Source organism: Bacteroidia bacterium (genome assembly GCA_016218155.1).
Lineage (GTDB): Bacteria > Bacteroidota > Bacteroidia > Bacteroidales > GWA2-32-17 > GWA2-32-17.
On sequence record JACREQ010000046.1, the window covers coordinates 1 to 223,011 of the forward strand.

The window sequence follows — 223,011 nt, forward strand, 5'->3', positions numbered from 1 at the left end:
ACTCATGTAGTAACAATAACTCCAACTGTAACAATAAATGCTTTCTCCCCAGCAACCTCAACCCGTTGTCAGGGAGCTGGTACAGTAACAACTACAACAACTGCAAATAATTCAATGGGTATAACTTATAGCCTTGACGGTGCAAGTATAACCGGTGGAGTAACAATAGTAGCCGGAACCGGTGCAGTAACCTATCCAGCAGGTTGGAGTGGAATAACAACAATCACAGCAAGTGCCGCAGGTTGTAATGGTCCAGCAACGACTACTCATGTGGTAACAATAACTCCAACTGTTACAATAAATGCTTTCTCCCCAGCAACCTCGACCCGTTGTCAGGGTGCAGGAACTGTAACTTATACAACAACAGCGTCAAATTCAACTGGTATAACATATAGCATAGATGGAGCAAGTTCAGGTGCAGGTAATACAATTGTAGCAGCAACTGGTGCAGTTACATATGTAGCGGGCTGGAGTGGAACAACAACAATCACAGCAAGTGCCGCAGGTTGTAATGGTCCAGCAACAACAACTCATGTTGTAACAATAACTCCATCAGTATTTTTAAATGCATTTTCTCCGGCAACATCATCACGTTGTCAGGGTGCTGGAAATGTAACCTATACGACTACTGCAATTAATTCAACCGGAATGACATATAGCTTGGATGCAACAAGTATAACAGGTGGTGTTACAATTATAGCTGCAACTGGTGTTGTTACCTATCCTGCAACTTGGAGTGGTGTAACAACTATTACAGCTACTGCAACTGGATGTAATGGCCCAGTTTTTGAAAATCATGTTGTTACTGTTAATGCATTGCCTGTGGCAACAGCTACTTCAACTGGAATAATGTGTCATGGTGAGTCAGCTTCAGTATCGGTTTCTGGTTCAGGTGGAACAGCTCCATATTCAGGAATTGGCTTATTTACAGAAACTGTTGGAACATACAATTATACTATTACTGATGCAAGTGGATGTATAGCTTCTGCAAGCATTACATTAACTGAACCAGCAACATTGGTTGCCAGTTCTGTTAATACTCCAATATTATGTAATGGTGGTACCTCTATTGTAACAGTTACCGAAACAGGCGGAACTTCTCCATTTATTGGTGATGGAACATTTACTCAGACAGCAGGTGCTTATAGTTACACAGTTACAGATGCTCACGGGTGTATGTCAATAACAAATATTACAATTTCTCAACCAACAGCAATTTCAACATCTGTTTCTACAACATTTGCAGGTTGTGGATTATCTGATGGCACAGGAACTGTAACTGCTTCAGGAGGTACTGGTGCTTTAACTTATTTGTGGTCACCTCTTGGTGGAACAGGTTCCACTTCATCAGGTATTCCTGCAGGAAGTTATTCTGTTGTTACTACTGATGCAAATGGTTGTTTTGTAACTGATAATGTAAATATTTCAAATAGTGGTGCTCCTATTGTTAGTAATACTTTTATTGATGTTATGTGCCATGGTTTAAATATGGGTTCTATTGATCTTACTGTGAGCGGTGGAACAGGTGCTTATACTTATAATTGGAATAGTGGAGCATATAATTCTGAAGATTTGAATAACGTTCCAGCCGGAATATATTCATACGATGTCTCAGATGCTGCAAATTGTCATACTACAGGCGCAATAACAATTAGTGAACCAGATACTTTGATTGCAAATTCAACTGCGTCAATTATTTTATGTCATGGTGGTACAACAAATGTTAATGTTACTGGAAATGGTGGTACTGGTTTATTAATTGGTACTGGAATTTTTACAGTTTCTGCAGGTACTTACTCATATACAGTTACAGATGCAAATGGTTGTACTGCAGTTACAAGTATTACAGTTACTGAACCTGATACTTTAGTAGCAAGTTCAACTTCAACTGCTATACTCTGCCATGGTGGTACTTCAGATATAACTGTTACTTCAACTGGAGGAACAGGAATAGTATCTGGAACAGGAGTGTTTACTGTTTCTGCAGGTACTTATAATTATACGGTAATAGATGAAAATGGCTGTACAAATATGACCAGTATAACCGTAAATGATCCGGATACTTTAATTGCTAGTTCTACAGCAACCAGTATTTTATGTAATGGTGGAACTGCGGATATTACTGTTTCTGCTATTGGTGGAACTGGAGTTTATACTGGCACAGGAATATATACTGTTACTGCTGGAACATATTCTTATACAGTTACAGATGCAAATAATTGTTCGTCAATTACTACTATTACAGTAACTGAACCTTCTTTAATTACATCTTCAGTTACAACAACACTTGCTGGTTGTGGACTTTCTGATGGGACTGCAACTGTAAGTGTTTCAGGTGGTACAGGTGCTTATTCGTATCTTTGGTCACCAATTGGTGGAACATCTGCAACTGCAATTAATTTACCTTCTGGAAATTATACAGTTGAAATACAGGATGCCAACGGATGTACTTTGATAGATAATGCAAATATCTCAAATAGTGGAGCGCCTATATCAACTACGACTCAGGTAAATATTTTATGTAATGGGTTAAATACAGGTTCAATTGATTTAACTGTAACTGGTGGTACAGGTGTTTATACATATAATTGGAATAATGGTGCGTATTCAACAGAAGATTTGTCAAATCTTTTAGCAGGAACTTATTCATATAATGTTACTGATGCTGCAAATTGCCAATCTACCGGATCTGTAACAATAACTGAACCTGCAATATTAAACTCAGTTATGCTCGAGCCAACATCTCCTAAATGTAGTTATAGCAGCGATGGGCAGGCTGTGGTAGTTGTTACAGGAGGTGTTATTCCATATGGTTTCTTGTGGAGTGATGTTTTAGCAACATCAAATGATACAATTTCTACTTTAGCAGGAAATTCCGATTATTATGTAACTATAACTGATGCAAATGGATGTTCAGTTATAGATACTGTTCATATTTCAGCTCCAACACCTGTGATAATTACTCCAAATATTTTAAATGCTCTATGTGGAGCTAGTAATGGATCAGTAAATGTAATAGCTTCAGGAGGTACATCTCCATATAATTACTTGTGGGATGATCCAACTAATTCAACAAATGATACAATTAATAATTTGTCAGCAGGAAATTACACTGTAACTGTATTTGATGCAAGTGCATGTACTTCCGTATTTACAGCGGTTGTAAGTAATGTACTGGGTGGAATTGTGAGTATTACTCAACTTTCAAATGTCTTATGTTATGGTGATACAACAGGGTCTATTACTGTTTCTATGCTTGGTGGAAATGCACCTTACACCTATCAATGGGATATTCCTGGACAAACTTCTTCGAGTGTTAGTAATCTTTCGGCGGGTTATTATCATGTTACTGTGTCTGATGTTAATTCTTGTATTGCAGATACTACAATTCAAGTTGCGCAACCAGCTAATGCATTAATAGCAAATGTGTCATCCTTAAATGTTTCTTGTTTTGGTGGAAGTAATGGAGCTTTAACTACTTCTACAAGCGGAGGTACTCCTCCATATTCTTATTTGTGGGATAATACTGCTGTTTTATCAAGTTTAACTAACTTGTCTGCTTCTACACATATGGTAACAATTACTGATGTAAATGGTTGTTTAATTATAGCAAGTGGAACAGTTTCTGAACCAATAGTTCTTAGTGCGATTACAATCCCAACAAATCCTACATGTGGTAATGGTAATGATGGGTCAGCATTGGTTACTGTTACCGGAGGTACTATTCCATACTCCTTTGCATGGTCTAATAATGATTATGATTCTTTAGCTAATGGTTTATCAGATGGTAGCTATATGGTTACAGTATCTGATGCTCATTATTGTTCAGTAATTGCAACTGCTCAATTATATAATCCTTTACCAATGGTTATTAATTCAATAAATGGTCTTGATGCCTCTAATTTAGGATATGTAAATGTTACGGTTACAGGAGGACAATTACCATATTCTTATTTATGGTCAACTGGAAGTACATTGCCAAACATTAGTAACTTGCCAACAGGTGAATATATTATTACTGTTACTGATGCAAATTTATGTGTGATAACAGATACGTTTGCAATAGATATACCTTTATTAATACCTTCTGTTATAACACCTAACGATGATGGTAAAAATGATGATTTAGAAATTATAGGAATTGCAGGTTATCAAGATGTTTCAATAGAAGTGTTTAATAGATGGGGAGATGTGTTGTTTTCATTTTCTGGAACAGGAATGGAATATACTGATGCCTCAAAACGATGGAATGGAAAGTATAATGGGAAAGACCTGCCAATGGGTGGATATGTATATATTGTTAAAATTGGAGAGGATAAGGACCCGGTTACCGGTGTTGTTTCTATTGTTAGATAGTAATATTTCACTATATATTTAAAGGCTCCAAATTTGGAGCCTTTTTTATTTGTAATTACAATTTTTAGATTTTGAAAATTAAATATTAAATAATTATAATGAAACTTTGATACATATATTTGCGTATTATTCTAAAGTACCGTATTTTTGCTTGTTAACAGAAAAATGTAGCTTTGTATAATGTTGAATAATTACGTATTAGGTATTTTTTCTCATGTTATTTTTATGAGTGAATTTACTTGTTAATATTTTTATGGATGTGTGAATTAAATAAAATAAATAAACCAAACCAAACAATAAAAATCCAAACACCTTCTAAATTATTGAATATGAGAAAAAAAATTCTTGTTTTAATATTGCTTGCATTAATTTTTTATAGCAGTTCAGAAACATTAAGTGCGCAGTGTACAAATAGTTCTTTTTATCCTTCAACTGCTTATTCAGCACCAACAACTGCTGTCTATACAATTTCTACCTGTAATTATCAATCTGAATATAACCAAATGACAGGTGCCGTTTCTGGTGCGAGTTATACTTCAACTGCAAGTATAGCAGGAACATACATTACTATTAGGTCAGGAACATATAATGGGGCAGTAGTAGCTTCTGGAACAACTCCATTAACTTGGACAGCAACTGCTGGTGGTGTATTTTTTACTCATTATAATACAAACTCCTCTTGTGGAACTGCTAGTACTTGTATGACTACAACTGTTTCTCGTAATGCAGCAGTTGCACCAACTGTTCAGGATTGTGATGGAGCTATTCCATTATGTTTTGCTACATATTCAACGGTAGTCTCATACTCTGGTACAGGTAATTATCCTAATGAGATTTCGACAACAGGTGGTTGTCCTGCTAACTGTTTATTGTCTGGAGAGAAAAATGATGTTTGGTATACATTTACTGTTCAAAATTCAGGTACTGTTAGTTTTGCTATTACTCCGAATTCGTCAGGAGATGATTATGACTGGGCTGTATATAATTTAACAAATGCGAACTGTGCTGATATATATTCAAATACAAGTTTGCAAGTAAGTTGTAATTATTCAGCTACTGATGGAACTACTGGTCCCAATGGATCAGGTTCTAATAGTTGTGAATCTGCTACAGGTGGTGTTTATAACGCAGCCTTAAATGTTACAACTGGTCAAACATATGTTGTGAATGTAAGTAATTTTTCATCTACTCAAACAGGTTACTCAATTAATTTTGGAGGTACAGCTCAAATAGTTGATAATACTGGACCATATTTGTATGCTGTAGCAGCAAGTCCTTCTTGTGGGCAAAATTTTGTAACTGTAAGGTTTAGTGAAAATGTTTCTTGTAGTACAGTTCAAAATACAGATTTTACTATTTCAGGACCTGGTGGTCCATATACAGTAAGTTCGGTATGGAGTTCTGTTTGCTCTGCAGGGGGATCTTATGATAGAGATTATACTCTAAATGTAAGTCCTGCGTTTACCTCAGGTGGAACTTATACGATTGGACTTGTTGCCAATTCTGTATCAGATATTTGTAGCCATCCAACCGGAGGACAAACTCTTAATTTTTCTGTAACTGGAGTTACTTCAAATGCTTCAGTTGTTAGTAATGTAAATTGTTTTGGTCAATCGAATGGTAGTGCTACTGCTTCGGGTAGTGGAGGTACTGCTCCTTATACATATACATGGAGTAATGGAGCCACAACAGCTACTGCAACAGGGTTAGCATCTGGAAATTATTCTGTAACAGTCAGAGATGCTGTAGGTGTTTGTAATGCAGTTTCATCAGTAAATATTTCGCAACCTTCAAATTTAACTTCAACAGTTTCAAAAACAAATGTAAGTTGTAATGGAGGTAATAATGGAACTGCTTCAGTATCAGCTTTAGGAGGAAGTCCAGGTTATACATATAGCTGGTCAACTGGTGCAACTTCATCCAGTATAAGTGGTTTAACAGCTGCTACATATACTGTTACTGTTACTGATACTCATGGTTGTACATCTACAGGTTCAACGACTTTAACACAACCTACTTTATTAACAACATCTATTTCTTCTCAAACAAATGTTGGTTGTAGTGGAGGTAATAATGGTGCTGCAACAGTAACTGCATCAAACGGAACTCCTGCTTATACATATAGTTGGTCGAACGGACAAACTGCTGCTACTGCTATAAACTTAGTTGCAGGAACATATACTGTAACTGTTAGAGATGCAAATCTTTGTTCTAGTACAAAAACCGTAACAATTACTCAACCATCTGCACTAACTTCTTCGATTTCAGGCTCTACTCAAGTATTATGTTTTGGTGGAAATAATGGAAGTGCAACTGTAACACAATCAGGAGGTACCCCTGGATATACATATACTTGGTCTAATTCACAAACCACTGTTACAGCAATCAATTTAGCAATTGGAACTTATTCTGTAACTGTTAGGGATGCTAATAGTTGTACTTCAGTTTCTTCTGTTACTATTACCCAACCTACAGCTGTAAGTGCGGTATTAACTAAAACTAATGTAAGTTGTAATGGTGGAAATAATGGAACCGCTACAGCAACACCATCTGGTGGTACTCCAGGTTATACATATACTTGGTCAAATGGACAAACTACTCAAACAGCTACAGGTTTATCCGCTATAGCATATTCAGTTACAGTAAAAGATGCAAATAATTGCAGTACTGTACAATCAATATCTGTTACTCAACCTACAACTTTGGCATCTTCAATATCATCATCAACAAATGTCGCATGTAATGGTGGCGCAAATGGAACAGCAACTGCAGCTGGGTCTGGAGGTACACCTGCATACAATTACACATGGTCAAACGGACAAACTGTTGCAACTGCTTCAGGCTTATTGGCAGGAAGTTATAGTGTAACAGTTAGAGATGCAAATAATTGTAGTTCAATTTCATCAGTGACAATATCACAACCAACTTCTGTATCTGCGACAACTTCGTCAGTTTCTGTTTTATGTAATGGAGGTAATACTGGAACTGCAACTGCAACACCATTAGGTGGTACACCTGGATATACTTATCTTTGGAGCAATGCTCAGACAACTGCAACTGCAACAGGATTAATTGCAGGCACATATTCTGTGACAGTTAGAGATGTTAATTTATGTAGTACCACTTCTTCTGTAACGGTTAACCAACCTACAGCATTAACTACAAGTATTTCATCATCAACAAATGTTTCATGTAATGGAGGAAATAATGGTGCAGCTACAGTTGCAGCATCAGGAGGTACGCCTTCTTATACATATCTATGGTCTAATTCGCAAACTGGTGCAACTGCTACTGGTTTAATTGCAGGAAGTTATTCGGTAACAATCCGTGATGCAAATAATTGTTCAAGCACACAGTCGGTAAATATTACACAACCTTTAGTATTAGCTGCAACAGCCTCAGCAACAAATACCAGTTGTAATAGTGGTTCAAACGGTTCTGCTACGGCAAGCCCATCAGGTGGTACATCTCCTTATACATATAATTGGTTCCCATCCGGACAAACAACTCAGACAGCAACAAACCTTTCAGCAGGCACATATAGTGTAACAGTTACTGATAATAAAGGTTGCACAATTATAAAATCTGCTGTTGTTAGTCAACCAGCTGCTATAGCATTAACTTCGTCAAAAACTGATGCGACTTGTGGTAATTCAAATGGTTCAGCTTCAGTGTCAGCATCAGGTGGAACTCCAGGTTATACATATTTATGGTCAAATGGTGGAACAACAAGTTCAATTTCTGGGATAATTGCGGGTTCATACACAGTAACAGTTAGAGATGCTAATAATTGTTCTAATACTTCAACTGTTGCCGTTAATAATACTGGTGCTCCAAGTGTTACTGCTTCTGCGCCTAATAATGTAAGCTGTTTTGGTGGAAATAACGGAAGTGCATCAATTTCTGCTTCCGGTGGTACTCCAGGTTACACATATTTGTGGTCTAATGGTGCAACAGGAACAAGCATTACTAATGTAGTTGCAAATAATTATAGTGTTACTGTTACAGATGCTTTGGGTTGCAAAGCCTCTACTTCAATAAGTATTACACAACCAACAGCTTTACTTGCATCAATAACCGGAAATATTAGTCCGCTTTGTTTCGGTTCAAATAATGGAAGTGCAACAGTAAGTGCATCAGGTGGTACTGTAAGTTATACATATTTATGGTCAAATGGCTCAACTTTATCTACTGCATCTAGTTTAATAGCCGGAACATATACTGTAACTGTTACTGATTCTCATAGTTGTACAACAACTGCAAGTGCAACGGTTACTCAACCAACAGTTGTAACCGGAACTATCTCATCTTCAACTGCAGTAAGTTGCAATGCCGGATCAAATGGTTCTGCAACAGTTACACCTGGAGGTGGTACACCTACATATACATATTTATGGTCTCAGGGTACTACAACTGCAACAGTAACAAATCTTGTTGCCGGAACTTATACTGTTACCGTAAGAGATGTTAATAATTGTTCTTCAACTGCTTCAGTTACTATTTCTCAACCTACAGCTCTAAGCTCAACTACCGCAAATACAAGTGTTAGTTGTAATGGTGGATCAAATGGTACAGCAACTTTAACAGTTTCAGGTGGATCACCAACATATACATACTTGTGGTCAAATAGTCAGACAACAGCTACTGCTACCGGATTATCTGCTGGAACTTATACTGTTACAGCTACGGATTCTCATAGTTGTACACATACAAATACTGTTACAGTATCTCAGCCAACAGTTTTAACTTCTTCCATTACTGGATCGACAAATGTATTATGTAATGGTGGATCAACAGGAACAGCTATTGTAACCCAATCTGGTGGAACTCCAAGTTATACATATTTATGGTCAAATGGGCAAACAACTGCAAATGCTTCTGGACTTGCTCAAGGAACTTATTCAGTAACTGTAAGAGATGCAAATAACTGTTCATCTACTTCGTCGGTAACAGTTACACAGCCAACTGCATTGGTAGCTTCAATTTCTTCTTCAACTAATGTGTCATGTAATGGAGGAAATAATGGTACTGCAATTGCTTCGCCAAGTGGTGGAACGCCTTCTTACACTTATTTATGGTCAAATGCTCAAACAACATCTACTGCAACATCATTAATTGCTGGTAATTATACTGTGACTATTAGAGATGCTAATAATTGTACTTCAACATCTTCAGTAACAATTACTCAACCTGTTGTTTTAACATCATCTATTTCATCTTCTACTCAGGTTTCATGTAATGGTGGAAATAATGGTTCTGCTACAGCAACTCAATCTGGTGGTACACCTACATTTACATATACATGGTCAAACGGACAAACTAATTCAACTGCATCAAACTTAGTTGCTGGTACATATTCAGTAACAATAAGAGATGCGAATAATTGTACATCAAGTTCTTCTTTAACAATAACTCAGCCAACTCAACTTACTTCATCAATTACTGCATCAACAAATGTTTCATGTAATAGTGGAAGTAATGGTTCTGCAACTGTTACTCCTGTTGGTGGAACACCTTCTTACATATATTTATGGTCCAATAGCCAAACGACTCCAATTGCTACAGGTTTAAGTGCAGGAAGTTATACTGTAACTATTACCGATAACAAAGGATGTACTTCAATTTCTTCAGTGACAATTAATCAGCCAACAACATTAACTTCATCAATTTCTGGTTCTTCACAAGTACTATGTTTTGGCGGATCTAGTGGAACAGCAACTGTAACTCAATCTGGTGGAACTCCTTCTTATACTTATTTATGGTCAAATAGTCAGACAACTGGAACTGCTACAGGATTATCAGTTGGAACATATGTTGTTACTGTTAGAGATGCTCAGAATTGTACGTCAACTTCTTCAGTAACAATAACCCAACCAACTCAACTAACTTCATCAATTTCATCTTCTACAAATGTTGCTTGTAATGGTGGGAATAATGGTTCTGCAACTGTATTACCAGCAGGCGGAACTCCTTCATATACATATTTCTGGTCAACAGGACAGGCAGTAGCAACTACTACTGGTTTAAATGCTGGAATTTACACAGTTACAATAACAGATGCTAATAATTGTACTTCAACTTCATCTGTTACAGTGACTCAACCAGTAATGCTTACAAGTTCAACAACAGTTGTTAATACAACTTGTAATGGCGGAGCAAATGGTACAAGTACAGTAACGGCTATTGGTGGAACAGGACCTTATACATATTATTGGTTCCCAAGTGGTCAGACGACTCAAATTGCTATAAATCTTGCGTCAGGTTCTTATCAGGTTACTGTTACAGATAGTCATAGCTGTTCATCAATTTCAACATCAAATGTTGGTCAACCTGCTGCAATAAGTTTAACTCCAGCATTTACTAATGCTACTTGTGGAAATTCAAATGGTTCAGCTTCAGTTGCTGCTAGTGGAGGTACACCTGGATATACCTATTTATGGTCAAACGGAGGTACAAATAGCACAATTTCTGCAATACCTGCAGGTGCATATTCAGTTACTGTTAAAGATGTAAACAACTGTTCAAGTACAACATCTGTATCTGTTAATAATACAGGTGCTCCAAGCGTTTCATTAGTAACTTCAAATAATGTATCATGTAATGGAGGTTCAAATGGTAGTGCTGTAGTAACTGTAACAGGTGGAACACTTCCATATGCAAGTTATTTATGGTCAAATGGTGCAACCGATACATTAATTAATAATGTGTCTGCAAATAATTATAGTATAACAATTACAGATGCATTGGGTTGTCAAGCTTCAATAAGTGTTAATATTACTCAACCACCTGCTTTAGTAGCTTCAATAACAGGTACAAGTATGCCATCATGTTATGGTTATGCTGATGGTTCTGCATCTGCAAATTCAGTAGGAGGTACACCAAGTTATTTTTATAATTGGTCAAATGGAACAAATACTCCTACAGCAAATGGATTGATTTCTGGTACATATTCAGTAACTGTTACTGATACCAAAGGATGTACATCAACAACAACTGCCAATGTTTCTCAACCAACACAGGTATCAGGAATAATTTCATCATATACAAATACAACTTGTAATGGTGGCTCTGATGGGTCTGCAACTGTAGCTCCTTCTGGTGGTACTCCTGATTATACTTATTTATGGTCTGACGGAAGTTCAACAGCTACAGCTACAAATCTTTCTGCCGGAAATTATATTGTTACAATTACAGATTCGCATAGTTGTACTGCAATAACAAATACTTCAATAAGTCAGCCTGCTAATTTAATGGTTAATATTCCAACTGTTTCTCCTGTTAATTGTTTTGGCGGAGCTGATGGTTTAGCTAATGCTTCTACATCTGGTGGTACAGGTCCGTATACATATCAATGGTCAAATGGAGTATTAACTTCAAATAATCCAGGACTTATTGCCGGAACATATCAGGTGACTGCAACAGATTCTCATGGTTGTACAGGTTCAAATTCAGTAGTAATTACAGAGCCATCGCAATTAGTTGCTTCAGCATCAGTAATTAATTCTGTAAGTTGTTTTGGTGGTAGTAACGGATCTGCTTCTGCTTCTGCAATTGGAGGATCACCTTCATATTCATATCATTGGTTTAATGGAAGTCCTAATCCGAATACTGGTGGTTTAAGTGCTGGTACGCATTCTGTTACTGTAACAGATATTAATTTCTGTACATCGGTGGCAACAGTTGTTATAACTGAACCTGCATTACTTGCAACCACTCAGGTAGTTGATTCTGTAATTTGTAATAACACAGCAACAGGACAAATTGATTTGACAGCTATTGGCGGTACAAATCCATATACATATCATTGGAATAATAATAGTGCAAACGAAGATTTATTAAATGTTTCCGCCGGTAATTATTTAGTAACCGTTACAGATGCTAACTTCTGTTCTACAACTCAAAGTATTACTGTATATGAACCTTCAAGTATTACCGCTACTTTTGTTCCTGTAAGTTCACATTGTAATTTAAATGATGGAAGTTTAACTGTAAATCCAATTGGAGGTACACCTGCTTATACTTTCTTATGGGATGCAAATGCTTCCGGACAAATAACATCTACTGCTACAAGTCTTTTGTCAGGTAGTTATGACGTTACTGTAACAGATTCTCATGCATGTTCCTATACTTTTACAGGTTCAGTTTCAGATTTGAATGCTGCAACATTAGCATTTGATATAATAACACCTAATCCTTGTTTTGGAGATACTTTAGGTTATGTTCATTCAACAATTACAAGTGGCGGAACTCCACCGTTTAATTATTTGTGGTCAAACGGAGCAGTAGCTGATACTATTTATAATGTTGCATCTGGAAGTTATACTTTAACATTAACTGATGCTACAGGTTGTGTAACAATAGATACTGTAAATGTGTTGCAGCCTGGTTTATTACAGGTAAATATTGATTCATTGCATCCAGTAACATGTTTTAACGGAACAGATGGAAGTATGAATATTAGTATGATAGGTGGAACTCCTGGATTTAATTATATATGGCAGGATGGTTCAGGAAACTTAATAAGTAGTACTAATTCAATTAATAATTTACCGGCTGGTGTTTATTACATAACAGTTACCGATAATCATAATTGTACATTTAGTTCAAGTTATTCATTACCTCAGGCAACTGAGTTAGTGTCATTAATGCAGACTCCAATAATGCCAAAATGTAATGCCAGTAATGACGGGCAGGCAATTGTAGTTGCTTCCGGAGGAACTGCTCCATATTCATTCTTATGGAGTGATATATTAAATACAGCCAGCGATACAATATTGACATTAGGTGGAACAGCAGATTACTTTGTTACAATAACAGATGATCACGGTTGTACAACAATTGATTCTGTTCATATTGATGCTCCGACTCCTGTTGTGCTTTCTGGAAATTCATTCCAGTCTACATGTATAGGTAGTGATGGATGGGCGTATGTTGAAGCAACTGGTGGAACTCCGGCATATAATTTCTTATGGTCAAATAGTTCTGTAAATGATACAATAGTAAATCTTGCTGCTGGTAATTATACTGTAACTGTCTACGATGCCAATGCTTGTACTTCAACTTATACTGCAATAATTAATAGTATAAATGCAGGTCAGGTTCAGGTAGATAATATAGTTAATGTAAATTGTTATGGTGACTCTACAGGATCTATTTCAGTTTCTCTTCTTGGAGGAACTGCACCATTTATTTATTTATGGAGTAATGGTGCAACAAGCGATTCATTGATTAATCTTGCTTCAGCAATATACTCTGTAACAATTACAGATAGCAATGGCTGTGTAAGTGATACTACAGTAACAGTGACTTCACCAATTGTTGGTTTAAATTCAAACTTTACTGTAGCTGATATCTCTTGCTTTGGTAATAGTAATGGAATACTTTCAACAAATGTTTCAGGTGGTACTTCTCCATATTCTTATTTGTGGAATACTACACCTGTTCAAACAAGTTCAAGTTTGAATAATCTTATTGCCGGAAGTTATACTGTAAGTATAACAGATGCTAAAGGATGTATGTTAATTGAAACAGGTGTTATTAATGAGCCAACACAGATTTTAGCAGTAACTACTTCAACAAATCCTAGTTGTGGAGGTAATTCTAATGGTACTTCATTAGTAACAGCAACAGGTGGAACTTCTCCATATACATATGCCTGGTCAAATAGTAGTCAGGATTCCTTAGCTACTGGTCTGGCATCAGGAAATTATATTGTTACTGTATATGATTCGCATTTATGTACTACAACTGCCACATCTCAGTTATTTAGTCCACCATCAATGGTGTTGGATACAGTGTACGGAACAAATAGTTTAAATAATATGGGCTTTATACATATATCTGTTACAGGCGGTGGTTTACCAATTACTTATATATGGTCTAATGGTGGAACATCTGCTAATTTAGATGACTTATCTGCTGGTGACTATACTGTAACAATAACAGATGCATTTTCTTGTTCTTTAATTGAAACATTTACAATAGATATTCCATTATTGATACCATCAGTTATTACTCCAAATGGTGATGGTAAAAATGATGATCTGGAAATAATTGGAATTGCAGGATATGAAGATGTTTCAATTGAAGTTTATAACCGCTGGGGAGATTTACTATTTAAATTCGATGGAACAGGATTGGATTATACTAATGCATCAAATAGATGGAAAGGAGTATTTAATAGTAAAGATTTACCAATGGGAGGATATGTATATATAGTTAAGTTAGGAGAAGAAAAAGATCCAATAACCGGTGTTGTTTCGATTATCAGATAATATTAATTTTTATTTTTTTATTATTAAAGGCTCCGAAAGGAGCCTTTATAATTTTATCTATTTTTTTTATTTCTAAAAAAACAAATTAACTTTGCGCCGTTAGCTCAATGGGGTGCCTTAATATAACGGGCTGAGATCATACCCTTTGGACCGGGACAGGTAATGCTGAGCCGGGAAACCAAAAGACCTCCATTGACAATTTAATTATTGTCGAATTTTAAAATGAGTTATTATGAAAAAAATTTGTTTTTTGTTTCTGCAATTATTTGCAGTAAGTTTTGCTTTTGGTCAGTTTACCATTTCGGGAAAAGTTTTAGATGAAACAAACCAGCCTTTAGTGTCGGCAACAATATTGGTTGAAAATACTTTTGCCGGAACCTATTCAAATCAAAAAGGGGAGTTTGTTTTAAAAAATTTAAAAAAGGGAGAGTATAGTATTAAAGTTTTATTTATTGGTTATGCAACTATAATTAAAAATGTAAAACTTGAAAAAGATGAATCTATTGAGTTTATTATGAAACACTCATCTATTGTTGCCGATGAGATAATTGTGCAGGCAACAAGAGTAGCAGATAAAACACCAACAACATACTCAACAATTAATAAAGAAGCAATTGCTAAAAATAATTCTGGGCAAGATATTCCATACTTATTAAGTTTAACTCCCTCTATGGTGGTTTCATCTGATGCAGGAACCGGTATAGGTTATACCACAATTAATATTCGTGGTTCTGATGTTAAAAGGATAAATGTTACAGTAAACGGGATTCCGTTAAATGATGCAGAATCTCATGGTGTGTGGTGGGTTGATTTACCGGATATTGCTTCTTCTGTAGAAAATACACAGATTCAAAGGGGAGTTGGAACTTCAACAAATGGTGCAGGTGCTTTTGGTGCAACTATTAATATGCAAACTTTTACGTTGAATCGCGAACCATATGCAGAGGTTAGTTCTTCTTACGGATCTTTTAATACAAGTAAAAATACCATAAATGTCGGAACCGGATTAATAAATAAAAAATTTGCAGTTGATGCAAGGCTGTCAAAGTTATGGTCTGATGGTTATGTCGACAGAGCATTCAGCGATTTAAAATCATTTTATGTTTCAGGTACAATGTATGGAAAATCAAGTATTCTGAAATTTGTTACTTTTTCTGGTCAGGAGCATACTTATCAGGCATGGTACGGAGTACCAAAAGATTCATTAAAAACAAACCGCACATATAATCCTTACGATTATAAAAATCAAACCGATAATTACTGGCAGGATAATTATCAGTTACATTATTCAAAAGAAATTAACAGCAATTTAAATTTAAATGTGGCACTTCATTATACCAGAGGTAAGGGGTATTATGAAAACTCTGAACCGGGAAACAGTTTTGACTCATATAATCTTCCCAATGCAATATTTGGAACAGATACCATAACGTCAACAGATTTTATAAATCAGAAATGGTTGAAAAATGATTTTTATGGATTAACCTATTCACTTAATTATAAAAAGAAAAGATTAAATACTGTTTTGGGAGGTGGCTGGAATCAATATAAAGGAGACCATTACGGAGATATTATATGGGCGAAAATTGTAACTTTTTCTGGAGAAAAATACCGTTGGTATAAGGGAACAGGTGATAAAAAAGATTTAAATGTTTTCTTGAAAACAAATTACCTAATAACAGGAAACCTTAGTCTTTATGCTGATCTTCAACTTAGAAATATTGATTATTCAATTGCTGGTTTTGATGATAATCTTAAAGATGTAACCCAGCATAATGCTTATACTTTTTTTAATCCTAAAGCGGGTCTGTTTTATGAATTTAACGAAAAGCAAAATGTATATGTCTCTTTTGGAGTTGCACAGCGTGAACCTGATCGTGGAAATTTTGTAGATGCTGATTCTGGTAAAATACCAAAACCAGAAAAACTTTACGATTTAGAAGCAGGATATGAATTTCGCAATGCAAAATTTATGTTTCGTGGTAATATATTTCACATGAAATATATCGACCAATTAATTATGACCGGCGAAATAAATAATGTTGGAGCTGGTGTTATGACAAATGTTAAGGATAGTTATCGTGAGGGAATTGAGCTTGAAGCAGGATATAAAATTCTGAAAAATCTTCAGTGGAATGCAAATCTTATGTTAAGCAAAAATATTATTCCTGAATATACCGAGTATGTTGATAACTGGGATACATGGGGACAAGATTCTACGGTCTTAAAAAATATGACAATTTCTTTTTCACCTTCAGTTATTTTTAATAATGTTCTCCAGTATCAGCCTGTAAAAAACTTTACAATTGAATTTGCTTCAAAATATGTGGGAAAGCAGTATACAGATAATACTACAAATAATAAATTTATGAGTACTGCATTTCATGATAGCATATATACCGATAATCGTGTAATTGATGCGTATTTTGTAAATAATTTAAGTTTAAGTTACTCTATTTCGGGAAAGTTATTTAAAGAAATTCAGTTTCAGTTTACAATAAATAATCTTTTTAATGAGAAATACGAAACTAATGCCTGGGTATATAGCTATATTTCTAATAATAAATATTCTGATATGAATGGATATTTTCCGCAGGCAACCAGAAATTTTATGGGCAGAGTAGTATTCAAATTTTAGTTTAGATTTGTTAATTATTATTAATTGATAATCAAGACAATAAAATTGTAACAAATTAAAGAACTGTTGCTTAACATGTTTTTAATTAATATGCTCAATATCAGAATATAATAGGGTGTATTGTGTGATTTGCACGAAAGTGTTAAGGAACATAATAGTTAAAAGACAGCTTATAAGATATATCTTTGTGAAATCCTAATTCAAAAAAATAAATTCTCTGGTTATGGCAAAAAAAAATGTAATTATTATTGGAGCTGCTGGAAGAGATTTCCACAATTTCAATACTTTCTTCAGAGGTAATACTGATTATAATGTAGTAGCTTTTACAGCTGCTCAAATTCCAGACATTGATGGAAGAAAATATCCGGCTGAATTGGCAGGAAAAGATCTTTATCCAGCAGGAATTCCAATCTTTGACGAAAAAGATTTGGTAAAACTTATTCAGGAACATAAAGTTGATGTATGTGTTTTTGCATACAGTGACGTTCCTCATACAAGAGTTATGAATATTGCATCAATAGTTATGGCTGCAGGAGCAAGTTATATGCTTTTAGGTCCTAATGATACAATGGTAAAATCAACTAAACCTGTTATCTCAGTTGGTGCTACCCGTACAGGTTGCGGTAAAAGCCAGACTTCACGCAGAATAGTTGAGATTCTTATGAAACAAGGCTTAAAAGTTGTTGCTGTTCGTCACCCAATGCCTTATGGTGATTTAGTAAAACAAAAAGTTCAGCGTTTTGCAACAGTAGCTGATTTAAAACTTCACGAGTGCACAATCGAAGAAATGGAAGAATACGAACCACATGTAGTTCGCGGAAACGTTATTTATGCTGGTGTTGATTATGAAGCAATTCTTCGCGCTGCTGAAAACGATCCTGATGGTTGTGATGTTGTATTATGGGACGGTGGAAATAACGACTTCCCATTCTATAAATCTGATTTATCAATTTGTGTAGCCGATCCATTACGTCCAGGTGCAGAAACATCTTTCCATCCTGGTGAAACTACAGCTCGTTTAGCTGATGTAATCGTTATCAATAAAATTGATAGTGCATCTTTAGAAAATATAAATATTGTTCGCGAAAACCTACGCAATATTAATCCAAATGCAATTATTATTGATGGTGCTTCTCCGCTAACAGTTGATAAACCTGAGCTTATTAAAGGTAAACGTGTATTAGTTGTTGAAGATGGACCAACCTTAACTCATGGTCACATGAAAATTGGTGCTGGTACAGTTGCAGCTCAAAAACATGGTGCTGCTGAATTAGTAGATCCACGTCAATATGCAGTTGGTAAACTTGCTGAAACATTTGCTATTTATCCAAACATTGGTACTTTATTACCAGCTATGGGTTATGGTGATGAGCAGGTTCGCGATTTAGAGCGTACAATTGAAAATACACCTTGTGATACAGTTGTAATTGCTACTCCAATTGATCTTCAGAGAATTATTAAAATCAATAAACCAACAGTAAAAATTGGTTACGATTTACAGGAAATTGGTAGTCCAAACCTTGACGAAATTTTATGCGATTTTATGGTAAAACATAATCTTGCAAAAAAAGGTTGCTCATGCTGTAGCTAATTTCTTAAGTTAAATAAAAATTAAACGCTTCCTGTTTCGGAGGCGTTTTTTTTATGTTAAAAAATTAATTTGCACATTATTTATAATATGGGTTTAATGGAAAAGCAAAAATTTATATAACAAATTTCAGAATATTATAACTAATACCTTTTTTATCCGTATATTATATAAAATCAGGTATTTTAACGTATTGTATAAAAATACATATATAATTAATTTTACTAACCCTAAAAACTAATTTATTATGTTAGAATTTTCCAAAACTATACTCGAAAAAGTTAGCTTTAGTGAGTATTTATTTGCCAAGGAACTTAGAAAGCTTATAATTTACCTTGGCGATGATAACGAATCAATAAAAGAATTACAGCAATGGAGCTATGAAAACTATGGAAGACAGTTTCCATCGGTTTTTACAAAAGTTTTTAATGCGTAATTGTTTTATTTATTGTTACTTTAAGTGAAGTTAAATACACTATCCGAATTTGATTTAATCGGGATTTTAAACCCCGATTAGAAATGGTTTTAACCTATTTCACTTAACTCAAGCCAGCGTAATTCTTTTTCGTCAATAAGATTAAGAACTTCGCTCAGACGTTTGGCAGAATTAGTAACTTCTTCTGATGAAAGTGTTCCTGTTGAAAGTTTCTGCTCAATCTCAATCTTTTCATTATTTAAAGATTCTATCTCAGATTCTAAAGTTTCAAATTCTTTCTTTTCTTTCCATGTAAGCTTTTTTGCTTTTTCTGTAGATATTGTTATCTCTTTTTCCGGCTTTTTTTCTTTAATAGTTTTGTCAGAAACTTTTATTTGTTTTTTAGCCCAATCGCGGTAATTTGAATAATTTCCGGGGTAATCTTTTATAGCCCCAAATCCATCGAAAACAAAAAGGTGATCGGAAATTTTATCAAGGAAAAATCTGTCATGCGAAACTACAACAAGGCAACCTGGGAACTCTTTTAAATATTCTTCAAGAACATTAAGAGTCATAATATCCAGATCATTTGTAGGCTCATCAAGGATTAAAAAGTTAGGGTTTCGCATTAATATGGTAACTAAATGCAATCGTCTGCGCTCGCCTCCACTAAGCTTTTCAACAGGTGTATGCTGCATTGCATTAGTAAACAAAAAGTAATTTAAAAATTGTGAAACAGATAATTTTTTCCCTTCAATTGGAGTAACAACTTCTGCAATTTCTTTAACAATATCAATTACTCTTTGTCCTTCTTTAAATTTCAAATCTTCCTGTTTGTAATAACCTAAAACAACAGTTTCTCCATACTCAAAATGACCGGTATCAGGCTTTACAAGATTTGTTATTAAATTAAGAAATGTTGTTTTTCCTGAGCCATTTTTTCCAATAATTCCAATTTTTTCAAATCGCCTGAACATGTATGTGAAGTCTTTAATCAAAAGTTTTTCACCATATGCTTTCCCCAGATTTGATATTTCGAGTATTTTGTTACCCAGACGTGCAGCAGAAATTTTTATTTCTACATTTTTCTCTACAATTTTCTGACTGGCTTTTTCCTGAATTTCTGTAAATGCCTCAACTCTGTATTTCGCTTTTGTTGTTCTTGCCTTAGGCATTCTTCTTATCCAATCGAGCTCTTTGCGAAATAAATTTCTTGCTTTTTCAACTTCCGAATTTTGAACATCGATTCGTTCAGATCTTTTTTCAAGAAAATAAGAATAGTTGCCTTTGTATTGGTATAATGTTTTGTTGTCTAATTCTAATATTTCGTTACAAACTCTATCTAAAAAATATCTGTCGTGAGTAACCATTAACAATGTGCATCCAGAACGTGATAAAAATTCCTCAAGCCACTCAATCATTTCTAAATCCAGGTGGTTGGTAGGTTCATCAAGTATTAATAAATCGGGATCGTTAATTAACAAACTTGCCAAAGCAACACGTTTTTTTTGCCCGCCCGAAAGGTTGCCTATAATAATATTACCATCAGGTAACTGAAGCTCGGCAACTATCTGATGAACCTTTACCTCGTGATCCCATGCCTGAGCGGCTTCCATTTTTTCGAGAGCCTTTTCTAACCTTAATTTATTATCAGAAACTAATGCAATTTCATACTCCTTAATTATCTGCATTACTTCAGAAGCAGAATTATAAATCTCTTCAAAAATAGTTTTGGTTTCATCAAGCTTTAACGACTGAGCCAAATAACCAACAGTAATCCCGTTTCTTAATACAATTTGTCCTGAATCCGGTTGATCTGTTCCGGCAATAATATTTAGTAAAGTTGTTTTTCCTGCACCGTTTCTTGCAACTATAGCTACTTTCTGGTCCTGGTGTATGCTTAACGATAAATTTTCGAAAAGAGTTAAATCGCCAAATGATTTTGTGATATTTTCTGCTTGTAAATAAACCACTGTAGAATTTTATAAAAAATGTGAATATTGTTATTCTATGAAAGTTGTAACGTTATATTTTTTTGCTACTTCAAGAAGCTCTGTTTCAACATCCGGAATAATAGGAATACCTTCTTTTAAGTTTATCGCTGTATTTTCTCTTTCCGGATCTCCAGGAATTAAAACTTTCTCATGTCCTTCAGCCGGGGCTGCATTGCGGAAAGTGTCTATCCATTCATCCATAGAATTTTTAAAATCGCTTGCAGGTCTGAATGCATCAATTCTCATAGCACCAAAAAAATGTCCGATTCCTTTTCCTGTAGATTTTTCCAATAATGGTAAAAATGCAACCTGTGGAGGTGTAAACGGACCAAAATTAGCACCACCAAGTACAGATGAAAGTATGTCAACAATAGCACCAAGACAATATCCTTTATGACTTCCATGTTCGTAGTCGCTGCCAAGTGGCACAATTGCACCACCTTGTTTCAATATTGTTGGATCTGTTGATGGATTTCCGATTTTATCCTGTACATAACCTAATTTACAGTTTTCTCCTTTTCTTTCGATAAGTGCTAACTTGCCTTGTGCAATTGGTGTTGTTGCAAAATCGGCAACGAATGCTGGGTTTTTTCCGGTTGGAATAGCCATTGCAATAGGGTTTGTTCCTAAAAATCTTGATGTACTCCAGGTTGGAGCAACAAGAGGACTAGCATTTGTAGTTGTAATTCCAATCATGTTTTCTTCTAAAGCCATCATTGCATAATAACCTGCAATTCCAAAATGGTTAGAATTATTTACCGAAACCCAGCCTGTACCAGCAACTTTAGCTTTTTCAATTGCCAGCTTCATTGCTTTTTTTGCGCCAATCATTCCGTAACCATTCCCACTGTCTATTGTTGCGGTTGAAAGTGTTTCGTGAATAATTTTAACTTCATTATTTAATGTTATTCTACCAGCTTCCCAAAGCCCAAGATATGTTTTTACCCTTGCAAGTCCATGAGATGAAATACCACGTAATTCAGAAACTAAAAGTACTTCCGAAATAATTTTTGCATCCTCAACAGGGCAGCCAATTTTTGTAAAAACACGAATTAGAAATTCATCAAGTTTCTGATATGAATATCTGTTAGCCATAATTTAATTATTTTTTTCTGTTAACATTTGTTGCAGATGCTTGTGCAGTTGGAGTAATAACAATATCGTTTAAGTTTACATGAGGTGGTCTTGTAATTGCAAAAAGAATTACATCTGCTACATCTTCAGCAGTTAATGGATCTAATCCGTTATATACATTATTTGCATTCTCTTTATTTCCCTTAAATCGTACTAAAGAGAATTCAGTTTCAACCATACCCGGGCAAATACCGGTAACCTTAATATTATGTTCAAGTAAATCTATTCTCATTGCCTTAGTAAGTGCATCAACAGCGAACTTTGTTGCACAATATACATTTCCCATAGGATAAACTTCTTTTCCGGCAATAGAACCAATATTAATAATGTGCCCTCTGTTATGAGAAATCATCATTGGTATTATTTTTTTTGTAACATATAAAAGACCTTTAACATTAGTGTCTATCATTTTTTCCCAGTCTTCTATATCTCCGTTTTGAATTGAAGATAAACCGGCAGCAAGTCCTGCATTATTTACAAGAATCTCAATGTTTTTCCATTCTTCAGGTAGTTTATCAAGGGCATGATTAACTTCATCATTATTGCTTACGTCAAAACTCAAAGCAAGTACTCTGCTTTTTTGTATAAGTTGTTTTTCAAGTTCGGCAAGCAAATGCCACCTACGACCGGTAATAATTACAGAATATCCTGCTTCTGCAAGTTTTAATGCAGTTGCTTTACCAATGCCGGAAGTAGCTCCGGTTACTAGTGCTATTTTTTCCATTTAACAAAAGGTGTGATAATTTTATTGAACAATATTGCAATTCGGTTTAAATCTATTATAGTTAGAAAAATGATAAAAAGAAATGGAAGAGCGGGAGTGCGATATCTAACAAGTGCGCCTAAAACAGGAGTTGTTAATCCGCATAAAATAAATAAAATAAATACAAAAGATAGGCAAAACCAAAACCATGTAAAGTTTTTAATGTCTGGCTTTTTATAAAAAATGATACTTAATATAAGAATTGTAACAATTAACAGATTTTCCATTGCAGCCGGAATAACCATAGCCGATTTTATTTCAAAAACATGAGGTCGAAAAAATGAGTTTACAAAAGCTGTTGGTGTGTTTTTTATAAAGCTTTGAAAAGTCGGTTCAAGTACGGGTAAGTCAATTCGGCTTCCAACATTGGGTGATAGATTAATCATGTTAATAAAATCATGCTGTTTTGTAGAAGCAATTTCTGCCAGATTATATTTTGGGAAAATAAAATGGAAAAAGAAAAATACTGAAATTATTAAAATATGAATTCCTGCAACAATGGGTAAGGAAGGTAATTTTTTAAAAAATCTTAATGTAACTATACATAACAATCCAGGAATGGCAGCTAGTAACACATAGAATTTTGATAAAAACAATAAGGCAATTACCAGAATTAATAAAATAAGATATTTTGTTGAGAATTTCTTGAAAAGTAATTTATTAACATAATACACTAAAAAACCTAAAGCAAACATTAAGATCCCTTCTTTTAATACTCCTGAGGTCCATAGCAGAACAGACGGAATTAAAAAAATAGAAAATAACAGAGCATTTCTTTTTTGAATAAAATAAGGATAGAATACTTTAAAAATTGCTGTAAGTCCAGTAAACGAAATAAAAGCCATGAAAATATTATGCACATTAAAATAACCAAACGAAAACAACATTACAATTGCATTAAATCTAATTATTGTTCTGTTGTCATTGTATAAATTATAATCGAATTCTTTATACCAGAAATTAGCTATTTTATAATACTGTTCTAAATGTGGGGCATCAGAACCAATTCCGGTAATCATTCTCAGATAGTCAACAGGGTTATTATGAATGCTACTGAAAATTGCTTTTCCATCGTCAAAATATTTAAATATATCTGACTCAGTGCGGTTATCATAGTAGTAAGTATAAATAAAAGTTAATGCAAATGCACTTATAATTTTAATTATAAATAAACTAAACAGAATTTTACGAGAGACATTGTCAATTCTGAAAAATGGTAATTTAAATATCAGAAATGAAAATATAAGCGTGTAACCTATGCATAAAGCAATTTCCATAAATCCTTGTTTGGACAAAGATAATTATTAAAAATAAAAAACCTTGAACAAAAGCTCAAGGTTAGTCTCAATGTAAATGTAATAATGTTAGTACATTAACTGTTTTTTATTTGTTTTTTGCCAACCAGCATCGTATTTGCTATCAGCAAAGTAAATAATTAAATCTGCATCATATTTAGAATCGACAAAAAAGATTTTCTTTTTTGCATCATACTTTGAATCACAAAAATACCATAATCCATTATTGTCACCGGCATCATATTGAGAAGTGACTTTATAAACCACTAAATCAGCATCATATTTACTATCTGCAACCCAAACTTTTACATCAGCATCATATTTTGAATCGCAACTATAAACCTTTTGTGCTAATGTATTTAAAGAGACCGAAAGGATCAGACCTAATCCTAAAAAAAATGTAATTGTTTTCATAATTAAATTGTTGTTATTAAAATTAATTTATTTTTTGCAAAACAAAAATTATACCTGCAAAATATTAATGGGTATTTCATATCTTGCAATAGTTAAAGATTAAATTCTATGAAAAAGATATTAAAGGGTTTACTTATTATTATTCTATTAGTAATTCTTGCAATAGGAGGCTTTTTTGGTTACATGTATTTTAAAAATGTAAATAACCGTAATCCTTATACTTTGGTTCCCGATGATGCGATTTTTATCATTGAAACAAAAAACTTAAATGATGGTTGGAATGCAATAAGTACAAGTAAAATCTGGAATCACTTAAAACAGAATCAGTATTTTGCTGATATTAATGAAAGTGCAGCATCGCTTGATTCGTTAATGAAGTATAATAAAACAATGGATATGCTTTTGAGCGATCGCCAGATGGTAGTTTCGGCTCATATGATTTCGCCAACAGATTATAACTTTTTGTTTGTTGTAGATGTGCAAAAGGCCGGACAGGCAACATTTTTAATGGAAGCTATGAATCTCTTTTCTGATTATTCTGTTACAAAAAGAGATTATAAGGGGATAGAAATAATTGATATGCTTGATGTTAAAACAAAAGAGACGCTTTCATTTTCTTTTATTGATAACTTGTTAGTAGGTAGCTATACTTCATCATTGCTTGAGAAGGCAATAGATCAGCGCGATTCAGAATACTGGATTAAAAATAAGCGATTCCAACTTGCAAAAGATGAAACAGAATCATCACTGTTTAATTTCTATGTAAATTATAAAACAGTTCCCGAGTATTTAAAATGTTATATGAGTGAAAGTAGTGAACTTGTTGATGCACTCTCAGAAACAATGGCATATACAACACTGAAGTGTAATCTTGAAAATGAAAGATTAAGTATGGTTGGTTATTCCAATTTATATGATAGTGTGCCTTCTTATTTAAATGCTTTGTTACAGGTAAAGCCTGGTAAGATGACTGCATTTGAAATTATTCCGGATAATGCAGCTTTATATATGCCAATGTGTTTTAATGATTTTAATGACTTTTTTGAGAAGCTAAAAGAATATTATAAATCATCGGATACTACAGGTTATGAAGATTATAATGCAAATATTATTAAGGTTGAGAAATTCTTAAAAGTAAATTTAAAAGAAGATTTCTTTAGCTGGATAGGAAGTGAGATATCTTTTGTTAAACTTCAACCTGAGTCAAATGCCCGAGAAGAGGATGTAGTAGTTGTTATAAAAGCAAAAAATATTGATGATGCACATGCTGGTTTGGATCATTTGTTACGACAGATAAAAAGAAGAACTCCTGTTAAATTTGAGGAGACAGAATATAAAGGTTATCCAATAAATTACTTAAGTGTAAAAGGGTTTTTTAAAATGTTTCTTGGAAAAATGTTTGGAAAACTTGAAAAGCCATTCTTTACTTATATTGGTGACTATGTTGTTTTTTCAAATTCTGACAGTCAATTGATAGATTTTATAGATTCATATAGTGCCGGAAAAACTTTGGAAAAAAATGAAGCATTTATGAATTTTAAAAACGACTTTGAAGATGAAGCAAATGTTACAGCTTTTATTCAAATGCCTAAAATATATCAGTACTTATATTTTTATGGAAAAGAAAGTACTCGCGATAGTATAAAACAAAATAAAGATCTTCTTTTAAGCTTTGTGAGAATTGGTTTTCAGTTAGTTTCTGATGGTGATATGTTTAAAACATCTTTAATTACTGAGCATGATCCCAATGCATTAAAGGATGAAACTCTTGAAAAAATAGAAAGATCAGCCGAAGAACTTTTCTTTAATGAATATGATAGTCTGCAGTTTAAAGTTGATTTAACAGGAGTTCCAACTTCAAATAATGAGCCTCTGACTTTATACTATAATGATAAATTAGTAATGTCTGAAGGATCTGTTATTGATGGAAAGCCAAATGGTGTCTGGAAAAATTATTATCAATCTGGAAATCTGCAAAGCGTAATTAAGTATGAAGAAGGGTTTGTAAGTGGTCATTGTGTTTTTTATTACGATAATGCTGACGAAAATATTAGAGCTGAGATGGATTTTATTCAGGATGAAATACATGGTGATTATAAAGAGTATTATGAAAATGGTAAACCCAAAGCCTGGCTTGAAATAAAGGCTAATTTACAAGATGGTGATGCCGAATTTTATTATGATAGCGGAACTATAAAAGCAAAAGGTCAATATGCTGAAGGATTGATGGATGGTAAATGGAAGTTTTATAGTGAAACCGGTCAGGAATTAGGCAAAAAGAAATTTAGCGAGGGTGTTGAGAAAGAATAATTGACGGTTTGTATTTTATATATTGAATTTTAACAATTAATAAGAAAAAGAAATTTAGTGATGGTTATAAAAAGGATAACCAATTTAAAAAAATAATTACCTTCGTGCAAAATTTAAAAAGCAAAAAAATGAGAAAATCTTTAGTTTATGTTTCTTTCATTGCAGTTACGATGATACTCGCTTCTTGCGGTGATAAAAAAGCAGGTAGTGAAGTAAAACTTACAAATAACCGCGATTCATTAAGTTATTCTTTCGGAGTTAATGTTGGTTCAAGCATGAAACAAGAAGGTATTGATACAATTATTAATCTTGATATTTTTACTCAGGGTTTCAATGCAGTACTTACTAATAATAATCCGGCTCTTACAAGTGAGCAGGCTTTAGAAGTTTTAAAAGCTTACTTTACTAAACTTCAATCAAAAGAATTTGAAAAAGGTAAAGCTGAAGGAGAAAAATTCTTAGCAGAAAACGCACAAAAAGAAGGTGTTAAAACACTTCCAAGCGGCTTACAATATAAAGTTATTTCTGAAGGTAAAGGTGCAAAACCAACTGCAGAAAGTACTGTAAAAGTTCATTACACAGGTAAATTATTAGACGGAAAAGTATTTGATAGTTCAGTTGGAAAAGATCCTGTTTCTTTCCCTTTAAATCAGGTTATTCCTGGATGGACAGAAGGTATTCAACTTATGACAGTAGGTTCAAAGTATGAATTCTACATTCCTTTTAATTTAGCTTACGGTGAAAGAGGTATGCAGGGAGCAATTCCTCCTTATGCAACTTTAGTTTTCGAAGTTGAATTACTTGGAATAGAGAAATAATAAAAAATATTTTTAAAAAAGCCTCACATGAAAATGTGAGGCTTTTTTATTTTAATTTAACGTGAGATCGATATAATTTGTTATTCTGTTCTTCGCAGCTGGGTATGCTCAGTATTATATTTAGGTGTTATGTGTTGTTAATTAACGTGATTTTGATATAAGAAAAATATGCTAGTTTGAGTGAAATTCTTTCAGAATTTCGTATCGAAAACTAGTCGTTTTGTTCATTTCGATACAAATTTTCTTCGAAAATCCACTCAATGTAACAAAACTAGGTATTCTATTATTTTATATCGAACTCACGTTAATTTAAAAAATCCGTAGGATTTTAATGTATAATACCAAATGCAGTAAATGTTATATATAAAAAAACCTCAGGTTTAATTACCTGAGGTTTTTTATTTGGAAATTTGTTATGATTAATTACTATGCATCAATCTTAGCATACTTTGCATGTCTCTCAATAAAATCGCGTCTTAGTGGAACATCATCACCCATAAGCATTGAGAAAATTCTGTCAGCTTCTGCTGCGCTGTCGATTGTTACCTGACGAAGTGTTCTGAACTCAGGATTCATGGTAGTATCCCATAATTGCTCTGCGTTCATTTCTCCCAAACCTTTATAGCGTTGAATGTGAACAGCAGATTCTTTTCCTTTTCCTAATTCAGCAACAATTGCAATACGCTCCTCTTCGGTCCAGCAATATCTTTCTTCTTTTCCTCTTTTTATTAAATAGAGTGGAGGAGTAGCAATAAATAAAAAGCCGCGTTCAATTAACTCTTTCATGTATCTGAAATAGAATGTCATGATAAGAGTTGAGATGTGACTACCATCAACGTCAGCATCGGTCATTATTATAATTTTATGATATCTGAGCTTTGTTAAATTTAATGCTTTGCTGTCTTCTTCAGTTCCGATGTGAACGCCAAGGGCAGTAAACATATTTTTTATTTCTTCGCTTTCGAAAATTCTATGAGGCATAGCTTTTTCTACATTCAGAATTTTTCCACGCAGTGGGAGGATTGCCTGAAATTTTCTGTCGCGACCTTGTTTTGCTGTACCACCTGCAGAATCACCCTCAACTAAATAAAGTTCGCAAATTTCCGGGTCACGTTCTGAGCAATCTGCTAGTTTACCAGGTAATCCGCCGCCTGTTAATGCGCCTTTGCGTTGAACTAATTCACGTGCTTTGCGGGCAGCGTGACGTGCAGTTGCAGCTAAAATAACTTTGTTTACTATTTCTTTTGCATCCTTTGGATTTTCTTCGAGGTAAAAGGAAAGTAGTTCGCTAACAGCCTGATCAACAGCTCCCATTACATCAGTATTCCCAAGTTTGGTTTTTGTCTGACCTTCAAATTGTGGTTCCTGAACTTTTACAGAAATAACAGCTGTCAATCCTTCACGGAAATCATCACCACTAATATCAAATTTCAATTTTGAAAGCATTCCGCTTTTTTCGGCATATGCTTTAAGTGTACGGGTTAAGCCACGTCTGAAACCTGCAAGGTGAGTACCACCTTCGTGCGTATTGATATTATTTACATAACTGTGAACATTCTCGTTAAAAGAAGCATTGTATTGCATAGCTAATTCAACTGGAATAGAGTTCTTTTCAGTTTCAAGATATATTACGTTATCAATTAAGGTTTCGCGGTTAGCATCTAAGAAACGAACAAATTCTTTTAGTCCCTCTGTACTTAAAAATTCATTTTTTAATGGATTTCCGTTTTCGTCTAATTCGCGTAAATCTGTAATATTAAGTTTTATTCCTTTATTAAGGAAAGCAAGTTCGCGTAGACGTGAAGCTAATGTTTCAAAATTATATTCAACTGTTGTAAATATTGATGCATCCGGTTTAAAAGTAATGGTAGTTCCGGTTTTGTCGCTATCACCAATAATTTTTAAATCTGAAGTAGCTTTTCCAATTGAAAATTCCATTTCGTACATTTTTCCATTGCGACTAACTTCAGCTTTTAAATAACTCGACAGTGCATTAACACAACTAACACCTACTCCGTGTAATCCACCTGATACTTTATATGAATCATGGTTAAATTTTCCACCGGCATGTAATACAGTTAGTACAACTTCAAGAGCCGATTTCTGCTCTTTTTCGTGAAAATCAACAGGAATACCACGACCATCATCAGTAACAGTTATTGTACCATCTGCATTAATGAATACATCAATGTTTTTACAGTGACCAGCAAGTGCCTCATCTATAGAGTTATCTACTACTTCATAAACTAAATGGTGTAATCCTCTGATTCCGATATCACCAATGTACATTGCCGGACGTTTACGTACTGCTTCTAATCCTTCTAGCACCTGAATGCTATCCGCCGAATAATCATTATTCTTTTCTAAATCGTTTGTCAAATCTTCCATCTTTTTCTGATTCTTTTTCTTAAATTTTTTAATGCAGCGCGAAGTTAATAAATAGTCTTCTTAAATACTATTAAATATCAATAAAACTAAGACTTTGTTAATAAGTTTTTATACCCATATTTTGTTGAAAAAATGAGATATTTTTTTAAAGAATTTTCGAACAAAAAAAAGATGATTTTTAATTAAAAATCATCTTTAAAATAATGAAGGATTTAAATATTATTTTAGAATGAATAAGTTAATCCGCCAAGCAGATTAAATCCTTGTGTAGGATAAAAATTCCAATAATATTTTTTAGAAGCAGTAATATTGTTAAGATTTAAAAATGCAGATAAAACTTTTGAATAACGATATTCTATTCCAATATTGGCATCAATTGTACTTTTTAGTTTGTAAGGAGATTCGGGTGTTCTGAAATTTGGGGCATATCTGTCGCCCAAGCAGAATAAATCCAGTGATACAACAATTTTATTACGCAAATTATATCTGGCAGCTAAAGTAACGTCCCACTCAGGTTTATGCCATGGCTTGTCAAGATTTTTAAGTGTATATTTATAATAATTTCCTCTTAAGAAGACATTTAATTTCTCGGCATTTTTATAAGAAATTTCTCCGTTAAAATGTAAAAGCTGAACTTCATCATAAACTACATCAAAGTAATTTCCTATTCCTAAAGTATCGTTAACAAAGAAATACATGTTATCATATGTTCCATAGGTACCTTTAATAAGGAAAGATATTTTTTTGCTAAAATTACCTCTGAAACCTGCGTTAAGGTTAATTTTATTATTAGTATTCTGCATTTGTAATCCTGGTCTTGTATAAGGATTTTCCAATGCCATTTTAGAAAAATGATTTTGAGTAATTCCTCCGTCAAATCCTATAAAAGGAATTAAGAAATTTTCTATAACATTATACTGTAGCATTACAGTAGGATAAAAATGATAAAATGCAGAGTCAGTATAAGCATCAACATTCATTAATAAGCCACATTTGATTCTCCATTTATCACCAGTAAAATTTACCCATGGGTTAAGCTGAACCAATGCATTATTAAATGTATCAATAGCAGAATTTTTATTTATCCATGATAAATCAATTGTACCACCGATTAGTTCAGTTTTATAATAACTACTTAAATCAGTTCTTACATTAAATCTGTTTTGATAACTTTTATAATTATCTTCAAAATATTCGTATTTAATGTTTGCATCGTAATTTAAATGCTGTGAATCTGTATAGTTCGATATAAGTCCTGCATTTCCTGTTATTGTGTTATAATGTTGAAAAATCTGTTTCTTTTCAATTACAGTATCGCTGTATGCAGTGTCATAGCCATAATAATGAAGAGCATTTCGTGAATATGAAGCATCACCTGAAAGTGTCGAGTTTTCGAAAAACTTTTTACCAAAAAGAGTTACTTTGTTATCACTGTATGATGCAGGTGATTTAAAATCGTTAGCTAGTTTTAGTTTAGTAATAGAGGATAAATGTTTTACATAAATACCTCCTGCATAATTTTTTGATCTTAGCATATTAACTCCGGCTTCTCCCAGTAGAGTGTTATAGTTACCGTATCCGGCTTTTAAATATGTTGAATATAATTTTGAAATTGGCTCACCAACCATTTTAGCAGGATTTATGGGTATTACCTGAAAATCAACAGGGAGTTGTTTTGGGTATACTTTGTATGAGAAGTTATTTTTTACTCCTGATGTGTCGTTAATTTCGGGCAATAAATTTATTTTATATGCGTCACCTACTGTAGGATCATATGGTTTAATAATGTTTACATTATTGTCCGGTTTTATTTGCGATACAGCTACTTTATTAAAAATAAGTAATGTGCAAATAAAAGATATTGTAATAACCAAAATTTTTCTCATATCTGTTTTCGGTTAATTTGTTTTTGTTTCTTCATTTATGTTAATCTCAATATTTTCAGGTGCAGGAGCCTGTTCTAACTGTTTCTTTAAAAGTTCCTGTTCCTCAGAAATTTTTATCTGGTCGAGTTTTGATTTTGCATCATCAACCATACCGTCATCTTTTACTGTGTAATTGTCAATTACACTTTGCAAAGTAGCTTTTGCCTGAAAATTATCTTTTTTAGCAAGGTAAATATCAGCAAGAAGAAGGAAGGATTTTGCAAGCCACTTTTGTTGAGGAGTATTTTTCTTAACAAAATCAAAGACTTCGTTTTCGGCCAAATCATTCTGATTTTGTTTTAAGTAAATCTCGGCTGTAAGATATTTTGCTTCTGCCTCAATTGCACTTTTACAACTTTTGGATATTAATGTAAATTCTTCAAGTGCTGCTTCGTAATTGTTTATTGCATATTCGCATTTTCCTACAGTGTAGTGAGCTTCTCGAACAATTTCATCTGGTAATTTTTCCATTGCCAGAACTTGAATAGCAGATTTTTTTGCATTATCTAAATCGGCAAGTAGAAAATAACAACGCATTTTACCAATTTTAGAAGCTGTAATATTTGTCTGGTATGCAGCAGAACTTTCTAATGTTAGGTAATAACTTAGAGCATCGCGATAATTAGCTTTATTAAACTCGTACTTAGAAACCTTTGCCAATGCAGGTTCTGTAAATACACTGTTTGGTCTGCTTAATACTTTTTTGTAATTTTCTGCAGCACCATCAATATTTGATGATTTGTTAAGACATTCTGCCTTATAATAGAATACATTAACCGAGAAAATTCCGTTATCTCCAAATTTTGTAATATAATCAGCAAATAATCCTTCGGCTTTTGCACAGTCATCTGCCATATATACTTTCTCGGCAGTTGCATACATTAAAGAATCCTGTTCTGTTATTCTAAAATCGCCCTGATTTCCCCTGTCTTTAAGATATGCATAGTAATTATTAACGTCATTCATATCAAGATAAACAGTTTTTAAACCAGTAAATGCATCTTTTGCTTCAGGACTATTAGAATAATTCTCTATTACCTTTTTATACACAGTAAGTGCTTTGTCATTCTGATCGCTGTTATAATAAACCAATCCCATCTGGATATATGATTTTCTAACAAAATCACTTGCAGGGTAATCATCGATTATTTTCTGATATGTATTTAATGCCATTTCTTTTTCTTCAATAGCTACATAGCTGTTAGCAAGTTCATACATTGCATCATCAACATATGGTGAACCGGAGTAATCGGATAGTAATTGGTTTAAAACAATAATTTTATCGTTATATTGTTTTAACAAACCAAGACAAAATCCTTTCTGAAACATTGCATAATCAACAGCAGCTAAATGTATGTCAATTGATTTTGTGTAATTTTCTACAGCTACATCATACTGTCTTGCAGAAAAATTACAATCTCCAATTCTGCAATATGCATCAGCTGTATGTTTTGTTTTTATTCCTGGTTGGTTGTCGGCAAATTTTCTAAACCAGGTTAAAGCTTGTTTGTAGTCAAGTTTTTTAAAGTAACAATATCCCATGCTGTAATAAGATAAGTTAAACTCTTTTGAGCCAAATGCTCCTGTTGAGAGTAAAAATTTGTTAAACTGAGAAATTGCATCATCGTATCTGTTCAATCTGTAATATGATTCTCCTTTCCAGAAAATAGACTGTGCTTTATATAGCTGATTATATTTTGCATTATTAAGAGATTTGTCAAAATGAATAATAGCCTGACTAAACTCTAAGTTGTTAAAAAGTTCCAATCCTCTGAAATAAGCTACACGCTGGTATGATTCTTCTATTTCATTTGTTACATTTTGAATGTTTTCAAATACTTCTATTGCTTCTTTGTAATTTTTTGTATTCATGTATACTTTTCCTAACATCGAGTAAACTTCATCAAGTCTTTTTGATTCGGGAAAAGTTTTTACAAATTCGTTAAAAGTTGAAACAGCTTCGTTAAATGGTGAGTATGATAATTCAAAAGTCAGTTTGGCATAATTAAACATTGCATCTTCTTTAATGTATGGGTCAAAATCCATTTTAGAAGCATTACCTAAAGCAATTCTTGCCATGTTTTTATTATTTTCTGTAAGATAACAATCTGCTAAAAGGTAAAGCGAGTTTTGTGAAAGACTGTCTTTTACTCCTGTTATTTTATCAAGTGTTGCAATTGCTTTTGAATTTTCACCATTTCTGTAATAAGCATATCCAAGTTCATAAATATCACGTCGGGTAATATTCGAAACCTTATCGCGATAAAGCTCTAAATAAGGAATTGCTTCTTTAAAACGATTTGTTCTGTAATATGATTCGCCTATAATTCTTGCAATTTCTGGAGCTCGTTTGGTTGTTGCAGAATCAAGTAAGCCTGGTGAGTATGTTATTACACTATCAAATTGTTCCTGTAAATAATAAATCTGCGTAATGTAATAAGGAACGATAGAACCGAAAAGTTCATCTTTAGAAAGCTTTTGAAAACCTGCCAAAGCAGTTTCATATTTTTTGTTTGTATAAGCAATATGAGAGTAAAAATAAGTTGCAGGTGTTGTATATTTTGTATTAAGATCTTTTATCTCATATAAAGCTTTTTCAGATTTATCGTAATCTTTTACAACAAAATAACTATACCCACTTTTAAAATAATATTCTGCTTTTTCTTCATCGTTCAAATAATAAGGATCAATTTTTTCAAACCATTCTAAAGCGGTTTTAAATCTTTTTTCGCGATATTGAAATTTACCAACATAGAAAAAAGCTCCTTTCTGGCGTGAACTTTCTGGGTTATTGTTAATAAAGTTAATTATGCGTGGCTCAGCATCTTTGTTAAAAAGCTCCATTGCACTAAGTGCCGAATAATAATCGGCATCAGAACGCATAAGGTTGTCTTTTGTGGGCAGACTTCTCTGATATTCGTCAAAAGCTTCCTGCGAGAAGCCATATTTTTGTTTTTCGAATAACTCAACTGCTTTTTTAAAATTATAATCGGCGTCGTTATAAATTGCAGTTTTTTGTGCCTGAACACTACTGCCAATACATAACGAAACAATTACAAATACTCTGAATAACAAAATCTTGTTGTGCATAAGCTTTTTACTTATAATAAAGCTAAAGTAGATATTTAATAACCTGTCAGATTTTACAGTTCAATCTTTTAATTAACAATTGAATGTTCATTTCTGAATGACTGATTTAATACAAATGGTTATTTATATTTTTAGCTTTGCAATAGTTAAGTTTTTCTAAAACATTAAGTTTGAAGTTGAATTTAGTTTACTAATCCTTAACGTTCTCCAAGGCAGATCGAAATGGTTATAGCTAAATTTATAATGCACTTAGATATGAGTTTTTAATGACAAAAGAATTGTTTTAGAAATCTTTTAATTATTGTTTTACTAAATGTAAAAACTATTATTATGGAAGAAAATTATACAGTACAAATAGAAAATGCAAATATCTATCAGCAGGAAGAAAAAGTTTTAACCGATGTTAATCTTAAAATAAAAAAGGGCGAGTTTGTTTATGTTATTGGTCGTGTAGGTAGTGGTAAATCCAGTCTTATAAAAACCATGTATGGTGATATAATATTAACAGAAGGTGAAGGAACAGTTTGTAATTTCAATTTAAAGAAATTAAAGAAAAGCGACATTCCATTACTTCGCAGAAAACTTGGCGTAGTATTCCAGGATTTTCAATTACTTACTGATAGAACTGTTTATGAAAATTTAAAATTTGTTTTAAAAGCAACAGGTTGGAAAAAAGAAGATATTGATAAACGAATTTCAGAAGTTCTTGAAAATGTTGGCTTACTTGATAAAATAAAAAGAATGCCTCACGAGTTGTCGGGTGGGGAGCAGCAACGAGTTGTTATTGCACGTGCTTTATTAAACCATCCTGAACTAATTCTTGCTGATGAACCAACCGGTCATTTGGATCCCGAAACTTCTGAAGGAATTTTAAATTTGTTAACAGATATAAGCAAAACAGGCTGTGCCATTCTAATGGCAACTCATAATTACACGGTGTTAAAAAAATTCCCTAACAGAACTCTCAAGTGTGAAGGCGGGGTGTTGACAGATTTAAGCGAAACTGTCTCCGTTATTGATTTTGATTCGTTGAAAGAGGATTAAATACTGTACTTGTTTTTAGCTTTGTTATTTTATATATTTGAAATTAATGGTTAAGTTTAGAGTCTTGTTATAAACAAGGTGTAGAAGGACTTTCAGACAAAATATTGCTTTTTTCTTAAAATAGTATTAAATTTACAAAAAAAATAGCTTTATGGACTTACAAACCAGAAAAATACATTTCATACAGGAATTTCTTAAATACGCCAATTCAAGCATTCTCTCAAAATTCGAAGAACTTCTTAAATCCGAGCGAGATAAAGTATTGGAAAAAGAGATTAAACCAATGACGCTTCAGGAATATGAACAACGCATTGAGAAAGCATTCGAGGAAGTTAAAAGCAATAAAGTTAAGAGTGCTAGAAGTTTAAAGAAAGAAATAGCTTCATGGAAATAATTGTTGTTTGGTCAGACTCTGCGATTGAAGAATTACGTAATATTTACGATTATTATTATTCTAAAGCCAGCAAAAGAGTTGCAGACAAAATAACTAATTCTATCGTTGACAAAACAATTCTTCTTGAGATTACTCCTCGAATAGGACAAAAAGAGGAGCTTTTGGCGCATTTTAAACAAGAAATTCGATATTTAGTTCAAGGAAACTACAAAATCGTTTATCTAATAAAAGAAAATATTGTTTCTATCGCAACAGTTTTTGACTGTAGACAAGACCCGATCAAACTGAAAATTAAGAGCAAATAACTTATTGTTTATAACACACTGTCAAAATTTAACAGTCTGTCCGCCGATTTACCGCAGCGGAGCAGTAAATAACAATGTTCAAGCATTTACAATTTATACTTAAAATATGGAAACTATCACAGTAAAGAAAAATGAATTTACAATTACTACTGACAATTTAAAACTTGACTTATTATTAATTCACGAATTTTTAGCAAATGAATCGTACTGGAGCAAAAACATTCCACTTGAAACATTTAAAACTGCATTTGATAATTCGTTAAATTTCGGGTTGTTATATAGAGATCAGCAAATTGGATATGCAAGAATAATTTCAGATTTTTCAACAATTGCTTATTTAGGTGATGTGTTTGTAATAGACAAATATCGTGGAAAAGGGCTCTCGAAATGGCTGTTGGAAGTAATAATGTCTCATCCAAATCTTCAGAGGTTAAGACGATGGATATTACTAACCGGTGATGCTCATGAATTATATAAAAAATATGGATGGAAAACAATTGATAATCCGGAAAAATGGATGGAATTACATAACCAGAATGTGTATAAATGTAATTAATTTACTATTTAGTCTTTAAACTATTCTTTCTCTTTAACTATATACTGTTCTTTGTTATAAACCTGAGGAGTCCAGTTTTTAAGAAAGGTAAAAACTTTAAGTGTATCGTATCCTTTATCTTTTTCAAGTAAACCGCTATCCTGAGTATGAATTCTTTGTCCTTTTGAGTTTAAAACAACTAGCACAGGAAAACCAAAACGCTGTGGGAAATCTAATCTTTCTAGTGCAGAATAGTTTCTGTTTTCGCGGCTATAATTCAAATGTATAAAAACATAACTGGCTTTAATAACAGAATCTAATTTTGGTATCTCAACACAAAAGTGATTGAATTTAATGCACCATGGGCACCAGTTTCCACCAACCTGAACTAATACATTTTTATTCTCGGCTTTTGCTTTTACAACAGCTTCGTCAAGTTGTTTGTTGCCATCAAGTGATGTTATGTATAACAGTTTCTTTTCTTGACTAAATGTTAGTGTTGAGAAGCAACATAATAATCCAAGTATTAATATTTTTTTCATGATAATGATTGTTTATTAATACAAAGTTAATGAAGTTTTTTAAGATTGTAATGTGAAAACTAAATAACCTAAATGTCATTCTGTCCGCCGCGGCGGACTAGCATTCTTGCTTGTTCCTCAGCCGCTCTGCGGCTGAGGAACAATTTCTATTTGCAACTTCGTCCGCCGCGGCGGAAGCAAAGCGTATCGAGAAGTAAGCAAATGTATAAACAAAATTACATTCTCTTAAGTCAATGACATTGGTCGCGGCGGATGCTCTGAATGACAAATTGAGTTTAACTCATATTATTTTATTGACACTCTTATCCCTTCCGAATGCGATGTAAACTCAGGTGCATACATACATTGAATTGTGCTTATTCCATTTGAGAAATCGCCGGCTAATGAAGCACGAACTGCATATTCAAAAACATAAGTTCCTTTTGGTAAATATCCAAAGAAGAAATTTGTCGATGCATCTTTTGTACTTTCATAATAGCCTAAACCATCCTGCCATTTATAAGTTGAAATAACATTAATAGGTTCAAAGCCTGCTGCACGCATGTCTTTCATATGAACGTATTCCATGTCACGATCAACGCGTAACTCAATTCTTATAATTACCTTATCTCCAATTTTTATTGATGAACCCGGTTTTACAAGCTCCATACTTTTTCCTGCAGCACCAAAGTTTTCGACAAATATTTTTTTACTTAACTTTAATGGAGTTTCATGTGGTGTAATTTTATCAAGTTGTTCAAAATATTGCCAGTATAAAGCACCCCAGCTTACGCCTTCGTCTTTTTTAACAATGGTTACATTACCCATTTCAGGTTTTATGTCTGAGCCACTCCATGAAGTTTTGATATAACCTGTACCTGCTTCTGCTTTTTGTTCAGGCATATTTTTAGGATCAATCTTAATGTTGCCAACTGTTATTTCAACATTTGGTTCAGTTGCAAGCCAGTCGGTTCCTTTTAATAACAAAGCATAGATAGCTTCAGTTGTAGCTTTTGTTGTTTTCCAGTCCTGTGTTTGTTTTTGTTTTAGCAACCATACTTTCATGTCGTCAACAACTTTCTGGTCACCCGAGATTTCATCAAATGCTTCAATAAGCAATGCCTGAGTCTCAATAGGAGCTTGCCACCAGTAGTAACCACCCAAATTGTCTTTCCAGAACATTCCTAATTCTTCTGAGTTTTGTGCATTTTCTTTTATTGATGCGAGTATTTTGTTAGGAATTGTTTTGTCGCCTGTGCGGTAAAGTGCAAGTGCTATCATTCCCTGCATATACTTACTCTGACTCAACCAGTATTTTTGAGCTTGTCCACGGAAATATTCATATGCTTCTTTGCAATTAGAAGATATTTCAATTTTATCATTAAAGAAACTTCTTGCATATAAATATTGAATCTGAATATCAGAAATGTGGTTTTTTTCCAGTTCATCAGGTTTATAATATTTTTTCAGGTTTGCATAGTCTTTTCTGATTTCATTATCTAAATACCGAACTCCTCTTTGTGTCATGTTCCAAGCTTTATAGTCTGTATTCAGATTAATTACATTAAGATGATTTAAATGTCCGAATCCTGTAACAATGTGTTGTGTAATATATCTGTCGTCGGGCATTCCGCTAAACCACATCCATCCACCATTTGAGCATTGCAGTTTTTCTAATTTGTTAAATGCTGATTGAACATTATTCGACATAAGGTTTAAATCAAATAAAAGACCTACGCGTTTTTTTCTGGTAGTTTCATCTTTAGCATCTAAAACCCATGGTGTTTCCTGAAGTAATACTTCTTTAAGTTCCTGATTTTTCTCAAGATTTGAAAGCAATGCTTTTGAATCTGTAGTGTTTTTCCACGAATCGAAAACTGCTTTTATTTTGGGTGAAGAATTTGCAATATGTGATGCTAATTTATTCCCATAATAACGTGAAAAAGTTTGTTCGGCACATTCGTAAGGATACTCCATAATATATGGTAATGCCTGAACAGCATACCATGCAGGATTTGCAGTAAATTCTAATGTGAGTTTATGCTGTTTTAAAGTTTTTGACGAAGCTGAATTTATCAGCTTTGTTAACTGATAATTTTTAGTTGTTTTTCCGCGAATTGGTAATGGTAATGATTCCGTTACCAACATTCTGTTTGATAAAACAGGAATAATATTTTGTTCGCCGTCAGAGAATTTACCTGCAATAGCTACAATCTTGCATGAAATAGCATCTACTCCTTCAGGTACGTCTAATTCCCAGTTTATATTTATAGATTGCCCTTTCTTTATTGTAAAAGATTTTACAGAGGCTTTATTTCCAAATAAATTGTCAATTGGCTTATCAGTTATAGCATCAAAAAGGAATAATTGTGCCTGACCGGTTGTTTCTTTTTCTCCAAGGTTTGAAATCTTTGATGATACTGAAATCTTATCGTTTTCGCGCATAAACCTTGGAAGATTTGGCATTACCATTAATTCTTTTTGAGTAACCAGTTCATTTGTTATTGTACCGATTCGCAAATCTTTTGTATGAGCTAGTCCAAGCATTTTCCATTTTGTTAATGCTTCAGGAACTTTAAATGAAACTATGATTTCACCTTTGTCATTTGTTTGAAGATTTGGTAAAAAGAAGGCTGTTTCGCTAAAATTCTTTCTTGCCTGAACAGAATTTAAACTTTGACCTTGTGCCGGAGGTGGTGGTGGAGGTAGTAGGCTTGCTTCCTGATCCTTAAAACCTGCAGAAAGTGTAACTTTGTCAACAGCTTTTCCATCACAAGGAACCATATTAGAAACTGTTGTTACATCTCCGGCTTTATATAATTTTTGTTCATCAGCTTTTCCGGGTGAGTCTTTAGTTTTTTCTTCCAGAGCAAAAGCTCCAGTTTCAGCTCGGGCACCTCTAAAGTTATAATCGCCATCATCAAGGTATCCGTAGTAACTGTAGCGGGAATACATATAATTCTGAAGTCCGAATAAATCAATTCTGTCATAAATCTTATATGTGTAGTATGACGGTTCATTCCAGTAAATCTGTAGAAATGCTGATGAAGCATTAGAAAATGATTGTCCCTGATTCCAGTATAGCTCAGTGTAAAATCCCGGATAAAGTGAAAGTGACCAATCGTGAGGTTTAAATGCATCAAGTGAAGCATCGTAAAGTGTGGCTACCATTTCTGCAGCAACTTTGTCACCTTTTTTACCTTTTATTAATAATTTCCATTCTTCCTGTTCACCTGGGTATAATTTGTTACGGAATGATGAGAAACTGATATCTAATTCTTTATTTGAATAAGGTACAGTAATTAAATCATTATATGGATATGCTCTGTTGTGTCTTACCAAACTAAAGTGAACTGAAAGGTTTCCACGATGAATTTCCGAAATAGGAATCTCAATTAATTTCTGCTCGTTGTTTAAAGTTAGCCATTCGCTTTTTATTATTTTCCCTTTGTGTTCAATTTCATAAAAAACTTTGGAGCCTGTTTCAGAAGAACCGATTAAGTATTTAGCTGTTTCACCGGGTTCACAACTGTTTTTAATAGGGGTAATAAAACTTGAAGTATTAATAAATGGTTTAGTCGAAATTGGATTGTAAACCTCAATATAATTTTCATATTTTACTGGTTCGCCAAATTTATCTGTAGATGTTATTTCAATATAATAGTCACCTTGTTCCCAGTTTTTAATATCAGAAATTTTAAGTTTTTTAGTAATTTTTGTATCATATTCATTTGAAAATACTTTTTTCTCTTTTTCCCAACTTGTAGGACTGTCTTCATTTTTATATGCAAATAATGGGAATTGTTTTTTGAATTCTGCTTCAGAAATTGAATATATATCAGGTAAATTCCAGTTTCGTTTTATAAGCAATCTGCCATCAGATTTTAATTTATATATATTAACTTGTCCTTTAGATTGTACGTCAATGCCATTAAGGTTTTGTGAACTTACTTCAATAGCATCGGTTTCCGATAAATTAATATTACCATACCAGTTCGAGCCAATTACTAAAGATTTGTACCCAATGTTAACTTGTGTTGATGCACTTCTGGTTTCACCGTTAATATCTGTAACATCTGCTGAAACAGAATATGTAAATGCAGGTGAATATTTTGCATCAACTGATAAATCGGGTTTTGCATCAAATTCAATTGTGTATTTTCCTTCAGCATCTGTAGTTGTAGTACCATATGATATTACAGACTGATTGTTTGTTGTTGGATATGACCACCAGTACCACCAGCGATATGGGAAATATGTGTTACGTGTTACACGATAGCTTACTTTTGCTCCGTCAATTGATGAGCCTGCGTATGCTTTTGCCTGCCCGCTTATTTTTACTTTATTTTCTAATCTGAAAGTTTCTTTTAAAGTATCAAAAACAACTTCAAATTTTGGTCTTTTATATTCTTCAACCGAGAAATATAAAGTTCCATAACCATCTGCAGAAAGACTCATTTGCCCGTTTAATAAGCCAGATGGAAGTGTGAAAGTTCCCTGAATACTTCCATATTCATTTGATGTAAGTTTTAAATCTGATACTTTCTGGTAATTTACATCATATAATGTGACTGTTGTTTTGAAATTAGGTACAATTTTGTTATTTGTTCCATCTGTATCTATTACTATACCTTTAAAGTAAATTGTCTGACCCGGTCTGTATATTGAACGATCTGAAAATAGGAATACTCGTTTTTCCATTTTTGTGTCGTAACCATAATATCTGTATTGATAAAATGATTCATCGCTTGATAGTTTATCATTACCTTTTTGAAATGCTATGAAAAAATATCTGTAATCTTTTGGAGCAGGAACAGTAAATTTTCCGTTATCATCGGTAGTGAAAGTTAAAGATTTAACATATTCATAAGACTGTGTTATGTAGCTGTATTCTTCTTTCCATAAAGTAGCAATAACACCTTTTTCGGGCAATCCGGATTCTCTGTTTAATACACTAAAACTCATTGCTTCTCCATTATATCTTCTGCTTAAATATGAAAGATTTGTTGTTGTTACAAACGAATAACCATAGCCATTTGTAACCCATCTGAAATCTTTTCTGTTACTTGCTATAACAATATACTGACCAACGGGCATTGCCGGAAGTGCAATCTCAGTTGAATATTCCTGATAGTCATTTTTATTTGGCAATGCTATTGAGAATACTTTTACTGCCGGCATTTTTAAATAATATGCTATCAATAAACTGTCATAAAGATTTCTTGTTTTCTTTTTATCTTTTTCCCAATCTATTTTAATTATTTTAAAATATAAACTGTCAATATTTTTAAATGTTAACCTTGCAAGCATTGGCTTATCGGGTAACTGATATTTTTCTGTAACAAAATCGAACGATTTATTAAGAATTTTGTTTTTAAGTGCAAGGCAGTTAATTCCGCCGTTTGAATCTTTATATCTTTTTATTCCTAATTCAGCAGTCTCTAGTGCTTTCTTATTATAGTCCTTATATTTTTCATTAATATTCGGCTGAAATGTTATACCTAAATGAAAATATTGTTCCCCAAGTTCTGATAAAATATCTGCACAAACAGGATCGGGGCTATATTTATCATTTAATAATTCTAGTGATCTGGTGTAAAGTGAATCTTTATTATTTGAGATGGAGTTATTATAAACAAACTTTAGTCGTTTTAAATCTGCATCTACCAAAGCCGAAGCCGAATCGTCGTTTGTGTGAAATGCAATTAACTCCTGAAATATTTTAAGTGCCTGAAATTTTAATGATAACGAATCAGCACATTGAATTTTATAATTAGAAAAATCTTTTGCATTTGCAAAGAGGTGTTCATCGGTTAAATTAAATTCATATGAAGGACGGGTAATATCAGCTTCGGAATTCATGAAAAAATCTATTGCTCTGTGGGCAAGAAGATCATAAAGCGTTGGACGGTAATTTCTGGCTGTAACATTGGTATCAAGAATATCTATAAACAAATCAACTCTGGTTCTTTGCAGGCTATCAGTATTTTGTAACGAAGCAAGATAATATGTTGTACTTTCTTCAACTAATCTTTTTGCATCCCATGTGGCAATGTCATCCGGTCTGAAACTGCTGGTATTTGTACGTTGCAGAATAGTGTATCTGTTTTGAGAATAATACTGCCAGAAAAAATCACCTAATAGTGACTGAAGTACTGGTTTTACCGGATATTTTGCACTATCGCATTCGTTTTTTAGTTGAGTAATAATTTTTACATTACCATCATCCTCTGTCTGTATAACATACTTTATTTTAAACATTAATGCTTTAACAATCTGAGCGTAATTGTTTTCTGTTTTTGCAGTTTTAAATATTTGCTCAACAAGTTCTGATGCTGATTTAGGTAAGCCTTCATTTTCAAACTTTGTTACTTTTTTCCAAGCTTCTTCGTATGAATCGCCTTTTTTGAATTCGATGAATGCTTTTTGACTTTGTAATGTTGAAAGAATTAATGCCGAAGCACTCGCAAAAATCACTAAAAATAGTGTTACAAAAAGAAAGCTTTTGGTATTCATAGTTGTTTTTTTATTCGTTGAAATTTACTGAATTTTATTTAAGTGAAGAAATTTTCGTGTGAAAGATGCAACGAATTAAAAATTCCATAAATGTTTTTTTTATTGTTTGCTAATGCGGATTTAAATCAGCATTTATTTAAATCGGGATTTAAAATCACGATCAGTAACGAAAATAAAAAAGCCGGAATAAAATCCGGCTTCGTTATATTTAATAGTAGTTTTTACTTTACAATTTCAGGATCGATAATAATACGACCGCAGTATTCGCAAACAATAATTTTTTTACGGGTTTTAATTTCAAGCTGACGCTGAGGTGGAATTTTATTAAAGCAACCTCCACATGAATCGCGCTCAACACCTACAACAGCTAAACCGTTACGTGCATTGCTGCGGATACGTGTATAAGCCTGAAGTAATCTTGGGTCAATAATTTTATCGAGTTCTACAGATTTTTTTACAAGTACATCTTCTTCTTTTTGAGTTTCTTCTGTAATCTCTTTAAGTTCGTTTACTTTTAATTCCAAATCTTTTTTACGATCTTCAAAAACTACTCTTGCTTTAGCAATTTCATCTTTTTTCTCGTTCATTTGAATTGTAAATTCTTTAATGCGTTTTTCGCATAACTGAATTTCCAACTGTTGAAATTCAACTTCTTTTGTTAAAGCGTCGTACTCACGATTATTGCGTACGTTATTTTGTTGCTCGGTATATTTTTTTATTTGAGTTTCAGATTGTTTGATTTCAGCTTTTTTTGTTGCAACTGCTTTTTCAAACTCTTTGCTTTCTTCTTCAAATTTATTTATACGAGTTTCCAGACCTTCAATTTCATCTTCTAAATCTTGTACTTCTAGTGGAAGTTCTCCGCGAAGCATTTTAATACGGTCAATTTGAGAATCAACTGCTTGAAGATTGTGTAAAGCACGTAATTTTTCTTCTACCGAAACGTCTGAAACTTCTACTTTTGCTGATGCTTTTGCCATATTCTACAGATAATTAACAGGATTAGTACTTACTTTGGAAAAATAGATTGCAAAGGTAGGGAATTTTTTATTAAGTAATTCATAAAAAATTTCAAGAGTATGATATTCTGTTTCAAAATGACCTGCATCAATCAAAAGCATCTTATTTTCAGGCTCTTGAAATTGATGGTATTTTAAATCAGCTGTCACGAATGCATCAGCTTCTGATGATAAAGCCTCTGATATTAAGAAACTTCCACTTCCACCACATACTGCTACTTTTTTAATTTTTTTTCCTGTTAGTGCAGAATGTCTGATTTGCTTGCAATTAAGCGTTTCTTTGATTGATTTAAGAAATATATTTTCGTCAGTTTCTTCATTTAAAATTCCAATAGCTCCAATTCCTTGTTTATTAAAAGTGTTGTCGAGAGATAAAATATCAAATGCTACCTCCTCATAAGGATGATTGGAAAGTAGGGCCGACAAAACTTTTGATTTCAGATGCGATGGAAAAATAGTTTCAATTCTTGTTTCATTTTCTGTATGAAGCTCATTTATTTTTCCTGCAAAAGGATTTGCATTTTCATTTGCACGGTACGTTCCTTTGCCTTCAGTATTAAAACTACAAGAATCGTAATTTCCAATGTTACCTGCACCTGCTTCAAATAATGCAGTTCTGAGTTTATCTGCATGGTCAGCAGGGACAAAAGTCACCAGTTTTTTTAAGTTTCCTGTTACAGGCTTTAATATTTTAATTTTTTGCAAACCAAGTTTTTCGGCAAGTTTTATATTTACTCCCTGCCATGCAGAATCAATATTTGTGTGGCATGAATAAATTGCAATATCATTTTTAATTGCTTTAATAACAATTCTCTCTGTAGAATTTTTTCCTGATAATTTTTTTATTCCGCTAAAAATTAAAGGATGGTGACTAATAATTAAATCTGCTTTGTTTTCAATTGCTTCGTTAATAGTGTCTTCTGTTACATCTAAAGTTAGTAAAACCGAATTAATTTTTTTGTCAGTACTACCAATCTGCATTCCTGTATTATCGTATGGTTCCTGAAATGATAAAGGTGCAAGATCTTCAATGACTTTTATTATATCTTTAATTTTCATTTTTAGTTTTTTACAAACTTAAAATATTTGTAATAAATAATAAAGGCTTTTCAGTTCTAAATAAAGTTTAATTTTACAAATTATTTTTTCAAAATAACAAATTGGAATATTCAAGTTATATTTTTGCCGGTGTTGCTGCAATTTTTGCCGGGTTTATAAATGCAATAGCAGGAGGAGGAACTTTAATTACTTTTCCAACATTAACTGCTTTAGGTTTACCGCCTGTTATAGCTAATGTTACTAATACACTTGCACTTTGTCCGGGTTATTTTGGTGGAATATACGCGCAAAGAAATAATTTCAAATCCCAAAAGGATCAATTGTGGAAAATGTTACCAATAAGTATTATTGGTGGATTAACTGGTGGTTACTTGCTTTTAAAAATGCCAGAAAGCTCTTTTGAAACTTTGATTCCTTATCTTATTCTAATTGCAACTGCATTATTAGCTTTTCAAGTACCATTAAAAAACTGGTCAGTTTCAAGAAAGCAAAAAAGCTCACAGTTAATTAAAGATATTGGAACATATATTTTAATTTTTTTAGCTGCTGTTTATGGTGGCTATTTTGGCGCAGGCTTGGGTGTAATTCTAATGGCGGTATTAGGTTTGTTAGTAAATGAGAACTTAAATAAAGTAAATATTTTAAAACAAACTCTAGCTTTTGTGATTAATGTTACGGCAGCCATTTATTTTTCGTTTTCGGGCAAAGCAGAATGGATGTTTGTTTTAATAATGGCATTGGGAGCAATCCTTGGAGGATTCCTGGGTGGTAAAATGGTGGACAAAATTCCAACTACAGTTTTGAGATATATAGTTGTTTTCATAGGAATTACTGTTGCAGTAATTTACTTTATTAAATGATGTTTTTTAACATTGAAAAATAGTAATTGTTATCGAAATGCTGTATTTTTACATTAATAATTATTTAAATATATGAGAACAATATTTTTTCTTTTGATGTTTACATCATTCCTTTCATTAAATTCAAATGCTCAGGCTATTGCGGAAGATTTTACTTTAACTGATTGTAATGGAAATTCTGTTTCTTTATATCCGATTTTGAATCAGGGAAAAGTAGTTGTGTTAATTTATGAGCATCAATGTGGTTCTTGCGTTACAGGATCAAAGCGGGTTCAGAATGTAATAAATAATTATTTTAGCACAAATCCTAATGTACAGGTAATGTATTTGGATAATGGTGGTTTTAATTGTTCAGCTATTGCAACTTGGATTTCAAATAATGGTCTTTTACCAGGTCTTTCTTTTATGTATTCAAGCGATTATGCTTCGCCATATGGTTCGGGTATGCCAATAATTGCTATTGCCGGTGGAGCTTCGCATCATTTGTTTTTTTCTTCAATATCCTTAACAACTTCTACAGAAGCTGCAATTAAAACCGGTATTGATCAGGCACTTTATGAAATTTCAAACAGTGTACCTACTAATACAATAAAAGAATCTTCTTATAAAGTATATCCTAATCCTGCTATTAATCAATTAAATATTGATTTTGAGAGTGCTGTAAATCAGGATGTAAATATTCAGATTTTAGATACTAAGGGAAATGTTGTTGAAGAATATTTACCTCTAAATGTACAGTTAGGATCAAATAAAATTAACTTGCCTCTAAAAGATATTAGTAGTGGTATTTATATTTTTAAGTTGATTTCAAAAGATGTGATATCTCAGCAAGAGCTTGTGATTACTAAATAAATTAAGCTTTTTCAGACAACCTTTCTGTATTTCCGACGTCTTTAAGTTATAAAAAAGAATTTTATGCTTAATGTTTGTCCGGAATTACTTGAATATTTATTAATGCCACCTTCCGATTTAGAGCCGGCAAGTTGTGAGATTAATATTTTAAGAAGCATGAGCATAGAGGATCGTGATAGAAAGCTTGCGTCTATGTCTTTATCAGAACAACTTAAACTTGCACGAACACACAAAGTCTGCACTTCAGTTCTTAACAAAAGCAGATGTCTTTTTGCAGAATAAATTTACTGAGGAATTGTAATCTTTGGGTCTAAATCTTTAGCCATTTTAAAGTATTTCAGAGCTTCCTCTTTTTGATTCAGATTCAGATATGAAATTCCAATGTTCAGAAAAGCTTGAGAATCTTTTGGATCTAGCTCTGTGGCTTTCTTTAGGAAATATATTGATGAATCATATTTCATTTGCATTCCATATGCAACCCCTAAATCTTTTAATGCAAAGGCTTTTTTAGAGTCAACAGAAATAGCCCGATTTAAATAATACGTAGCTTTTGTTAGATCATTTTTATATCTTCCAAACAAATTGCCCAATGTATAGTTTACTTCAAAACGGTTTGGGTTAATTTCAAATAACTCTTGATAAATTTTTATTTTATAATCAGCGCTATCAAGATTCTTAAAAATAATGTCAAGATTAGTGAATACCTGATTGTGATTAGGATTTAATCTTAATAGGCTTTTATAAGCAATTAAGGTTGAATCATAATTTTTATTATATTCAAACCATGCATTTCCTAATAACAACAACGCATCACCGTATGCAGGATAAATTTCTAACGAATGGTTTAAATAACCTATAGCCTGTTTTAAATATTGGTCTCTAACAGCTTTATTCTCGGGTTTTACTCCTTCTTCTATTAATTTTCCGCCAGCAGAACAATTACTTTTTGCACCATTAACGGAAACTTTCACATCTGTTGTAAATAAGGTGAAATCATTTTTCCAATCGGTGTTTCTTGTAACTGTTTTGAACCCATATAATCCTAAAATAACAATTAGTAAAACCGGAATTAAATTTTTTCTGGTATTTTCCTTTTTTATAATTTGTGGGAGTTTGGAAGTTAAAAACCATGCTAACACAATGCAGAATCCTAGCGATGCAATAAAAACAAATCGCTCATTCATAAATGCACCAATTGGAAATAAAATATTTGAAACAGGTGCCAGGGTTATGGCATAAAAGAAAATACTAAATGAAATTATTGTTTTGTGTTTTAAGCCTCTGAAAGCAATAACAACTAATACTAATAAAACAATTAATGAAATAAAAGCTTGCCAGTCGCTCCATTCTGTTATAGGAATATGGTAAGGGTAGTAATCATAAGTAAGCGGATGTGGGAAAAATATAAGTTTTAAATAAACTCCCATTGTATATGTTATTGTTGCAAATTTCTCGGAAGTTGTCATATACAAGAATGAATCATTCATCAACTCGGGAATAACCTTTGCTGTTTGGTCTCCAAGTACTGCTCCTCTTATCATAAAATAAATTAAAGTAGCAGCAAGGATAGGTAGTATTGATAAAATAATCTTTCCAAATTTATGATCTGTAAAAAACCATAATGCCAGTGGAATAGTAACTAAAAATGTTACACCAATTTCTTTTGAAAACATTCCGGCAAAAAAACTTATAAAAGAGAAAACCAAATAAATATTTTTTTTGTTTTCAAGGTATTTTAACGAATAAATAAAAGCAAGTAAAACTCCAATAAGTGATAAGAGTTCATCTCGCCCTTTAATATTTGCAACAACCTCTGTGTGAATTGGATGTGCTAAGTATAGTAAGGTTGTGATTAAAGGTAGGTTATAATACCATTTTGAACTTACATTATACTTTTTAAATAGTTTTGATAAAAGTTTAAAAAGTAAAATACCGATAAGTCCGAATAAGCATATATTAATAAAGTGACTGATGTATGGATTTTGCCCGAAAAATTCAACTTCAAGAGCAAAAGTTGCAACTGAAAGAGGGCGGTATCTGCCTCCAGCTACCAGGTCCTTTTTTACTTTAAAAAATCCAGTAAAAAGTTCGGTTGAGAATATATCCTTAATTCCTGAAACTCCTTTTAATGTATAATCATTTTGTGTGATTACTATGGCATCGTCTAGCGCATAGTCATTTAAGACTGTGTTTCCATAAAAAATAAAAGCAAATAAAAAGATTAAAATATAAATATTGCGATTAGAAACTGAAGTTTTTTTCTCTAAAATAGGAGTTTCTTCAACTTCTATTTTTTTTGCCTGTTTTTTTACTTCCTTTGAATTTTTACTGTACTTTCCCATTTTTAATCATTTGCTGTAAAAGTATAAAAAAATAAAAAAAAGACGTCATTTGATGAAAAATTAAAATGAAATTTAATCTCTGACAAAGGTCATAGTAAATAATCTAATGTATCGACATTTTTGCATATAAAAATAAGTTTGATGTATAAAATAAACCAACATCCGATTTTAGATATTCCTTCAAATGAAAATAAGACTTTTTTGTTTGAAGGAAAGGAAATTACAGGCGAAAATGGATTCACTATAGCTGCTGCTTTGCATCAGGCAGGTTATCCTGTTCACAGTCATAGCTTACGAAACAGAAATAGAAGTCTTGAGTGCGGAATAGGTAAGTGTGGTGCTTGTGAAATGCTTGTAGATGGAGTAATAAGAAGAATTTGTATTACTAAAATAGATGGTATAAAGGAAGTTGCTGAAATCCCTAAAAATTATTACCCAGAAATTATTCCTCCAAAAACAGAGGAAACAACTAAAGTTTATAAAACCAGTGTTACGATAATCGGCGCAGGACCTGCTGGTTTAGCTGCACGTGAAATTCTTAATCAACATTGCATTTCAAATATTGTAGTTGACAATAATGACAAAATTGGTGGTCAGTTTTTAATGCAGACACATCAGTTTTTCTTTTTTGAAAAAGAGCAGAAATTTGGTGGTATGCGTGGGTTTGATATTGCTAAAACTCTTGCAGGAGATGACCATACCGGTATACTTTTAAATTCTACTGTTTGGGATATATTAGAAGGAAAAAGATTAGCTGTTAAAAATATTCTAACAGAAGAGATTTATTATATAGATTCTGAATATCTTATTATTGGAACAGGTGCAGTACCTTTTATGCCTGCATTTGAAAATGATGATGTTCCAGGAGTATATACTGCTGCAGTTGTTCAGAAAATGATGAATAACGAATTTACTTTATTAGGTAAAAATATTTTAACAGTTGGAGCCGGAAATATTGGGTATTTAACTTCATATCAATTATTTCAGGCAGGAGCAAATGTAAAAGCCATTATTGAAGCTCAGAATAAAGAAGGTGGTTTTCCTGTTCAGGCTAACAGAGTAAGAAGATTGGGAATTCCAGTTATTTTATCACATATTTTATTAAAGGCTATACCAAATAAAGATTATACAGGAATAACAGGAGCTGTTATTGCAGAATGTGAAAACTTTAAAGCAATTCCAGGTACTGAGAAAATAATTGATGGAATTGATGCAATAAATATTTGTACAGGACTAGTTCCTGATGACCAACTTTTAATTAAGGGTAACGAAGTTTTTGGTAGAAATTGTTTTGGTGTAGGTGATGCAATAAGAATTGGTGAAGGTACAAGTGCTGTGTTACGTGGTAAGCAGGCGGCTTACGAGGTGATTGATAGTCTTGGGAAAAGATATAATTATGATGATTATCTAGCAGTTTCAAAAGAATATATTGATTCGCAACAACATCCACTAAAAGTAATTGAAGAACCTTATTTTCCTGAAGCAGATCGTCAGAAACCATTTGTTTTAATTGATTGTCTTTATGGTTTTGCGTGTAATCCATGTGCTTTTGCCTGTCCTCATGGAGCAATAACAAAATCCTCAACAAGTACTGTTCCTCAGATTGATTTTAATAAGTGTATTGGTTGCATGGATTGTGTTTACCAATGCCCTGGATTAGCAATATTTGGATATAACATTAAAAAGGATTGGTTGTTTTTACCAATAGAATATGTTGCAAAAGAAGGAGCTGAGGTTTATTTGGTAAATAACAATGGTGTAATACTTGGTGATGGTATTATTGAAAAAGTTCTTAAAAAACCAAATAAGACTGATATTGCAAGAGTTAAATCTTTGAACATTGTTGGTGAGAAATTAACTGAGGTAAGAGGATTTATTGTTAAAGAAAAGTACCCTGAGAAAGTTGTATTAAAGCCAAATACAGAAGATTTCGAAACTCAGAATTTTATTTGTCACTGCGATGATGTTACTTATGACGAAATTCTTGATATAATTGGTGATCGTAAATTTATTTCGGTTGATGAAATAAAACATACTACACGTTTAGGTATGGGTGCATGTCGTGGAAAGCGTTGTATTAAAAGATTAAAGCAAACAATTATATCAAAAGGAATTTCTGTAATTGGCGATGCAACACCACGCGGGCCGTTGTCAAATCAGCTTTCTATGGGCGAGTTATATCCTCGTACAACAAAAGAAAAAATAGTTACGAGTTTAACAGGAAAAGCACATAAAATTGTAAAAGTTAAAGCAATAATTGCCGGAGGTGGGATAGGTGGAAGTTCTTTATTCAGATATATGTCTGAGGCTGGTTTAAATCCTGTTTTAATAAATTATGGCAGAGGTGCATCATGGAGAAATATTGCCGGAGGCCGACCTGCATTTACTGTTCCTGAGATTTCAGACATAGCTTCACATAATCTTGAAATATTTAAAGATTTACATCGCTTAAAAAGTATTGATTTTAAACAAACCCGTTATGTTACATTTGCACATGACGAAGCAACTTATAAAGCTTTAGATAAATCGCGTGAATGGTCAGATGCATACATGGTTGAACAAAAAGATTTTAAAAAGGAAGTATCGCCATTCTTTAATGCAAATTTAAAAACATATAATTCAGCCTTAATAACAAGAGATTGCTGGCAGGCAACACCTGGTAAAGTAATAGACTTAATAAGATACATTGGTAAAAATTGTGGTGGAACTATTTTAGAAGATTGTCAGTTAGTTGATCTTGAGAAAACTGGAAACACATACAAAGCAATTGTTTTAACTCATGAAAAAGAATATATAGAATATCATTCTGAAATATTTGTAAATTCTTTAGGTCCCGAAGCAGAACATTTTGCAAATAAATTAAATATTGAAACAGGTTTGTTCCCAGTAAAACATCAGGCATTTATTACACGTCGTTTGCCAATGTTAGGGCTTGATAACACACCACTTGATATGCTTATTGACCGCAGAAAATACAAAGGTTTCTCTGCAGTTTATGGTCAACAGTTAAAAGATACCGGTCAGATTATTGGTTGCGCTTCACCTGCTGTGGAGCCTAATGAAACAGGCAAAAATTTAAAGATTAATACAAAAGAGTTTTTTGAGATAGTTTCTGAAATTTTTGTTGACTGGATTCCTCAGCTTTCAACCGTTGGATTTCAGGCAGTTTGGGCAGGGTATTATGTCGAACCTCGTTATATTGTAGATCCTGAATTAGGATTATTTATTGGTCTTAGAGGTCACGGATTCATGTTGAGCCAGTACTTAGCAAAAGTTTATGTTGATAAAATTATGGGTAAAGAAGTTCCTGCATATTTCAACAGGCTTAAACTTTCGGGTGACGGATTGCCGGAGACATCATTTAAATAAACTTTTAATTGTTAATACTTTTTTAGCTCTGCCAAAAAATGGCAGAGCTTTTTTTGTATTTTTAATTTCTAAAACTAAATTAACATGGCAAAAGAAAAGAAGATTTTTATTGTTGATACAAATGTTATTCTTCATGATTTTCGTTGTATTTATAAATTTGAAGAGAACGATGTTATAATACCAATTGTTGTTTTAGAAGAGTTGGATAAATTAAAAAGAGGTAGTGATTTAATCAGTTATAATGCAAGAGAGTTTACTCGTGAACTTGATAAGTTGGCAGGAAAACAAATGTTTAAAAAGGGTATTCCTTTAGGTAAAGGATTGGGTAAACTTTTTATAGAAACTGGAAAAGAATATTCAAAGAAACTTGCAGAATCATTTCCTGAAAAAACTCCGGATCATAGACTTCTAGCAATTGCTGAGCATATTGGAACAAATAATTCTAATAGAATTGTTATTCTTATAACAAAGGATATCAATTTAAGAATGAAGGCTAAATCATTGGGTATAGAAGCTCAGGATTACGAATCTGATAAAGTAGAAAACCTTGATCAGGTGAATGATGTTATTCCAACAATTGATGGGTTTGATACTGCTTTAATTGCACGTTTATACGAAGAACCTGTCGGTATTGATGTTTCTGAATTTAAATTTAAAACACCTCCTGTTGCACATCAGTATTTTATTTTAAAAAACACAAAGCTTAGTGTTCTTGCGCATTACGACCCGTTTACAAAAATGGTAAATCGTGTTGAAAAAAATCGTGCATATGCGATTGAACCAAGAAATGCAGAACAAACTTTTGCATTAGATTCACTTTTCCGCCCTACTGTGCAGCTTGTTGCATTAACAGGAAGAGCTGGAACAGGAAAAACTTTATTAGCATTGGCAGCTGCGCTACACCAAAGAAAACAATATTCACAAATATTACTTGCACGACCTATCGTACCTCTTGCAAATCGCGATTTAGGATTTTTACCCGGTGATGTAAAAGAAAAAATTGGTCCGTATATGCAGCCATTGTTTGATAATCTGGGAGTAATAAAACATAAGTTTAAACCTGAATCTGCAGAAAGTAAAAAAATTGAAGAATTATTAAAAGATGAAATCTTAGTAATTACACCTCTTGCGTATATTCGCGGTCGTAGTTTGTCAAATGTTTATTTTATTGTTGACGAAGCACAAAACCTTACTCCACATGAAGTAAAAACAATTATTACAAGAGCAGGTGAGGGAACTAAAATGATTTTTACAGGAGATATAGAACAAATAGATTCTCCATATCTTGATAGTAAATCAAATGGGTTAACATATCTTACAGATAAAATGAAAGGACAGGATTTATTTGCACATGTTAATCTAATTAAAGGAGAAAGAAGTTATTTGGCTGAGCTGGCAAGTAATATTTTGTAAGGTGTTATTGATTTGAATTTACATCAAATCTATATTTGCCTTTCCTTAAAATTAATGATAGAGATTGAATATAACATTCTGTAAACTTATTCATACAGTTCTTAGAGTCAGAATATATTTTGCCTTTAAGTTCATCAAGGCCATTCCCATTTCTAATAAATAGCTTTGATTTAAAAGTTTCTAAATTATATTTTAAAATGTAATTATCTTCAGAATAGTAAATGTCGTTAGTATAGTTTCTCATAAATGCAAATGACCGAAAATGTCCATCTAAAATATTCTGATCAATAAAATGATATTTACCTGAGTAGTTTAATTCTGAAAGTATTGTTGATGGTAAGTCGCATTGTGAAGCTACTTTATTGCAAATACAAATATTATTATCAGAATTTAAAATAATCTTTATATAACATGAGAGAATAACATATTATTTAAGATTCTGTTTTTATTAAGCAAAGGAATGAATATTTTACATATATTTATTCTTTCAAATTTATTAATGATAAATATTAGTATTTCTGACATACATTTGTAAAACAATAATCAATTAATCATATGAAAATTCAATTTATTGGCGCAGCACGAGAAGTTACCGGAAGTAAACATTTAATAACTACAAATGCCGGAAAAACTATTTTGCTTGATTGTGGTATGTTTCAGGGTAAGGGAATGGAAACAGATAAAATGAACCGTGATTTTGGTTTTGATGTTAAAAAATTAGATCACATTATACTTTCGCATGCACATATAGATCATTCGGGTTTAATTCCTTATATTTATAAGCAAGGATTTAATGGGTCTGTAATTTGTACAAATGCAACACGCGATCTTTGTGCTTTAATGCTTGTTGATTCAGGTTTTATTCACGAGCAGGATATTAAATGGTTTAACAAAAAAAGAATTGCACATAACCTTCCTCCTGTTGAACCAATTTACAATAAAAAGGATGCACAGGAAAGTATGCAACTTTTTATAGGTGTACCATATGATCGTAAATTCAGAATTGATGAAAATATTTCTGTTAGATTTACGAATTCAGGTCACATGCTAGGTAGTGCTGTTGTTACAGTTTCTATAAAAGAGGATGGAAAAGTAACAAATATTGCATATACCGGTGATATTGGTCGTCCTACAAACAGAATATTAAAATCTCCAAAGCCTTTTCCACAGGCTGATATACTTTTGACAGAGTCTACGTATGGTGATAGATTACACGAAGTTCGTAATGAGTCAGAAGATGCATTGCTTGATGTTATAACTGATACCTGTGTAAGAAAAGGTGGAAAGCTTATTATTCCATCATTTAGTGTTGGCAGAACTCAGGAAATCGTTTTTTCATTAGATAAATTTTTTAATCAGGGCAGATTACCAAAGATTCCGATTTATGTAGACAGTCCACTTTCAATGAGTGTAACTGGGGTGTTTCGTTTGCATGCAGAATGTTTTAATGACGATATATTACATGAAATGCTGACAGACCCTGATCCTTTTGGTTTTAATAGTTTGCATTATGTTGAATCAGTTCAGGAATCAAAAGCACTTAACGTAACAAAGAACCCATGTGTTATTATTTCAGCTTCTGGAATGATGGAGGCTGGAAGAGTTAAGCATCATCTGGCAAATAGTATAAGCGATCCAAAGAACACTGTATTGGCAGTTGGTTATTGTGCTCCAATGACTTTAGGGGCAAGAATATTAAGTGGCGAGAAGGAAGTTTCAATTCACGGAACAAAATACAAGGTAAAAGCAGATATTAAAAAGCTTGAGTCTTATAGTGGTCACGGTGATTATACAGAAATGGCTCAGTATTTATCTTGTCAGGATAAAAAGAAAATTCAAAAACTAATTCTTGTTCATGGCGAGTACGAAACACAATTAAAGTATAAAGCTTATTTGGAGGAACAGGGTTTTAAACATATTATAATTCCGGATAGGGGAGAAGAAATAGTTTTTTAAGATAATTAAATGAATTGATAGATGTTAAAATTAGTGCTTCTTGTATTTGGTATAATGTTAGTTGTTATAACTAAATCACAAACCTCTATTGTATATATTGATGGTTCAAATAATAAATATACAATTACAAAAGATAAAGTAGATTTTGTTGCTGTTAAAAAGGAGCAAAGCTCTTCTGGTATTTATAGTGGAGGTGAAAATACAAGTAAGCGAATAAAACCAAAGCAGTTTACAAAAATTAATTCTTTAATACTAAATATTGAAACTGACAGTATTAATCATGTTAGTGACCGGTTAATGGGATGTGGAACATTATACAAAGCTAATTCAAAAACTCCGATATATATAGCGATGAATAGTCTCTCAAAAAATAACTTTGAAAGTTATTTGAAAAAAATGTTAGAATATTAAAGGTTGGACTAATTGCAACTATTTTTCTTTCTGTATAATAAAAATATCCTCATTAGCTTTCTTCATGAGGTATTCTTCTCTTGCAAATTTTTCAAGATGAGCCTGATCAGTTTTTAATTCCTTGATTTTTTCAGTGTTTTCCTGAATGATGTTAATGTAATACTCTTTTTGAGTTTCGAGCTTGTTTAATTCATGAATAGAAGACATTCTTTCAATTAAATTATTCTGACTGAAAATTGTAATGTACAGTATAAATGCCAATGAGGTTAAAAAATATTTATTTTTTAAAAATTTGAATAATATAGTCTGTGGAAATTTCATTAAAATGCTTTGTTTGCAAATTTACAACAGAGTTTGTAGGTTTTGTATGTATAATTAAAAAAATTATCCACCACTGATTAAGTGAATAACATTGACATTGTCGCCGTTTTTAACAAAAACCGAATCGTACTCTTCGCGTTTAACAACTTTATCGTTAACTTTTATTACCAACATTTTGAATGTAAAATTCTTTAATTTTAATAATTCGGTAATATTAAAACTTTCTGATTCAAATGTTTCTATATTGTTATTTAATGTAATTTCCATTTTATTTAACTTAAAAGAATTTCTAATGCCTTGTTAGCTTGCATATTAGCAACTATGCCAACTCTTGGAGCAAGTGGAGGGTTTTGTTCGGATACTTCATTAACATTATCACCACAAATAAAGATATTTCCATTATGTTTAATTTTTATATCTTCAAAATTACCCCATCCGGCTAGTCCTGAGGCAACAATTAAAGGTGTATTTGGAAAATATTCAAGTGCAGTTTCAATTAACATACGTTTCATTTCGGCAAGATCAAAAGCTTCAATAATTAAATCGCAGTTTCTGAAAATTTCGGGAATATTTTCTTCATTAAGCTTTAAATCGTGGGATTCAACAATGCATGCCGGGTTAATTTTGTTAATATTTTCAGTTAATGCAAGACATTTTTTTTCTCCAATTTGATTATAAAAGAAATACTGACGATTTAAATTTCCCTCAATTATTACATCAAAATCAGCAATTATAAGTTTGCCAATTCCAACACGTGCAAGAGCAACAGCTGCATTAGATCCAAGTCCGCCACAACCTGCAATGCCAACAGTCTTTTTTGAAAGAATTTCTTTTATTTCGTGGAAAGTCATTACTGATCTTTTTTACAAAATTAAGAAAAAATACCATTGTAAGTTTTATTAAACAATGAAAATGTAACTAAAGGTATATTAATAAAATAACTGATAATGTTTTATTTAGTATTTTATTGATATTTTAATTAATCAATATTCTTTAGTATTTTTGTTTACAGTCATAATTGATAAGATACATTTAGATTTTTGTTTGAATAATAAGAATTAAAAAAGAATAAAATGTTTTTTAAAAAAGACAATGAAGAAAAATCAAAAGCACAACAAATGCTTGTGAAACATAAGTACAGAGACCTGAAAGTTTATTCATCCGACGAATGGATGTCAGATGGCACGAAAAAATACCGCAGAGTATATGATTCATTGGAAGTAACATATATGAGGGTAGAATTTTCATTTATTAATAAGCTTTTTGATGAAGAAGAATGGGAAACAAATGTTTGTATTAAATGTTTTTCTTTAAATGGCAGCCAAAAAAATGAGCTATGTAAATTTGAGAATAAATTAAAAGTTTTAAAAGATGAAAACATAGTTTATGTTCGCGAAAGTTGGGGTAATGACAAACCAGGTTCTTATTGGCTTCGTGGTGACTATGTATGGGAAGCATATATTGAAAATGAAAAGGTTGGCGAAGCTAAATTTTATGTAGAAAATGTAGGTCAGGTTAAACAGGGCGAAAATCCATATTTTGATATTGATTCTTTTAAACTTTTTGAAGGTGATGATAAAGGGTTGAATCAAACAAATAAAAAATATTTAAATAAATTCAGTAAAAAGGATACGCGTTTTGTTTGGGGAGAATTTAATTTTAAAAATAAAACAACAAAAGATTATTTCTGCGAAATTATTTTTAATTTTTATGATGATGCAGGTCAGCCAAAAGGCAGAAGTGCAGTTCTTAAATATATTGCTGCAAATACAGAAAATCAAATATATACTGTAAATCCAAGCTGGGGGAGCAATGTAGCAGGTACCTGGGCCGACAATAAATACTCCTGTGAAGTTATTTTTATGGACACCCTTATAGCTGCTACAACTTTTGAAGTAGGAACTACTTATCAGGAAGGGGCTGTTTCAGTGCTTACAGATAATGATAAGGTTATAAAACAAAAGATACAATTATCAGCAGAAAATGAGAATTTAAAACCTGAGGAACTCCTCGAGAAAAGTCTGGCAGAGTTGAATTCTCTAACAGGAATGACTGGTATAAAAAAGAATGTAGATGAATTGGTTAAGTTAGTTCGTTTTTATCAGGAAACTGGAAAAGATGTATTAAATAAATTTTCTTTGCATAGTGTTTTTATGGGTAATCCAGGAACAGGTAAAACCACCGTTGCAAGAATTCTTGCAAGTATATACAAAGGTTTAGGTATACTGGAGAAGGGACATCTTGTGGAAGTTGATCGTGAAGGACTTGTTGCTGGATATGTTGGGCAAACTGCAATAAAAACAAATGAAAAAATTGAAGAAGCATTAGGTGGAATATTATTTATTGATGAAGCATATTCACTTTCGCAGGGAAAAGGCTCACAATATGATTTTGGTGGAGAAGCAATAGAAATTATTCTGAAGCGAATGGAAGATATGCGTGGTCAATTTGGAGTAATAGTTGCGGGTTATCCAGAAAATATGCATCAGTTTATTTCTTCAAACCCTGGCTTAAAATCGCGCTTTGATAGTTATTTTAATTTTGAAGATTATTCACCTGATGAAATGTTTGCCATAGCAATTTCAATATTTAAAAAAGAAGAAACTATGCCAGATCAGGCCTCACAAAGCCATTTGAAAGAATATTTTAATTTCTTATATAGTAATCGTGATAGTTTTTTTGGAAACGCAAGAACAGTTAGGCAAGTTGTTATTGAAGCTGTAAAAAATCAAAATTTACGTTTAGCATCAATGAAGAAGGAGGATCGTACAGCGGAAATGCTAGAAACAATTATATTTGATGATGTGAAAGAATTTGAAATTAAAGCAATTGAAAATCAAAGAGGACGGGTTGGTTTTAAATTCGGAGAAAATAAATAATTATATATTATTCTAATACAAGTTTTACTTTTCCAATCGCGCCATCTATTTCAAGGTTTAAGTTATATTTTGTTTTACCAAGGCAGTTATTTTTATAAGTGTTATCGTCTTTTGTAAAGCCATCAGCTTCTACATCGCCAAGTAAACCATTTATTTCGGCTATAACACCAACATCTTTTGGAAGATGAACTTCTATTTCTCCAACACCTCCTGCAATTTTTGCTGTAAGATTATTATTCCAGTTACCAGTTAAATTAACAATTGCTTTTCCTGCTCCAACAGCTAGATCAATATTTGGAACAGATGTGTTTTTAAGATTTACATTTACATCTCCGGCTCCTAACTCTAATTTTAAGCTTTGAATATATAGTCCTTCCAGATTTAAGTCGCCTTTACCAGCACCCATTTGCATGTGTATATCGTATTTCTTTTTTGGATTAAAATCTAAAATCCATCTGCATGTATCCGAACCGTTTAAATCTATATTTTCTCTGTTCTTCTTAGGTTCAATAGTTATTTCTCCTGAAAGACTATTTTCTTTAAAAGATATTTCAGGTTTCCATTCATTGTTTGTACATTTAAAATTACAATTAACTAAATTAGAATCACCTTTTAAAATTCTTATTCTACCTGCAGGAAAAACTATTTTAGCAGTAATTTTATCGGAAATAGAATTCTCAATGCTAAGTTCTTCCATATTTGCAGAAAAGATTGCAGTATCTTTTGGCAAGCTATCATTTTTTACCACCTTATTTAATCTTACATCTGGTGTTGTTTGCGTGCAACTACTTAAAAGAAAAATAATAAAAACTGTTATTAAAAGTACGTAATTCGCTTTCATATTTTTTTATTTTTATTTTTTCTGAGACGAATAACTGCTAATAAAGTTACAATAAAATAAAAATCCCCATTAAGATTGTTAATGGGGATTTCTTTAATTGTAAATAATCTGTTACCAGAAACTTTTATAAGTTACGTTCTGTGGTTGTCCATTTCCATAAGCAACACCAACATCACGATAAGCTTTAATCATATCTCTTTCAAGTCCAATTTCTTTATCATATTTAAAATCCCACTCACGTTTATCAACTTCTTTAATTCGTTTAGCAATTTTATCAGATAAAGCTTTAGATTCATTGAAACAAGCTGATTTTGGGTCGATTGTTGCTAAAATTGCTCCGGCTGACTGAGCTGCATCCCAACTTTGACCAGCATTCCAAAGGTTATTTGCTTCAAGAAGTTTTGTTTTACATTCGAAATCAATTTTCTGTTGAAAAATTGCAGGAACAACAGCCATACATTTATTCCAGCATTCAGTACAAACATCAGGTACAGCAGTTAGTTTCCAAATAGCTTCGTCGAATTTATTCTGACCTGCAAGTGTTTTAGCTTCTTTTATTATTATGTCACATTGAGCATTATAATATTCAATTATTTTAGTTTTACCTTTTTCAATAAAAGATTGATAATTTGGGTCGGAGGTTTTAATTGCTTTAAGAGCTGCATTGTAAGCTTTTGTTTCGTTTTCACCAACACCTTTACATGTTGTTGTATAACTTGAGAAACTTTTACCTTCGAATCCATCACCAATGTAAAGGGTTACATCAAGAGTATAAGCTTGCATAGGAGGAGCAGTAGCAGTAATATCTTTAGTAGTTACCATTACATTTGCTGTAATAATAAATCTTGAATTCATTGCATCTCCACCCATTCCATTTGCAGTAACAATTTGCATAAGTTTGTTCTCTAGATTTTTCTTTGCAATAACAGGCATGTTTTCGATCTGATCTGGAACCCATACTGCTAATGCTAGACGACCTTTGTCAGACATTTTTCCTGCTGTTTGTGCTTGTGAAAAACTAATGCTCATCACAAAAATCAGCAATAAAACAATATTTAACTTTTTCATTTTTTTAATATTTTAATTTAATTATTTACCACCTAATACTATAGTAGCTTGTCCTAAACCTTTCATCATAAGTTTATTTACAATACCGTAAGGTGGGTTTTTTAAATGATTTTGTAATCCTTTGCAAAATCCTCTAGCGTCAATTGCCTTACCGGTTTCGTCATAAAGAGGAATACGAACTTGTTCGAAAAGCATCATGTCGGCTGTTGCATCGGTTGTACTGAAACGACCTTTAACAGTATTTTTTGCCATCCAATCTTCAATCTGAGCACTTAATTCTTTACCTTCATAATCAGTTTCAAGATCATTTTCCCATGAATCAAACTTTTTAATTCTTACAATAATTTCTCTTCCATTTTCGAACATATCATTAAAATGGGTTTGTAAAGAATTATTAAAATTATCAAGGTGAGCAAGAACAGCTTCTTCTAACAAAACAGGTAATTCTGCTGAAAATGAAGGAGCGCCAGTTCCGGCTGCTGTTGCAATTTGTTTGTCGGTATATGAATCTAATCCCTGTAAGTTAAATGTAACAGATTTTTTTGGTCCGGTTGTATTAACAGTCCAAGTTAATTGCATAATAATATCTGCTTTAGCACTTTTCTTTAGTTTATCTATAGGACTTTCTGAAACACCAGCACCTTCTTTGCTAGTTAACATTGCATCTTCTGCACTTTCGCTAGCAAGACTTTTTAAAACTGATTCAGCATTTTTTAATGGAAAACCTCTGTCTGCCATTAATCCGTTTATTTTGCTGATAACTAAAAGTAAATCTGCATTTTCCTGAAATGCTTTTTTGTAATCAGAAACTTTTACCTTGGTGCCTTGATTATCATATTCTATCATGTAGCCATTAGTATTACACCAAACATCACTAGGTAAAATCATAATAGTAGGTTTTTTGGCTTGAGAAAATGCCGAATTTAAACCTAACAGCATAAAAGCTGCAATTAATACTGTATTAAGAACTTTTTTCATGTTATTTTTTGTTTTAGTTTATAATTTTAAATTATTTAAGAATGCCGTCAGCTTTCATTTTGGCTATTAATTCAGCTCTAAGAACTCTAACAACAACACCATATTTTTCCTGAGATCCAGATTGTTTTCTTTCCTTAATTACTTCTGTATGGTATTTTGATCCGTCCTTTTCTGATACGAATTCTTTATAAGCACCGCCATCGGCAAAAAATTTATTAAAATAATCTTCGTGTCTTTCCTGTGCATTAACCTCAAAAATAACTGGTTTAACATTGCATTCAGATTTACCATTGCTTATTCCTGTAAATAGTACATCTTTAACTGCGTTTTTATATGCCTGTTCAATAGCATCTGCTCTGTTTCTTCCATCTCCCCAGCTTTTTAGTGTTTGAGAACCGTCTTGTTCAACACCCATGCATTCAGTTTTAAAAGTATAATTTGCAGCTATCTTTTTTTGTGGTTTACAGTTGCACATTAAAACTACACTGAGAATACATACGGTAACAATTAATAGTTTGCTTTTCATATGTTAAGAGTTTATGGTTTAAAATCCAGAATTTAAAGATTTTATAATGCCTGCAGCTTCTAAATCTTTTCTAAGATCATCTTTAGCAACAGATACTACTACTCCAATTTTATATTCTTTACCAACTTTTAATCTGTCTCCTTCACCTATTGCACCGTCGCCTGTTACACTAACAAATTTCATGTATTTTCCGCCATCTGCAAAAAAATCAGTAAAAAATTCTTCTTTTTCCTGTTCTAATGCAGGATTATTTGTTAATGGTTTTTGTGTGCAACCTGCGCCGGTTCCTGTAAAGCCTTTAAAAATAATTCCATGAACAGCATTTTTCTTTGCTTGATTAATAGCTACATCTGGTTTTTTTGAATATGACCATACTTTTACTAAATATGATCCCTGAGCACCAACTGATACACATTCAACTTCGTATCTCCATTCAGCAGTAGCTTTGTCAGCTTTCTTTTTTGCTTGTGCATTTACTGTAAATGTTAAACCTATTACCAATATTAATAAAAGGTTTGCTTTAAATAAGATTGTTTTCATTGTTAAGTTTATTTTAATTGTTTGATTAACATTCCAGAATAAAATTTCTTGCCTCCACTAAATGTGGTACAATTAGGTACTGGTTTACCATCAATTTCAGTAACTGCTGGTTCGTCGGCAGCATTATATCTGTTATCCCAAATTAAATCTTTTTCTACTTTAATAGTTCCTTTACTTACATATTTTGTTAAACCTTTTTCGTCAATTGTTTGTTCTAGAACTTCAAATTTTTCTCCACCTTCAAGACCTTCTTTCATTCCTATTTTTGCAGTAATTGGGTCACCAGAAAATAATGGAGTTTTTGTTTTAAATACATCGTATTCTTTTTGAAGTTTTGCATAAACTGCATCAATTGTTCTAATTGTAGCTTTAGTGATAATTTGTTCTTCAGTTCTTTTTTCTTTTAATGAAAATAAAACCAAGCCAACAGCTTTTTCTTCTCCAACATATTCTAATTTAAATAAATCGGTGTTGTCGAATGCTTCTTTTTTCTTAGTGTCGATGTTCGATTTATCAATCCATAAGTCGTTATAAAATACAGCTTCTATTGAGTCGTTCCATGTTAATTTATATAAATACGAAGTAGCCCAAACTGAATATCCTTCTTTTGCTTTTTCATATGCTTCATCAGCTGCTTTTAATGCTGCAGTTTGAGCTGCCGGAATTTTCATTTGACGAGCAGAAATTTTTGCAGCATCTCTAGTTACAGCTGCTACTACTTCATTTGAAACAAAATTAAATTTAGATATTACTACAAAAGTATTACCTATTAATTCAATACCTGCATCAGCTAATGATGAAGTTCCTCGTGCCGATCCTTTAGCAATATTTGCTTGCATTTCAGATGCATTATAAGAACCTCTCTCACCAATTAAATTCATGTCGAAGGAACCATCTGCTTGTCTGTTAAACCATTTTGCAACAAGTTTATTAGCAACTTTTTCTTTTTTAAGATATTTTTCGATTTGAGTAGCTAATTCAATAGAAGCAGAGTCTGTTTGAGTATCAGCAGCTTTTGATGCTAATTTTCCCATTTTTGATTTCTCTTTGTATAATCCAGCTTTCTCTTCTTTTGTTAATGGGTAATTCTTCTGATCAAATGATTTTTGGTCAATAGAATGATCATTATATTTGTCAGGAAAAGGTGCTGTATTAAAAGCTTTTAAAATGACATCTTTTTGTGGAAAATTTTCTGATTCAACTATCATAGTATGTAATGAACTTCTACGATATTTAGTTTCAGTTTTTCCATCTTTTGACTGAGCCATTGTTGTAATTGCTAGTCCGGTTACTACAAGTGTAGTCAATAATAATCTTTTTTTCATCTTGTTTATCAGGTTTTTATTTGTAGAAAAATTGTAAATATTTTAGGTTAATAATTAAGTTTAAGTGTGCAAATTACGGTCTTTATATTAATAAAAAAAATATTTTTTTTGTAGTTGTAATTTAGCTGGTTATACCATTTAAGGTTTGATAATACAACTAAGTTAGCAAAGTGATTCTATATTACTATAAGATATATTTTATCTGTAAATTTCTTTTTTTGCTGCAAGCAAAGTGTTTTTTAATAAGCTTACAATGGTCATTGGTCCAACACCACCAGGAACTGGAGTAATAAAGCTGCATTTTGGAGCAATCTCGTCAAATTTCACATCACCGGTAAGTTTAAAACCAGAGTTTGTAAGTTCTGATTTTACTCTTGTTGTGCCTACATCTATAACAACTGCACCATCTTTTACCATTCCGGCTTTTACAAATTCCGGCTGACCTAATGCAGCAATAATTATATCAGCTGATGCGCAAATTGTTTCCAGATTTTTTGAACGACTATGAAGTACAGTTACAGTAGCATCGCCATAATTTCCTTTTTGTGAAAGCAAAATACTTATAGGGCGACCAACAATATTACTTCTTCCTAACACAACGCAGTGTTTTCCGGAAGTTTCAATTTTATATCTTTTTAAAAGTTCTATAATTCCATATGGTGTTGCAGATACAAAAGAAGGCATACCCAATACTGTTCGTCCTATATTTATAGGATGAAAACCATCAACATCTTTAGTCGGATCAATTGCTTCAATTACTGACTGCTCGTTTATATGCTTTGGTAAAGGTAGCTGAACGATAAAGCCATCAATATCTTTGTTGTTGTTAAGTTCATGTACTTTTGCAAGTAATTCTTTTTCTGTAACATTATCCTCAAAACGAATAAGACTTGAATTAAAACCAACTTCTTCGCATGATTTCACTTTGTTAGCAACATAAGTCTCACTACCACCATCATGTCCCACTAAAATTGCAGCTAAATGTGGAATTTTACCTCCGGATTTTTTAATATTTTCAACTTCTATAGCTATTTCAGCTTTTATTTCAAGAGATATTTTTTTTCCATCGATAAGTTCCATACTTTTTTATACATTAAGTATTTTAGACACTTTTAACTTTAGGCAATTTTATTTCGGTTGTTGCATATTACGCATTGCATTTTTCAATTTGTTATTGCCGCCACTAAACATCTTCATCATTCTGCGTGTTTCGTCAAATTGTTTTATTAGTCGATTCACTTCCTGTATGTCTGTTCCACTTCCAGTTGCGATACGTTTACGACGACTACCATTAATAATAACCGGATTGCTTCGTTCTTCTGGAGTCATAGCACGAATAATTGCTTCAATGCTTTTAAATGCATTGTCGTCAATGTCAACATTTTTAAGTGCCTTGCCCATTCCCGGAATCATAGAAGCAAGTTCTTTAACGTTACCCATTTTTTTAATCTGCTGAATCTGAGAAAGGAAATCGTCGAAGCTAAATTGATTTTTAGCAATTTTCTTTTGTAGCTTTCTGGCTTCTTCTACGTCATATTGTTCTTGTGCGCGTTCTACCAAAGATACTATATCACCCATACCTAAAATACGGTCGGCCATACGTTCAGGATAGAAAACATCAAGTGCATCAATTTTTTCACCAGTTCCTACAAACTTTATAGGTTTATTTACAATTGATTTAATAGATAATGCAGCACCACCTCTTGTATCACCATCAAGTTTTGTTAAAACTACTCCATTAAAATCTAATCTTTCGTTAAATTCTTTGGCAGTATTAACAGCATCCTGACCAGTCATTGAGTCAACAACAAAAAGAATTTCTTCAGGTGAAACTGCTTGTTTAATTGCAGCAATTTCATTCATCATTTGCTCATCAATCGCCAAACGACCAGCTGTATCTATAATTACAGTATTAATGCCTTTTAGTTTTGCTTCTTTAATTGCATCCTGAGCAATTTTTACAGCATTCATATTTCCTTCCTGGCTATAAACAGGAACAGATATCTGTTCGCCAAGAACTTTTAATTGTTCGATAGCAGCAGGACGGTAAACGTCGCATGCAGCCAACAAAACAGTACGTCCTTTTTTTGTTGTTAAATAGTTAGCAAGCTTAGCAGAGAAAGTAGTTTTACCTGAACCTTGTAAACCCGACATTAAAATTACAGTAGGATTTCCTTTAATATTAATGTCAACACGTTGACCGCCCATTAATGAAGCAAGTTCGTCGTGTACAATTTTTATTAACATCTGTCCGGGTTTCACAGACTTTAATACATCCTGACCTAAAGCTTTTTCTTTAACAAGATCTGTAAAAGTCTTTGCAATTTTATAATTTACGTCGGCATCAAGTAAAGCTCTGCGAACCTCTTTAAGTGTTTCGGCTACGTTGATTTCTGTTATACGTCCTTCGCCCTTAAGTAATTTGAACGATTTTTCGAGTTTGTCTGCTAAATTTTCAAACATGAATATTTATTTTTTGGGTAGCAAAGTTAAAAAAAATGCACTAAAAATCAGCTTGAAATTTTTTCATTGATTTCAGCCAATAATATCGATAGTAAAATGTTTGCAATTAAGAATATTATGAAAAATGCTTTAGAGATTCTTTTCTTAAAGAATGAAGCTTGTTTAATCTAGTGAAAATTATAATTTAAAGAAACACCTACACTTGGAATAACTTCTCCATTTCTGTAAATTAATGTGCCACCCAGGTTTGGAGTAACAGTTAAATCTTTTAGAGGTTGCAAATGAATGTTAATGCCAAAGTTACATGAAAGTACAAAACTTGGATTGTCATAGAGATTAATTTCGGAACCAAGTGGGCTTATATAAGGTGAGATTTCAATATTTTCTTTTGGGTATGCATGGTAACTAACACCCTCAGGAATCATGAAAGATAAAAGAAGGGCATCGCTTGAACTTGCGAAAATTAAACCGAGTAAAGATGGATTTATATGAGCTGTAACTTCACCCTTGTCATTATAACCCATTCCATATCTGTAATTCAAGGCAACATGATGACTTAAAAAATACTCTCCGCAAAGTCCAAACATTGGAATTTGTTTATATCTGAAAGTATTTAACTGACCATAAACTCCTAATCTAAAATCACCTTTTTCCTGAGAAAATAAAATTAGCGAAGAAGAAATTAGGGTAATTATTAAAATTAGTTTTCGCATTTTTAATATTTAAGTACAAGTAATAACAAATAATATTCCTAAAATTAATAAAAAATTAGATAACAGAATTATAAATTATATAATAATTATTTGTAAATTTGTCGAATACAGCAGATTAACAATTTTATTAATTAATTTTCGTTAAATATTTAATTTTTTATTGTTTATCGGGCAACGAAAATAAGCTCTAATTTGTCTTACAATTAAAAAAGGTACTTAATGATACCTGAAAAAAAACTAGTAGAACTATGTCTCAAAAAAGATTCGAGTGCCTTGGATCAGCTTTACAACAGCTATTCCAGCAAGATGTACGGAGTTTGTTTGAGATATGCAAAAAATCGTGATGATGCTCAGGATTTACTTCACGATGGTTTTATTAAGGTTTATACAGGGTTGAATGAGTACAAGTTTGAAGGTTCTTTAGAAGGCTGGATAAGAAGAATTATGGTAAACACCGCAATTAACTTCTACAAACGTAAATCGGGGCATTATTTTTCTGAGATTGACGGTAATGAAGAAGTTTTTAACGGGTATGAAGAAAACATAATTGAGCAGATTTCTGCAGCAGAATTGCTTGGTTATATTAACGAAATGCCCGATGGTTACAGGATGGTGTTTAACATGTATGTGATTGAAGGATACCAACACAACGAAATTGCGGAAATACTCGGAATTTCTGATGGTACCTCAAAATCCCAGTTGATGAAGGCAAGAAAGTATCTTATGAAAAAAGTTAAAAAAGAGGCTTATGAAAACGTTTACGGAAAATAATTTTGATGAACTTTTCAAAGAAAAGTTTTCAAATTTTGGAGAAAATCCTCCCGAAAGTGTTTTGCAACGCATTAAAAATACTGCATCAAATTTACCGCAACAAGTTCCATTCTGGAAAAAGGGTGGCTTCTTTGCAGGTATTGGTGGTGCTATATTATTAATTTTTGGAGTTGTATTAATTAATTCGTTTAGTACAAACAATGAAAAGGTAGTGCTAAAAAATACTTTAGTAAATAATGTTATAACTGATAATATTACACCTGAAAATAATGTCAATGAAAATGTTGCTATTGAAAATGTAAATGTTATAAATAATAATAATGAAGTTAAGACTGAAGTTGAACAAGATTTTAATTCTGTAAAAGTTGAAAATAATGAGATAGTAGTTAATACTGATAAAATTGACAATAATATTAGTAAGAATCTTACAACTGAAGAAAAATCAACTAATAAAAATACTTTTACTGGAAACAACAATAATAATAACAATCAACAGCCAAACCTAAATTTTATTGTTAATGTTAGTATTAAGGCTGCTACATGTCGTAAAGCAAACGGAAAGGCAACTCTTGCATCAAATGATCAGACTGTGAAATTTTTCTGGACAGAATTTGATTCAAATTCTGCAATTGATTTTAAGGACAACCTCTTTTCTGGTACTTATAAAGTAAAAGCAGTAAATGCTAATGGAAATGAAAAATTATTTACCGTTAATATTCCTGATAGTGGTGTAATAAGAACACGTTTTACTCATTATGAAATGACACAAACTATCGGTGTGCCTGTTTACTTTACAAATAAGACTACTGTAGATGGAAATAATTTCGAACAGGTAGAAAGTATATATTTTAAATGGTATTTTGGTGATGGAAATACTTCAAATGAAGCAAATCCTGAATATTATTATAAATCTACTGGACCATTTGTTGTTGCATTAGTTGCCTATAATTCAGTTGGCTGTAAAGATAGTGTTTGTTCTTTCCCAATTAATATTGCAGGTTCAGATATTGATTTTCCAAATGTGTTTACTCCAAATGGTGATGGCGAAAGTGATGTGTTTAAGCCAATAGCTAAAGGAATAACTTCATTCCATTGTGTTATATATAACAGAAATGGAAATCAAGTATATGAATTTTCTGATCCTGAGCAAGGTTGGGATGGTAAAATAAATCATGGCTTACAAATGGCCACCCCCGGAACATATTATTATACTATTAAAGGAGTTGGTGTTGATGGAAAAATAATAAATCACAAACAATTCTTAGATGTAAGATATTAAATTAGGTGTTGATTTTTGGGATAGGCAAACAATTAAAAATGTTTGCCTATTTTTTATTTTCTTTTTCCTTAAAAGAACCAAGAATTTTATTAATAACCGGTAAATAAGTTTGCTTATTTGATTCGCTACACCAAACAGTAACTTCATAAAATTTCATTTTACCTTCAAAAATTCCTGAATAAAAACAAACATTCTGATTGCTGCTATCTCTATTATAAACCCCGCAAATAGTAAAAAATAAACTTTTATATCCATTAACAGTTGTGTCTTTAGGTGTATTAAGATTGCCACCTTCAAGGGTTTCGTCAAGAATATTATTTGCTACAAAATTATAGTAATCGTATATTGATGTGGTTTCAAAATTCTCAACTATAGAATCATCGTAAACCACAACAGATAATCCATTTAGATAATCGCTTGTGTCTTCAATTAAATTTAATACAGAACCTTCCTGAACTTCATTAGGCTGGATAAGGTTTGAGGGAACTAGAATCGAGAACTCATTATTTCCTGTTTCAAGAAAATTATCTGAATTTTCATTACAAGAGCAAATAATAAAAGCTGAAAATATAATTAAACAAAATGTTCTGATCATTACTTTATTTTAATTACTTTGATAGTAGAATTTTTATACTTTCCGGCAATATTAATATAATATAAGCCATTTAATAAATAATCAGTAGGGATATTTAAATAGTTGAATCCGTTTGTAATATTGAATGAATATTTTGCTGCGATATTACCTATTTGATTGTATATTGTTATATTATATTTGTCTTCATGTTCAGAAAGAATTTCTATCTCTGCATTATCGGAAATAGGGTTCTGAAATTTAATTGACTGTGGTTTATAGTTATTGTCATTTATGCTAATAGCAGCAGTCTGGTTGATCTTAATTTTTAATGTTACAGGTAAGTGATCAGACATATTAGCCAGTGCTGATACAACATTTGATGGCACGGAATAATTGGCCGGACTATTAATGCTTTGATTAAATCTGTTGCCATCTTGTCCCACAGCTGTGTATGAATTTTGTACATATTGCACTTTTGCAATGTTATTCATTATATAAAATGAAGCTAGAATAAAATCAAATCTGTCATCCATTCCGCCAGAGGCTTTACATGTATTATTTACGTCTGTATTTGTGCTTTGTGTGTGATATAGCTTATATGCAGAGTTATTATACCATGTACCTATTTTATTTACCGGGTCGTAAAACCTTATATTTGAATTAGTATAATTAATTAGATTTTGAAAACTAGTTTCAGTTGCCGATTGAACATTAAAATCTCCCATAACTGTAACATTACCCATATTATTGCTGTTTATGGCATTAAGATAATTCATTAAAGTAAGAGTTTCGGCAGCTCTATCAGTTTGATCAGCTGACGTTGATCCTGCTTTAAGATGCATCTGGATACAAGTAAAAAAAACAGTGTCAAATAAAGTTGATAAATCAGGACTGTTATAGTGAAATTTATAAATCATTATATCTCTTACTCCTGTTGGTAAGTAATTTTGCGAGTATAATGTTACCTTTCTTGAGTCGTAGTATATTGTACTCACAATTGTTGAAGAATTTGAATTAACATAATTTGCTTTTCTATACCAGGTAACCCCGTTACGATTAAAAACGCTGTCAAGCAGGCGTTGGGCAGTTGAGTTTCCCGAACCCAATTCATTTACCCCAAATATGTCGGGTTTAACGTAGGAGAATATATTTCTTAAATATCCGTCTTTTGAGTTTACGTTGTTATTTGTTAAAGTGCAATAAGATGTAAGCTCATCGTAATTTAATAAATTGTAGGTCATTATTTTTAATGTGTCCTGAGCATTAAGAGTCAAGCTACAAAAAATCGTAAATAAAGTGATGATGTTTTTCAAAATGTTATATTTTTTATTTTCTTACAAAGTGATTCATTGATACAGGTATTTCAAAAGAAAATTCAATCATTCCCATAACTTTTCCATTTTCATTCCATGGGGCCTGGTAAATCATTTTTTTAATTCCGTTTTTTTCAATTGTATATGCATTGGTAGTGTTATTTGATAGCATTTCGGCTATTTTACTGTTTGAAACTTGATTGTGATAATCTTTAAGATTAGTTCCAATTAAAGCTTCGCCTCCGTAATTCTCAAATACTTTAGCAGATTTTTTATTCATATATAGAATCTTGCCATCTTTGTCGCTAACAGTAATTGCAACCGGTAGTTCAGATAAAAATAAGTCAGTCATATAATAGTTTTTATTAATGCAAAGTTATTGCTATTTATAATTTTTTTAACATTAAGTTATTTAATTTTTTAAATCGGTAATTGCTAAACTATCCAAAAGAATTACTTTTACTCCTTAATAGTAAATAATTACATCTGAAAAAATTATTAATAATATTAGTGTTATTTGCTGCAAACCATAATCTTGTATGTGGCATTAATGATACTTTAATTATTAATAAAATTAATAAGCTGCTTAAAGAGTCGCGTTCAAACCTTGGTGTAAATAATGAAAAGGTTTATAAATTATCAGGTGAAGCATTGGCATTGTCCCGCCAGAATAAACTTAAAGATTTAGAAGCTTCGTCGTTAAATATCTTTGGTTATTACTATTTGTATATAAGTGAATTTGATGAAGCTATAAAATATTTTGAAAGATCGCTATTGATTTATCAAACTTTAAAAGATACTTCAGGCATAGCAAATGAGCATTTTATGATAGGACAAGGACATTTTTATAAAGGAAATTATAAAAATGCAATGACTCATTACGAATTTGCTTATAATCTCGCAAAAATCAAATCGGATAGTTCTCAACAGGTAAGCTTACTTTTTGAGATTGGTTATGTAAATTATTCTCAGGGAAACTTAAAGGTTGCATTATCATTTTTTCAGGAGGGATTAACAGTTGCAGAAAAGATTCCAGATGGTGAGTCGAAATCAAATTCACTATACAATAGTATTGGAGATATTTATTTTGAGTGGGGTGATTACATAAAAGCAAAAGAATATTTTAATAAAGCTTTATTGGTAAGTAGAAAAATAAAAAGTGTTCAAGGCGAGGCGTATGCAATTAATAATATTGGAAATGTTTATTTAAAGTTGATGCAGTTTGATCTTGCTTTAGAGAATTATAATGAATCAAAAAAAATATTTCAGGAAAGTGGCTATAAGCAAGGTGTTGCAATTACTCTTAATAATATTGGGATGACCTATGAGGAAAGTGGTGATAATATTAAAGCGATTAGGTTTTATGAAGAGTCAATCAGAATAAAAAAGGATATTGGCGATCAGGTCGGAGTTTCAAAAACTTATGGAGTAATTGCCGATTTACTTATTAAAGAAGGTGAATATAATCAGGCAATTTCAAGAATAGAAAAAAGTCAACAAATTGCAATAGCAATTCATCTTCAAACACAAATAAAAGATAATTACCGCACATTGTCAAAAGCATTTAAAAAGCTTGGAGATAATGAAAAGGCGCTATATTATTACGAAAAATTCTTTGCTTTAAACGATTCGCTTTTTAACGAGGAGACACAAAAACAATTTGCAGAAATGCAGACCCGTTTTGAGACAAACCAAAAGCAAAAGGAGATTGAATTACTCCACAAAGAAAAGACATTAAAGAATATTGAATTAAGTCAGAAAAATGAAATACTTACTAAACAAAAGACAATAATTTTATCAGTTGTATTTGTTTTAATTCTAGTAATTATTTTTTCATTTGTTATTTATCGGCAATTCAGACAAAAGAAAATTGCAAATGAAATACTGAAACAGCAAAAGGAGGAAATTTCGGCACAACGTGATGAGATTTCAACGCAGCGAGACCAGATTGAAATACATCGCGATGAAATAAGCGTTATAAATAAAGATTTAACTGCAAGTATAAGATATGCATTAAGAATTCAACAGGCGTTATTACCGGATGAGGTTACAATTAACAAAATGTTTGGTGAACATTTTCTTATTTATTTGCCAAAAGATATTGTTAGTGGTGATTTTTATTGGACAAGTTCAAGATTGGAAACTGATGGTAGTACAACTATAATTATTGCCTGCGCTGATTGTACTGGACATGGTGTGCCAGGTGCATTTATGAGCATTGTTGCAATGAATTTACTGGAAAAAGCTGTGCATTCAGAAAAATTATTACATCCTTCTGAAGTGTTAAATTATATAACAAATGGTATTCATAAACTTCTGCGCCATTCTAATTCAAATTCTGATTTAAAAGACGGGATGGATATTGCACTGTGCAGCTTAAATCGTAATAATGGAAAACTTGAATATGCAGGAGCAAGAAATCCATTAGTGTATATTTCGGGAGGAAAGCTTTTTGAACTAAAAGGTAATAAGCATTTTATTGGCGATGCAATAGGGGTAAATAATTTTAAAGGATATACAAATCATCATGTAAATCTTAATAAAGATGATATTATTTATATGTTTACCGATGGTTATGCTGATCAGTTTGATGGAATAAATAGAAAAAAATACATGAATTCGCGATTAAAGGAATTACTTCATAAGAACAGCCATAAATCAATGGAAATTCAAGGTGAAATTATTCTTCGTACTCATTTTGAATGGAAACAAAATCAACCGCAGGTTGATGATATTTTGGTGTTGGGTATTAAAGTATAATGTTATTTTTTTAATTCTTCAGGTAATCTGCCTAAAGTTTTTCTAACCCAGTAATGAAATTTATGTCCACCCGAGCCGAATGCCATCATCGGACAAATACCATAAACATATTCTATCTTATTATCTTTGCAAAACTTAATAGATTCAGGAGTAGCCGAGCCTTTGCCCGAGCCTTTCTGCATCCATACCCTTTTAATATTAGTGTTTTTTACTGAATAAACAATTTCATCTGTGAGATTTTGGTTGGTGGCAATTATAATTGAATCAACTTCAGATGGAAGGTCATTTACTTTATTATAACATTTTACACCATCAATTTCATTTGTGTTAGGGTTGATAGGATAAATATTATAGCCTTTCTTTGATAACTCTGTAAGAAGTATATTTCCAATGTTAGTTTTTTTAGTTCTTGAGATACCAGCAATTGCAATATTTTTTGAATTTTTAAAATTATTAATAGTATTTTGCATATCTAATTATAATTTGTTATTTCTTTAATTTCTTAATAAGTGTGAATAATTTCTCAGAATCAATTGGCTTAGAAATATAACCGTCACTACCAGCATTAATACTTTTTTGCTTGTCGGACTCAAAGGCAAAAGCAGTCTGAATTATTACCGGAATATCAGGATTAAATTCTTTTATCTGTTTCATCGCATCATAGCCGTTAATTTCAGGTAGCTGAACATCCATAAGGATGATGTCAATATGAGGATTATGTTTTACTATATCTATAGCGTCTTTCCCATTATTTGTTTCAATTAGGTTAATATTGAAAGGCTCAAAAAGTTCTTTTAGATAAGTAAGGTTGGTTAGGTCATCTTCAACAATTAAGATAGTATAGTTATTGAAATTAGAGTTCTTGATATTTATTGATATTTCTTCTGGATTTTCATTTGAAGAAATTTTGTATGGCATCGAAAAATAGAATGTAGTTCCTTTGTCAGTTGAGGAATCAAGCCATATCTTTCCACCTAATAATTCGGCACATGCTTTTGAAATTGCCAATCCGAGTCCAGCACCACCATATAATTTTTCGATATTTCCTGCACCTTGAATAAATCTTTCAAAAACCATATGTTTTTTTTCTTCCTGAATTCCAATACCAGTATCTTTTACATGAAAAAGAAGTTCATTGTTTTTTAAAGTATAACCAAACTCAATAGATCCGGTTTCTGTAAATTTTGTTGCGTTGCTTAATAAATTGGTTAATATTTGTCTTAATCTGGTTTCATCGGTAAAAATAAATGCATTATTATCTGTAAGGCAAGTTGTAGATTTTAGTTGTATTTGTGTTTTGCACTTTGTGATTAATTGAGAATGATATATCGAATAAAGTTCTTTAATTAGTTTGTTAATATTAATTTTAGATTCATGAATTATCATTTGTTTTGCATCAATTTTTGAAATATCAATAATGTCATTTATAAGATTTAATAAATGGCTGCCACTTGTATTTATTATTTCAATATATTTTACTCTTTGTTCTGAAGTTATATTCTCTTTTTTGAGAAGTTTTGCAAAACCAATAATGCCATTCATTGGTGTTCTTATTTCGTGGCTCATATTAGCAAGAAATGCAGATTTTAGTTTCTCATTTTCTTCTGCTTTTTCTTTAGCTTTTATAAGTTCTTCTTCCATTTGTTTGCGTTCGGAGAAATCACGAAAAAATGATTGATAAGTTTTATCGGGCATCATTTTCGTATTCATTTCAATTGGAAGTAGAGTTCCGTCTTTTCTGGTTAATCTTCTTTCTGTTCTAACAATTTGCCCTTGTGTTAACAGGTCATACCTTAGTGGCTTTAAACTTGCTTCTTCTGCAGTGAAAAGTTGTTTCATGTTCATTTTAAGCAATTCATCTTTTGAGTAGCCTGTCATTTCGCATGCACGTGGATTTACTCCAATAAAATTACCAGTTGGATCGCCATGAAAAATTGCATCTACTGCATTTTCTACAAGCTGAAAATATTGTTCCTGAGTTCTTTTTAATTCATCCTTAGCTTTTTTTTGTTCAGTAATATCTCTGGCAACAGAGATGATAACTTTTTTACCAAAAAAATTGCCAGAAGTGCAATTTACTTCTTTTGGGAAAATGCTCCCATCATTTTTTAGTCCCCAAAACTCGAATGATTGTGGTTCACCATTAAAAGCTTTTATTAAAGCTTCAGAAACTTTTTTCAAATCATTTTTTCCGGGAGCTGATACAAATTCTGGTGTTTTTCCAATAAAAAAATCTTTAGAATAACCATACATTTTTTCGGCAGTTTTATTTACTTCTAAAAATGTTCCGGTTTCATCTAGAATATATACAGCTTCAGAAATACTATCTAAAATTCCCTGATAAGTTTTATGGGAAATAAGTATTTGTTCTTCGGCTTTTTTTCTCTCAGTTATATCTCTTCCTGAAGAAAGGAAGCCAATAATTTTACCGTTATTAAGAATTGGGGATGAATTAATTTCAAAAGTATGCCTTTCTCTTTTATAATTTAATAAGTCAATTTCAAATAATCTTCTGTCAAGAAAGCCTTCAATTCTTTCAGTTATATTTTTTTTAATTGTTTCATGACTTTCAATAGGAATAAATTCTAATAAATTATGTTCCTTATAATTTTCAATATTAATTCCTGTAAATTCAATCCCGGCTTTGTTTATATATGTTAATTTCCCATCAAATCCATAGCTTATTATTATGTCTTTTGAAGTTTCGGAAAGCAATCTGAATTTTTCTTCACTGAGTTTTAATTCATTAATAGATAGTTCTTTGCACATGGGTAGCTGAGGCTGTTGTAAAATGTTAAATATTATTCCGAATGAAGCATAGTAAATTAAACTTTGCAAAGTTAATAATTATTTAATTTATCCTCCATAAGTATAACTGTTAATTATAGATGAGTTATTTTCTAATTAATTATATTTGTAAAATGAATATATGTATCTTAACTGTAGATAATAATAATTTAAGCTCTTCGATTAGTAAATACGAGCCTGTTGCAAACCCTTTGCCTTATTTAAATGAGCATAATTGTGAACAGCATTTTATTTCTTTTGATAAAAGTATTGAACAGCTAAAAACACTTTTAAATAAACAATTTGATGTTTTTTTGAATTTATGTGATGGTGCAAATGGGGAAAATAGACCGGGTTTAGAAATTGTTCGCGAACTTGAGAAAGCGAAAGTTGCATTTACAGGTGCAAACTCTAGTTGTTACGAGCCTTCAAGATTAGAAATGAAAAATGCCTGCATAAGAGCAGGCATAAATATTCCTAAGGGTATTATTGTTAACGACATTAGCAAAATGAATTATTTACTAAATGAATTAAGTTTTCCAATGATTGTTAAACATTTTAATAGTTATAATAGTATTGGAATGACAAAAGATTCTGTGGTAAATAACAAAGAAGAATTAGAGTTACAAATAAATAAAATAGTTGGATTATTTGGTAGTGCTATGGTTGAAGAATATATTTCAGGATATGAATTTACTGCACTTGTTGTGGAAAATCCTTTATTTGGAAATAATCCAATTGTTTTTAATCCTATGCAAATAATTTTTCCAAAGGGTGAATCATTTAAGCATTTTGATTTGAAATGGAAAAGTCATATTTCAATGAAGTATACTCCTGTTTTAAATGAAAAAGTTTCTGCAGATATAAAAAAAATGTCTTTAAATATGTTTAAAACATTGCAGTGTACCGGATATGCACGTTGTGATATAAGAATGAATGCTATGGGAGAGTTGTATATGCTGGAGATTAATCCTAACTGTAGTATTTATTTCCCAAAGGAAGATCCTTCAAGTGCTGATGAAATATTATTTGCCGAAGAAAAAGGTCATGCTATATTTACCGACTTAATTTTAAAAAGTGCTTTCAACCGTCGTCAACTAAGTTGATATCATAACAAATATCACTTAAATCAAAGTTATTATATTTGTATTTCTTGAATAATAATAAATGAAAAAATTCTATATTGAAACTTATGGCTGTCAGATGAATGTTTCTGATAGTGAAATTGTAGCATCAATACTCAAAAGTTCTGATTATATTCACACTGAAAATGCAGAAGAAGCTGATGTAATTCTTGTAAATACTTGTAGTATCCGCGAAAATGCAGAACAAAGAGTACATGGCAGGTTGAATGTGTTCAGGCTTTTAAAGAAAAAATCGCCACATATTGTTGTGGGCGTTCTTGGTTGTATGGCTGAAAGGCTAAAAGAAGATCTTTTAGAAAATGAAAAAGTTGTTGATATAGTTGTAGGTCCTGATAGTTATCGCGATTTGCCAAAGCTGTTAGAAAACGCTGAAACAGGTCAGAAAGCTGTAAATGTATATCTTTCTCAGGAGGAAACTTATGCAGATATTTCGCCTGTAAGATATGATAGTAATGGTGTGTCGGCTTTTGTTTCGATTATGCGTGGGTGTCAGAATATGTGCTCGTATTGTATTGTGCCTTATGTTAGAGGTGTTGAACGAAGCAGAAAGCCTGATACGATTATTAATGAAGTTGGCGATTTGATAAAAAAAGGATATAAGGAAGTAACTTTAATTGGGCAGAATGTTGACTCTTTTAATTATTCTGATGAATCTGATGTTGACACATCATTTTCGAATTTACTTGAAATTGTTGCTGTAACTTACCCGAAAATTAGAATTCGGTTTAGCACTAACCATCCTAAAGATTTAAGTGATAGTGTTCTTGAAGTAATGGCAAAGTACGATAATATTTGTAAAAGTATTCATTTGCCTGTACAGTCTGGAAGTACAAATACATTAACAAGAATGAACAGAGGTTATAGCAGAGACTGGTACCTTGATAGAATTAATTCAATAAAAAGAATAGTTCTTGATTGTGCAATTTCAACTGATATAATGGTTGGATTTTGTGGAGAAACAGAAGAAGATCACAAAGAAACATTATCATTAATGGAATTGATTTGTTATGATTTTGCTTTTATGTTTAAATATTCTGAACGTCCAGGTACATATGCTTCAAAAAATATGAAAGATGATGTGCCTGAAGAAATTAAAGTGCGAAGGTTAAATGATGTAATTGAATTACAAAGAAAACTGAGTAAGGATTCAAAACAAATTGACGTTGGTAAAAAGTATGAAGTGTTAATTGAAGGATTTTCAAAAAAATCTAAAGAAGAATTGGTAGGCAGAAATTCACAGAACAAAGTAATTGTTTTTCCATCAAAAACTAATCAGCCTGGTGAATTTGTTATGGTAGAGGTGATTAAGTGCACTTCAGGAACATTAATTGGTAAACTGATTTAAAAGTTTAAATACTATGTCAAAACTTGTAAATGACTTTAGGGAATATCGTAAGCGTATGAACGATAAAATTCTTGCTTCGGATAATAAGGTGATAAAACGTATTTACAGTGTAGATACTCTTGCTTATCAGGAAGGTGTTTTATCTTCTAAAACAAAAGAAATGCTTGGTTTGGTAAGCTCTTTAGTTCTTAGATGTGATGATTGTGTAAAATATCATTTAGAAAAATGTTACGAATTAAAAGTTACTACTGAAGAACTTTTTGAAATATTGTCTGTTGCAAACCTGGTTGGTGGTACAATAGTTATTCCTCATACAAGAAGAGCAGTTGAATATTGGGAAGAATTAAGCTGTTAATGTTTATAAGTTTTTTTATTGAGATTTAATTTATTAGTTTGTAATGTATTGTAATTAAGGTTAGTAGATTTAATTAGAGGCCTTAATTAAAAAAATGGTGTAATAATAAAGTATATATAATAATATAGAGAATTTAAAAATTAATTACCATATTAGTAACACCAATAAATTTTATTTTTATTTACCTAAAGCTATTATAATGAGAACATTTAAAAACTTAATTCTGATTTTATTGTGCTTCTTTTCAAGTAATTTTGTTTTAGTTGCACAAACTGTTGATGCAAATGCAGTTGATGGACGCATTTATGTCAAATTTAAAAACGATGCTCCCATGAATTTTTCAATTAAAATGGGAAAAGTATTAGTTGATAATGTTAATTTCTTAAGAGGCTTGAAAGATGAGTTTCAGATTACTTCAATGAGAAATACATTCTGGCAAACTACTGATCCAAGTCTTCATCGGATTTTTATGATTGAGTTTGCTAATAAAACAGAAGTAAATGAATTAATTAAAGCCATAGAGCAGAATCCTGAAATTGAGTATGCTGAGAAAGCACCTTATTATCGTATAAGTTTTACTCCGAATGATGCAAATTATGCTACAGTTGGTAACCGTTGGCATTTGGATAAAATAAATGCAACAACTGCTTGGGATGTAACACATGGAAGTGCAACAATAAAAATAGCTGTTATTGATAATGCTATAAATACTACTCATCCTGATTTAGTGAATAAAGTAGTATCGTCAATAGATTTAGCTGATGGTGATGCAAATACAGCTCCTCCTGCAACATCAACTATATGGTCACACGGAACACACACCTCGGGTTTGGTAGGTGCTCAAACAAATAACTCAACAGGTACAGCTTCAATCGGATTTGATTGTAGCATTATTGCAATTAAAGCAGGTAAGGATGCAGATGGTGGACAAGGTGTATCTTCCATGTATGAAGGAATCACATGGGCAGCAGATAACGGTGCAGATATTTTAAGTATGTCTTTTGGTGGTCCTGGTTTTTTTGCAACTATGCAAATGATTGTTGATTATGCATACAATAAAGGCTGTGTGCTTGTTGCAGCAGCAGGTAATAATGGAGCTGGTGATGAGGATCCTAACAATGTGAATTATATAGGATATCCAGCAGCTTGTAATCATGTTATTTCAGTAGGCGCAACAAATGGTAATGATAAAGCTGCTTCATTCTCTGAATTCGGTACATGGATAGATGTTATGGCTCCTGGTGGCTACCAGAATGATGGTGGACTTATGGATATGATATTAAATAACTCAGTTTATAGCACAACTTCTCCTAATACTTATGGTAAAATGCAGGGAACTTCAATGGCATGTCCTATTGCAGCCGGACTTTGTGGTTTAATGTTATCTGTTGATCCTACATTAACTCCTGATAAAGTAGAACAATATTTAAAAGCAACATGTACTAACATTGAATCACTTCAGGATGCAGCTCATCAGGGAATGGTTGGTGCCGGTAGAATAAATGCATTTGCAGCCGTAACAATGGTGCAGGATAGCATATCTCCTGTAGTTGCTAACTTTACTTGTAGTGGTAATTTTATTAATGCAGGTGGGTTTGCAAATTTTACAGATTTATCAGTTGGTACAATTACTGGATGGTCCTGGTCTTTCCCGGGATCTAATACATTAACATCAACAGTTCAGAACCCACAAAATATTCAATATAATACTCCCGGTCAATATACAGTAACACTAACAGTAACTGATGGTACAAATAGTAGCACTGAAATAAAAACTGCATTTATTACAGTTCAACAACCTGCAAATAGTGCATGGATAGAGCAAGCTAGTGGTTTTGCACAATTGTACAGAGGTGCATATAATATTAGTATAGTGAGTGATTCAATAGCCTGGTCTACTGCCATTGATGGTACAACTGGTGCTGCAGTTAAGGAATATACAAGAACAACAAATGCTGGCACAACATGGACTCCAGGAACTATTAATGTAACAGGATCTTTTGCTCCTTCAAATATTGTTGCAATGACTGATCAGAAAGCATGGGTTGGAATGTATCCAACAACAGGTGCTGGTGGTAAAGTGTATATTACAACAGATGGTGGAACAACATGGACAGGACAAGGAACAACTGCAATGTTTTCAAATTCGGCTAGCTTTTTAAATATTGCCCATTTTTATAACGAGTTGGAAGGATATTGCATGGGTGATCCAGTTAGCAATGTATTTGAAATTTATACAACAAGTGATGGAGGTCTTACATGGACAGCTGTTCCATCTGCAAATATTCCTGTTGCTTTATCTGGAGAAATGGGTTGGACTGGTGTTTACGATGCATTTGGAAATGTGTCATGGTTTGGAACTAATAAAGGAAGAATATTTAAATCAACTGACAAAGGTTTAACATGGACAGTTCTTACTCCGGGATTAACAGATGTTCAGAAAATTACTTTTAATAATGAGAATAATGGAATTGCACAGCAAATTGTTTATAATACAAGTACCGGTGCAATAACAACTCTTACAATGAAAGTTACAAATGATGGAGGTGCAACCTGGAATACAGTAACACCAGGTGTTGGAATGGGTAAAAGTGATATTTGTGCAGTACCTAATCTTCCTGGTAAATATTATTCTGTAGGAACTGATGGAGGAGCAAGTAGTGCAGCAAATTATAATAGCTCTTATAGTTTAGATTATGGCACAACATGGACAGTCGTAGATACAGCTGTTCAATATATTTCTGTAGAATTTATGGATGATTATACAGGCTGGGCAGGAGGATTTAGTCAGAATGCTACTACAAGTGGAATTTTTAAATGGGATACTAATGTTTCTGTTCCTAAAAATGATAATGATGTCGAATCAACATTATTATATCCAAATCCTTCAAATGGTAATATCTCAATTAATTTTGGAAACTTACAGGGAAAAATAAGTATTGTAGTATATGATATTTTTGGAAAGGAAATCAGTTCTGCAAATACTGATATTAACTTAGGTCAGATTTTAAATTTTGATTTTTCGAATTTTGCTAAAGGAATATATATAGCAAAGATTAATTCTAAGAATGAACAAGCTGTTCATAAGTTTGTAATTGAGTAATATGTATGATTTTGATAAAAAAGTTGGTGTTATTTAACCAACTTTTTTATCAAAATTTTGATTAATAATTTGCTTTGTAAGTTAAATTGAAATATTTTTGATAAAATATTAATAAAAGTTTGAAATGAAAAGAATTACACTTACACTAATAGTTAGCATATTTGCATTATACACTATTGATGCGCAGCAGATTACGCCACAGGTAATAGCTTCTTCAGGTGGTTATACTCAAAATGGAGGTTATTCAGTTAGCTGGACATTAGGCGAACCAGTAATTGCTACAGCTACTAATAGCGGAACTACATTAACTCAGGGTTTTCAACAACCGAGTTATGATGTGGTTGCAATAACAACACAAACTATTCAGGATTTTGATGTAAATGTTTTCCCAAATCCTGCAACAGACTATATCGTAATTGACTGGACAACAGATAAAGATAATACGCTTTATATTACTTTATTCGATTTAGCTGGTAAAAAGATTTCTGAGCAAACTTGTGAATCTTCTCAAGATAAGATTTCTGTAAATATGTCGCAATTGGCTTCTTCTAATTATCTTTTAGAAGTAAGAGACAAAAACTATCAGTACACCAAGATTTTCCGTATCGCTAAAAAATAATTTATTCCTTTTTTATGAAAAAAGTATTTCTTGCAATAATAGCAGGACTGCTATTTTATTGCTCAAACGCTCAATCACCATTATCTTTCCAATATCAAGCAGTAGTTAGAAATGCTAGTGGTAATGCAATAGTTTCGCAATCAGTTAATTTTAGGTTGAGTATAATATCTGGTTCTGTTTCGGGGACTGTTGAATATGTTGAAACTCACTTAGCAACAACAAATACAGTTGGTGTTGTAAATCTTGCGGTAGGGAATGGTTTGCCTGTTACAGGAATATTTGCTTCAATTAACTGGTCAACATTGCCACACTTTATTAAAGTAGAAGCTGATCCAACTGGAGGTACAAATTATTTAGATATGGGTACTACACAATTATTAAGTGTTCCATATGCGTTGTATTCTGAAACATCAGGAAATGCAGGTGATACTGTCTGGTCAAAATCTGGAAATAATATTCATAATAATAATTCAGGTAATGTTGGAGTTGGAGTAAATAACCCTAATGGTAGAATGGTAGTTCAGGGTAGTTCTTCTGCTTTAGCTACAGATCCATTATTCGAAGTAAAGAATTCAGCAGGTCAAACGGTATTTGTTGTTTATCAGGATAGTGTAAATGTGTTTGTAAACGATGATGCAATTCAGTCAAATCGTGGAGGTTTTGCAGTTAGTGGTAGAAATAGTTCTAAATCAATTACTCACAATTATCTTAAGGTAACTCCTGATAAAACAAGAATATATTTAAATGAAGATGCTGCAAGAGATGGCTTTGCAGTTATGGGTATTAATTCAGGTGGATTAAAGGACTATTTAAATGTAAGTGTTGATACAAACGAAATAATAAATCCAAGTCAGCCAAGAATTTTATGGTATCCAACCAAAGAAGCATTTCTTACTGGCAGAGTTCTAGTTGAAAATAAGGATAGTGTTGGCTTAAATTCTTTTGCTTCAGGTTTCGAATCAAAAGCAATTGGAAATTGGTCGCAGGCATTAGGATTTAAATCCCGTGCGAGAGGGGCATTTTCAACTGCAATAGGTCGTTTTGCAAATGCAGGTTATGCAAATTCATTTGCTTTTGGAAAGTATGCAACTGCTAATAATTTTAATGCATATGCAATGGGCGATTCTGCTTTAGCTAATGGATCTGCATCATTCTCTTTTGGAACAGGTTCTCAGGCATTAGGAGATGGTAGTTTTGCTATCGGATCGTGGAGAAGAGATTTAAGTGGGCAGGTTTTTAATTATCCTACTGTTGCTTCTGGAAACAGTGCCTTTGCTATTGGTATGGGATCTACTGCAATTGGTAACGGATCTTTTGCTATTGGTACAAATGATTCTACCACTTATTTAGGAGCATTTGCTATAGGTTATGATAATACAAGTTCAGGACAGCAAAGCTTTAGTGTTGGAAGTTATAATCATTCAAGGGAGCTTCTATCATTTTCAATTGGTGCTTGGAATAACTCAACTAATATTGCAAGTTTTGCAATTGGCACTGAAAATTCAGTTACAGGAATTCATGCAACTGCTGTTGGTGATTTAAACAATGCTTCCGGTACTGAATCAATGGCTATTGGTCAATTTAATAGTTCTACGGGAGATCATGCGTTTTCAACTGGATACTATACTACTGCTCAGGCAGCGTATTCATTGGTGTTTGGAAGGTATAATGAAATTTCTGGAGATTTATCAAATTGGATTTCTACTGACCCTCTTTTTGTATTAGGAAATGGTTCTAATTCTGTTGCTCGTTCAAATGCAGTTACGGTTCTTAAAAACGGTAATGTTGGAATTGGAATATCTGTACCAGTTTATCAATTACAACTTGCTATGAATTCTGCAGCTAAGCCAGGATCTGCTACATGGACAATAACTTCAGATATTCGTTTGAAAGATGTTAAAGGTAGTTATAACAAAGGACTAAATGAAATTTGTAAACTAAACCCAATTATTTATAGGTATAAAAAAGATAATCTTTTTAAAATTAAAGAGACTGAAATAGATTTTTATGGATTTAGTGCGCAAGATGTTCAAAAAGTTTTTCCTGAAGCGGTGTCTGAAAAAGACGGTTATCTTAATCTGGATATTCATTCTATCATAATAGCACAGGTAAATGCAATAAAAGAATTGAAAGTTATGATAGATAAATTATCAAAAGATAATGCAGAACTAAAATCAGAAATAAATAATTTAAAGATTTTAAAACAATAAAACTTATTTTTTTTTCAAGTTGTTAAATTATTAAGTGTAATATATTCAAAAAGATTTTGTTTCATTTTGACGAATAGCTTGACTCTGATTTTTTTATTTTATATTTTTGAAGATTATATATAATCTATCTTAAACTATGAAAAAGATCACTTTGTTATTTGTCAGTTTTTTAATCACATATGCGACATTTGCTCAAGCTCCAAAAACTTTTCAATATCAGGCAGTAGTTCGCGATGTAAGTGGAAATGCATTGCAGTCGCAGTCTGTAAATTTTCAATTAAGTATAATTTCAGGTTCTGTTTCGGGAACCGTTGAGTATGTTGAAACTCATAATACTGTAACGAATCAATTTGGAATAGTTACTCTTTCTGTTGGTTTAGGTACTCCTGTAACAGGTGTCTTTGCATCAATAAATTGGGGTGGTAACTTACATTTTATTAAAGTTGAAGCAGATCCAACTGGTGGTACAAGCTATATTGATATGGGTACTACACAATTATTAAGCATACCTTATGCGCTTTATGCTGAGACAGCCGGTAATGCAGGTCAAACTTATACTGCCGGAAATGGTATAGATATTACAGGCAATGTTGTTGCAAATACAGCTCCTGATCAAATAGTTGTCCTAAATTCAGGTTCAGGTGCAAGCATTACAGGTGTATATCCTAATTTTACTGTAACAAATACTCAACCTGATCAGATTCTGAATTTATCAGGTTCAGGTTCTACTTCAGTTACTGGAACGTATCCGAATTTTACGATTTCAAGTACTGACAATAATACTACATATACTGCTGGTTCCGGATTGAATTTAATAGGTACAACTTTCTCAAATACAGCACCAGATCAGACAATAACATTAGGTAGTGGAACAGGGATAGGGGTTACAGGAGCATACCCGTCTTTTACTGTTACAAATTCAAGCCCAAATGCAACTCATACCGGAGATGTTACAGGTTCTGGTGCTTTAACTATTGCGAACAATGCAGTAACAACATCCAAAATTGCAGATGGAAATGTGACTGCTGCAAAACTTAACAATATGTCAGCAACAAGTGGTCAGGTGTTAAAGTATAATGGGACTAGCTGGGCTCCTGCTACTGATAATAATACTGCTTATTCTGCAGGAACAGGTATAAATGTAACTGGTACAACCATATCAAACACTGCTCCCGATCAGACTGTCTCTTTAACTCAGGGTGGAGCTACAACTATTACTGGAACTTATCCAAATTTTACAATCTCAAGTACTGATAATAATACTACATATACAGCAGGTACCGGATTGGGATTGACTGGTACAGTCTTTAGTTCGACACAAACTTTGGCACAGACCTTAACAAATGGTAATAGTGCTGGAACAAGTAGTATTTTAATGAACAATCAAAGTATAACAGGCGCAAATATTATTGGATTGGGTACTAATAATGCTAATTACTTTGATTTATTTTGGGGGCATATTCGTGATTATGCAGGAAGTCATGGTGTTGCTGGACAAGTTCTTACTGTAAGGGGAACTAGCCCAAATACATTTGTGTATTGGGAAAATCCATTAATATCTTCAGTTGGAAGTGGATTAAGTTTAAGCGGAAATACTTTAAATAGTGTATGGAGTGTAAACGGTAACCATATTTATAATAATAATACAGGTAATGTTGGAGTTGGAATAAATAACCCAGTAGGTAAAATGGTAGTAAAAGGTGATGCATCTGCACTACCAACGGATCCTTTATTTGAAGTTAAGAATGCTGCAGGTCAGACTGTTTTTGTTGTTTATCCTGATAGTGTCCATATTTACGTAAAAGATACCGGTGCAAAATCAAATAAAGGAGGTTTTGCTGTAAGTGGTAGAAATAATTCAAAAGCTCTAACTCATGATTTTCTTTATGTTGATCCAGATTATACAAGAGTATATACCGGAGATACTTTAGCTGGCTTTGGTGTTCAAAATATTGGAACAACATCTGATAATAGTTATATGCAAATGACCCCAAAAAATTATTTTATTGGCCATGATGCTGGAAATAGTACTACTACTGGAAAATATAATTCATTTATTGGTTATCAAAGTGGTTTTGCCAATATTGCAGGGAGTTATAATGTTTTTCTTGGGTATAATACAGGTTATAATAACACAGCAAGTAATAACTTATTTCTGGGTTATGAAACTGGTAAAAATAATACTATAGGTACATTTAATTCATTCATTGGACATCAGTCGGGTTTTTCTAATATTGATGGAAATCAAAATACAGCCAATGGATATATGACATTAAACCATAATACTACAGGTGATTATAATACAGCAATGGGGTCTTATGCATTATACAATAATACAATAGGAAATGATAATACTGCAGTTGGTAATATGGTGTTATTTGCAAATACAACAGGAATTGATAATATCGCAATTGGTTCAAGTTCATTACAAAATAACATAACAGGTAGCCAGAATACAGCTGTTGGGGCTGCAGTATTAAGATTAGGGACTGCTTCAAGTAATAATTCTGCACTTGGATATTTAACAGGTTATAATTCTTCAGGGTCTAATAATACTTTTATGGGATATCGTACTGGATATAATACATCTGGCTCTAATAATGCTTTTATGGGTTATGATGCTGGATTTAATTCTACCGGAAGTAATAATGTTTTCGTTGGATTTGGTGCAGGTTATAGCACATCAGCATCTTATGATGCATTTATTGGGTATCAAGCAGGTTATAGCAATACATCTGGTTCTCAAAATACTGCAATTGGTTATCAGGCTTTATATGATAATACTATTGCCAGTTTTACAACTGCTGTTGGTTCATATGCTTTAGCAAACAATACTACCGGTAATGATAATACAGCAATTGGTAACCTTGCACTTTATTCAAATGTTACTGGTAGTGGTAATATTGCTACTGGTTCAAGTGCTTTACAGAATAATACAGGAAGTAATAATACAGCAAACGGTGCTGCAGCATTAAGAAGTAATACAACAGGTATTAATAATACTGCATTAGGTTATGCTGCATTTTATAATGGAAATTATAATAATTCAACAGCTTTGGGTGCAAATACAGTTATAAATCAGAGTAATAAAGTAAGAATTGGTGATGCTTCAACTACAGTAATCGAAGGTCAGGTAGCATATACATGGCCATCAGACGGAAGATTTAAAAATAATGTTACCGAGGAAGTAAAAGGACTTGATTTTATTACTAAACTAAGACCAATTGTTTACAATTTCGATACTCGTAAATTTGATGCTTTTTTAATGAAAGATATGAGTGATAGCTTAAGGGAAGATTTAATGAGTAAAAAAGATTATACTTCATCATCAAGTGTTCGACAAACAGGTTTTATTGCTCAGGAAATTGAAGTTGCTGCCAAAGAATGTGGTTATAATTTTAATGGATTACATATACCTGAAAATGATAATGATAATTATAGTGTAGCATATTCATTATTTACAGTTCCTTTAGTTAAAGCAGTGCAAGAATTAAATGCAAAAAATCAGGAGCTTATGCAAATAAATAATGACCTTCAAAAGAGAATAGAAGCTCTTGAAAAGATTGTTTTGAATAAATAATTGCCTTTTAAAAAATATATAGGTATTTGAATAATACTTAGTTTTATTTGCTTTAAAATTTATAATAATTTAATTTTAAGTCACATTTTAAATAGAATTTAAAAATCAGAAAACGTAACTGTATATGAAACAATTTATTGTATTATTTATTAGTCTAATGCTTTGTGCAACTGTTTTTGCGCAAACACCACAATCATTTCAATATCAATGTGTGGTTCGTGATTTAAGCGGTGCTGCTATTGTTAATCAGCCTGTTAATTTCCAGCTGAGTATTTTGTCTGGTAGTCCAACTGGAAATTTAATGTATGTAGAAACTCAATTAGTAACTACTAATTCATTTGGGTTGGTTTCAATTTCAATTGGAACCGGAACACAAGTTAGCGGTGATTTTACTATCATTGATTGGGGAAATGCCTTACATTTTTTAAAAGTAGAAGCAGATCCAACCGGAGGCTCTAGTTTTATTGATATGGGAACAACTCAGTTATTGAGTGTTCCTTATGCACTTTATGCAAAGACTGCTGGAAATGGCGGAGTTAATGGTGTTTCTGTGAATTGGCAGGGAACTTATTCATCTCCACCTTCTTCTCCTTCATTAAATGATGGATATTATAATTCAGTTGATGGTATATCTTATATTTATGATGGCTCACAATGGCAAATTATTTCAAAGGATGGAGCTCAAGGAATTCAGGGAATACAGGGTCCTCAAGGTCTTCAGGGAATTCAGGGTAATGATGGTCTTCAGGGTAATGATGGAATTTCTATAGAATGGTTAGGAACTTTTGCTTCAGCTCCGTCTTTACCTTTACTTAATCAAGGTTATTATAACTCAACTGATGGAAAATCATATATCTATGATGGAACTTCGTGGCAATTAATCGCACAGGATGGAGCTCAGGGCTTACAGGGAATTCAGGGTTTGCAGGGTAATCAAGGAATTCAAGGTTTACAGGGAGTACAGGGTATTCAAGGGCTTCAAGGAGTCGCAGGAACTGCTGGGCAAAATGGTATTTCACTAAATTGGATTGGAACATTAACAGTTGCGCCATCTTCACCTTTGTTAAACGATGCATATTATAATTCTACTTTAGGTAAATCATATGTTTATAATGGATCATCATGGCAAATAATTTCTCAGGATGGAACACAGGGTTTGCAGGGAATTCAGGGATTGCAGGGAACTCAAGGTTTACAAGGAAATCCCGGAATAAACGGTATCTCTATTTCATGGCTGGGAACATATGCCGCAGCCCCTGGTAGTCCTACATTAAATCAGGCTTATTATAATTCAACAGATAAGAAATCTTATATTTATAATGGTTCTGCATGGCAAATGATTTCACAGGATGGGTTAAATGGAACAAATGGTACAAATGGTTTAAATGGTAGTAATGGAACAAATGGAAATTCTGTTTTAAGCGGGACTGTAAACCCAACAACACAAGGTGTAAATGGTGATTTTTATATTAATACAACAACTAACACAATATTTGGTCCTAAAACTGCAGGTGTTTGGGGTAGTGGTGTATCAATAATTGGACCTCAAGGGTTGGCCGGTACAAATGGTACAAATGGAATTAACGGTACAAATGGAACAAATGGATATTCGATTTTAAATGGAACGTTAAACCCAACAACACAAGGTGTAAATGGTGATTTTTATATTAATACAACAACTAACACAATATTTGGTCCTAAAACTGCAGGTGTTTGGGGTACCGGAACTTCTTTAATTGGACCTCAGGGTATAGCTGGTACTAATGGAATAAATGGAACTAACGGTATTAACGGAACATCTGTAATTAATGGTACAGTAAATCCAACAACTCAGGGAGTAAATGGTGATTTTTACATTAATACAACAACTAACACAATATTTGGCCCTAAAACAGCTGGTATTTGGGGTAGCGGAACTTCATTAATAGGACCTCAAGGAATAGCTGGCACAAATGGTACAAACGGAATAAATGGTACAAATGGATCAAACGGAACTAATGGTTATTCTGTTTTGAATGGCACTTCCAACCCAACAACTCAGGGTGTAAATGGCGATTTTTATATAAATACATCAACAAGTACATTATTTGGACCAAAAGCAGCTGGAGCATGGGGAACCGGAACATCATTAATAGGACCTCAAGGTATTCAGGGGATTCAAGGTCCTGCCGGTACTGGTCTTACAAATAAGGGTAATTGGTTAAGTGGTACAAATTATGTAAATGGTGACTATGTTTTTGATCGTTCTACAGGTAGTGCATCTGTAAATTCAATGTGGATTTGTCAGACAGCAGTTACACCTTCTACAACTCAACCATATTTAGATCCATCGCATTGGGTTGAATTTCAAGCACCAGCTGGGCCACAGGGTACCGCCGGAACAAATGGCACAGATGGTAAGACTATATTAAATGGAACTGTTGATCCTACAACTCAAGGAATAAATGGTGATTTTTATATTAATACTTCAACTAATAAAATATTTGGACCTAAAACTGCTGGTGTTTGGGGAGTTGGGGTTACGTTAGTTGGTCCTCAGGGTGTTGCTGGAACAAATGGAACAAATGGCACAAACGGTACTAACGGAACAAATGGTTATTCTGTTTTAAATGGGACTGTAAATCCAACAACTCAAGGTGTAAATGGCGATTTTTATATTAATACAACAACAAGCACATTGTTTGGACCTAAAACAGCAGGAGTATGGGGAAGTGGAACTTCATTAGTGGGACCTCAGGGTATTGCAGGTACAAATGGCACAAATGGTACAAATGGCACAAATGGTTTTACTGTTTTAAGTGGTACAGTAAATCCTACTACTCAGGGTGTAAATGGCGATTTTTATATTAATACAACATCAAGCACAATATTTGGTCCTAAAACTGCCGGAGTATGGGGAACCGGAACATCAATAGTCGGTCCACAAGGTGTTGCCGGAACAAATGGAACAAATGGAACAAATGGTACAAATGGTTACACAGTGTTAAATGGTACTTCAAATCCAACAACACAGGGTGTAAATGGCGATTTTTACATTAATACAATAACTAATACGATTTTTGGACCTAAGACTGCTGGTGTTTGGGGAACTGGTACTTCGCTTGTAGGACCAGCAGGTACATATACAGCTGGAACAGGGATTCAAATTTCGGGTGGTGTTATAACAAATACATCTCCTAATCAAACTGTAACAATATCTGCAGGTACCGGAATGTCAGTTACCGGAACTTATCCTAGTTTTACAGTTACTAATGCTAGTCCAAATGTTACTCATACAGGAGATGTTACTGGTGCAAGTGCGTTAACAATTGCAAATAATGCTGTAACAACAGTAAAAATTGCAGATGGAAATGTTACTGCAGCAAAACTAAATTCAATGGCAGCAACTAATGGACAAGTTTTAAAATTTAATGGTGCTAATTGGGCTCCTAATACAGATTTAAATACAACATACAGCTCAGGAACCGGTATTACAGTTTCAGGAAGTACAATTAATGCAAATACAACAACGGCTTTATGGAATGCTAATCAGTTACAATCAAGAAATGTTTCAAGTACAGCACCTTCATCAGGTCAGGTACTCGGATGGAATGGTACATCATGGTTGCCAGTTTCAGATAATAATGCTGGAACTCCTGGCGGTTTAAACAAAACGATTCAATTTAATAATTCTGGAACTTTTGCTGGAAATGCAAATTTAATGTGGGATAATTCAAATGAAAGACTTGGTGTAGGTCTATCCAATCCAGCTGGTAGAATGGTTGTTCAGGGAAGTGCAACTGCTTCTGCTACTGAACCTCTATTTGAAGTGAAAAATGCAGCTGGTCAGACAGTTTTTGTTGTTTATCCTGATAGTGTAAATGTTTTTGTTAATGATGATGTTATACAATCTAACAGAGGAGGGTTTGCTGTTAGTGGCAGAAATAGTTCAAAAGGATTGACTCATAATTTTCTTAAAGTTACTCCTGATAGTACCAGAATTTATACAGGAGATACAATTAAAGGTTTTGGAGTAAGAAATATTGGAACTTCTTCCAAAACTTCATACTTGCAACTGACACCGAGAAATTATTTTATTGGACACGAGGCAGGTAAAAGTATTTTAAACACTGGAGTATATAATTCTTTTATGGGTTACATGTCTGGTAGGTCTACTACAAGCGGTGATAATAATGTTTTCCTTGGTTATAAATCAGGATATTCAAATACAGGTGGAACCGATGGTGTGTTTTTAGGTTATAATGCAGGTTACAGTAATACTACAGGAGTAAATAATGTTTTTGTAGGAAAAAGTGCGGGTTATGCAAATTCTATTGGGTATAGCAACACTTTTATGGGTGAAGATGCCGGTTATAGTAATACAAATGGTTATTATAATTCATTCTTTGGTTATTATTCCGGACGGGCTAATACAACAGGCTATAGTAATACTTTTATGGGAGATCATGCTGGTTATAGTAATTTAACTGGTGTAAGAAATACATTTATTGGAGCATCGTCTGGGTCGGCAAATGTTACAGGAAATTATAACTCGTTGTTAGGTTTTTATTCAGGGTATTTAGCTACATTAGGTAATAATAATGTGTTTTTTGGATATTATGGTGGCTATAATGCAGATAGTACTGATGATTGTGTAATTATAGGTTCAAGAAGCGGATATTCAGCAGATAAAAGTTCTAATTCAATATCCATTGGTTCATATAGCGGATATTATAATAATTCAGCAAATAATATATTTTTAGGATATAGATCTGGTTTTTATAATACTACTGCAGCTAATAACTCATTTATAGGAACTGAAAGTGGTTATAATAATACAACTGGTATAAAAAATATTTTTCTTGGATATAGAACAGGTTATTATAATACTGATGGGTATAAAAATGTTTTTATTGGAGATCAGGCCGGATATAAAAATGCTTCTGGAAGTTCTTTAGTTTGTATAGGAGATAGCGCCGGAGCAAATAATACAGCTAGTAATAATATTTTTATCGGAAGTCAGGCAGGAAGAAGTAATACAACTGGAGGTTATAATTTATTTATGGGAAGTTCGGCTGGTGCGGCAAACTTAACAGGTGATGGAAATACTTATTTAGGTTGGGCTTCTGGTGCAGGTAACAATGGAGCAAATAATGTTATGATTGGATATTGGGCAGGACTTTTGGCAACAAATAGCAACAGAAATATTTTTGTTGGGCAAGGTGCAGGTGTTGCAAATACTGGTGATGACAATATCTTTATTGGTTATGTAACTGGTAACGGAGGCTACAGTGGAAATATTTTTCTTGGTAATCAGCTATCTTTAGCAGGAAATAATAAATTAGTTATTGAGGGTGCAAGCGATGAAGTTAATCCACTTATTTATGGTGAGTTTGATAATGATATTTTAAAATTAAATGGAAATGTTGGAATCTCAAAAGCCCCTGCTACAGATTTGGACGTTAATGGATCTTTAAGAGCATGCGGTGCCACATGGCCAACTACAGGAGCTGGAGTAGAAATTGCGTATAGTGGAGGAATAGGGTATATTCAATCATATGACAGAGGTACTTTTACATGGAAAGATTTACGATTAGGCGGTAATGTAACACCTACTGTTAATAATACATTTACATTAGGATCTTCTACTTATAAATGGACAGCAGTATATGCAACAAATGGTACAATACAAACTTCAGACCGTAGATTAAAAGAAAATATTAAAAATTTAAGATATGGTTTGAATGATGTTATGAAACTTAACCCTGTTACATTTAACTGGAAAGAATCGGTTGATAAATCTAATAAGATTGGACTAATAGCTCAGGATTTGCAGTTAGTTATTCCTGAAGTTGTAATTGAAGGTGCTGATAGTTTAAAAACTCTTGGAGTAAATTATTCTGATTTAATACCTGTGTTGATTAATGCTATTAAGGATCAGCAGTCTATAATTGAAAAAATGAGTAATGATAATATCCAATTGAAAACTGATAATAGTAATTTGAAATCAAAAGTTGACAATATAGAAAATCAGGTAAATGAATTAAGTAAAAGAAATAACGAACTTGAGAAATTAAAAGCAGAAATAGAAATTCTTAAAACAAATCTAGGTGTTTCTAAGAAATAATTGATTTCTTTATTGATGTATTTTAAAGTCTTTATTATAAAAAAACCTGAATTTTAATTCAGGTTTTTTTATAATAAAGAAAATTGTAAATTTGACAAATAACCTAAATAATAATTAATTTTTATGAAAAAAATAGCTATACTTTTTTTGACATGTATGTCATTTGTAAATTTAATTTTAGCTCAATCTCCACAGTCTTTTCATTACCAGTGTGTTGTTCGCGATGCATTGGGAAATGTTTTGAGCAATCAATCTGTTAGTTTTCAATTAAGTATTATATCAGGCACTTCAACAGGCAATGTTGAATTTATGGAAACTCATGTTGGTATAACAAACCAATTTGGAGTTGTGAATTTAATGGTTGGTAATGGTGTAGTTTCAGTAGGAGATTTATCTTTAGTAAACTGGGGTGGTGCAAATCATTACTTAAAAGTAGAAGCCAATTTAGGCAGTGGATACATCGACATGGGAACCACTCAATTATTATCTGTTCCATATGCTTTGTACTCTGAAAATTCTGGTGATACATTATGGGTTAAAAATGGTTCAAACATTTATAATTCAAATTCAGGAAATGTTGGTGTAGGTATTAATAACCCGATTGGTAAAATGGTTGTTAAAGGCGATGCTACTGCACTGCCAACTGATCCATTATTTGAAGTAAAAAATGCAGCTGGTCAAACTGTGTTTGTTGTTTATCCCGATAGCGTTCATATTTATGTTAAAGATGAAGGTGCAAAATCAAATAAAGGAGGTTTTGCAGTTAGCGGTAGAAATAGCTCAAAAGCTATTACAAATAACTATTTAACTGTTGATCCTGATATTACAAGAATTTACACTGGCGATACTATCGGAGGTTTTGGTGTTGAGAATATCGGAAGTACTAGTTCTACAAGTTATATGCATCTTAATCCTAGTAATTATTTTATCGGACATGGTTCAGGACAGAATATTGTAAATGGAATTTATAATAATGTTATGGGTTATATGGCTGGTGCAAGTTTAACAAATGGCTCGAATAATTCTATTATCGGATATCGTGCCGGTCAAAATCTTACTATTGGTGGCAGTAATATTATAATTGGTTATGAAGCAGCAACAAATTCTGCTGATATGATCTATAATACCATTATGGGATATAGGTCTGGTTACCAGTTAACAAGTTGTCAGCAGAATGTTATGATTGGATATGAAACAGGCTTTTCAACAACTACTGGTTCTTTAAATACAGCAGTAGGTTCATTTGCACTTCATAACAATATATCTGGTTCTTCTAATGTTGCAGTTGGAAATAATGCAATGTATTCGAATACAGTTGGTACTAATAATACTGCTATTGGTAGTAATACTTTAATGTTAAATACCTCAGGATCTCAAAATACAGCAGTGGGTCAAGGAACTTTAAATAATAATACTATAGGGTCAAGAAACTCTGCATTTGGTTTATATTCAATGTATAGTAATACTATTGGTGAAGATAATACCGCAATTGGAACTAGCACCTTATATATGAATACCGAAGGTCTAAATAATACTGCATTAGGTTCAGGTGCACTTTTAAATAATACATCTGGAGACTATAATGTTGCAATAGGTGCTTATGCGCTTCAACATAGTAATGCAAGTTACAATACTGCAATTGGAAATTTCTCGTTAAATGAAAATACAACAGGAGAATGGAATACCGCTATTGGGGAAAGTACTTTGCGGTATAATACAATTGGTCATGATAATTTAGGAACTGGCTTTAGTGCTTTAATGATGAATTCAACAGGGAATAGTAATTCGGCATATGGTAATTATGCGTTAATTAATAATTTAACAGGTAGTTATAATACAGCTATAGGTAGTTCTGCATTAAATAATAATTCCACAGGTATAGAGAATACTGCTGTTGGAACTTCAGCACAGTTAAATAATACAAGCGGTAATTATAATACTGCAGTTGGTATGAATGCTTCCAGAGCCAATACAACCGGAAATGCTAATATCTCTATTGGACATAGTACTATGTATAATTCAGGATCAGGCTCCCGAAATATTGCTATCGGAAATTCTGCATTATACAATAACACCGCAAGTGATAATGTCGCAATTGGAGATATTGCAATGCGTCTTAATACATCTGGAAATACAAATACCTCAGTAGGGAAAAGTTCGATGGTTCAGAATACCACTGGATCAAACAATGCAGCTTTTGGATCTTATTCACTTTATGCTAACTCTACAGGTAATTACAATCTTGCAATAGGTCCAATGGCTTTGTATAATTGCGAAAATTCGAATGAAAATGTAGCAGTAGGTTATTATTCGCTGTATAATGTTACAACCGGAAATGAAAATACCGCTGTAGGAAAAGATGCAGGACCAGCTGTTGCAGGTAGTGGTTTGTGGAGTACTGTAGCACTGGGATATTTAGCAAGACCAACAACCGATTTTCAGGCTGTAATTGGAAATGTTTGGATGACTAGTATTGGAGGGTATGTTGGTTGGTCAAATCTTTCTGATGGAAGATTTAAAACTAATGTAAAAGATGATGTTCATGGTCTTGACTTTATTTTAAAATTAAAACCTGTTACTTATAATCTTGATATTAATGGGTTATCGTCGCATTTAGGGAACGAATTTAATATTGAAGATGCAAAACGTTCAGGTAAAGAAAATATGAGATATACAGGCTTTGTTGCTCAGGATGTTGAGAAAATTGCTAATGAACTGAATTTTGATTTTAGTGGAATTGATAAACCTAAAAATGCAAATGGTCATTATGCGTTGCGATATGCAGAATTTGTTGTTCCAATTATTAAAGCAATGCAAGAGCAACAGAAACAAATTGAAGACCTTAAGAAACAAATTGAAGATTTAAAATCAATTGTAAATAATACTCAGAAATAGCTTGTAGGTCAAGCTGTTTTGTTCATTATTGGTTAAAGCTTGTTTCTAAATGGGAATTATTTTTCAACAATATTTTATTATATAGAAGAATTTATCGAAATTTGTGTTAAATAACATATTTGTAATTTAACACAAATTTAAATGAGAAAAGTTTTTTTTCTGCTAATAATTACATTTATTAGTACCGATTTTATTTTCGCACAAGCTCCTCAATCATTCCAATATCAGGCTGTTATTCGTGATGCTAGTGGGAATGTGCTTCAGTCTCAATCTGTAAATTTTAAATTAAGTATTATTTCAGGTTCTGTTTCAGGAACTGTTGAATATGTTGAAAATCATAATTCCGTTACAAATCAATTTGGAATTGTGACCTTAAATGTTGGTTTAGGTTTGCCGGTAACTGGAATATTTTCTTCAATTAACTGGTCAGCATCGTCACACTTTATTAAAGTTGAAGCGGATCCAGCCGGTGGAACAAGTTATTTAGATATGGGAACTACACAGTTATTGAGCGTTCCATATGCATTATATGCCGAAACATCAGGCAATGCAGGACAAACATATACATCAGGAAGTGGCATTGATATTACAGGTAATGTTATAACAAATACAGCACCCGATCAAACTGTTAATTTAACACAGGCTGGAGCTACAACAATTACTGGAACATATCCAAACTTTACAATTTCAAGTACTGATAACAATTCAACTTATACTGCTGGTACTGGAATAAATTTAACAGGAACAACTATTACAAATACTTCACCTGATCAAACAGTTTCTTTAACCCAGGGTGGTGCCACTACTATTAGCGGAACATATCCAAACTTTACAATTAGTAGTACCGATTTAAATTCTGGAACACCCGGTGGTTTAAATAAAACAATTCAATTTAATAATTCAGGTACTTTTGGTGGAAATACAAATTTTGTATGGGATAATTCAAACGAAAGATTAGGTGTTGGTACAACCAGTCCATTGGGCAGAATGGTGGTTCAGGGAAGTGCAACAGCTTTAGCTACAGAGCCACTTTTTGAAGTAAAAAATAAAGCAGGACAAACAGTTTTTGTTGTTTACGAAGACAGCGTTAATGTATATGTTAACGATGATGCTATACAATCTAATCGTGGAGGATTTGCTGTTAGTGGTAGAAATAACTCAAAAGCAATAACAAATAATTACCTAAGAGTCACTCCTGACAACACTAGAATTCATACTGGTGATTCATTAACCGGCTTTGGTGTTTCTGATTTAAACGGTGGTCCAACTGCAAATTATATGCAAATGACTCCTAAAAACTATTTTATTGGCCATGAGGCTGGAAAAGAGTTAACATTAAACACAGCAAATACAGGAAAGTACAATTCATTTATTGGTTATCAAAGTGGTTATAGTAATACATCGGGTATAAAAAATTATTTTATTGGATATCGCTCAGGATTTAACAATTTATCTGGAAATAGCAACATTTTTATTGGAGATAGTGTGGGATACTCAAATACATCAGGTTTTAAAAATATTTTCATAGGAAACAGCACCGGCTTTGCAAACACAAATGGATATTCTAATGTTTTTATGGGTCATAAATCTGGCTATTCAAATATTTCCGGATATGATAACGTTTTTATTGGTGACCATGCAGGATACGGAAATACAATAGGCTTTTACAATGTTTACATAGGTTACAATACAGGTTACTCTACAACTTCAGGTAGTTATAACACAGCGCAAGGGTATAAGTCATTATATTCTAACACAACTGGTGAAACTAATACAGCAACTGGATTTCAAGCATTACAAGATAATACAACCGGATCAAACAATATTGCAATTGGAGTTAATGCAATGCAACATAATAATACCGGATTCCTAAATTTGGCCATTGGTAACTATTCATTGAATAACAATTTTGATGGTTATTCAAATGTTGCGTTTGGATCTTATGCACTCTGGGTAAATAATAATGGATATCAAAACACAGCTATTGGATCTGGTTCTTTATATAATAATTCAAGTGGTTATTATAATACTTCAGTTGGAGCGAGTACTCTAAACCAGAACATTACAGGCTTCTACAATACTGCACTAGGATATAACTCAAATGTAATATCCGATGGACTATCAAATACAACAGCATTAGGATTTAATGCAATGACAACAGCTAGTAACCAAGTACGTATTGGAAATTGGGATGTAACTAGTATTGGTGGGTTTACAGATTGGTCCAATATTTCAGATAAAAGATTTAAAAAAGATATTAAAAACAATGTACCAGGTCTAGATTTTATTTTAAAATTAGAGCCAGTAACATATCATTTGGATATTGAAAATATAGCAAATTACTTTAATTCTCCTGATTCAATTAGAATAAAAGATTCTGAAATTTTTAAAGGTAATATATTGCAAACAGGATTTATTGCTCAAGATGTTGAAAAAGCTGCTAATGAATTAGGGTTTGATTTTAGTGGGGTTGATAAGCCAAAAAATAAAAATGATTTCTATGGACTTAGATATGCAGAATTTACAGTCCCTTTAGTAAAAGCAGTGCAGGAATTAAATGAAAAATTAATAAAAGAAAATGAAGAACAAAAAATAGTAATTGAAAAACTAATTCAAAGAATTGAAAAAATAGAAAATAACATAAAATAACCATGAAAAAAACTCTTATTTCAAGCATTTTAATAATGCTTTCAATGCTGTTGTTTGCTCAGTCTCCTCAGTCTTTCCTATATCAGGCTGTAGTTCGCGATGCATCTGGTATTGCAATGGCAAATCAAACTGTAAGCTTTCAGATTAGTATTATCTCCGGATCAATAAATGGGACAGTTGATTATATCGAAACCCATACAGCAACTACAAATGCTTTCGGAATTGTAACCCTTTCTATTGGAAGTGGCAATACTACCGGAAATTTTGCAGGTATTAGCTGGGGTAGTGCTGTACACTTTATTAAGGTTGAAGCCGATCCCCTTGGAGGAACAAGTTACATAGATATGGGAACTACACAGTTATTGAGTGTTCCATATGCATTATATGCCGAAACATCAGGCAATGCAGGACAAACTTATACATCCGGAACTGGCATTGATATTACAGGCAATGTTATAACAAATACAACTCCTGATCAGACTGTTGTTATAAACTCCGGAACTGGAACAAGCGTTACAGGTACATACCCTAATTTTACAATAAATAATACACAACCTGATCAAACTGTAAACTTAACAGGAGCAGGTTCTACATCTGTAAGTGGTACATATCCTAATTTTTTAATTACATCTACTGGTGGAACTGTTCCTTACACTGCTGGTAGCGGAATAGATGTAACAGGAACAACAATAAGTAATACAGCACCCGATCAAACTGTTAATTTAACACAGGCTGGAGCTACAACAATTACTGGAACATATCCTAATTTTACTATTTCAAGTACTGATAACAATACAACATACACTGCAGGAACTGGAATAAATGTTACAGGTACAACAATTTCAAATACAGCTCCAGACCAAACAGTAACTTTAACTCAAGGTGGTGCAACAACAGTAACAGGAACATATCCAAATTTTACAATTTCAAGTACAGATAATAATACAACATATACTGCTGGATCTGGCTTAAGTTTAACAGGTACAACATTTTCTAACACATCTCCCGATCAGACTGTAACAATGGTAAATGGAACAGGGATTACTATTACCGGATCTTATCCGACATTCACGGTTACTAACTCTAGTCCAAATGCCACTCATACCGGCGATGTAACAGGTGCAGGCGCTTTAACAATTGCTAACAATGCTGTAACAACATCTAAAATTGCTGATGGAAGTGTTACTGCAGTAAAGCTTAATTCAATGTCTGCAACAAACGGGCAAGCATTAAAATTTAATGGAACAAACTGGGCTCCTGCTACAGATAACAATACAACTTATACTGCTGGTACTGGTATAAATGTTACAGGAACAACAATTACAAACACCTCACCAGATCAGACTGTTTCTTTAACTCAGGGTGGTGCCACTACTATTAGCGGAACATATCCAAACTTTACAATTAGTAGTACCGATTTAAATTCCGGTACCCCCGGTGGTTTAAATAAAACAATTCAATTTAATAACTCAGGTTCGTTCGGAGGAAATACAAACTTTGTATGGGATAATTCAAACGAAAGATTAGGTGTTGGTACAACCAGTCCACTAGGTAGAATGGTGGTTCAGGGAAGTGCAACAGCTTTAGCTACAGAGCCACTTTTTGAAGTGAAAAATAAAGCGGGACAAACAGTTTTTGTTGTTTATGAAGACAGCGTAAATGTTTTTGTTAACGACGATGCTATTCAGGCTAACAGAGGAGGTTTTGCTGTAAGTGGAAGAAATAGCGCAAAAGCACTCACACATAATTATTTGCATGTCACGCCTGACAGTACTAGAGTTTTTACGGCTAACCCTTCTGCAGGATTTGGTGTTTGTAATATTAGTACAGGAACTTCTACAAGTTATATGAATCTTACTCCTGATAATTATTTTATTGGACATCAGGCAGGTGATGCAATAACAACCGGTATCTATAATTCTTTTATTGGATATCAATCGGGTTTAAATAATAATACTGGAAGTAATAACTTGTTTTTTGGATATAAGTCAGGAGCATTAAATACACTTGGTTTAAGTAATGTTTTTATTGGTAATGTTGTTGGATATACTAACTCTGCAGGTGGAAATAATGTTTTTATCGGCGATAGTGCAGGATATTATAACACAACAAGTAGCTATAGTGTATTTTTGGGTAAGGGAACTGGTAAAGGTAATACAACCGGTCAGTATAATTCATTTCTTGGATATCAGTCGGGTTATAAAAATGGTGCAGGTACTTATAATGTTTTTATGGGATATCGTGCTGGATATAGTAATACTGTAAGTTATAATACTTTTATCGGATTTCAGTCCGGATTGAAAAATACTACAGGTACTTATAATTCATTTATTGGATATGAATCAGGAAAAGAAAATGTTGATGGAAGTTATAATGTTGCAATAGGTAAAAGTGCTTTTACAGCCAATGTGTCAGGCGGATTAAATGTAGCTATTGGTTATGATGCATTAAATAGTAATACAACTGGTTTTACTAATGTTGCATGTGGATGGGGTGCAATGAATTCAAATACCTCTGGACAGGATAATGTTGGTATTGGAACTGTAGCAATGGGTTATAATATTAATGGAGGGTCAAATACTTCAATAGGTGCTTTTTCTACTTCATATAACACTGCAGGAAATAATCTTGTTGCTCTAGGATATCAGTCACTAAGAGGAAATACAATAGGAAATAACAATACAGCATTGGGAGTGGGTTCATTGTGGGCAAATACAACAGGATCAAATAATACTGCCATTGGTTATAATTCATATAGTACTGGTATATATTCAAACTCAACAGCATTAGGTGCAAATTCAATTATTAGTCAAAATAATAAAGTAAGAATTGGAGATGCCACAGTTACCGTAATTGAAGGTCAGGTTGCATATACTTTTCCTTCTGATGCAAGATTTAAAAATAATATAACAGAAGATGTAAAAGGGTTGGATTTTATAACAAAATTAAGACCAGTTGAATATAACTTTGATACTCGTAAATTTGATGAATTTATTATGCAGGATATGTCTGATAGTTTGCGTAAAGCAATTATGAGCAAAAAGAATTATAGCGAATCGTCAAATATAAGACAAACAGGTTTTATAGCTCAGGAGGTAGAACAGGCTGCTAAAGAAAGTGGTTATGATTTCAATGGATTGCATAAGCCCGAAAATGACAAGGATAATTATAGTGTAGCTTATTCTTTATTTACTGTACCTTTGGTAAAAGCTGTTCAGGAACAGCAAATTATTATTCAAAAACAACAGAATGATATCGATTTTTTAAAGAAACAATTAGATGAATTAAATAATAAGATTAAAGAGTTTCAAAAATAATTTGCTTTATTTTTTACAAAAATCCTATTAATAAATATTTAATTAATAGGATTTTTTTAAATTTACATTAAACTTGAATTTAAGCTATGAAAAGATTTTTATTCTCTTTAACAATGTGCTTGATTGTTGTAACTACTTTTGCGCAGGTCCCGCAAACCTTTCAATATCAGGCTGTAATTCGTGATGTATCCGGTACTGCAATGGTAAATCAATCTGTGAATTTTCAGATTAGTATCCTGTCTGGCTCTGTAACCGGCACTGCTGTTTATGTAGAAACACATACTGCATCAACTAATGCATATGGCATAGTAGCTTTAAATATAGGTTCAGGAATTCCTGTAACAGGAACTTTGTCATCAATTAACTGGGAAAGTGCATCACACTTTATAAAAGTAGAAGCCGACCCTACAGGCGGTACAAGTTATTTAGATATGGGTACAACCCAGCTATTATCTGTACCTTATGCACTAAATTCATTAAAAGCAAATCAGGCGGTAAGTGCTGATAATGCTACTAATGCAAATAATGCAGCACATTCTGTGTCTTCAGATTATGCCACTGTTGCAGGAACAGCAAACTATGTAGGTGGAACAGGAATTGACATAACAGGTTCAACTGTTACAAATACATCACCCGATCAGACTGTAACTTTAACTCAGGGTGGTGCTACAACAATAAGTGGAACATATCCAAACTTTACAATTAGTAGTACAGATTTAAATTCAGGAACTCCGGGTGGATTAAATAAATCAATACAGTTTAATAACGCTGGTGTTTTTGGTGGTAATTCAAATTTAATGTGGGATAACTCAAATGAGAGGTTGGGTATTGGATTAAGTAACCCTTCAGGTAGAATGGTAGTTCAGGGAAGTGCAACAGCTTTGGCCACAGAACCTCTTTTCGAAGTAAAAAACAAATCAGGACAAACAGTTTTTGTTGTTTATGAAGACAGCGTAAATGTTTTTGTGAACGACGATGTTATTCAGTCTAATCGTGGAGGGTTTGCAGTGAGTGGAAGAAATAATGCAAAAGCATTTACAAATAAATATTTGCACGTTACTCCTGATAATTCTAAAATATGGACAAAAGATACTTTAACTGGTTTTGGAATTAAAAATATTGGAACTTCCACAAAAACCAGCTATATGCAATTAACACCAAATAATTATTTAATAGGACATGAGACAGGAATAAATATAACAACTGGCAAGTATAATTCATTTATTGGATATCAGGCTGGATATTTAAATACTGTTGGGTATAATAATTACTTTTTTGGTTATAGAGCAGGATATAGTAATATTGATGGCTATAGCAATATATTTATAGGCGATAGTTGTGGCTTCGCTAATACTTCAGGATATTGGAATACTGCCAATGGATATAAAGCAATGAAAGTAAATACAACCGGATGGAATAATACTGCAATAGGCGTATTTGCGCTATATAAAAATACTTCAGGAAATTATAATACAGGTGTCGGATTAGATGCCCTTTATTCAAATACAACCGGACAAAGTAATGTTGCAATTGGTTTTAATGCACTTTTAGTTTGTAATGGTGGAAATAATAATACTGCTATTGGTACATCAGCATATTCAAGTGGAACTTTTTTTAATTCTACTGCCATAGGTTCAAATACTGTAATAACTGCAAATAATCAAGTAGCATTGGGTAATAATTCAATTACCACATTCTACTGCATGGGTGCTTATGTTGGCACTGTTGGAGTTACAAATAGAGATCTTTTTGTTGATAATACTGGTAAAATTGGTTATGTCGCTTCATCAAAACGATACAAAAACTCTATATCAGACATGGAAAATATTAATTGGTTATATGACTTAAGACCTGTTAATTATTGTTATAACAATGATGATACAAAAAGAAAACAATATGGATTAATTGCAGAGGAAGTTGAAAAATTAAATCCATTATTTGTAAGTTATAATCCGGATGGTTCTGTTGAAACTGTAAATTATAGCAGTTTTATTTCTCCAATGTTAAAAGCCTTACAGGATCAAAAAAAGAAAACAGAAGAATTACAGAAAATAAATAGCGAATTGCAAAAAAGAATAGAAACTTTAGAAAATAAAATCAAATAGAAATGAGAAAATTATTTTTTCTAAGCATTTTCGTAATGCTTTCAATGTGCATTAATGCACAGACTCCACAAGGATTCCAGTATCAGGCTGTCATTCGTGATGCATCAGGTACTGCAATGGTAAATCAATCTGTGAATTTTCAGATTAGTATAATCTCAGGTTCTGTAAGCGGAACACCTGTTTATATTGAAACACATATTGGCTCAACCAATGCTTATGGAATAGTAGTTTTAAATATTGGCTCAGGTACTCCTGTAACAGGTACCTTGTCAGCAATAAACTGGGAAAGTGCTTCTCACTTTATAAAGGTAGAGGCTGATCCAACCGGAGGTACAAGTTATTTAGATATGGGCACAACTCAATTGTTATCTGTTCCATATGCTTTAAATTCATTAAAAGCTAATCAGGCAGTAAATGCTGATAATGCAACAAATGCAAATTATGCTACAGTAGCAGGAACAGCAAACTATGTTGGTGGTACTGGAATTGATATTACTGGCTCAGTAGTTACAAATACAGCACCTGATCAAACTGTATCATTAACTCAGGGAGGTTCAACAACAATAAGTGGTACATATCCAAATTTTACTATTTCGAGTACCGATAACAATACAACTTATAATGCAGGAACAGGAATTAATGTAACAGGTACAACTATTTCAAATACTGCTCCTGACCAAACAATAACATTAAGCCAAAGTGGTGCAACAACAGTTACTGGAACCTACCCAAACTTTACAATATCAAGTACTGATAACAATACAACTTATACTGCTGGATCTGGTTTAAGTTTAACAGGTACAACTTTTGTAAACACTGCACCCGATCAGACTGTAACAATGACAAGTGGAACAGGAATTTCTGTTACTGGTTCTTATCCGTCTTATACTGTTACTAATTCTAGTCCAAATGCAACACATACAGGAGACGTCACAGGTTCAGGCGCATTAACCATTGCAAACAATGCTGTAACAACATCCAAAATTGCAGATGGAAATGTAACTGCTGTAAAACTTAACAATATGTCGGCAACTAATGGTCAGGTATTAAAATTTAATGGTACAAACTGGGCTCCGGCAATAGATGCTAATACCACTTATACAGCAGGAGCAGGGTTAAGTTTATCAGGAACATTGTTTGCAAATACAGCACCTGATCAAACTGTCTCTTTAACTCAGGGTGGTGCAACAACAATAAGTGGAACATATCCTAACTTCACAATTAGTAGTACTGATTTAAACTCAGGTACTCCGGGTGGTTTTAATAAAACTGTTCAGTTTAATAATTCTGGTTCTTTTGGTGGCGATACTGCAATGACATGGGATAATGCAAATAAAAGGTTAGGTGTTGGATTAACTAATCCAAATGGTAGATTGGTTGTTCGTGGAAGTGCATTGGCTCCTGCTACAGAACCATTATTTGAAGTTAAAAATGCCGCTGGTCAAACTGTATTTGTTGTTTACCCTGATAGTGTTCACATTTATGTTAAAGATGGTGGTGCAAAATCAAATAAAGGGGGTTTCGCAGTAAGCGGTAGAAACAGTTCAAAGGCTTTTACAAATAATTTTCTTTCAGTAACACCCGATAGTACCAGAATTTTTACAGGAGATACTATTTCCGGTTTTGGAGTTGAAAACCTTGGTGCCGGAGCTTCAACAAGCTATATGCACTTAACACCAAATAATTATTTTATTGGACATCTTTCTGGCGATGCTATTACTTCCGGTTTGTACAATTCATTTGTTGGTTACCAGTCTGGAAAGAGCAATTCAAATGGAAGTTATAACGTGTTTATGGGTTATCAGACTGGTTTTGCAAACGTAGCTGGAGCCTATAATACATTTATTGGTTATTTATCTGGAAAGTTTAATACAAGTAGTGATAATACATTTTTAGGATATAAAGCAGGTATGTCTCACCAAACAGGAGGTGGCAATGTATTTATAGGAAGTAAAGCTGGTCAGAATGATATTTCAGGAGTTCAAAATATATTTATTGGCGAAAATTCAGGCTTCTCTAATAATAATGGATCATATAATGTTTCACTTGGATTTGAAAGCGGTTTTAACAATGTATTTGGCTCTTATAATACTTTTCTGGGTTATCAATCTGGCTATAATAATATAAATGCTTCTAATAATGTTATTATGGGTTATCAGTCAGGATTTAATAATAATGGAAATAGTAACGTATTATTGGGAAATCAATGTGGATACAGCAATACCTGGGGTTATAGTAATGTAATGTTAGGAAATATGGCCGGATATAGTAATGTAAATGGATTTGTAAATACATTTATTGGAGAATTAGCCGGTTATTATAACACAGATGGTACTAACAACGTGTTTATTGGTTATCAGAGCGGATATAAAAACACAATTGCTAATGGAAATATTTTTATTGGACGTCAGACCGGATACAATAATTTAACAGGACATGGGAATTTGTTCATGGGTAATTATGCTGGTTTTATGAATACAGCTGGAGCGAATAATGTTTACCTCGGTTATAATGCCGGTATGAATTCTTTAGGAAATAATAATGTTAATATCGGACAGTCTGCTAATGAGCATAATGTTAATGGAATAAATAATGTTAGTCTTGGTGCATTTGCAGGGTTTTGGTCAACTGGAAATTATAATTTATTCCTGGGATATCAAGCTGGTAATAATAATACTGGAAGTAATAATATATTCTTAGGTGAAAATTCTGGTTATAACGATTTTGGCTCAGGGAAATTATATATAGAAAACTCGTCTAATATTACAAATCCACTTGTAAATGGAGATTTTACTAATGATAGGTTCGCAGTAAACCGACAGGCTGATACATATCCTTTTCAGGTTGGAACTGACGCAACTACTGGTAATGGTGCTTATTTGACAGCAGGTGGTACATGGACAAATACTTCATCAATTACACTTAAAGATAGATTTGTAACAATTAACAATAATGATTTCTTAACAAAGATTAAAAACCTCGAAATTAAAGGATGGTTTTATAAAGAAACTCAGGAATATCATATTGGTCCGTTTGCCGAAGATTTTTATAATGCATTCGGAACAGGTGTTTTAAACGAACCTAATTATCTTGGAAAATCTTTAGCAGCAAGTGATGTTGCAGGAGTAAGCCTTCTGGCAGTTCAACAACTTATAAAAGAAATTGAATTACTAAAAGCCGAAATTGAAAAATTAAAAGCAGCAAAATAACAAATAATAAGAAAGCCCTGAAAAGGCAGGAGTGGTCGGAAGAAATTCCGACCACTTTTTTTATGTCTTATTGAATAATTCAGGGTTCCCTCCAAATTTAAGAACAATTAATGCAATTACTAAATTTCTAATAATAAATAAGTTATATGCTAGTTTAGTTTTAATGCACCTTTACTCACAGTCATCCTGAGGTTCTCGAAGGATTTGCCCGCAAACTCTCACACATGTTTCGAGAGCCTCAACATGACCCCATTGGGAATAAGATATAATTTACTTTGTTATAAAACAAAAATGGCCGGAAGAAAAATCTTCCGACCACTCCTGCTGAAAAGGGCTTTTATTACTCTCATTATCGAACCTAACAGTTGGCAGTTGAATTTGGTAGGCTATTACTTGCAGTGAATGTCAAACCGCTAAAATGATTGAACTTTGTTATAATTGTCAAGTTGCCCATCAGCCGCGGCGGACAGCCTGCTAAATTTTAACCGTGTGTTAGGGGCTGGGCATTTTATTGTTCTATTATTATTTTATCAATTTTAATCAATTTACTGTTTTCGTACAATTTATAAAAATAGATTCCTGACTTATAGGCCTCAATATTTTTTTCAATGTCACCATTATATAGAATCTTGAAGGAGTCCATTATAACACCATTTACATTTAGTATTTCAATTCGATATTCCTTATTGTTATTGTCAAAATGCGAAAAATGCAATTTATGATTTGCAGGAATCGGGTATACTTGAAAAGTATTGTTATTAATTAATGTTTTATTGTCAGTAATAGTAGTATAATACATTGCGGTGTCATTTTCAGCATAACCCAACAATGTATGAGGGCCACCAATTAAACCATATTCGCCTGGATATAATAAACCACATAAACTACCAATACCTTCATACCATGTTTCGCAATGAAATGGGTCAAATATGTCCCCTTCATAATATAACATCATTATTTTTCTGTTTCGTCCTTCATAAAACTCAGTGTCGATATAGCCAACAATTAGGTTAACATTTAAAAGATGAATTGTATCGCCTACAAGTGCATTAAAATCATAAAGTAAAATATCTTGTGGAGAGCATTTTAAAAATACTTTTCCATTTGCCTCACGAATAAAGGAATAATTTGACCAATAGTATGGAGAATTATTACCTTCCTTTATTTTTATACATGAATCAGCACCTATGATTGTGTCTCCATCAGATTTAATGTAATATGTATAGGTCTGCAAAGGGTCACAATTGTCCGCATAAATATGCCATAATTTATAAGTGTTTTCTACCATAAACTGGCTATAAATAGTGCTTGTTAAAAAAAATAGAAAAACTGTTAAAATTGTTTTCATATGCTTATGTTTATATTTTTATGCCTTGCCCCTAACAATAATATATACCCAACATTTTTTATCATCTTACTATCGATACTGCCCCGGTAATTGCTTTTTCGTTATTATGCAAATTAACAATAAATAAATATGCTCCCATTGGTAAATCTTTTCCTTTAAATTGCCCATCCCATTGAGTACTTCTGTTTTTATATTCTAATCCTGCTCCGTTAAATTTAAAAAGAATATCGCCCCAACGGTTAAATATTTCAATTGTAACATCAGAATATGTTTCAATTCCTTTTATTTCCCATGTATCATTAACCAAATCGTTATTTGGAGTAAAAACTGTAGGGATTTCAAATTCAATAATAATGTCAGAATCTGCTGTTGCTGTACATCCAAAATTATCAGTTATTGTTACAATGTATGAGCCCGATTGTGAAATTGTAAATGTGCTATTAGTATTGCCGTTATTCCATGAATAAGTATATGGGGAGCTACCGCCGTTAACTTCTGCAAGAACATTATTTAATGTTGTAACAATATTTACCGAAACAGGTGGACTTCCTTCTAAATTAATTGTTTTTGTTAATGTACATAAGTTTGCATCACTTACAGTTAATATATATATGCCATGTGTAAGACTTGTTAATGAAGATGTGTTTGCTCCGTTCGACCAGTAATATGTATACGCAGGAGTTCCACCTGTTACAGTAGTGGTAATGCTTCCAATACTATCGTTGGTACATAATGTTCCAATGTTAATTGTAGAAATATCTAATGAGTCGGGTTCACTTATCTGGTATGATTGTGAACTTGTACAGTTATTTCCATCATTAATTGTAACAATATAAATACCGGGTGCTAAACCATAAATATCCTGTGATATTGCCGAATTATTCCATGTGTAATTATATGGTTGTATTCCACCGGTCACCTGAAGATCAATACTTCCATTGGAGTTGTTTTTGCATTTAACATTTGAAGTTGTTCCTGTTATTGCAATTGCTTGTGGCTGATCAACGATTGCTATAAGTGTGTCAGAGCAACTATTAAAATCTGTAATTGTCAAACTGTAAATTCCTGAACTAATGTTAAGGTTATTTGCAGCGCTGATGCCATTGCTCCAGCTATAGTTGTAGGGAGTTACACCTCCCTGAACATTTGCACTAACCGAGCCATTTGTGCCATTAAAACAATGAACAGAAACTATGCTTAATGAAGTAATTAATGGATTTGGTTCAATAACCGATTCCGAAGCAACAGCTGTACAGCCATTGTCATCTGTTATTGTAACCCAATATGAACCTGAAGCAACTGCATTAAGGTCTTCTGTAGTTGCGTTGTTGTCCCATAAAAATGTGTAAGGTGACGTGCCACCTGTAACATTTATTCCTACCATTCCATCTGTATATCCATAACAGGTAACTGGTAAAGACGAAATTAAAACATCAACGTGGGTGGGTTGTAAAAGAGTGTCGTATTTAATATTGTTACATCCGTTATTATCAGTAACAATTAAAAAATAATTTCCTCCTGTTAAGTTTTCAGCTATTGCATCAGTATCGCTATTCGACCATACATATGTGTATGGCTGTGTTCCACCAATAACTGTAGCAGATAATATTCCGTCATTTTCACCGAAACAGGAAATGTTTGTTTCTGAAATTGAAATAGAAATGGAATCTGGTTGAGTTATTGTTACTTGTTGTGATAAACTACAGTTATTGTCATCTTTAATTGTTACGTAGTATGTTCCTGCAGCCATATTTATTAAATTTTGCTGAGATGAGCCTTGTAACCATGAATATGTGTAGTTACCTGCAACAGTTCCGCCACTAACTGTAGTATTTATTGTTCCGTTATTTTGTCCATAACAAATTGCGTTATTTATTGTAAATGATGCTGTAATAGCCGATGGTTGTGTTATGTTAATATTAGTAACCGACTGGCAACTGTTTTGATCAGAAATTGTTATTTGATAGTTTCCTGCCGAAAGAGTATCGATTTGAGAACTAACCGAACCATTACCATTTCCTGTCACACCATTTGACCATGTGTAAGTTAAAACTCCTGTTCCAGTTGCAGTAACCTGTGCTTTGCCATCGTGTCCGTTATTACAACTTATGTTATTAATTATATTTGAGTTTAAAACTGGTGCACCTAAATCACTTACTGTAGTTGATCCTGTTTTACTACAGCCATTCTGATCTGTTACTGTTACGTTATATGTACCTGATGTTAAATTTGTGGCTGTTGTGTTTGTTTGTGAATTACTCCAGATATAAGAATAATTTCCCCATCCGCCGGTTGGGTTAACTGTAGCACTTCCATTATTGTTTCCACATGTTGCATTTGTATTTGTAAGTCCGATTGTTAATGCAGTTGGAATTGTAACTGTACCATTTGAAACAGTAGAAGTACAGCCATTTTGTGTTACCTGCAACGATACATTATATGTTTGTCCTGCTGTACCTGTTAGTAATTGAGGACCCTGACCTGTTCCTGGATTTGCTGTAGCTCCTCCAAAATTCCACGAATATGTTCCTGCTGCGGTTGCAGTTCCGTTATATGTTATATTTGCTGCAGTTCCGTTACAAATTGGATTTTGTGCTGTAAATGATGAGGTTGGAATATTATTTACATTTATTATAACAGGGTATCTGTGACCTTCGCATATTGAATTGTTGTGTGTTATATAATAAGTAGTAGTGTCAAATAATACCGGTGTGGTAAATGTTGTGTTATTTGTTAATATTGCAGATCCACCTGTTTGCGTACTATACCAGTTAAATGTTCCGTAACCTGTGGGCGATGTTATATTTAAGGTTGCTGTATTCCCGTCACATATTGTTGGATTTATTGCTACAGGTTCAGGTTCTCCAAGCATAAACGCATATGGTGAAAAACTTGCTGGAAGGGTAGAAGTTAAATGTCCGTTATTTGCACCTGCTGCAGGTATTGTTGTGTTTAAAACATAATTCCAGTTGGTTGCCGGGGGCTGTGTACCGCGTAGAGCAGATATACTGCATTCTGTCATTCCTGATTGAAAATCTGATGATAAATTATATGAGAAATTTACTGTTCCTGTAGGATTACCTGCATCAGGCAGAATTTTTGTCCAATATGAAGAGTAATATGTACCTGAGTTTTGAGTGCTATCCTGATTAACTGAGATTGTTGAGGCACCACCAGCAGCTGTTAAATTTAAAACCAAAGGACGGTATTTATGCAAAATACTATTTGAAACTCCTACCGGATAAGTATAATTATTAGGTGCAACAATAGCTCTTTTTAAATTCCCAGCTATATAACTGCTTGCAGAATATCCGACAGGAATTGATATAGGATCGTTGTTACTAACATATAACTCATAATTTAATGTACTGTTTCTTGTATATAAAATTCCATTTGTAAGTTGTAACTCAAATGTTATATTTATGTTAGTTGCAAGTTTAACACCTGCACCACTGTTGTCAATAGTTACTTTATACAAACTGCTGTTGCAGCTTAAAGTCTGAGGGGTTGTTGCATTAGTTCCTGTCATCAAAACTCTTCCTGTAGATGCTGTATAAGTGGCAACAGGGTTTACAACAAAATTTCCTTTTACATATAGTCGTTTTACTCCGTTTGCATTCCAGGTTCCATTACTTACCGTAAAATTATTCGAAACATATAAATTTCCCAAAGTATTATCAACACCAGTAATTGGACTTGCGCTACCTGATGTTTTTGACACATCAATATTCCAGAAGGGATTTAAATCAGGAAAAGCCTGATAAATTGTCTGGCTGATTGGTTGACATGAACTGTAAGTATCATATTTTACACTTATTGTTCCTGTACCACAAATAAATGTTCCGTTTGAAGTCCAGTTACCATATAAGTAAATAGTTTTTGAACCTGCATTAACAGTAGCACCTGCATTTATAACAACGTGGTTTAAATAAAAACTATATGCACCACTTAACTGAGTGTTACCGTCAAATGTTACTGTTGAATTAGGATTGCCTTGTGAGTTTCTGTTAAATGTTCCGTCTGCAATAAAATTGCCTTTTATGATGGTGTTAACCGGGTGTGCAGACAGACCTTTGCCAACTGCGGCATTTGTGTTCATCGATCTTAAATTGTAAAATGTTGAAACAGTATTGCCTTCTATGCCTTGTCCATCTGTACCGTTAAATATAACTGTGCCTGTTCCGCAATTAAATGTACCGTAGTTTATAAAATTTCCGGTTTGCTGAATTGTACCAGTGTTTAAATTTAAAGTTCCCCATATTCCACAATTACCACCAAGATTTGTGTTGCCTTGTAAAGTTAAGGTTTTGTCGCTTAAATTTAATGTACCACCTGTGTTTATAGTAATTTTATAAATAACAGAATTTGCATTTAATGTTATATTAGCGCCGTTTACTATAATAACACTATCATTAATACCCGGAATTACACCACCAACCCATGATGCTGTACTACTCCAGTTTCCTGTGGTAATTGTACTTGAAATTGAACTTGCATTAAGTTCTGCAAAAATACTACATAACAATATTGATATGTAAAAAAACTTTTTCATGTATTTAATATTTGTATATGCAAAAGTAGGGGTATTGATGCACTCTATCAACTTATAAATACAAATGATTTAAACAATATTTTATAAATTGGTTTAAAACATTAACAAAAGCTAGATGTAAATCGGTTTAGTTATTTTATTAGCTTATTTGCAAAAAAAAAGCTGCCCTTGAAAAAGGACAGCTTTACATATTTTTTTTCTTAAACTAGAGCAAACTTGAACCCTTGTTTGCACCTTCTTTAATATTGAAACCGATTAGTATTTCGTGGCTACCATTACTGTAATTTTTTATCTGACTTGTTGTATAGTCAAATGCGTAACCTACGTAGAACTTATTAAATTTAACACCTATCATTGCACAAATGTCTTTGCTTGAACGATATGAAACTCCTAACCAATAATTCTTTTTAAAGTATGTTTTTAAATTGAAATCTAATTGAGTAGGTGTGTTGAAAGTAGATTTTACTAAAATAGATGGTTCTAATTCAAATGCATCACTTAAAGTAAATTTATACCCTGCAGTGAAAAAATAATGCCTGATAATTTGATTTTTTTCAGTCTGGTCAAGGTTAGCACTATCTAAATTGTATAATTTCATATCTAATTGAAGTAGCTGTGTTCCTGCCATTCCAATAAAAAATTTAGGATTATATAAATACATTCCAAAGTCAGCATCTGGTGAGAATTTAGTAACCACACCATGATTTATTGCAGGATCATCATCTTGAATAGTAACCAATTTTGATTGATCAAATTTGAATTGAGCAGCTTTAAATGCTAAACCAAATGAAAGTTTTGTTTCTCCTGAAATTGGAAGATGATAAGATCCGCAAACCTGAATACCGGTTCTGCTAATCGGACCAAATTTATCATTAAAAATGTATCCGCCTAAACCAACTCTTGCATTAGTAAAAAGGTAATGACCACTTATAGCTTGTGTTGATGGTGCATCTTTAATTCCAACCCATTGCTGACGAGCAGTTAAACGAACTGGGAAATAATCAACACTACCTGCAATTGCCGGATTAAGTAAAAAAGCATTCATCATATATTGAGAATACAATGGAAGCTGTTGAGCTTTAGCGCCAATACCAAAAAGAACAAAAGCTGTAAAAATGACTATCAGTTTTTTCATATTTTTGTTTTTTACTAAATTACACTTTCTTTTATACTTTAAAAAATAATATAAGGTTTCATTATCTTATGGTTGCGATAAATTAACTATATCTTATAAATAAAGTAATTAAGAAATAATAGTAGTTTGTTTGTTTAATTAAAAAGCAAATTACTGAAAAAAAGAATTATAAAGCAAGAGGGCTGGCAAGAAAAATGATATAGTATTAAAAAAATCTTTAAAAGATTACTGTAACTGATACAAATAAAAAAGCCAATCAAAAAATTTGATCGGCTTTTTTATTATGATTAATTTGAAATTATTGACCTGAAGTTGAAGCTAATTTTTTGTATGAAAATGCAATTTTATCTAAATTATCACTTGGTGTTTCAACAACACTTGTTATTTTGATAACTGCATAATTAGAACCTCCACGAAGTTTTGCAATATAAATATCATTTTGGGCAGGACTAGTTACTGTAGCAGCACCTGTACCAGCAGCATAAGCAGCAGTAGCTGATTCAACAGTTGCAGCTGTATAATCAAAACCAGCAGCAGCTTTTACATATAATGTAGTGTTGCCAGTTCCAGTTGTCCATGCGTTTACCCAACCTAAAGCAACTGTTGATGTGTTTTTCATATCTTTACTTGTTTCAGTTCCACCTGAAGAAACACCAGCATTTGCTGCAAGATCCCAAGCACCTTGATTTGCACCAATAAGATTCCAAACAACACCTGATGTATTTTCATAAGCTAATGTTGTACCAGCCGAAGCAGTATATTTTGTAATAGTATAAATTTTCTCAGTTGTCTGATCTTCTTTATCAGTTACTGTGAAGATTAATTCAACTGGATAAGTGTCAGTAGCTAAAAATGTACCTGTGTAGTTGTAAGTATAACTGGTTTTTCCAGCAAAATCAGCAGGAGCAGGAGTAATATTTACTGAAGTACCGCTTACTTTTTTCTTTGCTGTAAAAGTTGATATTTCACCTTCAGCAGCAACAGTTACGTTAAAAGTTACATCTATTGTAGCAACAGAAGTAAAGTTAAGTTCTTTAGATGTTTCATTGTTTGTAAATGAAATTGTTGGAGCTGGACTTGTAGCCTCATCTTTTTTACAACTTGTGAATAATGATGCACCTGCAACAAGTGCTAAAGCAAAAAATGTTAATTTTCTCATAGTTAATTAAATTTAAGTTTATAATAAAATTCGTTTTTTAAATTTGATGCAAATGTAAAGAGATTTATTTTAAATATGCAAATTGTTTTTATGTTTGTTGATATTTTTTAATGTTTTTAACTATTAAAAATCAATTAGTTTATGTCTTTCAAGGCTGAATTTGTTGATATTCTTATAATTATTCAGGTATGCGAGTACCTGAATAATTTATAGGCTATGTTATAAATTGGTAATATATGTAATAAACGTGACTTTAATATAGTATAACTTGCTTATTATATATGTTATACAAATAACCCTAATGTCATACTGAGCGTAGTCGAAGTATCTATTTGTTAGTAATATAGATTCTTCACTTTGTTCAGAATGACAAATCTAATTGAACCCACATTAATTTGCTTTAATGTTTACATTATAAGAACCGGTATTAGCTGCATTATATACAGTTTCATATATCGAAATGTAAAGCATTCCGCTTTCGTTCATAGTACCGTTAAATTTAGCTCCGGCAGTTGTAGCTGTACCAATTTCACCTATTTTATATACTAATTGTCCGTATGTTGGATAAGTACTGCTAACAGCAGTTTCTAAGCTACCAGCTGCACCGTTGGGTGTGTATTTAGCATTCGATAATGAAGCAAGTGTTACTTCACCTGTTGCAGTAATAGTAATTCTTTGTCCCTTTTTTACATTTATGCCAGTTCTGTACCATCCTCCGTTTGGGTTACCACTAATATATTTTGAAGCAGGAAGATTTACGATTTTAGAAAGTTCGCCTCCAGTTGAAGGAACGTAAGTTATTTCAATTTTCGACATTTTTTCTTTTGGAATAGTTAAGGCGCCAAATTCTGTTTTTATTTCAGCAGATGGAAATGTAAAAATTCCACCCATAGTATATTCACCATCAATAGATATGATGTCTTTTTCTCCAACATTGTCAGTTAAATTAAGTATTGAATTTAATTCAGATACTAATTGCTCCAGACTATAAGAATTATCTACAGGAGGAGTGTATTTATCTGAATATAAATAATCTGTGAGGATATATATTTCAGCGGCTTTAATTTTAAGTAATTCTTCATATGCAATCTTACGTGTCTCTTCAGTTTCATTTGAGAGTTGAGCAGCAAGATTTTCTAGTTTTGTTTTATTTGTTCTGTCAGGTGTTAGTCCTACACTTATCGAACTTACATTTTTAATAGGTATTGACAGCTTTCCATAATCAGTTTGCAGATCAACATTTTTAATATTTATTGAACCATTGTAAATACTTCCATCACGTAATGTGATTTTAGCTTGTACATCATTTTTGTTTATTTGAGCAAATAAGTTAGCTGAAAATAAGGCAATTGTAAAGAATGCTAAAAGTTTTTTCATAGTGGGTAATAATTAATTGTTTGGTTTTCGATTACCAAAAATATTAAATTTTTTAATTCGGTTGAATGTATTATTTCTTAATTATTTATAATTTGATTTTATTAAACTAATTGAGATTGGTATTTAAACAAAAAAGCTCCGAGTATTCGGAGCTTTTTTGTTTAATGAATCAAAATTATTATTCATGAATCAATTTAATAATTTTTGAGCTGTTATTTGCATTTACTTTTATAAAATAAATACCTTTTTCAAAACCAGAAAGATTTAAGTTTATTTTAGTTTGTTTAGTGTTATTAAAACTATTCTGATAAACAGGTCTTCCTAAAATATCTGAAACTTCAATTGTCAATTCGTTTGAAATAACGCCGCTGATTTCAATACTGGTATTTGTTTTTGCCGGGTTAGGATATACATTAACAATTATTTGAGAATTGTTAGAATAAATTCCAACACCGATAGCATTTACCGATTGAATAACATTGCTTGATCCACATGTACTGTATGCTGTAAGTGTTACAACATATAATCCCGAGGTTGCATATGTATGAGTCGGGTTATCTAATGTAGAAGTCTGTCCATCACCAAAGTCCCATAAATAACTGGTTGCACCTGTTGTTGTGTTTGTAAATGTAAAGTCAAGTTGATTTGCAGTATAAGTAAATCCTGTTGTTGGTAACGAACCTGCTACTGTAATTGTTAATGAGTTTGATGTGGCTGTATTTGCTGTTACACAAGTTTCAGATGAAGTTAAAATACATGTTATAACATCATTATTATTTAGTGTAGTTGAAGAAACTGTTGGACTATTAGGTCCTGCATTTACTCCATTAATCTGCCATTGATATGAAGGTGTTGTTCCTCCGTTTGTAGGAACAGCAGTTGCTGTAACATTATCACCTGGACAAATTGTTGTATTAGGAGAGGAAATTGCAACTGAAGGAGTAACAGGTTGGTTAACTGTTACAGTAACACTATTTGAAGTTGCAGGGTTGCCTGTGGCGCAACTTGATGAAGAGGTCATTATACAAGTAATAACATCATTGTTGTTTAATGTATTTGTTGTTACAGTTGCTGAGTTAGGACCAGCATTAACTCCATTAATTTGCCATTGATAAGAAGGTGTTGTACCTCCATTTGTTGGAGTTGCTGTAAATGTTGCATTTTCACCGGCACAAAGCGATGTTCCACCGTTTGATATAATTGATACTCCTGCAGGAACTGTTGCCTGTGAAGTAATTGTTATTGCATTTGAAGTAGCAGGACTTCCTGAAACACAGGTTTCGTTTGATGTCATAACGCATGTAACAATATCATTATTAGCTAAAGCAGTTGTTATAAACGTTGAACTATTTGTTCCAGCATTAACACCGTTAATTTGCCATTGATAAGCTGGTGTTGTACCACCGTTTACTGGGGTTGCAGTAAATGTAACACTTGTGCCAGGACAAATTGTTGTTGCACTTGCACTAATGTTTAAGCTAGCAGCGGCAGGTGTATTTATTGTAGCAATTACAGGAACTCTTGCACTAACACAGTCAGCTTCTTTAATTTCCCAGTCATATAACAAACCGTAGCGTGCAGTATTGCTGCAACTTGTTATACTGATTAATCCGGCAAGTGTATAAGGATATGTGAAATTAGAGGTTAATCTGTATAGCTGAGAGTTTGCACCAACTGATAGCCTCATTGCTGTTCCAACCGGAATAGCAAAATTCAAATTAACTCTACTTACACCTGCAGGGATATTAACTGTTGTAGTTAGAATTACTGCACCTGTAGAACTTAAAAGTTGTATAGTTCTGTTTCCTGCATTACTTGCATTAACACTTGCAGAAACAAGTGTACATGGTGATGTGCAATCAAAAATTAAATATGTAGCAGTATTAGTAAATGCACCATTTGCAGTATTGTTTGTTGGACCAACATACTGACTTGGTTGTGAGATATGATTTGCAACATAGTAAGTTGTTGTTGCAGCAATTGAAGGTGTTGTAAAAGTTGTTCCTGTTCCAAGGTCGGTACCTGCTGTTGCAGCATCAAACCAATGAAGAATACCAGAACCGGTAGCAGAAAGATTTACAGTGCCAGTTCCACAGTTTGAAGCTCCCGTTGCAACAGGAGCTGCTGGCATATTGATTGTAATTAAGTTAGTTTTTACAACTTGATCATTTCCGTATGCGTTTGTTGCAGTCATTGTTACAGTATAAGTTCCATTTGTTGTGTAACTATGACTTGGGTTTTGTAATGTTGAAGTTTGTCCGTCACCAAAATCCCATGACCATGATGTTGGAATATTTGTAGAAATATCTGTAAATTGTACATCACCACCACATGTTGAGGTCATAGATGAAGTAAAGTCAGCAACAGGAGGTGTGGTTAAAGATGTAATATTAATGTCGTCAATGTGTAAGTTGTTACCAAATGCATTAACGCTTACAAATTTAAGTTTAACACTATTGTTTGCATAAGCAGATAAGTCAACAGTTTCCATTCTCCATTGTGCAGCAGCATTAGGAGTAAATGCAGTTGTAGAAGCTGTAGTACTTGCTAAAGCAGCACCCGATTTATCGTAAATAGGTGTTGGGTTATATGTAACACCGCAATCTGTAGAAATATAAATTTGTAATCCATCAGCTTCAGTCTGGTATTGTCTATAAGCAACATTAAATGTCATTTGTATTGCACCCGATGGAAATAATAAAGAAGGTGTAATTAATTCATCTGTTTGACCGGTAGTATTGTAATTAAAAAAGTCAACAGAAGCTGAAGCAGTACTTGTACCGTTGCCTGTTGTAGCTTTTCTTACCCAGGTAACTCCACCATCAGGGTTGTTTAAAGTCCAGTTAGTAGGAGCAAAGGTAGTTGCTTCAAAATCTTCGGTAAATGGTAATGCTTGTCCAGTAGATACTGTATAACTTAAAGTTTTAGTGTCATTTGTTAAATTTAAATCAGTGCCACCATTAGGTAATGTACAAGATGCATTAAAAGCATGAGTTCCCATTGCTAATGTAATTGAAGGGAAGGTAACTGTAGCTATTGCACCTGTTGCAAGATTTCCGGTCCATGCCTGGGTTACATTTGTGCCTCCGTCAATATTGTATCTTACCGATAAAGAGGTTAAAGCTGTTGTTCCATTATTTTTTATTACAACAGTAGGCACAATAGTTTGTGCAGAACAATATGTTGCAACCGGAATAGTTATTGAATTTAATTCAGCATCTAATGTTAATGATGGTAAACATGGATCATAACCATCAATAAATTGTGGTGCAGTACCCAATGGGTCTAGCCAGTCACTTAATCTGGTAGCGCTTGTTCCTCCGCCTGTCCATGATGCAGCAACCTGACCATAATAATCATTCATACTTGCAGCAGCAGCTCCGCAGGAAGATGGTCCACCATAAAGCTGACCAATAATTCTATGATTCTGATCATACACAGGTGATCCTGATGATCCTGGTTCTGTACAAGTTGAGCCTACTGTCCAGAAAATCTGCCAGCAAGTAGCACTTGAATAAGTTGCAGAAACAGCAGCTTGTGAAGAAAGGCTGATTTTCTTTACATCTCCATCAGGGTGATGAATACATGCAGCAGATGTTGCAGGTGTTGTAGATCTTGACCAACCCGAATAATATGGATTAAATGTACAAGGAGGTGTTGCATTCATTTGAACGAGGCAAAAATCCGAACCGGCATTTCTTGCTTTTAAAGCACAACCAGAAGTTGTAACCTGATCGTGAGCTGGATTTGTTGTATTTGTACAACCTGCACTTTGCCAGTTATACCAGAAAATCCACGATGCAAAATCATTACTTGTACTACAGTGATTAGCTGTTAATACATATGGAGTTCCATTATTTGATGTATTGTTTATTAAAGCACCTGTACAAAAACCACTTCCTCCAACAACAAGCATACAAACCGAGCGAATTTGTTTTGACCAACCTGCAGAATCAGGGTTACAGGCAACATTACGTTGACAAGTACCGGAAGTTCCAAATCCTTTTTGAGCAAAATCAAATACATTTTGGTAACCATGTGTTACTCTGTCAAGAATTAGTTCTCCGGAAAATGCTGCATTAGCAGGCTCAAAATATTCTAAAGTGATAGCTTCACCTGGAATTAAAGTTGTTGCAAAAATGCCTGAAGCAACATTATTTGCACTTGTAAATGAACCTAGAACTTCAGAATGGTCTTCATTATACATAAATAATGTAGCACCATCAGGAAGTATAAATTTGCTAAATCCAAAATTCATTGTTAAAGCACCTTGTGAATAAATTCTTAGTCTCCACAATTTATCACCATTTGATAATACATCCCATGTACCTGATGTTTCCATGTTAATGTTAACATCAATGTTTTTACCAAAGCGCCATGGAATGTCTTTATTGTTCTCATTTGCCAAATCCTCAGCTTTTAATAAAGCAACATTAATTGGTTGCATTGTTAAAGTCTGAACAGATTTCTGTACAGCAATTTTTTGATTAAAGCTAAGTGGTCTTCCACCATAGCTTAATTGTGCCAATAAACTTCCAGCAAATAGGAAATTTAAAATAATAGCAAAAAATAAAAGTCTAAATTTTTTCATAAACTTATGAATTAGTAATTATAAATTAGTTTTGGTTCGTAATTAGCAAATTGAATAACAAGCGATTTTGTTCCTACATATTGAACACCTGCTATGTTGAATTTTAAAGTTTTTTCCACTTTTTTTCCGCAATCTTTTAAACCAGACTTTTTAATTAGGTTTAAGGATGCTTTAGGTGGTAAACTTTTTAAATAATTTCCATTAAATAGAAGATCAATCTCATCATCACTACATCCGGTGTAGTTGAAAGTTATTGATAATGTGCTGTCTGTAATGCTGGCTGTTTTTACTATAAACTCTTTTTTATAGTTTGTAAAGTCAAAGTTTTTATCAACAATTAGTTTTTTTATAGTTTGCTGTGTATTAACAGTTGACTTGGTATTTTCGGCACTTTTAGAGCTTTTGCAGCTGTTTCCCAGTAAAATAGGAAAGAAAATTAAGAGAATTGAAAAGTATTTCATAAAAGTTAAATTAGTTTGCGAAATATAAAGAATTCAAATCGCAAATGCAAATATCTAAAACGTTTTAGCGTAAAGCTGTAAAAGTCAGTTGTTTTTTTTGCCAAGAAGTTTTTCTAAGCGATAAATCTCGTCACGAAACATTGCTGCTTCTATAAAATTTAGTGCCTTTGCTTCTTTCTCCATCGATTTTCTTGCAGCATCAATTGCTTTCTTTATCTGGTCTTGGTTCATATATTTTAAAACCGGATCAGCTGCTATATCAAAACTTTCATTTTCAATGTATGCTTTTGCATTTGCTTTTGCCTGATGCTGTTTAAAATCTCCAAGTATAGATTTTGATGCTCTTATTATTTGTTGAGGAGTTATATCGTTATCTGAATTATATTTTAGTTGCTTCTCACGTCGTCTGTCAGTTTCTTCAATTGTTTTTCGCATCGACTCCGTAATTTTATCGGCATACATAATTACTCTGCCACTCAAATGGCGCGCAGCTCTTCCTGCAGTTTGTGTTAATGATCTTGCCGAACGCAAAAATCCTTCTTTATCAGCATCTAAAATCGCAACAAGTGAAACTTCAGGTAAGTCCAATCCTTCACGTAAAAGATTTACTCCAATTAATACATCAAAAACGCCATTTCGCAAACCATCCATTATTTCAACACGATCTAATGTTTCAACATCGGAATGGATATATCTGCATTTAATATCAAATTTTGTAAAGTATTTCGCCAATTCTTCCGCCATGCGTTTTGTGAGAGTTGTTACAAGAATTCTTTCTTTCCGTTTAATTCTTATGTCTACTTCATGCATTAAGTCATCAACCTGATTTAAGCTTGGTCTGACCTCTATCTGAGGGTCCATAATTCCGGTAGGGCGAATTACTTGTTCGGCAACAATTCCTTCACTCAATTGAAGTTCGTAATCTGTTGGAGTTGCACTAACAAATATTACCTGATTTATTATACTGCTGAATTCATCATATTGTAAAGGACGGTTATCCGCAGCTGCAGGTAATCTGAATCCATATTCAACAAGATTCTTTTTTCTTGCTTTATCACCACCATGCATTCCTCTGATTTGTGGAATTGTAACGTGGCTTTCGTCAATAATTGTAATAAAATCTTTAGGAAAATAATCTAAAAGGCAGAATGGTCTTGTGCCTGGTTTCCTTCCGTCAAAATATCTCGAATAGTTTTCAATTCCTGAACAGTATCCTAATTCTTTAATCATTTCAAGGTCAAAAGTAACGCGCTCTTCAATTCTTTTTGCCTCAAGCATCTGACCCTTGCTTTTAAATGATTCTATTTGTAAAAATAAATCATCCTGAATTTCACGAATAGCTTCATGAATTCTGTTTTTTGATGTCACAAAAATATTTGCCGGATAAATTCTTTGTTTTTCGTGATTGTCAATTGTTATACAACTTTCAGGATTAATTGTACTTATTTCTTCAATTTCATCACCAAAGAATATTATTCTTGTGGCAACGTCATCATACGCTATAAAAATGTCAACAGTATCACCTCGTACACGAAATGTGCCCCTGGTAAAATCGTTTTCTGTTCTTGAATATAAACTGTCAACTAATTGCTTTAAAAGTTTATCTCTACTTATTTTCTGACCAACAAAAATTTCAATTACACTATTATAAAAATCATCAGGATTACCTATTCCATAAATGCAACTAACAGAAGAAACCACAATAACATCCTGTCTTCCTGATAATAGGGCAGATGTTGCACTGAGCCTAAGTTTTTCAATTTCATCATTTATTGCAAGATCTTTTTCAATATAAGTGTCTGAGGAGGGGATATAAGCTTCAGGTTGATAGTAATCGTAATAAGAAACAAAATACTCAACTTTATTTTCCGGAAAGAATTGCTTAAATTCTGAATATAGTTGAGCTGCTAAAGTTTTATTATGACTTAAAATTAAAGCCGGTCTTTTCACTTGTGCAAGCATATTTGCGATAGTGAAAGTTTTTCCTGACCCGGTTACACCTAAAAGTGTTTGATATTTTAAATCTGAATTTATTCCGTCTACTAATTGTTTAATAGCTTCGGGCTGGTCGCCTGTTGGTGAGAAAGGAGATATAAGTTTTAAGTCCATATTGCAAAAATACCAAATATTTGAATAGATTTTTTGCATATTATTTGTACTAAAATTTATTATTTTTGAGTGTTATTATAAATAATTGAAATATAGCTTAATCTATTAAAATTTATTTTTATGAAATATTTATTATTAACTGTTATTTTATTTGGAGTTTTTAAAATTTCATTTTCTCAAAAAATAAAAGTGATCTCTGCATATGATAATCAAAGTTCTTATACAAGTGGATTATTTGCTTTGCAGGATACTGCAGTTTATCGCTACAGCTGGTATTATCACGAATGGTTTGCGCTTGAAAATAATGGTTTAACTCGTGTCAATGATACAGTGAGGGTTTCTTCATTAGCAGTATATAATAACAAAATAAATAATTCAAGTGGTATATTTGTTTTTTCAGATACTGTTGTATTAAATTATAACTGGTTTGTTCAAACCTGGTTTCCTTTATCAAATGTTGGACTTCCAAGGGTTAACAATAAGCCTGATGTTAGAATGTTAACAGTGTATGGCGATTCGGGTAGTAGCAGTAATAGTAGTTTGTTTGCTTTAACTGATACTGCAGTATATAGCTATCATTGGTATTATCACGAATGGTATCCCATATCAAATTCAGGTTTGTCAATTTCTGTAAAAGAATTGCCAGACGATAATATTATAAATTTAATTGCATTTCCTAATCCATCTGAAGGTAATATTTCTTTAGATTTGCATTTACCTTCCGGATTTAATGAGATAATAAGAGTAGCTGTTTTTGATGAAAAAGGAATACTTGTAAAGTATTTTGAAAAAGATAATTATATTGAAGGCGAATCACTAGAATTAACAGAATTAAACAATCTTAGTTCTGGTTTGTATTTCTGTGAAGTTAAAGCTGGAGCTATGATTAAAACAATTAAAATGGTAATAAAAAAGTAATGTTATAACATAAGTAAATATTAATTAAGTTTGTTATGAAAAGTATTTTTACCGATAAAACTAAGACGCCTACAATAACTGATTTAAAAGTTGCTTTAGGGAATACATATGATTTATGGAAAACTCTTTCAGAATATGCTTATAAAGCTTATCCGAAATATAAAGATAGTTGGGCATTTACAAGTGAAAAATATGGTTGGAGTTATAAGATAAGTGATAACAAAAGAGTATTGATTTATTTTTTGCCAAGGGATAAATATTTTAAAGTTGCATTTGTTTTTGGCAATAAAGCATCAGATGAAATATTGAATTCTGATATTTCAGAAGAAATAAAATCAGAGATTAAAAATGCAAAAGTATATGCCGAAGGCAGAGGAATAAGACTTGAAGTAAAAAGCAATGTTCAAGTGAATGATATTAAAAAATTAATAACAATTAAAATCTCAAATTAAAGAAATTATTGCTTAATTATTGTTTTACTAATTGTTATATTGTTATTTGCTGATAGCTTAATTATGTATACTCCCGATGAGTAATTCTTAAGCGAGATGTTTAATTTGTTTTTATTAATGTTTTCAATTACCTGAAGTGTCTTTCCTGATTCATCAGTAATTATAATTGTTTTATAAATTGAAACATTTTCAATAGTTATTTCATCTTTAGTTGGATTAGGGTAAATAAAAACTTTATCCATTGCTAACTCATTTGTTTGTGTATAAATGAAACTGAAAATATTTGATGTGTCTTTACATCCATTGCAATCAGATATAACATAAAAATCACTGGAATAAACAGGAACAAAAATTTCACCTGTTGCTCCGGTAATTAAACCTTGCGAATCATACCATTGTAATAAACAAATATTCTGTTGGTAAGGACCACTTGAATGTAATGTGTCTGAATACTCTGTTAAGTTTATTTCAGGATTAATAACATTAATAAATAAACTGTCTGATGAAGTGCAACCAAAACTATTGGTTACAGTAACAGTATATATGTCAGTAGATACTGGTGTAAATGCTTGCCCTTGTATTACAGAGTTATTCCATATATAATTTATTCCTCCAGTTGCATATAATGTTATGGAATCCCCAATACATATTGTTATATCTGAACCTGCATTTGCATTTATTTGAGGATGAAAATAAATTGTTATAACATCTGAACTTGCAATACAATTTCCAACTCCTGTAGTTGTAAGATTTAAATTTACATTTCCAGTTGAAACTTCTGTTGTAGTTGGAGTATATGTAGCATTTAATGTACTTGAGTTAGGATTAAATGTTCCATTTCCTCCAGTCCATAAGCCACCTGTTGCCGATGTTACTATTCCGTTAAGTGTTATGGGGTCATTCCCGCAAATATTGGTATCAATTCCGGCAAATGCAGTAGGAGCAGGGGTAAAGTTAATTGTTATCTGATCAGTTTTAGCCGAACAATATCCATTGCCAGTTGTTGTAAGGGTTAATGTTTTACTTCCTGAAGCTATTTCAGATGCTGTTGGAGTATATATAGCATTTAATGTTGTTGAATTAGGTGAAAAAGTTCCTGCTCCGCCTGACCATATTGCACCTGTAGCTATTGTAAAACTTCCTGCAAGTGTTGTTACTGCATTATTTGCACATTTTGTTTGATCAATACCAGCATCAACAGTTGGAGGATCTGTGAAAGATATTGTCATTTGGTCTGAGGCGGCATTGCATACCCCATTTGTTGTAGTAGTAAGTGTTAATGTAACAAATCCGGTTGAAAGTTCAGTGGCTGTTGGTGTATATGTTGCATTTATTGTTGTATTGTTAGGGGTAAATACTCCTGAGCCTCCTGTCCATATTTCACCAACTGTATTTGTTGATCCGGAAAGAGATGTAATGTTGTTATCTTTGCATTTTGTTTGATCTGTTCCTGCATAAGAGGTTGAAAGTGGTTGTACTGTAACATAAACATTGTCCGTGCCTGTACATCCATTAGCATCGGTTACTAATACGTAATAATATCTGCTACTTGAATATAAGAAAGGTATTCCTTGCTGTGCAGGGCTTGGACTCCATGAATAGCTAATTCCACCTGTTGCAGTTAGAGTTGTATATGAACCATTGCAAATAGTCTGATCTGGACCTGCATTAGCAATTACAGCAGGTAGTCCTTGAATTGAAAAAGACGAATTTGAAACACAATTATTGGAATCAGCAGCCCATACAGAGTAATTTCCCGGACAAATATTGCTAAATGTTCCGGTCGTATTTGAAAGCGTTCCAAGATGGTATGTGTATGGGTTTACACCTCCAGTTGCAGAAGCTGCAATTGCTCCACTACACCCAGTAACACAACTTATAGAATCGTTAATAATATTGCTTAGTAAAACTGTACCTGTTGTTGCATTTATAGTTTTTGTTCCGGTTTTTGTACAGCCTTTAAAATCAATAACTGTAACGGTATAGCTACCTGCACATAAAGAGTCTTGAGAAGCACCTGTACTTCCATTCGACCAATTGTACGTTACCGGAGTGTAAGCATTTAATACATTTGTTACCGAAGCAACACCATTGCAGGAGCCATTACAGTCAGATAGTGAACTTGGCATTGTTATTACCATGTCTGCATGATTGGCAACTGTAATGTTATTCTGAACAGCATTACAATTATTAATATCAGTTACTGTTATATTGTATAATCCTGGGCATAAACTGTCAATAATACTGGTTGTTTCACCTGTGTTCCATAGGTATGTATATGGTGAAGTTCCACCTGTTATACTGGAGGTTATTTTTCCATTGCAATCGTTATAGCAAATTACATTAGTGATAGTTTTGTTAATTGTTATTGCACTTGGTTGACTTAGCGTATGAGCATGTATAAGAGTGCATCCCATCTGATCTGTTACAGTTACTGAATAATTTGTCGCTGATAAAGAAGTCAAAGTATTTAATGTTGCCCCGTTTGACCAAAGATAAGAATAAGGTTGAGTGCCTCCGCTTGGTGTTACAGTAATTTCACCTGATGAATTATTGTAACATGTTAGATTCTGATAATTTGTAGTTAATGAAAATGCAGAAGAGTCAACAATAAATGTACTTGTTTCTTTACAACCATGTGTGTCTGTTGATGTCACTGAATATGTGCCAGCGGAAAATGGGGGGCCTGTAACATTCGACCAACTATAGGTAAATGGTGGATATGGTCCGCTTGCATAAACCTGAACTGTTTGTGTTGATCCTGCTGTACAATTACTTACTCCAACTGTTGTGGTCAAATTGTAACCGGCTGGAATATACTTTTGAACAGTTGATATTGAGCTTGTACAGCCATTATCTGTAACTGTAAGTTTAATGTTCTTTGTGCCTGAAATAGGGTAGTTTATCCAGAAATCATTATCAGTCGGTCCTTGTAATGTGTTAGCTGCTGGAATGAAAAGCCAATTAAATTGTGCTGTCGGAGAACTTATGCCTGTGTATACAACGTGTAATGAATCGTGCTCGCATAGTAAAGTTGTTGGACTTACTGTAAAGTTTGAAGTAGGTATTCTTTTAAATAGAATTGTTACAGAATCTGAACAGGTGTCATTTGAGGGGCTGACATTTGTCCAGATAAATGTGTAATACCCATAATCCGGAACTTGAACTGCTGTATTATTTGAATTTGCAGAAGGAATAATAACCCCTGCCGAATCACAGGACCAATGTCCTGAATAGCCTGTAATATTTGGTGCATGTAAATTATACGTTAAACCACATGTTGAGGTGTCTTCTCCTGCGTATGCATAACAACTTATACAAGGAGGTGGTGCTATAAATGAGAAAGTTGCTTGACATAATGGATCATTATTATACATAAAGTTTATATTCTGATACTGCTCGTCAGCAATTAAACCTGAAATAACAAAAGATTCTGTTGTGTCAAAAGGTGCCTGAATAATAACCGGAGTACCATTAGGTGGAGTTATTGTTACAAATCCGGAATCTCTTATTTCACTGAAAGTTATTGTTCCTGTAAGTGTGAATGTGTTGTTAGTGGAATCACATTGGGATGATTGCGAATCCATTTGCGAGAAAATACAATTTAATAAGCAACATGAGCAATTAGTTGAGCCCGCTCCGGTTTGTCCTGCATTGGTTTGCGAAAATGAGATATTGCCTGCTGCATTAGAATAATTGGTAATGCAAAGCATATAATATTGTCCAGTTAATGCACTTGAAATATGGCAGTTTTCAACTGGTGCAGGATCGTAGCTACAATCAACAGTATTTCCTGATGGATAAAAATATGGATCAGAGGTGTTATTTGGGCAAGAAGTACATCCGGCTGTTAATGCTCCTGTGCAAGGATATGAAGGATATGGAAACGGACCCCAGGCAACAAAGTCAATATCGTTACCAGTTGATGATTCCATGTGAATAGTAATGTCGCCAGGTTGATCAATTAATAAATAATACCATACAGGATTTGGCTGAGTATAAAGGCATGCGTAATTAGGACCAGATTCAGCAGCTGTATTTGTATTCATTGGAAAACCATATGTAACACCTGTGCAAAAAGGTTCTGCAACACTACAACTTGTTCCGCTTTGTGAAAATAAATTAGAGTATTGAAAAAGAATAATTGCTATAATCAATAATATTTTTTTCATAACATTATTTATAATGATAATTTACCAAAGATATATTAAATTTTGTAAAATTCAAATAATTGTTATAATGTTAATTAACATTATAAAATTTCAAATAAATTAAAAATCTACTTTAAACTATTCTTAGAAACAATAACCGATTCCTAATTTTGTGTTTGGTCCACCACCAATACGATTGTTCTCAGATGTTATCATAAATCCTATTAGTGCTCTGAAAATAAATCCTTTTTTGCTACAATAGTTATATCCGCTATATAACTCTAACATTGATCCTAATGTTTCACCACCACTTTGTAATTTAAGAGGATAATTGTTAGGGTTTGTCCTGACTGAAACATTAATCAGAATGCTATGGAAGTTATTTTTTTTAAAATGTAAATAATATGTGCTGCCAATTCCTATCATGTTGTTAAAAATCACATTACCATATTCTAATTCCAAACTCACTTTTTTGTTAAAATAGTATCCTAAGCTTGCGTGAATAAGTTCAGGAAATCCATTTCCTGCAATAAAATATATTCGTTTATTATTTGGCTCTGGATTTACAGTTTCTGTTTGAGCATAAGCAAAATTTAATATATTGCAAGCAAAAGCACAAACAATAAAATACTTAATGTTACACATGTGGTTTAAAAAGATTAAAAATTTCCTCAGAGTCTAATGAAAGTGACTCTGAGGAAAAAATTATGGTTTTACAATGTCAACCCACATACCTTTTCGGCGTGCGTTAATAGTTGCATCATACATTGCTTCGCAACTTATAGCCGGTAAATAATAATGACCGGTATAGCTTGCGTTTAACAATACGCTGAATGTTTTGGTTTCACCGGCTTTTAAATCAAAATATGTATAAACCCTGTCATCGCGGATATCCTGATAAGTAGGAATTGATGACTTTGTTACATTATCAATTTCTAACAAACGTGTATTAATAATTTCCCAACCGGATGGGAATATCTGCGATAATGCCATTTGTTTATATTCCAAAACTGATGAATTTGTAAGTTTTACCTGAACATAAAAATCTGTTCCCTGTTCTATACTAGCAGGCTCAATAAATGTTCCTTCAAGCGTTCTGTATATAGCATCAATTTTCAATCCACTTGATGCATCTGTTTCATTTCCTGCTTCAGGAATACCTTCCATAATTATTCGTGCATATAAAACTCCGTTACTACCGTTTTTAATATTAACTGATGATTCATCAATATTTTTAACAGGAATATTTGCTTGAGCAATGTATTTTAAAGTATTAACATTAACCCAGTTTCCTCCTGCAATCTGGAATGAAGCTTTTATTTGTCCGGTTGGTTTTTGATCACCAAGATATTTTGAGATTGCTACCAACGAATAAGCAGTAGATTGAGTGCTGTACCAATCATTACCGGAAATCTGATTTGAAATATCTTTTAATAAATTAAATGCTTCTTTTTTTCTTCCAAGTAGACTAAGTGTTTCAAGTATCATTGATTTGTCGCGTACATCGCTGCCATATGTGAAATAAAGTTCAGTATATTTTGGCACTTGAACACTTAAGCCTGCAATTAATTTTTCTGCAATTGATTTTTTACCTGCTAACTGGTATGCTGCCGCTAATCTCCATTTTGCCGATTCAGAAAGGTTTTTACATTCTTTTAAACGGTTCATTGGACCAATCTCTGCAGTACCTGAAAGAGCAAGAGTGTATAATCTGTATGCTTGTAACAATTGAGACGAAGGTCCATTGTTTGTCCATTTAGAAGCCATTGTTTTCTGATATTTCTTCCATTTCTTTAAGAATGTGTCAGAAACAATATAGCCTTTCTTTTGAGCTTCGATAAGAAATTGACCGGCATATGATGTTCCCCATTCGTCAACATCTTGTCCGCCCATCCAATATGACATACCTCCATTATAATTTTGGAATTGCATTAATCTCTGAATTCCGTACTTAATGTTTGCAGCAATTTCATCTTTTCTTTCCTTTGTTAAATCAACCAAATCTTCTAAATAAAGTTGTGGAAATGCAGATGAAGTCGTTTGTTCAATGCAACCGTGAGGGTAGGTGATAAGATATTTTAAACGTTTTTCGAGATTTAGTGGTGGTATTGCAGAAAGTTCCAGAGTTATTTTATTTGTGCCTTCAATTCCAATAGGAGTATAGTTTATTGTAACTGATTGCCCACCTTCAATCATTTCACCTTTAGAATCTGTAACTTTAGGATTAGGGTTCCTAACATCGAGCTCAACTTCATAATGTGCTTTTTCGTTTCCAGAGGTGGCATTAATTTCAACTTTAGCAATACCAGTTTTCTTAAGAACTGTTAAGTCAAATTCAACGTATTCTTCACCATTTGCTTTAAATGTTATATTCTTTGTTGAAGAACCTTCAATTTTAATCAGGTTATTTGTTTTAACAGAAACACTAACATTTCTAACATTATTTTCCATTGCAAAAACACTTACTGGTAATTTTAATGTTTCACCCGGTCCCAATACTCTTGGAAGTGTTGCCAAAACCATAAGTGGTTTTGTTACTGGAGTAGTTTTTTCTGCACTACCATAAGCACCATTATCACCTGCTATAACCATAGTTCTAACTGAACCTACATAGTTTGGAAGTTTAATTTTATGTGTTTCTGTTTTTCCACCTTTTAAGAAAAATGGTCCGATAAATTTTACCATTGGTTTAAAACGATTTGCTTTTTTGCTGCCACCAGATTTTTCTTCACCGTCACCACCAATACTTAAGATTCTTTCAAGTTTGCCACCAAAAGAACCAATAACCAAATCGTATAAATCCCATGTTGTTACGCCGAGAGCTTCTTTAGCAAAGAAATTTTCCCATGGATCAGGTGTTTTAAAACGTGTAAGATCAAGTAACCCTTCATCAACAATAGCAAGCGTGTATGTCATATCATGACCGTTTTTTTCTTTTACACTAATGTTTACCGTTGATTCTGCACGTAGTTTATCAGGCATATCAATTACTGGATAAATATGAGTTTTTGGATCCTCAATACTAATTGGCAAAATTCCGTACATCCTTATTGGAAGGTCGTTTGCAGTTTGTGCATGTGGTTGTAAGAGTGTAATGTTAGCATAAATATTCGGAGTCATTTCTGCTGTTGTTTTAAAAGTAAACTGATTTAATTTACTTCCGGTTTCAACCCAAAATGATTGAATTAATTTTGTTCCATTCTCAATACAAACTAATGCTCGTGCTCCTTCACTTCCTGGAATTGTCAGTGTTACATCATCGCCAACCTGATATTTGTCTTTGTCAGCAGTAAATGTTAGCTGTGTTGCAGCTCCGGAATGGTCTTTAGCCTCACGTCCAGCCCAACCAGGCCAGTCAATATATACAATTTTACCTGTAGAATGTCCGCTTGTTAAATCTTTTGCAATAACCATATAGCGTCCCCAATCCGGATATTTTATTTTTATATTCCATTTTGCTTTTCCACCTGAAGAAGTAATTGTTTCTCGTTTAAGCGGCTGAATATATGAATGTCCGTTATAGTTTGCAAGATATTCTTCTGATTGATCCCACCACCATTTCCAGTCAATTTTATAAAATGATAATTCAATCTGGTGAGGGTTGGAAGTAACCTTACCATCAGAATCAAGAATTATCATTTCTACCTGATGTGTAGTATCGGTTAATAACATTCCTCTTGTTTTATCACCTTTTGGCATTTTTAAACCAATAAAACTTGTGTAAGGATAATAAGGAATGGAAAATTGATCGATACTGAAATCACCACCTTTTTCAAAAACTTTTGTTATAAAAGTAGCTTTTAAGAAACCTGGTGCAGCTTCACCTGCATCAATGTTAGCTGTAACTTTTGTTTTTCCGTTTTCATCTAGCTGACCTTCGAAAACTGTTTCAATTGAAGGTGAATATTTTTTTGTTGGATCATCAAAAACAAAATCCTGATATTTATCGAACTTTGTTGTAACAGGGTTCATGGTAAGTTCAACCTGAGTTTTTAGGTTTTTTGCAATTGCACCATGTAACCATAAAACTTCCATATTGCCTGATGTTTCCTGGTTCTTAATAATTTTCTTAATGCCAAAATCAAATTTTATTTTTAATCTGTTTGGTTTTATGGTTTCAATCTTAAGTTTTTTGTCGAATGTTGCACCACCAACAGTTACTAAAGCAGTCCAGTTTCCTGTTGGAGCATCGTCATTTGTTTTTAAATTATATTGATAAAAACCTGATTTGCTCTTCTTTTGAACTATCCTTTTTATAAGTTGGTTATCCGGATTTTTTAATTCAAAAACAACAGGCAGATTTTCTGGAATTGGTTCTCCGTTTTCTTCAAGTATAAAGGTTAAGTACAAACTATCGCCCGGTCTCCATACACCACGTTCACCATAAATAAATCCCTTTAGTCCGTCAATAACTGAAGTTCCGCTAACTTCAAATGCACTTAATGAAAGTGAAGCTCCATCAGTTAATTTTAAATAACCTCGTTGCTTATCTTTTTTAGCAACTATAACAAATGGTTTATCAAATTTAGGAAATGTAACTTTACCATTTCCATCTGTTACTGCTTTTCCAAGAATTTGTCTTGGATAATCATAAACTTCTACATCAACATTATTTAATGGCTTTGCTGTAACAATATCTGCAATAAATACTGTCATCGAACCATCATTACCTTTTTTTGCAATTATTCCTAAGTCAGAAGCAATAATATTTTGTGATACTGATTTTTCTGAATTATAATATGCTTTATTGCATGGATTGTCGCGATTTTCCCAGTAATTTCCGTAATAATCATATTCATAATAATCCCAGCTTGAATATTCATGAGAATCATCAAAATATTCAAAACTTGATTCAATACCTTTATCGGTTTGTTCTAGATTTTCTACATCAGTTGTTTCTTCCCCCGAACATGGGTAAACAGAGTGCTGTTTTCTGAAACCTATAGAAACTCTGTAAATTGCCCCAGGTTCTGCATTAATATATTTACTTAAATCTAATGTAAATCTATTCCATTTGCTTAATGTTGTATTTGGTGTCTGGTCAAGTTGAACAACTCCTTGGTAAACTATATTTCCAACTCTACGAAGCTCTGAGTTTCCTTCTAGCTCATTAACCTGTAAAAATTGTGTAATGTTATTTTCATATATTCGAATAATTCTGATGTCAACCGCTTTTAAATTTACTGCCTCAAATGGCATTACCAAACCGTCTGCCGAATGAGGAAGTATTACACCTTTGCCTACAAGTCTGACTTGTGGTTTAAGATTCTCAAATGTTATTGTTGTGTTTAATGTTCCGGTGAGTAATTTTCCCTTTGAATTTAATATTCCTTCGTTAACAACTAAATTATAATCTCCTATTAATTGATTTGCCGGATAAACCTTTATAAGATTGTCATCTACTGTATAACGAAGCCCGTCAAGATTACCAAGTGAAATTAAACCAACAAGACTTTGACTTTCGTCAATGGGGTCAGAGAATTGAATTTGCAAACACTGTTCAGGTAAATCATATATTTTATATGACATACAAATAAAACTACTTAAAGGCGGAATAATTACAGTTGTGTCTCCATTATTTTCTACGTCAATTGCATCACCTCTCCATTTAATTACAAGTGATGATTCAACATCTGTACGTTTTATACTGTCAAGATCAAATGAAAATTTGTTTTCACCGGCAGCAGAAATTTTCACATCAACCGGATTACCATCCTGACTTACTTCAAGAATTTTTTTGACATTTTCAATTGTTTCATAATCTGCAAGTGTAATAATTCCAGATGTTTTTTGAAGTTTGTACATTGATTTATCAATAGTTCTGGTTTCTTCAACAGAAACATCAAAGTTTTGCTTTATTGTAAAAAAGTCAAAAGTAAAAGTTTGTAAATCTTCGGAAACCTGAATTAGTTTTCCTAGATCAAAATCAGCTATATAATGGGTGCCGCCTTTTAAATCAGCATCTGGCTTGAATTCTATGGTTTGGCTATCAACCCAATTTGCTTTCCCAGAAATAGATGGGTTAAAATCAAAAAGATCATCAAGGTTTAGGTTCTCTTTTTTTACCTGATTTGCAGTATTTTCTGTAAGTTTTACTGTAATAGTCGATTTTTTTGAAATGATTCCAGATGTATAAGCAGAAATGTATTCTGCATAAATTGAACTGTCTGAAACTTTTGTAGATGAACTGCCAGAATTAAAATAAACTGCTATAGCTGCAATTGCTACTGCAAGCAAAAAGGCGATAGTAAAGAGAAATTTTTTAGTTTTCATAGTTTATTACTAGTTTGTTGTTTTTGATTTTAACCAACCAAAAGTAAAGAAATTTAGATTAATGTTTTTCAAATTATTGAAAATTATTTTTAAAGAATATTATGTATTTTTGGTTTGATAATTAATAAAATAAAATATGAAAAAAATTGCAGTTATTTTCACGATGTTATTATTTGCTGGATTTGTATTTGTTTCTTGTAATAGTCAGGAAGAACAGGCAAAAACAGAGAAGCAGATTTTAGAAGAAATGAATAAATCTTTGCAGGAGATGTCAACAGATATGAGCTTAGATACAACTTCTATTGATTCTACACTGTTGAAATAAAATATGTTTTTGTAATTCTGTCCGCCGCAGTGGATGAAGAATCTAAATACGAATATAGATTCTTCTCTACGCTCTGAATGACAAATCGCTTAATAGTCTGTTAATTCGATTAGCTCAACATCGTAAATAATGATAGAGCGTGATGGGATTTTCTTTTCGTCACCAATTAATCCCCATGCTAATCCTGGGGGTAAAATGAATTTTGCTTTATCTCCTTCACGCATCATGAGTATTCCAATTTCTAAACCTTTTTCAACGCCACCCTGACCTATCAAAAAGCTTTTAGGCCCAAGTGAATCGCTCGAATAGCATTGTTTTCCGTCAAGTAAGGTGATTTTATAATTTAGGTTTGCAACTATTCCGGATTTTGCTGAATCACCTTTTCCAGTATGATAAATTTTGTACCATAATCCAGATTCTGAAGAATTGAGATTTAAGTTTCTACGATTACAATAAGATGCAATTAGATCTGAGTCTTTGTCTACAAGTATCTGATTTACTTTTACTAGTGGTTCTTTGTATGATAATATTTCTTCATTAGATTGAGGTTTATTAATATCATTTGTGCATGAAATAATTAAGCAGGTTATGCTAAAAATAAAGAAGAAAACTACTCTCATTTTTTACAAGGATTTAATACATCTTCGTATTGTGGCAAAATAGAAACGAATTTTTTTATTGTTTCGTCCATACTAAGTAAATATTCTTCACCTCCTGCAGCATTTTTATGCCCACCTCCTGAAAAATGAGAACTTATAATTTTATTTACAGGAATATTACCTCTTGATCGGAATGAGATTTTAATATGGTCTTCGCGTTGCATAAATAATGCAGCAAAATTTATCCCTTTAATTGAAAGTGAATAATTTACAAACCCTTCTGAGTCTCCCATTTTGAACTCGTACTCTTTTAATTCTTCTGCTGTAAGCCACATAAAAGCTGTACAAAATTCAGGTAGTATTGTTAATTTTTGACTCAATACATAACCTAAAAGTCTCATTCTATTTGCCGAAAAATTATCAAAAAGTCTTCGGTGAATATCTTCTTTGTTTAAACCATAAGACATTAATTTTGCTGCGATTTCGAAAGTTCTGGGATTAGAACAATTTACATTAAAGGCAACTGTGTCAGTTAGTAATCCTGCAAACAAACAGGTAGCTGCATTAAAATTTATATGTTTTTCATATTCACAGTTTAAAACAGTTTCATAAACTAATTCGGCAGTTGAACTTACAGTTATATCTGAAATCTGAATGTCAAAAATATCCTGAGGGTAGGGGTGATGATCAATTAAAATTTTCTTTGATTTATTTGTTTCCAGTACTTCAAACAAAATTCCAGTACGTCTTAGTTCGTTAAAATCAAGACAAATAATTAAATCAGAAGAGTTGATAATATCTTTCGTGATTTCTTTTTGCAGGCTATATTTTAACACATCAGAATTTGATGGAAGCCATTGTAAATAATCAGGATACTCGTTTGGTACAACAACATTTACTTTTTTTCCTAAATCAACTAAAATATGAAATAAACCTAAAGATGAACCAATAGCATCACCATCTGGGTTAAAGTGTGTTATAAGACAAATATTCTTAGCTTCAGTAATTAAATATTTTACTTTATTAAAGTTGAATTTTATTTCGTTTTGCACTATTTATGTTTTTTAATCATCAAAGATAATGTTTTGGTTTGTAGAATCAATTGAAAAATCTAATTTTACCATCTTTAAAAAACTTAAATTTTAATATGGGAAACATTACATTCACAATGATTAAGCCATGTGCTGTTAGTCAGGAACACATCGGCGAAATTTTATCAGTTATCAACAAAGCAGGTTTTCACTTTGTTTCTATGAAGATGTTACATCTTTCAAAATCACAAGCTGAGAAGTTTTATGCAGTTCATGCTGAAAGACCTTTTTATAATGATTTAGTAGCTTTTATGTCATCTGGACCAATAGTAGCTGCAATTTTACAAAAAGAAAATGCGGTTGCAGAATATCGTAAACTTATAGGAAGTACAAATCCAGCTCAGGCTGACGAGGGTACTATCCGCAAAATGTTTGCAACTTCTGTTCAGGAAAATGCTGTACATGGTTCGGATAGTGACGAGAATGCTGAAATTGAAGCAAGCTTCTTCTTCTCGCAGATAGAACGCTTTTATAAATAAGCAAAAAAATATTTTTATCTGCAGTCAGGTCTTTCGACCTGACTGTTTTTTATTTTATTTTTTGTCAGGTCGAAAGACCTGACATCAAAAGATAATTACGGATTGTAAATTGATTATGAGATACATAAATACAACAGAGCTCGTTTGGATTTGTAATCCAAACGTTTGTTATTTAAAGGATTTTAAATCCTTTATTAATAAAATCGAGATTGCAAATCTCGATTAGCTAATAACCTGAAATTATATTTCTATTAATTCATGTTGTAGCTTTGTTGCTTTAGGCTGATTTTCTACTTCCGATGAAAATGCTATAGTTGACACATCTTTATTATTAAACCAGCTAGCATTTTCTAAATCTGAAATTTTAATTATTCCAACTAAATAATTTCGTTTGGAACTTTTATAAGTCTCTTCAATCTCAACAAAAGAACTTGTGTCGATATTATCTTTTTGATTAAAACTTACAAAAACTCTAATTATGTAGTCTTTTGTTAAATTATATTTTAATCCAGTAAAAGATTTTTTGTATTCGTATCTGTAATCGTAACGCAAAGCAGCAATATCGCTAAGTACTGCAGATGAAGTAGGGTACCGACCTGCACCTTTCCCATATAAAAACTGTTCGTCGGCAAGTTTACTACCTATCAATACTCCATTATACTCATTGCGAATATTGAATAGCTGACTTTTGTTATTAACGAATGATGGCAATACATAAGCAACAATTTTGTCGTCTGAGATTCTTTTAGCATTGGCTACAAGTTTAATGTTATAGCATTTTTCTGAAGCATATTTTGCATCATCGGAATTAAGAAATGTTATACCTTTGTGCGTTATAGTTTCTGAATTTGCTGTAACTCCATATGCATGCTTTAATACTATTGTAAGTTTATTTACTGCATCAATTCCCTCAACATCAAGGGCAGGATTGCTTTCTGCAAAACCTAATTCCTGAGCTTGTAGCAATGCTTTATTGTAATCAAGTCCTTCTTCATTAATCTTTGTTAGAATGTAATTTGTAGAGCCGTTTACTATTCCTGAAAATGAGTTTAGTAAATCGTTGTCGTAATATTCTTCAAGATTACGAATAATGGGAATACTGCCACCAACAGCTGCTTCATACAAAAATGAGACATTGTTTTCCTGCTGAAGTTTTAATAATTCTGCAAGATGTTGTGCTATCATTTTTTTATTTGCACTTACAACTGCAATTTTTTGTTTTAATGCATTAGATACTATTTCAAATGCTGCATCAGCGTCATCAATTAGTTCTACTATTACATTAATTGAACTATCATAAAGCAAATCATTGCGATTTGTTGTAAATAATTCTGCAGGCGCATCCCTTAGTTTTTCGGGATGCTTAATACATATTTTTTTTATTTTAGCTTTGAGTGTAGGCGTTTGTTGTAAAACCTTGTAAATTCCTTCGCCAACAACTCCAAAGCCAAATAATCCTATTGTAAGTTCTTTATTTTGTGTCATGTTATTTATTTTCTGTTACCTTTGAAAAAGCCTGTTTTAAATCATCAATTAAATCCTGTGCATCTTCAATTCCGCATGAAAGTCTGATTAATGAATCCTTTATACCTGATTGTAATCTTTTTTCACGTGGTACAGATAAATGAGTCATTTGAGCAGGAAGGCAAATTAAACTTTTAACTCCACCAAGACTTTCTGCAAGTTTGAAATATTTTGTAGATGTTATAACAGCTGTTGCAGCTTTTTCTGTATCTTCTTTTAATGAAAATGAAACTACTCCTCCAAATAACCCATTTTGCTGAATTTTTGCTATCTCATGATTTTTATGATTTTTTAATCCAGGATAAAAAACCTCTGCAACTTCTTCGCAATTTTGAAGGTACTCGGCAACTTTTAGCGCTGTGTTACATTGGCGTTCTACTCTTAAAGTTACAGTTTCTATACCACGAATTAGTAACCAACAATCCTGTGGACCTAAAATTCCACCAGCAGCATTCTGAATGAATTTTATTTTTTCTGATAATTCTTCAGTTTTAACAACAACCAATCCTGCAAGTAAATCAGAATGTCCTCCTAAATATTTTGTTCCGCTATGAATTACTATATCTGCTCCAAGTTTCAATGGTTGTTGTGCAATTGGTGATGCAAAAGTATTATCAACTACAACTGTAATATTTTTCTTTTTTGCGATTTCTGAAAGTCTTTTTATATCTGAAATTTTAAGTGTTGGATTTGTTGGTGATTCTAGCCAAAGCAGCTTAGTCTTTTCATTAATAAAATCATTTACATTTTCAGCATTTGTTGAGTCAACAAAATGCACTTTAATTCCAAAATTATTGTAAATTTTAGTAAAAAGGCGATAAGCGCCACCGTAAATGTCATCCACAGCAACTATTTCGTCGCCGGTTGAAAGAGTTTTTAAGACTGCATCAATGGCTGCTAGTCCAGTTGCAAATGCATATGCAGCTATTCCGTCTTCTAATTTAGCAACAATTTTCTCAAGTGTTAATCTGGTTGGATTATTAGTGCGACCATAAACAAATCCCTTGTTTACATTTGGTGCTTGTTGCACATAGGTTGCAGTTTGATAAATAGGAACTGAAATTGAACCGGTTAATTCGTCAACCGGAATTGAATGAATAATGTCTGTTGTTTTGCTCATTGGTAAATAATTTAATGGTTTAACATTATTCACCTATTGAAATAAGCTTCGTGAATGAGCCAAAAAAAATGCTCATCTGTTTTAAGTCAGATGAGCATTGAATATTTTTTGTGTTATATTTTCAGCTTAATCTAACTTATCTTTCCCTTTTGGGGTTGGAGTTGGCACCTTATTCTACTTGCGTAGAGTAGGTTGTCAAAGCTTCGTCGGGCCATTTCCCTCTGCTTTTCTCGATAAGTGAATGAAAAGAACTTGTGCAAAGTAAAAACAAAAAAATGAATTGTGCAAAAAAATATTTCTTTATAACTATTTTTATTATGTGAAAAATCCGTAGGATTTTAATGTTAATAAATAGACATAACAAAAAATTTTAAGCTCCATAGGAGCTTAATGTAACATTGATGAATGTAAAGTTTAAGTTATGCTTTTAATAAAGTTTGAGTAATTTCGCCAACATACATTCTATGAAAATCTTTTTGAGGATATTTGTTTATAATAGTGTCATCAAGAAAATTTTCTGGATTAATATCCTGAAAATATATTTTTTTGCACTCCATTATTAAACGAGCTTCTGAATAATACACAGATTTATTTTTGCTTTCTACAGGTGTTAATCCAATATTTTTCATTTTGTCAATATCACGACCAGATTTTGTTCCACTTAAATTCAAAATATCACGATATTTTTCTTCAAAAAAGTTTATTGTAAAAAAATCATTCGACTCAATAAACTTATATGTATATCTTGGTGGACGAACAAAAATAAATGCAACCGGTTTATTCCACAAATTTCCCATTCCACCCCATGAAGCCGTCATATTATTGAAATTGTCAATATTTCCGGCAGATAATAGCATCCAATCTTTAGCTATAAGCTTAAAAATGTTTTCGTTAAGCTCTTCGGGTAGTATTGTTTTATACATGATTGTAATTTTTTACAAATATATATGATGTGTTAGTCAAAATGATCTTTTTTGCACATGGTGTATATATATCAAAATATCAATGCATTGCTTTTGAATTACTTCATAAAAAGTCTTAAAATAGTTTAAATTGTTTTTTGATATAAGCAGATTTTTGCTATTTTTACAAAATGAAGTCTAAGAAAATATTTTTAACATTAGCATTACTCGTTGTATCTCTGATGTTTGCACAAGCTCAAAAGGTCGAAACTGAAAATGAGCTAAACACCAACGGTGAAATTACTAATCCTGATACTGTAACTCCTTCTGTTTTATCTGCTGGAAATATAGTTATTCCATCTCAATCAATTTATGGAAATGACTGGGATACATTATATATAAGATTAAGCAGACACAAAAAAGTATCAATAAACGACTCAATTATTTTAAGCTTATTAACTTCAGATAATTCAAATTTTTATATGCCTGTTCCTGGAATGGTACTTTCAGAATTTGGCTGGAGACATGGACGGGTACATGCAGGAATTGATTTAAGGCTTGCAAAAGGTGATTCTGTTCATTCTGCATTTGATGGAGTAGTTAGAATTAGCCGTTATTTCAGTGGTTATGGTAACATTGTTGTTGTTCGACATTATAACGGTTTGGAAACATGTTATGCTCATCTTTCAAAAAGAATTGCTAAGGTTAATTCTGAAGTTAAAGCGGGTGAGGTACTTGGTTTAGGTGGCAGAACTGGTCGTGCTACTTGTGATCATCTTCATTTTGAAGTTAGATATTTAGAAGAACCTATGAATCCAAGATTGGTAGTTGATTTTCAGAATCAGAAAATTTCTAATGATTCCTTGGTTGTAACCAATGATTCTTTTTTTCATAGAAAAACTAAATCGTCAAAACCAAAAACCACCTCACCAGCAGATTTTAAAATGGATAAAAACGGAGATTTTTATACTATAAAACAAGGAGATACTTTGTATTCTATAGCAAAGAGAAATAATACTTCTGTTGCTGCATTGTGCAATAAAAATAATTTGTCTGAGCATTCTATTTTAAGCATAGGTCAGAAGCTTAAACTATAATTATAAGGCCGACCAGATTATTCCGAAGAATAATATAAGAAAAACAGTACCCGAAATAGCTGCTAATAGACCATATAATAATGGTCTATTACTTTTTGAGTATGCAGATATTAAAGTTGTAATACTAAAAACAAGTGGACCAAACCAATAAAGTGAAAACTGAATAAGTTCAGTTTCACCAAACTCATCAAATAAAAATGTGTATAGTAATAAAACAAATAAAGAAATTATACCTATAAAAACCCACATTAAATATATTAGTGTGTAATTTCTAATCTTTTTTGGTTTAGCGAAAAGTTTATTTTGAATTGTAGCATTGCCAAGCATTTCAATGGGTAGCCATTTGGGCATTCCATCATACCAAAAACGCATTTTTTTATTTAAATATAAGTTTTTTAAGTCTTCTTCAGAAAACGGACCTGTTTTTTCTTTACCATCGAAAAGAAAAATCTTATTCATTTTTTTAAGATTATTGCAAAAATGTAATAATAGAATGTAAAATATCTGACCTTTTGGTTATTTTTTAATGATGTAAATGTGGTATTAGTCTTTTAAGATCATTTGAAGAAATCTTAAATACTAGCCAATCTATAATGTTAAAACAAGATGCATCATTACAACTATCTATTTTAGTAAGTAGTTTCATTTTTCTTTTAATAACATCATCAGGATTTGTTTGTGAGGTTCCTTTCTCGTATATTGTTATTTTAATAAGTCCTGAAGTATCTGTAACAGAAATATAAAATCTTCTCCAGAATATGTAGTTTTTATTTTTTTTAATTATTAATGCAATTCGTTTTTCTTTTGTTTGAAAAGCAGAGCCAAAAAATTCATATTTTAAGTCGCCGCTCAGATGAGTTGAACCTATTTCTATGCTTGGTTTTCGTTCTTCAGGAGATATTCTGGAGACTCTGTCAATAAGGTCATTTAACTTTGTTATAAATGGGATCAATTTTTCATGATTATCCTTTATGATTTCACTCTCTTCGCGAACTTCCTGAGTAAAACTTGAGTCTTTATCTTTTTGACGTTTCTCTGCTTCTTCAATCCAATTATTCATACTTGATAAATAATAAGTTTTAAAGATAATTTATTAAATTTAAATTAAAAATATCTTATTGTAAAATTTAATAACATTTTAATTTATGCAAAAAATCTAATACTCTTTTAATGATTCGTGAACACCTTTGTGTATTTCATACCAGTATTCAAAAGCTGCTTCCTGTTTGTTAACATTAAATCTTTCATACCAATAATTAAGTTCAAGTTCATCAGATTTTTCTTCAAATTTATTTTTAATAAATGTATGAACTAAATCCATATTCCTTTCAGATTCCCAAAAAGATGAAGAGTTTCTACTGTTAATCCATGAAGAAATATTTTTAACAGATTCTACATATTCAAACTTTTTGTTATAAAGTTTACCAATGATATCAGAAATCATATCTTCTGCCCAGGCTCTATGGAATCTACATATACCCATATTGTCGAGCATTAATTCTTTTATCATTCTGTTTGCATTTTCTCTACCAAGTTTTCTTGGATCCATAAAATCCTTTCCATAGTACATATAATATTTTCCCATCATTGGCATTGGTGAAAGTACTCCTGGTGTCCAGTACTGATTAGGAACCATCCAACCTTTTCGTCTGAATCCTGCAAATACAAATTTGTCCATTACTCTTTTTCCTCTATCCTGACTGATCTTATGAGCTAATAATCTGGCTCCGTCACTCATGTCAAGCATGTCATACTTACCAGAAATAACATTATCCAATAAAGCAACTCCAAGTTGTGCATTTTTCATCGAGTCGTTAACAATATCGAACCCTTCTGCACCAAAAACAGGTTTTTCTTTTAGACCAACTTCAGAAAGTTTTAGTAAGCCTTCAGATATACACTCAAACAACCATGAAATAACACCGCCAACCGATATTGCGTCAAACCCTAACATATCTGCATGGTGATTCAATAGTTCTGCAGCACGTTGATCAAATATGCCGGATAGTGGCCCCATTGTCTGATATGGCTCGTAATCTTTTTTAAATTCATGATTCATTTTTTTGCAAACAGCAGCACAAGGTTCTCCACAATTTTTTTGTTGTTTGGTTTTAATGGTTTCTTCATTAAACTGTTTTAAATAATGATCAACAACAAATTTCTGATGTAATTCTTTTCTGTCGTTTTCGCTCCAATAAATAGATTTGTAATTAAAGGCAATTATTTTACTTCCAACTGTTGCATAATTTACTCCTAAGGTTCCGCCTGTTTCAAAATGTTCATCAAAACGATATTTTGTAGTTGCCTCAATGTCTTTTGCAGCAAGTTTTTTATTGTATTTGTCTTCAAACCATGAATCGGCTACTTTACGATCTCTGAAGTCTTCATCTAAGAAAGTTCCTCCATAAATGATAGAGGCAATTCCATGTTGTTGTAACATTTTACTTCCAAACCCACCTCGTCCTGCCCAAGTGTCAACAAAAGTAATGTCTTTATTTTTTATGGGAGCAGAACAGATTGATCCAAAGTCGGTCATCTGAGATGCAGGACCAGTCGCTAAAATCCTCGGATCTGTTTCATATCTGTGTCCGAATTTTGAATAAGTATAATCCATCATAGAGTACACGCCTTTTCTTCCACTTTTCCAAATTGTTTGTGTATCCAAAGGTTGAATTTCAAGCTCAATTTCTTCACCGTGATTTCTGTTTAAATATAATATTGAGTTAGATTTTGCTTTTCCTACAATAGAAATCATACTTATTCCAAGATTGTCGAATACTAACCCGGCACCGCCCATTGAAGACACATAAAATCCTGCCCAACAAGGCGAGAAACCAGAAAAAATCAGACGATTAGAACCTGGAAGTATTGATCCTGCCAATAATCCTGTGCCTATTGTTAAACTATTATGTACGCCTGATAAATGGAACCCAATATCTACAGGACCATAATATTTTCCAATCTGATATCTTTGCATTTTATAGAAACCGGTTGAGGCATCTATCATCAATACTTTAATAAAACTTTCCATGTTAATTTAATATTTCAGCTAAAATACTAAATTAAAAGTATTAAATACTATATTTTTTTATGTTTTAAAATTGTATTATTTTATTTCTTTAAAGTAATGTTATACTATTATTAAGATATAAGTATAAAGTACCAAAAAAAACTAAGTAATAATACCCGTTAAAATTTTATCAAAATCCGTTTTATCACTCTTTTTTTTGCATGTGCAATGACCCCATCTTTGTAAAGTAATTTTTAACCTATCTTTTTATGAAACGCAATATATTTTTAATCGCAATACTTCTAACAGCAACAACAATGTTTGCACAAGAAGTAAAAATAAATAACAATTTTGTTATTGAAGCTGATGGAACATTAAGAATGGATGGAGCTGCTACTGTTTTTGATGATATAATGATTTATCCTGATGCAACTAGCAGAGGTGGAAGTAATCCTCCTTCTTGGGGAGGTTCTGGTGCATCAGCATTTAAAAAGAATGCAGGTGGTACAAGCCAGGGTGTTTTTTTATGGATGTTTTCGGCTTCTTCTGAACAAGAAGTATATTTTACTATACAAATTCCACACGGATATAAATTAGGTAGTGATATTAATCCTCATGTTCACTGGACAACTGCAACTGGTACACCGTCTGGCACTAATGTGGTTTGGGGTTTAGAATATACTGTATCAGCAATTGGTGGTAATTTTCCAACAACTACAACTTTAACTGCAAACTCTGTAATAGCTGCTATTGGAGTTCCTTCAGGAACTGGACAACATTTAATAACTTCTTTTCCTACAATAAGCGGAACGGGATTGGGTATTAGTACCATTTTAGTATGTAGATTATATAGAAAAGCAGCAGATGCATCTGATACATTTGCAAACGAAGTAGGATTACTAGGAATTGATTTCCATTATGAAAAGGATACTGAAGGCAGTCGTACCGAATTTTCTAAATAATAAACTTTTTTAAATTTAATGTTATGAAAAAGTTTAAGATATTAATTGCAATTTGCTTGTCATTTGTTTTAACAAATGAAATACAGGCACAGGGTGTTGAAATTACTGCTGGCGGGAAAATTGAATTTGTTAGTACTACCTCGTTGGAAATTCAGAATGGAAACTTTATTAATAATGGAACTTATACCAAGGGTTCAGAAACAATTACTTTCTCTGGTTCCAGTAATGGTAATATTTCAGGTAGCAGTAATAATGATATTTACAGCTTTACAATAAATAACACTAATGGTGTATCTTTAATTGGTACCGGGTATTTTGCTATTAATAAAACTTTAACGTTTACAGTTGGTTTGTTAAATACTGGAACTAATGAAGTTATTATAAATGATAATGCAAATGTAACCGGAGCAAATACTTCGAATTATATTAATGGTAATTGCAGAAAGGTGGGAAATGATGCTTTTGTTTTTCCAATTGGGAAAAGCGGAAAATATGCTCCGATAGGAATTTCGGCTCCAGGAAATATTACAGATAATTTTACTGCTATATATTATAAAGATAATCCAGATCCTTTGTATTCTGTAGATTTATTAGGTGTTGGTATTAATAATGTTAGTGTAAAAGAGTATTGGATTTTAGATAGAACAAATGGAAGTAGTAATGTAAACGTTACATTAAATTGGGATAATTTAAGTGGAGTTTCTCTGGTAAATGATATAAGAGTAGCAAGATGGGATGGTTCAAAATGGACTGATGCCGGCTCTACTGCAACTACTGGAAACTCAACTTTGGGTTCAGTTACATCTGGTGTTGTTAGTACATTTAGTCCTTTTACGTTAGGTTCGGCTACAGTTAATAATCCGCTTCCTGTTGAATTAATGTCATTTAGTGCAGAATGTGACAATGATAAGGTAGCTGTAAAATGGTCAACAGTAACTGAAACAAATTGTGATTATTTTATTGTAGAGAAAATGTATGAAGGAGAAAAATTTTCGCAGATTGCAAAAATTAGAGGAAGTGGAAATTCCAATCAAATAATAAATTATCAAATTGAAGATAATTCAACTAAAAATCAAGTTGCATATTATCGGTTGACTCAGGTAGATTTTTCGGGAATAGCTGATGTTATGGATGAAAGAATTGTAACCACAAATTGCAATGTAACTGATAATACAGTAAATGCTTTTCAGAATAATGAAAGTTTAAATATTATAATAAGTTCAGTTAATGAAAATATAATAATAAGTATTTATGATTTAAATGGAAGATTGATTACAAAATATTCTAAGGTATTATCTGATAGGGAAAATAAAATTAATTTGGTTGATTTTAATTTATCAGAAGGGATGTACATTGCTAATATTCAAACAGCAAATAATGCTAAATCAGTAAAATTGATAATTAGGTAGGTTTTAGGTATGTTTTTTCATTTTTGATTGGTGGTTGCCGGATTTTTATCCGGCAACTATTTTTTTATATGGAATAAGGTTTATTATAAAATGAAAAAAATCTTAATAATTCTTATAACTATTAAAACCAATTAGTACTGTATTAATAAATTTGTATATTTGTTTACAAACAAACTAATAAAGCTAGCTATGGAAGAATTTTTTATAGGTTTATCGGTAATGCTTTTACTGGGAATACTTGCACTTGTAATAATATTTATGATAAGGGTAAGTTCTCAGGTAGGTAAAATAAATAAAAGTATTACAGATCTCAGAACAGATTTAGCAAAAGATAGAAATGCTAAAGTAGTGCAGGATATAAAATCTGTAGTTCAGCAAGTTCCAATAGTTAAGCCGGTTGAGATAGTTAAGCCTGTTATTGAGGTAGTTGCTCCACCTATTAAGGAGCAGGCACCAATTCCTGTAATAGAAATTAAAAAAGAGCAGGAAAATATTATTGTTCCACCAGTTATTAAAAAGGAAGAACCTGTAATTCAAAATAAGATAGAAACTCCTGTTAAGCCGGTTGCAAGCCCTGTTAAACCAGTAGTTACAAAAACTCCAAAGCCAAAAACTGATCTTGAGAAATGGATTGGTGAGCATTTGTTAAGTATTATTGGTATTGGTGTATTGGTATTGGGATTAGCATTTTTTGTAAAATATGCAATTGACAGAAACTGGATTAATGAGGTTGGAAGAGTTGCTATTGGAATTTTAGCAGGTGGTGCATTAATTACATTGGCTCATAAATTAAGAAAATCATACAAAACATTTAGTTCTATTCTTGTTGGAGGTGGAATAGCTGTATTATATTTTACTATTACAATTGGATTTCAGAGTTATCATTTATTTTCGCAGACTGCAGCATTTGCTATAATGGTTGTAATTACAGGTTTTGCAGTACTGTTATCACATGCTTATAACCGACAAATATTAGCAATTATTGCTATTGTTGGCGGGTTTGGAACTCCCTTGTTTGTAAGTACTGGTGATGGTAACTACATAGTGTTATTTTCTTACCTAATAATTCTAAATGTAGGTATGTTAGTTTTATCATACTTTAAAAACTGGTATTGGCTTAATGTTATTTGTTTTGCATTTACTACAATAATTTATGGTAGTTGGTTGGGTTATCAGGTAAGTGAGAAGGCTCATCCTCCATATTTAGGTGCTTTAATATTTGGATCAGTATTTTATGCCATTTTCTTCCTTATGAATATTATTAATAACATTAAAGAAAAGAGAAAATTTAATTGGAGTGAAATAACTATACTGTTAACTAATACTTTTATGTTTTTTGCTGCCGGTATGGTAATTCTTAATAATGTTCAATCAGCAAGATTACAGGGTATATTTACTATAGCTATTGCATTATTTAATTTGCTTTTTGCATTACTTTTATACAAGCGTAAGCAAGTTGACCGCAATCTTATTTATTTGCTAATAGGATTTGTTCTAACATTTGTTAGTTTAACAGCACCTATTCAGTTAGATGGAAGTTATATAACATTATTCTGGGCTGCTGAGACTGCTTTATTGTTATGGTTTTCCCAAAAATCTGGAATTAAAATTATTAAACTTGCAGCAGTTACTTTAATGCCTCTTATGCTGATAAGTCTGGTAATTGATTGGTCGCATATTTACATTTATTATGATAAATATTTAACCAAAGCAGATGCAGATTTTTATGGTATTGCCCTAACAGAGCCACTTGCCTTAATATTTAACAAAGCATTTATTACAAGTATGGCTGTAGTTGTTTCGTTATTTCTAAATATTTATTTACTAAGGTTTGAACCATCAATACCAAAATATATAGAAACCGGAACTAAGGTATATCGATGGATATTGTTACCTATATTAGTTCTTTTTTTATATCTAGGATTATTGTTAGAAATTCAGTATCAATTATGGCAAAATATTGAATATTTGTGTGTGCGACATGTTTACCTTGGTGTTTTTCATTTAGCTTATGTATTGGGATTATTAATCTGGTCTTATTACAGAAAAGAAGAAGTTCTGAAAAATATTGTTCTGGGAATTGGATTTTTTGTGTCTATATTCTATATGATTTTCTTTAATTTCCAAACCTCACTGACAAGAGATACATACATAACAGGCGAAGAATTGTCATTAACCCCATTTCTTTTCCATTATTTGAGTGTGATCTTTGTTTTAGGAATTATATTCATGATATGGAGAAGTTATTCCAATCTTTATGGGAATAAATCAGCAATGAGTATTATTTCATTATGGTTTGGAGTATTTGTTTTTCTATTTGTTGGAAGTTCGGAGCTCGACCATTTGGCTGTGTTAACTCAGGTTGATGCAACACATACTATAAAAGCAATGTTATTGCAATCGCGAAAAATTTCTTACCCTATTTTCTGGGGGTTGACATCCTTTGTATTAATGTTTTTAGGAATGAAAAATAAGAACCAGATGCTTAGAATAATTTCATTATCTGTTTTTGCTGTAACATTAATCAAACTATTTACATGGGATATTAGAGGGATTAATGAAGGAGGTAAAGTTATTGCGTTTATTTCTTTAGGTATATTGTTACTCGTTATTTCGTTTATGTATCAGAAACTAAAAAGATTGATTTTAGAAGATGATATTAAAAATAAAGAAGCAGAATCTAAAGCTGAAAAGGAATTATAAAAAAATAATTATGAAATCACTATTTAGAAATATTGTTATAGTTTTTGTTTTCTTAAATATTATTTCTGTATTTTCATTGTCTTCACAGGATTTTAAGTGGGAAAGCAAAACTACAAAAGTAGAAAAGACAGGTTTTAATGAGATATTGTTAAGTACGGTAATTTCAGGAAAAATAAAATCTGATCTGGCTGATTTAAGAATTTATGATAGTATCGGAAATGAAGTGCCGTATATTCAGTATTCCGAAAAACCGATTTTGTACAAACAAATGTTTAAAGAGTACACTATTATTAAGAAAGAGCACAGGTACGATTATACAAGATTGGTTATTCATAATCCAAAGAAAAATGAAATAACAAATTTCTCATTAGTTATAAAAAATGCTGATGTTAGAAAATGGCTAACTCTTAATGCCAGTGACGATCAGAAAGAATGGTACGCATTAAAAGAACATTATTATTTTCAGTCCTTTTATAATGATGACAATACTTCTGAAATCAGGATATTAAATTTTCCGAGATCTAATTATGAGTATTATGAATTGTTAATTTACGATTATTTCGATAATCCTATTAATATATTAAAAGCAGGTTATTATGACTGGTCAGTTGAGACTGGAAAATATTCGCAAATTAATAATGTTAAAATTTCCCAGACAGATACATTAAAACAAAGTATAGTAAAAATTTCTTTCGATCAGCAACAATATATAGATAAATTGCAATTTGTTGTTGATGGTCCTGAATTTTATTTCAGAGATGCTTCAATATCGTTGGTTAAAAGTGTTATCGTAAAAGGTGAAGCTGAATCAGAGTATGAAGAAATTAAACCAACTAAAATTACTTCAAACTCTGAAAATGTAATTACTTTTTCGGCATTTCCTGCAAAGGAATTATATCTGATAATTCAGAATTTTGATGATAAACCATTGCGAATAAAAGAAGTTAACGCTTTTGAATTAAATCATTATGTTATTGCAAATTTAAATGAGGGGAGTGTTTATACTTTAAAATTCGGAAATGATAAACTTAATCCACCAATTTACGATCTTAAATTCTTTACAGATAGTATTCCGGATAATTTACCTCAATTAACAACAGGAAATATATCTAATATTGAAAAAATTGTACAAGAAGAAAATAAACCATTTTATTATAACCCTCTTTTTATTTGGGTTGTTATAGCTTTTGTAGCAATTATTATTGCTTTCATTTGCTTTAAAATGATTAAAGAAATGCCTAAAAAGGATGAGGTTTAATGTCATTCTGAACAAAGTGAAGAATCTAGTGTATGGTTCAAGTTCTCAGCCTAGATCCTTCGTTACGTTTCACTACACTCAGGATGACAAAAAAAGTAGTATGTCATTATGAACCCTTCCTTCGTCAGGATAAACTCCGTGAAGAACAATTTCTAGCGAAGCTAAATCTAGTCTATAATCTAATTGAAAGTTATTCAATTGCTCACAAGATGCAAGCACGTGCTTGCATTATTTTATTAAAATCATTTTTTTACAAATTGAAGTATTTTCTGTACTTATTTTATAAAAATATATACCAGATGGTAAATCATTTGAGTCAAATAAAACATAATTTTCATTTGAATTGCTATTAATAGTTTTTATAATGTTACCCATACTATTAAGAATAGTAATTTCAACCATTTTATTGTTGCATGATGGTATTTGATAATATATTGTTGTTGAATTAGAAAAAGGGTTAGGATAATTCCAAACATTAAAATTATTATTATCTAAAATGTTATTTGTAGTTAAATTTCCATTCTCGTCTAACTTAAATAACCATGCATAATCATCTGATCTGCCTGCAACGATAAGACCACCGTCATTAGTATTTTTTATGTTCATGCCTTGATCTTTCATAGAAAAATCATAAAATTTAGTCCATAAAGAATCACCATTAGTTGATAATTTATGTAACCATAAATCAATTTGATCATAAGTATTTGATTTTTCTCCCATGGCAATAATATTTCCACTAGTATCTGTTGTTAAAGAATTTATCTGGAAATAATATCCTTGATCTGGAGGACAGTTTCTTGTCCAAATAATATCGCCACTTGCATTTAATTTATAAATTAAACCACCCGGATTACCACGGCCTGCAACGATTAAATTTGAATCTTCAATTTGAATAACATCATTTCCAATGTATCCATTGAGCTTCTTACACCAAATGGAATCGCCGTTATTCTGTAATTTTAAAACTAGAATTTTTGCAATTGATGATGAACCTATAGCTGATGAACCAACCAAAAAATAATTGCCTTGATTAGTTTCAAAAATAGTGTTTGCTTCTGATAAATAATTTGAAAAATGAAAAGTTTTTGTCCAGATTGTGTCACCGTTTTGATTTAATTTAAGAACCCAAATGTCACCATGGGAATTTATTCCAGTATTGTTTTTTGTACCGGCAACAATATAACCACCATCAGCAGTTTGTTTAATTGAATTTGCATAGTCATTATATGGTCCACCATATGTTCTAGTCCAGAGTGTATCACCATTCTGATTTAATTTTAAAATCCACATATTACCAATAATGCTAAAATTTATCGTATTAACAATACAATCCTTTATGCCTGCAACAATATAACCACCATCAGAAGTTCTTTCGATATCATAAGCAATATCAGCCAATGATCCACCAGAAGTTTTTGTCCATAAAGTATCTCCATATTTATTTACTTTAATAATTAAAACCTCTTGATTCCATGGATTTCCATTAGTTATACTTACTTTTCCAGCAATAACGTAGCCAGAATCCGCTGTTTGTTGCACAGAAAAAGCAATGGAATTAGCATTTAAACTAATATAATTATATACTTTATTAAATGTTATTTGTTGTGAGTATCCATTTAATAATACAATTAATAATATGCTTAATAAATAAATATATTTTAAACTGTTGTTCATATTTTTAAATTATAAATATAACCCATTTAATTTAAACATAATTGTAATTTTTGCTCGTCGGGATTTAGCTTCGCTGAAATAGTTGTAATCCCGACGATAATATTTGAGGATTTTTTAATCCTTAACCTGTTTATTACTACTTTCTAAACCCCTCAACAATCTTCTCAATTTCACTATAAGCCTGTGCCATTACTTCTTCTACTTTTCCACCAATTTGTTTAGCAAGTAAATCTGCATTCATTAGTGAAATATAAGTTTTACCATTATCTTTTTCATAAGCCGAAATTCTGCAAGGCATTAATGTTGATACATTTCTTAATTCGTCTTTTTCCAGTAATTGTGATGAATATTTCGATTTACAAAGTTCCAGAACTTTAATTGGTAAAACATCTTTGCCACTCTTTTTTAATATTTCCTGTAAATCATGAACAGCAGGCATTTTCCATTCATTTGCTAGTATAGTCTCAGTTAATTTTTCTATAGTTTCTGTGTAACCAAATTTGCTTTCAAATTCTATAAACATTTCATTTGTTTTCATATAATTATTTAGTTTAATAGTAATGTTAATATTATGTTTAATGATATAAATTTAAGAATTATTATTCACATAATTTTATTTAACTTCGCTCAGTATTATTTTAATGTAAAATGTTCTGATAATCTGATAATAAGACAATAAAATGAGTACAATAGCATCATCGGGAAATAAAGGTAAAGGAGTTCGGTCCGATTGTTTTGTAAGTATAGAAATTACTAAAACAGGTGGAATTGAAATAATTCTCGAAAGCAAGGTAAAGCTTATGTTTGGTAAGTCAATTTTGCAAATTACCAATGAAATTCTTGCTTTTTTTGAAATTAAAAATGCCAAAATAACAATTGAAGATACCGGTGCTTTACTTTTTGTAATTGCTGCCAGAATTGAGGCAACAATAAAGCAACTAATAAAAACTGATAAAGAATTTTTGTTGCCATTTCTTGAGCAGAATAATTACCAGACAGCCAAAGATCAAAACAGGTTTTCGCGATTATATCTTCCGGGAAATAGCCCATCATTAATGTTAAATGCTGGTGTTCATAAACCAAACGGAATTATTTTAGATTTGGAAGATGCAGTTGCACCTGATAAAAAATTTGAAGCCAGTTTTTTGGTAAGAAATGCATTAAGAAATCTTGATTTTTACGGAGCCGAGAGAATGGTTAGAATTAATCAGGTTCCAAAAGGATTAGATGATCTTGATTTTATTGTGCCTCATAATGTAAATTTGATTTTAGTGCCAAAGTGCGAGAGTGCCGATCAGATTCATCAGGTAAATAACAAAATAGAAAATATTAAGAAAAAATATAATGTTACCGGAAATATATGGCTTATGCCAATTGTTGAAAGTGCATTAGGTGTTATTAAATCATTTGAAATTGCTACTGCTGCTTCAAATGTTGTTGCAATGGCAATTGGTTTGGAAGATTATACAGCCGATCTAGGAACCAGAAGAACTGCAGATGGAATAGAATCTTTATTTGCAAGAAGTCAGGTTGTAAACGCTTGTCGTGCTGCAGGTATTCAGCCCATCGATTCTGTTTTTTCTGATGTTATGGATATGGAAGGTCTTAAAAACAATGTGCTAAAATCAAAGGCTTTGGGTTTTGATGGAATGGGCTGTATTCATCCACGTCAGATAAAAGTGATTCACGAAAATTATGCTCCTGCAACCGAAGAAATAGAAAAAGCAAAGAAGATTGTTATAGCTTTTGATGAAGCAACAGCAAAAGGTTTGGGAGTTGTATCGCTAGGAACTAAAATGATTGATCCACCGGTAGTGAAACGTGCTCAGAATACTATAGATTTAGCTTTAAAAACAGGAAAAATTAACCAAAATTGGAAGGAAGAACAACATGTCAGCTAATTTTGTAAAAAATGCATTGGGACGATTAGTTCCAACCGAAGTAAACGGAGTTCCACAGGTTCCATATATGGGTGTGGGCAAACATAAGCCAACAGGAAGAAAATATGCTCCTCAGATTGTTTCGTGTTCCGATTTTCCTGATGATGGAAACAAAACTGTTGCAACTTTAAAAGATGCCTTAATAAAATCCGGTTTGCGCGATGGTATGGTAATTTCTACACATCATCATTTTCGTAATGGAGATTTGGTTGCAATTCAGATTTTTGATATTGCAAAAGAACTTGGTGTAAAAGATTTGGTATGGGTTCCATCTGCTTCTTTTGAATGCCAGGCTGTTTTAATAAAATACCTTGAAGATGGTACAATTCATCATATCGAAGGAAGTATGAATGGATCATTAGGTCGTTTTACTTCACAGGGGAAAATGAAAGGAATGGGAATTCTTCGTTCTCATGGTGGACGTTATCAGGCAATACAGGATGGCGAAGTTGTTATCGATATTGCTGTAATTGCTGCTCCAACTGCTGATGCTTTTGGTAATGCAACAGGTGATCGTGGTCCGGCTGCGTGTGGATTGTTAGGATTTGCATTAGCCGATTCACAATATGCAAATAAAGTTATTGTTGTAACTGATAATATTGTTCCTTTTCCTTGTTACCCATGGCAGATTCAGGGAAATTATGTAGACCATGTTGTAGTTGTTGATAAAGTAGGTATTCCGGAGAAAATTGTTTCCGGTACAACAGAAGTTACAAAAAGCCCCGATCGTTTATTGTTAGCAGAGTGGACTGCACAATTTTGCGATGAAGCAGGAATTATAAAAGATGGTTTCTCATTTCAGGCAGGAGCTGGTGGTACAGCACTTTCAATAGGTATTTATTTTGCCGAAATTCTTCGTGAGCGTGGCATGAAGTCGAGATGGGCGAGGGGAGGAAGTAATAAATATCTTGTAAAAATGTTAGAAGACGGTCTTCTTGATTATATTCTTGATGGACAAACATTCGATTTAGAAGGCGTGCGTTCAATGCGTGAGAATGAAGGGCATGTAAATACCAGTCCGTTTACAAGCTATAATTACCACGGCAAAGGAAATTTCGCTTCAATGGTAGATGTTGTTATACTTGGTGCTACTGAAGTTGATGTAAACTTTAATGCAAATGTTGTTACACATTCTGATGGTGTGTTGTTACATGGTATTGGCGGGTGGCAAAATTGTATTGCTTCAAAATGTACAATATTGCCAATTCCTCTTTTCCGTGATAGAATGCCAGTTGTACGTGATGAGGTTACAACAATTTGTGGTCCCGGTGAATTAATAGACGTAATTGTAACAGAACGTGGAATAGCAATTAACCCTTTACGCAAAGATTTAATCGAGAAAATGAAAAATTCCAAATTGCCTATTAAAACAATTGAACAGTTAAAACAGGAAGCTGAAGCTATCTGTGGTGTGCCCGATAAGCCAAAGTTCACCAATAAGCCTGTAGCAGTTGTTAAATGGGTTGATGGAACTATAATTGACACAGTTTGGGAAATTGATAACACATAATACCATTCTGTCATTCTGACTTTTCTGTCATTCTGAACGAAGTGAAGAATCTAGTGTAGCATATTATAATCAGAGCCTTCGCTTTACTAAGGATGATAATATAAATATCAAATCACTATGAAACCTAAAAATCTTTTTCTTATTGTAACATTTGTTTTATTCTCAATAACTCTTAATGCTCAGGAAATTTCGGGACATTATTCATTTACTGTAAGCTCAAATCCTCAATATAACAGAGCAATGGGTGTAGGTGGTGAATATATTCATAAATTTGGCAAAACACGTTTTGGAATTTGTTATGACTACTCTAATATTTATAAGACTGTAATTTATAGTTATAATGATGAGATTACCGGTGATTTGATTTATGATAATCAATATTCTAATATGCTTTGTAGTGAACTGGCTGTTTTTGGATTAAAGAATTTTTATGAAAATGATAACTCAAGAATTTCTTTTGGACCAATTATCGGAATTAATTATATTAGAAGGTTAGGCACTGTTCAACGGTTTTATAATCCAAAAGATTTAAGATATAATACTTTTTTTAAGTACGATGACAAGAATTTTCAATCAGAATTCGGATTTGTATTTCAGGCTGAAATAAAAGATGTATTTATTAAAAATCTTTCATTTGTTACAGGAATTAAAGGAGTTGTTTCTGGTATTGAGTTTCTGGATTTTTCTGATCCACGCAACCCTAATACTTTTTTTAATATGAAAGTAGAATTAGGATTACGTTATTCTTTTAGCTGTAATAAGAAAAAATAAATAAGACGGTGCATTTTATTGCACCGCTTTATAACATAATACTTAAAAATTATTTACTCTTATCAGGAAACGCAGGTATCTTGCCTTTTTCCATTGGTTTGTCTTTTAATTCCTGCATAATAATTTCAATTGCTTTATTTAGTTGTTCGTCTTCACCGGCAAATTCTTTTGCAGGATCATTATCAACAATAATATCAGGATCTACACCATGACCTTCAATTATCCAATTGCTTCCATCAGCAGCGTAATGTCCGAATTCAGGCTTGGATAAATTACCACCATCAATAAAAGGTAAGGAACCGCGTATTCCAACTACACCACCCCATGTACGCACACCAATAATTTTTCCTAAACCTGTTTTTCTAAACTGATAAGGAAAAAGGTCACCATCGGAAGCCGAATAATTATTTACAAGTAAAACTTTTGGTCCGACTAACATTTGTTCAGGGTTGGTACTGCCTTCAGTCTGGTTTCTTGCCATTCCCATAAATGCAAGCTCTCGTTTTAATCTTTCAATAATCATAGGCGAAACATTACCACCACCATTACCTCTGTCGTCAATAATTAAAGCTTTTTTTGCTAGTTGAGGGTAAAAATATTTCGCAAATTCGTTAAGTCCTTCAACTCCCATATCAGGAATATGAATATAACCAACCTGACCATTTGTTGCTTCATTAACTTTATTAATGTTTTCCTGAACCCAGTTGTAATAATAAAGAGGGTTTTCATCTTTAATAGGTATAACTAAAACCTTTCTTGTTGATGCTTCATTTGCAGCTGTGGATATTGTTAATTCAACTTCTTTTTCTGCAGTATTCCATAACATAGTATAAATGTCGGGAGTATTTTTTACCGATTTTCCGTTAACAGCTGTAATGAAATCGCCTGCTTTAATGTTTAAGCCTACTTCAGTTAAAGGTGATCGAAGATTATTATCCCAATTTTGCCCTTCAAGAATTTTATTTATTTTAAAGTATCCTGAAGCATCTTTTGTTATTTTAGCACCAAGTAATCCGGTATATATTTTATCTGATTTAGGTTTATCGCCACCACCTGTATATGCATGACCAATATTTAGTTCGCCAATTAATTCACCGATTAAAAAATTTAAATCGTTACGATTACTAACAAATGGTACTAAAACTGCATATTTGTCGTGCATTTTTTTCCAGTCAACTCCTTGCATGTTTGGGTCATAGAAAAAGTCACGCATTTGCCTCCAAGCTTCAACATAAATCTGTTTCCACTCAGCTTTGTTATCAACCATTGTAGACATCTCAGTAAGATCAACATGTTTTTCAGTTTTAATTTCTGAAGATGGAATGTCTATTATATAATATTTGCCATCTTTACTGATTAACATTTTCTTATTGTTTGTTGTTATCTCATAGCTTCTAACTTGTCCTAATACAGTTTCCTTTTTTTCTTTTAAACTGAATGATTTTAATGTATTGTCTGATTCTTCTGTTGATGAGTACTGATAATATAATTTGTCTCCAATCTGACTGATATTCCAATAATTTCCGCATTTTGTTGGTATTGCTACAATACGTTGTTGAATTCCATCAATTTCAATTTTTACATCAGGTGCAGATGTTTTTTCATCGGCTTTTTTATCAGGTATACTCATATCAACTTCGTCATTAGTTGGTGCAAGCGGATTAGGAGTGTTTTTTTGTAATGTTATAAGGTAAATACGTGACATGTCAGAATATGAATGATTCCATTCTGTCTGGCTATATGTAGGGTTGAAATCACGATCAGAAGTGAAAAACATATATTTACCGTCAACACTAAAATAAGGGTGATATGAATTATACCAACTGTCAGTTAATGCAGAAACAGACTTTGAAGTTATGTTATATAAAAATATCTGAGCCATTGTTGATGTAAGGGATTTGTCAGAAAATGAAATCCATTTACTGTCCGGAGACCATGCAAAATCAGCTATTTCCCATGTTTTACTCTGGCTAACTTGAACAATGTTTTTAGAATCTATTTCAACATATTGTAAACGAAATTTCTTGTCGTTAAATAATATTTTTTTACTATCCGGTGACCATAAAACAGAGAATTTGTATGTGTCAGCATTCTTTGTTAATTGAACAGGGTCTGCTGTTCCATCTGCTTTTTGAATATAAACTTCATATTCGCCACTTGCATCAGAAAGAAATGCAATCCATTTTCCGTCGGGTGACCATGCAGATGAACGTTCGTGTGACCCTGAACTCTGACTTAGATTTCTTGTTATTCCTTGCTTACCCGGAACAGTCCAGATATCGCCACGAGCCGAGAATACAATGCGATTCCCATCAGGCGAAATGCTGTAATCGTTAATATTTTTTGAAGCATCTTTTAACTGGTTTCTGGCATTTAAATTATCATCATTTATGAAAATTGTGACCTTTGTTTGGGTTTGTGTTTTGATATCAAATAAGAAAATAAAACCACCATTCTCAAAAACTATTTTTCCGTCACCAAGCGTCGGAAATTTTATGTCGTATTCTGTGAACGATGTTACTTTGCGTGTCTGACGTGTGTCAAGATTTGCTGCAAAGAGATTCATTGTTCTGTCACGATCACTACAGAAATAAACTTCATTATTATACCACATAGGAAAAATATCCTGTGAAATGTTACCAGTAATGTTTTCTGTTTTCTTTGTGTCAAAATTATAAATCCATACATCATCAGCCATTCCTCCTTTATAGTATTTCCAGGTACGGAATTCGCGCATTACTCGGTTAAAAGCTAGCTTTTTTCCATCAGCAGAAAAACTGTTGAAACCACCTGCAGGTAAAGGCAATTGTTCTGACATTCCTCCATCAATAGAAACTTGAAATAGCTGACCTATAAAATCATTCCATGATTGTTTGCGTGATCGATAAATGATTTTTTTACCATCATTTGTCCATGATGTTACGATATTGTTTGGTCCCATTCTGTCTGAAATATCATCACGTTCCAGAGTAGAAGTAAAAGTTAATCGTTTAGGTTCACCACCCTCAGAAGGCATTACGTAAACTTCAGTGTTTCCATCATATTGTGCTGAAAAGGCAATCCATTTTCCATCCGGTGAAAAATGCGGAAACATTTCATATCCTTTATGAGTTGTAAGTTTTCTGGCAACACCACCTGTTGTTGAAACAGTATATAAATCACCAGCATATGTGAAAACTATTTTATCGCCATTTACTGCAGGAAATCTTAATAATCGGGCTTCTTGCTGACTCATTGCAACTAATGAGATAAAACATAAAATGCTTAAAATTATTTTTTTCATGTTTTTAATTTTTATTTATACAAAGCTAAGTTTATTTATTATTATGATTTATGCTTAATCGATCAAATTGTAAAAAGTTTAAACAAACGGTATTTATTTAATAATAAATTCTTAATAGAGATTAATTTTAAATTCTGATTCCAATAACTAAAATATCGTCAGTTTGTTCGAAATTACCTTTCCATTTTTCAAATTCTGAGGAGATTATATCTTTTTGTTCTTTGCAATTTAAATTTGAACTATTTGTTATTAATTCCTTAAGAGCTTTATATTTATATTTTTTATTGTTTTTTCCGCCAAACTGATCGGCGTAACCATCAGAGAATAAATAAACCATATCGTTTTTGGTAATTGTAACCTCTTTATTTGTAAAGACTTCGTAATTTTCACTGAAATATCCAATAGGCATTTTATCACCCTTAAGTTCATAAAGTTTAAAGTTGGAAATTGGCAAGTTTTGTTTTTCAATAATTTCTTCACTTTCTACTTTAAACTCTTCATTTTTGACTATATAAATAGGGTTATTTGCTCCGGCAAATTCAAGTTGCATTTCTATTTTGTCAATGGAACATAATGAAATGTCCATTCCATCTTTTGTATCTCCCTCCATACCTCTTTGGTGAAGAGATAAAATTATTAATTCTTTTAGTTCGTTTAAAATTATGTCGGGCTTAACAATCCCTTTGTTAGTTATCTCTTTTAGAAATGCAATTCCTAACATGCTCATAAATGCTCCAGGAACTCCATGCCCAGTGCAATCTGCCGCTGCAATGATTGTTTTGTTTCCAATTTTTCTTGCCCAATAGAAATCACCGCTTACAATATTTCTTGGTTTAAAAAGAATAAAATAATCGTCAAGAATTTCGTTTAGGTAAATTGTTATAGGAAGCAATGCTTGCTGAATTCTTCTTGCATAATATATACTATCTGTTATCTCATTTTTTTGGTTAGAAATCAAGTCCCGTTGTTCTGTTGCAATATCACGTTGTGCTTCTATTTCATCGCGCTGTGTGATGATTTCTTCTTTTTGCATTAATATTTCCTGATTTAAATCGGAAAGTTTTTTATTGGCTTTCTTTTTTTCTTTATATAATCTAAAAAGTAATATAGAGAATACTGAAATTAGTATTAAAACAATAACTATAGAATATATTAGTATACGTTGTTTATTAATTTCGTCCTGACTTTGCTTTATTTGTAATTTTGATAATTGTTTGTCTTTATTCAATAATTGTATTTCCTGTTCTTTTTTTCCAGTTTCGTATTTTGTCTGAATTTCATTTATTTGTTTTTGACTTTCAGTGGTGAATAATGTATCTTTTAAATTGTTATATTTTTCATAAAATTCAATAGCAGTGCTTAGCCTATTCTGTTTTTTGTATAATAAATACAGGTTTTTAAAATCTTCTAAAATAACTTGATTATAGTCAATTTTAGTAGCTACATCAATACTGTTTTTATAATATTTTTCTGCAATAGCATTATTCCCAATTGCCTGATATGTTTGTCCAATTTGTAATAAAACAAGAGACACTCTAATATTATTATTTATACTTTTTACAATTTTTAATGCATTCTGGTAATTTGTTAAAGCTTTATAGTAATTTTCTTGATTAAAATAAACATCTCCCATATTTAATAAAGCCAGAGCTATTCCTTCTGGATTATTATTATCTTTTTCTATTGCTAAAGAATTTTCATATGATTTTATGGCTTCGTTATCTTTTTTTTGTTGTTTGTAAACGTTTCCCATTCCAATCATAGCCGAAGACATAATATTATTTTTTCCAATATTTTTACTAATTTGAAAACAAATCTTATAATTTTCCAATGCTTTGTCGTAATTCTTCCAATTTATAAATACATTGGCAATTCCAATATGTGCAATTGCTATACCTGAAGAATCTTTTATTTTCTCACAAAAATTTAAACTTTGATGATAATACTTTAATGCAATTTCATAATTACACTGAAATTTATATATATTGCCTATGGTATTTAATAATTTGCCTTTTCTTGTTTTATCAGAAATGGAATCGTAATAACAAATTGCTTTATTTAATTTATCAATTGCTTCAGGATACTTTTCATTTTCATAATATAATACTCCTAACAAATCATATGAATCGGCTAAGCCATTTTTGTTTTTTATTAAACCGTATAAGTAAATTGATTGATTTAAAGATTTAACAGTACCGTTAAAATCTCCTAATTTATTATTTAATTTACCTAGTTTTTGATATGTTTTTGCTTCTAAATTTTTGTCTTTTGCTTTCTTGCTTTCTTGCTTTCTGTTAGTGCCAAATTCATTGTTGATAAAGCTTCAGATTTCTTTTTGTTTCGGAACAGAATAGTTGCTTTAGATAATAATGACTTGTTTATTAATGTGTCATTTTTTAATTCTAATGATACTTTTAAAGCTTGGTCAATATAATTTAAACTTTGATTAAAGTCTGTTTCTGAGTATTCATCAGCTATTTTAATTGCAGTTTCAACTTTATTTATACCTTTTGAAATATTGTAAGCATTTTTTAAACTATCAATATTATATGCATTTGCATTGGTGCAGAAAAGTATAAATATTAGGATGTAAATATATCGGTACATGTTTGTATAATTGAGCTTTGTATAAATAATAAATACAAAGATTATATTTTTTTTGCAAAAGCAACTATATGTCCATCTAAATCTGAAATATAAGCAACAATATCGCCCCAGTCGCGGATTGTAGCCATACTGATTTCTTTTGCTCCATGTTGAATAGATTTATTAAATTCAAATTCAGGATCGTTAACATATAAATAAAGTTCGCAACGGGGTATTCCATTTCCACTTGCAGGATCTGGAGTTTTATTTTCTAAAATTTTCACTATTCCTTTTTCTGGCATTAACCCTAATTTAACTTCAGGTGTTAATTGAAATTCAGTCATCCCGGCAACGTCAAGTATTGGAGTCTTATTAAGAATACCTGAATAAAAATCTCTGCTTTTTTGCTGGTCCTTACAGTATAATATTATTTCAAATTTGGTTTTATCCATTGAATTATGCAAATATGGAATAATTATATTATTTTTTTCTAAAACCTGTTAGGTCTTGGAATCAAATATTATTTTTTTCTTTATCAATAATATCTTTGAGAGTAGTATTTTTTAGAATTGCAACTGTTTTATCTCTTATCTCTTTAACAACACTTCTTACACCGCATGTGGTTTCATCCTTACAATGATTACATTCTTCATAGTAATTATAGGTAACGCAAGGTAGTAAGGCTATAGCGCCGTCAAAAAATCGTATTATTTCTGCGAAATTTACATTTTCAGGTTTCTTAATTAAATAATATCCGCCGCCTTTTCCTTTTTTGCTGCTAACAATACCCATGTTTTTAAGCTCAAGCAGTATTGTCTCTAAAAATTTTTTCGGCAATTTTTCAGCTTCAGCTATCTCGCTTATTAATACTGGACCGTGCTCATATTTCTTTGCAAGGTATGTTAATGCATAAAGCGAATATTGTGCTTTCTTAGAAATCATTTTTAAATTCTTTAATCAAAAGTAACTAAAATTATTTAATGAAAATATAATGACTATCATCTTTTGTTTTTCTTTCAATAGTTCTTCCAATTTGTTTAATAAATATATTATTTGTTGCAGCAATCTTTAATACCTCGTTTTCTTTCGCTTCTTCAACAGCAATTAGTAAACCACCGCTAGTTTGAGGATCGCAAATAATTAATTTCTGAAATTCAGACATTGCAGAAATTTTACTTCCATAACTATTAAAATTTCTTGTTGTTCCTCCTGGAATAGTATTATTGTCGATATATTTTTCTATTCCTTCAAATATTGGTAATGAATTAAAATTTATTTCGGCATTTATATTACTTCCTTCACACATTTCAATTAAATGTCCACCAAGCCCGAAACCTGTAACATCAGTCATAGCTTTTATAGCATCTGTTTTTCCGAATTCAGAGCCAATGCTGTTTAATGTTTTCATTGAGTTTAAAGCAATTTTTAAGTCTTCATCTGTTAAAAGGTTCTTTTTTTGAGCTGTAGAAAGTATTCCTATTCCAAGTGGTTTAGTAATAAAAAGTGAGCAGTTTGATTTTGCAGTACAGTTTTGCTTAATGTTATTTTTATTTACCATACCATTAACTGCCAGGCCAAATACAGGAACTGGAATATCTATACTATGACCTCCGGAAATTGTTATACCGGCTTTAGCGCATGCTTCAGTAGCTCCTTTAATAACTTCTTTTGCAATATTGGCAGGAATTTTTGAAAGTGGCCAACCTAGAATTGCTATTGCTAATATTGGTGTTCCACCCATTGCGTAAATGTCGCTTAAAGCATTTATAGCAGCTATGTATCCAAAGTCAAATGCATCATCAACAATTGGAGTAAAGAAATCGGTAGTACTAATTATTGCTGTATCATTTCCTAAATCAAAAACTGCTGCATCATCTTTTGTAGAATTTCCTACCAATAATCTATTGTCGTTAATTATTGGTGTTATATTTTTTAGAATTTCTTCTAAATCTTTTGGAGATATCTTGCACCCACAACCGGAGCCAGGACTAAATTGTGTTAATTTAATTTCTTCCATTATTTATTTTTTTGTAATTTACTAATTTGTTGCAAATTTCCTGAACAGAAAGATTATTTATGTTTAATTCTTTCACATTGTTATTTTTATGTCTTTTTAGGCTGAATAAATATTGTTTATCGTAATAATTTAATATTGTTAAAATAGCATTAAAAAAATCATTATTTATTAAATAGTTAACTATCACTTGAGCTTTGTCGCCACCAATTCTCCTCGAAATTCTTTGAACTGCACTTATCAATAAATCTTTTTCAAAATGTGCATATTCTTTTACTAATCTTTCGGCACGGTCGTTTATATTTCTTTCAAGTAAAATAAATTCTGTAGATTGCATTTGTTCATGAAATAGTCTGGGTATATAAATATTTCCAATAGTAAGGCTTTCATCTTCAATCCATATTGGCTTTTCTGTTTTCTGATTTTTTAGTTTTGTAAAAAGCAAATTTTCAAAATGTTCTGTACTTGGTTGTTGCAATTGTCCAAAATGACCAAAAACGGAACCTTTATGATTAGCAAGTCCTTCAAGATCTATAACCTGTTCATTATTTTCTTTTAGGTAATGAAGAATCTCAGTTTTTCCCGATCCTGTCATACCACCAATAACAATTAATTTAAACTGTTTCTCAAAATAGGTTCTAACAAATTGTCTGTAATTTTTATAACCACCTTCAAGAATATAAACATTATAACCAGCAGTTTCAAGTAGCCATGCCATATTTTTACTGCGCATTCCTCCGCGCCAGCAATGAAGCCTAATATTATCACCCTTTGCAATATTGTTAACTGTTTCAACAAAAGAAACAAGTTTAGATTGAACCTTTTCTAAGCCAATTTTTATTGCTTCATCTTTACCTTGATTAACATATGCTGTTCCTACTAATACTCTTTCTTCGTTAGAAAATAAAGGTAAATTAATTGCACCAGGAATATGTCCTTTATCAAATTCAATAGGTGATCTAACATCAAAAATCGGATATGAAAACGATAAAAATTCTTCGGTATTAACTCTTAAAGTCATTTTTATTTTACAATAAACTTTACAAAGATTGTAATAATTAAATGAATTGCATTTAATAAATAATTAAGTTAATAAGATTTTTTGAATAGTTATATGTGTAATAAATACAGGTATATACATTGACTTATTTTGTATTTCAATTCTGAATAAATTTATTAAACAATATTGCATTATTAATTGCATCTTAATTTCTACTTTTGTTTTCTAAATTAAGAATTAATTAGTTTATGGCTGAAATGAAAGTTAACCTGGAAACTGCAAAGAAACTTGGAATATTACCGGAAGAGTTAGAGCAGATTAAGAAAAATCTTGGACGTATGCCAAATTTTACCGAATTAAGTATTTATTCGGTAATGTGGTCGGAACATGCATCTTACAAAAATTCAATAAAATTATTGAAAACCTTACCACGTAAAGGAAAACATTTACTTGCCGAAGCTGGCGAAGAAAATGCAGGTTTGGTTGATATTGGTGATGGTTTGGCTTGTGCCTTTAAAATAGAATCCCATAATCACCCATCTGCAGTTGAGCCATATCAGGGAGCTGCTACAGGTGTTGGTGGAATTAATCGCGATATTTTTACAATGGGAGCCCGTCCTATTGCTCAGTTAAATTCATTAAGATTTGGTGATTTAAGTTTGGATCGTACAAAATGGTTACTTAAAGGAATTGTAAAAGGTATTGGTAATTATGGAAATGCTTTTGGTGTACCTGTAGTTGGTGGCGAAATTTATTTTGATGAATGCTATAATGCTAATCCTTTAGTTAATGCAATGTCGGTTGGTATTGTAAAAAAAGGAAAAGTTATTTCTGCAACTTCAGGTGGTGTAGGTAACCCTGTTTATATTGTAGGTTCGTCAACTGGAAAAGATGGAATTCACGGTGCTACATTTGCAAGTGCCGATTTACACGAGAATTCTGCTGATGATATTCCAAGTGTACAGGTTGGTGATCCATTTATGGAAAAATTGCTTTTAGAAGCAAGTCTGGAGCTAAATGAAACTGATGCAATTGTTGGAATGCAGGATATGGGAGCCGCAGGAATTATTTGTTCAACTTCAGAAATGTCGGCTCGTGGAAAATGCGGAATGAAAATTTATCTGGATAAAGTTCCACTTCGTCAGAAAAATATTGAAGCCTGGGAAATTCTTCTTTCAGAATCTCAGGAAAGAATGCTTGTGGTTGTAAAAAAAGGACATGAAAGTGAAGTAGAAACTATTTTCAAAAAGTGGGATTTACATTGTGCAATTATTGGAGAAGTAATTAAAGAAGACAGATTAAATTTTTATTTTCATGACGAATTAGTTGCTGATGTACCTGCCGATTCTCTCGTTCTTGGTGGTGGTGCTCCGGTTTATGAACGCGAAAGTAAAGAACCAAAATATTTTAAAGAACTTAAGAAATTTAAAATATCACAGGTTAAAGAACCTGAAGATTTAAGAGAAGTTGCTGAAATGTTAACAAATGAACCAACACTCGCATCTAAACGTTGGGTTTATGAGCAGTATGATACAATGGTTGGAACAAAAAATATGGCAACAAATATTCCTTCTGATGCAGGTATTGTAAATATAAAAGGAACAAATAAAGCACTTGCCTTAACAGTTGACTGTAACTCAAGATATGTATATGCTGATCCTGAAAAAGGAACTGCTATTGCTGTGGCCGAAGCTGCAAGAAATATTGTTTGTGCCGGTGGAACTCCTGTTGCAATAACAAACTGCCTTAATTTTGGTAATCCTTATAATCCTGAAGTTTTTTGGCAATTCTCGGGTGCAATAAAAGGGATGAGCGCAGCATGTACAAAATTTGGAACACCTGTTACCGGTGGTAATGTTAGTTTCTATAACCAGACATCAATTGGTGATACAATAGAGCCTGTTTTTCCAACGCCAACTATAGGAATGTTAGGTGTTTTGGAAGATAAAAATAATGTAATGTCACTTGCATTTCAACGTAAAGGCGATATGATTTTCTTGCTTGGTCCTGTTGTTGAAGATATTTCTTCTTCAGAGTATCTTGTAAAATATCATGGCATAAAAAAATCACCTTGTCCAGCTTTTGATTTAGAAATGGAATATAAAGTTCAGCAAGTTGTTGCTTATATTATTAAAAATAAAATGATAAGTTCTGCGCACGATGTTTCTGAAGGAGGTATTTATACTGCGCTCTTAGAATCAGCAATGCCAAATAATCTTGGTTTTGATATAACAACAGACGCTGAAATCCGTGCTGATGCATTTTTATTTGGTGAATCGCAAAGCAGAGTAATTGTGTCTGTAAACCCTGCGCATGAAGATGCATTTATTGATTTTATGATGGATCAGAAAATCGGGTTTATGGCTCTTGGTCACGTAACAAAATGCGAGTTAAGAGTTGATGATGTGTCATATGGATTTATTAGAGATCATAAAAAAGTGTACGATACTGCTATCGAAAAGCTTATTTAATATTGGAACAAAAATTAATTGTTGAAAAAAACAAAGAAAATGTGGCAACAATGTTTGATGACATTGCGCCATCGTATGACTTTCTAAATCATTTTCTTTCTGCAAATACAGATAAGGTATGGAGAAAGAAAGCTGTTAAAATTCTATCAGCTTATTCTCCTAAAAAAATTCTTGATGTTGCTACAGGTACTGGCGATTTAGCTATTGCTATGCTAAAACTTAACCCTGAAAAGATTACAGGAGTTGATATTTCAAAAGAAATGCTTGAGGTTGGCAAAAAGAAAATATTAGAATTGGGGAAGCAACAGATTGTTGATTTGCTTCAGGCTGATGCAGAAAACCTTCCTTTTGCTAATGATACTTATAATGCAGTAACTGTTGCTTTTGGGGTAAGAAATTTTGAGCATCTTAACAAAGGATTATTAGAAATTTATAGAGTTCTTGCTCCCAACGGGGTATTTTTAATACTGGAGTTTTCGAGGCCAAAAAATAATTTACTCGGTATATTATTTAGATTTTATTTTGGTCAGATTCTTCCTTTAATTGGCAGATTATTTTCAAAAAATAAGGTTGCTTATAAGTACCTGTTTCAAAGTGTTCAGCAGTTTCCTAGCGGTGATGAGATGAAGAAGAATTTATCTTCTTTGGGATATAAAAATGTTACTGCAAAAACATTATCTATGGGAATTGCAACAATTTATACTGCATCAAAATAATTTCGGATTATGTCCGTTTTACTATCTTTGCTGAAATATGCGTAAGTATTCAAAATTCATAATATTAATTCTTTGCTTATTCTCAGGTGGAATTTATGGTCAGACTATTAGACCATTAAATTTACCTAAGTATGATATAATGCCTTTGCACTTTGGTATGTCGCTTGGTATTAATCAAATGGATTTTACAATTCATAATTCCGGAAAATTTTTAACATCTGCAATAGATTCTGTTTATTCTATTGAAAATAAGCCTAATGTAGGTTTAAATATTAATATCGTATCTAATTATAATTTTTATAAAAGTTTTTCTCTTAGATTTTTACCAGGCTTAAATTTTGGTCAACGCGATTTACATTACTGGATTAAAAAAGATTCAGTAACATATATTGACCATGTAATGAAAATAGAATCTACTTATCTTGATTTACCATTATTGTTTCAATATAAAGGAAAAAGAATGACAAACTTTCGTCCGTATTTAATTGGTGGTATGAGTTTTAAAATTGATCTTGCTGCACAAAAGAAAGTTAAGGAAGAGGATAAACCTAAAATTAAATTAAGCAGAACAAGTTATTATTATGAAGTTGGCTTTGGTACCGATTTTTTTCTTGAATATTTTAAGTTTGCGTTAGAAATAAAATATGTAGTTGGTATTAATAATGTACTTGTACCTGATCCAACTCAGTATTCAAAGGCAATTGACAGAATGAACAGTAAAATGATTATGGTGTCTATGACTTTTGAAGGAAGTGATATTAGAGTATTTAAATTTTTAAACCGAAGAAGTGGTAAATGATTCAGCAGGTTGATTTAGTTCTTTCTCCTTCAGATGCTTCAAAATCTGATTCTTATTCGGATTATGTTGCCAAGAAACTAAAAATAAACAAATCGCAAATTTCATTTATAAGATTGGAGAAGCGTTCTGTTGATGCCCGTCAGAGAGATATTAAAGTTCAGTTGCGATTTGTTGTAGTTATTGATGAGCCTGGGTATTCTCCTGAGAAAATACTTTTTAATCAACAAATTGTAGAAAATGCAAAAGAAGTTGCGATTGTCGGAGCAGGTCCTGCCGGTTTGTTTGCTGCATTACAACTAATTGAATTAGGCTTAAAACCTGTAATATTTGAGAGAGGTAAAGATGTTTATGATAGAAAACGTGATATCGCAACAATGTACAGGAATAATGAAATAAATGCAGAATCTAATTATTGTTATGGAGAAGGTGGGGCTGGAACATTTTCTGATGGTAAATTATATACAAGAGCTTCAAAACGTGGAAATGTAAACAGAATTTTAGAATTGTTTTATTTGCATGGAGCCGATGAAAATATCCTTTATGAGGCGCATCCGCATATTGGCTCTGATAAATTGCCAAAAGTAATTGAGAATATCAGAAAAAGGATTATTGAAGCTGGAGGAGAGTTTCATTTTAATACACAAGTAAAAGAAATTTTAATAAAAGATGGAAAAGTTGATGGCATATTGTTAAATAATGATTCGATTTTTCCTGTTTCTGATATTATTTTGGCAACCGGACATTCTGCAAGAGATATTTACAGGATGTTATTTGCAAAAAACATTTTACTTGAATCTAAAGGTTTTGCAATGGGTGTCAGAATTGAACATCCTCAGAACATTATTGACAATATTCAATATCATGGCTTTAATCGTGGCGAATTACTTCCTGCAGCTTCTTACAGCATAGTTCAACAGGTAAGTGGGAGAGGAGTATATTCTTTTTGTATGTGCCCTGGAGGTTTTATTGTTCCTGCTGCAACTGCTGGTGGAGAAATAGTTGTTAATGGAATGTCAGCTTCAAAAAGAAATTCACCATATGCTAATTCGGGCTTTGTTACAGAAATAAAAGATGATGATTTGATAGAGTTTAAAAAGTTTGGAGTACTTGCAGGACTGGAGTTTCAGTCATATTTTGAGCAAATGGCTTTTTATTACGGAGGTGGCGGAATAGTAGCTCCGGCACAAAGAATAATTGATTTTATTCAGAAAAAAACATCATCTGATTTGCCCGAAACTTCTTATACTGCCGGAGTAAAATCTTCTGACATGCATAACTGGATTCCTAAAATTATTAGCGAAAATCTAAGCAAAGCTTTGCAGAATTATTCACAACGTGCAAAAGGTTTTTTAACAGAAAATGCAATTATGGTTGGAGTTGAAAGCAGAACATCATCACCATTAAGAATTCCAAGAAATCCAGAAACACTGGAACATATTCAAATTAAAGGATTATACCCATGTGGTGAAGGTGCCGGATATGCAGGTGGAATAGTTTCTTCAGCAATGGATGGGATGAATGTTGCTCTGAAAATTGCAAATATGTGATTTTTGGTCACACCGTGCGAATTAGAAGTGAAAATTATTATGTGCGATTTATTAAATTTATTGCGAAGCATGCAGTTGTAGCAGCTGTTTCCGTTCTTAATCTGCTATTCCCAAGGCTGATTCCGGTATAGTTATTTTTCAATGCAGATTCAATTTCTTTAGGAGAAAAATCACCTTCAGGTCCGATTAGAATTAAGCAATCAGAACCTTTTTTATACCAATCTGCAATATGTTTGCGTTCATCTGTGCAATATGCTATTGCTTTTGTAATGTTATAATCTTTTTTAATAAAATCATTGAACTTTGTTAGCGGATTTAATATTGGTAATTTTGCTTTAATACTTTGCTTCATTGCCGAAATCATTACTTTTTGAAGTCGATCAATATTTACATTTTTTCTTTCACTGCGTTCGCAAAGTATGGGGGTTATTTCATCAATTCCTGATTCTGTAGCTTTTTCTATAAACCATTCTAATCTGTCGGCATGCTGAAGAGGTGAAATTGCAATGTGCAGTTTATAAGGTCTTGCTCCATAATTTTCGAATGTTTCTTCAATATTTAATATGCAAGCTTTTTGGTGATCGCTAATAATTGTTGTTTTATATAAATTTCCCTTACCGTTTGTAATCCATACTTCATCTTCAATTTTTAATCTGAGAACTCGGGTACAATGCTTGGATTCCTCTTCGCTTAGTTCAATAGTATTGCCCGAAATATCCGGATTGTAAAATAGTTGCATGAATTATTTTTCTTTATGCGAAAATATTAAAAAAACATATTACATTTAACAGTTAAGTAAAAAAGTTTAAAATTAATTGAAAACAATTGGTTTAATCTCTGATACTCATGGTTCGGTTGACGAAGCTGTGTATACATTTTTTTTTAATTGTGATGAAATATGGCATGCAGGCGATTTTGGTAATTTGCAAACTGCTGACAAGTTAGCTACTTTTAAGCCATTGCGTGGTGTTTATGGAAACATTGATGATCATAAATTAAGACTAGTTTACCCTGAAACTATAAGATTTGTATGTGATGGCGTTGATACACTTATTACTCATGCAGGTGGATATCCTGCACATTATGATAAAAATTTGTTACCTGTTTTAAGAACAAATCCTCCAAAACTTCTAATTACCGGGCATTCTCATATTCTAAGAGTAATGTTCGACAAACAATTTAATTTTCTTTTTATGAACCCGGGTGCTGCAGGAAATTATGGATTTCACAAACAAATTACACTAATAAGATTTGTTATTGATAAAGGCGAAGTAAAAGATGTTGATGTTTATGACAGACCAAGGGGATAAATATAATTATTGAATCTTTAACTAAGTGAATAATGTTATTTAGATAAACTAAATGTAAATAATTTTTATTATATTTGTTTTGTGATAATTATAGAGTATAACTAATTTATATTAATTATTAATATATGAAAAAGATAGTTTTAGTTTCAGTATTATTATTGTTTCTTTTAAATTGTAAGAAAGAAAACTCTAATGAAGTTGGAACGGGCAAAATTTATGGAAAAATTACAAATATTATTTCTACTGAACAGAGTGCGAATGTATGTTTATTCAATTCACAAAATGTTTATAATGTAGTGCCTACGATAACAGGAGAATATGAGATTCTAAATGTTTTAGCTGGAAATTATAAACTAAAAGTATCTCAAACTACTTCAGATGGAATCGTTGAGAGGACTGTTAGCGTTAATGTTACAAAATCAACACAAGAGGTAAATGTTAGTTTGCCAGATCCTGTAATACTTTATTGTAATTATCATACAAATTCTTCTGTAGCATTAAAATGGACATTGTCAATTGATACAGGATTTCGGGAATATAAGATATATAAAGGTTATAATTCTGGTTTAGATGAAACTACTGGTACCTTAATTCATGTTTCAACAAGTAGGGCAGATACTGCATATCTTGATACCAATAGCACAGTAATGGGCGGTGGTATTTCACCAAATAGTAATTATTATTATAGGGTATTTGTTATGGATGAAATGGGTAAAATTGCAGGGAGTAATGTACTTCATGTATTAACAGATTCAAATACCTTTATTTATAATTTAAATTTGGAATCAAATTTTGCAGGGCATTCTGATTTAGGTGTTATTAATGGTATTACATTCGATGGTAGTAATGTATGGTTGGCTTATAGATTAGATCTAGGAGGGTTTTATGATAATGATAAAATATCTTTAGTTAAATTGGATAACGTTAATTATAATATTATTGATACATTATTCTTTAATGACAGATATGAGCCTATAGGAGGTTTAACTTTTGATGGATCGAATTTATGGTTGCAATACTCTGCTTCAGGTACTGGAAGTAATTTTATTCGTGAGATAAATCCAGATAACGGTGCAATACTAAATAATTTTAATACAGATTATGGTGTATGGGGAATTTCATATTTTAATAGTGAAATATATCTAAATTACTATTGGCTTAAAATTGAAAAAATTAATCCAGTAAATGGTGGAATTACAAGTACAATTAATACTTATAGTAATGGGATAAATAGCTCTTTTGGTATTGCAGTAAAAAATGATGAAATATGGGTTTCAAATTCAATTTCAGATGGAAGTATATATGTGCTGAATAATAATGGTTCATTAAAAGGATTTGTTAGCAACAATCTTGATCGTTCTCAATTATGTTTTATTCAAAATAAACTATTTGCTGCAACACCTAGTAGGGTATACATATATAATATAACAGCTAAAAAATAAATCTTTATTTAATTTCTTTTAACCACCTATTTGCACATTCTCTTGCAGTAGTAATTGTTTCTTTTCCGGAACGGAAGCACATTTTCCAGTATCCGCTTTTTTCCTGATATTCCGGATTTTCAAATTGCATTTTATTATTTACTTTCACAAGTTTTGCATTAAAATCTATATTTGAAGTTAAATCAAGAAAGGCTTGAATTCTTATTTTAAGCATGGTGTTTAGATCTTTTAATTTCTCCCATTCGGCAAGTTCAGTTTTGTATTCTGCTATCTTTATATCATACTCTTCTTTTGCTGCTTTTTTCTGAACTTCTATTAATTGTGCACTTTGTTGTTTATATTCAGGACTTGAAGTGGTCTCTTTCATAGTTTCCATATTCTTTTTTAATTCTTCCTTTTGTTCTGGAGTAAGATATGGATTATTTAATTGTTCTTCCAACACCTTTTGTAACTGTATTGCCTGATCATCTAATGATTCAATCTGTTCCATTTTTGGTTCAGATGGCTTCATGTTTTCGTGTTCTATTTTATATTTTTCTTTAAAAGTATCAGAATTTACATATGCTTTAATATATTCAAATAGTTGGTTAACCACAGCTGCCCGCTCATTAACAGGAATTGTTTTAAATACATTATTACAAAATGGAACATTTAAGTTTCCGAAAATAAAATTATCAGATATTGTGTTATTTGCTTCTTCAGTTGAGCAACCAATTTTTGTTATTACTTCATTTGAAAGAGTAAATGCAGAAATGAAACTAATTATTAATACTGAAATTAAAAAAATATATGCCTTTTTCATAACGTAAATGTTTTATTGATACAAATATATAATTTTTGGAAATAAAACTCAATTTATAAAAATGGAAAAAATCTTCCTGTTTTTAGCATATAATTATCGTAATCTTTATATTGTTTTTTAAGCAGAGATTCTTCATATTTTGATTTAAAATAAAAAAGAATATATAATGCAATACTAATTGAGATATTCCATATACTTTCATTAAATATTCCAAAAAAAATCGAGAAAATAATTATTCCTGTATAAATAGGATGACGAATATATTTGTATAATCCAGCTTGAATTAATGTTCCTGATTCAATAGGAGTAGGAAATGGAGTGAGATTTTTGTTTAGTTGTATAAATGCAAAAAACATAATAATTAACCCAATAATTGATATTGATAAACTAGCAATTCTTAAAATAAAATTTAGCTGAAATTCAATCAGATTTAAAGGAATAAAATAAATTAATAAAAGCACTGCCTGAATTCCAACAAATATTAAATCCTTTATTGCTGTTTTGCCCATAAATAATTTATTTATAAGCGTTGTAATCTATGCTCAACCCGCGTGTGCCTTTCATTCTTACAAAAAAACTTTCGCGATCGGGTAAGGAAATAAAATTCTTAACAAAAGCTTTTTGGATGTCTATTGCAGGGTCAATCATTTTTGCTTCCATTGTCCTTAAACTGTCATAAACAATAGGTAAAAGCTTTACTTCAGGACTTACCTTTTCTTCTGTAAAACGTTTTAAAAGCTTTGTCTGAAAAGGATCTGAAGCAAGTGCGATTGTTGAATATTTAAGTTTTTTTGCTTTCATGTAAGAATAGTAAATATTCTCTGTACTATGTTCAGCTTTTGTTTCAACTAAAATATGTTCTTTGGGAATGCCAATAGCTTCGGCATATAAAGCCATTATCTCTGCTTCTACATATGGTGAATAAACTGCGGATCCTGAATACATAATGTTTTTTGCAATGCCTTTGTCGTATAAAAATTTTGACCAATAAACTCTTGCTTTCATTGTTAAACTCCATTTTTCGTTCTCTAATGGAACACCTGGAACAACAACAATATCATAGCTTTTATTAATCGATTCGTTTAATAATCTTTTACATGTTTTAGAAGAAAATGAACATGAATTAAAAACAATTATATTAATTAGTATAAATGAAATAATTGAATAATAAAATATTATCTGAACAGGTTTATTTTGTGATATGTTTTTTATTTTTTTCATTCAGAATATTATAACAATTAGTAATTATTCACAAAATCTATCATCAGATTAGTTAATTCTTCGTATTTGCCTAGGCTAAGGTTTTCAGGTGTGTCGGCAGGGTTGTGGTAAGGACCGGTTTTTCCTTGAGCGTATATAAAAAAACATTTTACTCCTGAATGATAAAAAGGTGCATGATCACTGTTGTCTGAAGCACCTCTTACTTTTACTACTGGTACATAATTTTTCTTATTGTTTAATTCTTTTAGTAATTCAAATTCGGTTTTGAATACAGAACCGTTTACCACTGTAATTCCATCTTCTCCACTGCCTAAAAGGTCCATATTTAATAGGAACTTTATTTTTTTAAGCTCAACAAGAGGATGGCTAACAAAATACTGAGAACCGACTAAACCAATTTCTTCTCCTGTAAAAAACATGAAAACTATTGTATAGCGTGGTTTTTCTTTAGAAAATGTTTTGCATAAATCTAACAACATTGTAACTCCACTAGCATTATCATTTGCACCAGGAAAGAAAGCGTTCCCTAATTCTCCAAGGTGATCATAATGTGCTGAAAAAGCAATGATAGAATCGGATTTTCCGGGTATGACGGCAATAACATTTCTGGTTTTATATTTTTCAATATAATTTGATTTAAAGCTTAGCAAAATTTCTTTTGCATTTTCGGGAAAACTTGAGCAGGTAATTTCCATTTGCACCCAGCTTCTTTGTTCGCTATCTTCAACCTGAACAGTGTTTTTAGCAACTAAAGTAATAATTCCTTTAGCATTCATCGGGTTTTTATGACGAATTTCACTAATGATTTCTTTTAGCGATTTGTCATTTGTTAAACTTGTATCAATAACAATAAAACTTTTGATTAGGTTTTTATTGTAAAGATCTTTTACACTTTGTTTGTCAATTCTGAATAATGGAAATTTACCGGAACAGCTTTTTGATCCAGGATAAATAACAAAGTCGGTACCGCAGTTAAGAGTATCAGAATCGATTTTTAAAATACCAAGGTCACTTATAGTGCATACCGGCATATAAAACTCCTGAAAATACGATTTTGAAATTTTTGAGGCTTTAATATTTTTTAGTTCTGCAGCTATAAATTTTGCAGCTTTAAAATCACCATTGTTTGTATAGCCTCTGCCATGAAAATCTTCAGAACATAATTTGGCAAGAACTTGTTTTGCATATTTTATATCCTGTCCCGAAGCTGGGAATAAGTTTAAAAAGATGATACAACAAAATACAGAATAAAATAGTAAAGCAGAAAATGTTTTTTTTATTTGCATTGTATTATTCAATAGGTGAACTGCCTGCAAAACGACGATAAATTAATTCAAGAAATTTATTAAATGAGTCAGAGTCAGTTTTAAAGTTCAGTGTTTTATTTATAAATTCCATAGCTTCATCAAGATTACTCATTTCATTAATTTTGTCTATTGTTTCAGTGTATTTTGCCGAATCATTTGAAAATATATCGCGCATAAACATAACTCTGTCGTTTATACTTATTGCTGACTTAAGGTTTTTAATCGGTTTTAATTGTTGAGTAGTAGAAAAATCTTTAACAGTTTTTGTTAAACTTTCTGAAAGAGTTTTTGCTTTTGTTTCCTGATATTGGTCAGCAATAGTTTTTGAACCGGTAGATATTGTTGTTTTTGTTTCTACAACTTTTTCAATTTGCTTTTTTTCAATAGAGGTTTCCTGAGTTACTGTTATATTAGTTTGCACAGGAGCTTGAATTTCTTCAATTTTCTTTTCTTCTTCAATCACAATAGGTTCAACTGTTTTTATTTCCTGTACTTTTTCAATAGATTTTTCTACAGGTTGATTAATAATTTCTTTTTCAATTATTTCAACAACTGGCTTTTCTTCTACAGGAATAACTTTAATTTCTTTTTCGATTATTTTTTTTGGTTCTTCAATCTTAATAGCTGTTTCTTTTGTTTCAACCTTTAACAGGAAATCATAAGCCATTCTTATTTTTCCTAAAGCAAGGTCTTTGTCAATATTATTTATATTTTCGCAATTGTTATTAGCAATTAATGCTGTTGCTTCGTTAAGCGTTTCAATAATATGGCTGATTTTTTCGTTCTGGTTCATAATTTTAACATCTTAAAGTATCAATGGCTTTGTATTTCTTTTATTTTTGTAAAGTTAATCATTTGAAATAAACTGAGGAATTTTTAGCATGTTTTTAGAAAAAACCGGAAGCGAAGGTCCAAAAAAGGGATGGATTGAAGTAGTTTGTGGGTCTATGTTTTCAGGTAAAACAGAGGAGTTGATTCGTAGGCTTAAAAGAGCAAAAATTGCGAAACAAAAAGTTGAGATTTTTAAACCTAAAATTGACGTAAGATACTCCGTTGAGGAAGTTGTTTCACATGACGAAAATGTAATACACTCAACTCCTGTAGATACAGCTTCAAATATTCTTTTATTAGTTAGTGATGTTGATGTTGTGGGAATTGACGAAGCTCAGTTTTTTGATAATGCTTTGGTTGATGTATGTAATGCGTTAGCAAATAATGGAGTAAGAGTAATTGTTGCCGGTCTTGATATGGACTTCCTTGGAAAACCATTTGGTCCAATGCCTGGTTTGTTAGCAGCAGCAGAGTATGTAACTAAAGTTCATGCAATTTGTATGCATTGTGGTAATTTAGCTCATTATTCTTACAGAAAAGTAGAAAGTGAAAAATTAGTTCTGTTAGGCGAAACTCAGGAATATGAGCCATTGTGTCGTGATTGCTATGTAAAAATTACTCATAAAAAGTAGCATGACAAATTATTCCGCAAGCGAGATTGCCTCAATAATAAGAGGAAAAGTTAATGGAAATGGTGATGTAATAATTAATCGACTTTTAATTGACAGCAGAAATCTTGCATTTCCATTAGAGAGTTTATTTATTGCAATTCGTGGTGATAGGCATGATGGAAATACTTTTATACCAGATCTATATCAAAAAGGAGTTCGTTGTTTTATTGTCTCAAAAATTCCTGCTTGTTTGTGTACCGATGCTACTTTTATAGTTGTTTCTGACACACTACTTGCACTTCAGGATTTGGTAGCTTTTCACAGGTCAAAATTTAATTACCCAGTAATTGGAATTACCGGCAGCAATGGTAAAACTGTTGTAAAAGAATGGCTTTTTGAATTGTTGAAAGAGGAAAAAATTATAGTCAGAAATCCAAGGAGTTATAATAGTCAGGTTGGTGTACCATTGTCGGTTTGGATGATGGATGAAACACATCAGCTGGGAATTTTTGAAGCTGGTATTTCTAAAGTAAATGAAATGGAGCGACTTGCAAAAGTAATTCGCCCTGATTTAGGAATTTTTACAAATGTAGGTCCTGCACATCAGGAAAATTTTGGAGATACACGACAAAAGGTTGTAGAAAAATTAAAGTTATTTGAGAAATCTAAAACACTTATTTTTTGTAATGACTATCCTGCTATTTCAGAATTGGTTCCTGCTTATTGCGAAAAAAATGGTATAAAACCATTTACATGGGGAAAAAGCAATGAAGCTGATCTGCAAATTTTAAAAATTGAAAAAGGAGAAAAAACAACTTTTATTGAGGGATTATTTAAAGGAGAAAATCAAAAAATAAAAATTTTATTTACAGATGATGCTTCAATAGAGAATTCAATTATTTGCTGGGTAACTTTATTGGCTCTGGGTTATAATCATACATTTATTTCAACACAAATTCTTAATCTTGCTCCTGTTGCAATGCGTTTGCAAATGAATGAAGGATTGAATAATTGTACAATTATTAATGATACATATAATTCAGATTTAGCTTCTTTACGAATTGCACTCCATCTTTTAAGTCAGCAGAATCAGCATCCTCATAGAATTTTAATTTTATCTGATATTTTGCAAAGCGGATATAACGAAGAAATTTTGTATTCAGAAGTTTCCGATATGGTAAACAATCATAAGGTAGACATGGTTATTGGTATCGGAACAGCTATCTCAAGATTTTCAGATAAATTTAAAGTAAATAAGAAATTCTATTATTCGTCTTCTGAATTTATTCAGAATCTGGCATCATTAAAACTTCATAATTCAACAATACTACTTAAAGGTGCTAGAAAGTTTGAATTTGAAAAGATTTCTAAAAGATTACAACAAAAGGCACATGAAACTGTTCTTGAAGTAAATTTAAATGCTTTTGTAAGTAATCTAAATGCATATAAATCATTGTTAAAACCAGGAACAGGAGTAATGGCAATGGTTAAAGCATTTTCATATGGCAGTGGTTTGTTTGAAATTGCAAATTTACTTCAGTTTGAGCATGTAAGTTACTTAACTGTGGCCTATGCTGATGAAGGTGTAGAGCTTCGTCAGGGTGGTATTTCAATGCCAATATTGGTAATGAGTCCAGAACCCGAGAGTTTTGAGGCAATGCTTGAATATAATTTAGAGCCTGAATTGTATAATTTAAGAATTATGCAGATGTTTCAGACTGAAGTTAAACGATTAGGAAAACAAAATGTAAATGTTCATATAAAACTTGATACTGGAATGAAACGGTTGGGTTTTGAGGAGTCTGAAATTGATTTACTTTTGTTTAAACTTAAAAAGAATCCATGGCTGAAAGTCAGATCTGTTTTTACTCACCTTACTTCCACTGATGATGTAAGAGATGATCATTTTACTTTCAGGCAGGTTGAACTTTTTAATTCGATGGTTAAACAAATTGAAAATTCATTAGATTATCCATTTTTAAAGCATGTGCTTAACTCGGCAGGAGTGGAGAGATTTCCAAATTATTCTTTCGATCTGGTAAGGCTGGGAATCGGGCTTTATGGTTTCTGTACTGGAAATGCATTAAAAGGAAAACTAACTAATGTTATTTCTTTGAAGACTGTTATTTCACAAATTAAATCTGTTCCAGCTGATGAAACAGTTGGTTATAACAGAAAAGGGGTATTGTTAAGAGATTCTTTAATTGCTACAATTCCTATAGGTTATGCTGATGGTTTGGATAGAAAGTTAAGCAATGGCGCCGGTGTTTTTAAGGTAAATGGAGTTTCTGCACCAACGGTTGGAAATGTCTGTATGGATATGTGTATGATTGATGTTACGGATGCTAATGCGCATGAGGGAGACGAAGTAATTATTTTTGATTCTGCAGCTGATGTTATGAAGATGTCAGAAATAATAGGAACAATTCCTTATGAAATTCTTACAGGAATTTCTAGAAGAGTAAAACGAATTTATTATCACGAATAAAAAAGTGACTAAAGTGACTAAAATGCCTAAAGTACTTAAAGTTGAAAGCGAATTTCTTTTTGTCATTCTGTCCGCCGCGGCGGAAAAGTGAAGAATCTAATATCAAAGTTTAAAATAATAGAATAAATAAAATCCAAAATCCTAATTCGTAAATCTTAAATAAATAATGATTTCACTATCTGTTGTTATAATTACCTTTAACGAAGAAAAAAATATTCAGCGATGTATCGAGGCAGTTAAGAATATTGCTGATGAAATCGTTGTGGTTGATTCTTTTTCAACAGATAAAACCGAAGATATTTGTAACAAATTAAATGTAAAATTTGTAAAACATGCTTTTGAAGGTCATATTCAACAAAAGAACTGGGCTATAACACAGGCAACATCAAAATATATTCTTTCACTTGATGCTGATGAAGTACTTTCACCTGAACTTGAAAAATCAATACTTGAAGCAAAATCAAACTGGCAATATGATGGTTATTATTTTAACCGTTTAACAAATTACTGTGGAAAATGGATTAAGCATTGCGGATGGTATCCTGATAAAAAATTAAGACTGTGGGATAGCTCAAAAGGCATGTGGACTGGCGTTAATCCTCATGATAAGTATGAATTACAACAAGGTGCAACAATTGGTTATTTAAGAGGAGATTTATTGCATTATTCTTATTATTCTATTTCTCAGCATATCGAACAAATAAATAAATTTACAGAAATTTCTTCAAAAGCAGAATTTAAAAATGGTAGAAAAGTAAATTTATTAGGAATCTTATTTCAACCCGCATGGAAGTTCTTTCGCGATTTTATAATTAAGGGAGGATTTTTGGATGGTTATTATGGTTATGTAATTTGCAAATTGTCGGCAAATGCAGCATTTGTGAAGTATTTAAAAATAAGAGAGCTATGTAAGAAATGAAAATGCATGTTTATTAAGTCTTAGTTTTTTATACATAAATATTTAATTTTCAAAAAGATTTATAACTTTAACCCAACAAATAAATTTTACACATGAAAAAATTATACTTTGTTTTATTTGCATGGTTTATTCTGTTTGTATCAAATACAGGATTTTCCCAAAAGAATGTAAATTCAACTCCGTCAATTTCAAAAATTGCATGGACAAAAGGAAGTCCCTCATGGATTACTTTTAAACCACAGGTTAATATGCCCGGAAACCAGATTTTGCTTGTATACAAAGCTGAGTTTGGCTTAGAAACTAACGACGAAATGAAAATGATCCGTCAGGAAAATGATAAAATTGGGTTTACTCATTATCGTTATCAACAATATTATAAGGGAGTACCGGTAGAAGGTGCTGTGTTTATTATTCATGATAAAGGTGGAAAAGCAAAATCTGCAAATGGCCAGATTGTTAAAGGTCTTAATGTTTCAAATAATGCTCAGATTGTTCCATTGGTAGCTTTAAATAAAGCAATGCAGGAAGTTCCTTCTGAGAAATATGTCTGGCAGGATAACGAATCACAGAAAATGCTAAAACAATTAAAAAATGATCCGAATGCAAGTTATTATCCGATTCCTGAATTAATCGTTTTTGATAAGAAATTTTCAGGTAATGCATCTTCTTATAAATTAGCTTATAAGGTTGAAATTTATTCATTAAAACCATTGGTTCGTAAATATATTTATATTGATGCAAATAATGGCGAAGTTCTTCATAGTATTAACATGATTCAGCATACAGATGTTAATGCTGTTGGTGTAACAAAATATAATGGAAATCAGCCAATCGTTATTGATTCAACAGGTCCGGGAGCATATAGGCTAAGAGAAGCAGGAAGAGGTAATGGAATTATAACAAAGAGTACACAGAATGGCGAAGATTATGTTCAGGCTATTGATGTAACAGATGATAGTGTGTTTTTTAATTCTGATGATGTTGCTGTAAATGCACACTGGGCAGCCGAAATGACTTATGATTATTATTTGAATGTATTTGGCAGGAACAGTTTTGATAATAATGGAGCAGCTTTATTATCATACGTACATTATAGTACTGGTTATGCAAATGCTTTTTGGGATGGTCAGCGAATGACATACGGTGATGGCGATGGAACGTATTCAGCATTTACTTCACTAGAAATTTGCGGACACGAAATTACGCACGCTGTTACAGAACATACTGCAAACTTAGTTTATCAGGATGAATCAGGTGCATTAAATGAAAGTTTTAGTGATATGTTTGGAACTAGTATTGAGTTTATGGCAGATGCTACTCCAAATTGGTTAATAGGAGAAGATATCGGATCTGCATTTCGCTCAATGTCGAATCCAAACGATTATCAGAATCCTGATACTTATCTTGGAACATATTGGGATTTAGATCCGAATAATATGGATAATGGTGGTGTACATACAAATTCAGGTGTTGCTAACTATTGGTTTTATTTACTTTGCGAAGGAGGTTCGGGTACAAATGATAATGGTGATGCATTTAATGTTACAGCTTTAGGTCATGCAACAGCTGAGAATATTGCATACCAGACTTTAGCATACTTTTTAACACCTTCTGCAAATTATTATGATGCATACCAGGCAACATTACAGGCAGCACAGAATATTTATGGTAACTGTTCAAATGAAGCATATCAGACAGCAAATGCATGGGCAGCTGTGGGAGTTGGCTATCCTTACGATCCTCAAAAAGTATATGTTGTAGATGTTACGGCACCAACAACTTCGTGTGGTTTGGGATTAGAAGCTGTTTCTGCATTGTTATTTTATAATGGATGTAATTCATCATTACCTGCAAATGATACAATTTCTTTAGCATATCAGTTTGATGGTGGTGCAATGGTATATGAATATTATAAATTGGTTAGTCCATGGATTGGTGGTGATTCATTAGCAGTTCAGTTTACTTTGCCAGTTGATGCTTCTGCACTAGGTAATCATACGTTAAATTGCTGGGTAAAATATGGCTCAGGAACTACAGGTTTTACTGATAGTCTGATGGGATATACTTTTCAAACATTACTTCAACAAAATATTGATGTAGGTGTTGTGGCAATTACAAGTCCATCATCATCATGTTCACTTACCGCAAATGAACCAGTAACTGTAAAAATTAAGTTCTTTGGATGCGATTCACTTGCTATTGGTGATACTATTGATGTTGCATACAGAGTAAACGGAGGTAGTCCACTAACAGAACAGTTTATTCTTCCTAATAATATGTACCCTACAGATACTTTCACTTATGTTTTTAATCAGAAATTAGATGCTTCAGCAGATGGAACATTTATAATTGATGCATGGACAGATTTTAATGTTGATACCTTAAATACTAATGATATGAAATCTGGGTACGTTGTTAAAAATATAAAATCATTAGGAACAACGCTTCTTGGCTTTGAAGAATTAAATGCTTCGGATTTCTTTTTACCAATTACAACAAGGTATTCTAATATCATTATTAAGACTCAGGCTCATGCTCCTGGTAGTGCAAAAGGTTTGTTAATGACTGGAGGAAATGCAATGACATATATTAATTTGTTAGAAATGCCGAGTGGTTTTAACACTTGGCAGATAAATGCATTTTTATCAGCTAAAGCTAATTTCTGCATTGATGCAGTTGCATGGAATTCTGTTTATTTAAAATTCTCGTTAAAACAAACTCATGGTGGAACTCTTTATTCACAGTATCTTGGTGGTGTTGCAAGCGATTATACTATTGCAAGTAATTTAAGAATCTTAGCTGATGGTAACCAAATAGGAGGAACTTATAATCCTACAACTCCAGGTTCAGATCCTTTTGTTTCGCATTTAATTGATTTAAGTTCATATTCAGGAACAAATTTCGAGCTTACTTTTGAGACAAGAAATATTTCAAAAGACACTTCAATAATTATCCCGTTTATTCTTGATAATGCATATCTTGATAATGTCAGATTTTTTCCGGGACCTTCAGCAATAAATGATACTATCTATCTTCAAACTGATAGTTATATTGATATTCCTGTTTTAACAAATGACAATGATTATACTGTTTCTGCTCTAAATACATCTTTAGCAGATCTTCCTGTTCATGGAACAGCGGTTTTAAGTGGAAATACAATAACTTATACTCCAAATGCATCATTTAGCGGAATAGATTCTCTTACCTATAATGCTTGTTATACTTCAGATCCGACTGTTTGTGATCTTGCTAAAGTATATATACATGTTTTGCAAGGACCAATTGCAGTAATTGATACAGCTGGTGTCAGAAATGATAGCTTAGTTAAGATTGATATTTTATCTAATGATCTTTTGTTTGGACTTCCAATTTCTAATCCCGTAATAAACCAGATACCTTTGCACGGTACTGCAATAATAAATGGCGATTTAACACTTACATATACTCCAACCGATAATATATTTTTAGGAAAAGATTCTTTAACATATTCAATTTGTTATTCAGAACATTCTGCAATTTGTGATGAAGCAAAAGTTTATTTCAGGGTACATAATGATCAGTCTGTTGCAGGAATTGATGGACTTGAATCAATAAACTTATACCCAAATCCTTTAAAATCTAAATTAACAATCGAATATTCTTCGATAAATTCGGGTAAAGCAAATATTACAATTACAGATGTTGTAGGAAATGTTATTTTGTCATCTGAAGAACATTTTACTTCAGGTAAAAACAGAAAAGTGTATAATTTAGAAAAAGAACCTGCAGGAACATATTTTGTAACAATAAAAACTGATAATCAAAGGAAGGTTTATAAAATTACAAAAGAATAGTTTTAATATTCTAAATATTTAAAGTCCGTGATTTTATTACGGACTTTTTTATTTAAAATGCTACCCTTATTTCAGTGTAGTTTGTAACTACACTGTAGTTATTAAGTGCTTGAAGGTTGCACCTTCAAGTAACAAAGTACAGCAAAATAACAAATTTACAGATATTTTACTTTTTTATTGATAGCTTAAAATTTGACCAATGTAATTTAGAAGTGAGAACAAATGGATGGGTTTAAGTTTCTTAAAAGAAAAAGGAAACCGACACAAATATTGTTATATGTTTTTTTATAGCATAACTAATAATATTATTCTTTTTTCGGAATCGAAAAAGCACCTTCAAGAGCAGCTTTTTTTCCAGCTTCTGTGAGCTCTTTTAATTTAGCAAATTTGTCTTCTTGATTTTGTCCTTCATTATTCTCATCAATTAAATACACTATAACATTATTCTCACATTCTATACTAAAGTTAGTGTAATTTTTAGTTGGGTCTATTGGCAATTCTAATAAATGTAATGGTGGAGAATCGTTGAATGTTTGAAAATGTGAATCTCCATTATTATAAACTTTTATAGTTATATGCTCTTCTGTTACATTTTCTACTCTAATTGTTGTTCTGTTTCCAATTTTACCTTCATAAGGTTGGTTTGCCTTTAATTCAATTTTTGTTTTCATTTTTTAATAGTTTTATGTAAATATTTTTATTGTGCAAATGTATGACGATTAGTGTGATATAAGGAAAAATGTTAAAAAGTATTTATATTTGTTAATCTTATGGTTTTCTTCAGTCTCAGTGTGGGTTCCATATTGTTAATCTTTTGTTAAAGATAAAATAAGCATAATATTAAACTCATTCCAATGATAATTCCATCTTTATTTAGGATTACCTTCGGTGATCACCTTTTTATCCGAATTCCGAAAGCAAAGCTAAAATCGTTACACGATTTTCCTTTTTTTGTTTTCATTCTCACACTCCTCAGTGTAGTTTTTAACTACACTGATATATTTATTATGCCTCTTTAAGATTACACCTTCAAGTACCTAAACCAATCCTTATTTGGGATTACCTTCGGTGATCGCCTTTTTATCCGAATTCCGAAAGCAAAGTTAAATTCGTTACACGATTTTACTTTTCTTGTTTTCATACTCGCTCGGATAAATCCGTCTCGTATGAAAACAAAAAAAGTCCAATGCTTCGCATTGAACTTTGCTTTCTTAGTGACCTCGAAGGGATTCAAACCCATAACCTTCTGATCCGTAGTCAGATGCTCTATTCAGTTGAGCTACGAGGCCGAAGTGCAAATATAAGAATAATAATTTTGAATTAAAATTTTGAAGAAATTAATTGAAATCTTATTTCTTTTTCTTTTTAAGGTATTGATAATCTAGGTAGTAAATTGCTTTTAATGAAAACGTATTCCATTGTGGCTGCTCAAATGTATTCGAGAAGTTTTTCGAGAAATTATTAATTATTACGTCTGATTCGCTTAGAATTTCTTTTTTCCACACAAAGCTCAAATTACTTCCTGGGGCAAATTGCCAACTAATTACAAAATCGATATTAAATGAATTATAATTAAAATTCTGTGCGTAATCATTTGTTAATTCTGCTAAGCTACCATCATTTAATAATTGAAAATACTGGTCGTATGCTCCTTTTGACCAGTAATGTCTGGCTCTCAAACTTACAGATAAATCATTAACTACAATATATTTTCCTTCAAAAGTATTAGTAATTGTTGTAACATCCCTGTTCCCAAATATTATTGTATCCTGAGCAAAAGTTGCAAAACCTTTAGCATTACTTTGTTCATTCCCGGCTAAAGAATATTTAAATAAGAAATGATTTGAAAGTCTTATTATTGGTGAAATAGTAATTTCTTTGTATTCGTCGTTAAATGCAGGGGTTTCGTAAATTCCAAATTCTCCGTCTAAAGCAAAGGTTTTTCTATAATCAGATGAAAATCCAATAGAAATGCCATTTGTCTTTTTTGTTTTAAAATATCTTCCTTCAACTCTGGGCTCATAATAATCATACGCCTCACTTAAAGTAATCATTACATTAGACCAGATACTAAGATAATTTTTAAATGTTCCCCAGAAATTATAATTAAAGCCAAATCCCGAAATATCTTTTGTAGAATAATTAAAGCCGTTGTTAATTGAAAAATTATTTGAAAGCTCAAGAAATTTCCAATAAGGCTCATAGACGCTATAGCTTACATTTATATTGTTATTGATAAAATTATTGTAGAGTGTTAATCCAACATCATTAGCATTATAATTATTATTAACTATATTGTTAACTAATGAAAATTTAAATTTTCCATTTACTTTTCCGGCACTAATTGAATATTTAAAACCCGGTACTGGTTTTTCAATTCCTGTTGGTATAGCACCACGGTAATATGTCTGACTAATGCCACCATTACCGTTTAATGACCAGGTATTTGTTTTATCAACCAGATTAAAACCTGCAACTGTAACATTAGAGTTGTGAAATTCTTTATCGCGGGTAAAATTACTGTTTGACAAAAATATTGAACTGTTATTTTTTAGTGCCTGATCAAAAACCAATATGTTATAATTAGCCAATGGCTCAGTAAGAACCCTTCTTGTACCACCGTCGACTTTCTTAATAGTAGCCCATGTATCGTTAACAATTGCGTTAAAGAATCCTATAGCAAGACCTTTTTTATTTCTTCCTGAGACCTTTGTTGCATTTAATAACTGAGATTGTGTGGGATTTGTTTTTATCGATTCTCCGCTATCCAAAATACTCTCAACATTATAAAAACCTTGAGGAGTTCTGCCAATTCTTCTTGAATAAAATAAATTACCTTTTGTAAATAAATCAATAGCTTCATTAAAAAATGGCCTTTGTTCGTTGTAAACTGTTTCGAAAGCAGATAAGTTTTTTATTTTGTTATCAGATTGTACCTGGCTAAAATCAGGCATTAAAGTCATATCTAAAGTAAAGCTTTCATTAATACCATATTTTAAATCCAGCCCTCCGGCAAACGACCATGAGTTTGTAGAATTTTGTCTGGTGTCGTAAGTGTAGTTCTCTAAGCCTCCTGAAATATATGGGTTAAATGAAAGACGCATTGGTGCTTTAATGTTTTCAAGACCTTTTAATTTACCCCAATAAACTAAATCATTTTCAGCGCCTTTTTTTAGTAAAGCCCAGTAATCCATTTCACGAATTCTTCTGATATTTCTGAATATTTCCATTCCCCAGGTCTGAATTTCAGTAGTCGGAAATCGTAAAGCAGAGTATGGTATTTTATATTCGGCAGTCCAGCCATTTTCTGTGATCTTTGTTTTACTTTCCCATACTGCATTATATGTGTCATCAAATTCACGACTGTCACCTTGCACTCCTGATGCGTGTACTGCAAAGGTATATGCATCAAGTTGGTTGTTATAGGTGTCGAATTCTATTCCAAAATAATCAGCATTTAAGTTTTCATCATCGCGGTTACCTAATTGTTTCAATATACTGTCAGGATGTGTATCATATAAATATGCAAAAACATAAATAGCATTGTCATCATAAAGAATTCTGACTTCTGTTTTCTGAGTTGTTGCAATATTATAGTGTGGGCTATATTGTGTGAAATCTGTTATGGGTTTTGCTGAACTCCATATTTCATCCATAGTTCCGTCAATCTTCGGTGGTTGCTGGGTTCTTACAGCATAAGCAACTTTTGTAGTATCAGCAGAAAATGCTGAATAAAATATAAAAACAAATAATAAAATTAAATAAAATCTCATTTATTTATCTTAGATCAACTATGGCCTTTCTGTCTGGTCCAACCGATACCATTATTACCGGAACTTTAACAAAGTCTTCAATAAACTTTATATATTCTTTTAATTCCAAAGGGAGTTCATTTTTATTTGTGTTTTTTGAAATGTCTTTTTTCCAGCCTTTAAAAGATTTGTATTGTGGTAATATGTTATGGGATAAATCGTAAGGGATATTTTCAAAAATTTCTCCGTCAATTGAATATGAAACAGCAGCTTTAATTTCATCAAATTCATTTAAAACATCTGCTTTTGTCATTATAAGACCAGTAACTCCATTTATCATTACAGAATATTTTAAGGCTACAAGATCAACCCAGCCACATCTACGTGGGCGACCAGTTGTTGAGCCAAATTCATTTCCGATTTTGCGAAGTTTTTCACCGTCAGAGTCGTTTAATTCTGTTGGAAACGGACCGCTACCAACTCTTGTGCAATATGCTTTAAATAAGCCATATACTTCACCAATTTTTGAAGGAGCGATGCCTAAGCCTGTACATGCTCCTGCGCAAACTGTATTTGAGGAAGTTACAAATGGATATGAACCGAAATCTATGTCGAGCATAGTGCCCTGTGCTCCTTCTGCCAAAATCTTTTTACCTTTTGAAATTAAGTTATTTATCTCAATTTCGCTGTCGATTAAAGAGAATTTTTTAATTAATTCAATAGAATTGAATAATTTCTTTTCCTCTTCTTCTAGCTCAAATTTGAAATTAAGCATATTTAAAATCTGAATATGCTTGTTTTTTAATTCTGTATATTTTTTTAGAAAATCAGAAGTTAAAATATCGCCAACCCTTAATCCGTTTCTTGAAATTTTATCGGTATATGTTGGTCCTATTCCTTTAAGCGTAGAGCCTATTTTAGCACATCCCTTTTCTGCCTCGTAAGCAGCATCTAGCAATTTGTGGGTAGGGAGTATTAATTGTGCACGTTTTGAGATGATAAGATTCTTGAAAATATTTGGACAATAAGGGATTAGTCCGGTAATTTCTTTTTCAAATATAATCGGGTCAATTACAACACCATTGCCAATAATATTTATACAATCGTTACGGAAAACTCCGGATGGGATTATGTGTAAAACGTGTTTACGACCCTCAAATTCAAGTGTATGGCCGGCATTCGGACCGCCCTGAAAACGAGAAATAATTTGGTACCCGGGTGCTAAAACATCAACTACTTTTCCTTTTCCTTCGTCGCCCCATTGTAAACCTAACAGAACATCAACATTCATAGTATTATGGTGTAAATTATATTAAAAATCTTTGAACTTTTAAAAGTAGTAATATTATTTTTGTTTATGAAAAAATAAAACAATTTTGATAAGTTTGTAAATATTACTTAGAATGAAATATTTATTTCAAATATTTATTATTATAATAGCTACAAATTCAGTATTTTGTCAAACTGATACTATAGATTATATTAATGTAAGACTTATTAACAAAAAGGTTTACTTAAAAACTGATACATTAAATCCTTTTTCTGGAATTGTTGTTGAGAATAATAATTTTACAAAATGTTATGTCAATGTTAAAAATGGATATATTAAATCTAATTTTATTGTTAAATATTATCAAAATGGAAAGCTTAGAGAAAAGTATAGTACATTAAAAGACACTTCAGTTAAACATGGACTATTTGAAAATTGGCTTGAGAATGGTAATCCGATTTCTAGTGGAACGTATTCAAAAGGAAAACAAATCGGATTTTGGGAATTTTATGATGATGGTAAAAAGATAATAAAAGAAATTATTCCTAATGTTACTAAATATGAAAATAAAAGTTTTATAATTAAAATAGCCCCTATTACAATTGTAGATCCTGTTTTTCCCAGTATTTTAATAGGTGTTGAAAAGCAATTGTCACGAAATGTAAATATTCAAACTGAATTTGGATATATTTTGCCAGAATGTATATTAGAAAATTATAAATTTAAGTCACCTGATTTTAAGGGTGGTAAGGTTAGGGTAGAGGCAAAATATTTTTACAAACATGATAAACGGAATAAATTCGGACCATATGTATCTCTTGAAATATATTTTACAAATTGTAATTATGTTTATCCGGTTGGATTTGAATTAACAATTAAGGATTCCAGTCACTACTTAACTCAAATTGATGATATGCCTGATTATTACGATAACATAAGTGTTAGCAAGAAAATCTCTGGAGTTAATCTAAAAGCTGGCTATCAAAGAAATTTTAAAAGATTTGTTATAGAGTCATATATTGGTGTTGGGTTAAAATATAACGATATTTATATTTCGGGTAGAACTAATATGAATGATTATATGTTTTATGATAGGATAAATCATGATATTTCTGAAAATTTAATAATTCAAGGTAAATCTATGCATAGATTTTTATTTAACATTCCATTAAATTTAAAAATTGGCTATTTGTTTTAATTATAAAAAATGATTAATAAGCTATTTTATATTATTGTATTATGTTTTCCAATTGTGAGCTATGCTCAGGAGCTATTTAGTACTTTTACATCTGATAATGTTATATGCAAAAAGAATGATCATGAAGATATTTATTTTAATGTAAATGATACTATAAAACCTATCCAAAATGCTTTTATTATTTATTATAAGCAGGGTTGCAAGAATCAACCAGATTTGATAAAGGAAATAAAAGATGGAAAGTTGTATAATAATAAGAATTTTACATTTTATGATGAATCATGCAATGTAAATGAAGTTTATTATTATAAAAAGCGTAGTTATATAAAAACGGGTGTGTATTTAAAGTATGACAAAGATGGTAAGAAAATAACAGATGGTTATTATAATTATAAAGGGAATAGAAATGGATTATTTGTTTATTATAAATATAAAAAAAACTTAACAATATATAAGAAATATTCTGATGGAAACAGAATTTTAAGATTTACAAGTAAGGATAGCATTTCAACTGAAGCAAAAATTACTAAAAATATTATTTCTTTTGATTTGTTTTGTTTGTCTTATCAGGTATACAAAATTTATTATGAAAGATATTTGGGTAACCATAATTATCTAAAATTAGAATTTGAAACAAAACCAAAATCTGTTCATCACGCAACAGAAGTTTTGCGTCCTTTCGATACCGATAATCCATATATTGAATTTGCGCATAAGCGATACTTATTTGCAGTAGATTATGAGAAATTATTTAGTAAAAAAAGACATCCGTATTACTTATCTGTAGGGCTTTATTATTTAAATAAATCTTATGATTCTTTATACTTTTATGATTACCATGGTGATGGCGATCATCCCGTTTATCTACAGTCTGAGTATTCATATAATTACGGAGCCAGAGCTTTATTAGGAAGAAAAATATTTTTAGGAAATGTAAAACATAAAATAAATGAAGTTATTGATTTTTATGTTGGAATAGGTATTTGCAAGGCTGATTATAAGAAAACTATTTATGGTATTACTGGAGATGCTTATTATCATCCTCATGTAACAATGTATCCCGAGCCTAAAATTAATAAAAGTAATGAATTAATGTTTTCTGCTTTTGCAGGCTTAAAAATAGGTGTTGGATGGTAGAAAAAAATAATATATTTATGAAATTATTAATGTGTATATTTATTTATCTTGCATTTTGTTCGCCATATATTATATATGGTCAAGCTGATATTGATACAATTATTTCATATAATGTTATTGAGAAGAAGATTGATCGAAATGAATATGTTTATGTTAAGCGAAACGATCCTTTAAGTGCGATAAATAATGCTTTTATTGTTGATTATAAACAAGGGTGTGAGAATTCTATTAGTACAATAAAAGAAATAAAGGATGGAAAGTTAATAAAAACAAAGCGCTATAAATATTTTGATAATACCTGTATTTTAAGTGAGATGTTTTATACAACTAAAGGAAGTTTAAAGATTGGTAAATATACTAAATGGAACTTATTTGGTTTAAAAGAAGTTGAAGGTAATTTTGATATAAATGGAAATGAGGATGGTATTTTTAAATTCTATGATTATAATAAACAGACTACTTTTCATATTGATTATGATGGCGGTAAGAGAAGATTAAAATATACAAAAGAGGATTCTTTAAATTCGGAAGTTAAAATTAAGAATATAGTCTCAATTGATGTGTTGTGTTTGTCAATTAAAGAGTTGAAGATATTTTATGAAAGGTATTACAAAAAAAAGAATATAATTAAATTTGAATTTGATTTTAAACCGAGTTTTGCTAAAGAAGGTACAATGGTTTTTAATATATTCTCTAAAAATCCATATATTAGTATAGTACCAAGCAGATATTTATTTTCAATTGAAAACCAAAACTTGTTTGGTTATAAAAAACATCCATTTTATTTAAATCGAAATCCTTTTTATATCTCATATGGGTTATACTATTTATATAAATCGTATAATAAAATTAAATTTCATTATGTAATGGGCGATAATAGTTATGGAAATAATTATGATAGAATTCAATCTGTATTTTCTCATAATTATGGTTTTAGAGCTTTGTTAGGAAAGAAAAAAATATTTGGTAGTAGTAATAACAAATTAAACGAAATAATTGATTGTTATATAGGCATTGGTGTATGTTATACTTCTGAAAAATTAATTATTTATGGTCGGAGTCTCCCAACTGTAAATTCTCAAAAGGAAATAGTTCTATTTAGTGAGCCAAAAGCCAGTATTAATGAGAAGTTAATGCCTTCTGCTTTTGCAGGTTTAAGAATAGGAATAGGATGGTAGGAATATGAAAATTATATATAAATACATAAAAAACTTTCTTAAGGAAGATTTTAGGTTAATTACATATCTGCCTGTTGTTATTTATCTTATAATTTGCTTAACTATTAATTATTATTTCGACTTTGAGCATAAAGTACTTGATAAATATGTAGGTACATTAAAAGGATTTATTTTTTTCTTTGTTTTTTATGGATTAGCTTATTTCCCGGTTGCAATATATGTTCTCTCGATTAATAAAAAACAAAATGTACTAAGTAAACCTGAATTCTGGATTAAAACTGTATTTGTAATAGCTTTACTAGCAGGGTCGGCTTTCTTTGCTTTTTATAAAGATATAATTGATCTTTTCTCAGATCTTTCTGAGCGATATTTTATTAGAAAGATACTTATTAACTCCAGAAATTTTTTAATGTTTTTGTTACCGCTATTGTTTTTCTGGTATGTTTTAAAACCTTCAAAGTCCGGTTTTCTATGGATAAAACTTAAAGGATTTAACCCAATGCCATATTTTTATATATTGTTAATAATGCTGCCGATTATTTTTATGGCTTCGTTCTCTGTCGATTTTTTAGATACTTATCCTACATTTAAACCATGGACAATAAATAATATTTTTGGACTTGAAAAATGGCAGATGGGCGGAATTTATGAGATATTTTATGGGGTAGACTTTATTACTGTTGAGATGATATTTCGAGGTGCATTGGTTCTTGGATTAGTTAAATTACTTGGTAAAGATTGTATACTGCCAATGATTTCTGTATATTGTTTTTTGCATTTTGGTAAACCGGCAGGAGAAGCAATAAGCAGTATTTTTGGTGGGTATATTTTGGGAGTTATTGCAATAAATACCGAAAGTATTGTTGGAGGAAGCATGGTTCATATGGGTGTTGCATGGATGATGGAAATATTTGCATATAGCCAGCACGGGTTTTAAATATTTTAGAAATCCATATATTGTCATGTTGTCCCCCACAGTGGAGTGAGAATCATCTTTTTTGACAAAAAAATATTCTAAATTTTAGGCAACCAATTATTAAAAAATTTGTCTTAGTGTAGAGAATTAATATTGTACAACATAAGGATTGTTTTTATCCTTGTTAAATTTGTTGTTTATTAAATTATATCATAAATTTATAAAAAAAATACTATGAAGAATTTCTTAATTATTGCAGTTTTTATATTTTGTTTTTTATGCAAAATAACTGAAGTTCGCTCACAGCTTGTTGTAAATGCAAATCAAACTCCAACGCAATTAGCCAATAATATTGTATGGGGAGGCATGACATTGGCTAATGTTTCAGTTACGTCACCATTAAATTGTGCAGGAACATTTCAAAATGGATCATCGACTAATCTTGGAATGTCTAATGGAGTAATCATGTCTACTGGTGGTATTGCCAGTGTTCCTAATTCTAATTCTTACTTTATTAGTAATTCACTGGGTGGTGCAGGTGATCCTTTGCTTGATGCTTTGTCAGGTGGATATACATCTTACGATGCAACTGTACTTGAATTTGATTTTACTCCATTTACAACTCCTGTTAATTTTAGATATATTTTTGGTTCAGAAGAGTACCCAGAATATGTTTGTTCTAACTTTAATGATGTATTTGGGTTCTTTGTTACAGGTCAGAAACCAAGCGGTGGAAATTATTTAAACGAAAATGTTGCATTAATTCCCGGAACAACTCTTCCTGTCATGATAAATTCTGTAAACCCTGGTACGCCCGGCTCTTATGGTACTACATCCGGTTGTACTTCGCTTGCTAATTCTAATTATTATGTTGCAAACTCTGGTTCAACAATTTGTTTTGATGGGTTTACAACACCTATTAATGCTACTGTTGATGTTGTTCCTTTTACTACATATCATATGAAATTTGCTGTAAGCGATATTGGTGATGGTGCTTACGATTCAGGTGTTTTTCTGGAAGCCTATAGTTTTTTCTCTAACGCAGTAAGACTCCAGGCAGTAAATTCATCTCCCGGAAATAATAGTATTATTGAGAGTTGTGGCTCAGGAACATTTTTGTTTGAAATATATAATGATGCCACAACAAATGATACAATACGCTTTACTATTGATGGTACTGCTACAAATGGTGTAGATTATAATTATCTTCCATCATATGTTGTTATTCCGGCTGGCAGTAGCTCTGCAACTTTAACAATTAACCCAATATCAGATGGGTTGATCGAAGGTAGTGAAAATGTCATCCTACGTGTCTGGGTTTCGTCATACGGAACGCAGGATATTTCGTTTAATATTTCAGATAATGGTATTTATAATGCAGCGGCTGTTGCTGATAAAACAATTTGTGAAGGTCAATCAGTTTTGTTAACTGCATGGGGTGGCTATTCGTATTTATGGAATACAACTTCTACAAATGATTCAATATTTGTTTCCCCAACAAATAGTACATTATATACAGTTCAGATTTCTGATTCATTGGGTTGTAGTAAAACAGATACTGTAAATGTAACAGTTTTAAATCCTGCCATAGCCGGTTTCGGTTTTTCTGATAATGGTCAGGGAGTAGTTACTTTTAATGACCAATCATTAAACGGAACTTCATGGTACTGGGATTTTGGAAATGGAAATTATAGTTTTGAACAGAATCCTGTTTTCTCTTATTTGTCGCAGGGAAATTATACTGTTATGCAAGTTGTTCAGAATTCTTGTGGTTCAGATACTTCTTATCAGACTATTAGTGTTCTGTTAAATGTTACTAACAATTATATCGCATCTAAAATCGAATTATTTCCTAATCCAAATGATGGTAATTTTTATATTGATTATAAATCTGAAAATAATAATGATTTGTTAATTCAGATTATTAATACAAGCGGAAAAACTGTTTATTATCAGAATATTAGTAATAATAATTTATCTGGTAACAATCCGATTAATATGAAGAACCTTTCTAAAGGACTTTATCAGCTTAAGATTAGTAGTAGTAATGATTATGATGTAGTAAGATTTATGGTTAAATAAACTATTTTCTACATGTAATATTGGTTGAATAACATATTTTTAGAGTCTTATAGTACTTTCAAAATATTTAAAAGATACTTACTTTTGTCTACTAAATTGGTAGACTAATAAAATGAGTTCGTACTACGAATTATTAAAAAAAGATGTACGTTTTGAAGAAGGCTTAAATGCTTGTATTAATTGTGGCACATGCACGGCAATATGTGCTGCATCAGAGTTCTATAATTATGATCCGCGAATTATTGTTGATACAGTTCAGACAAAAAATAATGATGCAATTGAAGAATTATTAAAATCAGATTCAATATGGTATTGCGGTGAATGTATGTCGTGTAAAACTAGATGTCCGAGAGAAAATGTACCCGGATTAATAATTATGGCATTAAGATCCCTTTCTCAGGATTTAGGTTTTTTTGTTGAATCCGAAAAAGGGCGTCAACAATTAGCTATAAAAAGAACCGTAGGTGAGTGGACGTTAAAACATGGTTATTGTTTGTATCTTGAAGGTGTTGGAACCGGACTTCATCCTGAGCAAGGTCCAATATGGGATTGGAAACAAAAAAACTGGGTTGATGTGTTTGATAGGTTAGGTGGAAACTATAAAGTGGAAGGTCCGGGAATACTAAGAAAAATTCCCGAAGAATCACTTGATGAATTACGCAGAATCTTTGATGTTACGGGAGGAACCGAAAGATTTAATAAAATAGAAGAGTTTTCTAAGGCTAAAGCCAGGGAAATGGGGTTAGAAGTAGGAACAGATATAAATAGCGACTATGTTAAACATATTTATACAACAAATAACAATAAACATTAAATATCAATTTTCAATAAACAAATAACAAAATTTAAATCCTAATTCTTAAATCCAAAATCGTATATCCTAAATCCTAAATAAAAAAATGGAGTTAACCGGAAAACAAAATATCTGGAAAGATTATCAAAAAGAAATAGCCAGTGATAAATATTTTTATGTAAGGAGTTGTGTGAGGCAGAACTTTTTTCCGGGTGCAGAAACAACATTTTTAAGAATATTAAAAGACGAATTACATAAAGATATTTACGAACATCCTTGTCATACAACCTGTACTGGTATTGGTTATCATGGAGATGTGGTTCCCTTTGATACTGCAATGACAGTAATTGCCCGTCAGTTTGCATTAATGACAGAAGCAGGATATGAAAATCTGGTTCCTTCATGTGTTACTTCATTCGGTTTATATTCAGAAGTGCTCGAAACATGGCATCATTTCCCCGATGTGCTAGCAAGAGTTCGTGAACATTTAAGAAAGGCTACCGGACGAGAATTTAATATTCCCAAAAATGTTGCACATGCTAGCGATGTTATTTTTAAATTCAGAAATGAAATTGCTGCAAAAGCAAAATATAAATTAGTGAATGTTGAAACCGGCAAACCTCTAAAAGTGGTAGAACATATAGGATGTCATTATTCAAAAATGTTTCCCGCAAAAGGAGTTGGAGGTGCTGAATTTCCTTATGTGTTAATTGGAATGGTTGAAGAGTGGGGAGGCGAAGTTATTGATTATCCTGAGAGGCGTCATTGTTGTGGTTTTGGTTTCAGACAATATCTTATTCAGGCAAACAGAGGTTATTCTGTAGGTTGTTCGCATAAAAAATTCGAATCTATGGAACCTTATGAACCTGATATGATAATAACAAATTGCCCTGGTTGTCCAATGTTTCTTGATAAATGGCAGTATGCAATAAGTGAAATGAATGGTAAAACATATGGTAAAAACGGACAGGGAATTCCTGTTTTTACTTTTGAAGAAGTTGCCGGAATGGTATTAGGATATGACCCATGGGATATTGGCTTGCAGGTACATCAGATTTCTTGCGAACCAATTTTAAATAAAATGGGAATTAAATATGATCCTACTGCAAAGTATTTAGGTAAGAATGGAAAATATTTAGGTGTGCCAGAGAAACCATCAGTACTAAAAGATTAAAATATTATTAATGAGTAAAAGCGTAATAGTAATAGGCGGTGGAATAGCAGGAATGGAAGCTTCAGCTTACCTTTCTGCTATGGGATTTAATGTTACATTATTCGAAAAAGATGATAAACTTGGTGGTCACCTTTTAAACTGGGAAAGGCTTTTCCCTACAAAGCGTTTAGGTAGCGAGGTTTTAACATTTCTTAAAAAAGGGATGGACGAAAAAATTAAAGTTTACACAAATACTAATATTACAGGAATTAATGAAGAAAATGGAAAGTATTTTGTAACAAATCATAATAATGAGATATTTGAATGTGACGCCTTACTTGTTACTACAGGATACGATTTGTTTGATGCCCGCAGAAAAGAAGAGTATGGTTATGGTATTTATGATAATGTTATTACATCGGCAGAACTCGAAACAATGTTTTTAAGCGGAAAACCGATATTGAATAAACAGGGAAAAATTCCAAAAAGAATAGGATTTGTGCATTGTGTTGGATCTCGTGACAGAAAAGTAGGAAATGTTTATTGTTCAAAAGTGTGTTGTGTTACAGCAGTAAAGCAGGCAACTGAAATTCGTGAACACCTTCCTGATTGTGAAACATACTGTTTTTACATGGATCTTAGAATGTATGGTGCGAAATTCGAGGAGTTATACAACGAGGCTCAGGAAAAATATGGTGTAACATTTATCCGTGGAAGATTATCAGAAGCAAATGAGACATTAGATGGATCGTTGCTTGTAAAGGTTGAAGATACTTTAGTTGGTCGTCCGCTAAAAATGACTGTGGATTTATTAGTTTTAATGGTAGGATTCGAACCAAGTAAAGGTACTAAGGAGATTGCAGACATTTTAAAGCTTAGTACTAACTCCAATGGGTTTATTGAAGTTGCGGATGAGCATACATTAACAAATGTTACAAATAAGAAAGGTGTTTTTGTAGCTGGTACTACAACTTCGCCCAGAACAATTACAAATACTATTAACGATGCAAGAGCAGCTGCTGCTGAGATTGCCTGTTATCTGAATTTATATACTATTCAATCAAGGAATAATTAAACGACATGGCTGATTTTGGATATAAAATACAGGAAGACAGACAAATTAATTACGATTCAAATGATCGTACTTTATTTTATTTTTTAAAACGTGTTGAACCGTCAATTTCATTATGTATAGGATGTGGAACATGTTCTGCTACTTGCACAGCCGGTCAGTTTACTCAATTCGATTTGCATAAAATTATGCTTTATGTTAGGAGGGGTGAGAAGGTTCATATAGCTAATGAAATTAAAAAGTGTATGCTTTGTGGTAAATGTTCGTTGGCTTGCCCGAAAGGAGTAAACACAAGAAATATAATTTTTCAAACCAGAAAATTTCTTTATTCAAATAAATAATGAGTTACGATCCTTTTGTTCTGCCTTTTAGTATTGGATTAGTAATAGTCATTATACTTATTTTGTGGAAATATTTCCGTTGGGTTTTCTTACATGATAAATCAGAGCGTATACAAATATTGAAAACAATTTTCAGTCTGAAATTATTTTCAATTGTGAAAGAAATATTTATGGAAGTATTGTTACATAGAAGAATTTTTAGAATTAATCCTGTCTTAGGATATATGCATAGCAGTTTTGCATTTGGTTGGTTCCTTTTAATTTTAGGTGGAACTATAGAATCAAAATTGCATAATCATAATGCATTTAATATGTTTTACGAGCCTATATTCTTTAAATTCTTTAGTCATAATATTGATGGATTTCCTTTTGCAAGTGGTTTTAAGTTTATAATGGATTTTATTCTTTTGTATATTTTATCGGGTCTTGTGTTAGCAATGGCAAAAAGATTATACAAAAGAATGTTTGGAATGAAGCATACAACCAAACTAAAATTGGTTGACAGATTAGCACTAACATCACTTTGGTGTATTTTTCCATTAAGACTTTTAGCAGAAAGTTTTACTTCTGCACAATACCATAATGGTGGATTTTTAACAGGAAATCTAGGTGATTTCTTAGTAACTTTTTTACCTGTTAATCAATTGGCTTATCCTACATGGTGGGCATATTCAATAGCTCTAGGTGTGTTCTTTGTTATGTTGCCATACAGCAGGTATATGCACATTCCAACCGAAATGGTTTTAATTATTCTTAGAAAAGCAGGATTTAAGACAGAAAAAAAATATACAGGTTTTTCAAGAGTTGAAGTTCAATCTTGTTCCCGCTGTGGTATTTGTTTAGATGCTTGTCAGGTTTATACTGCAACACAGCGCAATAAAATGTTGCCAGCTTATTTTTTGCAGTCTGTTCGCTTTAATAAAAAGGGAAAACAGGGATTAACCGATTGCCTTATGTGTGGTCGCTGCCAGGAGGTATGTCCTGTGGGTATTGGTGTAAATGCAATAAGAAGAGTAAAGCGTAATGAGCTTTTTGATGAGAAAGGTGCCGAATTTGGCTATCTTGAAGAAACAAAACACATATCAAAGAAGGCTGATGTTATATATTTTGCAGGTTGTATGACTCATTTAACTCCAACAATCAAGAAATCAATGATTGCTTTGTTAAAAAAGGCAGAAATTAATTTCTGGTTTATGGATGAAGATGCAAGTATTTGTTGTGGAAGACCATTACAGCTTTCCGGAAAGGAAAAGGATGCTAATATACTTGCTGATAAAAACAGAGAATTAATTGCAAATAGCGGAGCTAAATTATTGGTTACTTCATGTCCAATATGCTATAAGATTTTTAAAGAAGATTACAAACTCAATATAAAAATCCAACATCATACAGAATATTTGAATGAACTTGTAAATATAGGTAAATTAAAACCGGTTAATTTGAACTTCTCTGCAGTTTACCATGATCCATGCGATTTAGGAAGAGGCTCTGGAATTTATAATCAGCCACGTGAACTTCTTGGTAAAATATCAGTTCTTACTAAAACAGAATCCGAAAAAAACATGGCACTATGTTGTGGTAATAGCTTAGCTAATCTACCTGCTGGTTTTGATGACAAAGAATTAATGGCTGCAAATGCTGCTGAGCAATTGTGCTTATCAAATCCAGATAAACTTATTACCTCTTGCCCATTATGTAAAAAAGCTTTTGCACAAGCTTGTAATGAAAAGAAAACTGCAAAGCAAGTAGAAGTTAAAGATATTGCAGAAGTGCTTGCAGAGGCCGTTAATATTAAAAATTTCTAATTGCTCTTACGCAAAGTTCAGTGTGTGCTGACCATGAAGCGAATTTTCCTGTTTCAAAATTAATTTTCCAAGCGTAAATAGAATCTTTCTGAGTGGATGACCAACAGTCAAATCTTAGATCAGAGTTTATAGTATTCTTATTTTTATATAAAATATATAATTCATCGCGGCTTGGTAAATACCAGTCACTATATCCATTTAAAACAAGACTGTAACATACTTTAGCTGCATAGTTTCCCGAAAGACCGAGAGTTGATACAATAGTGTTAGTATTAGTTAATCCAGTGCCTAATTCGTAAGAAGTAATAATATCTAAGTAAGCTAGACCATGCCATGTAAATAAAAATAAACCCGGGTTACCTTGAATAGGAATATATATGTTTTCTGTTGCGACAATTAATCCATGATTTTGCCCTGCAATATAACCTGGGTCACCCGGTTGAAAGAAATATGCAATTTTACCCCCCTGAAATTCTTTGCCAATTCCTTTAGAAAACTTAATAATTTCTCCATATCCGGTACCTTCGCTATTTGTCGCATATGCCCGTACATAATATGTTGTTCCAAAAGATAATCCTGTCATAATAGATGTGAAATTTACACTACCAATTCCATTATTTGTTTTGTTATCATTTATTGTAGGACTTTGTTGAGTACTCCAACACACACCTTTAGATGTTATTACCGGGATATCATTATTCATTATAATACCACCGCATTTAGAAATACTATCTGTGCTATCACTGACGGTAATTGTAGTTAATATAGGAATTTTGATTATCGTGTCATTAGTTTCTGATTTTTTACAGCTAATTATTGAGAATAAAAAAAATCCGATTATAGTTGTGGTTATAAATACTGTTTTCATTACTTTTGTTATTAATATAATTTATCCAATGGTTTCTTTAGTAGTTTACCATCTTTTTTATAATCGGTAACTGTTAATCCGGTAATTTTTCTGAAAGTATTTGAAAGATGTTGAACGCTGCTAAAATCCATCATATAGGCAATCTCACTTAAGGTATATTCTTTTTGAAACACCAGTTCTTTGCAACGCTCAATTTTATGTAGTATAATAAACTTTTCGAGTGTAATTCTTTCATGTTTTGAAAAAAGCTTGGAAATATTCTGGTAGCTCATATTCATTTTTTCAATCAGATAATCAGATTTTCTGATAATTGAGTTTACGTTATTTGAATAATGAACAAGTTCAATAATTGTACTTTTAATTTGTTCTACTAATATCTGGTCGCGATCTGAAACTAAATCAAAGCCATTATCTGCCAATAATCTTCTTATGAATTTTGAATCTACTTTTTCAGGATTGTAATTTATAGTTGCTTTACCTAATTCCATTGAAATAACAAATATCTCATGTTTTGTAAATTCCTGGCTGATAACTTTAGCGCAGCAATTACAAACCATGTTTTTAATATAAATTATATCAGTTATATTATTATTCACTCAAATAGCCGAAAGTAGAACAAACTTAAATTATTTTAACAGTAAATCCAAGAAAAATTTATATTGTAAACTAAATCAGGTAGTTGTTAACCGTTTTTGCTGATTCTTTGTAGTAGTTCGATTTTAACTAATTCAATACTATTTCTTGATACGTTTATAATACCGTCTTTTTTAAATTTTGTAATTATTCTTGTTGTGCTTTCCCTTGATATACCTATTAAATCGGCAAGTTCCTGACGGGATAGTTGTAATTCGAATTTATTTTTTTCGTAAATTTTCTCGGATAAATATAAAAGGATATTTGCAAATCTGCCGTCGATATTGTTTTTGCTGTTGGCTATAAATCTATAATAATTATAAATGTTTTCTTTGCCGATATCTCTTAAAATCTGGTAAGCAAAGCTACCATTAGATTTAATCAGTTGTTTGAAAATATTTATATCGATATAACAAACCTTAAGATCTTCGAGAGCAGCATATGAGTAATGATTTATTTTATCACCGAATAATGAGTGTAATCCTAAATATGTGTGGTTTCTTAAAATCTGAATTATTCTGGTTTCCTTATTTTGATCAATTACAAACTCTTTAACATAACCGGTTTTTAAATAAACAATATTTGAAATAAGTGAATCAGACCGAATTATAATTTCACCTTTTTTAATTTCAGATTCCAGACTATTGTTACTTAAAAGTGTGTACTGGGCTTTATTAAGTAATGAGACTGCGCATGACATGTCAACGCAATCACTGCAACTGCTTTTATTTAAATCATCAAATGTTTTTAACATTCTTAATTTTTTTGAAAAGCAAAAATACAAATAAAAATCAGCCTTTTAAGTATTATAGACATAAAAAATGTGATGTAGGTCACATTTAATCCAATGATTTTATCACAAAACCATCTTAGTTAATATCACAAACTGGTTAAGACAACTATCACGTACTATTATTTTTCCTTGATATATAAAGGAATTAACTTCGTTTAGTATTTAAAATTATTTAAAATATACAAATAAATGAAAATAGCTATTCCTACAAATAATATGATTCATGTTGCCGATGAGCTGATTACGGCAAAAATGATCAGATTTTTTCAGGTTGATAAAAATGCAATTGTTAATGAGGAGTATTTTGATTTGAAACTAATAAATGATAGAAAATTAATAGTTGATTATTTTAAGAGTTTTTCTGTTACTGCAATTGTTTTAAAAGGTATTGATAAGGAAGTTGGCAAAGCTCTGAACGATAATGGAATTAATATAGTTCATTCAAATGAAATAATTATTACAAATACCATAACAAATTATCTGAAGGAATTAAACTTAAGAGATAGTATTTTTTGTTGTTGCCCATAATTGTTAATTATGCAGAATAAAATTTGTCCAAATTATAAAGGTTGTCAGGTTGTTACAATTGAGGGATTTTCTGGCAGTGAAAAAAAGAAATTGTTTTATATTTCTAAATTCTGCAAATCTGATACAGGGTATTGGCATAGTTGCAAAAGGTTTCAGACAAAAAATGAACTAAACCTATGTCCTGATTTTGTTATGCCCGACACAAAATTAAAAATTGACGAAATACTTGATAAATTAGAAAATAACTAAAATAAAATAACATGGCACTACTTGAAATTGAAGGGAAAGCTTTTGAAGTTGATGGAGATGGATTCTTATCAACACCTGAAATATGGAATGATGAAGTTGCAAAACTTTTTGCAAAATACGATGGCATCGAAGAAATGTCGGATAAACATTGGGTAATTGTAAAATATATCAGAAAGAATTTCGAAGAAAAAGGTAATGCTCCAATGATCAGAAGTATTTGCCAGGAGACAGGTGTAAAGCTTCGCGAAATTTATGAGTTATTTCCTTTAGGACCTGCGCGTGGTGCTTGTCGTGTAGCCGGATTGCCTAAACCAGATGGATGTGTTTAGTATAATATACATGAATTGGTATATTACAATTTCAGAAATATTATTTGCATTATGTTTAGCATTCTGCATTTATACTCTGATTAGATTAGTAATTCTGGGAAAGCCTACCGATTACTCTAAAACAAAAGGCAATGTAAATTCTGCTGTAAAATATTCTTATACAGGTGGTATGAGTCCTGCAAAAAAGGAATCGGCATATTTGCATTTGCCTACATATATTGCAGGAATGTTATTTCATGTGGGAACATTTTTGTCATTAGCATTATTCTTAATTAATTTATTTGAACCGGAATATAATCATATTCTTAAAATATTTATATCCGTTGTTTTATTATTATCAGGGAATAGTGGTTTGTTTATATTAATAAAGAGAATAGTTAAAACAGAATTAAGATCATTGTCAAATGCTGATGATTATATTTCTAATGTTATAGTTACATTATTTCAGTTTGCAACTATTATATATTTATTTGTACCAAACTCGTTATATTTTGTTATATCTGGTACTTTGTTTCTGTATTTGCCAGTTGGTAAATTAAAACATACTATATATTTTTTTGCAGCCAGATATCATTTAGGATTGTTCTATGGAAAAAGAGGTGTTTGGCCTCCGCAAAATTAAATCATTTGTATGTCGGTAACAACAGAAACAATAAATAGAGGTATTGCAGTTCTTGAGAATTTTCAGGACAGTAAACTTTTAACGAATTTAAACAGCTGTGTTCATTGCGGGTTATGTGCCGAGAGTTGTGTTTACTACTTAACATTTAAGCACCCATATTATGTTCCGGCAAAAAAAGTTGATTTAATTTCTTCTTTATATAAACGATATTTCACTTTTATTGGAAAAAATATTCCTTTTTTAGTAAATGCAAAAGATCTTAATGAGGAAAATACCAAAGAAATGGTTGATCTTTTTTTTGGTGCATGTACAATGTGCGGCAGATGTAATCTGCATTGCTCAATAGGTATTGATATCGCATTTCTTGTAAGAACCGGAAGAATTATGCTTGCGCAGATGGGAATGATTCCTGCCACAATTCAGTCAACAGTTGATGCATCGATTAATTCGGGAAATAATATGGGAATTACAACCGAAGAGTTTGTTGATACAATAAAATGGCTTGAGGATGAATTGAAGGATGAAATGAATGATGAAAACGCAAGAATTCCTTTGAATGATAGTAATGTAAATATTTTATATACTTTAAATCCCAGAGAACCTAAATTTTTCCCTTTGTCAATCTCGGCAATGGCAAAGATTTTTTATGCAGCCAAGGAAAGCTGGACTATCTCAACTAAAATGTATGATGTTACGAATTATGGTTTTTTTACCGGAAATGTAAAAGAAGCAACCATAATTGCCAACAGATTATTTGATGAAGTGAAAAATATTGACGCCAAGGAATTAATACTCGCCGAATGTGGTCATGGCTCAAGAGCATTTCGTTGGGAGGCTCCAAATTATTTAAAACAATCTTTTGATTTTGATACTAATACCTCTGTTGAATTAATTGCAGAATATATTAGAACAGGCAGGATAAAAGTTGATAAAACAAAGCTGACTCAAAAAGTAACACTTCACGATCCTTGTAATTTGGTGAGAAATGGTGGTGTTTTTAAAGAGCAAAGATATATTCTTGAGCAAGTTGTTACAGATTTTGTTGAAATGACTCCAAATGGAATTGATAATTATTGTTGTGGAGGAGGAGGTGGGCAACTTGCTATGAGTGAATATAATGAAAGGCGAATGAAGATAGGCGAAAGAAAAGCAATACAAATAAGAAATACAAATGCTAAAATTGTTGTAACGCCATGTCATAATTGTGTTGACCAGCTTATGCAGCTAAATTCATATTATAAATTAAACGTACAAATAAAAACAATAGCCGAAATTGTTGCCGATGCAATAATATCTGATTAAAAAATAACAAAATGGAAAAACTTATTTATCTTGACAATTCTGCAACTTCATTTCCGAAGCCTGATTTTGTGTATGATTTTATGAATGAATTTTACAGAACCAAAGGTGTAAGCCCTGGCAGAACCGGATTTGATGCAGCAATTGAAACTGAAGAGATGGTTACTGAAACAAGAAAAATGTTAACAGAATTGTTTAACGGTGATGGCGATTTTAACAGGTTAACATTTAGTTATAATGCCAGCGATTCATTAAATATGATAATGCAGGGTTTGGCAGAAAAAGGCGATCATGTTGTAACAACTATGCTAGAGCATAATTCTGTTTTGCGCCCGTTATATCATATGACTCAATCAGGTTTAATTGAAACAACATATGTTCCTTTTAATAAATTAACAGGTTATGTTGATCCACTGGATATAAAAGCTGCAATAAAACCCAATACTAAATTTGTTATTGTTAATCATTGTTCAAATGTATTAGGTACTGTGCAACCTGTTACAGAAATAGGAAAAATATGCAAGGAAGCAGGTGTATATTTTGTTGTTGACGGAAGTCAGAGTGCAGGTGCTGTAAATGTTGACATGCAGAAAATGAATATTGATGCTTATATTTTTACCGGACATAAATGTTTAATGGGACCAACAGGAATTGGTGGATCTTATGTTATGAAAGATGTTCCGGTAAGATATACACGTTTTGGTGGCACGGGAGTTCGTTCTGCACAGTTAACTCACCTTGATGAGTTTCCTTACAGACTTGAATGTGGTACTCTGAATTTACTAGGTGTTGCAGGATTAAATGCAGGTGTAAGGTGGATAAAGGAACAGGGAATTGAGAAAATTCATTCCGAAGAAATGCGACTATGGGATAAGCTCAGAAGAGGTGTTCATGAAATTGACAAGGTAACAACATATTGTGCATTGGATAAAGAAAATAAAAATCCTGTTTTAAGCCTGAATGTAAAGGGCTTTGAATCGGGTGATGTAGGCACAATGTTAGATGTTGATTATAATATTGCATGCAGAACAGGATTGCAATGCGCACCAAAAGTTCACGAAACAATAGGTACTGATAAAATGCACGGAACAGTAAGATTGAGTATAGGACCTTTTAATACCGAAGATCATATTGATAAAGCTATTGAAGCAATAAAAGAAATTGCAGGATTAAGATAGTATTGCTGCTTTTCGTTGTTACTTGTTAAGTTTATTGAGAGTTATACTAGTCAAAATGCTAGTCCTCCGCCGCGGCGGAGCGGCGGAGAGTTTATCGAGAACTACATAACCATTACTTCTCGATACGCTACGCACTCGAAGAAGCAAAAGGTTTAACTTTCCAACTCCGCAATGCTAGTCTTCCGCAGCAGCGGACGAAGTAGCAAACGATTTTACTTAATACTACTCTAGGATGCTTGTCCTCCGCCGCGGCGGAGAGTTTATCGAGAACAACAGAAACTACATAACTATTACTTCTCGATACGCTACGCACTCGAAGTAGCAACAAGGTTTAACTTTACTGCTTAGCAATTCTAGTCCTCTGTCGCAGCGGACGAAGTAGCAAACGATTTTACTTAATACTACTCTAAGATGCTAGTCCGCCGCGGCGGAGAGTTTATCGAGAACTACATGAACCACTAATCTATAATACTTGCTTGCAAAATATGTTGAGTATGCTGTTATGGTAACACACTAGCCGCAAACAAGCGTGAGCATGTTTAAATTATTTTTTTGTGATAATTATTAATTTTATTACTTTTATAGGATATTAAAATAATTATAATAAATATACTGCTAACTAGTTGGTGGTATATTAGTGTTAGCACACATTTATAAAATAAAACATGACTGAGGCTTTAGCTGAAAAAGGAATAAAATTATATTCTAATAGAGCTATTGGCATCGCAACATATTTTGGCGGACCAATTGCTGCTGGAATTCTTGTAAGAAGAAATTTTATTAATTTGGGCAATGCAAAATATGGCAAATATTCATTGTATATTGGAATACTTTCGACAATACTTCTATTTATAGGATTATTTTCAATCCCTGAAGATATTATTAATCAAATTCCAAACGTGGTTATTCCAGTTATTTATACAGCAATTATTTTTGCAATAGTAAATAGACTGCAAGGAAAAGATCTAAAAAAGCATAAAGAAAATAAAGGCGAATTTTATTCTGCATGGAAAGCATTTGGTATTGGAGCAATAAATATGGGAATTATAATGGTTTCATTTATAATTTACATTATTATAATTACTTTGTTTTCAGTTAATACTGTTGATCCAAACATTAATAAAGTTCCAACAAATGTAGAATATAAAGCAAAATATGTTATGCCCAAACAATTGAAGGTAAACGATAAAATAATAATTATAGAAAATGCGAATTACTCATTGATTCGGCAAGTAGTAATTGATTTTACAAAAACCTATGACAATTTACAACAATATAAAATAAAACCAATTTCCAAAATTTGGAAAATAAATAACACCAAAACCATAATTACATTTCCATGTGATATCGATTTTGAACTATTTTGTTATTATATAAATTATTTAAAATATCCAATTAACATTAAATACTCACCAAAAATTACAGCTTGGACAACTGCTAAAAGTTCAGACAATTGGCTCACTTCAGATTTTGAAGATAAAAAAGTAATGATGTTTCTTGACCCTTATGATATGGAATATGATAATGTTATGATTACAACAGAAGACAATTATCCTTATAAAATAAGCTTTGCTGTAGGTAAAGGCTTGAGTAAAGTTAAAAATATTATCTACGAATATCAAAAGTGCGAATATAATAATGATAGTATAAAAAGTGTGAGTAATGAGACAATTAAATAAACGTGTGCTAACACCACCTACGATAACAACGAGCAGACATGGGCAACTTGACAATATTAACAAATAATAAAATATTTAACGGTTTGACACTGACTGCAAGTAAATGCACGTCGTTCCGTAGCTTAAACCGTTATCAAGCCTTTAATAAATTAAACGAATGAGAAAAAATTTAACAATATTTTTTGTATTTATCTTTGCTCTATCTTCTTTTGGACAACAGGACTCAGTCCTATATAAGAATAGAGATAAGCTATGTGTTGGACTAAATATAGGAGGACTTTATCCTTTTTATAAAAAATCTATTTTCAATATATCAAATCAATATTATGATCTGACTAATTATACAATAAGCAAGAACAAAGGTTTTTTTATAGGTTTAAATTTAAATTTACAATCAAATCGAAGAAAGCATTTTATTGCTCAACTTGATATTAATTATTTTTATATTACTCAAAACTTAAAATTTTATAGTGTTTTAGATACTAAGATTAATAGAGATATTAAAAACGGGAATTTTAACTTTTCAAACTTAGGTGCAAATATTTCTTTAATTCCAGAATTTATTGTTGGCAATAAAATTAAAACATTTATAGGTTTAGGAATATATTATAGCAATTCGTTTAATTTTAATTATAAAGGTCAATTAGAAACAATTAAATTAAAACAAGTAAATGATAGCTTATCACCTATAGGTTATTATTTTAAAAATGACACAACATTTTACATCAATAATGAAATTAGTAAAGTATTAAAGACAAGTCATAATATTGGTTTAGTTTTTAATCTTGGGTTTGAGATTCCTTTTAGAATGAATAAATTATTAATTATGGCAAGAATCTATCAAAGCAAAAATAATTATATAGAAATAACTGACTTAAGACAATACCTAGTTTCAATAAGTCTGACTATACCATTAAACTATAAATAAAATTGGTCGCTAACACCAGCTAAACCCAAACAGACAGTAGTAACAATATGACAATGATGTGCAATTTAAAGTATTTATTGGTTTGACAATTTGCTTTGGTGGATTGCAAGAAAATGCTTGCCAAACTCAACTGTTACTGTTCAAGTAATAAAAATGATTCTAAAAAAACATTGTTTTATTGTCCGTTCTAGCTACGTTTAATTATCTTTGTTACTTTAAAAACTTAACTCTTTCGCCCCAGCGGCTATCTGTGCCAAAGCCAAGTTTTTCGAAAAATCTTTTCTGATACAAATGAGTTTTTATAGTTTTGTAGTTAAGACTTTGCATTCTGCAAAAGAAATCTTCAACCATTGCAGTTCCTATTCCACGGTTTTTAAGGAGTGATGTTATAAGAACGGCATCAAGTAAAACTACATTTTTGTCCACTATCTTATAACAGATACCTCCAACAATTTTATTGTTACTGTCAATTAAAATATAATGTCTGTCAAGTGTTGAGGCTATTTTAGGATAATTTTCGAGATAAAATAATCTGTAAAGATTTCCAATTTCTAGAGGTTGGTCGGGATGGCGGAATGTGTAATTTAATCCGAATTTATCTGATATAACAGAGTGTACGGCAGTTTGTTCTTTGTCTTTTAATCCGATTTTCCGGATTTCCATTTTCTTTGTAACATTATATGCAGGAAAAACAAGGCGACTGAATATTAATTTGTCATGTTCTTCTACTAATACTTCCTGTAAATCTGATAGCTCTATACACTGCAAAGCAGGTTTATTGTTATCTGAAAACAAAGCATCCAATAATTTGTCAAATGCTAAACGGATAGGTTCATCAGCTCTTTTAAAATAAGTTTGCCTATATAAATAATACCTTGAAATTTCTGGTTGTAAATATAATCTGTATAGTCGTTGAAGTTCAATTATTGTTTGTTCACATGCAATTGCTGTTGCTTTTTTATTCAGTTTCTGCCAATCCCAGTATTCATCAATAGCAGTCATTAAAGTCAATGATGGGTTGAATTTCTCTTTCCTCATTCTTGTGTATTCCAAAAGTATTTCATGCATATTTTCACCATTAGGGCATAAAATATTTTCAGTTTTGAATGAATTTAACAAATCATTTAAAAAATTATCAGCATTAGTTTTTTCAAGAGCTTCGTAACATGAATGAAATATCCAGCGGATGTCGAGCTGTTTTTTTGTTTCGGGATAACAATTTACAGTTTTAATGTAAAAATTATGAACCATTGGTTTTACAAGAGAGAGAGGATTCTGATATTCTTTTATCTCAGACATAGTCTGCAAAATTGCACCTTCATGGTAATCAAGCTCGGATACCACAACATTTGAGGGGCTGATTAATGCAGGAACTATTTTATTTCCACTATTACTCCAGCTTCTATAGAATAAGGTAAACGATTCAACAAAAAGTCTTCTCCATCTGTTTCTTGTTTTTATTGCTTCCTCTTCCGGAGGCATTAAGGCAAGCTGGCATATTCTTTTCCATACATTTAATTCGCCTTTATATGCAACTGTTAATGCTTTTAATTCAGGACGGCAGCAACCTATTCTTGGCAGTATTCTAGGATAGAAAGGATACCCGGCCATTGATAATAGCCAGTAAATAGATTGTTGATAATCGTCAGAATTAATATCTTCGCTAAGAATTAACAATAAGTCAAAATGCTTGTTGGTTGTTGTGTTAATACTTAATCGGTAATTCTTAAATTTGTTTGACGATTGAATTGCATAAATCCATATGCCATTATCCGGTACATCTTCGAGCGAAAATGTTGCCTGGTCAAATGCAAGTAAAATAGATTGTTTTAAGAAAGTTTTATCTGATAGTACACTGAATATTTTCTCTGTTTCAATTTTGTCAAGAGCTTCATCGAAAATTATTTTTGACCTGGTTTCTGAATCAGAATATCTCAGAGTTTGGTTTTCAAGTTTCCCTTCGTATTCTTTATAAAGTTCTTCTATGTATTTTGTTGCAATTTCTTTAAGATAGTTGTCATGCTTTAATAATATCCATGCAGAAAGTTCTGCACGAACAGAATTATAGTATTCTGGATGAACCGAGACAAAGTTTACGAGTAGTTCGAAAACATTATTTAATTGTTGATGTATAATGTTACTAGTAGGAAATTCAAGATTGTTCCGATAAGTATGCATTCTTTTACGTAAAGCCTCAAGTCTACGTTTTTCAAGCTGTGAGAATGCAAGGATTTCAATTGATTCATGATTTAAGAAATTCTTTCCCGAGTTCATAAACCATCCGAATAAATTATTGTAACTTTCTTCAGGTTCATCTAATAACAGGGTACGATAAGCTAAGCAACGGATATCTTCATTATCATGTTCTGAAAGAGCAAAAAGCTTTCTACGTATTAAATCTTCAATTCGTTTAGTGTTATCGCCTAACATTGTGCCTAATTCTTTAATTGAATTAATGGCTTTATCCGTTTCGTCGTTGTAAGCACTAATTGTTAAATAATGAGTTTTTGCAAGACTGCTATCTTTTACTTGTGAAATGTTTTTTATGTTATAATTAGCAGATATTTGGTTGCTTATATGAACGTCAATAGAAATATTTCCGAAAGAAATATCCCAACCTTCTTTGCATGGGTAAAATGAAGATAATTCATAATTGCCGCACCATAAAAGTGGTTGTCTGACAATAATTCCAAGATCAAGATAATTATTAGTTAAACTGTAGTTTAAGTTTCCAATCTGTAAATAACTTTCATGTTTTTTAATTGACAATATTTTAGAGTTAGCTCTGTTTTTTAAACCATTATCAACAACAAAAATATCATCATCAAGAATACGTAAATCGCGATAAAACCAGTGTGGTATTTTAATAGTAAGAGATTCGAAATAAAGTTCTACGAAATTATTTTTATATAAACCGTCAATTATTTCTGAAAAGTTTTTTAAAATATTTTTTCTGTTAAAAGTGTCTTTTGCGGTTAATTCATTTAGTTCATGAGAGAAATCTCTGTCTAAAATTTCAAAATTAATTATACGATCATATGGAGCAAGATTTTGATTACAAAGTTCAACAATTTGCCTGAAGTAATCTCTTAGCATTTCTTTTGTTGTACACACTTGAAGTAGTGGTTCTTTTAAATTCGGAACAATAAACAGAACATTATATGGTTTGCCATCACCAACTAAAAATGTTCTATTAATTCCTGCAACTCCTTCGAATTTTTGTTCAACTACTCTTGGAGCAACTGTTTGCCCTTTGTTATTTTTATAAATATCTTTTATTCTATCAACAATCTGATATTGCTCGTCGGGTAATAATTTAAAGATATCGCCTGTGCCTAATCTGTATTCATATTCATGAGGATATTCTATTTCATTATCAAAATTAGCCTCTTCAAGATAATGAGCAATATAATGTCCAGATAATAATAGTTCGCTATTTTCACTTAACATTAAATAAACACCGGGTAATGCCTTTCCAACAGAGTTTTCGGTATAATGTCCAGGCTTTGTCATTGTAATACCTCCTGTAGCTTCTGTCATCCCAAAACCACTACATAACATTATATTATGTTTTTCAAAGAACTTAAAAGAATCAGGACTTAAATAACCTGCAGCTGAAAGTCCCCATCTTAATCTTGCACCAACAACCTCTTTTATATCTGAACTTTCAATTATGCTTTTCTTATTTCTTTCAGAGTTTTCAATAATTCGTTCATGAATCTGTGACCATCTTAACGGAATACTAATAAACCCTGTTGGGTTAACAATAGGAAAATATTTTATTAATGTTTCGGTAGATGGATTTCCGCAGAACGTATATGTGCCTTTCCAATAAAGCATTCCAAGCATTTCAAGAAATCTTCCGAATGTATGATAAAGCGGTAAAAAGCAAAGTAATACTTCGTTGTTACCAACATCGGGCAATGCAGCAGCTCTTGCAAAACGTTTTGTTACCAGATTGTACATAGAAAAAGATACTCCTTTTGGTAATCCTGTACTTCCTGAGGTAAACATTACTGTAGCAACTTGTTTAATGTCACGTTTAACACGATCTACAAGTATCTCGGAAATTTCTAAACCATTTAATCTTTTATAAAATTCGCCAAAATGTGAAATATTGTTATCTTCAGAACCCGATTCACTGTTTATGAAATATAGTGTGATGTCAATTTGTGCATTGTTTTTTAATTGAATTAAACGTTCGTAAATGTTTTCAGAATCGGTTAAAACAATATTTATTTCTAATGTTTTAAAAATATGATCTAATATTTCGTTGTCAAAATGAGGATTTAATGGTGTTACAGGAATGTCGTATAATAAACATGCCAGATCACAACATGCGGATTCGTAACTATTGTCGGAAATTATTGCAACTCTTGGTATATTGTTTTCTGCTGTTTTCCATAGTGCGGCAGCAATTTCACGTGTATGTAAAAAAACTTGTTTATAAGTCCATGTCTGAGGTTTATCAGAAGAGTAATCCTGAAAATAAATATGATCAGGTGCGGTTTCTATACGATATTCAAGCATGTCGAGCAGATTGTAACCAGATGCCTGAATTACTTTAAAAACAGTTTCAGCCCATAAATTTCTATTTTCATCAGTTTCCAGCGATTTTAAATAAATGCTGGTTGAAGTATAATTCAAAAACTTTTTTAATACAACAATTTCAGTTTGTTCTAAAAGATATTGTTCCGTTTCTGTAAGAATTTCAAGGGCTAATTCAGGATTAAAAGTTTCTTTATTTTCTCTCCATGTTGAAATAAGATTGTATAATAATTTTGAATTAGTTTCCATAAATTCATTGAAAATTTAAACTATCACAAAATAAGAATTAAAAATATAAATATGTTTCTAATTTGATGAAAAAATATTTAAATATGTAAGTTTTTAAAATTGTTTAGTGTGGATATGAAACAAAGAAATGGATTAACATGCAATTACTTCTCGATATGCTTCGCCTCCTCCGCCGTGGCGGAGCGGCTGACGAAGTTGCATACTAAGTTATACTAATCAAATGGTAGAATGCTTAATGTTGAAAAACGTAGGAGATTAAATTAGCTCCCATTTTAAGTGCAAGAGTTCTTTTTTCTTCAGAGTCTTTATGAACATCTGCATCTTCCCAGCCATCACCCAGATCGCATTCGTAGCTATAAAAGCAAACTAATCTGCCTTCATGAAAAATGCCAAAACCCTGCGCAGCTGCTCCATCATGTTCGTGAATTTTAGGTAATCCTTTAGGAAATTCAAATTTCTGATGATAGATATCCTGAGAAAAAGGGAGCTCTCAGGCGGATGAGGCCGTCAACGGCGGCGGCGGCGAGCGCCTCGACGTTGATCGAGTTGTAGGTGCT

147 protein-coding genes, 1 tRNA gene, 3 pseudogenes, 1 riboswitch and 1 other annotated feature are annotated in these 223,011 nt (G+C 32.1%); of the genes and pseudogenes, 75 read left to right on the forward strand and 76 right to left on the reverse strand.

The genetic code is table 11. The annotated features are described in order from the left end of the window. The 5 genes from HY951_08365 to HY951_08385 all read left to right on the forward strand — a co-directional run. Positions 1 to 4,356, forward strand: a 4,356-nt coding sequence (locus HY951_08365; protein MBI5540057.1) for a gliding motility-associated C-terminal domain-containing protein, incomplete at its 5' end; no start/stop codon positions are given. A gap of 329 nt (positions 4,357 to 4,685) precedes the next feature. Then, positions 4,686 to 14,630 carry a gliding motility-associated C-terminal domain-containing protein gene (locus tag HY951_08370; GenBank protein ID MBI5540058.1) on the forward strand — a complete coding sequence of 3,315 codons (9,945 nt, stop codon included), beginning with the start codon at positions 4,686 to 4,688 and terminating at the stop codon, positions 14,628 to 14,630. Between the two features lie 232 nt (positions 14,631 to 14,862). Continuing rightward, positions 14,863 to 17,268, forward strand: a complete 2,406-nt coding sequence (locus tag HY951_08375) for a TonB-dependent receptor (GenBank protein ID MBI5540059.1) — start codon at positions 14,863 to 14,865, stop codon at positions 17,266 to 17,268. 223 nt (positions 17,269 to 17,491) lie between these two features. After that, on the forward strand, positions 17,492 to 18,859 hold the full coding sequence (locus HY951_08380; GenBank protein MBI5540060.1) for a GTPase: 1,368 nt from the start codon (positions 17,492 to 17,494) through the stop codon (positions 18,857 to 18,859). Positions 18,860 to 19,103: 244 nt separating this feature from the next. Then, positions 19,104 to 19,292: a hypothetical protein gene (locus HY951_08385; protein ID MBI5540061.1), complete on the forward strand. Its 189-nt coding sequence runs from the start codon at positions 19,104 to 19,106 to the stop codon at positions 19,290 to 19,292. 89 nt (positions 19,293 to 19,381) lie between these two features. Here the strand turns inward: HY951_08385 and HY951_08390 are convergent, their stop codons facing one another. From HY951_08390 to HY951_08410, 5 genes are all read right to left on the reverse strand, one after another. Further along, positions 19,382 to 21,244, reverse strand: a complete 1,863-nt coding sequence (locus tag HY951_08390; GenBank protein ID MBI5540062.1) for an ABC-F family ATP-binding cassette domain-containing protein — start codon at positions 21,242 to 21,244, stop codon at positions 19,382 to 19,384. A gap of 30 nt (positions 21,245 to 21,274) precedes the next feature. Next, positions 21,275 to 22,360, reverse strand: coding sequence for an Ldh family oxidoreductase (locus tag HY951_08395; protein ID MBI5540063.1), 1,086 nt, complete (start codon positions 22,358 to 22,360; stop codon positions 21,275 to 21,277). A gap of 7 nt (positions 22,361 to 22,367) precedes the next feature. Further along, positions 22,368 to 23,123 carry an SDR family NAD(P)-dependent oxidoreductase gene (locus tag HY951_08400; GenBank protein ID MBI5540064.1) on the reverse strand — a complete coding sequence of 252 codons (756 nt, stop codon included), beginning with the start codon at positions 23,121 to 23,123 and terminating at the stop codon, positions 22,368 to 22,370. Next, positions 23,111 to 24,439, reverse strand: coding sequence for a hypothetical protein (locus HY951_08405; protein ID MBI5540065.1), 1,329 nt, complete (start codon positions 24,437 to 24,439; stop codon positions 23,111 to 23,113). Before HY951_08405 ends, HY951_08400 begins: the two co-directional genes overlap by 13 nt. 87 nt (positions 24,440 to 24,526) lie before the next feature. Beyond that, positions 24,527 to 24,871, reverse strand: coding sequence for a hypothetical protein (locus HY951_08410; protein MBI5540066.1), 345 nt, complete (start codon positions 24,869 to 24,871; stop codon positions 24,527 to 24,529). A 108-nt stretch (positions 24,872 to 24,979) separates the two neighbouring features. On the opposite strand from HY951_08410, the gene HY951_08415 reads away from it, so the two are divergent. Together HY951_08415 and HY951_08420 are read left to right on the forward strand one after the other, a co-directional pair. Further along, positions 24,980 to 27,181 (forward strand): DUF3352 domain-containing protein, encoded by a 2,202-nt coding sequence (locus HY951_08415; protein ID MBI5540067.1) that lies wholly within the window; start codon positions 24,980 to 24,982, stop codon positions 27,179 to 27,181. A 128-nt stretch (positions 27,182 to 27,309) separates the two neighbouring features. Next, entirely contained in the window at positions 27,310 to 27,999 is a 690-nt protein-coding gene (locus HY951_08420; protein MBI5540068.1) for an FKBP-type peptidyl-prolyl cis-trans isomerase, read from the forward strand. A 426-nt stretch (positions 28,000 to 28,425) separates the two neighbouring features. On the opposite strand, the gene gyrB is transcribed toward HY951_08420, so the two are convergent. The 3 genes from gyrB to HY951_08435 all read right to left on the reverse strand — a co-directional run bounded on the left by gyrB (position 28,426) and on the right by HY951_08435 (position 35,402). After that, positions 28,426 to 30,387 carry a DNA topoisomerase (ATP-hydrolyzing) subunit B gene (gene gyrB / locus HY951_08425; GenBank protein ID MBI5540069.1) on the reverse strand — a complete coding sequence of 654 codons (1,962 nt, stop codon included), beginning with the start codon at positions 30,385 to 30,387 and terminating at the stop codon, positions 28,426 to 28,428. A 224-nt stretch (positions 30,388 to 30,611) separates the two neighbouring features. Next, complete coding sequence (locus HY951_08430; GenBank protein MBI5540070.1) at positions 30,612 to 32,273, reverse strand: TonB-dependent receptor; 1,662 nt, start codon at positions 32,271 to 32,273, stop codon at positions 30,612 to 30,614. Positions 32,274 to 32,285: 12 nt separating this feature from the next. After that, positions 32,286 to 35,402: a tetratricopeptide repeat protein gene (locus tag HY951_08435; GenBank protein MBI5540071.1), complete on the reverse strand. Its 3,117-nt coding sequence runs from the start codon at positions 35,400 to 35,402 to the stop codon at positions 32,286 to 32,288. Between the two features lie 330 nt (positions 35,403 to 35,732). Between HY951_08435 and HY951_08440 the strand changes: the two genes are divergently transcribed. The 4 genes from HY951_08440 (at position 35,733) to HY951_08455 (ending at position 37,701) form a co-directional block, all read left to right on the forward strand. Further along, entirely contained in the window at positions 35,733 to 36,446 is a 714-nt protein-coding gene (locus HY951_08440) for an ATP-binding cassette domain-containing protein (GenBank protein ID MBI5540072.1), read from the forward strand. Between the two features lie 151 nt (positions 36,447 to 36,597). Next, the gene (locus HY951_08445; GenBank protein ID MBI5540073.1) at positions 36,598 to 36,840 is read left to right on the forward strand and encodes a hypothetical protein; all 243 of its coding nucleotides are present in this window, start codon (positions 36,598 to 36,600) and stop codon (positions 36,838 to 36,840) included. Next, entirely contained in the window at positions 36,831 to 37,145 is a 315-nt protein-coding gene (locus HY951_08450; protein MBI5540074.1) for a type II toxin-antitoxin system RelE/ParE family toxin, read from the forward strand. Before HY951_08445 ends, HY951_08450 begins: the two co-directional genes overlap by 10 nt. A gap of 106 nt (positions 37,146 to 37,251) precedes the next feature. Then, positions 37,252 to 37,701 carry a GNAT family N-acetyltransferase gene (locus HY951_08455; GenBank protein ID MBI5540075.1) on the forward strand — a complete coding sequence of 150 codons (450 nt, stop codon included), beginning with the start codon at positions 37,252 to 37,254 and terminating at the stop codon, positions 37,699 to 37,701. A gap of 20 nt (positions 37,702 to 37,721) precedes the next feature. Here HY951_08455 and HY951_08460 read toward each other — a convergent pair whose 3' ends face one another. The 4 genes from HY951_08460 to HY951_08475 form a co-directional block, all read right to left on the reverse strand. Beyond that, positions 37,722 to 38,222: a thioredoxin family protein gene (locus HY951_08460; GenBank protein ID MBI5540076.1), complete on the reverse strand. Its 501-nt coding sequence runs from the start codon at positions 38,220 to 38,222 to the stop codon at positions 37,722 to 37,724. A gap of 285 nt (positions 38,223 to 38,507) precedes the next feature. Next, positions 38,508 to 44,717, reverse strand: coding sequence for a hypothetical protein (locus HY951_08465; GenBank protein ID MBI5540077.1), 6,210 nt, complete (start codon positions 44,715 to 44,717; stop codon positions 38,508 to 38,510). Between the two features lie 221 nt (positions 44,718 to 44,938). Beyond that, positions 44,939 to 45,697, reverse strand: coding sequence for a hypothetical protein (locus HY951_08470; protein MBI5540078.1), 759 nt, complete (start codon positions 45,695 to 45,697; stop codon positions 44,939 to 44,941). 3 nt (positions 45,698 to 45,700) lie between these two features. Beyond that, entirely contained in the window at positions 45,701 to 46,795 is a 1,095-nt protein-coding gene (locus tag HY951_08475; protein MBI5540079.1) for a Nif3-like dinuclear metal center hexameric protein, read from the reverse strand. Between the two features lie 101 nt (positions 46,796 to 46,896). Between HY951_08475 and HY951_08480 the strand changes: the two genes are divergently transcribed. The 3 genes from HY951_08480 to HY951_08490 all read left to right on the forward strand — a co-directional run bounded on the left by HY951_08480 (position 46,897) and on the right by HY951_08490 (position 48,789). Next, positions 46,897 to 47,655 (forward strand): sulfite exporter TauE/SafE family protein, encoded by a 759-nt coding sequence (locus HY951_08480; GenBank protein ID MBI5540080.1) that lies wholly within the window; start codon positions 46,897 to 46,899, stop codon positions 47,653 to 47,655. Positions 47,656 to 47,727: 72 nt separating this feature from the next. Next, entirely contained in the window at positions 47,728 to 48,507 is a 780-nt protein-coding gene (locus HY951_08485; GenBank protein ID MBI5540081.1) for a T9SS type A sorting domain-containing protein, read from the forward strand. 63 nt (positions 48,508 to 48,570) lie between these two features. Then, positions 48,571 to 48,789, forward strand: a complete 219-nt coding sequence (locus HY951_08490; GenBank protein MBI5540082.1) for a hypothetical protein — start codon at positions 48,571 to 48,573, stop codon at positions 48,787 to 48,789. Between the two features lie 2 nt (positions 48,790 to 48,791). Here HY951_08490 and HY951_08495 read toward each other — a convergent pair whose 3' ends face one another. Beyond that, a complete protein-coding gene (locus tag HY951_08495; protein ID MBI5540083.1) occupies positions 48,792 to 50,849 on the reverse strand; it encodes a hypothetical protein in 2,058 nt (685 codons plus the stop codon). Positions 50,850 to 50,990: 141 nt separating this feature from the next. Here HY951_08495 and HY951_08500 point away from each other — a divergent pair, with 141 nt between their 5' ends. From HY951_08500 to HY951_08515, 4 genes are all read left to right on the forward strand, one after another. After that, on the forward strand, positions 50,991 to 54,218 hold the full coding sequence (locus HY951_08500; protein ID MBI5540084.1) for an FAD-dependent oxidoreductase: 3,228 nt from the start codon (positions 50,991 to 50,993) through the stop codon (positions 54,216 to 54,218). An 84-nt stretch (positions 54,219 to 54,302) separates the two neighbouring features. Continuing rightward, on the forward strand, positions 54,303 to 55,631 hold the full coding sequence (locus HY951_08505) for a PhoH family protein (protein ID MBI5540085.1): 1,329 nt from the start codon (positions 54,303 to 54,305) through the stop codon (positions 55,629 to 55,631). A gap of 555 nt (positions 55,632 to 56,186) precedes the next feature. Continuing rightward, positions 56,187 to 57,587 carry an MBL fold metallo-hydrolase gene (locus HY951_08510; GenBank protein ID MBI5540086.1) on the forward strand — a complete coding sequence of 467 codons (1,401 nt, stop codon included), beginning with the start codon at positions 56,187 to 56,189 and terminating at the stop codon, positions 57,585 to 57,587. A 21-nt stretch (positions 57,588 to 57,608) separates the two neighbouring features. After that, positions 57,609 to 57,998 carry a hypothetical protein gene (locus tag HY951_08515; GenBank protein MBI5540087.1) on the forward strand — a complete coding sequence of 130 codons (390 nt, stop codon included), beginning with the start codon at positions 57,609 to 57,611 and terminating at the stop codon, positions 57,996 to 57,998. An 18-nt stretch (positions 57,999 to 58,016) separates the two neighbouring features. On the opposite strand, the gene HY951_08520 is transcribed toward HY951_08515, so the two are convergent. From HY951_08520 to thiF, 3 genes are all read right to left on the reverse strand, one after another. Next, positions 58,017 to 58,319 (reverse strand): septum formation initiator family protein, encoded by a 303-nt coding sequence (locus HY951_08520; GenBank protein MBI5540088.1) that lies wholly within the window; start codon positions 58,317 to 58,319, stop codon positions 58,017 to 58,019. Positions 58,320 to 58,382: 63 nt separating this feature from the next. After that, positions 58,383 to 58,586, reverse strand: coding sequence for a sulfur carrier protein ThiS (thiS, locus tag HY951_08525; GenBank protein ID MBI5540089.1), 204 nt, complete (start codon positions 58,584 to 58,586; stop codon positions 58,383 to 58,385). Between the two features lie 5 nt (positions 58,587 to 58,591). After that, on the reverse strand, positions 58,592 to 59,170 hold the full coding sequence (gene thiF / locus HY951_08530) for a sulfur carrier protein ThiS adenylyltransferase ThiF (GenBank protein ID MBI5540090.1): 579 nt from the start codon (positions 59,168 to 59,170) through the stop codon (positions 58,592 to 58,594). 222 nt (positions 59,171 to 59,392) lie between these two features. Between thiF and HY951_08535 the strand changes: the two genes are divergently transcribed. Continuing rightward, entirely contained in the window at positions 59,393 to 61,198 is a 1,806-nt protein-coding gene (locus HY951_08535; GenBank protein MBI5540091.1) for an AAA family ATPase, read from the forward strand. Between the two features lie 7 nt (positions 61,199 to 61,205). On the opposite strand, the gene HY951_08540 is transcribed toward HY951_08535, so the two are convergent. The 9 genes from HY951_08540 to HY951_08580 all read right to left on the reverse strand — a co-directional run bounded on the left by HY951_08540 (position 61,206) and on the right by HY951_08580 (position 69,652). After that, positions 61,206 to 62,039: a DUF4097 family beta strand repeat protein gene (locus HY951_08540; protein ID MBI5540092.1), complete on the reverse strand. Its 834-nt coding sequence runs from the start codon at positions 62,037 to 62,039 to the stop codon at positions 61,206 to 61,208. A gap of 111 nt (positions 62,040 to 62,150) precedes the next feature. Further along, on the reverse strand, positions 62,151 to 63,107 hold the full coding sequence (locus HY951_08545; GenBank protein ID MBI5540093.1) for a hypothetical protein: 957 nt from the start codon (positions 63,105 to 63,107) through the stop codon (positions 62,151 to 62,153). A 21-nt stretch (positions 63,108 to 63,128) separates the two neighbouring features. After that, entirely contained in the window at positions 63,129 to 64,085 is a 957-nt protein-coding gene (locus HY951_08550; GenBank protein ID MBI5540094.1) for a hypothetical protein, read from the reverse strand. Positions 64,086 to 64,116: 31 nt separating this feature from the next. Beyond that, a complete protein-coding gene (locus HY951_08555; protein MBI5540095.1) occupies positions 64,117 to 64,611 on the reverse strand; it encodes a hypothetical protein in 495 nt (164 codons plus the stop codon). Positions 64,612 to 64,629: 18 nt separating this feature from the next. Continuing rightward, positions 64,630 to 65,151: a hypothetical protein gene (locus tag HY951_08560; protein ID MBI5540096.1), complete on the reverse strand. Its 522-nt coding sequence runs from the start codon at positions 65,149 to 65,151 to the stop codon at positions 64,630 to 64,632. Positions 65,152 to 65,159: 8 nt separating this feature from the next. After that, positions 65,160 to 66,476 (reverse strand): hypothetical protein, encoded by a 1,317-nt coding sequence (locus tag HY951_08565; protein ID MBI5540097.1) that lies wholly within the window; start codon positions 66,474 to 66,476, stop codon positions 65,160 to 65,162. Between the two features lie 198 nt (positions 66,477 to 66,674). Further along, entirely contained in the window at positions 66,675 to 67,556 is an 882-nt protein-coding gene (gene folD / locus HY951_08570) for a bifunctional methylenetetrahydrofolate dehydrogenase/methenyltetrahydrofolate cyclohydrolase FolD (GenBank protein MBI5540098.1), read from the reverse strand. 48 nt (positions 67,557 to 67,604) lie between these two features. Next, the gene (ffh, locus tag HY951_08575; protein MBI5540099.1) at positions 67,605 to 68,939 is read right to left on the reverse strand and encodes a signal recognition particle protein; all 1,335 of its coding nucleotides are present in this window, start codon (positions 68,937 to 68,939) and stop codon (positions 67,605 to 67,607) included. Positions 68,940 to 69,106: 167 nt separating this feature from the next. Then, positions 69,107 to 69,652, reverse strand: a complete 546-nt coding sequence (locus HY951_08580; protein ID MBI5540100.1) for a hypothetical protein — start codon at positions 69,650 to 69,652, stop codon at positions 69,107 to 69,109. Positions 69,653 to 69,925: 273 nt separating this feature from the next. Here HY951_08580 and HY951_08585 point away from each other — a divergent pair, with 273 nt between their 5' ends. Beyond that, entirely contained in the window at positions 69,926 to 70,423 is a 498-nt protein-coding gene (locus tag HY951_08585; GenBank protein ID MBI5540101.1) for a sigma-70 family RNA polymerase sigma factor, read from the forward strand. Next, entirely contained in the window at positions 70,401 to 71,702 is a 1,302-nt protein-coding gene (locus HY951_08590) for a gliding motility-associated C-terminal domain-containing protein (protein MBI5540102.1), read from the forward strand. The genes HY951_08585 and HY951_08590 overlap by 23 nt, the downstream gene beginning before the upstream one ends. Before the next feature lie 46 nt (positions 71,703 to 71,748). On the opposite strand, the gene HY951_08595 is transcribed toward HY951_08590, so the two are convergent. Genes HY951_08595 through HY951_08605 form a run of 3 tightly spaced genes read right to left on the reverse strand, consistent with a single transcriptional unit; the run spans position 71,749 to position 73,941 of the window. Then, the gene (locus HY951_08595) at positions 71,749 to 72,297 is read right to left on the reverse strand and encodes a hypothetical protein (protein MBI5540103.1); all 549 of its coding nucleotides are present in this window, start codon (positions 72,295 to 72,297) and stop codon (positions 71,749 to 71,751) included. Beyond that, entirely contained in the window at positions 72,297 to 73,589 is a 1,293-nt protein-coding gene (locus HY951_08600) for a T9SS type A sorting domain-containing protein (protein MBI5540104.1), read from the reverse strand. Before HY951_08600 ends, HY951_08595 begins: the two co-directional genes overlap by 1 nt. A gap of 13 nt (positions 73,590 to 73,602) precedes the next feature. Next, positions 73,603 to 73,941 (reverse strand): PAS domain-containing protein, encoded by a 339-nt coding sequence (locus tag HY951_08605; protein MBI5540105.1) that lies wholly within the window; start codon positions 73,939 to 73,941, stop codon positions 73,603 to 73,605. Positions 73,942 to 74,099: 158 nt separating this feature from the next. Between HY951_08605 and HY951_08610 the strand changes: the two genes are divergently transcribed. Beyond that, positions 74,100 to 76,349 carry a tetratricopeptide repeat protein gene (locus HY951_08610; GenBank protein ID MBI5540106.1) on the forward strand — a complete coding sequence of 750 codons (2,250 nt, stop codon included), beginning with the start codon at positions 74,100 to 74,102 and terminating at the stop codon, positions 76,347 to 76,349. 2 nt (positions 76,350 to 76,351) lie between these two features. On the opposite strand, the gene HY951_08615 is transcribed toward HY951_08610, so the two are convergent. Further along, positions 76,352 to 76,819: a CoA-binding protein gene (locus HY951_08615; protein ID MBI5540107.1), complete on the reverse strand. Its 468-nt coding sequence runs from the start codon at positions 76,817 to 76,819 to the stop codon at positions 76,352 to 76,354. Between the two features lie 16 nt (positions 76,820 to 76,835). After that, positions 76,836 to 79,187: a PAS domain S-box protein gene (locus tag HY951_08620; GenBank protein ID MBI5540108.1), complete on the reverse strand. Its 2,352-nt coding sequence runs from the start codon at positions 79,185 to 79,187 to the stop codon at positions 76,836 to 76,838. A gap of 83 nt (positions 79,188 to 79,270) precedes the next feature. Here HY951_08620 and HY951_08625 point away from each other — a divergent pair, with 83 nt between their 5' ends. The 13 genes from HY951_08625 to HY951_08685 all read left to right on the forward strand — a co-directional run bounded on the left by HY951_08625 (position 79,271) and on the right by HY951_08685 (position 111,774). Further along, complete coding sequence (locus HY951_08625; protein MBI5540109.1) at positions 79,271 to 80,242, forward strand: ATP-grasp domain-containing protein; 972 nt, start codon at positions 79,271 to 79,273, stop codon at positions 80,240 to 80,242. A gap of 61 nt (positions 80,243 to 80,303) precedes the next feature. Then, the gene (miaB, locus tag HY951_08630) at positions 80,304 to 81,626 is read left to right on the forward strand and encodes a tRNA (N6-isopentenyl adenosine(37)-C2)-methylthiotransferase MiaB (protein MBI5540110.1); all 1,323 of its coding nucleotides are present in this window, start codon (positions 80,304 to 80,306) and stop codon (positions 81,624 to 81,626) included. 13 nt (positions 81,627 to 81,639) lie between these two features. Then, positions 81,640 to 81,981 (forward strand): carboxymuconolactone decarboxylase family protein, encoded by a 342-nt coding sequence (locus HY951_08635; GenBank protein MBI5540111.1) that lies wholly within the window; start codon positions 81,640 to 81,642, stop codon positions 81,979 to 81,981. Positions 81,982 to 82,180: 199 nt separating this feature from the next. Then, positions 82,181 to 85,084 carry a S8 family serine peptidase gene (locus HY951_08640; GenBank protein MBI5540112.1) on the forward strand — a complete coding sequence of 968 codons (2,904 nt, stop codon included), beginning with the start codon at positions 82,181 to 82,183 and terminating at the stop codon, positions 85,082 to 85,084. 124 nt (positions 85,085 to 85,208) lie between these two features. After that, positions 85,209 to 85,703 carry a T9SS type A sorting domain-containing protein gene (locus HY951_08645; GenBank protein MBI5540113.1) on the forward strand — a complete coding sequence of 165 codons (495 nt, stop codon included), beginning with the start codon at positions 85,209 to 85,211 and terminating at the stop codon, positions 85,701 to 85,703. Between the two features lie 14 nt (positions 85,704 to 85,717). Next, positions 85,718 to 87,913 (forward strand): tail fiber domain-containing protein, encoded by a 2,196-nt coding sequence (locus tag HY951_08650; protein ID MBI5540114.1) that lies wholly within the window; start codon positions 85,718 to 85,720, stop codon positions 87,911 to 87,913. A 136-nt stretch (positions 87,914 to 88,049) separates the two neighbouring features. After that, positions 88,050 to 91,493 carry a tail fiber domain-containing protein gene (locus HY951_08655; GenBank protein MBI5540115.1) on the forward strand — a complete coding sequence of 1,148 codons (3,444 nt, stop codon included), beginning with the start codon at positions 88,050 to 88,052 and terminating at the stop codon, positions 91,491 to 91,493. 124 nt (positions 91,494 to 91,617) lie between these two features. Then, positions 91,618 to 97,599: a tail fiber domain-containing protein gene (locus tag HY951_08660; protein MBI5540116.1), complete on the forward strand. Its 5,982-nt coding sequence runs from the start codon at positions 91,618 to 91,620 to the stop codon at positions 97,597 to 97,599. 123 nt (positions 97,600 to 97,722) lie between these two features. Beyond that, the gene (locus HY951_08665; GenBank protein MBI5540117.1) at positions 97,723 to 100,494 is read left to right on the forward strand and encodes a tail fiber domain-containing protein; all 2,772 of its coding nucleotides are present in this window, start codon (positions 97,723 to 97,725) and stop codon (positions 100,492 to 100,494) included. 141 nt (positions 100,495 to 100,635) lie between these two features. Further along, a complete protein-coding gene (locus HY951_08670) occupies positions 100,636 to 103,143 on the forward strand; it encodes a tail fiber domain-containing protein (GenBank protein ID MBI5540118.1) in 2,508 nt (835 codons plus the stop codon). 2 nt (positions 103,144 to 103,145) lie between these two features. After that, positions 103,146 to 106,460 carry a tail fiber domain-containing protein gene (locus HY951_08675; protein MBI5540119.1) on the forward strand — a complete coding sequence of 1,105 codons (3,315 nt, stop codon included), beginning with the start codon at positions 103,146 to 103,148 and terminating at the stop codon, positions 106,458 to 106,460. Positions 106,461 to 106,546: 86 nt separating this feature from the next. Continuing rightward, positions 106,547 to 108,565 carry a tail fiber domain-containing protein gene (locus tag HY951_08680; protein ID MBI5540120.1) on the forward strand — a complete coding sequence of 673 codons (2,019 nt, stop codon included), beginning with the start codon at positions 106,547 to 106,549 and terminating at the stop codon, positions 108,563 to 108,565. Positions 108,566 to 108,567: 2 nt separating this feature from the next. Continuing rightward, complete coding sequence (locus HY951_08685; GenBank protein ID MBI5540121.1) at positions 108,568 to 111,774, forward strand: hypothetical protein; 3,207 nt, start codon at positions 108,568 to 108,570, stop codon at positions 111,772 to 111,774. A 508-nt stretch (positions 111,775 to 112,282) separates the two neighbouring features. Here HY951_08685 and HY951_08690 read toward each other — a convergent pair. The 11 genes and pseudogenes from HY951_08690 to uvrB all read right to left on the reverse strand — a co-directional run bounded on the left by HY951_08690 (position 112,283) and on the right by uvrB (position 128,506). After that, positions 112,283 to 113,122 carry a T9SS type A sorting domain-containing protein gene (locus tag HY951_08690; GenBank protein ID MBI5540122.1) on the reverse strand — a complete coding sequence of 280 codons (840 nt, stop codon included), beginning with the start codon at positions 113,120 to 113,122 and terminating at the stop codon, positions 112,283 to 112,285. A gap of 61 nt (positions 113,123 to 113,183) precedes the next feature. Then, on the reverse strand, positions 113,184 to 117,674 hold the full coding sequence (locus tag HY951_08695) for a gliding motility-associated C-terminal domain-containing protein (GenBank protein ID MBI5540123.1): 4,491 nt from the start codon (positions 117,672 to 117,674) through the stop codon (positions 113,184 to 113,186). A gap of 205 nt (positions 117,675 to 117,879) precedes the next feature. Next, positions 117,880 to 118,809 (reverse strand): type IX secretion system membrane protein PorP/SprF, encoded by a 930-nt coding sequence (locus HY951_08700; GenBank protein ID MBI5540124.1) that lies wholly within the window; start codon positions 118,807 to 118,809, stop codon positions 117,880 to 117,882. A gap of 298 nt (positions 118,810 to 119,107) precedes the next feature. Beyond that, complete coding sequence (locus tag HY951_08705) at positions 119,108 to 119,968, reverse strand: hypothetical protein (GenBank protein ID MBI5540125.1); 861 nt, start codon at positions 119,966 to 119,968, stop codon at positions 119,108 to 119,110. A gap of 390 nt (positions 119,969 to 120,358) precedes the next feature. Beyond that, positions 120,359 to 121,345: a hypothetical protein gene (locus HY951_08710; protein MBI5540126.1), complete on the reverse strand. Its 987-nt coding sequence runs from the start codon at positions 121,343 to 121,345 to the stop codon at positions 120,359 to 120,361. Positions 121,346 to 121,523: 178 nt separating this feature from the next. After that, complete coding sequence (locus HY951_08715; GenBank protein ID MBI5540127.1) at positions 121,524 to 121,820, reverse strand: T9SS type A sorting domain-containing protein; 297 nt, start codon at positions 121,818 to 121,820, stop codon at positions 121,524 to 121,526. Between the two features lie 30 nt (positions 121,821 to 121,850). Continuing rightward, a pseudogene (locus tag HY951_08720) lies at positions 121,851 to 123,539 on the reverse strand (PKD domain-containing protein). After that, a pseudogene (locus HY951_08725) lies at positions 123,525 to 123,836 on the reverse strand (PKD domain-containing protein). Before HY951_08725 ends, HY951_08720 begins: the two co-directional pseudogenes overlap by 15 nt. Before the next feature lie 918 nt (positions 123,837 to 124,754). Continuing rightward, positions 124,755 to 125,936 (reverse strand): annotated as a pseudogene (locus HY951_08730) (trypsin-like peptidase domain-containing protein). Positions 125,937 to 125,947: 11 nt separating this feature from the next. Continuing rightward, positions 125,948 to 126,397: a hypothetical protein gene (locus HY951_08735; GenBank protein ID MBI5540128.1), complete on the reverse strand. Its 450-nt coding sequence runs from the start codon at positions 126,395 to 126,397 to the stop codon at positions 125,948 to 125,950. An 84-nt stretch (positions 126,398 to 126,481) separates the two neighbouring features. Next, complete coding sequence (uvrB, locus tag HY951_08740) at positions 126,482 to 128,506, reverse strand: excinuclease ABC subunit UvrB (protein MBI5540129.1); 2,025 nt, start codon at positions 128,504 to 128,506, stop codon at positions 126,482 to 126,484. Between the two features lie 120 nt (positions 128,507 to 128,626). Here uvrB and HY951_08745 point away from each other — a divergent pair, with 120 nt between their 5' ends. Further along, positions 128,627 to 129,424 (forward strand): T9SS type A sorting domain-containing protein, encoded by a 798-nt coding sequence (locus HY951_08745; GenBank protein MBI5540130.1) that lies wholly within the window; start codon positions 128,627 to 128,629, stop codon positions 129,422 to 129,424. A 35-nt stretch (positions 129,425 to 129,459) separates the two neighbouring features. After that, complete coding sequence (locus tag HY951_08750) at positions 129,460 to 129,876, forward strand: DUF3788 domain-containing protein (GenBank protein ID MBI5540131.1); 417 nt, start codon at positions 129,460 to 129,462, stop codon at positions 129,874 to 129,876. 5 nt (positions 129,877 to 129,881) lie between these two features. Here HY951_08750 and HY951_08755 read toward each other — a convergent pair whose 3' ends face one another. The 3 genes from HY951_08755 to HY951_08765 form a co-directional block, all read right to left on the reverse strand. After that, entirely contained in the window at positions 129,882 to 134,048 is a 4,167-nt protein-coding gene (locus HY951_08755; GenBank protein MBI5540132.1) for a T9SS type A sorting domain-containing protein, read from the reverse strand. A 123-nt stretch (positions 134,049 to 134,171) separates the two neighbouring features. Further along, positions 134,172 to 134,672, reverse strand: a complete 501-nt coding sequence (locus HY951_08760) for a hypothetical protein (protein ID MBI5540133.1) — start codon at positions 134,670 to 134,672, stop codon at positions 134,172 to 134,174. A gap of 60 nt (positions 134,673 to 134,732) precedes the next feature. Next, entirely contained in the window at positions 134,733 to 140,300 is a 5,568-nt protein-coding gene (locus tag HY951_08765; GenBank protein MBI5540134.1) for a hypothetical protein, read from the reverse strand. Positions 140,301 to 140,436: 136 nt separating this feature from the next. On the opposite strand from HY951_08765, the gene HY951_08770 reads away from it, so the two are divergent. Then, positions 140,437 to 140,625, forward strand: a complete 189-nt coding sequence (locus HY951_08770; protein MBI5540135.1) for a hypothetical protein — start codon at positions 140,437 to 140,439, stop codon at positions 140,623 to 140,625. A gap of 89 nt (positions 140,626 to 140,714) precedes the next feature. Here HY951_08770 and HY951_08775 read toward each other — a convergent pair whose 3' ends face one another. Both HY951_08775 and HY951_08780 read right to left on the reverse strand, forming a co-directional pair. After that, entirely contained in the window at positions 140,715 to 141,245 is a 531-nt protein-coding gene (locus tag HY951_08775; protein MBI5540136.1) for an FKBP-type peptidyl-prolyl cis-trans isomerase, read from the reverse strand. Continuing rightward, positions 141,242 to 142,276 carry a bifunctional oligoribonuclease/PAP phosphatase NrnA gene (locus HY951_08780; GenBank protein ID MBI5540137.1) on the reverse strand — a complete coding sequence of 345 codons (1,035 nt, stop codon included), beginning with the start codon at positions 142,274 to 142,276 and terminating at the stop codon, positions 141,242 to 141,244. Before HY951_08780 ends, HY951_08775 begins: the two co-directional genes overlap by 4 nt. A gap of 95 nt (positions 142,277 to 142,371) precedes the next feature. Here HY951_08780 and HY951_08785 point away from each other — a divergent pair, with 95 nt between their 5' ends. Continuing rightward, positions 142,372 to 142,794 carry a nucleoside-diphosphate kinase gene (locus tag HY951_08785; GenBank protein ID MBI5540138.1) on the forward strand — a complete coding sequence of 141 codons (423 nt, stop codon included), beginning with the start codon at positions 142,372 to 142,374 and terminating at the stop codon, positions 142,792 to 142,794. 240 nt (positions 142,795 to 143,034) lie between these two features. Here HY951_08785 and HY951_08790 read toward each other — a convergent pair whose 3' ends face one another. From HY951_08790 to HY951_08800, 3 genes are all read right to left on the reverse strand, one after another. Beyond that, entirely contained in the window at positions 143,035 to 144,279 is a 1,245-nt protein-coding gene (locus HY951_08790) for a homoserine dehydrogenase (protein MBI5540139.1), read from the reverse strand. A 1-nt stretch (position 144,280) separates the two neighbouring features. After that, positions 144,281 to 145,438 (reverse strand): PLP-dependent transferase, encoded by a 1,158-nt coding sequence (locus tag HY951_08795; protein ID MBI5540140.1) that lies wholly within the window; start codon positions 145,436 to 145,438, stop codon positions 144,281 to 144,283. Positions 145,439 to 145,571: 133 nt separating this feature from the next. Next, positions 145,572 to 145,678, reverse strand: a riboswitch (SAM riboswitch). Between the two features lie 179 nt (positions 145,679 to 145,857). Then, on the reverse strand, positions 145,858 to 146,364 hold the full coding sequence (locus HY951_08800) for a flavin reductase family protein (protein MBI5540141.1): 507 nt from the start codon (positions 146,362 to 146,364) through the stop codon (positions 145,858 to 145,860). 167 nt (positions 146,365 to 146,531) lie between these two features. Here HY951_08800 and HY951_08805 point away from each other — a divergent pair, with 167 nt between their 5' ends. Beyond that, positions 146,532 to 147,437, forward strand: coding sequence for a peptidoglycan DD-metalloendopeptidase family protein (locus HY951_08805; protein MBI5540142.1), 906 nt, complete (start codon positions 146,532 to 146,534; stop codon positions 147,435 to 147,437). Here the strand turns inward: HY951_08805 and HY951_08810 are convergent, their stop codons facing one another. The 3 genes from HY951_08810 to HY951_08820 form a co-directional block, all read right to left on the reverse strand. After that, positions 147,438 to 147,896 (reverse strand): DUF4339 domain-containing protein, encoded by a 459-nt coding sequence (locus tag HY951_08810; GenBank protein MBI5540143.1) that lies wholly within the window; start codon positions 147,894 to 147,896, stop codon positions 147,438 to 147,440. Between the two features lie 64 nt (positions 147,897 to 147,960). Further along, a complete protein-coding gene (locus tag HY951_08815; protein MBI5540144.1) occupies positions 147,961 to 148,497 on the reverse strand; it encodes a hypothetical protein in 537 nt (178 codons plus the stop codon). A gap of 96 nt (positions 148,498 to 148,593) precedes the next feature. Continuing rightward, entirely contained in the window at positions 148,594 to 150,468 is a 1,875-nt protein-coding gene (locus tag HY951_08820; GenBank protein MBI5540145.1) for an aldehyde ferredoxin oxidoreductase, read from the reverse strand. 248 nt (positions 150,469 to 150,716) lie between these two features. Between HY951_08820 and HY951_08825 the strand changes: the two genes are divergently transcribed. The 4 genes from HY951_08825 to HY951_08840 all read left to right on the forward strand — a co-directional run bounded on the left by HY951_08825 (position 150,717) and on the right by HY951_08840 (position 156,779). Beyond that, the gene (locus tag HY951_08825; protein MBI5540146.1) at positions 150,717 to 151,409 is read left to right on the forward strand and encodes a hypothetical protein; all 693 of its coding nucleotides are present in this window, start codon (positions 150,717 to 150,719) and stop codon (positions 151,407 to 151,409) included. 23 nt (positions 151,410 to 151,432) lie between these two features. Further along, positions 151,433 to 152,818 carry a T9SS type A sorting domain-containing protein gene (locus HY951_08830; GenBank protein ID MBI5540147.1) on the forward strand — a complete coding sequence of 462 codons (1,386 nt, stop codon included), beginning with the start codon at positions 151,433 to 151,435 and terminating at the stop codon, positions 152,816 to 152,818. A gap of 189 nt (positions 152,819 to 153,007) precedes the next feature. After that, positions 153,008 to 155,521: a DUF2339 domain-containing protein gene (locus tag HY951_08835; GenBank protein MBI5540148.1), complete on the forward strand. Its 2,514-nt coding sequence runs from the start codon at positions 153,008 to 153,010 to the stop codon at positions 155,519 to 155,521. Positions 155,522 to 155,531: 10 nt separating this feature from the next. Beyond that, positions 155,532 to 156,779, forward strand: a complete 1,248-nt coding sequence (locus tag HY951_08840; protein ID MBI5540149.1) for a hypothetical protein — start codon at positions 155,532 to 155,534, stop codon at positions 156,777 to 156,779. Positions 156,780 to 157,007: 228 nt separating this feature from the next. On the opposite strand, the gene HY951_08845 is transcribed toward HY951_08840, so the two are convergent. Together HY951_08845 and HY951_08850 are read right to left on the reverse strand one after the other, a co-directional pair. After that, positions 157,008 to 158,453 carry a T9SS type A sorting domain-containing protein gene (locus tag HY951_08845; protein MBI5540150.1) on the reverse strand — a complete coding sequence of 482 codons (1,446 nt, stop codon included), beginning with the start codon at positions 158,451 to 158,453 and terminating at the stop codon, positions 157,008 to 157,010. 136 nt (positions 158,454 to 158,589) lie between these two features. Continuing rightward, positions 158,590 to 158,991 (reverse strand): DUF302 domain-containing protein, encoded by a 402-nt coding sequence (locus HY951_08850; GenBank protein MBI5540151.1) that lies wholly within the window; start codon positions 158,989 to 158,991, stop codon positions 158,590 to 158,592. Positions 158,992 to 159,133: 142 nt separating this feature from the next. Between HY951_08850 and HY951_08855 the strand changes: the two genes are divergently transcribed. From HY951_08855 to HY951_08865, 3 genes are all read left to right on the forward strand, one after another. Next, the gene (locus HY951_08855; protein ID MBI5540152.1) at positions 159,134 to 160,354 is read left to right on the forward strand and encodes an HpcH/HpaI aldolase/citrate lyase family protein; all 1,221 of its coding nucleotides are present in this window, start codon (positions 159,134 to 159,136) and stop codon (positions 160,352 to 160,354) included. Then, positions 160,344 to 161,903: a citrate lyase subunit alpha gene (locus tag HY951_08860; protein MBI5540153.1), complete on the forward strand. Its 1,560-nt coding sequence runs from the start codon at positions 160,344 to 160,346 to the stop codon at positions 161,901 to 161,903. Before HY951_08855 ends, HY951_08860 begins: the two co-directional genes overlap by 11 nt. Positions 161,904 to 162,020: 117 nt before the next feature. After that, positions 162,021 to 162,674: a hypothetical protein gene (locus HY951_08865; GenBank protein ID MBI5540154.1), complete on the forward strand. Its 654-nt coding sequence runs from the start codon at positions 162,021 to 162,023 to the stop codon at positions 162,672 to 162,674. A 49-nt stretch (positions 162,675 to 162,723) separates the two neighbouring features. Here HY951_08865 and HY951_08870 read toward each other — a convergent pair whose 3' ends face one another. The 7 genes from HY951_08870 to mnmH form a co-directional block, all read right to left on the reverse strand. Continuing rightward, positions 162,724 to 165,957, reverse strand: a complete 3,234-nt coding sequence (locus HY951_08870) for a PD40 domain-containing protein (protein ID MBI5540155.1) — start codon at positions 165,955 to 165,957, stop codon at positions 162,724 to 162,726. Between the two features lie 127 nt (positions 165,958 to 166,084). Further along, positions 166,085 to 168,073 (reverse strand): tetratricopeptide repeat protein, encoded by a 1,989-nt coding sequence (locus tag HY951_08875; GenBank protein ID MBI5540156.1) that lies wholly within the window; start codon positions 168,071 to 168,073, stop codon positions 166,085 to 166,087. Between the two features lie 137 nt (positions 168,074 to 168,210). Further along, positions 168,211 to 168,564: a hypothetical protein gene (locus tag HY951_08880; protein MBI5540157.1), complete on the reverse strand. Its 354-nt coding sequence runs from the start codon at positions 168,562 to 168,564 to the stop codon at positions 168,211 to 168,213. Positions 168,565 to 168,605: 41 nt separating this feature from the next. After that, on the reverse strand, positions 168,606 to 168,995 hold the full coding sequence (locus HY951_08885; protein MBI5540158.1) for a VOC family protein: 390 nt from the start codon (positions 168,993 to 168,995) through the stop codon (positions 168,606 to 168,608). 61 nt (positions 168,996 to 169,056) lie between these two features. Further along, positions 169,057 to 169,485, reverse strand: a complete 429-nt coding sequence (locus tag HY951_08890; GenBank protein MBI5540159.1) for an Rrf2 family transcriptional regulator — start codon at positions 169,483 to 169,485, stop codon at positions 169,057 to 169,059. 31 nt (positions 169,486 to 169,516) lie between these two features. After that, positions 169,517 to 170,560, reverse strand: coding sequence for a selenide, water dikinase SelD (selD, locus tag HY951_08895; protein ID MBI5540160.1), 1,044 nt, complete (start codon positions 170,558 to 170,560; stop codon positions 169,517 to 169,519). After that, positions 170,547 to 171,578: a tRNA 2-selenouridine(34) synthase MnmH gene (mnmH, locus tag HY951_08900; protein MBI5540161.1), complete on the reverse strand. Its 1,032-nt coding sequence runs from the start codon at positions 171,576 to 171,578 to the stop codon at positions 170,547 to 170,549. Before mnmH ends, selD begins: the two co-directional genes overlap by 14 nt. A gap of 227 nt (positions 171,579 to 171,805) precedes the next feature. On the opposite strand from mnmH, the gene purL reads away from it, so the two are divergent. The 4 genes from purL to HY951_08920 are packed head-to-tail and all read left to right on the forward strand — an operon-like array spanning position 171,806 to position 177,090. Then, on the forward strand, positions 171,806 to 174,028 hold the full coding sequence (purL, locus tag HY951_08905) for a phosphoribosylformylglycinamidine synthase subunit PurL (protein MBI5540162.1): 2,223 nt from the start codon (positions 171,806 to 171,808) through the stop codon (positions 174,026 to 174,028). A gap of 50 nt (positions 174,029 to 174,078) precedes the next feature. Further along, on the forward strand, positions 174,079 to 174,744 hold the full coding sequence (ubiE, locus tag HY951_08910; protein ID MBI5540163.1) for a bifunctional demethylmenaquinone methyltransferase/2-methoxy-6-polyprenyl-1,4-benzoquinol methylase UbiE: 666 nt from the start codon (positions 174,079 to 174,081) through the stop codon (positions 174,742 to 174,744). A gap of 37 nt (positions 174,745 to 174,781) precedes the next feature. After that, on the forward strand, positions 174,782 to 175,543 hold the full coding sequence (locus HY951_08915; GenBank protein MBI5540164.1) for a PorT family protein: 762 nt from the start codon (positions 174,782 to 174,784) through the stop codon (positions 175,541 to 175,543). Next, entirely contained in the window at positions 175,540 to 177,090 is a 1,551-nt protein-coding gene (locus HY951_08920) for an NAD(P)/FAD-dependent oxidoreductase (protein MBI5540165.1), read from the forward strand. Before HY951_08915 ends, HY951_08920 begins: the two co-directional genes overlap by 4 nt. Before the next feature lie 37 nt (positions 177,091 to 177,127). Here the strand turns inward: HY951_08920 and HY951_08925 are convergent, their stop codons facing one another. Continuing rightward, positions 177,128 to 177,829, reverse strand: a complete 702-nt coding sequence (locus tag HY951_08925) for a 16S rRNA (uracil(1498)-N(3))-methyltransferase (GenBank protein ID MBI5540166.1) — start codon at positions 177,827 to 177,829, stop codon at positions 177,128 to 177,130. A gap of 76 nt (positions 177,830 to 177,905) precedes the next feature. Between HY951_08925 and HY951_08930 the strand changes: the two genes are divergently transcribed. Together HY951_08930 and HY951_08935 are read left to right on the forward strand one after the other, a co-directional pair. Continuing rightward, positions 177,906 to 178,400 carry a metallophosphoesterase family protein gene (locus tag HY951_08930; GenBank protein ID MBI5540167.1) on the forward strand — a complete coding sequence of 165 codons (495 nt, stop codon included), beginning with the start codon at positions 177,906 to 177,908 and terminating at the stop codon, positions 178,398 to 178,400. 125 nt (positions 178,401 to 178,525) lie between these two features. Next, positions 178,526 to 179,842, forward strand: a complete 1,317-nt coding sequence (locus tag HY951_08935; GenBank protein MBI5540168.1) for a hypothetical protein — start codon at positions 178,526 to 178,528, stop codon at positions 179,840 to 179,842. A 4-nt stretch (positions 179,843 to 179,846) separates the two neighbouring features. Here HY951_08935 and HY951_08940 read toward each other — a convergent pair whose 3' ends face one another. The 5 genes from HY951_08940 to HY951_08960 are packed head-to-tail and all read right to left on the reverse strand — an operon-like array spanning position 179,847 to position 183,965. Next, positions 179,847 to 180,644: a hypothetical protein gene (locus HY951_08940; protein MBI5540169.1), complete on the reverse strand. Its 798-nt coding sequence runs from the start codon at positions 180,642 to 180,644 to the stop codon at positions 179,847 to 179,849. Between the two features lie 53 nt (positions 180,645 to 180,697). After that, positions 180,698 to 181,153, reverse strand: coding sequence for a DUF1295 domain-containing protein (locus tag HY951_08945; protein MBI5540170.1), 456 nt, complete (start codon positions 181,151 to 181,153; stop codon positions 180,698 to 180,700). Positions 181,154 to 181,160: 7 nt separating this feature from the next. Continuing rightward, positions 181,161 to 181,865, reverse strand: coding sequence for a YdcF family protein (locus HY951_08950; protein ID MBI5540171.1), 705 nt, complete (start codon positions 181,863 to 181,865; stop codon positions 181,161 to 181,163). A 17-nt stretch (positions 181,866 to 181,882) separates the two neighbouring features. Beyond that, positions 181,883 to 183,151: a M20/M25/M40 family metallo-hydrolase gene (locus HY951_08955; GenBank protein ID MBI5540172.1), complete on the reverse strand. Its 1,269-nt coding sequence runs from the start codon at positions 183,149 to 183,151 to the stop codon at positions 181,883 to 181,885. A gap of 4 nt (positions 183,152 to 183,155) precedes the next feature. Then, the gene (locus HY951_08960) at positions 183,156 to 183,965 is read right to left on the reverse strand and encodes a hypothetical protein (GenBank protein ID MBI5540173.1); all 810 of its coding nucleotides are present in this window, start codon (positions 183,963 to 183,965) and stop codon (positions 183,156 to 183,158) included. Positions 183,966 to 184,053: 88 nt separating this feature from the next. On the opposite strand from HY951_08960, the gene HY951_08965 reads away from it, so the two are divergent. The 4 genes from HY951_08965 (at position 184,054) to HY951_08980 (ending at position 191,854) form a co-directional block, all read left to right on the forward strand. After that, complete coding sequence (locus HY951_08965) at positions 184,054 to 184,635, forward strand: thymidine kinase (protein MBI5540174.1); 582 nt, start codon at positions 184,054 to 184,056, stop codon at positions 184,633 to 184,635. A 1-nt stretch (position 184,636) separates the two neighbouring features. Then, on the forward strand, positions 184,637 to 187,102 hold the full coding sequence (locus HY951_08970; GenBank protein ID MBI5540175.1) for a bifunctional UDP-N-acetylmuramoyl-tripeptide:D-alanyl-D-alanine ligase/alanine racemase: 2,466 nt from the start codon (positions 184,637 to 184,639) through the stop codon (positions 187,100 to 187,102). A gap of 166 nt (positions 187,103 to 187,268) precedes the next feature. Continuing rightward, complete coding sequence (locus HY951_08975; protein MBI5540176.1) at positions 187,269 to 188,021, forward strand: glycosyltransferase family 2 protein; 753 nt, start codon at positions 187,269 to 187,271, stop codon at positions 188,019 to 188,021. Positions 188,022 to 188,113: 92 nt separating this feature from the next. Further along, complete coding sequence (locus HY951_08980) at positions 188,114 to 191,854, forward strand: M4 family metallopeptidase (GenBank protein MBI5540177.1); 3,741 nt, start codon at positions 188,114 to 188,116, stop codon at positions 191,852 to 191,854. A gap of 305 nt (positions 191,855 to 192,159) precedes the next feature. Here the strand turns inward: HY951_08980 and HY951_08985 are convergent, their stop codons facing one another. From HY951_08985 to HY951_09000, 4 genes are all read right to left on the reverse strand, one after another. After that, the gene (locus HY951_08985; GenBank protein MBI5540178.1) at positions 192,160 to 192,525 is read right to left on the reverse strand and encodes a hypothetical protein; all 366 of its coding nucleotides are present in this window, start codon (positions 192,523 to 192,525) and stop codon (positions 192,160 to 192,162) included. Positions 192,526 to 193,069: 544 nt separating this feature from the next. Then, positions 193,070 to 193,143: transfer RNA gene (locus HY951_08990), tRNA-Arg, on the reverse strand. 60 nt (positions 193,144 to 193,203) lie between these two features. Then, a complete protein-coding gene (locus tag HY951_08995) occupies positions 193,204 to 195,627 on the reverse strand; it encodes a carbohydrate binding family 9 domain-containing protein (protein MBI5540179.1) in 2,424 nt (807 codons plus the stop codon). Positions 195,628 to 195,631: 4 nt separating this feature from the next. Continuing rightward, on the reverse strand, positions 195,632 to 196,897 hold the full coding sequence (locus HY951_09000; GenBank protein MBI5540180.1) for an adenylosuccinate synthase: 1,266 nt from the start codon (positions 196,895 to 196,897) through the stop codon (positions 195,632 to 195,634). A 112-nt stretch (positions 196,898 to 197,009) separates the two neighbouring features. On the opposite strand from HY951_09000, the gene HY951_09005 reads away from it, so the two are divergent. The 10 genes from HY951_09005 (at position 197,010) to HY951_09050 (ending at position 208,551) form a co-directional block, all read left to right on the forward strand. Beyond that, positions 197,010 to 198,074: a hypothetical protein gene (locus tag HY951_09005; protein MBI5540181.1), complete on the forward strand. Its 1,065-nt coding sequence runs from the start codon at positions 197,010 to 197,012 to the stop codon at positions 198,072 to 198,074. 9 nt (positions 198,075 to 198,083) lie between these two features. Next, positions 198,084 to 199,211, forward strand: coding sequence for a hypothetical protein (locus HY951_09010; protein ID MBI5540182.1), 1,128 nt, complete (start codon positions 198,084 to 198,086; stop codon positions 199,209 to 199,211). 17 nt (positions 199,212 to 199,228) lie between these two features. Continuing rightward, complete coding sequence (locus HY951_09015) at positions 199,229 to 200,389, forward strand: hypothetical protein (GenBank protein ID MBI5540183.1); 1,161 nt, start codon at positions 199,229 to 199,231, stop codon at positions 200,387 to 200,389. Between the two features lie 4 nt (positions 200,390 to 200,393). After that, on the forward strand, positions 200,394 to 201,326 hold the full coding sequence (locus HY951_09020; GenBank protein ID MBI5540184.1) for a hypothetical protein: 933 nt from the start codon (positions 200,394 to 200,396) through the stop codon (positions 201,324 to 201,326). A gap of 169 nt (positions 201,327 to 201,495) precedes the next feature. Then, positions 201,496 to 201,559 (forward strand) — a sequence feature (possible 23S ribosomal RNA but 16S or 23S rRNA prediction is too short). Beyond that, complete coding sequence (locus HY951_09025; GenBank protein ID MBI5540185.1) at positions 201,540 to 203,387, forward strand: choice-of-anchor L domain-containing protein; 1,848 nt, start codon at positions 201,540 to 201,542, stop codon at positions 203,385 to 203,387. It overlaps the preceding feature by 20 nt. Before the next feature lie 112 nt (positions 203,388 to 203,499). Next, complete coding sequence (locus HY951_09030; protein MBI5540186.1) at positions 203,500 to 204,201, forward strand: 4Fe-4S dicluster domain-containing protein; 702 nt, start codon at positions 203,500 to 203,502, stop codon at positions 204,199 to 204,201. A gap of 85 nt (positions 204,202 to 204,286) precedes the next feature. Continuing rightward, on the forward strand, positions 204,287 to 205,354 hold the full coding sequence (locus HY951_09035) for a heterodisulfide reductase subunit B (protein ID MBI5540187.1): 1,068 nt from the start codon (positions 204,287 to 204,289) through the stop codon (positions 205,352 to 205,354). Positions 205,355 to 205,364: 10 nt separating this feature from the next. Further along, positions 205,365 to 206,408: a CoB--CoM heterodisulfide reductase iron-sulfur subunit A family protein gene (locus tag HY951_09040; GenBank protein MBI5540188.1), complete on the forward strand. Its 1,044-nt coding sequence runs from the start codon at positions 205,365 to 205,367 to the stop codon at positions 206,406 to 206,408. Positions 206,409 to 206,413: 5 nt separating this feature from the next. Beyond that, a complete protein-coding gene (locus HY951_09045) occupies positions 206,414 to 206,746 on the forward strand; it encodes a 4Fe-4S dicluster domain-containing protein (GenBank protein MBI5540189.1) in 333 nt (110 codons plus the stop codon). Beyond that, positions 206,746 to 208,551, forward strand: a complete 1,806-nt coding sequence (locus tag HY951_09050; protein MBI5540190.1) for a (Fe-S)-binding protein — start codon at positions 206,746 to 206,748, stop codon at positions 208,549 to 208,551. The genes HY951_09045 and HY951_09050 overlap by 1 nt, the downstream gene beginning before the upstream one ends. Here HY951_09050 and HY951_09055 read toward each other — a convergent pair. The 3 genes from HY951_09055 to HY951_09065 form a co-directional block, all read right to left on the reverse strand. Continuing rightward, on the reverse strand, positions 208,538 to 209,419 hold the full coding sequence (locus HY951_09055) for a DUF1566 domain-containing protein (protein ID MBI5540191.1): 882 nt from the start codon (positions 209,417 to 209,419) through the stop codon (positions 208,538 to 208,540). The two genes, HY951_09050 and HY951_09055, sit on opposite strands and share 14 nt — an antisense overlap. 11 nt (positions 209,420 to 209,430) lie before the next feature. Continuing rightward, positions 209,431 to 209,976 carry an AraC family transcriptional regulator gene (locus HY951_09060; GenBank protein MBI5540192.1) on the reverse strand — a complete coding sequence of 182 codons (546 nt, stop codon included), beginning with the start codon at positions 209,974 to 209,976 and terminating at the stop codon, positions 209,431 to 209,433. 125 nt (positions 209,977 to 210,101) lie between these two features. Continuing rightward, positions 210,102 to 210,806, reverse strand: a complete 705-nt coding sequence (locus HY951_09065) for a Crp/Fnr family transcriptional regulator (GenBank protein ID MBI5540193.1) — start codon at positions 210,804 to 210,806, stop codon at positions 210,102 to 210,104. 228 nt (positions 210,807 to 211,034) lie between these two features. On the opposite strand from HY951_09065, the gene HY951_09070 reads away from it, so the two are divergent. The 8 genes from HY951_09070 (at position 211,035) to HY951_09105 (ending at position 217,657) form a co-directional block, all read left to right on the forward strand. After that, the gene (locus tag HY951_09070; GenBank protein ID MBI5540194.1) at positions 211,035 to 211,373 is read left to right on the forward strand and encodes a hypothetical protein; all 339 of its coding nucleotides are present in this window, start codon (positions 211,035 to 211,037) and stop codon (positions 211,371 to 211,373) included. A gap of 9 nt (positions 211,374 to 211,382) precedes the next feature. Beyond that, the gene (locus HY951_09075) at positions 211,383 to 211,622 is read left to right on the forward strand and encodes a hypothetical protein (protein ID MBI5540195.1); all 240 of its coding nucleotides are present in this window, start codon (positions 211,383 to 211,385) and stop codon (positions 211,620 to 211,622) included. Between the two features lie 11 nt (positions 211,623 to 211,633). After that, positions 211,634 to 211,951: a TusE/DsrC/DsvC family sulfur relay protein gene (locus HY951_09080; protein MBI5540196.1), complete on the forward strand. Its 318-nt coding sequence runs from the start codon at positions 211,634 to 211,636 to the stop codon at positions 211,949 to 211,951. After that, positions 211,944 to 212,573, forward strand: coding sequence for a hypothetical protein (locus HY951_09085; protein MBI5540197.1), 630 nt, complete (start codon positions 211,944 to 211,946; stop codon positions 212,571 to 212,573). Before HY951_09080 ends, HY951_09085 begins: the two co-directional genes overlap by 8 nt. A gap of 9 nt (positions 212,574 to 212,582) precedes the next feature. Beyond that, the gene (locus HY951_09090; GenBank protein MBI5540198.1) at positions 212,583 to 213,875 is read left to right on the forward strand and encodes a (Fe-S)-binding protein; all 1,293 of its coding nucleotides are present in this window, start codon (positions 212,583 to 212,585) and stop codon (positions 213,873 to 213,875) included. A gap of 11 nt (positions 213,876 to 213,886) precedes the next feature. Further along, a complete protein-coding gene (locus HY951_09095) occupies positions 213,887 to 215,050 on the forward strand; it encodes an aminotransferase class V-fold PLP-dependent enzyme (protein MBI5540199.1) in 1,164 nt (387 codons plus the stop codon). Positions 215,051 to 215,715: 665 nt separating this feature from the next. Beyond that, a complete protein-coding gene (locus HY951_09100) occupies positions 215,716 to 216,729 on the forward strand; it encodes a hypothetical protein (GenBank protein MBI5540200.1) in 1,014 nt (337 codons plus the stop codon). A gap of 157 nt (positions 216,730 to 216,886) precedes the next feature. Further along, positions 216,887 to 217,657 (forward strand): hypothetical protein, encoded by a 771-nt coding sequence (locus HY951_09105; GenBank protein MBI5540201.1) that lies wholly within the window; start codon positions 216,887 to 216,889, stop codon positions 217,655 to 217,657. 210 nt (positions 217,658 to 217,867) lie between these two features. Here the strand turns inward: HY951_09105 and HY951_09110 are convergent, their stop codons facing one another. Next, complete coding sequence (locus tag HY951_09110) at positions 217,868 to 222,454, reverse strand: GNAT family N-acetyltransferase (protein ID MBI5540202.1); 4,587 nt, start codon at positions 222,452 to 222,454, stop codon at positions 217,868 to 217,870. A gap of 232 nt (positions 222,455 to 222,686) precedes the next feature. Continuing rightward, on the reverse strand, positions 222,687 to 222,923 hold the full coding sequence (locus HY951_09115; protein MBI5540203.1) for a DUF4159 domain-containing protein: 237 nt from the start codon (positions 222,921 to 222,923) through the stop codon (positions 222,687 to 222,689). Positions 222,924 to 223,011: the final 88 nt, after the last annotated feature.

Excerpts from the sequence above, each read along its gene's own strand:
- HY951_08370 (MBI5540058.1), top strand. The coding sequence starts at position 4,686 with ATGAGAAAAAAAATTCTTGTTTTAATATTGCTTGCATTAATTTTTTAT.
- HY951_08375 (MBI5540059.1), top strand. The coding sequence starts at position 14,863 with ATGAAAAAAATTTGTTTTTTGTTTCTGCAATTATTTGCAGTAAGTTTT.
- HY951_08380 (MBI5540060.1), top strand. The coding sequence starts at position 17,492 with ATGGCAAAAAAAAATGTAATTATTATTGGAGCTGCTGGAAGAGATTTC.
- HY951_08385 (MBI5540061.1), top strand. The coding sequence starts at position 19,104 with ATGTTAGAATTTTCCAAAACTATACTCGAAAAAGTTAGCTTTAGTGAG.
- HY951_08395 (MBI5540063.1), bottom strand. The coding sequence starts at position 22,360 with ATGGCTAACAGATATTCATATCAGAAACTTGATGAATTTCTAATTCGT.
- HY951_08400 (MBI5540064.1), bottom strand. The coding sequence starts at position 23,123 with ATGGAAAAAATAGCACTAGTAACCGGAGCTACTTCCGGCATTGGTAAA.
- HY951_08405 (MBI5540065.1), bottom strand. The coding sequence starts at position 24,439 with ATGGAAATTGCTTTATGCATAGGTTACACGCTTATATTTTCATTTCTG.
- HY951_08410 (MBI5540066.1), bottom strand. The coding sequence starts at position 24,871 with ATGAAAACAATTACATTTTTTTTAGGATTAGGTCTGATCCTTTCGGTC.
- HY951_08415 (MBI5540067.1), top strand. The coding sequence starts at position 24,980 with ATGAAAAAGATATTAAAGGGTTTACTTATTATTATTCTATTAGTAATT.
- HY951_08420 (MBI5540068.1), top strand. The coding sequence starts at position 27,310 with ATGAGAAAATCTTTAGTTTATGTTTCTTTCATTGCAGTTACGATGATA.
- gyrB (MBI5540069.1), bottom strand. The coding sequence starts at position 30,387 with ATGGAAGATTTGACAAACGATTTAGAAAAGAATAATGATTATTCGGCG.
- HY951_08430 (MBI5540070.1), bottom strand. The coding sequence starts at position 32,273 with ATGAGAAAAATTTTGGTTATTACAATATCTTTTATTTGCACATTACTT.
- HY951_08435 (MBI5540071.1), bottom strand. The coding sequence starts at position 35,402 with ATGCACAACAAGATTTTGTTATTCAGAGTATTTGTAATTGTTTCGTTA.
- HY951_08440 (MBI5540072.1), top strand. The coding sequence starts at position 35,733 with ATGGAAGAAAATTATACAGTACAAATAGAAAATGCAAATATCTATCAG.
- HY951_08445 (MBI5540073.1), top strand. The coding sequence starts at position 36,598 with ATGGACTTACAAACCAGAAAAATACATTTCATACAGGAATTTCTTAAA.
- HY951_08450 (MBI5540074.1), top strand. The coding sequence starts at position 36,831 with ATGGAAATAATTGTTGTTTGGTCAGACTCTGCGATTGAAGAATTACGT.
- HY951_08455 (MBI5540075.1), top strand. The coding sequence starts at position 37,252 with ATGGAAACTATCACAGTAAAGAAAAATGAATTTACAATTACTACTGAC.
- HY951_08460 (MBI5540076.1), bottom strand. The coding sequence starts at position 38,222 with ATGAAAAAAATATTAATACTTGGATTATTATGTTGCTTCTCAACACTA.
- HY951_08465 (MBI5540077.1), bottom strand. The coding sequence starts at position 44,717 with ATGAATACCAAAAGCTTTCTTTTTGTAACACTATTTTTAGTGATTTTT.
- HY951_08470 (MBI5540078.1), bottom strand. The coding sequence starts at position 45,697 with ATGGCAAAAGCATCAGCAAAAGTAGAAGTTTCAGACGTTTCGGTAGAA.
- HY951_08475 (MBI5540079.1), bottom strand. The coding sequence starts at position 46,795 with ATGAAAATTAAAGATATAATAAAAGTCATTGAAGATCTTGCACCTTTA.
- HY951_08485 (MBI5540081.1), top strand. The coding sequence starts at position 47,728 with ATGAGAACAATATTTTTTCTTTTGATGTTTACATCATTCCTTTCATTA.
- HY951_08490 (MBI5540082.1), top strand. The coding sequence starts at position 48,571 with ATGCTTAATGTTTGTCCGGAATTACTTGAATATTTATTAATGCCACCT.
- HY951_08495 (MBI5540083.1), bottom strand. The coding sequence starts at position 50,849 with ATGGGAAAGTACAGTAAAAATTCAAAGGAAGTAAAAAAACAGGCAAAA.
- HY951_08500 (MBI5540084.1), top strand. The coding sequence starts at position 50,991 with ATGTATAAAATAAACCAACATCCGATTTTAGATATTCCTTCAAATGAA.
- HY951_08505 (MBI5540085.1), top strand. The coding sequence starts at position 54,303 with ATGGCAAAAGAAAAGAAGATTTTTATTGTTGATACAAATGTTATTCTT.
- HY951_08510 (MBI5540086.1), top strand. The coding sequence starts at position 56,187 with ATGAAAATTCAATTTATTGGCGCAGCACGAGAAGTTACCGGAAGTAAA.
- HY951_08515 (MBI5540087.1), top strand. The coding sequence starts at position 57,609 with ATGTTAAAATTAGTGCTTCTTGTATTTGGTATAATGTTAGTTGTTATA.
- HY951_08520 (MBI5540088.1), bottom strand. The coding sequence starts at position 58,319 with ATGAAATTTCCACAGACTATATTATTCAAATTTTTAAAAAATAAATAT.
- thiS (MBI5540089.1), bottom strand. The coding sequence starts at position 58,586 with ATGGAAATTACATTAAATAACAATATAGAAACATTTGAATCAGAAAGT.
- thiF (MBI5540090.1), bottom strand. The coding sequence starts at position 59,170 with ATGACTTTCCACGAAATAAAAGAAATTCTTTCAAAAAAGACTGTTGGC.
- HY951_08535 (MBI5540091.1), top strand. The coding sequence starts at position 59,393 with ATGTTTTTTAAAAAAGACAATGAAGAAAAATCAAAAGCACAACAAATG.
- HY951_08540 (MBI5540092.1), bottom strand. The coding sequence starts at position 62,039 with ATGAAAGCGAATTACGTACTTTTAATAACAGTTTTTATTATTTTTCTT.
- HY951_08545 (MBI5540093.1), bottom strand. The coding sequence starts at position 63,107 with ATGAAAAAGTTAAATATTGTTTTATTGCTGATTTTTGTGATGAGCATT.
- HY951_08550 (MBI5540094.1), bottom strand. The coding sequence starts at position 64,085 with ATGAAAAAAGTTCTTAATACAGTATTAATTGCAGCTTTTATGCTGTTA.
- HY951_08555 (MBI5540095.1), bottom strand. The coding sequence starts at position 64,611 with ATGAAAAGCAAACTATTAATTGTTACCGTATGTATTCTCAGTGTAGTT.
- HY951_08560 (MBI5540096.1), bottom strand. The coding sequence starts at position 65,151 with ATGAAAACAATCTTATTTAAAGCAAACCTTTTATTAATATTGGTAATA.
- HY951_08565 (MBI5540097.1), bottom strand. The coding sequence starts at position 66,476 with ATGAAAAAAAGATTATTATTGACTACACTTGTAGTAACCGGACTAGCA.
- folD (MBI5540098.1), bottom strand. The coding sequence starts at position 67,556 with ATGGAACTTATCGATGGAAAAAAAATATCTCTTGAAATAAAAGCTGAA.
- ffh (MBI5540099.1), bottom strand. The coding sequence starts at position 68,939 with ATGTTTGAAAATTTAGCAGACAAACTCGAAAAATCGTTCAAATTACTT.
- HY951_08580 (MBI5540100.1), bottom strand. The coding sequence starts at position 69,652 with ATGCGAAAACTAATTTTAATAATTACCCTAATTTCTTCTTCGCTAATT.
- HY951_08590 (MBI5540102.1), top strand. The coding sequence starts at position 70,401 with ATGAAAACGTTTACGGAAAATAATTTTGATGAACTTTTCAAAGAAAAG.
- HY951_08595 (MBI5540103.1), bottom strand. The coding sequence starts at position 72,297 with ATGATCAGAACATTTTGTTTAATTATATTTTCAGCTTTTATTATTTGC.
- HY951_08605 (MBI5540105.1), bottom strand. The coding sequence starts at position 73,941 with ATGACTGACTTATTTTTATCTGAACTACCGGTTGCAATTACTGTTAGC.
- HY951_08615 (MBI5540107.1), bottom strand. The coding sequence starts at position 76,819 with ATGCAAAATACTATTAATAATTTTAAAAATTCAAAAAATATTGCAATT.
- HY951_08625 (MBI5540109.1), top strand. The coding sequence starts at position 79,271 with ATGAATATATGTATCTTAACTGTAGATAATAATAATTTAAGCTCTTCG.
- miaB (MBI5540110.1), top strand. The coding sequence starts at position 80,304 with ATGAAAAAATTCTATATTGAAACTTATGGCTGTCAGATGAATGTTTCT.
- HY951_08635 (MBI5540111.1), top strand. The coding sequence starts at position 81,640 with ATGTCAAAACTTGTAAATGACTTTAGGGAATATCGTAAGCGTATGAAC.
- HY951_08640 (MBI5540112.1), top strand. The coding sequence starts at position 82,181 with ATGAGAACATTTAAAAACTTAATTCTGATTTTATTGTGCTTCTTTTCA.
- HY951_08645 (MBI5540113.1), top strand. The coding sequence starts at position 85,209 with ATGAAAAGAATTACACTTACACTAATAGTTAGCATATTTGCATTATAC.
- HY951_08650 (MBI5540114.1), top strand. The coding sequence starts at position 85,718 with ATGAAAAAAGTATTTCTTGCAATAATAGCAGGACTGCTATTTTATTGC.
- HY951_08655 (MBI5540115.1), top strand. The coding sequence starts at position 88,050 with ATGAAAAAGATCACTTTGTTATTTGTCAGTTTTTTAATCACATATGCG.
- HY951_08660 (MBI5540116.1), top strand. The coding sequence starts at position 91,618 with ATGAAACAATTTATTGTATTATTTATTAGTCTAATGCTTTGTGCAACT.
- HY951_08665 (MBI5540117.1), top strand. The coding sequence starts at position 97,723 with ATGAAAAAAATAGCTATACTTTTTTTGACATGTATGTCATTTGTAAAT.
- HY951_08670 (MBI5540118.1), top strand. The coding sequence starts at position 100,636 with ATGAGAAAAGTTTTTTTTCTGCTAATAATTACATTTATTAGTACCGAT.
- HY951_08675 (MBI5540119.1), top strand. The coding sequence starts at position 103,146 with ATGAAAAAAACTCTTATTTCAAGCATTTTAATAATGCTTTCAATGCTG.
- HY951_08680 (MBI5540120.1), top strand. The coding sequence starts at position 106,547 with ATGAAAAGATTTTTATTCTCTTTAACAATGTGCTTGATTGTTGTAACT.
- HY951_08685 (MBI5540121.1), top strand. The coding sequence starts at position 108,568 with ATGAGAAAATTATTTTTTCTAAGCATTTTCGTAATGCTTTCAATGTGC.
- HY951_08690 (MBI5540122.1), bottom strand. The coding sequence starts at position 113,122 with ATGAAAACAATTTTAACAGTTTTTCTATTTTTTTTAACAAGCACTATT.
- HY951_08695 (MBI5540123.1), bottom strand. The coding sequence starts at position 117,674 with ATGAAAAAGTTTTTTTACATATCAATATTGTTATGTAGTATTTTTGCA.
- HY951_08700 (MBI5540124.1), bottom strand. The coding sequence starts at position 118,809 with ATGAAAAAACTGATAGTCATTTTTACAGCTTTTGTTCTTTTTGGTATT.
- HY951_08705 (MBI5540125.1), bottom strand. The coding sequence starts at position 119,968 with ATGAGAAAATTAACATTTTTTGCTTTAGCACTTGTTGCAGGTGCATCA.
- HY951_08710 (MBI5540126.1), bottom strand. The coding sequence starts at position 121,345 with ATGAAAAAACTTTTAGCATTCTTTACAATTGCCTTATTTTCAGCTAAC.
- HY951_08735 (MBI5540128.1), bottom strand. The coding sequence starts at position 126,397 with ATGAAATACTTTTCAATTCTCTTAATTTTCTTTCCTATTTTACTGGGA.
- uvrB (MBI5540129.1), bottom strand. The coding sequence starts at position 128,506 with ATGGACTTAAAACTTATATCTCCTTTCTCACCAACAGGCGACCAGCCC.
- HY951_08745 (MBI5540130.1), top strand. The coding sequence starts at position 128,627 with ATGAAATATTTATTATTAACTGTTATTTTATTTGGAGTTTTTAAAATT.
- HY951_08750 (MBI5540131.1), top strand. The coding sequence starts at position 129,460 with ATGAAAAGTATTTTTACCGATAAAACTAAGACGCCTACAATAACTGAT.
- HY951_08755 (MBI5540132.1), bottom strand. The coding sequence starts at position 134,048 with ATGAAAAAAATATTATTGATTATAGCAATTATTCTTTTTCAATACTCT.
- HY951_08760 (MBI5540133.1), bottom strand. The coding sequence starts at position 134,672 with ATGTGTAACATTAAGTATTTTATTGTTTGTGCTTTTGCTTGCAATATA.
- HY951_08765 (MBI5540134.1), bottom strand. The coding sequence starts at position 140,300 with ATGAAAACTAAAAAATTTCTCTTTACTATCGCCTTTTTGCTTGCAGTA.
- HY951_08770 (MBI5540135.1), top strand. The coding sequence starts at position 140,437 with ATGAAAAAAATTGCAGTTATTTTCACGATGTTATTATTTGCTGGATTT.
- HY951_08775 (MBI5540136.1), bottom strand. The coding sequence starts at position 141,245 with ATGAGAGTAGTTTTCTTCTTTATTTTTAGCATAACCTGCTTAATTATT.
- HY951_08785 (MBI5540138.1), top strand. The coding sequence starts at position 142,372 with ATGGGAAACATTACATTCACAATGATTAAGCCATGTGCTGTTAGTCAG.
- HY951_08790 (MBI5540139.1), bottom strand. The coding sequence starts at position 144,279 with ATGACACAAAATAAAGAACTTACAATAGGATTATTTGGCTTTGGAGTT.
- HY951_08795 (MBI5540140.1), bottom strand. The coding sequence starts at position 145,438 with ATGAGCAAAACAACAGACATTATTCATTCAATTCCGGTTGACGAATTA.
- HY951_08805 (MBI5540142.1), top strand. The coding sequence starts at position 146,532 with ATGAAGTCTAAGAAAATATTTTTAACATTAGCATTACTCGTTGTATCT.
- HY951_08810 (MBI5540143.1), bottom strand. The coding sequence starts at position 147,896 with ATGAATAAGATTTTTCTTTTCGATGGTAAAGAAAAAACAGGTCCGTTT.
- HY951_08815 (MBI5540144.1), bottom strand. The coding sequence starts at position 148,497 with ATGAATAATTGGATTGAAGAAGCAGAGAAACGTCAAAAAGATAAAGAC.
- HY951_08820 (MBI5540145.1), bottom strand. The coding sequence starts at position 150,468 with ATGGAAAGTTTTATTAAAGTATTGATGATAGATGCCTCAACCGGTTTC.
- HY951_08825 (MBI5540146.1), top strand. The coding sequence starts at position 150,717 with ATGAAACGCAATATATTTTTAATCGCAATACTTCTAACAGCAACAACA.
- HY951_08830 (MBI5540147.1), top strand. The coding sequence starts at position 151,433 with ATGAAAAAGTTTAAGATATTAATTGCAATTTGCTTGTCATTTGTTTTA.
- HY951_08835 (MBI5540148.1), top strand. The coding sequence starts at position 153,008 with ATGGAAGAATTTTTTATAGGTTTATCGGTAATGCTTTTACTGGGAATA.
- HY951_08840 (MBI5540149.1), top strand. The coding sequence starts at position 155,532 with ATGAAATCACTATTTAGAAATATTGTTATAGTTTTTGTTTTCTTAAAT.
- HY951_08845 (MBI5540150.1), bottom strand. The coding sequence starts at position 158,453 with ATGAACAACAGTTTAAAATATATTTATTTATTAAGCATATTATTAATT.
- HY951_08850 (MBI5540151.1), bottom strand. The coding sequence starts at position 158,991 with ATGAAAACAAATGAAATGTTTATAGAATTTGAAAGCAAATTTGGTTAC.
- HY951_08855 (MBI5540152.1), top strand. The coding sequence starts at position 159,134 with ATGAGTACAATAGCATCATCGGGAAATAAAGGTAAAGGAGTTCGGTCC.
- HY951_08860 (MBI5540153.1), top strand. The coding sequence starts at position 160,344 with ATGTCAGCTAATTTTGTAAAAAATGCATTGGGACGATTAGTTCCAACC.
- HY951_08865 (MBI5540154.1), top strand. The coding sequence starts at position 162,021 with ATGAAACCTAAAAATCTTTTTCTTATTGTAACATTTGTTTTATTCTCA.
- HY951_08870 (MBI5540155.1), bottom strand. The coding sequence starts at position 165,957 with ATGAAAAAAATAATTTTAAGCATTTTATGTTTTATCTCATTAGTTGCA.
- HY951_08880 (MBI5540157.1), bottom strand. The coding sequence starts at position 168,564 with ATGTACCGATATATTTACATCCTAATATTTATACTTTTCTGCACCAAT.
- HY951_08885 (MBI5540158.1), bottom strand. The coding sequence starts at position 168,995 with ATGGATAAAACCAAATTTGAAATAATATTATACTGTAAGGACCAGCAA.
- HY951_08890 (MBI5540159.1), bottom strand. The coding sequence starts at position 169,485 with ATGATTTCTAAGAAAGCACAATATTCGCTTTATGCATTAACATACCTT.
- selD (MBI5540160.1), bottom strand. The coding sequence starts at position 170,560 with ATGGAAGAAATTAAATTAACACAATTTAGTCCTGGCTCCGGTTGTGGG.
- mnmH (MBI5540161.1), bottom strand. The coding sequence starts at position 171,578 with ATGACTTTAAGAGTTAATACCGAAGAATTTTTATCGTTTTCATATCCG.
- purL (MBI5540162.1), top strand. The coding sequence starts at position 171,806 with ATGGCTGAAATGAAAGTTAACCTGGAAACTGCAAAGAAACTTGGAATA.
- ubiE (MBI5540163.1), top strand. The coding sequence starts at position 174,079 with ATGTTTGATGACATTGCGCCATCGTATGACTTTCTAAATCATTTTCTT.
- HY951_08915 (MBI5540164.1), top strand. The coding sequence starts at position 174,782 with ATGCGTAAGTATTCAAAATTCATAATATTAATTCTTTGCTTATTCTCA.
- HY951_08920 (MBI5540165.1), top strand. The coding sequence starts at position 175,540 with ATGATTCAGCAGGTTGATTTAGTTCTTTCTCCTTCAGATGCTTCAAAA.
- HY951_08925 (MBI5540166.1), bottom strand. The coding sequence starts at position 177,829 with ATGCAACTATTTTACAATCCGGATATTTCGGGCAATACTATTGAACTA.
- HY951_08935 (MBI5540168.1), top strand. The coding sequence starts at position 178,526 with ATGAAAAAGATAGTTTTAGTTTCAGTATTATTATTGTTTCTTTTAAAT.
- HY951_08940 (MBI5540169.1), bottom strand. The coding sequence starts at position 180,644 with ATGAAAAAGGCATATATTTTTTTAATTTCAGTATTAATAATTAGTTTC.
- HY951_08945 (MBI5540170.1), bottom strand. The coding sequence starts at position 181,153 with ATGGGCAAAACAGCAATAAAGGATTTAATATTTGTTGGAATTCAGGCA.
- HY951_08950 (MBI5540171.1), bottom strand. The coding sequence starts at position 181,865 with ATGAAAAAAATAAAAAACATATCACAAAATAAACCTGTTCAGATAATA.
- HY951_08955 (MBI5540172.1), bottom strand. The coding sequence starts at position 183,151 with ATGCAAATAAAAAAAACATTTTCTGCTTTACTATTTTATTCTGTATTT.
- HY951_08960 (MBI5540173.1), bottom strand. The coding sequence starts at position 183,965 with ATGAACCAGAACGAAAAAATCAGCCATATTATTGAAACGCTTAACGAA.
- HY951_08965 (MBI5540174.1), top strand. The coding sequence starts at position 184,054 with ATGTTTTTAGAAAAAACCGGAAGCGAAGGTCCAAAAAAGGGATGGATT.
- HY951_08970 (MBI5540175.1), top strand. The coding sequence starts at position 184,637 with ATGACAAATTATTCCGCAAGCGAGATTGCCTCAATAATAAGAGGAAAA.
- HY951_08975 (MBI5540176.1), top strand. The coding sequence starts at position 187,269 with ATGATTTCACTATCTGTTGTTATAATTACCTTTAACGAAGAAAAAAAT.
- HY951_08980 (MBI5540177.1), top strand. The coding sequence starts at position 188,114 with ATGAAAAAATTATACTTTGTTTTATTTGCATGGTTTATTCTGTTTGTA.
- HY951_08985 (MBI5540178.1), bottom strand. The coding sequence starts at position 192,525 with ATGAAAACAAAAATTGAATTAAAGGCAAACCAACCTTATGAAGGTAAA.
- HY951_08995 (MBI5540179.1), bottom strand. The coding sequence starts at position 195,627 with ATGAGATTTTATTTAATTTTATTATTTGTTTTTATATTTTATTCAGCA.
- HY951_09000 (MBI5540180.1), bottom strand. The coding sequence starts at position 196,897 with ATGAATGTTGATGTTCTGTTAGGTTTACAATGGGGCGACGAAGGAAAA.
- HY951_09005 (MBI5540181.1), top strand. The coding sequence starts at position 197,010 with ATGAAATATTTATTTCAAATATTTATTATTATAATAGCTACAAATTCA.
- HY951_09010 (MBI5540182.1), top strand. The coding sequence starts at position 198,084 with ATGATTAATAAGCTATTTTATATTATTGTATTATGTTTTCCAATTGTG.
- HY951_09015 (MBI5540183.1), top strand. The coding sequence starts at position 199,229 with ATGAAATTATTAATGTGTATATTTATTTATCTTGCATTTTGTTCGCCA.
- HY951_09020 (MBI5540184.1), top strand. The coding sequence starts at position 200,394 with ATGAAAATTATATATAAATACATAAAAAACTTTCTTAAGGAAGATTTT.
- HY951_09025 (MBI5540185.1), top strand. The coding sequence starts at position 201,540 with ATGAAGAATTTCTTAATTATTGCAGTTTTTATATTTTGTTTTTTATGC.
- HY951_09030 (MBI5540186.1), top strand. The coding sequence starts at position 203,500 with ATGAGTTCGTACTACGAATTATTAAAAAAAGATGTACGTTTTGAAGAA.
- HY951_09035 (MBI5540187.1), top strand. The coding sequence starts at position 204,287 with ATGGAGTTAACCGGAAAACAAAATATCTGGAAAGATTATCAAAAAGAA.
- HY951_09040 (MBI5540188.1), top strand. The coding sequence starts at position 205,365 with ATGAGTAAAAGCGTAATAGTAATAGGCGGTGGAATAGCAGGAATGGAA.
- HY951_09045 (MBI5540189.1), top strand. The coding sequence starts at position 206,414 with ATGGCTGATTTTGGATATAAAATACAGGAAGACAGACAAATTAATTAC.
- HY951_09050 (MBI5540190.1), top strand. The coding sequence starts at position 206,746 with ATGAGTTACGATCCTTTTGTTCTGCCTTTTAGTATTGGATTAGTAATA.
- HY951_09055 (MBI5540191.1), bottom strand. The coding sequence starts at position 209,419 with ATGAAAACAGTATTTATAACCACAACTATAATCGGATTTTTTTTATTC.
- HY951_09060 (MBI5540192.1), bottom strand. The coding sequence starts at position 209,976 with ATGGTTTGTAATTGCTGCGCTAAAGTTATCAGCCAGGAATTTACAAAA.
- HY951_09065 (MBI5540193.1), bottom strand. The coding sequence starts at position 210,806 with ATGTTAAAAACATTTGATGATTTAAATAAAAGCAGTTGCAGTGATTGC.
- HY951_09070 (MBI5540194.1), top strand. The coding sequence starts at position 211,035 with ATGAAAATAGCTATTCCTACAAATAATATGATTCATGTTGCCGATGAG.
- HY951_09075 (MBI5540195.1), top strand. The coding sequence starts at position 211,383 with ATGCAGAATAAAATTTGTCCAAATTATAAAGGTTGTCAGGTTGTTACA.
- HY951_09080 (MBI5540196.1), top strand. The coding sequence starts at position 211,634 with ATGGCACTACTTGAAATTGAAGGGAAAGCTTTTGAAGTTGATGGAGAT.
- HY951_09090 (MBI5540198.1), top strand. The coding sequence starts at position 212,583 with ATGTCGGTAACAACAGAAACAATAAATAGAGGTATTGCAGTTCTTGAG.
- HY951_09095 (MBI5540199.1), top strand. The coding sequence starts at position 213,887 with ATGGAAAAACTTATTTATCTTGACAATTCTGCAACTTCATTTCCGAAG.
- HY951_09100 (MBI5540200.1), top strand. The coding sequence starts at position 215,716 with ATGACTGAGGCTTTAGCTGAAAAAGGAATAAAATTATATTCTAATAGA.
- HY951_09105 (MBI5540201.1), top strand. The coding sequence starts at position 216,887 with ATGAGAAAAAATTTAACAATATTTTTTGTATTTATCTTTGCTCTATCT.
- HY951_09110 (MBI5540202.1), bottom strand. The coding sequence starts at position 222,454 with ATGGAAACTAATTCAAAATTATTATACAATCTTATTTCAACATGGAGA.